Below are 230,128 nucleotides of genomic sequence, written 5' to 3' on the forward strand. Positions count from 1 at the left end.
CCAGGCCGCCGCCTTGGACGCCCCGTACGCGCCGCTGCCGGCCAGCCACGACAGCACGGAATGCATGTTGACCAGTGCACCGCCGCCGTGCGCGGCCAGGATCGGCGCGAAGGCCCGCGCGACGCGCAGTGGACCGAACACATTGATGTCGAAAGTCGCTGCGATGGAGTCGAATTCACCGGTCAGCAGTGAGGCCGGGTGCAGCACGCCCGCATTGTTGAACACCAGTTCGGCGTCAGCGGCGAGCTCCGCGAAGGCCGCGACCGACTCGTCCGAACCGACCTCGAGCTGGGCGGTGACCACCTCGGGCCGGTCGTCGGTGTAGGCCGTGCGGGCGGTGGCGTACACCTTGCGTGCGCCGCGTGCCAGCAGTTCGTCCACCAGTGCCGCGCCGAGTCCGCGCCGCCCACCGGTCACCACCGCGACCCGGCCCTGTACTGCAACCATCGGAATCCTCCATCTAAGTAACGATAACGTTAGTTAGATGGAAGCACGACCGCGCTGACTAACGCAAGCGTTAGTTACAATGCTGGAGTGGCGATGGAATTCGAGGAGCGACTGCGCGACCGGGACGCCTGGGCGATCGGTGACGGATGCTCGGCCGAACGCGTGCTGGGGTTGCTGAGCACCAAGACGGTATTCCTCGTCGTCCGCGAATGCTTCTACGGCACAACCCGATTCGAAGATTTCGTGACCCGCATCGGGACGTCCGCGCCCGCGGTGTCGCGTGCGCTCAAACAGCTGGAGTCCGCACAGATCATCGCGCGTGTCCCCTATCAAGAACCGGGCAAGCGGGTCCACGACGAGTATCGGCTGGCCGAGGCCGGTGAGGACCTGCTGCCGGTATTCATGTCGCTCATGCAGTGGGGAGACAAGCACTTGCAGGACGGCCGCCCACCGCTGTCGTTCGTGGAGTCCGAAACCGGTCGCGCACTGCGGGTCCGGGTGACAGCCGAACCCGTTCCGGAGACGTCGTCCGAGGACATCGAGATCCGCCTGAACCCCGCTCGTCGGCACGGCTGACGGGCACGCTCCAGCGGTCCACTAGCGTGTCCCGTGGCGCACAGTCCACCCCCGGAAAGGACGGAAACTCGACGTGTCCGATGCAGAACGGGTCAACTGGGACCACCTCAAATCCAGGCAGCCCACCGACACCGACCGTGACGCCCTGCGCACGGAGCTCGTCGATCGCGCCCTGGCGGTGCGGCAGAACGGCTGGGACGCCTACCGGTCCGAGTGGCTCGCCGGTGACCTGGCCGCCGTCGCCTACCTGCTCGATGACGCCGAGATGCTGGCCGAACTCGAGGAACCCGAAGGCTCGGTCCTGACCCGCTACGCGGGAAACCTCTACGGATTCAATGGCGCGCGCAAGGACATCGCAGCCGGATTGGTCGGCACGCAGGACTGGTTCGCCAAGGCCCGGGCCGACCTCGCGAAGCGCACCACATCGTAAGAGGCGCTCAGCATTTCGACTTGTAGAAGTACTGTTCGTTGGTGGCCAGGCTGTCCTGGGTGATGGCGATCATGTCGGTGCGGATCGTGCGGGTCAGCGGTTTGCCCTCGAGCGCCGCCACGGCTTGATCGACGCCCTGTTTGCCGATGTCGCCGGGATTTTGCGCGATGAGCGCCTGAATCGTGCCGTCCTTCAGATCCTGCACCTGCTTCGGGCTGGCATCGAATCCGACCAGCTTCACCTGGCCGAGCTTGCCCGCATTGCGCAGGCCGGTGGCCGCGCCCTCGGCGGAACTGAGATTGGTGGCGAAGATGCCCGCCAGATCCGGGTGCGCGGCCAAGGTCGCGGTCACGATCGAGGCCGCCTGAGCCGCTTCATTGTTGTTGTACTGCACGCCGAGTGACGTCATCCCGGGGTGATTCTTCAGCTCGGCTTCGAAGCCCTGGGCGCGCTGATCGGTCGTGGAGGTGCCGGCCTTGGTATTGATCACCAGCACCGGCCCCCTGTCCCCCACCAGTTTCGCCAGCGTCTGCGCGGCCAGTTCGCCGCCCTTCGTATTGTCGGAGGAGATGGACGACAGTGCGATCGAGGTGTCCTCGAGCGCGGTGTCCACCTCGATCACCTTGATGCCCGCATCCTTGGCCTGCTTGATCGGACTCGCCATCGCCTGCGCGTGCGCGGGCGCGATCAGGATCGCCCCCGGCTTACCCGCGATCACGCCGGTCAGCACCGGAGTTTGCAGGGAGGCATCGAATTGCGTGGGAGCCTGGGTATCGAAGGAGTACCCGAGCTGCTCGGCCTGCGCCTGCGCCCCGCACTGCATCGAAATATAGAACGGCTCGTTGGCCACCCCCGGCACGAGCACCAGCTTCTTGGCGTCGGTGCCGCCCGAATCGCTCACCGACCCGCCGCAGCCGGTCACCGCGGCCGCGGCCGTCACCATCACCGCGGCCCATACGGCCACGCGTCCACCGGTCCTCATCGCACTGCCCTCACCTTCGAAATGCGTTGTCCTATTTGCGGTCTCGGGACCTCCGGCGCAGCTGGTCGAACCACACGGCGGCCACGAGCACGACGCTCACCGCGATGGGCTGCCAGAACACGGGCACGCCCACGATGACGAAACCCTTGCGCAGCACCGACGGAATGAATACGCCGATCACCGTGCCCAGCACCGTCCCGGTGCCGCCGAACAGACTGGTGCCGCCGATCACGACACCGGCGATGGCATCGAGATTGTCGGTGCCGTGCCCGGCGATGGTGGTGGTGCCGAAATACGCCAGGTTCATGAATCCGGCCAGGCCGGACAGGGTTCCGGCCATGAGGTACACGAGGGTCAGGTGCCGCGTCACGCCGATGCCGGCGCGGCGGGAAGCCTCGGCATTGGAGCCGATCGCATAGGTGTAGCGACCGAATCGGGTGGTGTGCAGCAGCCATGCACCCACCACGGTGACGGTCGCCGCCACCAGGACCAGAATGGGAACGCCCCCGAGCAGGGTGCCGAAACCCAATGTGTCACGCAGCTTCCCGGGGACGGTGCGGGTGTCGACGCCGCCGGTGATCAGCTGGGCGGCACCCAGCGCGGCACCGAGTGAGCCGAGGGTGACGATCAGCGGCGGGATCTTGGCCTTGGCCACCAGGAGTCCATTGATCAGACCCCACAGTGCCCCGCCCGCAATCGATGTCAGCAGGCCGAGCGTGATGAGACCCCAGCCCGCCTGGGTGGCGTCCCCGCCGGGGCTCAGCCGTTCCATGGTCTTGGCGGCCAGTACGCCGGAGAAGATCAGCACCATGCCCACCGACAGATCGATGCCGCCGGTGATGATCACGAACGTCATGCCGATCGACAGCACCAGCAGCACCGAGGTTTCGATCAGCAAGGTCTGCAAGGTGAATCGGGTCGGGAAGGCGTGCGGGCGCAGCAGGCTGAACACCGCGTACAGCACCACCAGGACGAGCCCGATCCACAGCGTCCCGCCGCCCGCGATGCGCTGCCAGCGCGTGGGGGCGGGCAGGTTCTCCATGCTCACGGCCGGCCGATTCACGCGGTGTCCTCGGTGGTGAGCGCACCGGTCATGGCTCCGACGAGCTGCTCCAAAGTCACGTCGGCCGCGGTGAATCGGGCTACGCGCTGCCCTAGGCGCAACACTTCGACGCGATCGGCGACGGCCAGTACCTCGGGCATATTGTGGCTGATCAACACCACCGCGATGCCCTGGTCCCGGATGCGGCGCACGACGTCGAGGACGCGTTCGCGCTGCACCACGCCGAGCGCGGCGGTCGGTTCGTCGAGGAAGACGACCCGGCTCGCCCACAGCACCGCCCGCGCCACCGCGACGGTCTGGCGCTGCCCGCCGGACAGGGCTCCGATCGGCACATCCAAGCGCGGCAGGACCACGCCGAGTTTCCGGAAGTGTTCGGCTGCTTGCACTCTCATGCGCTTGCGATCGAGCATGCCGAGTCTGCCGAGCGGTCCGCGCCGGAATACTTCGCGTCCCAGGAACAGGTTGGCGGCCGGGTCCAGATCGGGTGCGACGGCCAGATCCTGATACACCGTCTCGATGCCGCGCCGCCGCGCCGCCGTCGGCGAACCCAGTCGCGTCGCCTTGCCGTCCAGCAGGATCCGGCCGCTGTCGGGCTGTTCAGCGCCCGACAGGCATTTCACCAGGGTGGATTTCCCCGCGCCATTGTCCCCGATGAGTGCGACGACTTCTCCGGCGCTGACCTGAAAGTTGGCTCCCCGCAAGGCTTCCACGCCGCCGTACCGCTTGGTGAGCCCTTCGGCTTCCAACACCACGGCAGGCATGGTCGATCACCCCGGCACTTCGACTCGAGCGGACGTCCGGTCCGCTCACCGAGAGTACGGTCGATCCAGTCGCGAGCGGGCCGGATCCGCCAAACCCTCACTGTCGCAGAGCGATACAAGTGAGGACTCCGAGCCTGTCAGCCCCACGTCCAGGCGGCGAGGAAGATGCCGATCATTGTCGCCACGAAGACGAAGGCCAGCGCCTCGGCCGCCTTCGGTTGCCACTTCTGCAGTTGATCCACCGCCACGAACAGCGCGCCGATGGCCAGAATCGGCAGGATGGCCGGCACGATCAGCGCGCACAGCGGCCCCATGATCCACCCCGCCATACGGAACTTCCCCCACGTGCTGCCCAGCGCCAATGGAATCACCATGGCCCCGGCGAACCCACCCAGCAGTTCCTGCCACGGCCGCTCCCCGATCCACGGCACCCCGGCGATGCCCGGCACATCCAGGATGTCGAGGGTGCACCACAGACCCACCACCACGATCGCGAGCATGGTGCCCCACAGCGCGAATCGATAGTGCCACTTGCGGATCGGACCCCAATCGACCTGGCGACCGTGATGCATGGTGGCCGCGGTGACCGCCGACCAGATCATCCAGCGCCGGATCACGCCGGTGCCGGTCTTGGCCATGGCGTCGCGGAAGATGCGATCGGCGACGTCGCGGTGGATGGTGCAGCGGGCGATATAGCTGGCGTCCTCGCCCTTGTTCAGCACCAGCCCGTCGTGCAGGATCGCAGCGGGCAGATGCGCACCGGTTTTCGGAACCAGCCAGGTGAGAAACGCGGGCACCGAGGTGAGGTCGGTGGTCCACTCCAGGTCGGCGGGGACGCGAATCGGGCCGACCCCGTTCGGGGAGTCGTCGTCGTATCCGATGCGATGCAGGAGCCGGAATTCCTCCCGGCCGGTCTTGGCATTGACGCGGCGATCGAGGGCGATGGTCAGATCGGGCAGGACATCAGGGGCGGGCTGTGCTGGAGGTTCGCCGGGGACCGATTCATTGACGGCCACCGCCTCCGGTCCGACTTCGGCGCGGGCCACTTCCTGCGGCGCTGTGCCCGCGTCGTAGAACGGCGTTCCGCCCTGCTCTACGTTGAGCTTCATAGCCTCAGCCTGGCAGGCCGGGGACCGTGCGCGACCCCGTCGATCGAAACGAAACCGAGGTGAGGCGCGATTGTTCCCTACCTGGTAACCAGCGGCTTTCCCGCCCGTACCGGTCTTTTTCCATGGGTTCGGAGGGATCATGGATGCCATGAAGGTACTGGATATCCCTCGTATCAATCCTTCCTCACTGTGGCGAAATCGGGCGTTCGAGGCGGTGTGGGGCGCGCTCTACAACGCGGGCATCGAGAACCGGCAGCTGGCCCGGCCGATCGGGTGGGCGCTGTTCGGCACCGATTCGCGGCTCGTCTACCGCAATCTCGAAGTGCTGCGGGATCTTCCGGCCGGGACCGAAGTGCTGGACGTGCCCTGCGGGGGCGGTATCGCCCTCGATGCGCTGCCCACCGATCACGGTCTGCACTATGTGGCCGCCGACATCTCTCCCAGCATGCTCGAGCGCGCCGAGGAGAAGGCGGACCGGCTCGGGCTCACCGGCATCGACTTCGTGGAGGCCGACATCCTCCACCTGCCTTTCTCCGACGGTCGCTTCGATATCATCCTGTCGCTCAACGGTTTACATTGCCTGCCCGACCCCGCCGCGGCGGTGCGCGAACTCGCCCGCTGCCTCAAACCCGGCGGCCGGTTGATCGGCGACTGCATCGTGCGCGGCGCACACCCGCGCGGCACCGCGGCCGCCACCGTCATGGGTATGGCCGGCATCTTCGGCCCCGGCGGCACGCCCACCGATCTCGCGCAGTGGATCGCCGACGCCGGGCTCGAACAGCTCCAGCTCGAAACCTCGGGCGCGATAGCGCATTTCGCTGCCCGCCGCCCGATCTGAGCTCACACGAACAGATCGTCGATGGCCTCCGCCGACACCGCCTGCCGCAGCCAGGCGTCGAGCTGACCGAGCTCCCCGCAGCGGAGGATGCGTGCGCGAATATCATCGGGCACCGGTATCCCGCGCGCATCCAGCACGATCAGCACCGACCGCGCCCGCCCCTGAATCTTGCCCTTCTGAATCTCCAGCTCCCGGCGCGCCTCCACCGGTAGCGCCGCGTACACGACGTCATAGAACATCGTCGAGTGCGCCTCCCCCACCCGGCTCATTCCCGCGAACAAGGTCGACAGCACCCGCTCGGCATCCGGCCCTTCGGCGTGCGCGATGGCCGGAAGCACCGCCCGCTCCGGCACTTCCAGCACGGCGTCGGGCTCGACCGTGGGAATGGTTTGCGGGCCGAGAACCAGCGGCCGCAGAATCCAATCCGGATGCCCCATGGTGATCTCGCCCCCACACCACTGGGCCACATCCGGCTTCAACGAAACCACCAGCAGATAGGCCGGGCACTTCAACCGAGACCGCAGCGCCGCCACATACGTAGGCCACGACCACCTGCGGCTTTCATCCCGGTGCAGCTGAACCTCCACCACGATCCCCGCCACCGGCACCCCCGCCTCGTCGATCAACGCGACCGCCGCATCCCCCAAACACTCCTCGGGCTCCGCCCCGGCATCGCCCCCGTCTTCGGTCCGCGCAGAAGCAAAGGGCGGCAAGTCAATTCGAAACACATCGCCGAGGTACCCCGCCGCCAGCTCAGGCCGACTCCGGAATAGCTCGACCAAACCTTCATGCAGGTAGGAGGCCACAACAGTCGAAGATACAGCCCACCGCCCCCGCACGAAGCCCACTCCACACCGATTGGTCTCCGCCCCACCCGGTTTGCGAAGAATTCACCACACCCGCTTTGTCACAGCTCCCCCGCCTATCTCGTCCCCTTCACAACAGACCGACCAGAAAGCAGGCCCCCATGACGCCGTCCCCCCGCACCGAAGCCCCCGGCACCACCCCCGCGAATCCCACTGCCCACCCACCGAAGTGGAAGTTCTACCTCCTCACCCTCCTGGGCCTCTACCCCATGCTGACCGCCCTGGTCATGCTCACAGCCCCACTCCTGAACCCCCTCCCCACCCCACTCCGCCTCGCCTGCATCCTCCCCATCGCCGTAGCGGCAATGGTCTGGCTGATCACCCCCTTCCTCACCCGCCGCTTCGCCGGATGGCTATCACACTGAGCGCATCACCGGTTCCGGACATCGACGAACCCAGTCGACCATCGCGCGTACGTATCCTCCGGAGCAACAGTCACCACGTCCGCCCGCTGCACGAGATCGGCCGGCACCTTCCCGCCTTCGAAATGATCAGTGCACGGCACGACAACCGCCTCAGCGTCCAGGCGCACAATCTGGCGTTTGATTCGATCCATCGGTGGGCGCCCGCTTGCCGGGTCGTAGACGACCGTTCCCGCAAAGTCGTATCCGAGTCTGGTTGCAAGAGTCCGGATCTGGTGCTCATCCCAGAGCTGCCCAATACAGGACACATCGGTCCGGAGGTAGCCGAGCGCAGTGGGCCGCGGCCTCATATCTGCCCCTCTCGTAGCCTGGTGGAGCTACGACGGTACGACGGCGGCGTGGACACTTGAACTGCGCTGGGGACGTTTCTGCGGACACTTGAAATTCCCGCAAACGTCCCGAAACCGTCCGCTACCGTTGGCATATGAGCCAGCGACTGAGGTCGGCAATGTTGCGGGCACAGCTGGATTCGGAGATGCTGGCAGCGGCTGTGGGCGTGGATGTGAAGACGGTCAATCGGTGGCTGGCGGGACGAGTTCCGCATCGACGCACGCGGCTCGCGGTTGCTCAGACACTAGGTGAATCCGAGAACGTGATCTGGCCGCAGGTCCGCCCGGATCTGAGCGCTGGAGCACCTGCCACAGCGGAAGTCCTCGGTGCGTACGGACATCGCGCCGATGTCCCGAGCGAACTATGGATATCGCTGCTGCTGGGGACAACGGAACAGATCGATGTCGTCGGCTACGCCTACCCTTTTGTATTCGAATTGCTGCCGAACACGGCCGCCATCGTCGCCGAGAAATGTCGCAACGGGGCACGAGCACGGCTTGCCTTCGCCGATCCGGACTGCCCACACGTCATCGAGCGAGATGCCTTGGAGCAGATGAATGGAACGCTGCCCGGCCGTATCCGGAATGCGCTGAGCATGATCGGTCCGCTCAGCACTGCACCTGGATGCAGTGCAGGATTGCATACCGTGCACTTGTACAACTCGATATTCCGGTTCGACGATCAGATGATCGTCACCCCGTATCTCGTGCGTGCCCGCGGATATCAGCATCCGACACTGCATTTGAGGCAGCTGTCGCCACATGGCATCTTCGCGTCGTTCGCTGATCAGGTCGAGCAGATCTGGGAAACTGTTACCCCCTACCCGCCAGGAGAGCTTCATGAGCAGAAGGCGTGACTACTATCGAGATCCCCACGCCCCCAAGGCGAACAGCCTGGTGCCTGGTGGGTCCGCGCTGGTCGTCGATGAGCGGGGCGCCGTTCTGATGCAGCGGCGCAGCGATTCGGGGAATTGGTCGCTGCCCGGTGGGGTGATGGAGATCGGCGAGACGCTCGAGCAGTGCGTGGTGCGGGAGACACGCGAAGAAACTGGTCTGGAGATCGAAATCACCGGGCTGCTAGGCATTTACACCGATCCTGATCATGTCATTGCCTATGCGGACGGTGAAGTCAGACAAGAATTCAATGTCACCTTCTACGGGCGCGTGCGCGGTGGGCGCATCACGGTGAGTGATGAATCGACCGCTGTTCGGTTCGTCGGGGTCGACGAACTGACGGACCTGCCTGTGCACGACACCGTCCGGCTGAGGCTGCACCATTATCGCGAGAGGCGAGCTCAGCCGTATCTGGGGTGAGATCGCTTCCCTTCGAATGTAGGGCGACGCAGGCCGCGGGTTGCCGGGTAGTCCCAAGATAGGTTGATCGACCGATTCGGGTGGGTGGGTGGGGTGCGCATGATCGGGTGGTGACGCGAACACTATGGCGAGTACTGGGTGTGGTGGGGTGTGCGGTTGTTGTGTTGCTGCTCAATCCGATTGCTGTGTCGGCGCATCCGGTACCGGGGACCCGGGTGCTGCTCGATGTGCGGGAGACGGCGGTCGAGGCCGAATTGTCCATACCCACTGGGGAGTTGGCGGCGGCGAGCGGTATCGATGTCGACTTGCGGGCCAGTCTGTCGGGAGGGGACGCGGCAGGGTTGGGTAGGTATCTGCGCGAGCATGTGCGGGCGGCCTCGTCGGATGGCCGGGCTTGGGGTGTCGAGATCGGCGATATGCGGGTGGAGTATGCCGAGGGGACGGCGCTGGGGGCGTACAAGCAGCTTGTCGTTCGTGCGGTGCTGACTCCGCCGGCCGAGGTCGATATGCGGCGGTTCGTGCTGGGGTACGACGCTGTTATTCACAAGGTCGGCACTCATATCGCCATTGTTTCGGTCCGGCAGGACTGGCAGGGCGGACGCGTCGATGCCGGCAATGACGCCAGGCAGGTGGGTGTGGTGCGGATGGACGCGGAAACCGGGACGGTGCCGCCGCTTTCGGTGGATCTGACCGACGGCGGGGCGTGGCGGGGATTCGTCGGGATGGTGGTGCTCGGTGGCCATCACATTCTCGAAGGGACCGACCATCTGCTGTTCCTGTTCACGCTCCTGCTGCCGGCGGTGCTGATCGCCAGGGCCGGACGCTGGCAGCCGGACAATCGGGCGGGGCGCGCCATGCGGCATATCGTGGCCGTCACTGTCGCGTTCACGGTGGGGCACTCGGCGGCACTGGTGGTCAGTGCCCTGGGGCGGCTCGAGATTCCGGTGCAGCCGGTCGAAACGCTCATAGCCGCAACGATTCTCGTGGGTGGTGTGCACGCCGTCCGGCCGCTGTTCCCGGGCCGGGAGGCCGGCGTGGCGGGCGTGTTCGGGCTGGTGCACGGTATGGCGTTCTCGTTCACCCTGGCGGAGTTGAAGCTGTCCTCGAGCCAATTGGCGCTCAGTGTGCTCGGGTTCAATCTCGGCATCGAGGCTGTTCAGTTGTTTCTGGTGGCGCTCACCCTGCCGTCGCTGCTGGTTCTGGCCGCCACGCGAGCTCAGCCGTTCCTCCGTGTCGGTGGCGCGGTGCTGGCTGTCGTCGCCGCGCTCGGCTGGGTCTTCGATCGACTCGGTGTCGCCAATCCGGTCGCGCGTGCCGCGGATCAGGGTGGCGCGCTGATCCTTCCGATCGTCACGACCGCGGCTGCCGTGGCGGTTCTGGTGCTGACCGTACAGACATTCAGACGACGTATCGATCGCGGCAATCCTGCGTCGAAGCCCTTGTGGGAGAAGGTGATCCCATGATTGCCTCGAACGGCGCGGTGTCCGATCCGGGCGTGCGCGGCCGTCGAGAGGAGCCTTCGTGTCGATCCACAACGGTGCGGCTCCAACTGTAGGTTATCGCCAGGCGCTGACCTCGGTTCGGGTGATCTTCCTTCTTTCCGGTTTGCTCTTCGCGACCTGGGCAGCGCGGATACCGACGGTCAAGGACAGCATCGGACTCGACGAGGCCGGGCTGGCCATCGTCTTCGCCGGGTTGAACATCGGCGCGATCGTCGGCTTGCAGCTGGGCAAGTTCCTCACGCTGCGTTTCGGGAGCAGATCGACGCTTCGCGTGACGGTACCGGTGTTCGCGGTCTGTCTTCCCGGTCTGCTGCTGGTACCCGATCGAGCCGGATTGACCGTTGCCGCTGTCGTTTTCGCGATGTCGAACAGCGTCGTGGATGTCGCGATGAACGCGCACGGGGTCGCGGTCGAGAAGTCGAGTGGGCGTTCACTGCTCTCCGGTATCCACGCCTATTTCAGTATGGGCATGATCGGCGGTTCCCTGATCGGCGTGGCAGCCGAGCGAGCGGAGATCTCGCTGACGGCACATTTCTGGGCGGTCGCGCTGCTCACCATGGCAGCGGCGCTGATGCGCTCGAACCGCCTGCTGCCTTCGGTTGTCGATCGCGTCGGCAGCGCCGTCGGCGGGGCCGGGCGGGTCCGCCAGTGGCCCACTCGATTGATCGTTCTCGGTCTGCTCGCCTTCGCGGTCGCACTGGTCGAAGGGGCCGCGAACGACTGGTCGGCGGTCTACCTGCGCGACGAAACGCATGCCAGCGGTGCCGCCGCCGCAGTCGGATTCGCGATCTTCGCCGCCGGAATGACTCTCGGTAGATTCGCGGGTGATCACCTCGTGGCCCGCTTCGGCCCCGTCCGCCCATTTCTCGCCGGAACCCTCACCGCCGGAATCGGATTCGGTGCCGCGCTGCTCATCGGCGGCACCATCCCCGGCTTCATCGGACTGGCCCTCCTGGGGTTCGGCATCTCCTACACCCTGCCCCTGACTTTCGCCGCCGGTGGCGATGTCCCCGGCATCCCCGTCGCTCGCGCCATAGCCAATATCTCCATCCTCGGCTATTGCGGCTTCTTCACCGGCCCGGTGCTGATCGGTTTCCTGGCCCACCGCTGGGGGCTCACTCTCGGCCTGGCGGTCCCCGTCGCGATAGTGCTGGTCGCCGCACTCGGTTCCCGCGCACTCCGCCCGCCGGCACGATCTCATGCGCACTCGGAATCCGCATGCCCAGAGAACAACTCGCATTGACTGTGCCGAACCCACTCAGCCGGCGGTCCAGGGGCGCAGCTTCTCCGGGTTTCGGATCACCCAGATTCGGGTGATGCGATTGTCGGCTATGTCGAAGGCGTAGACGGAGATGACGACGCCGTCTTGTTCGGCTACCAGGCCGGGCTGGCCGTTTACTGTGCGTTCGAGGAGGGTGAATCGCGTGCCGCGGGAGGCGATTTCGATCCAGGCGCGGGCGATCTGGGTGCCGCCGGTGATGGGGTGGAGGAAGGCGGGGGCCAGGCCGCCGCTGTCGGCGGTGGCGGTGGCGGTGGGGTCCAGTAGCGCGATGAGGGCGTCGATATCGCTTGTCTCCCAAGCGTGTTTGAAGTTTCTGATCACCTCGGAGCGTTCGGTGGTGGACGGAGGTTCGGCGGTGGTGATGCGGCGGCGGGCCGACGACGCCAGTTGACGGCAGGCGGCGGGGGTGCGGCCCACTATGTCGGCTACTTCGGCGAAGGAGTAGCGGAAGACATCGTGCAGGACGAAGGAGACTCGTTCGGCGGGGGTCATGGAGTCGAGGACCACCAGGAAGGCCATGGAGATGGATTCGTCGAGGGTGATGCGGTCGGCGGGGTCGGGGGCGCCGGGGCGGTCGGTGTGGGCGGGGATGGGTTCGGGGATCCATTCGCCGACATAGTGTTCGCGGCGGGCGCGGGCGGAGCCGAGGAGGTCGAGGCAGATGCGGCCGGCGACGGTGGTGAGCCAGGCGCCGGGGACGACGATGGCGTCCCGGTCGCTGTCGGTGAGGGCGTACCAGCGGGCGTAGGTTTCCTGGACCACGTCCTCGGCTTCGGCGAGGGAGCCGAGCAGGCGGTAGGCGAGGTTGATCAGCTGGCGGCGTTCGCTGATCACCGCGGGTAGGTGCGGGTCGGTCATGATCGGCTCCTTCGGATGTGCGTCCTCACCGAATTCGACGAGACAGCGGCCCGATTTGTATGGCGGCCTGACATTTCGCACGCCTGCTTCGTCGGATGGTCGTGACACTGTCAGCAGAGCAGGAGTGGTGGACATGATCAAAATCGGGATCATTCTGGGCAGCACACGGCCCAATCGCAATGCGCCGCAGGTGGCGCGGTGGGTGCTCGAACATGCCTCGCGGCGCGGCGATGCCGAGTTCGAGATCATCGATCTGAAAGACCATCCGCTGCCGCACTTCGAGGAGGAAGTGCCGCCGATGTTCGGGCCGTCGGTGCATGCGCACACTCGCGCGTGGGCCGAGCGGCTGGCCGGCTTCGACGGTTTCATCATCGTCACACCGGAGTACAACCACGGCGCTCCCGGAGTGCTGAAGAACGCCATCGACCATGCGTTCGCGGAATGGGCCAACAAGGCGATCGGATTCGTCTCCTATGGCGTGGACGGCGGCGTGCGCGCGGTAGAGCAGCTGCGCTCGGTCTGCGGTGTGCTCGGCTTGGCCGATGTCGGTTACCAGGTGACCCTGTCGGTCAAGACCGATTTCGAGAACCACACCGTGTTCCGGCCGGCCGACCGCCACGATGTCACGCTGAACGGCCTGCTGGATCAGCTGGTCGCCTGGAGCACTGCGCTCGCGCCACTGCGGTACTCGGTCACCGACACCCCGGATTTCACCGAAGGAGCAACTCATGACGAGCAACTTTCCGTCCGATGAGGCCGCGATCCGCGCGCGGATCGACACCGTGATCGATGCGCTGCACGCGAAGGATCTCGATGCGCTGAAACAGGTGTACGCCGCCGATGTGGTGTCCTTCGACATCGATCCGCCGCTCCAGCATGTCGGCATCGCGGCGAAGCTGGAGAACTGGGTGCGGGTGTTCGAGTTCTTCGACACCGTGCGCTACGAGTTGCGCGACCTGACTTTCACGGTGGGCGGCGACGTGGCGTTCGGGCACGGATTCGGCCGTCTCAGTGGCACTTTGAGCAATGGGACGGCGACCAGCGGCATGTGGGTGCGGGTCAGCTACGGCCTGCGCAAGATCGAGGGCACCTGGATGATCGCGCATGATCAGGTCTCGGTGCCGCTGGATATCGCCAGCGGGAAAGGTGTGGTCGACCTCGAACCACACTGAAGACCAATCGGTATGTAAATCCCGACCGGCCCGCCCGCCGCGACCCCGGGTATGCGAACATATGTTCGTGTCCGGAGGTGAGGTGCTCGGTCGGGACCGCCCGCAGCGGGCGGCCATTCTGCATGCCGACCTGGACTCCTTCTACGCCTCGGTGGAACAGCGCGACAATCCGCGACTGCGCGGGCGACCGGTCATCGTCGGCGGCGGCGTGGTGCTGGCGGCCTCCTACGAGGCGAAAGCCTTCGGGGTGCGCACGCCGATGAACGCCGGCCAAGCCCTACGTCTGTGCCCGCAGGCGATCGTGGTGCCACCCCGCATGAGCGCCTATTCCGAAGCCAGCAAGGCGGTGTTCGAGATCTTCCGCGACACCACACCCGAGGTCGAGGGCATCTCGATCGACGAGGCTTTCCTCGACGTCGGCGGACTGTGGCGGATCGCCGGGGCGCCCGTGGACATCGCCCACCGCCTGCGTGAACGGGTGCGCGCGGAGGTCGGACTGCCCATCTCGGTCGGCGTCGCACGCACCAAGTTCCTCGCGAAGGTGGCCAGCGCGGTGTCCAAACCCGATGGGCTGCTGGAGGTTCCGCCCGACGGCGAACTGGCCTTCCTGCATCCGCTGCCCGTCGAGCGGCTGTGGGGCGTGGGCGCGGTGACCGCACGGGAATTGCGCGAACGCGGCATCACCACGGTCGGACAATTGGCCGAGATGGGTGAGGGCCCGCTGCGCGCCGCGCTCGGGCCCGCGGCGGGGCGGCACCTGTACGCCCTGTCCTGGGCGCGCGACCCACGGCGCGTGGACACCGGGGTGCGGCGGCGGTCCATCGGTGCGCAACGGGCGCTGGGGCGGCGCACCCGCACCGATGCGGAAATCGAGGCGTACCTGCACGGGCTCGCGGATCGACTCGGCCACCGCCTGCGCCGAGCGCGGCGCGTGTGCCGAACCGTGGTGCTGCGCATGCGATTCGATGATTTCGGGCGGGCGACACGATCACACACCCTGCCCGAGGCCACCAATAGCGGCGAGACCCTCCTGCGGGCCGCGCGCACGCTGCTGGCCGAGGCGCTGCCCATGATCCACGAGCGCGGGCTGACCTTGATCGGGCTCGCCCTGACCAATCTCGATGACGCCGACACCATGCAGCTCACCCTGCCGTTGCAGCCGCGCGCCGAATCCACGCTCGACTCGACGCTGGACGCCCTGCGTGATCGATTCGGCGCGGGAACCGTCACGCGCGCAGCACTTCTCGGCCGAGGCGAAGGGATTTCGGTGCCGATCCTGCCGGACTGAGGAGGCAGTGCGCCACGATGCGGACAGCAACCCACCTCCTTGCCGAATACCGTGAATTCGTCAGGCTTTCCGGTCGATCGAGTTCGATATCTGCGCGACCAGCTTCCACGGCCGATCCAGATCGGCCTGCGCCTTACCGCTGGTGAGCACCGCACCGGACACGCCGCGCGCCGGATCCGCCCACCCGTACTGCGTGGTCAATCCGCTACGGCCGAAATGGGTTTCGGTATGCCGCCCGAATTTCGAACGGCGGCCACCCAATTCGAAGCCCGCCACCGACACGCGACCGGCCGCACCGGGAATCCACGGCGCCGGACGCACCGCCGTCTGCAAGGTATCCGGCCGGATGATGCGCACACCGTCCAATTCGCCACCGCGCGCGAGAATCGCGTAGAAACGTGACAGTTCCGCCGCGGTCGTCACCAGATTGCCGGAGGGCAGTTCCGCGGTGAGGAACGCTCGCGTGTCCTCGGCGGACGTCGGCCCGGACAACCCGCCGCCGAGCGCCCGGCCGGCCAGATGCCGCCACACCCGGGACGGGCCGGGGCCCACCTTCACGCTGGGCACGACCTCGTCGACGTCCTCGGGCCGCACCCCGAAATTGGTCCAGCGGAAACCCAATGGGTCCAGCACCTGCTCACGCAGATGATCCCGCATCCGCTTCCCGGTGGCCCGCTGCACCAGCAGCCGCTGAATCAACCCGCTGGTCAAGGCGTGATAGACCCGGAACCGCCCGGGTTTCCAACTCGGCTTCAGCGCGGCCAGCCCCTGCACCGCCAGTTCCTCGTTCAGGACCAGCTCGGTCCCCCGGTAGGGCGGGGTGATGAACGGCACGCCGGCCGAATGCGACAGCACATCCCCGATGGTGATGCGTTCCTTGCCGTTCGCCGCGAACTCCGGAATGTATTCGCACACCGGATCTTTCAGCGCGAACGCGCCCTGCTCGATGAGCATGGCCAGCACGGTCGCGGACACGCCCTTGGCGGTGGAGAAGCCACAGAACGGCATGTCCGGTGTCACGAGCCGCTTGTCCGCGTCGGGCCCGTCCTTGGGACCGTTGCCCCACCCGTGGCCGATGGCCCGATTGAGCAGGATGCGCCCGTCGCGCCGCAGGCAGATCTGGATAGCGGGTGTGGTCCCCAGGCGATACCAGTCCTGTACAGCACCCCAGATCGCGTCCACCGCGCGCGGGTCCACGCCTGCCGCATCCGGACCGTCTTCGTGACCGATCGTGGTCACGGCGTCCAGGTCCGCGCCGATCCGCACCAGTGACATCGCATCAGCGTTCATCCGACCAGCATAGAGAAAACCGATCGGTAGGCTTCCCGCGTGCCGAGCCCCGACACGAGCCGATTCCCGGCGTGTGGCGCGTGTCCGGGTTTATCCCGCGCGGGAGTGGATATCGCATCCGATGCCCGTAGCGCCTCCCCCGGGACGCGCTCGCGGTTGCACGGCACACTGCGGAAGGAGTCGGCGCGATGGCGATTGCGATTGCGGTCGGTCTCGGTGTGAGCACGCTCGCATCGGTTCCGGTCATGGTTTTCGGTGGGCTTCCGAACCCGAACTACCCGCAGCCGGGGATCGGGATACCCAGCTATCCGCAACCGGGCGTGCCCAGCGGCTGCCTCATGTTCTGCGACCCGCTGCAGTCCCTGCCGAACCCGGGTTATGTTCCGCCGCTGCCGGATTGCGCGACACCGCCCTACGACGGCGGCACCGGGTGGATCATGCCGCTGGATCACGCCTCGGCCGATTCGCCCTTCGGTGTGATGGGCGACTGAGCCGCCCGCGTGGTCGGGCCGGGAACGGGCCCGGGTGTCGTAGGGTCGAGGTCATGTCCGAGACAACGGAATCCGGTGGCACGGTGATCGCGGTGCCGGAGACGGTCCGCACCGAGCTGCGCCGCGGTGTGCGCAGTGTGCTGGTGGATTCCGCTGCGCTGCAACTGGTCCGGGAGCGTTTCGACGGCGAGCAGGCGCTGTCGCTGCGCCGCTACCTCGAAGCCTCCCAGTCGGCGAACACGTTGCGCGCCTATCGCACCGACTGGATCGCCTGGGCGGCCTGGTGCCTCGCCGAGTCCCGGCAGGCTCTGCCCGCCGATGCCCTGGACGTGGCGGTCTATCTCGCCGCTGCCGCCGATGCTCGCCGCGACAATGGCGAATGGGCTTTCAGCGCAGCCACTCTCGAACGCAAGGCCGCCGCCCTGGCCGCCGTGCACGCCGCCAACGGCCTGCCCTCACCCACCCGCGCCGACGTCGTGCGCCTGACCCTGCGCGGTATCCGCCGCACCCGCCGCACACAGCCCAACCGCAAGCGCCCCGTACTGCTGCACACCCTCGACCAGCTGCTGGCCGAACTGCCCGCCCCCGGCTGGCCCACCGAACCCGCCCGCCGCCGCGACACCCTGCTGCTGCTCGTCGGATTCGCGGGAGCCTTGCGCCGCAGCGAGATCGCCGCCCTGCGCATCACCGATGTCCGCGTCCACACCGACCACCGGACCGGTGAACCCGTGTTGCTCATCCACCTGCCCACCACCAAGACCGACCCCACCGGCGCGGCCGAACAGCGGGTGGCTCTCCCGCGCGGCCAGCGACCGCACACCTGCCCCGTCTGCGCCTACGCCGACTGGATCGGACTGCGCGAGGCGCACGCGAGCGGCCTCCGCCTCTCCGCCTGGCTGGACGCCAATCCCCCTGCCTCGCAACAGCTTCACCGCTGCCACGGTTTCACGCACACCGCCCTCGCGGACAACCCCGACCTCCCCCTGTTCCCCGCCATCTCCCGCCACGGCGGCATTGCCGCCACCGCCATGTCCGGCCGCGCGGTCGCCGAACTCGTCAAGCGCTACGCCGCGCGCGCCGGCCTGGACCCCGCGCTCTTCTCCGGCCACTCGCTGCGCGCCGGCTTCGCCACCCAGGCCGCCCTCGGCGGCGCCAGCGCCCGCGAGATCATGCGCCAGGGCCGCTGGTCCAACCCGCGCACCGTGCACGGCTACATTCGCACCGCAAATCCCTTGGAGGACAACGCCGTCACCAAACTCGGCCTGTAACGGCCCGCTGGGGCGGATTCACGCTTCACAGTGGGCGCAGGTGTTCGATGGTGACGGCGTGCCGCACGGCCAGCCGCTCGGCGATCAGCGAACGGTGGCAGGCCTCAGGGTCACGCTCCACGCACAGCAGCGCCGCGGTTGCGCCGATCGGCAGCGCCGACACGATCGGGGTGAGATCGGCCCGGGCGAGGATCTCGGCGGTATAGCGGCGGGTGTACTCGGCGGCGAGTTCCCGACGCGAACGCTTGCCGACCCCCTGGCGCGCATCCTCGGCGTACTGGAGTTGACGCAGCTCGGTGGTGGGAGCGAGTTCGCGGTGATGCTCGTAGGCGATCCCGGCGCGAGCGAGGGTCGCCTGTAACCGCCGTGAGTTCGCCCACGCGTACTGCGGTCCACGCACACCACGCCGCTGTCGAACATCGAGCAGCAGACCGACGTCTGCGTCTCGCAGGCGTTGCACGAAGGATTCGCCGTCGAAGCCGTAGACGCCGATCGTCGCCATTCTGCGCACCAGGAAACACCCACCATCGCTAGTCACCGCTACGCCACCTGCCGCGGCGTAGCGACAACGCTTCCAGCCAATCACGACGCCCTGTGTCAGGTAATCCGGGCGGAGATGCCGAAACTCCCTGCCGGGCGCAGCGTGCGGCATGCTGGGTCTCGGCGGTGCGGGCGTGCCGTCGAGAGGAGAGCGCCGAAGGTGAACCGGCACATCGAGTTCCAGCGTCTGCACAACTTTCGCGACCTGGGCGGCTACCGATCCGCGGACGGCAGAACAGTGCGCTGGGGCCGGCTGTACCGGTCGGACTCCCTGGGCAAACTGCGGGACGCGGATTGGGAACTGTTCCAGGGCTTGGGCATTCGCACCGTGGTCGACCTGCGCTACCCGTGGGAGATCACCCGCGACGGCGCGGTGCCCGAACAGCACCTCTTCACCTACGGCAACTTCAGCATCGAGCATCGCCCCTACGATCAGGCCGGCGCCGACCCCGAAATCGACCCGTGGCGATTCCTCGCCGACAAGTACGCCGAGGTCGCCGCCGACGGATTCGAAGAGATCCGGCAGGTCGTGGAGCTCATCGCCGACAGCGACGGACCAACCGTATTCCACTGCACCTCCGGCAAGGACCGCACCGGCCTCATCGCGGCCCTGCTGCTGAGCGCCCTCGACGTCGACGAGGACCAGATCCTGGCGGACTTCGCACTCACCGAACTGGCCACCGCCCGCCTCGTCGCCGACTGGCATGCGGCCTATGCCCCGCGCACACTGCGCTGGCCCGGCTACGGTCGCGCACCGGCCCAAGTGATGCGCCTGGTCCTGGCCGACCTCACCAGTACCTACGGATCACCCCACGAGTACCTCACGACCCATTCCGGGGTGAAAGACAGCGTCCTCACCCGGCTGCGCGATCGGTTTCTCGAGGCCCCGCACGCATGATCCCCAGGACACCGGTCCCGCCTGCGGGTATGCCCACCGCCCGTTGCGAATCGACTCCTGCGGGCCGACCGTATCCGTCACCGTATCCGTCATTCGCTCGATTCGTGGACGGACGGCCAGCACCATGGTGGTGTAGGGCAACCCTGTAATCAGGAAATCGCATCCTACCTGCAGCGAATGGGCCGTTCGACCGTGAACAGCCATTCACAACCGCCATCTGGACGGCCCGTTCCGCTGCGGAACCGACCCTCACAACGCCAAACGGAACCCGCGCTCGAAATCGACCCTGGCCAGTTCCTCACGACGCGCCAATCCGAGTTTCGGGAAGACATTGGAAAGGTGGTGCGCGACGGTGCGCGGACTGATCAGCAGGCGCGCGGCGATGTCGCGATTCGTCAAACCCGTGGCCGCCAGTTTGGCAACCTGCAATTCCTGTGGCGTCAATACCGCGGTGCGGGCGGCCTCGGCGAGATCACCTGCCTGACGGTCGCCCGCCATCGCCAATTCCCGTTGGGCGCGCGCGGTCCAGGGCGCCGCGCCGAAGTCACCGAAAGTCTGGTGCGCCGAGCGCAATTGCTCCTGGGCGTCGCTGCGGCGACGATTGCGGCGCAACCACTCGCCGTACAGCAGTCGCAGCCGCGCGCAGGCGAAGGGCCGGTGCGCGGGTGCGTGCTCGAACGCCTCGGCGAAGTGCGCGGCGGCGTCCGAGCCGGGCTCCAGCAGCGCCCGGCTGCACGCCACGGCGGCGACCGCCCAGTCCGCTCCGGTGGTCTCCGCGTGGGCGGCAAGCACATTCAGGTGCCGGGCGGCGCGGTCGGAGCGGCCGGACCGGACCGCGGCCTCGATCGTGTCGGCGGCCGCCAGCAGCTCGATCGTGGGGTGATGCGCCGGATCGCCGGGCCTCGAGATCGGCTCGAGCAGGGCGTAGGCTTCGTCCGGTCGCTCCGCGCTCAGAGCCGCGAGCCCGCGACTCCACTGCGCCGAGGCGGTCACCGGGAGATAGCGCAGCGGCTGCGAGAACGCCAGCGTGCGGCCACTGAATTCGATGACCGCGGCCTCCTCGCCGCGCAATCCCGCAATGAATGCCAGTGTGCAGTAGCTGTCGGCGACGGTCTTGCGGCCGGTGAAATCCGGTGCGAGACGCAGGGCTTCGGCCGCATCGGTCAGCGCGTCGTCCCACCGCCCGATGAGGAAGTGTAGCGCCGACCGCTGACTGAGCGTGTAGCCCAGCCAGCTGATCGGCCCGTCGGTGCGCATGCGCTCCACGGCGGCGTCGACCATGTCCAGCGCATGCCGCTCGGTGCCGTGCGCGACAGCGACATCGGCAATCGGCAACCGCCACGGCGGCACGTCCGCACCCGAGTCGAAGTCGCGAGTCACCAGCGCGTCGAACTGCGCGGCGTCGAGCGATTCACCGGCCGCCCACGCCGCACGCAAGGCCGCGTACTCGATCTCGGCCCGGAAGCGCTCCTCGGCGCTCTCGGCGTCCCGCACCAGCATCCGCCGCGCCCGCGCCGGATCTCCCTGCCCGAGCTCGAACATTCCCTGCAATCCCCCACCCGCGGCTGAGACCACCGCGGGGTCCGCACGTTCACCGGCGGTGGCGAGCAACTCGCGGGCAGTTTCCACATCACCCCCGTCCCATGCCGCACGCGCAGCCTTGGAAAGTCGTACGGCGGCGGCGTTCGCGTCCGGTGACAGCGCAGCGGCCCGCCGCAGAATCCGTGCGGCCGAAGTCTGCCCACCTCGCGCCCAGGCCCGTTCGGCCACGGCATCCAGCGTCGCGGCGATGCCCTCGTCCGGATGCTCTGCCGCCGCGGCGAGATGCCACGCCGCACGATCCGGATCGGAGCTCATGAGTGATTCCGTCAGTCCGGGCGACACCGTGCGGTCGGCGAAGACCGCGGCCAGTGCCGTGTGGACTGCCCGGCGCTCGGCCGGGCCGGCAGCGTCGTAGACGGCGGCGCGAATCAGAGGGTGGCGCATGACCATTCGGCCGTCACTCAGGCGCATCAGGCCCGACTCCACGGCGGCATTCCATTCGGCGGCGGGGACGCCCAGCCGCGTGGCCGCCCGCTCGGCCACGATCGCGTCGGCGCCATCCTCGGCGGCGGTGACGAGCAGTGCTGTGCGCTGGTCCGGGGTGAGGCGGCCGAGGTCGGCGTCGAAGGCGGCGCGCAGGCGGGGGCCGAGTTCCAGTTGCGGCTCGGCCGCAGGGCCGAGGTTCGTTGTGGCGGTGCGGCTCAGCTCTCGCAGGGCGAGCGGGTTTCCGGCGGTGAGCCGCAGCAGGGCGCGGGCGCGCAGCGGGCTCAGTGCCGGATTGAGCTGGGCGACAAGCTGTTCCGCGCTCTCGGTATCGAGGCCCGCGATGGTCAGGGTGGGCAGCATGTCGGCGATGGCGGCAGTTCCCGGATGGGTCGCGGCAAGAAACGCGATCGCGTCCTCCCCGGTGCGGCGGGCCAGGAAGGTGAGGCAGTGCCGGCTGGCGGTGTCCACCAGGTGGAGATCGTCCACGATGACCAGCACCGGTTGTTCCTCGGCCAGGTCCGCGAGCAGGGTCAGCACCGCGACGCCGATGAGCAGCTGATTGCCGTGCGGCTCACCCAGTCCGAGCGCACCGCGCAGCGCGAGCGCCTGCGTCGGCGGCAGACCGTCGAGCCGATCGAGCAGCGGCCACAGCAGTTCGTGCAGGGCGGCGAAGGCCAGATCGGATTCGCTGGGCACACCCCGGCAGCGCAGCACCCGCATGCCGCCGGCTCGCTCTATCGCGTAGTCCAACAGCGCGGTCTTACCGATCCCGGGCTCCCCGACCAGCACCAGCGCTGCGCCCGCCCCCGCCTTCGCTCGGTCCAGCAGCCGATCGAGTGCGTGCTGCTCGGCCACTCTGCCGACCAGCGGCTGAGGGAGGACACGGTCACGCGGCATTGCTGGATTCGCTCCCTTCGACCTCGGACGGACCCGCCTGCGTGGCCGGAGCGCTCGTCCGGCCCGCATCGTGATCATGATGCACCCACCCGCGCCGCGGACCCACCCAACCGAGCCGATCTCGGGCGTCACGATCGCGCACCGAGCGGCCGGCGCCCCGTCATCGTGGCGTCCGATCACGTCGACGGACTCGGTGCGAGCCTCACAGCAGGCCGACCACTCGGGCTCGCGCGACCGCTTCGGCGCGGCTGTTGGCCCGCAGTTTCGTGTACAGGCCGCGCAGGTGCGTCTTGACGGTATTGATCGAGACGCCGAGGTCCGCGGCGATCTGGCCGCCGGTGCGCCCGGACGGAAGATGTTTGAGCACAATCATTTCCGATTCGGTCAGGGCGGGCGCGGCGTCGGCCCGCTGGGCCGCCGGGTGGTGGCGCAGCAGGTCCGCGAATTCGTCGCCTGGACCGAAGCGGCCGGCGTAGGTGTCGAGGAGTTCGATCGCGACCGGGAGGTTCAGCCAAGGACGCAGCACGCGTTCGGGCTGGGAGAGGCGCAGGGCGGTGTCGAGCGCCTCGACCGCTTTGGACGGCATGCCCAGGCGATGCAGGGCGTCGGCGTAGAGCAGCCAGCCGGTGACGGCGTTGATCGGGTGTATGGGTGCGTCGCCGTGCAGCACCGGTTCCAGGAGAGCACGGGTCGACCGGGGTTTCTGGGCGGCATCGGTGGCGAGGGCCCGCGCGATCACGAAGCCGGGAATCTCCCCGATCACCGGTTCGGCGAGGGTCAGCAGTTCCTCGGCCGCCCGGAACTCGTGCAGCCGCACCAGGATTCCGGTCGTGGCGGTGAGCAGCAGGCCGACGCCGACGGCGGGCATCGGGTGCCGGTGCAGCAGATTCCTCAGGCTGAAGCGCAGGCGGCGGACCGCGGCGTGCTTGTCGGTGGCCGCGACGGTGGCCAGCAGCTGCCAGTCGACCCCGGTGGGCAGGCCGTCGACCGGCATGCCCGGTGGCACGCTATCGATATCGGAGGGGTCGCCGACAATGTCGGTCGCCCAGTCGTCGCCCTGGATATAGCGGGCGATGCAGGCGGCGACCCGGGCCCGCTGGGTGTCCGGGGACTCCACAAGGTCGTGCTGGCGGGCGAATTCGATGGCTTGGTCGGAGCGCGTGCGCATTTCGGTGATCGCGCCCGCGTATCCGCAGGCGATGGCGAGCCGGGTCATCGCCTGCAGGGTCAGGCGGGGCCGGGCGAAATGCTCGGAGAGCGTGAGGCCGGTGGTCAATTGCGCTGCGGCACGGTCGAATCGGCCTTGCAGGAGCATCGCGGCGCCCGATTGCACGCACACATAGCAGTCGACATCGGGATTCCCGGTGGGCGAGAGCGTATCCGGCGGATCGATGACCGCGATGCCGGTGCCGCCCGCGATGGCGGTGTCGGCGGTGATCGCGACATCCAGCACCTCCAGCCACTCGGGCGGAACCAGGGCCGAGCACGCGCCCGGCTGCTCGGCAGCGAAGTTCGCATAGGTGCGGGCGTGACCGTCCTCGCCCCGGGTGAGCGCGTGCACAGCACGCAGCCGCCACACGAACGCATCGTCGATCAAAGGCGTTCCGGCCTCGGCCAATTCGGCGAACAGCAGCGCGCCGTGGCCGTCGAGCACCAGCCCGAGACCATGCTCGCGCAGGAAGCCCCGCAGGTAGGTGTCGTCGTCGAGCCGCAGCAGATAGGACAGCGCCGCCACGGACCTGCCTGCGGCACTGAGCCATCGGGCGGTGATCAGCCGTAACCGCGCCACCTCGGCCTCGTCGCGGCGTTCGATTTCGGCCAGCAGGTAGGACCGCAGCAGCGGATGGTAGGTGAACCACAGCGTGCCCTCGTGCGCGGTCCGGGTCAGCGGAACACCGTGGGAGGCCAGTTCGTCGAGGATCTCGTGTGCGCGCGAGCCGTGCAGGACATCGGCCAGATCCTCGGTGAAATGGTCGGGAACGCTGGTGCGCATGAGGAATTCGAAACTGCGCCAGGGCAGGTCGGTGAGCACGTCGCCGATCAGGAAGTCCACGACGGGCTGGGCCGGTCGAGCCAGCTCCGCCAGCGCCGCGGCGTGATCGCACTCGGCGGCCTCCATGCGGATGGCCGCGATGCGCACCAGTGCGGCCCAGCCGTGCGTCAGCGCCATGACGGCATCCAGATCACCGTCGGGTATCTCGCAGCCGTGCTGCCGGAACAGTTGCGCCGCTTGGGTTCCGGTGAGGGTGAGGTCCTCGGCGCCGATGCGGGTGACGCGGCGCTGCGCATTGAGACTGTGCCAGCGCAACGCGATCTCGTATCGCCCGGCGAGCACGATGGTCACGGTGGGCGGCGCATAGCGAATCAGGTACTCGACGGCCACCAGCAACAGCGGGTTCGTGAGCAGGTGCGCGTCGTCGAGGATCAGCACGGTCGGGGTCGTGCGGGTGAGCAGGGCGTCGGTCAGCAGCGCCATGTAGTGCACCGGTTTGACCGTGCCGGGCGGCGGCGTCGGCAGGCCGAGCACCTCGGTGAGGGATTCGGCGACCGGATGCCAGGTGCTGGGATCGCGGTCGTAGACCTCGGTCATGGTCAACCAGGCGACGGCCGTATCGGGGCGGGCAGCCAGCCGCCGTTGCAGCCAATCGTGGAGCAGGACCGTCTTTCCGCTACCGGCGGGCGTCCAGATCTGGACGATGTGCGCGCCCGTCGCCGAGGGGATCGGAGCGAAGCGCGAGTCGAGCTCCGGTCGTGCGATGGGTTCGCAGTGCGGTGCCGGAATACGTCCCGGTGCAGTGCGTTCGAGAGCCGAGCGAGGACAGTTCGTCGTTCGTTGTGAGGTGGTCACCGAGCCTCCGGACCGAGTGCCGTGCCATTCACAACCGCCGAAGGCCACGCTACCGCAAATCCGCAGTTCACGGACTTGCCGATGACACGGTTCACACTTTGGGGCCGAAAAGTCCCGCGGCATTGGCCGCCAGAATGGCCTTCGCGTCTTCGGGCGCGATGCTCGGATCGCTGATGTAGGAGATGGCGCGGGCGAAGATGTCGCCGGCCTCGTAGGGGAAGTCGGTGCCCAGGATCAGGCGGTCCGCGCCGAAGGAGTCGATCGCGGCGCGCAGGGCGGGCAGATGACCGTGACCGACCGTGTCGTACCACATCATTCGAGCCAGTGTGCTCGGCAATTCCGGGGTGCCGGGCGCCTCCCAGAGGTACTGATTGTCCGCCCGCTGCAACAGCATCGGCAGGGCGCCGCCCAGATGCGAGTTGATGATTCGAATATTGGGGTAGCGCAGGGGAAATCCGTGCGTGATCAACTGCATGACGCTGATGGTGTCCTCGATCGGCGCGCCCGCCATCCAGGTCAGGTGATAGTCGGCGATGAGCGGTGAACAGGCGCTGTTTCCGGCAGGATGCAGGTACAGCACCGCCGCCCGTCGGTCGAGTTCGGCGAATATGGGCGCGAATTCGGGGTCCACGAGTGCGCGTCCGAGCACGGTGGTGTTCATCGCGACGCCGACCATGCCCAATTCGTCCAGGGCTCGGCCTATTTCGGCCAGGGATGCGTCGATATGCGGCATCGGGGTCGATGCGAAGGCGCGGAACCGGTGCGGATTTCGGGAGACCACGTCGGTGTATTGGTCGTTCACGAATTGCGCCGCGGCGATCGCTTTCTCGCGATCCTCGCCGTAGGGCAGCTGCGGCGGTGCGGACAGCACCTGCATATCGACGCCCGCGCTGTCCATGAGCCGCAATCGGGCCTCGAGTTCGGCGCCGAGCCCCGCGCCCATCCCGCGCTGCGTGTCGGTGTCGGTGTGGCCGAGCTCGACCAGCAGGTCCAGATAGTCATCGGTCCACAGGTGTGCATGTATATCGATTCTCATGGGATCACCGTATTTGCGCCGGAAACAACGGAGAACCGCCCGAAAAGGGTGAAGTCGTGGACCGCGAATCTTCCCATCATTCGATAGCGAAAGGTGTTGTCAAGAAGTTCAGGGAGATCATCGTGACCGCTTCACCGCCACAGATCCATACCGCGTCGGCCGAATGGTTCTCGGGTTCTTTCGAACCCACCCCGCAGGCTGCCCGATTGAGCGGTTCCCCGGTATTCGAGGCCGGAGTTCGCCCGGCGACGGCGCGATTCGCCGCCTACCGGGATCTCACGCGGCCCGGCGCGGCGGATCTGATCGTGCGCATGCAATATCCGGGATCGGCCGCCTTGGCCGTCCTGTCGAACGCGCTCACGCCGTTGCACGCCAGCCGCGACACCGTCGACTCAATCACTGCCGCAGGGGAATTCGAGGACGGCGAGCACATCTACGGTCGATTGGCCAAGCGGTTCCGCACCGCGCGGGAATACCGTCTCGAGGACCGGTACGGCCGGGTGCGCTGGGCTTGGCTGGAGTGGCATCCCTACCATCACCGCACTCCGGCCCTGCCGGTCCGGTTCCTGCTGTGCGCGTGGTTCACCCATCCCGAAGGGCGGTTGGCGGAGCCGGCCACCGATGCGGGGACGCGCGTCGCACTCGGCACGCTGACCTTGGATCGCGTCCGCACACCTCCGACGCGTAAACCCAACCTTGACAAGCCCGCGCGTGTAAACGCATCCTTTACATATGAGTGATGCCCAGCACAGAGACCCCGCCGACGAGCGTGCGGTCCTGGCAAAACTGTTGTCCACCAATGCCGAATTCGTCGCGGAGGTACTCGCCCCGGCGGAAGGCAAGCCCGCCCCATCGGTGATGGCGGCGCTGCGTGCGGCCCGCAGTCTCGACAATGTGGTCGACGACGTGCTGCGATCCCTGGTCCGGCAGGCGCGCGACGAAGGGCGCACCTGGGCCGAGATCGGGGATTTGTTCGGCACCTCCCGGCAGGCCGCGTTCCAGCGCTTCGGCGGCGCGGGGGCGAGCGGGATGCCGATTCCGCCCGTGCCGCCCATGCCGGACCTGCCGCCCATGCCGAAGATGCCTCCCATGCCGGACTTTCCGGGCTGGCCGTTCCCGAACGCCCGGCCCCCGCACGACGCCTGAGCACCCGCGAGCGAGAGTCCGAACCATGACGAGCACCCTGACCCGCGAACCGGCACACCGAGAGCGGGCGTGCCGGCGACTGCTCACCGCCGCCCGGTGCCGGTTCGCCGAGGATCGGCTCGCCGATGCGATCACGGCGGGCATCGACCAGGTCGTACTGGTCGGCGACGCGCTCGACACGTTCTGCGCGCAGAATCCATATCGGGGGCTGCGGGTCGCACGGATCGGATGCTTCGATGAAGAGTCCGTGGCCGCAATAGAATTCGCCATCTCCCGGCCCGCGTTCGTCATTCACATCGGCGGCGACCGCACTCTCGCGAATCTGGCCGCGCTGGTGCGCTGCGTGAGCACGCTGCGGCCGGGCACCCAGCTGGTCTTCGACTACCTGCCCGTCGCGACGCCGCGGGCCACGGTCGCGAGATTGCTGTGCGACACGGGATTCGAGGTGCTGGAGGATCTCGGCGCGCGGACGCTAGCCTCCCGCTATCTCGTACTTCCCGACAGCGCGAACCATTCGGCCGAACCCCGTGTCGTGCGGGCTCGAATCCGCAATAATGCTGGTCGGCCGCCCAGTTCGCTTTAGGAGTGCCATGCGACCACTCGCTCGCCGCAATCTGCTCGCCACCGTCGCCGCCATCAGCGCACTACTCGCCACGAGCACTCCGGCGCACGCGAGTCAGGTGCCCGCCTTCGGTGACGACTTCTACTGGGGAGTGGCCGCCTCCGGCTTCCAATCCGAAGGCCATGCGCCCGACAGCAATTGGACCCGCTACATCGCCACCCACCCCGACTACGACCGCTACGGCGACAGCGTCGACTTCTACTCGCGCTACGCCTCCGATATCGCGCTCGCCGAGCAGTTGGGGGTGAACGTCTATCGCATCGGCATCGAATGGGCCCGGGTGCAGCCCCGACCCGGAGTCTGGGATCCGAACGGATTCGCCTTCTACGACAAGGTGATCGCCGCCATCCGCGGGGCGGGCATGCGGCCGATGCTGACGTTGGACCACTGGGTCTACCCGGGCTGGGCGGCCGATCGCGGCGGGTGGCGCAATGCGGGCATGGTCGAGGACTGGCTGACCAATATGCGCGCGGTGGTCGATCGGTACGCGGCGGCCGATCCGCTGTGGGTGACCATCAACGAGCCGGCCGCGTACATGATGAACGAAGTGCGCAATGGCGGGTTGCCGATCGGGGAGATACCGGTCATGCAGCAGCGACTCGCCGACGCGCACAACAGCATCTACGACTACATCCACGCGGTGCAGCCGGGTGCCATGGTCACCAGCAATGTGGCCTATATTCCGGCGGCCGATCAGGCGGTCAACGGCGCCATGCTGAGCCTGATCGCGAATCGGCTGGACTACATCGGCATCGACTACTACTACGGCATGTCGCCCGCGACGGTCGCCCAGTACACCTCCTTCGCACAGAACGCGCTGTGGAAGCTGCCGCTCGAGGCGGACGGAATCTATTACACGCTGCGGCATTTCGCGCGGCAATTCCCCGGGAAGCCGCTCTACATCGTCGAGAACGGCATGCCCACCGAGAACGGTGCGCCGCGCGCGGACGGCTACACCCGAGCCGACGATCTGCGCGACACCATCTACTGGATCCAGCGTGCACGCGCCGACGGCATGAACGTGATGGGCTACAACTACTGGAGCCTCACCGACAACTACGAATGGGGTTCCTACACACCGCGTTTCGGACTGTATACGGTGGATGTGCGGAGCGATCCCGCGCTCACCCGCCGGCCCACCGACGCGGTCGATGCCTACCGCCTGATCACCCGTGACGGCGGCGTTCCCGCGCACTACCTGCCGACGCGGGTTCCGGCCACCTGCTCGCTGGTCGATGCCCCGTCCAGTTGCACCGATCCGGTGACGCTGCCCCGCTGATCGGGCGGCTCTTCTCGGCGGAATGCGAGCGAGCCGGACGCGAATACGGGTAGTGGAGTACTCGCGTCCGCTTTGTCCCGTCGCCCGACACTGAATGAGACGGAGAGGAGACCTCCGATCCCTCGGATGGTCGCCGACCTGTCGGCCCCGCCCTCACGGGCCGGGCGTTCAGTTCGAGAATCGAGGACATCATGTCTGCCGACAACGATCAGAGGAGAGGCGGCCCACCGGCCGGACCACCCGGCGCGGACGCCGGCATGGACGAGCAGGCCCTGTCGGCCCGGCTCGCCGGGGACGAGACACAGGAGCGGCTGGTGGATTCCTGGCTGCTCGCCCGGTGGGCCCCGGCCGCCGGGCGCGACACGCACCGTACTGCACGGGAATTCAGCTAATCGCCAGCTACGCTCCGATTCGGGACATTCACGACACCGCTGTCCCGGAGGAGGAGTCCGATGCGCGCTCGGCTGCACCGTCTCGTCGTGGCCGGAGTCGCCGTGGCCTCGACGCTGCTGCCTGTTGCCGTGAGTTCCGCGACCACCGGCCCCGTGCAGCCCATCGCCGCGGGCAGCGGGCTCGGCTCGGACTTCCTGTGGGGTGTGGCCGCCTCCGGCTTCCAGTCCGAAGGCCATGCGCCCGACAGCAACTGGACGCGCTACATCGACAACAACCCCGCCTGGGATCGTTTCGAGAATTCCGTCGACTTCCGCTCCAGGTACCCGCACGACATCGCCCTCGCCGCCGGCCTCGGCGCGAAGGTCTTCCGCATCGGCATCGAATGGGCGCGCCTGCAACCCACCGCCGACACCTGGGACGAGTCCGGTTTCGCCTTCTACGAATCGGTCGTGGACGCCATCATCTCCGCCGGCATGCACCCCATGCTCACCCTCGACCACTGGACCTACCCCGCCTGGGCGCTGGATCAGGGCGGCTGGCGCAATCCCGGCATGGTCGACCAGTGGCTGGCGAATGCGCGTCTCGTGGTGGACCGCTTCGCCTCCCGGAATCCGGTGTGGGTCACGGTGAACGAGCCCGTCGCCTACATCATGCACGAGGTCCGCCAGAACGACACCGACCCGAACCAGATGCTCGACCGAATCGCCCAGGCGCACAACAGCATCTACGACTACATCCACCGCATCCAGCCCGACGCCCTGGTCACCAGCAATGTCGGCTACGTCGCCGGCGCCGAAGCCGAAGTCAACGGCCCCCTCATGGACCGCATCGGCGACAAACTCGATTTCATCGGTGTCGATTACTACTTCGGCTACGAACCCCCCACCACCCAGGCCGCCTCCCATCCCGACGGCTCCCTCCCGCCGGCCGCCGGCATGTGGGAACTCCCGGTCCGCCCCGAGGGCATCTACTTTGCCCTGCAACACTATTCACACAAGTTCCCCGGCAAGCCCCTCTGGATCATCGAGAACGGCATGCCCACCGAGGACGGCAAACCCCGCGCCGACGGCTACACCCGCTCCCAGCACCTGCGCGACACCGTCTACTGGCTCCAGCGCGCCAAGGCCGACGGCATGAACATCGTCGGATACAACTACTGGTCCATCACCGACAACTACGAATGGGGTTCCTACACACCCCGATTCGGCCTCTACACCGTGGACGTCACGACCGATCCCACCCTCACCCGCCGCCCCACCGACGCGGTGGACACCTACCGCCAGGTCATCTCCGCCAGCGGCGTCCCCACCGGCTACTCCCCCATCCGAGCCCCCTCCGACTGCCGCCTGGTGGATCCACCCGCCAGCTGCGCCACCCCCGTCACCATCCCCTGACCACGCGACTTCCCCAACGCTGCCGGTCGAAATATTCGGTGTCGTTTCCTGCGGGCACCCGGGATACTCGGTGCGTTCGAGCGGGTGGGGAAGGAAGTGCGATGAGCGACAAGAGTGATCTGCTGCTGGAAGGTGTGGTGGGGTCGCATGCTTATGGGCTGAATACGGCTCAGAGCGATGTGGATTATCTCGGGGTGTATGTGGAGCCGACGCGGACTTTTCTCGGGCTGCATCCGCCCACGCGGGATCGCGGGACCCGGCAGGGGCGGGATGGGGCCGATGCCACTTATCACGAGGTGGGGAAGGCGATGGGGTTGATCCTGTCGTGCAATCCGACCGTGAATGAGATTTTGTGGCTCGAGAATTACACCGTCGCAAGTGATTTCGGGCGGGAACTGGTCGGGCTGCGTGAGCATTTCTTGTCGGCGCCGAAGGTGCGGCATTCGTATTTCGGGTATGCGATGGCGCAGTTTCGGAAGATGTTGAATCGGCGGGAGACTCAGGGGCTGCAGGATCCGCGGTTGGCCAAGCATGCCCGGCATACGATGCGGTTGCTGTGGCAGGGGTATGAGCTGTACACGACCGGGGTGCTGCCGGTTCGATTGCCGGATCCGGAGCCGTATTTCGCGTTCGGGCGGCAGATGATGGAGGAATCGGGCGAGGCCGCGGCCAAGGCGCTGATTGCCGAGTACGAGGAGAAGTTCGATTCGGCGCGGACGCCGTTGCCGCGGCGGCCGAATGAGGAGCCGCTGGAAGAATTTCTGCAGCGGGTGCGGCGGGCGCATCTGGATGCCCACGGGTGAGCATCCAGACGCGCGGTCCGTCTACCGGGTGAGCATGTAGGGGTGGCTGGGGCGCAGTTCGGCCACGGCGACCAGGTCGCCGTAGGGAACTGCGCCGTTGGCCAGGCGATGGGCCATGCGGGCGAAGGACATTCGGGCGCCGTACTTGATGCGCATCCCTTCGCGGATCTTGTCGGCGAAGGGGCCGCCGGTGATGATGTGGACCGTCCCGTATTGCTGGCGGGAGCCCAGGGCCGGACGGCCGCGCCAGTCGCCGGGCTGGATCACGACGCGGCCGTCGCCGGCCAGCTGCTGGGCTTCCTCGGTGTAGGAGGAGAGCAGGAAGGCCAGGCGGCCACCCTCCTCGGGGATGACCAGGTGGGGGGCGACGGCGATGCGGTCGGGGGGTATGGGGCGGGTGACGAGGACGGTTTTGCTGTCCCACCACAGCGATCCCGCGGTCCAGGGGTTGGCGGGGACGGGACTGACGGAGTGGGTGGGGGCCTGCGGATGGACGGATGCGCCGGGGGCGGGTGCGAGGGGTGCCATAGTCAGGTGAACTCCGAAAACTGTGCCGGTCAGTGCCTTTCGAATACTGTCGGGAGGAGTCGACGGGAATTCGATCGGCGCTGATCGGCGTACCCTGTCCTTACCCGAGATAAGTACTCTTCCTACGAGAGTGCCAGAAGTACGCCGCATGCGCACATAACGATCGTGTGTGCGTGGGGTGTGTCTCGTATGGGGATGTCAGGCAATAACTTTCAGGATGAAATCCACGGTCGCTGAAAATTAGCGTTCGCTGCCGTATTCCTTTACGGCGCGCTCGATTTCGTCGGCGAGGGTGGCGCCGCCGACTTCCCAGGCAGCCGCGCGGAAGCGATCGCGGAAGCGCATGAGATCGTCGCCGATCCCCTCGCCGCCGTAGGAGGTGGTGGCGGCGTCGCCGAAGGTTTGCACGATCTCGTCGGCCAGTTCGGCCAGCCGGGCGCGAATCAGTTTGCGCAGCGCACCGGCGAGGGTGACCTCGGTGCCCACGTCGTAGAGAATGAGCGCGCCCTTGAGCATGGGCTCGTCGGGAATGCGCCAGCCCTCGGCGCAGCGTTCGACATATTGGGCGGCGACCAGTTCGTCGAGGATTTCGGGCCGGCGGTCGCCGAGCAGCTCGGAGAGTTCTTCATCGGAGAGCACCGTCGCGGGCTGATCCCCCGCTGCCACGGGCCGACCCGGACCGAAGACCGTGCGCCATTCACTGCTGGGGGTGTCCGCGGCCAGGACCTCGCGGATGGCATCGAGCCGCAGCCCGCGCGCCTGCATGGCCGCGATATCGCGCAGCCGATCCAGATGTTCGGCGCTGTAGACCGCTTCCTTCCCGGCCCGTCCGGGCTTCGGGAGCACGCCCAGCGAGTGGTAGTAGCGGATGGTGCGGGCGGGTACGCCGCTCATTTCGGCGAGTTGCGTGCGGCTGTATCTGTCCACGAAGAGCAGCATAGACAGTACGGATACCCTTCGTTGACAGTTCCAACTGTCCGCGTTAGCGTAACGGCCGCCACACTTGTCGACGACGACCAGGGAGTTTGCGATGACCCGACGCGAAACCGATTTCGACGTGCTCATTGTCGGATCCGGATTCGGTGGCAGTGTCACCGCACTGCGCCTGGTCGAGAAGGGCTACCGCGTCGGCGTGCTCGAGGCCGGTCAGCGCTACGCCGACGACGAGCTGCCCACCACCAGCTGGGACCTGCGCAAATTCCTGTGGGCGCCCAAGCTGGGCTGCTACGGCATCCAGCGCATCCACCCCCTGCGCGATGTGCTCATCCTGGCCGGCGCGGGCGTCGGCGGCGGCTCGCTGAACTACGCGAACACCCTCTACGTCCCGCCGCAGCCGTTCTTCCAGGACGCCCAGTGGCGCGACATCACCGACTGGCACGACGAGCTCATGCCCTACTACGAGCAGGCGCAGAAGATGCTCGGCGTGGTCCGCAATCCGCATCTGACCCCCGCCGACGAGGTTTTCAAGCAGGTCGCCGACGATATGGGGTGCGGCGACACCTTCGTGCAGACCCCGGTCGGCGTGTTCTTCGGCGAAGCGGGTCAGACCGTCGACGACCCGTACTTCGGCGGCGCGGGACCGCGGCGCACCGGCTGCATCGAATGCGGCGAGTGCATGACCGGCTGCCGGCACAATGCCAAGAACACCCTGGTCAAGAACTACCTGTATCTGGCGGAAAAGGCCGGGGCGCAGGTCATTCCGATGACGACGGTCACTGCGGTCAAACCCCTGCCGGACGGCACCTGGGATGTGCACACCGAACGCACCGGCGCCTGGGTGCGCAAGCAGCCCAAGACCTACACCGCCGGGCACGTGGTGCTCGCCGCCGGCACGCGCGGCACCCAGCAGCTGCTGTTCGCCATGCGGGACAAGGGAATTCTGCCGGGCCTGTCCGATCGCCTGGGCGTGCTGACGCGCACCAATTCCGAATCCATCGTCGGCGCGGCCACCCGCAAGGTGGATCCGAACCGCGATTTCACCCGCGGTGTCGCCATCACCTCCTCGATCCACCCCACGCCTGACACCCATATCGAGCCGGTCCGCTACGGCAAGGGCTCCAATGCGATGGGCCTGCTGCAGACCCTCATGGTCGACGGCGGCGGCCGGATGCCGCGCTGGCTGCGGTTCCTGTGGACGGTGCTGTTGCATCCGCTGACGCTGCTGCAGTTCATGTCGGTGAAGAACTGGAGTGAGCGGACCATCATCTCGCTGGTCATGCAGCATCTGGACAATTCGATCACCACGTACACCAAGCGCGGACTGTTCGGTCGCAAGCTCACCTCGAAACAGGGCCACGGCGAACCGAATCCGACCTGGATCCCCGTCGGCAACGAGGTCACCCGCGCGGTGGCCGACAAGATCGGCGGCGTCGCGGGCGGCAGCTGGGGCGAGGTGTTCAATATCCCGCTGACCGCGCACTTCCTGGGCGGCGCGGCCATCGGCGCGGACGCGAGCACCGGGGTGATCGACGCCTACCACCGCGTCTACGGCTACCCGACGCTGAGCGTGGTCGACGGTGCGGCGGTCTCGGCGAACCTGGGCGTGAACCCGTCACTGACCATCACCGCGCAGGCCGAGCGCGCGGCGGCCATGTGGCCCAACAAGGGTGAGCAGGACACCCGGCCCGAACCGGGCAGCGGATACCAGCGCATCGCGCCGATCGCGCCCAAGCAGCCGGTCGTTCCGGCGAGCGCACCCGCGGCGCTGGTATTGCCGATCGTCGAGATCCGGCGTAGCGCAAGCGAATCCGCATGAGCGCAGATCGCGCGTAATCGGAATCGGCGTCGTCGGTGGGAGATCCGGCGACGCCGGCGCAGCGGAACCGCCCGGTTCAGCGGGCGTTGACGTGCACGAACCCCATCGGCGAGGTGGGCGGCGGCATCGCACCCACCGGTGCTCGGAATTCCTGCAGCGCGGCAAGCACATCCACGTGCCGGGCCGCGTAGCAGCGCACCTGCGGCAGGGCGTGCGCGACCTCGCTGCGTTCGAGGGGCTCGGCGTCGATGTAGCCGACCTGGTCCATGCTCACGCCGAGTGTCTGCGCGATGCGGGTGATGGCGGCCGACTTTCGCCCCCAGCCGACTTCGACCACCGCGAAGCGATTCAGCAGTCCGTGCACGCGCAGCTGCTCCACCGTCCAGGCCCATTCGCCGCGACTGGCGACCGCGTGCATGACGCCGCGTTCGGCCAACAGTCGCAAGGAGCGCGCCGCATCGGCGCGCAGGGCCCCGCTGGTCGAGTCGGATACCACGCCGTCCCACAGCGTGTTATCCACTTCCCAGACAAGACATTTCACAGTCGGTGACATCATCCTGCCTCTATCGTCGTCCCGTCGGCCCCCTTCCCGGGACCGCCCCGCGTGCCATCGTAGGGTCTGTCTGGGCCAACTTGCCACCGGTAGCAAATGCGAGACATTCGAGTTTCAGTGCTCGTGATGCAATCATGATCCCGGGGTTGCGGCTGGTGGCGGTGGCCTGAGAGCAACGGAAAGGGGCGAGGCCCATGCGGCGTCGGTGGAAACTAGCGGGTGGCCCGGCCGCGCTCGCGCTGGCACTGGTACTGACCAGTTGTGGTGCCGCCGAGGAGTCGTCGCCGGTCGTGGTGGGGTCGCTGGATCCCACGCCCGCCTCGGCGCCCGATCTGCCCACCCCGTATTCGGCGCCACCCCAGGCCGGGACGGTGTCCATCGCGGCGGCGCCGACCACGCCGGCCGTCGATCCCTATGCCGATCAGCCGCTCATCGATCACGTCGAGTGGACCGAGGCTGTCGACGGGGCTCGCCTCCTGGTCTATCCGACCACCGCCGGACGGCAGGACACCTTCCCCACCGCCGGTGATCGCGCCTGGCAGGAAGTGCTCGCCCTGTCCCCCGACGCCGACACCGCGGGCATGCAGGATCAGTTCCGCTGCCATTGGGAATGGGCGCGCGTGGTGGCCCCCAACAAGACCAGCTGGAATCTGGAGCCGTGGCGGCCCGCCGTCGGCTACCAGGAGACGGTGAACGCCCTGTGCAATCCGGGCGGACCCGAGCGGTGAACCGGTAACGGGACCATACCGACGAAAAGGCTTGCCACCGAGAACCTTCGAGCGTGGCGGTAAATGTGCGTATCGTTGGTGGCGTCCAGCGCGTACTCCTCGGAGGGAGCGACCGGTGCAGTCTTGTGCGCCTGCGTCCACCGCCGGGCCGACACCCGCCCGGGTGCCCGCGCTGCCGCCGCGCGAGCTGTTCCCCGCGCTCGCCGAAACCTCGGACGTCTATCTGGATTCGGCCTCGACCACACAGAAACCGCTGCCGGTGATCGAGGCGGTGCGGCGGTACCACAGTTCCCGCACGGCCAATGCGGGGCGCGGGACGTATCCGTGGGCGGGCGGGCTCACCCGCGAGATCGAATCGGTGCGCGAACGCATGGCGGCCTTCATCCACGCCGACGCCGACGAGGTGGTCTTCACCGGTGGAGCCACAGCCGGGCTCAACGCGGTGGCGCTGTCGTGGGGGCTGGCCAATCTGGCCGACGGGGACGAGATTCTCTACAGTCCGCGCGATCATGCATCGAATGTCTATCCGTGGCATCACCTGCGACGGCTGCTGCGCGGGTTCGGGCGCGAGATCGTCTTGACGCCGTATCGGGTGAATGCCATGGGCGAGGCCGATATCGATGATCTCGAGCGCCGGATCGGGCCGCGCACGCGGATGATCACCGTCGGGCATCTGCATCACGTGTTCGGGGCGCTGAGCACACTCGAGGAATTGCGCGGGCGGATCGATCCGGCCATCGCGCTGTGCTTCGACTGTTCGCAGAGCGGCGGGCATCTGCCGGTGGATGTGCGGGAACTGGAAGCGGACTTCGCGGTGTTCTCCGCGCACAAGATGTTCGGAGCGCCGGGCACGGGCGTGCTGTACTGCCGTCGCCGCCGTCATGGCGAGCTGATGCCGTTCCTGCCGGGCGGGAACTCGGGTGTGTCACTGGGCGACTCGGGACTGGTCGCGGGCGCCATGCCGCAACTGCTCGAGGGCGGCACCCACAATCTGCCCGGAATTCTTGCACTCGGTGCAGCATTGGAGGTGTTCGAGCGGGTCGGGCTCGAAGCCATCGGCACGCACAATCGCGCGCTGACCCAGCGGCTCATCACCGGATTGCGTCCGGTGCCCGGACTCGAATTCCTGCCCGGCCCGGCGTACGCCCCGTGCGAAACCGGCTACGGCATCGTGTCGTTCACCCTCGACGGCATCAGCACCGGCGACCTCGGATTCGTACTCAGCGAACTCGGTTTCCTGGTGCGCACCGGCACGCACTGCGTGCCCGCCGACGATGCACCCCGCGACGAGGACTCGGTGCGGGTGAGCACGCACATCTACAACACCTTCGACGAGATCGACCGCTTCACCGAGTGTGTCGCCACGATTGCCGAGGAGGTCTCTTGACGAGCAATGGCCACGAGCCCCGCTACGACCGCCGCGCCGCCTCCCGGGTGCTGGCCGTGTTGGCCCGGCCCGGGCTCGGCGCTTCCGCCACCGTGCCCGCCGCGCCACGCCGCATCGAATACACGTGCGCGCGACTACAACCCGAACCCGGCTCGCATCTGACGCTGTCGCAGCGGCTGTATCTGGAGCGGTTCATGCGGCCGTGCCGGGCCGAACAGGTCACCAGCGCCACCCATCGCATCGCATGGACCGACAGCGACGGAATCCCCAATACCGGGCACTTCCACTCCGGTGGGCTCGGGCCGATCATGCCCATCGCCATGCGCGAGACGGTGCTGACGCTGTGGCATGCGCTGGCCGCCGATACCGGGCTGGCGCAGCGCATTTCCGCGCTGACCGAGCGGGATCTCGCGGTCCTCGAGGGGACGACCACCGATCACGAACCCCTCGACATCTTCCGGGTGGGCATCGAGGCGTGCGGGCGCGCGTTGGCACAGCATGCACTGCTGGCACGGTGGACGCCGTATCGCACGCCGAGCGAATTCGCGCTCGGAATGCGGGATTCGGGGATCTACAGCGCGGTCGCGACCCGCTGGTATTGGGAATTACAGGCGTCGAGCTATCGGCGCGGAATGATCGCGGCCACCCTCACCACGCAACCCGATGGGACGGTGCGGTATTCGGCGGAAACCGTGGCAATGTTGCGCTCGATGAAAGACTCCACCATCGAGGACGCGCATCGAATCATGCGGCGCGCCACCACCGCCGAAGGCTTGAGCGTGGCGGAGGCCATCGCCAAATACCACGATGAACTGGACCTGATTTCGCGGCAGTACGCCTTGCTGCCGCCCGGGACGCGGCCCGCGTGCCTGGCCGCCATGCCGCATCAACTGGGCGGGGCGCACTACAGCATTCTGCCGTTGATCGTGGATCGGTTCACCGAACTGTTCACCGGGATCGCCGAACGGCTCGGCATTACCGAGGTGCCCGGGGAAACCGGTTCGGAGACCGGGGAACTGAGTGCCGACGATCTGGTCTTCTACGTGCCGGACATGAACTGCCAGCACTGTGTGCGCACCATTACCGGGACGCTGGAATCGATGAGCATCCGGGTGCACGAGATCGATCTGATCAGCAAACGGGTCGCGGCCGAATTCCGCAGTCCGCGCAATCGGCAGCGCGCGTTCGAAGCGTTGCGCGACAGCGGCTACAACCCGACCACCGCGCTGCCCGTCGCGGCGACCACGGACAAGGCCGTATGACGGCTGCCGCGCCGCCGGGGCTGCCGGCGAAAATCCATCCGCTGGTGCGCGCGTTCCTGGATGCTCCCGGCGCGGTCGAAGCCGCGCTGCGGGGGTTCGGGTCACCGGCGCACCTGGTGTTTCCGCAGGTGTTCGCCGACAATCTGGGGCGGCTGCGCGGCGTGCTGGAGGAGCGGGCGCCGCGGTATCGGATCTGCTACGCGCACAAGGTCAATCAGTCGCGGGCGTTCGTGCGGACGGCCGAGTCCGCGGGGATCGGGGTGGATGTGGCCTCGGTGCGCGAGCTGGCCAGCGCGGTCGGAGCGGGGTTCGGTCCGCAGCGCATCGAGGTGACCGGGCCCAAAGGGGAGGAGTTTCTGCGCGAACTGCACGGCAGCGGGACCACGATCAATATCGACAATCTGTGGGAGTTGCGGCGGCTCGGCGCGCTGGCCGGGGACGGGCCGACCGTGCCGGTGCTGGTGCGGTTGTGCGGGTTTCCGGGGGCGCCGATCAGCCGGTTCGGGGTGCCGTTGCGGCAGCTCGGGGACGTGCTGGACGAGCTGGTGGCGCAGCGGGACCGGATCGCGTTCCGCGGGTTCGCCTTCCATATCGATTCCGGGGAGCTGGCCGAACGGGTGCGGGCAGTGGACGCGTGCCTGGAGGCGACCGAGCGAGCGTATGCGCGGGGGCTCGCGCCCACCGTGCTGAATATCGGCGGCGGGTTCCGGCAGGTGTTCACCGCTGACGCCGACGCTTTCGACGACTACGTGATCACGCTGCGGGAATCGCTGCTCGGGCGCGGTGAGCCGATGACGTGGGGCGGCAATACTTTCGGATTCCATATCGATGGCGGCGCGGTGCACGGGATTCCGGTGTTCCACAAGTATGCGAATACGGTGGCGGCGGACCGGATGCTGGCCGAGCTGTTGGATACCGGGCTCGAGGCGCACGGCGGGCGGACAATCGCGCAGGTGTGCGCGGAGAACCTGCTCGAATTGTGGCTCGAGCCCGGGAAGGCGCTGGTCGACCATGCCGGAATCACCGTGGCGCGGGTCGAATTCGTCAAGGATGCCGCGGACGGCAGTCTGCTGGTGCACCTGGATGTCAGCCGCGATACCGTGACGCCCGCCGATCAAGAGGTGATGGTGGATCCCCTGCTGGTGTCGAGTACCGAGCACGGACCGTCCGATTCCGGTGCGGCGGGCGTCTTTCTCGCGGGGCGACTGTGTCTGGAACGCGACCTGGTGACCAATCACAAGGTGTGGCTGCCGCACCGGCCGCGCTCCGGCGACATGATCGTATTCCCGAATACCGGCGCCTACCATATGGATTTGTCGGCAGCGACTGCATCGATGCATCCACTGCCACCGAAATTGGCCGTATTCCGTTGTTCCGACGGCGAGTTCCAGGTGTGCCGCGACCTCGAGTACGAGCCCGGTGAATTCGTCGCAGCGTCACCGTCATTCCTCGAACGGCACGAGGTGCAATGATGCGCTACGACCACATCACCGAACTCATCGGCAATACTCCCCTGCTGCGGCTGGATCCCGCCGTGCACGGACTGCCACATGTCGAGTTGTACGCGAAACTGGAGTCCTACAACCCGTTCGGATCGGTCAAGGACCGGGTGGCGTGGGGCATGATCCGTGACGATCTCGACGATCTGATCGAACGCAAACAGACCCTCATCGAGGCGTCGAGCGGCAATACCGCCAAGGCGCTCCGCATTCTGGGGGCCATGCACGGAATCGGGCTGCGGGCGGTCACCAATCGCATCAAGGTGAGCGAAGTGCGGGATCTCCTGCAACTATTCGGCACCGACATCGAGGAACTCCCCGGGCTGTCCGAGTGCCCGGACCCGACCGCGCCCAATGACGTGTACTCGGTCATCGAATCGACCATGTCGAAAACGCCCGGCGCCTGGTATCACCCGTCGCAGTACACCAGCGAGAAGAATATCGAAGCGCATTACGCGGGCACCGGTCGTGAGATTCACGAGGATCTGGCGCGCGACGGCATCACCCGCGTCGACTACCTCATCGGCGGACTGGGCACCACCGGTTCCACGCGCGGCGCGGCGACATTTCTGCGCAAACACAATCCGGAATTGCGCACCGTCGCCGTGGTCTCCGAACGCGGCGACTTCATCCCCGGCATCCGCTCGGAAACCGAGATGTGGGATGTGGGCCTGTTCCAGCCCGACTTCTACGACCGCATCATCCCCGTGGAAGCGGGCCGGGCCGTCGACGCGACCCTCGCTCTGGCCACCGGCTACGGCATCCTGGCAGGGCCCACCAGCGGCGCCGGCTACGCCGCCGCCCTGGAACACCTGGCCGCCCTGGACATTTCGCCACGTGACGATCACCCTCTGGTGGCGGTTTTCATCGTCTGCGACCGCCTCGAACCGTACCTCTCCTACATCCGCAAGCGCCGCCCCGAGTTGTTCGGCCGCACCAAACGCACCGCCCCGCCCTCCCCCGGCGAACTGGCCGCCACCCCCACCCTCTCCCCCGACGAACTCGAAACCCTGGACCGCACCGCCCGCCCCACCCTCGTGGACACCCGCGGCGCCATGGCCTACCGCATCGCCCACGTCCCCGGCGCGGTCAACATCCGCGACGACCAACTCGACGACATGTTCACCCACGGCATCCCCTTCTCCCGTTCCCGCCCACTGGTTTTCATCTGCCCCGTAGGCGACCTCTCCCTCCGCTTCGCCGCGCTGGCCCGCCGCGCCGGCTACGACGCCCACAGCCTCGCCGGCGGCATCACCGCCTGGCGCGACACCGGCAAACCCATGGAATCGTCGGCTCCACGCGGGTAACGAGGTTTCGGTCCACGGTTTCAGCGACTGGACAGTTCGGTTCCGGCCCGCGAAGATGCCCCGGGTATCGGTTACTCGACCTCGGGGGTTGAACTACATGTCACTGTCACGAAAGCTGGCACACACCTTGGTGATTCCGGTCGCCGGCGCACTGGCCCTGGTCGCGCCGGGCACCGCCCACGCGGCCAGGGATCTGTACGGCGCGATGGCGGTCTCCTACACCCCAGGCTCCTATGCCGTCGGCATCGCGGTCGACTACACGACCCAGGACGAAGCGGATCAGGCAGCGAAGGACGCCTGCGCGGGATACCTCGGATGCACGGTCCTCCTCCAGATCCACAACGAGTGCGGCGCGGTCCTCGAACGTGACTACCGACTCCCCTGGGGCGCAATCAAACCCACCTACTACATGGGCACCGGCCCCACCGCGGCCGCGGCCGAAGAGGACGCGCGCGCTCACGCGGGCCCCGACGGCGATCTGCTGGCGCCGTACATGTACATGGTGAAGCCGCTCTTCCTCCTCGACACCGCCTGCACCTCGAACGCGGGATGACAGCAGGCGGGCGAACCGGCCCCGCACGTCGGCCGGGGAGATCCCGTCTCCGGTGACGCGAAGGCCGCTACAGTCCATGGATGAACGAAGACAAGGCGCTGAGCGGGCGCATCGCACTGGTCACCGGAGGTGGGCGCGGGATCGGGCGTGCGATCTCGCAGGGTTTGGCCGCGCGGGGCGCTGCGGTGGCGGTGAACTGGTCGCGCGATGAGCAATCCGCGAAAGATGTTGTGACGCAGATCGAGTCCGAGGGCGGGCGGGCCCTCGCCGTGCATGCTCCCGTGCAGGATTTCGACGCGGTCGCCGCCATGGTCGAACGCGTCGACGCCGAGCTCGGGCCGATCGACATTCTGGTGCACAATGCCGGAATCGCCAGCCGGGGCAATACCGTCGCCGAGACACCGGTCGCGGAGGTCGAGAAGCTGCTCGCCGTGCATGCGATCGCGCCGCACAATCTGACGCGGCTGGTGCTTCCGGCGATGCGGCAGTGTTCGCGCGGCGACATCGTGATGATCAGCAGCGTCGCCGCGCACCAACTGGGAGCCAATGGCGCGCCCTACAATATGGCCAAGGCCGCATTGGAGGCGCTGGCGCATACCCTCGCGAAAGAGGAAGCGGCGCATGGTATTCACGTCAATATCGTGGCGCCGGGGCTGGTTGCCACCGACATGGGCGACCGCCTGACCGCCGCCCTCACCGGGGGCGTCACCCGTCAGGCCAGCGGCCTCGACGACCACTCTCCCTTCGGCCATGTGTGCCGGCCGAGCGAAATCGCCGATGTGGTGGCGTTCCTGGTGTCACCGGCGGCCGGGTATGTCACCGGGCAGCGGATCGTCGTCGACGGCGGGGCGCATCCGCACCGGCCGTGAACGGGACGCCGTCTGCGGTTACTGCGCGGGCCGGGCCAGGAGCAGATGGAACGGGACCGGGCCGCCGGTGAGCGGGCGATCTTCGACGGTGAGACCGGCGCGGGTCAGCGCCTCGATGACGTCGGCGACGGGGCGCAGACGGAAACCGTAAGGGGTGAAGGGCATTTTCGCCATGGCGTCGGGATCGCCGATGCCGATGACGAGGCGGCCCTTCGGACGCAGCACACGGGCCAGCTCGGTGCAGGCCGCGTCGAGGTCGTCCACGAAGTAGATGGTGTTCGTAGAGATGATGGCGTCGAGACTGTCGGCGTCGAGCGGGAGTTCGGTCAGGGAACCCGTGCGCAGCTGGAGCCGGCGCGCGCCGATGGCGTCCGCGAATCGGCCGCGAGCCCGGTCGAGCATGTCGTCGGCGATCTCGATGCCGTACACGACGCCGGTGCTGCCGGTGCGGTCCAGCAGCAGTGGCAGTCCCACGCCGCCACCGAATCCGATATCGGCGGCGGTTTCGCCCGGGGTGACCGCGACGGTCTCGACGGCCGCCGTCACCGCCGCTTTGTTGCCGCGGTTCAGGGCCACCGCGACGAGTTTTCCGAGCGGCCCGCTCGGGTGACCGAGCTGTCGGGCCACGAGCGACATCAGGCGTCCGGCAACGGCATTCATACTCTCGGAGGGTAGCGGGTGCGGGCTTCGCGCGTGTCGTTCACCACGACCGCCCGCTCTCGGCCGCCATCATGAACAGCGACCCGCACATGTCCCGAGCCCAGGAGCGCTCATGGCCGAGCACGAAGTGAAGATGATCATCCTGTCCACCGACAACCTGGACGAATCCATCCACTTCTACAGCGAAACCCTGGGCATGCCACTGAAGTTCCGCGACGGCACCCATTTCGCCGCCCTCGACGGCGGCCCCGTCACCCTCGCCCTGGCGACCTCGGTGGACCACCCCATCCACGGCCAGGTGGTCGTCGGCATCAAGACCGCCGATGTCGACGCCGCCGCCAAAGCGGTGGAAGCCAGCGGCGGCGGCATCGTCCAGGGCCCCTACGACGACGCCCACGAACGCCGCGCCGTCGTCTACGACAACAAGGGCAACGGCCTCGTCTTCTACAGCCCCCTGCCCCGCTAACCCACCCCCAGCACTCGAATATGAGCCGCACAAGTAGCTTTCGCCCCCTCGCGGCCGTCGGTCAGCCCTGCGTGGTGGCCAGTTTCACGCCGAAACCGATGACGATCGTTCCTGTCAGAGTGTCCAAGGCACGGCGGACAGCAGCGCGGCTCAGCCAGGTTTTCGCCACCGTTGCGGCGGTGATGATCACGGAAAACCACAGCATGCCTTCGATATTGTGCACGAGCGCGAGGACGCTGCCCATCAGCAGCGGCGGCACGCCCTGTGGGAGGAACTGGGGCAGCATGGCCAGGTAGAAGACGCCGACCTTCGGGTTGAGCAGGTTGGTGCCCAGACCGCGCGCCCACGCTGCGAGCACGCTGTCCCGCGAATCGGCCCCTGCCTCGGGCGGATTCGATACCGGCCTGCGGGCCTCGCGAATCATGGCGATTCCCATCCACACCAGGTAGACCGCACCGGCGACGCGAAGCACGGTGTAGGCAAGTTCGGACGCGGTCAGCAGGGCCGAGACCCCCGCCGCCGCGGCCACACCCCACACGAGGGTGCCGGATCCGATGCCGAAGGCGGTGGCGAAGGCGTAGCGGCGGCCCCGGCTCACCGCTGCTCGCAACACCAGGGCGGTATCGACTCCGGGGACGATGGTGAGCAATCCGGCGACGAGGGCGAACGACAGCAGGGCCTCCAGCATGCACTCAGCGTAAGGGGCGCAGATCTGTCACTGCGGGACAGTGTGTTTCAGGCCGGGGTGAGGCGTGCCAGGGCGGTGGCGAGGGCGTTGTCGGAGTCGATGTCGACGGGCTCGAGCATGCGGTGACCGTGGGCGTAGAGCAGGTAGGTGAGGCCCTCCATGTCGAGGGTGCATACGCTCGCGGCGGTGCGCACGGTCATGTGGACGAACCAGTCGCGGATCGATGGGGAGTTCCAGAACAGCACGCTCATGCAGGTGGTGGCCGCGGTGAAGGAGAAGCGCACGTGGCCGGGTAGCAGGCAGTGGCGGTCGTCGTGGACGGACAGGTAGATGTAGCCGAGGCGGTAGCGGCCGGTGGCGTCGGGCTCCTGCAGGGCGGTCTCGGAACTGCGTGCACGACTGGCGAAATAGTCGCGGAGCTCGTCGTCGGCGAAGAATCGCAGCAGCAGGTCGAGGTGCACGACCGCGTCCCGGTCGGTCCAGTCGGCGGCCCAGCGCAGCTGCTGGGTCACGCCGCGCTGTCCGTCTCGCCAGCCGACATAGGGCAGCACCACCCGGCGCTCGTCGATGCGGACCGCCGCCCACCCGTCCGCCTCGGCGCGGCCCACGTTCTCGCCCACCGCGGCCAGCAGGCGCCAGGCGCGCTCACGGGGGATGTAGATCTCGTAGCTGTAGTCCAACCCCATGCCGATTCCTTCCGCCCGAATCACTGTGCGACAGGGGCGGCTGGAGGGCAACCGAATTCGGCCAGGGATGGCGCGCGGGAGTCGGTGTGCGGTGTGAGCGCGGCGACCTGGCACGATGATCTTGTGGATTGGGCGATGGGACTCGTCGTACTCGTGGCGGGAGCGGTCGCATTGGCGGCGCTGGCTCGCCGGTTCGGGATAGGTGAACCGTTCGTGCTCACCGTGGCGGGGGTGATCGCGTCCTATCTGCCGTTCGTGCCGGAGGTCGACATCGAACCCGAGCTGGTGTTGCTCGGGCTGCTGCCGCCGCTGCTGTACACGACCGCGATCCGGACCTCGCTGGTGGACTTCCGGCCCAAGAAGGTGTCGATCACGTTCATGGCGGTCGGGCTGGTGCTGTTCACCGCGTTCGCGGTCGGCGGGGTGGTGTATTGGCTGCTGCCCGTGCCGTTTTCGGCGGCGGTGGCGATCGGGGCGGTGGTGGCGCCACCGGATGCGGTGGCGGCCACGGCGGTGGCGCGGCGAGTGGGTATGCCGCGGCGCATCGTGACCCTGCTCGAAGGCGAGTCGCTGTTCAACGACGCGACCGCGCTGACCACCCTGCGCACCGCGATCGCGGCCATGGCGGGCTCGATCACCCTGTGGGAGGCGGGCGCGGATTTCCTCGCCGCGGCCGGCGGCGGCGCGCTCATCGGGATCGCGGCAGCGGTGCTGCTGGGGTTCGTGCGCCGGCGCATCACCGATCCCATGCTGGATACGAGTGTGTCGTTCCTGGCGCCGTGGATCGCGTACCTGCCCGCCGAGGCCGTGCACTCCTCCGGTGTCATCGCGGTGGTCACCTGCGGGCTCATCCTCGGCCATCAGGCCCCGCACTGGCAGAGCGCGGCCTCGCGCATCGCCGAGCACACCAACTGGCGCACCATCCAATTCATCATGGAGAGCGCGGTTTTCCTGCTCATCGGGTTGCAGGTGCGCCACATCGTGGAGGAGGCCTGGCACAGCGATCTGCCGCACGGCACGCTGCTGCTCGCCTGCGCGGCGGTGCTGGTGACGGTGATCGTGGCGCGCCCGCTGTGGGTGTTCCCGACCACGTATGTGGCCTGGCACTGGGAGGGCCGCCGCCAGGGCAAACCCAAACCGCTGGCGGCGAATATGGCGGTGGTGTCGTGGGCGGGCATGCGCGGGGTGGTGACCCTGGCCGCGGCGCTGCTGCTGCCGGCCGACACGCCCGAACGAGCGACACTGACCCTGCTCGCGGTGGTGGTGGTCGCGGGAACATTGCTGCTGCAAGGCGGTTCACTGCCGTGGCTGGTGCGCACCCTGCGTCTCCGCGGGCCCAGTCACGGTGAGGATCTGCTGCAGGAGGCGAATCTGCTGCAGCAGGCCACCTCCGCGGGCCTGACCGCGCTCGAGGACAGCATCGGCGAAGAGACCCCGCCGGATGTGGTGGAGGCCCTGCGCAATCGGGTCACCTACCGGTCGCGCTCGGCGTGGGAACTACTGGGGCGCTCGGAATCCCAGCGCATCACCCCCAGCGGCGAATACCGGCGGCTGCGGCTGGCCATGCTGGCCGCCGAACGCGAAACCGTGCTGCGCGTACGCGATTCGGGAACCGTCGACCAGGAAGTATTGCAGCAGGTGATGGCGGCTTTGGACCTCGAGGAATCCACCATCGACCGGGTCCAGGAAGCCTCCGACGCCGGAGAGCCGTTGGCCGCGCCCAAGACCGGCGGCTGCGAACATCTGCGCGCCGCCCCGCATGTCGCGGTGCCCGATACCCCGGACGCGTGCGGGGAATGCCTCGAGGAGGGGCTGGTGTGGGTGCACCTGCGCATGTGCCTGGAGTGCGGGCACGTGGCCTGCTGCGATTCCTCGCAGGGCAATCACGCCACCCGCCATTTCCATCACACCGGGCATGCGGTGATGCGCAGTGTGGAGCCGGGTGAGAGCTGGCGCTGGTGCTACCTGGACGAACTGCTCGGTTAGCGGCCCGATTACTCCCGATCACGGACCTCGTTGCCCGCCAACACATTCCGTAACGAGTAGTCCGATCCGCGCGTGTCGGCACCCCTGAACGCCGACACTCGGTGGTACGCGCTCGCTTTCGGCGCATTCCATCAACCGGCAATCCTCGAGGGGATGATCATCGTGATCCGGTCCCGGAAATCGGCATTCGCCACCATCACCACCGCCTTGGCCGCACTCGCCGCGGCCCTGGTGCTCGCCGCACCCAATGCCTCGGCCTTCGTGTGGCGGGTCGACGTCTCCCCCGGCCTCTCGGTCGGACTCGGCACCTCGCAATACGGGTCGGGCTGCTCCTACACCGTCACGGTGCAGGGCTGGTCCGGCGACTACGCCTGGCTCTACGACATCGGCGGCTTCGGCACCTTCAATCCGCAGCAGGTGCAGATCGGCTCCGACGGCCGCGCCACCTCCACCTGGACTCCGCACAACAGCGGCGTGCATCGCATCTGGGCCGACTCCTACTACGGCGGCGGCGCCGGATCCGGCTCGATCACCGTCGGCACCGGCATCAACCTCGGCAGCGCCTGCGTAGTGCTCTGAAACCGGCCCCTGTCTCGTTTCCGGTGCCGGTGTGCGCACGCCGCCGGCGCCGGGCACTACCCTTGTCCCGGTGCAGACAGGCCAGCCCCCCTCCGACGCCGAGCCCCGCATCTGGGGCGGCACCACCCTCACCGAACGCCGTGAGGCGCGCCGCGCCGCGCTGCTCGAGGCCGCGCTGGACCTGATCGGCGAATCCGGGGCGGGCGCGGTCACCATGCGCGCGGTGTGCCGCAAGGCCAACCTCACCGACCGCTACTTCTACGAATCCTTCGCCAGCCGAGACGAACTCCTGGATGTGCTCTACCGGCAGATCGCCGACGAATTCCTCGAACCCATGACCGCCTTCGGCGTCGGCGACGACCGCTCCCGCGACCGCGCGCTCTCGGAGGTCCTGGTCGACAAGGTGCTCGAAGACCCGCGCAAGTCGCGGCTGTTCCTGGTCGAACCCTATTCCTCCACCGGGCTGGGCCAGACCACCATCGCGGTGATGCCCGCCTTCACCCGGCTGATCCAGGACCATCTGTTCTCCCACATCGAGGATCCGGTGCGCCGCCGCGTCGCCGCGGTCACCATGGCCTCGGGCAATGCGGGCATGTTCTCGGCCTGGCTCAACGGCACCCTGCGCGCCACCCGCGATCAGATCGTCGATCATCTGGTCGAGACCATCACGGCCTATCGGGGCATGTACCGCTGATCTTTGACGCAGGTGAACTGCATGACATCGAAGTGGCCGATGCGGAAGTGGTCGGCGCAGCCGGTGAGGTAGCGCAGGTAGGTGTCGTAGGTGGAGTGCCCGGCCAGGGCGATGGCCTCGGCGCGGTTCTCGCGCAGCGCACTCGCCCAGGCGTCCAGGGTTTTCGCATAGTGCAGTTGCAGCGGCTGGATGCGGGTGACGGTGAAGCCGCCCGCTTCGGCGTATTCACGCACGCCACGCGGGTTGCGGCCGACGGGCAACGGTAGCTGCCCGCCCGGGAAGATGGTGTCGCGCAGGAAACGGAAGAACGCGAAATCCTCGCGGGTGAGCGCGATGTCGTTGGCGCGCAGATAGTTCAGGCCGTAGGCGACGATGGTGTGCAGCAGCATGATGCCGTCGGCGGGCAAGGTGGTGTAGGCGAAGTCGAAGAAATCCTCGTAGCGCTCCTGGCGGAAGTGTTCGAAGGCGCCGATACTGACGATACGGTCGGCGTGGCCGTCGAACTCCTCCCAGCCCTGCAAGCGGACTTCGACTCGGCGGCCGGGGAATTCGCCCTGCTCGATCCGGTGGTGGACGTAGTCGTACTGGTTGCGGCTCAGGGTCAGGCCGATCACGTCCACGTCGTAGTGGGCGGCGGCGCGCAGCAGCGTCGAGCCCCAGCCGCAACCGATGTCCAGCAATGTCATTCCGGGTTCGAGGTTGCATTTACCCAGGGCCAGATCGATTTTCGCTTGCTGCGCCTGTTCCAGGGTGAATTCGGGGCGCTGCCAGTAGGCGCAGCTGTAGGTGCGGGTGGGGTCGAGGAACAGGGCGAAGAAGTCGTCGGACAGGTCGTAGTGGGATTGGACCTCGGCGTAGAAGGGGGCGTGGCGGGGCATCGAAAACCTCCGGCGGGCATCGGGACTTGGGTGTGTGGTCCTGAGTTGGTCGGCCCGGGGTGCGCGGCGGACTGGTCACCACGGCTGTGACGTATGTCACGTGCGGCCGGAGGGGGTGGGAGACCAAACCTTCCCGGCGAGCGAGACGACTAGTTGGTATCCCCGACTCGTTCTCACAGAGGAGACTGCCTGGTGACCGCCGCCGCAACCATGTGCTCGATGGTCGGACGCACGTATCGACTGCGCGACTCGTACGAGGTCGGACGGGAGAAGGTGCGCGAATTCGCACGCGCCGTGCAGAACGAGCATCCGGCCCACACCGACGAGCGGGCGGCCGCCGACTACGGGTGCACCGGATTGATCGCGCCGCCGACCTTCGCGGCCCTGCTGGGCGGGACGGCACAAACCGCCTTGGCGGACAAACTGACCGGGTGCGATCTGACCACGGCCGTCCACACCAATCAGGTCCTCGACTATTACCGGCCGATCGTGGTGGGCGATCGGCTCACCAGCAACATCTCGCTGCATTCGCATCGCGAGGCGTTCGGCGGAGATCTCATGGTGGTCAGCAATCGGGTCACCGATCAGCGTGGGGAGATCGTGCTGGCCGGGCACACGACCCTCGTCGCCCGCACCGGGGAAACCGAACTCGGCCGCCGCCTCACGGAACTGAACGCGACCATTCTGCGCCATGATGTGCTGACCGCGCCGCCGCCGGAGGTCGACGAGATCGCGACGGTCGGCGCGAATTCGATCGCGGCGCACTCGATTCGGGTGCGCGGTGTTGCGCGCGACCGAGTGTCGGTGGGTGATGTGCTGCCCGCCCGGCGCTACCGGCTCACCCACGGCGATCTGGTGCAGTACGCGGGGGTGTCGGGTGATCCGAATCCGATCCACTGGCATCGGCCGGTCGCCGAACTCGTCGGCCTCGGCCCCGGGGTGGTGGCGCACGGCATGCTGACCATGAGCCTGGGTGCGGGATACCTCACCTCGTGGGTGCGGGATCCCCGCGCGCTGCGGCAGTACTCCGTTCGCATGACCAGCCCGGTGTTCGTCACCGCCGACTCGCCGGCCACCGTCGAGTTCGGCGGCAAAATCATTGCGCTGCACCGCAACAGCGGCGTGGCCACCGTCTCGCTCACCGCGACGCAGGGCGGGCGGCGGATCTTCGGGCGGGCCACCGCCACGGTCGCGCTGAGCTGAAACACCGTGCCGCGCAACTCATTGCAGCGGCACGGCCACGATCGGGTCGGTGGTCGGTTGCGCCGAACCGCCGACCGGCTCGATCGACAGGGCCAGCGCGCGTGCGCCGTCGATCGGCACCAGCAGCGGCGAATTCCGGCCGGGCAAGGCGGCCAGCACGCCCGCCGAACGCGGTGCGCCGGCGCCGGGCACCAGCCACAGCTGATACTCGCGGGCTGCCGGGGGCTGCGGGACCGCGTCGAAGGTGACGACCGCGTTCGCCGAATCCCTTGCGACGGTGACGGTGACGGTGCCGCCACCGGTGACGGCGGTCGTCGTCGCGCGCGCGCCGGGCTCGGCGAGGATCTGCTGCGCGGTAACGGCATCCGCGCCTGGGTGATCGGCGGGTGTGCGAATCACCATGGCGCCCAGCACTATCACCGCGATGAGCGCGGCGGCCGCGGTGAGCAGATACATCGGCCGCATCCATGCCCGCGGCGGCGCGGGGGTGGTCTTCCGGTCCAGTGCCTTCAGAATCGACGCTTCGAGTTCGGGTGGCGCGTCGACCGCGTCGACGACCGTCATGTCCGCCAGGGTTTCGCGGACCTCGCGCACGGTGGCCCGGAACGCGGCCGCCGCGGTGTCGTCGGCGGTGTCGAGCCACGCCTCCACCGCGTAGCGCTGCGTCTCGGGCAGCGCGTCGAGGGCGTAGGGGTAGGCCAGATCGCGCAGGTCGACCTGCTCCGGCATGTCAGGCATCAGTCACCGATCCTGTCAAACAGTTCCGAAGCCGTTGCAGCCCATCACGTATCCGGGTTTTGACCGTGGACAGCGGCACGCCCAACTGGTCGGCGACCTCGCTGTAGGTGCGCCCGCCATAGTAGGTGAGCGCGACGGTTTCACGTTGCAGCGCGGTCAACGTGCCGAGACAGTCGGTGACCGCGCGCTCCTCGGCGTGCTGGCCGGCGATCTCGGCGACAATATCGTGATCGCGGCCCAGATTCCGTTGACCGTAGGCCAGATCCCGTGCGGTCGAGGAGGATTCGGCGCGCACCCGGTCCACGGCGCGACGGTGGGTGAGCATCATCAGCCACCCCATCGGGCTGGCCATGCGCCGGTCGTAACGGCCGGCCATATGCCACACCTGCAGATACACCTCCTGCGTGACATCCTCGGCCGCGGCGCTCTGACGCACCACGCGCAGGGCGAGTCCGAAGGTGCGGCGCTGGGTTTCCCGGTAGAAGCGCGTGAACGCCTCCCGGTCACCGGCCGCGATACCGGCCAGCTGATCCTCGAGCCGCCGGACCGCGGCGGCGTCCGGGGCGGGACGGGCAGCCGGACAGGCCGCGGGCTCGTCGACGACGCACTCGACGGGCTCGCCTGCGCCGACCACCTGGAAACGGTGCTCGTCAACCAAGATGCGACTCCGTAAATGGGATTGGCTCGACGGGTGACTGACTCGGTGAGGCTGCACGGCAGAGTAGCCGCCCGCACCCGAATCCGGACGCAAGTTCGGCAATGTCGGCAACTGCCGAGCTTCCCGGAAAAACTTTCCCGATCGACCAAACCGAGGCCGGGGGCTGCGCGAAATCCTGTGACAGGCAATCCCGTCCAGCACAGCCGCGCGGCCCGCAATCGGGCCGCGAACCATGCGAAGGAGATCCCGCAGCAATGAAGTCCCCGCAGCGTTCGCTCACGATCGTGCTCGCCCTGACCGCCACGGTCGTGGCGATGAGCGCCTGTTCGAACAGCCAGACCGCCTCCGACTCGACCACGTCGGGCAGCGCGAGCACCACCGGCGGCAGCGCCGCCGCGGCGGATCTGGTCGGGCCCGGATGCGCGGACTACGCGCGGCAGGTGCCCACCGGGGCCGGGTCGGTCAGCGGCATGGCGCAGGACCCGGTGGCAGTGGCCGCCTCGCACAATCCGATGCTGACCACCCTGGTGGCGGCGGTGTCAGGGCAGTTGAACCCGCAGGTCAACCTGGTGGACACGCTCAATGGCGGACAGTTCACGGTGTTCGCGCCCGTGGACTCGGCGTTCGCGAAGATCCCGGCCGCGACCGTCGAGGGACTCAAGACCGACAGCGACGCCCTGACCAAGATCCTCACCTACCACGTGGTCACCGGGCAGATCGCACCCGGCAAGATCGCGGGCACGCACAAGACCGTCGAAGGCGCGGACGTGACCGTGACCCGCGACGGCGACACCATCAAGGTCGGTGACGCCTCGGTCGTCTGCGGTGGTGTCAAGACCGCCAACGCGACGGTCTACATGATCGACACCGTGCTCATGCCGCCCGCCTGACCACGGTGAGGGCCTCCGCCGCGGCCGCGGGCGTACTCGCGGCCGCCACGGTGCTCGCCGTCGGGCACCTCATCGCGGCATTCATCGACCCGGCGGCATCGCCGTTCTACGTCCTCGGCGCGACCATGGTCGACCACACGCCCCACGCGTTGAAAGACGCCGCCATTCGCCGCTTCGGCAGCAATGACAAAGCGGCGCTGTTCGTTTCGATGGCAGTCGTCATGCTGCTCGGCGGTGCGGCCACTGGCCTGCTCGAACGCCGCCGCCACCTGGGCAGCGCACTGCTGATCGCGCTCGGGGCGGTGACCACCCTCGCCGCACTGCAACGCCCCACCGCCACAGCACTTTTCGCTGTTCCCATCAGTGCGGGCATCGTCGCCGGGCTCCTCACCCTGCGGCTGCTGATCCCCGCGCCGCGCACGAACGACCCAGCATCGCAACTGTCGCGGCGACGATTCCTGATCGTGGCCGGGAGTGTCACTGTCTTCGCCGCCGCCGCTGCGGCCGGGACCGGGCAGTGGCTGGGCGCGCGCCTGCGCGATGTGGCCGCCGATCGGGCGCGGTTCGTCCTGCCACGACCGCAGAGCCCGGCCGCCCCGATCCCGCCACAGGCACAACCCGCGGTCGAAAGCCTCACCCCCTTTCTGACTTCCGAGGACGATTTCTACCGTGTCGACACCGCCTTGCAGCTCCCGGCCCTGACGCGCGCCGACTGGCGGCTCCGCATCCACGGAATGGTCGATCGCACAGTGGAATTCGACTTCGACCGCCTCGACTCCTACCCCACCGTGGAACGGATCCTCACCCTGGCCTGCGTCTCCAACGAGGTCGGCGGCCCGCTGGCCGGAACCGCCCGCTGGCTCGGCTATCGGCTACCGGACCTGCTCGCGCAAGCCGGCCCGCACCCCGACGCCGACATGCTGCTGTCCCGCAGCATCGACGGATTCACCGCCGGCACACCACTATCCGCCGTCCTCGACGGCCGCGACGCCCTGCTGGCCATCGGCATGAACGGCACACCGTTGCCGATCGCCCACGGCTACCCCGCCCGCCTCCTCGTCCCCGGCCTCTACGGCTACGTCTCGGCCACCAAATGGGTTGTCGACCTGGAAATCACCCGCTTCGACCGCACCCGCGCCTACTGGACCGACCGCGGCTGGTCCGCTCACGCCCCCGTCAAAACAGCCTCCCGCATAGACACCCCCGCCCCCTTCGCCACCCTGCCCGCCGGCCCGGTCACCATCGCCGGAGTGGCCTGGGCCCCACATCGCGGCATCGACACCGTAGAAATCCAGATCGACGACACCCCGTGGCAGCAAGCCACTCTCGCCACCGAATACTCCCCCGACACCTGGCGCCTGTGGACCTACCGCTGGCCGGCCACCCCGGGCACCCACACCCTGCGCGTCCGCGCCACCGACCGCACCGGCCACCGCCAAACCGACCACCGCACCCCACCATTCCCCGACGGCGCCACCGGCCGGCACCAGCGCGTGGTCACCGTCGAATGACACGCAGTCGGCGGTGCCGGCGCTTTCCGACCTCCCAGACACCTCGACGTGTGTGCGAAACGAACTATTTGCCGAATTCCGGGCATCTCGCGGCGCTGCGTGGCTGTGGATTACCTGCGGTAATGTGCCGCGCGGAACAGTGGCAGGGTGATGTTCGGGCGGTCGGTCCTGGGTGCGTAGCGGGTTGTGTGGGGAGCTTGAGGAGGCCGAGTGAAGCAGTTGATGGCCGAGCGGCGGGCGGGCGTCTACTTCGGGGCTCAATTGCTGACCCTGTTCGGTGATTCGATGCTGTTCTTGGGGGCCGGTATCTGGGTCAAAACGCTGACCGACAGCAACTCTGCGGCGGGCTTGACGTTTTTGTTTTTGGCACTGCCTGCGATCGCCGCACCCGCGGCGGGGCTGCTGATCGACCGGGTCCCGCGACGGTCGCTGCTGATCGCGGTCAATCTGATCCTGGCGGTGGCCGTCTTACCACTGTTATCGGTCGACGATCGCGCTCACGTGTGGCTGATCTACGCGGTGATGTTCGGTCTCGGCTGCGGAGCCATCGTCCTCGGTGCGGCGCAGATGGCGATCCTGCCGGCATTGTTCGGCACACAGTTGCTGGCGCAGGCCAACAGCGTGATGTCGATCGTCCAGAACGGAGTCCGCATTCTCGCACCGCTGCTGGGAGCCGCCTTGTTCACTGTGACCGGTCCACGAATCGTGGTGCTGGTCGACTCCGCCAGCTTCGTCCTCGCGGCGATCGCGCTGATGATGATCACTGTTCACGAGGCTCCGGCCGGATACGAGCCCGGCGGCCTGCGGTCCGCCCTCACCGCGGGCGTCTCCTATATTCGGGTGACTGTCCCACTGCGGCAACAGATCTTCGCCATGACCGTCGCGGTCTCGGTGGGGGGCATGCTCGAATCTGTCATCTACGCTGTTGTCGCCGCCATCGGTCAGCCGCCTGCTTTCCTCGGAGTGCTCGTCAGCCTGCAAGCAGCCGCCGCGGTCCTGGCGGCCTTGCCGGCCCCTCGCCTGATCGAACGCCTCGGCGAGGGCCGTCTGCTCGCCGTCGGGCTCCTCGCGTTCGCCACGGCCAACGCGAGCCTGATCGTTCCTCACGAAATCGTCACGCTCACCGCGATGGTGTTCGCCGGCGCGGGGATCGTCTGGACCACCATCGCCTCCAGCACCTACATCCAACGCGTCACCCCGAACCCGCTGCTGGGCCGCGTCGACACCGCGGTCCAAGTCAGCCGGTCCGTGCCGCAAGCACTGTTTCTCGGACTCGGAGCGGCCCTGGTCGCGGTCATCGACTATCCAGTTCTCCTCGCGGCCATGGCCGCGACCACCGCGATCGTCGGCACCTGGCTTCTCACCCGCACCGCACAGGTCCCACCCGCCGTGCCACACCAACGCGCCCGCCACCGACCAGACTCGCACTGACCGGGCGGGTGTCGTGCGTGGGGTGGGAGCACGGGCGGCCTCGGCCCCGCCCGACGCCGAATCGACCTGGTGCCGGCCGAGGTTCAGCGGCCTCCGGAGCCGCTGGGCGGTGGGGGCGGGTTGTTGTCGACCACGGCGGACTCATATGTCACCGAGCTGGCGATTCCCGGTTTCGAGGGGCCTTGTTCCCATTGTCCGGGCACCCATTCGGATTGGCCGTTGTGGTTGGTTCCCAAGTGGCCGTTGCCCATATGGCCGGGATCGTTCTCGTACGGGCACGATGCCACGATGGCGGCTGACCCGTGGGCCGGTACCCAGGTCGCGACCGGGACCGTCGCGTATGGCAGGTAGGTGAACACCGACGTGCACGTCACCGTCGACTGCACCCGGTACATGTCGTCGGTGGAGTTGTTGCAGTTGAAATTCTCGCAGCTCACTCCCGGAGCCAGCTCGTGTGCGTAGGCCGGCGCCGCCCACCCCACGGCAAGGGCCACGGCGGCGGCCGGGACCACTCCGTAGGACCATCGAAGCGACATCACAGACTCCCTTCCCGAAACACGGAGGCGTGGAGCAGGGACAGCGATCAGACAAGATCATATTCTGGGGTCACCGCGCGGCCCCGCGGGTATTCGGGCTGCCGCCCGTGATGCAGCGACGACCCCATGACCTGCCCACCGGAACCTTGCCCAAGCGACGTTGCCGAGTAGTCAGAGCCGTTGTCCGACAAGGCATTACAACGCGTAGGCGGGCGGGCATGCCAGTATGGGACGTATGACCAGAGTTCCGGAAGATACCGCGCTTCCGACCGGCCCCGTCCAGCCGTACAGCTATGACAGCATCGCCGAGGCCTACACCGCGGAGAACGAGACCAGTCTGCTCAACGCCTACTACGAGCGCCCCGCGATGCTGGAGCTCGCCGGGGACGTGAGCGGTCGGCGGATTCTCGACGCCGGGTGCGGCTCCGGTGCGCTGTTCGCCGAATTGCGTGACCGGGGCGCCACGGTGACCGGCATCGACGCGAGTGCCGGGATGCTGGAGCTGGCTCGACGCCGACTGGGCTCCGACGCGGACCTGCGAATCGCCGACCTCGCGAACCCGCTGGCGTTTCCCGACAACGCTTTCGACGATGTCATCGCCTCCCTGGTACTGCACTATCTGCGGGACTGGGGGCCGGCACTGACCGAGCTGCGACGCGTCCTCGCGCCCGGCGGGCGGCTGATCGTCTCGGTCGAGCATCCCTTCGCCATCTGGATCAGCGAACGCTCAGCTGGGCACAAAACCGACTACTTCCGCACCCGGGAGCGGACCGAGGAGTGGATCATGGGCGGGCAATCCGCCCGGCTGACCTTCTGGGACCGGCCGCTGCACGCGATGACCGACGCTTTCACCACGGCGGGATTCCGCATCAATGTCATCAGTGAGCCGCCACCTGTGCCCGCGGCGCGCGATCGGTTTCCGGAGGTCTTCGGTGAGGTCATCGGCGAAAGCTTCTTGGGTTTCCTGTTTTTCGTCCTCCAGGCAGACCGAACCATGCCGAGATGATCGACGGTGCGGTGACCGAGACGCTCACCGACTGCATTCGAACAGCTCCGGCCGTCGCGGCCCGTGCGCGCGGCGTCGCGTGGGTCACATTGGTTTGCCAGGGGGTGGCGGGCGGGTGTTAACTCGCTGACGCGAGGTGCCGTCGTTAGCTGAGGCTCCTTCACGGATACAGGCCGGCGATCGTAAACGTCGAGAGACGCCACTGATCAGGACAGATCTTCCCGAGTTAAGGGGACATCCCGACCGGCTCCCACCGCGTGCGCGGAGGGTTCACGCCGTGGAGTGCTGAAGGTCTTACGAAAGATGGGAGGTGGTTGTCATGCCTGATGGGCCGGACGGACATCCGTTAGCCAATCGTTCACCAGGTGACACTCCCGTTATTCGCTGTCTCGAGCCGAGCTGCCGGTAGCGTGCGGTTGCAGTGCGCCGACCTCTACTGAGAGGGCGTCATGACGACCTTGGAAATGCTGCTGCGACTCGGTGCCGGTGTGGGGCTGGGCGCGGTGATCGGATTCGAGCGCCAGTACCGGGCCCGCATGGCCGGACTGCGCACGAACGCGCTCGTCGCCGCGGGAGCCACGCTGTTCGTGCTGCTGTCGGCGCACGGATTCAGCGGCACCGACGCGGATCCGACGCGGGTGGCCGCGCAGATCGTGTCCGGTATCGGGTTTCTGGGTGCGGGTGTGATCCTGCGCGACGGGTTCAATATTCGCGGGCTGAATACGGCCGCGACCCTGTGGTGTTCGGCTGCTGTGGGTTCGCTGTCCGGTGCTGGGATGTTCACTACGGCGGCGGCGGGGACCGTGGTCGTGGTGGTGGTCAATACGGCGCTGCGGACGGCGGCGCGGGCGGTGGATCGCCCGGAGATCGCCGGCGGTGAGCAGGAGGCACTGTATGCGTTCACCGCGACCACCGACGACGCGCACGAGGCGCATGTGCGGGCGCTGCTGGTACAAGCCTTGAGCCGCACCGACTTTCGACTCGTCTCGGTGGCCAGTCACGACACCAACGACAACAAGGTGCAGGTGCGCGCCGAGCTGACCGGGGATCGCCGCGATGATCGGCAGATGGAGTCGGCGGTGAGCCGGTTGAGCCTGGAACCGTCGGTGACCAGCGTCGGCTGGCGCACCATCTCCCCCACCGAGGCCGACACATGATCGCGCTGCGCGGGTATCCGTCGCGGGGCGCGCTGGATCGGCCGCGCTCGCGCTGGGCCGATGTGGCGGTGTTCCTCGGTGCGGCGGTGCTGATCTGGATCGTGGTGCGGGTGTCGGCGGGCATGAATGTGCCCTTCGATCAGTCGGCGGCCCCGTCGAGCATCTCCACCGATCCGGCCGAACTGCCCTATTACGCGGCGCGGTCGCTGCTGCGGATGTTCCTGGCGCTCGGGCTGTCGATTCTGTTCACGTTCGTGTTCGCGACCGCGGCGGCGCGGCTGCCGCGCGCGGAGAAGATCATGCTGCCGGCGTTGGACATTCTGCAGTCGGTGCCGGTCCTGGGTTTCCTGTCGGTGACCGTCGCCGGGTTCATCGCCTTGTTTCCGGGTTCGTCGCTGGGCCTGGAGTGCGCGTCGATCTTCGCGATCTTCACCTCGCAAGCCTGGAACATGGCCTTCGCCTTCCACCACAGCCTGGTCTCACAGCCGCGCGAGCTGGACGAGGCGGCCCGGAATCTGAGATTGTCGCGCTGGCAACGGTTCTGGCGGGTGGATGTGCCGTCGGGGATGTTCCCGCTGGTGTGGAACGCGATGATGAGTTTCGGCGGCGGCTGGTTCTTCCTGACCGCCTCGGAGGCCATCAGCGTGGCCGATCACGAGTACGCGCTGCCCGGCATCGGCTCGTATGTGGCCAGCGCCGCCGACGAATCCGACACCGGCAAGGTGCTGTTGGCGATCGCGACCATGGTGATCGTGGTGGTCGGGTTGAATGTGCTGTTCTGGCGGCCGCTCACGGTGTGGGCGGAGCGTTTCCGCGTCGAGGATTCCGAATCGGCCGAGGCGCCCAGATCGCTGGTGCTGAATCTGCTGCGCCGCTCCCACATTCCGGGGATCCTCGCGCGGGTACTCGGGCCGCTGGTGTATCCGATGGATCGGGCGATGCGGGTGTTCGGGCTGGCCGAGCATCGGCTGTACGTGCCCGAATATCGCAGGCGCGCAGGCGATGTCGTGTTCACGACGGTGGTGACGGCGGTCCTGCTGGTGGGCGTGGCGGCCATGCTGCGCTATGTCGCCGACACCGTCGGGCTCGCGGAGTTCGCGCACGCGGCGTTCCTGGGCGTGATCACGCTCATGCGCGTGATCGTGCTGCTGATCTTCGCGACGCTGATCTGGGTGCCGATCGGGGTGTGGATCGGCTTGAACCCCACGGTATCCCGGATCGCGCAGCCGATCGTGCAGGTGCTGGCCAGCTTCCCCGCCAACTTCCTGTTCCCGCTGGTGACCGCCGTGCTGGTGGCCACGGGCGCGAGCCTGCAGTGGGCCAGCGTGCTGCTGATGGCGCTGGGCGCGCAGTGGTACATCCTGTTCAATGTGATCGCCGGCGCCTCGGCGGTGCCCAATGATCTGCGCGAAGCCTCGGCGAGCCTGCGGCTGCCGCGAAACCTGTGGTGGCGCAAGCTGATTCTGCCCGCCATCTTCCCCAGCTATGTAACCGGTGCGCTGACCGCGGCGGGCGGGGCGTGGAATGCCTCGATCGTGGCCGAGATCGTGCAGTTCGGCGACACCACCCTGACCGCGTCAGGCTTGGGCGCCTACATCACCGAGGCCACCGCCGACGGTGATTCCCCGCGCATTCTGGTTGGCGTGCTCGTGATGAGCGCCTACGTCGTCGGCTTCAACCGCCTGTTCTGGCGTCGCCTCTACACGCTGGCCCAGCGCCGCTACTCGCTCTAGGAGGAGACATGACCACCGCGACCACCGGCGAGGTTCTCATCGACATCGAGGATGTCGGCATGTCGTTCACCGGCGCGGGCGGCGAACCGCTGCAGGTGCTCGATCACGTGAACCTGCAATTGTGCGACGGCGAGATCGTGGCGCTGCTGGGCCGTTCGGGTTCGGGCAAGTCCACGCTGCTGCGCACCATCGCCGGGCTGCTGGCTCCCACGTCGGGCCGCATCCGCTATCGCGGGCAGCCGTTGACCGGCGCCAATCCCGGTGCGGCCCTGGTGTTCCAGTCCTTCGCGCTGATGCCGTGGCTGACCGTGCAGGACAATGTGGAGCTCGGTTTGGCCGCGCGCGGGGTCGCTCCCGAACCGCGGCGGCGGCGCGCGCTGGAGGCGATCGACCGCATCGGCCTGGACGGTTTCGAGACCGCCTATCCCAAGGAGCTGTCCGGCGGTATGCGTCAGCGGGTGGGTTTCGCGCGCGCCCTGGTGCTGGAACCGGATCTGCTGCTGATGGATGAACCGTTCTCGGCGCTGGATGTGCTGACCGCGGAGAACCTGCGCACTGAACTGGTGAACCTGTGGGCGACAGCGGATTTCCCGACCCGCTGTGTGTGCATCGTGACCCACAATATCGAGGAGGCGGTGCAGCTGGCCGATCGAGTGGTGGTGCTGGGCGCGAACCCGGGCCATATCATCGCCGAGGTGCCGGTGCAGTTGCCGCGTCCGCGCAATCGCCGCGCGCCCGCCTTCACCGCGCTGGTCGATCAGATCTACGGCCTGCTCACCGGGCGCGATTCCGAAGCCGTTGCGGTGGAACCGGATTCGGGCACTCCGTTCACGACTCCGCTGCCCGACGCCTCGGTCGGCGGCATCGCGGGTCTGCTCGAGCTGGTCTATGACAACAGTGGCCGCGCCGATCTGCCGGAAGTGGCCGACGACCTGAACTTCGAACTCGACGATCTGATGCCGCTGGTGGACGCCGCGGCGCTGCTGGGGTTCCTGCTGGCCGATTCCGGTGATGTGATCATGACCAATGTGGGCTCCCGTTTCACCACCGCCGACATCCAGACCAGCAAGAATGTCTTCGCCACCCAGGCGCGCCGCCGCGCGCCGCTGGTGCGCACCATCTGCAGTGCGCTCATCGGCTCCTCCGACGGCAGTGTGCGCGCCGATTTCGTGCTGGATCTGCTGCGGCGCGGCTTCTCCGCCGAGGATGCGCGCCGCCAGCTCGAGCTGGCCATCGACTGGGGTCGCTACGGCGAATTGTTCGACTACGACACCGATTCCGGGCGCATCACCGCCGACCCGTCACTGCTCGAATACTGACCCGGAAACCACCGTGTCCGGGTCGCCTCGGTGAGAAGGCATCCCGGACACGGGGTTTCGATGCCGCTAGTGTGCGACGATGGCAGCGGCCTCGGCCTTCTCCGGATCGGCCGGGCGGGTGCGCGGCAGGAAGAACGCCGGGATGAGCGTGGCGATCAGCAGGGCCAGCGCCACCCAGAAGGTGTGCGCGAACGCCTGGGCGGCCTGATCCAGGCCGGTTTGCACCGAGCCGGGCATCTCGGCTTCCATCTGCTGCCCGATGGCCGGGTTGTAGTGCGAGGCGATGGCAGGGTTGGCCAGTGGCCGGTTGTTGAGCAGGTTGGTCAGGACCACCGAAATCGTTGCGGTGCCGATGGATCCGGCGGTCTGGTTGACGATGTTCATCAGCGTGGAGCCGCGCGCGACCTGTGCGTGGGTGAGGGTCTGGATGGCGGCGGTCATGGTGGGCATCATGGTGCAGCCCATGCCCAGACCGGTGATGAACAGCGCCCCGCACAGCAGCCAGTAGGAGGTGGAGGCGTCGACCTGGGTCAAGAACGCCATACCGACCGACATGACGGCGATGCCGGTGAGCACGATCTTGCCGGGCCCGATCTTGTCGACCAGCCGGCCGGCCACCGGCATGGTGAGCATGGCGCCCAAACCCTGTGGGGCGATGAGCAATCCGGCCATGAGCGTGGATTCCCCGCGCACCTGCTGCAGATACGACGGCAGCAGCAGACCGGAGCCGAAGAATGCCATGGCGAACAGGGTCATGGTCAGCACGGCGTAGCGCAGCGACGGGTTCTTGAACAGGCGCAGATCGATGAGCGGATGTTCGGTGCGCAGTGCCCGGAACACGAAGGCCACCAGCAGGATCAGGCCGATGATCGCGGGGATGAGCACCCGTTTGGCCACGACGGTGCCGGCCTCGGGGATCGAGGACACGCCGTAGAGGAAGGCGGCCAGACCCGGTGAGGCCAGCAGCATGCCGATGAAGTCGAAGGACTGCGAGGGCTCGGGTTTGTCGGCGGGGAACACGATCCACGCCAGCGCGAGCGCGATGATGCCGATGGGCAGGTTGATCAGGAAGATCCAGTGCCAGGAGTAGGAGTCGATGAGCCAGCCGCCCAGAATGGGTCCGCCGATGGGGCCCAGCAGCATCGGCACACCGAGCACCGCCATGACGCGCCCGATGCGGTGCGGGCCCGCGGCGTGGGTCATGATCGTCATGCCCAGCGGCATGAGCATGCCGCCGCCCAGGCCCTGGATGACGCGGTAGGCGATGAGCTGTTCGATGCTGCTCGCCGTGGAGCACAGCACCGAGCCGAGTACGAAGGCCACCAGGGCGGCCATATAGAGGCGTTTGGTGCCGAATCGGTCCGCGGCCCAGCCGGTGAGCGGGATGACGGTGGCCAGCGCCAGGGTGTAGCCGGTCATGGACCAGGCGGCGATGGCGTAGGTGGTGTCGAATTCTTCCTGGAACTTCGGGATCGCGACGGTCACCACGGTCACGTCGAGGATCGACATGATGGCGCCGAGCACCACGACTCCGGCGATCTTGAGAACGCCGGCGTCCAGCTTGTCGTCGTCGGCTCCGGCCGACGTCGTATCCGGAGGAGTTGTCACCGTTTAAGCCTGCCAGCTCGAGTGGCGCAGGAGAAGTGTTTACCCATGACGAGTCCTTCCAGCACTGGCGAATTCAGCGGGACCGAACATCGATCACTTCAGACTAGCGGCACCGGGCAATCACTCGGCAACCGACCGGTGCGGCAAGCCCTGCCATCACACGAGTTCCCCACGTACGCTGGGCTTTCACTCCACACCGAAGGACTGCCGCGATGACCGACCCGGTACTGGGTTCGACCGGTACGCTCACCTCACCGATCCGCGGCAAGGGAACGCTGGGAGAGGTGCGAGTCGCCATCCGAGGGGGAACCGAGCACTACATCGCGCGATCCGACGACGCGCTTCCCGCCGGGGCGACCGTGCTGGTGGTGGGCGTGCATCCGGGCCGGCTCGTCGATGTTGTTGCGTGGATACCACTTCCGGGCGATTCCTAGACGGGTGCGCCCACGGTAGAGCGCATCCCACCGTCGAGGGGAGAGTCAGCAGTGTTGGGTTATCACGTGCCGGATCCGGACGAGGCGATGCTGGTCAGCGGCGCCAAGGTCAAGGACGACGCACCGTTTCGGGTGGTCATCGGGCGCGGGGCCTGGGTGATGCCGTTCTTCCGCAAGGTGCGGTACCTGTCGCTGGCCATGTTCGAGGCCGAGATCGGGGAACGCTGCGTCACCAAACAGGCCATTCAGCTCGATGTGCGCGCGGTCATCGCGTTCAAGGTCGCCAACGACACCGTGTCGATCGTCAATGCGGCGCAACGGTTCCTGTCCGAGCAGGAGCGCGAGATGTCGGTGCTGACCGGGCGCATCTTCTCCGGGCATCTGCGGTCGATCGTGGGTTCGATGACGGTGGAGGAGATCATCCGCGAACGCCAGAAGCTCGCCGACGAGGTGCTGGTGGCCTCCAAGGTGGAGATGAGCAATATCGGGCTGTGGGTGGATTCCTTCCAGATCCAGTCCATCGACGACGGCAATCTGGGCTACATCACCGCGCTGGCCGCCCCGCACAATGCCGCCGTGCAGCGCGACGCCAAGATCGCCCAGGCCGCCGCCGCGCAACTGGCCGCCGAAGCCGAACAGGAATCGGTGCGCAAACAGGCCGAATACACCCGTCAGACCGCGATCCTGCGCGCGCAGTACCAGCGCGATATCGATTCGGCCAATGCCCAAGCCGCGCAGGCCGGTCCGCTCGCCCAGGCCGTCGCGATGCAGGAGGTGCTCACCGCCCAGGCCGAGCAGGCGCGCAAGCAGGCCGAGCTGCGCGAGCAGCAGTTGCAGGCCGAAGTGGTGAAACCCGCTGTGGCAGAAGCGGAACGGGTGCGCATTCTGGCCGAGGCCGAAGCCGACCGCACCCGCATCCAGGCCGAGGCCGCGGCGTCCAACAACCGGATCGCGCTGGATCAGCTTCTGATCGAACAACTTCCGGAGATCGTGCGCCAGGCCGCGACGGGGCTGTCCAATGCCAATCTGACCGTGCTCAATGGCCCCGACGGGGTCAGCGAGCTGGTGAACGGGATGGTCGGTCAGGGGCTGACCGTCTTCAATTCGTTGCAAAAGGCACTTTCCGCCAACAATGATCAACAGGCGGACTAGAGTTACCGCAGAGGGACGCGACGAGGAGCGGGTGTTTAGGTGTCCATCGGGAAATTGGTGTCTTTCGACAGCTCACGGGGTTTCGGTTTCATCCGTCCGGAAGACGGGGGTCCTGATGTGTTCGTTCACGTCAACGACATCGGACTGGACGAGGACGAGCTGCGGCAGGGGCGAGTGTTCGAATTCGATGTGACCGAAGGCGATCGGGGGCCCAAGGCGATCAACCTGGCGTTGGTCGGCGGCGCGGTCACCCCACCGCCGGTCCGGCACAAGGCCAAGGAACGCTCGGGTGCGGCGTTGCTGAGCGAGGCCGAGCACAAGCGGCTCATTACCGAACTGCTGCTCGATGCCTCGCCGGCGCTGACCGCCGGGGAGATTCTCACCATTCGGGATCGCCTCACCGCGTTCGCGGATCAGCACGGCTGGATCGAAAACTGACCGGTTCGGATTACGATCGTCTCGGGTGAGCCTACGAGCCTGAGGAGGTCGCATGGACCTGCCCGTCATGCCGCCGGTCAAACCGATGCTGGCGAAATCGGTGTCCACGCTGCCCCGCGAACCGGGGCTGCTCTACGAACCGAAATGGGACGGCTTCCGCTGCATCGTGTTCCGCGACGGCGACGAGATCGAGCTCGGCTCCCGCAACGATCGGCCCCTGACCCGGTACTTTCCGGAGCTGGTCGAACTGTTGCGGGAAGCCCTGCCCGAGAAGTGCGTGCTCGACGGGGAGATCGTGGTGGTCACCGAGAACGGCCTGGATTTCGACACCCTGCAGCAGCGGCTGCATCCGGCGGCGTCGCGGGTCAACAAGCTGGCGGTGCAGACTCCGGCCTCGTTCGTCGGATTCGATCTGCTCGCGCTCGGGGACAAGGATCTGACCGGTGAACCGTTCGGGCAACGGCGGGAAATTTTGCAGACGGTGCTGGATGGCAGTCTGTCGCGCACGCATCTGACGCCGTTGACCGATGATCCGGATGTGGCGCAGGACTGGTTCACCCGGTTCGAGGGCGCCGGATTCGACGGAGTGATGGCCAAGGCCACGGATCTGCCCTACCTGCAGGACAAGCGGGTCATGTTGAAGATCAAACATGAACGCACCGCCGACTGTGTGGTGGCCGGATTCCGCTGGCACAAGGACGGGGAGGGGGTGGGCTCGCTGCTGCTGGGCCTGTTCGACTCCGACGGCCGGCTCAATCACGTCGGCGTGGCCAGCAGTTTCACCGCCAAACGGCGCAAGGAGCTGGTGGAGGAGCTCGCGCCGTTACGGGTGAACGCGCTCGAGAATCATCCGTGGCGCGAATGGGCCGACGCCGCAGCGCAGGCCAAGGCCGAGGGCAAGATGCCGGGCGGGGTGAGCCGCTGGACCGGCGGCAAGGACCTGTCGTGGGAGCCTGTGCGGCCCGAACTTGTCGCCGAGGTGCGGTATGAACATGTCATGGCCGGACGATTGCGCCACGGCGGGCGCCTGGTGCGTTTCCGCAGCGACCGCACCCCCGAATCCTGTACCTACGCACAGCTCGACGAGGTCGCACCCGCGGAGCTGGCCGCCATCTTCGACGAGGCGCGCCGATGAGCGAGAAGCTCGAGCTCGAGGTCGACGGGCACACGGTCACCATCTCCAACCCGGACAAGATCTACTTCACCAAACGTGGTGAGACCAAACGGGATCTGGTCGACTACTACCTGGCCGTGTCGGATCAGATCATGAACACGATCCGGGATCGGCCGGTGCTGCTCGAGCGGTATCCGGACGGGGCGAGCGGGAAATCCTGGTTCCAGAAACGGGTTCCGAAGTCGGTGCCGGACTGGTTGCAGACCACCGAGGTGTCCACCCCCAACGGCACCACCAGCGACGCCCTCGTCGCCGCCGATATGGCGCACATTCTGTGGGCGGTCAACCTGGGCTGCTTGGGTTTTCACGTGTGGCCCACCCACGCCGACGCCCCGCAACCGGCCGACGCGCCGCTGGTGTACGACGCGGCCGGAGAGTTGTTGCCGCCCACCGGGATCACCGACGAGTTGCGCATCGATCTGGATCCCTCCCCCGGCATCACCTTCGCCGATCTGCGCGCCGCGGCCGTTCTCACTCATGATCTGTGCCGGGAACTGGGCATCGACGCGCGGGTGAAGACCTCGGGTTCGCGTGGGCTGCACGTGTATGTCCAGCTCGAACCGCGATGGGACGGCTACCAGGTGCGCGATGCGGCGGTGGCGCTGGCGCGCGAGCTCGAACGCCGTCACCCCGAGCAGATCACCGCGGCCTGGTGGAAGGAAGAACGCGGTTCCCGGGTTTTCGTCGACTTCAACCAGAATGCCCCGCACAAAACGGTTTTCGGCGCCTGGTGTGTGCGTCCCAAGGTCGGCGCGCAGGTCTCGACGCCGATCGCCTGGGATGCGCTGGCCGACATCGTCCCCGACGACCTGACCATCGCCACCGTGCCCGCGCGGGTGGCCCAGTTCGGTGATCCGTGGGCCGAACGCGCCCCGCAGGACATCACCGCGCTGCTGGAGATGTCGGCCAAGGACATGGCCGCGGGCCTGCAGGACGCCCCGTGGCCCCCGGTCTACCCCAAGATGCCCAACGAACCTCCCCGCGTGCAGCCGAGCAAGGCGCGAAAAGACAACGGCGACTAGGTCTTCGGGGCAGTGACGTCTTGTGCGCCCGACGCGATGTCGCGTCCGGCGCGGCTGCGTTCCTACGGTGCCGTCTCCACGGCGCTGGCCCTGCACAGTGATCACGCGTTGAGTGCGCTGGTGGATGCGGGCACGCCGATCGGGGCCGGTATCGGCGGAACATCGGCGCTGGTGGAGGTTGCCGGAACCGCGGTGTTCGTGAAGCGAGTGCCCCTCAGCGATCTGGAACGCCAGCCGCGGCATGTGCGATCCACGGCAAATTTGTTCGGCCTGCCGCTGTTCTATCACTACGGTGTCGGCCTCGTGGGCGGGGCGGGCTTCGGTGCTTGGCGTGAGCTCGCCGTGCACACCATGACGACGAACTGGGTGCTCGCCGGTGAATCCGGGAGCTTTCCGCTCATGTATCACTGGCGGGTGCTGCCGGATACGGGTTTGCTGCCCGAGGAGCTCGCCGATATCGATCGCGTCGTGGACTATTGGGGCGGCCGGCATCGGATCCGCCGCCGGATCGAGGCGCTGCGCGACGCGTCGGCGAGCATCGCACTGTTCCTGGAGTACCTCCCGCCTGTTCCTGGAGTACCTCCCGCAGAATTTGCACGAATGGCTGACCACCCGGGTCGCCGCGGGCGAGGAGGCCACCGAGCGGGCGTGCGCCATGGTGGAGCGGGAACTGGCCGCCGGCGTCGCGTTCATGAACAGTCGTGGGCTGCTGCATCTCGACGCGCATTTCCACAACATCCTGACCGACGGCCGGCATCTCTATTTCGGTGACTACGGGCTCGCGCTGTCCCGCGGGTTCGACCTCGCACCGCAGGAGGTCGCCTTCTTCGACCGGAACCGCAGCTACGACCGCGCTTTCAGCGCCACCTACCTGGTGAACTGGCTGGCCACCGCCCTCTACGGATTGCGGCCGGAGGACCGGGAGACCCGCGCCACGATGGTGCGCGGCTTCGCCGAAGGCACACCGCCGCAAGATATCCCGGCGGCGGCCGCCTCGATCCTCACCCGGCACGCACCCGTCGCCTCGGCGATGTCGGTGTTCACGCGCGCGTTCCAGCAGACCAGCCGCGCCACCCGGTATCCGGACGAGGAGATCGGCCGCCTGCTCGGCGGCGCGAACCCCGACGGGCTCAGTGCTTCTTGTTGAAGGGCAGCACCTGCACGATCAGCACCACGAGGGTGCCGACCACGAATCCGATGACGGCCGACGCGGCGGTATTGGTCAGCCACGCCAGCACTCCGCCGATGCCCGCAATGGCCTCGCGCACCGCCTCCTCGGCGTGATGCACCAGCTCGTACGGCCAGTGCCAGCCGAGTTCGTCGGTGCCGGTGAGCAGGATGTGCCCGCCGACCCACAGCATCGCGACCGTGCCGATGATCGACAACGCCGACAGCAGTTTCGGCATGCCCGTGACCAGTCCGCGTCCGACGGTCTGCGCGAAGCGCGAGGAGCGTTCGGCCAGCGCCAGGCCGGCATCGTCCATTTTCACGATGACGCCGACCACGCCGTACACCGCGGCGGTGATGACGACGGCGACGATGGCGAGAATGATCAGCCGGGGGAAGAACGACTGGTGGGCAACCTCATTGAGGGCGATCACCATGATTTCGGCCGAGAGGATGAAATCGGTGCGGATGGCCCCGGCCGTCAACGACTTCTCATCGGCCGCGCCGCTGGATTCGGCCTCATGGCTGTCGTGGTGCAGGAAGCGGCCCAGCACCTTCTCGGCGCCTTCGAAGCACAGATACGTGGCGCCGATCATCAGGATCGGGGTGAGCAGCCACGGCGCGAACTGGCTCAGGATCAGCGCCGCCGGAAGAATGAACAGCAGCTTGTTGCGCAGCGACCCGATGGCGATCCGCTTGATCATCGGCAGTTCACGGTCGGCGGTGATGCCGTGCACGTACTGCGGTGTCACCGCGGTGTCGTCGATCACCACACCGGCGGCCTTGGCGGTCGCCCGCCCGGTGGCCGCGCCGATGTCATCGATGGAAGCAGCCGCGAGCCGGGCCAGCGCGGCCACGTCATCGAGGAGTCCGAACAGGCCTGCGCTCATGCCAGGCAGGTTACCGGCCCGGCACCGGTCCGCACGAATGCACTGGTGCTCGTTGCGGTCCTCAGGAACCGAGGCGGTCACGGAGGGCGGTCAGCGCTGCGGCTTCGACCTGCCGGGGTGTGCCCGCGACGTCGATGGTGAGGACATCGGGTTCGGATCGCGGGTCTTCGAGGGTGGCCAGCTGGGAGTCGAGCAGGGCCGGGGGCATGAAGTGGCCGGTGCGGGTGGTGGTGCGGAGGGCGAGCAGGGGGCGGGTGCCGTGCAGGTAGAGGAAGAGGAGTTCGGTGGTGGGGTGGGCGGTGACGGAGTGGCGCAGGATGTCTCGGTAGGTCTTCTTGAGGGCCGAGCAGGTGATGACGGCGCTGGCGCCGGTGGCGGCGTGGTCGGCGATCCAGTGGGCGATGGATTCCAGCCAGGGCCGGCGGTCGGCGTCGGTGAGGGGGTGGCCGGCCGACATTTTGGCGATATTGGCCGCGGGGTGGAGATCGTCGCCTTCGAGCAGGTCCCAGCCCAGGGTGGTGGACAGGGCGCGGGCGACGGTGGATTTGCCGGTGCCGGAGACGCCCATGACGACGACGATGGTTGCGGGCATCAAGATCACCTCCTGGGTTCAGGATAGGCGCAGAATACGGCGCCGGAACGTGCCCTGATCGCGACAAGATCAAGTATTCTGGCGGCGCCGGTGAAAGAGGCTGTACGGCAACATTTTTGAAATTCCGGTACGCCAGGGGGTGCGCGGGAGTAGACAGCCCGTAGAGAACTTCATCGAAGACGTTGTGGCGCAGGGGCGAATCGTCTACACGGTGTGGAGTGTCGGGGTCCGTGCGGGTGCAGCGTCGTGGCGATGGATCACGCACATCAATGGCGACGTGGTGGTCATCCATCGTGATTCCGCAGTACCGAATGCCGCACGTAGTTAAGGAATCTCGAGTGTTACCGCACATTCCCGATCGACCTGCCGAGCTTTCCTCCACGCCCACCGATCTGAATCTGCTCTTGCGTCCGGCGCCGCCCGGAGCGCCGACCGATCTCGTGCCACTCCACGGCGGGGACGGGCACCATCTGTTGCGCGCCGACATTCCGCCGGTGCTGGTGATGGGATCCTCGGGCGGGTCGGGCACGACCTCGACCGCACTGGGCATCGCGGCCGCGGCCGCGTTCGAATACGGGGAACGGTCCCCGATCGCGGTGGACGCCAGTGCCAGCGGCGGGGATCTGGCCACGCGCGGCTGCGACGCCATCGACGCGGCCGGCACCGTGCAGACGTGGCTGACCCTGTGCCCGCGCGGGCTGGCGCCCTCGGTGCTCGACAGCTGCGGGGAGAACCGGGCCGGGTTCGGGGTGATGCCGCGCGGGCCCGAAGCCCTGCCGCGGCGCGAGAGCTACGCCTCGGTACAGCGGGACCTGTGGGAGGCGGGGTGCCTGCCGATCTATGACGGCGGGTCGCCGGTGTCGAATCGGATGATCGCGCCGCTGCTCAGTGATCCGCGCATCGGGCTGGTGATCACCCTGGCCGCCCGCCCGGACGCGATCAACCGGCTCAAGCCGGCGCTGATCTGGCTCGACGACAACTACAGCCAGTTCCATCTGGCTGAGGCCGTCATCGTGGTGACACGCCAGCATCGCAGCGACGGGCCGCTGGTGGCCGACCACGCCCGCACCTATCTGGGCAAGTTCGTGCGGGCGGTCACCGAGATCCCCTACGACACACATCTGGCGACGGGCGGCCCGATCACCTGGACCAAGCTCGCCTATCAGACCCGCGCGGCCTACCGTCAGCTGGTCAAACTGCTGCGGTGACCGATCGCGCGTCCCACGCCACGGTATTTCCGAACGGTAGGGTCGGGCGGGTGCGTACCCGAATCAGAGTCCTCGCCCTGTTCGCTGTCCCCGTCGTCGCACTCACCGGCTGCGGCGGTGACCAGACCACCGACCGGATGCGCAGTGCCGCAAACACTTTCGCCGACGCACTGACCAACGACGATCCGGCGGCCGCGGCGGCGGTGACCACCGATCCTGCCCAGGCCACCGCCGCCCTGACCGCCCTCTACCAGGGTCTGGGCAAGGACGCGCACTTCACGGTGGAGTCGGTGGACAAGGACGCGGGCACCTTCACCCTGGCCGCCACCTGGAAACTGGGCGCCGACGGCAAGAACGACTGGACCTACACCACCACCGGCAAGCTCAGCGAGACCGGCGGCGACTGGAAGGTGGGCTGGGATCCGGCAACCGTCGCGCCCGGGATGAACGCCGGCTCGCTGGTGTACAGCGCGGTGTATCCGGATCCGGCGCGGATTCTGGACAGCACGGGCGGTGAACTCATGACCCAGCAGATCGTGACGCTGGTGAACGTGGCACCGGGCGCCGACACCGCGGCGGTCGCGAACCTGCTCGCACCCCTCGCACCGGGCATCACCGCACAGTCGCTGGCCTCGGATCTGGCCGGGGCGCAAGGCAAATCGATTACGGCGATCACCCTGCGGCAGAGCGATCTGGCGCCGATCCAGGCCGCGCTCGAGGCACTGCCGAATGTGACCCTCTCGCCGCAGACCCGACTGCTCACCACCGACAAGGCGCTGGCCTCGCCCACCCTGTCGGGCCTGTCGGAGCTATGGCAGCAGCAGGCCGACGCGGCGGCGGGCTGGGCGGTGCGCGCGCAGACCCCGCAGGGCACCGAACGCATCGCGGGCCAGGATGCCAAGCCCACCACCGACATTCGCAGCACCCTCGACGTGGCATTGCAGCGTTCGGCCGAGGCGGCGCTCGCGCCGATCCCGCAGGCGGCGGCCATCGTCGCCATCCAGCCCTCCACCGGCAACGTGGTGGCCATGGCGCAGAACGCGGCCGCCGACGGGCAGGGGCCGATCGCGTTGACCGGCCTGTACCCGCCGGGCTCCACGTTCAAGACGGTGACGGTGTCGGCGGCCTTGCAGGCGGGCACGGTGACACCGGATTCGATCGTGGCCTGCCCGGGAGTGGCCGATATCGAAGGCCGCCGCATCCCCAACGACAACAACTTCGACCTCGGAAACGTCCCGCTGCACACGGCTTTCGCGCGCTCGTGCAACACCACCATGGGCAAGCTCGCGGTCGGCCTGCCCGCCGACGCGCTCCCGAACGCGGCCGCGCAACTCGGGCTGGGCATCGACTACGTGACCCCGGGCCTGACGACAGTCACCGGCAGCGTCCCCACCGCCGACACCCCGGCGCTGCGCGTCGAGGAAGCCATCGGCCAGGGCAAGGTGACCGCGTCCCCGTTCGGCATGGCCCTGGTCGCCGCGACCCTCGCGCACGGTTCGGTGCCCGCGCCCGCGATCGTGTCCGGCCGGCCGGGCAAACCGGACCGGACTCCCCCGGCGCTACCGGCCGGGATCGCCGATCAGGTGAAAACGATGATGCGCGAGACGATCACCGACGGCACCGCCACCGCCCTGCGCGATATCCCGGGCCTGCTCGGCAAGACCGGCACCGCCGAATTCATCGACGACACCCACGCCCACGGCTGGTTCGTCGGCATCGACGGCGATCTGGCGTTCGCGGTGTTCGTCTACGACGCCAACTCCTCGGGTCCGGCGGTCGAGGCGGCCGGGCGCATGCTGCGCGCCCGCGACTGAATCGGAAGTCGCGGTGTCGCCCTCGTCATTCCGGCGCGCTTTGGCCGGAATCCATCGAATCCGTTGCGCCGCTGCGTGTGTGGATCCCCGCCAAAAGCGCGCCGGGATGACAGGGTTGCGCCGCCGTCAATGATCGATCGACGGGCGGCACCCGGACAGCGTGTGCGGCAGGCTATTTCGTGCGCTCGGCCAGGGCGGGCGCGAGGGCACGCAGTGCGGGTAGCGGGTCGCCGCCCAGAACCTGCACCGCGACATGGTCGGCGCCGGCGCGCAGGTGGTCGGTCAACCGGTCGGCGATCTGCTCGGCGGTGCCGTGCGCGGCGACCGCGTCGATGAACCGGTCACTGCCCGGTGCGGTCAGATCGTCGTCACCGAAGCCGTAACTGCGCAGGTTGGCGGTGTAGTTGGACAACCCCAGGTAGTAGCCGAGGGTCTCGCGGGCGGTGGCGCGGGCACGGTCGGGATCGGTGTCGAAGACGACCTTGTGCTCGGGCGCGATCAGCGTGTGCGGGCCGAGCTGTTCGCGCAGGGCGGCGGTGTGCTCGGGAACGGTGAGGTAGGGCAGCGCGCCGGCGGTGCGGTCGCGGGCCAGCTTGGCTACGCGCGGGCCCAGTGCGGCCAGGGCGCGCTGCGACTGGGGGACCCCGGCGGCGTCGAGGTCGTCGAGGTAGGCGGCCAGGGCGTCATAGGGTTTGGTGTAGTCGGCGGTGTGCTCGCGATGTCCGGCACCGATACCGAGCACGAACCGGCCCGGGTATTTGTCGTCGAGGCGATGGAAGGTCTCGGCGGCTTCGGCCGACGGCGAGGCCCACACGTTCACGATGCTGGAGCCGATGGTGAGCGAATCGGTGGCGGCCAGCAGCGCGTCGTAGCCGTCCCAGCTCGCATCCGGGGACGCGCCCAGCCACACCGTGCCGTAGCCGAGCTGCTCGAGTTCGCGCACCGATTCGGGGGTGAACACCGAATACGCCTGCCACACACCGATCTTTCCGAGTTCCTGTGTCGTCACCATGATCGCCAGCAACACGGTCTCCGCGTCGCGCATTCCCCGTCACTGTGCTTGCCCGGCGTGAGCAGCGTCGCAGCGCAATCGAGGCGACGGGCACGCCGCCGCCTTGTTATGGTGGCAGGGTGATCGATCTCCGACAGGCGTGGCGGCTGCAACAGCAGCCCGGTTAGTCATGTCCGCGGGCTGTACGCAGCCCGCATCGAATCACCTTGTGCACGTGCGGTTTTCGTACAGCCCTCCCCCAATTCGCAGGAGCTGTACCGTGAATTCCTTCACCGCCACCATCGCACGCAGCGACCGGCTCGCCGCCGACGTCACCGCCCACCCCGAACTGTTCCGCATCCTCACCGGCGAAAGACCGACCGGCGCACTGCATCTGGGCCACTACTTCGGCACCGTCGCCGAACGCGTGCGCCTGCACCAGCACGGTGTGGACACCTTCGTCATCCTGGCCGACTATCAGGTCATCACCGACCGCGACAGCATCGGCCAGGTGCGTGAGCACGTGCACAGTGCCGTGCTGGACTATGTGGCCGCCGGCCTCGACCCCGACCACGCCACGATCTTCACCCATTCGGCGATACCGGCGCTCAATCAGCTCATGCTGCCGCTGCTGAGCCTGGTGACCGAGGCCGAACTGCACCGCAATCCAACCGTGAAAGCCGAGCACGCGGCGTCCGAACGAGCGTTGAGCGGACTACTGCTCACCTATCCGGTGCATCAGGCCGCCGACATCCTGTCGTGCGCGGCGAACCTGGTGCCGGTGGGCAAGGACAATCTGCCGCACGTCGAACTCACGCGGCTGCTCGCGCGCCGATTCAACGACCGCTACGGCCCGGTCTTCCCCGAACCGCAGGCCCTGCTCACCGCCTCGCCCGAGGTGCCCGGACTCGACGGCCGCAAAATGTCGAAGAGCTACGGCAATGCCATCGCCCTGTCCATGACCGCCGACGAGACCGCGGCCCTGATCCGGCGCGCCCCCACCGATTCCGAACGGCGCATCAGCTTCGACCCGGACCAGCGGCCGGGAGTGTCGGCACTGCTGACCACCGCCGCACTGTGCACGGGCCGCGACGAACACGACATCGCCGACGAGATCGGCGACGCCGGGGCGAGCGCACTCAAGCGATTCACCACCGACGCGGTCAACGAACGCTTCGCCGAGCATCGGCGCAGGCGTGGCGAACTGGCACGCGATGCCGGGTTCGCCAGTCGCGTCCTGCGCGAAGGCAATCGGCGCGCCAACGAGATCGCCGAACACACCCTCGACCAGGTGCGGCACGCGATGGGAACGGTGTACTGACATGACCTCCGACCACCACCTGCAGGCCGCCGCCGATCTCGACGACATGCTGGTGACCTCCCGCTCGGCGGCCGAGTATCGCGCCATGTTCGCCCTCACCGACACCGATCTGGCCGGTTCGGTGCTCGACTGTTGTGCGGGCGGCGCGAGTTTCGCCGCCGAGACCGGCGACCGGGTGATCGCCGTCGACCCGATGTACGCACTCGAGGATCACGTGCTCGCGGCCCGGGTGCGTGCGGCCATCCGCGACGGCGACGCCATCATCGCCGCGCACGCGGACCGCTTCGAATGGACCTGGTACGGCGGCATCGAGCAGCGTCGCGTCCTGCGGCACGCAGCCGGGGAACGGTTCATCGCGGATCTGACCGCGCACCCCGACCGGTACGTGCCCGGTGCGCTGCCCGAATTGCCGTTCGTGACCGGCAGTTTCGACCTCGTGCTGTGCTCGCATCTGCTGTTCACCTGGTCCGACCGCTTCGACGAGGACTTCCACCGCCGCGCCCTGGCCGAACTGGTGCGCGTGGCCCGCCGCGAGGTCCGCATCTATCCACTGGTCGTGCAGGCCACCGGCGAACCGGTCGAGTATCTGGACCGGCTGTGCGAGGAACTGCGCGCCGACGGCCACGACGTCCGGTTGCAGCAGATCGCCTACCGATTCCAGCGTGGAGCCCAGGAAATGCTGCGCATCAGGCCGGCCACCGCCGACTGAGCCACACGGAAGCGATCACCGCACCCGATGCATCCAGGCATCGCAGGCAATGCGAAGGCCCGGAAACCGCAAGGTCTCCGGGCTTTCGCGTGCGGGTTCAGTTCTCGGCGTCGACCTTCGGGAAGGTCTGGGTGACCAGTGTGGTCAGCGAATCGCCGAGCAGCACGTGCACCTGTTCCCGAGTGAGGTTGCCGCGCACGATCCATTCGCGCCCGGCCGCCTTCACCAATCCGCCGTAGCAGCGCACCAGCGCGCGCAATTGCTCACTGTGCAGCGAATGCGACAACCCCATCATCTGCACCACCCGGTCGGCTGCGGCGCTGTCGGCCTCGTCGAGAATCCGCTGTACTTCCGGATCGTCGCCGATGCCTTCCAGACCGGTGACCTTCACCCAGGTGGTGCCGTGCTCGGAAATGGTGTCGAGCAGCCACTCCACGCTGGCGTCGACCCGTTCCTTGGTGCTGCCGGTCGGCACCAGCATGTGCTCGAGCCGCGGCAGCGTCACCATGCGGCGCACCACCGCCAGATACAGGTCGCGCTTGTTGCCGAAGTAGTGGTTGATCAGACCTCGCGCCACCCCGGCCCGCTGCGCGAGCTCGGCGGTGGACACGGCCGCATACGGGCGCTCGCCGAACATGTCGATGGCACACGACAGGATCTGCGCGCGCCGCTCGTCGGGTTCGAGGCGACGGCGACGCGACGGAGCGTCACCGGTGTCGGCAGCGGCGCTGCCCGACTCGGCCGCAGTGCCGCCGGCCGCCGGCTCGAGGGTGTCGCCGCCGGGCGTGGGCGGCATCTGGGTGTCAGAGTGAGCGGGCAATGAGGTCCTTCATCACCTCGTTGGCGCCCGCGAGGATCCGCAGGATCCGGGCGCCGGTGTACAGCTGGGCAATCGGGTATTCGGTCATGTATCCGTACCCGCCGAACAACTGCAGGCAACGATCCACCACATTACCGAGCTGATCGGTCAACCAGTACTTCGACATGGCCGCGGTCGGAATGTCCAGCTCACCGCGCAGGTGCTTGCTGATGCAGTCGTCGAGGAAGACACGTCCGACCTTGGCGATGGTCGCACACTCGGCGAGCTCGAACTTGGTGTTCTGCATGGCGAACAGCGGTTTGCCGAACGCTTCGCGGCCCTTGGTGTAGTCGACGGTCAGCTTGACCGCCGTCTCGGTCATGGCGACCGCGAGGATCGCGGTGACCAGTCGCTCCTGGGCCAGCATCTGCATCATCTGATAGAAGCCCTGGCCCTCGGCGGTGCCGAGCAGGTTCGAGGCCGGCACGCGCAGGCCGTCGAAGAACAGTTCGGCGGTGTCCTGACCCTTGCCGCCGATCTTGGACAGGATGCGGCCGCGCTTGAAACCGGGCGTCTCGTCGGAGACCTCGGCGAAGATCAGCGAGACACCGGCCGCGCCCTGGGTGGGGTCGGTCTTGACGGCGAGAATGATGCCGTCGCACAGCCAGCCGTTGGAGATGAAGATCTTCTGGCCGGTGATGACGTACTCGTCGCCCTCACGCACCGCGCGGGTCTTGATGTTCTGCAGGTCCGAGCCGGTGCCGGGTTCGGTCATGCCGATGGACAGCAGCATTTCCCCGCTGGCCGCCTTGGGCAGCACCCGGCGCTTGAGTTCCTCGGTGCCGAACTCGTGGATGTAGGGGGCGATGATCGAGGAGTGCACCGACATGCCCAGCGACCCGTCGCCGGCGTGGGTCTGGGCTTCGATGATGGCGGCCTCGTGGGCGAAAGTGCCGCCGCCGCCACCGTATTCGGCAGGGATGGCCGCGCACAGCAGGCCCAGTTCACCGGCCTTGCGGTAGAGGGCGCGGTCGGGATGGCCCTGGGCGATGAACTTCTCCTCGTGCGGGATCACCTCCTTCTCGAAGAAGGTGGTCGCCAGATCCCGTACCGCCTCGACCTCGTCGTCGCTCCATGCGGGGCGTGCCATCGCTCGTGTCCTTCGCTTGCCGTCGACTCACCGGCGCGGTGGCGCCGATGCTCACGGGACAAGGGTGCACCGCTATTGGCGTACTGTCAACAGAGCGTCACTGTCCGGCGGCACGGGACTGATTGACCTCGGCGAGCGTGCTGAAGATCGGCGTATCCGGATTCGCGTCGATGCCCTGGCGACGCAGGAAACCATCGATCATGCCCCACACCAGTTCCGTCGCCCGATCGATGAACTCCCCGGTCTGCTCCGTACTCGGCGTATCCGAATCCGACAACCACAGATCGGTCATGGCGATCACCGCACCGATCAGCGCCCGCGACAAATAGTCGATGCCATCGGTATCCAGCTCCACCGCCTCCGACACCGTCAACGCCATCTTGGTCAACCGGCGCGCGGCACTGCGACCCAAATCCAGTTGCAGCACACCCGAATCCGACTGCTGCAACACCGGCGCCTGACCCAGGAAACGAAAAACGTTGGGATGCTCCAGGATTCCGTGCGCGTACTGGGTGAACACCTTGTGCAGCGCGGTGCGCGGCGGCTGCAACATCAACGTCATATCGCTGCCGGCCGAGGCGAACGCCAGCTTCGACATGCGCGCGGCGATCTCGGTGAAAAGATCGCCCTTGTCGGCGAATTGGCGATACAGCCGCGGCTTGGTGATCCCGGCCTCGCGAGCGATGCGATCCATGCTCGGATGCGGACCATCGCGATCGATCACCCGGATCGCCGCATCCACGATGTCGTCGCGGGTCACCGTCCGCGGGGCCGTTTCGGCACTCATGCGAGCCACCCGCCGAGCGTAGCGTACCGGCAGTACGACGTCACCCCCGAGCGTTTCCACTGCTTACCACCGGGTAGTCGAGTGACAGAGGCCACAACCACGGTCCAGCACACAGCATTGCTTTCGCGCCGAGCGTACTGCGAGTATCGGTATCCGTACCGCCGGTACGCACCGGTGCGAGTGGGGTCGCACCGGCACGCACCGCGGTCCACATCGTGAACCGACCCCGGAAAGACACCGATGTCAGACGCAGCACGCCAGCTCGCCAGCACCCTGCAGGCCCCGCTCCCCGACGCCTTCCACCGGCTCCCGGACCCGGACCTCACCGAACTCGACCGACTTCTCAAAACCGCCCAGCGGCAACGCGGCGACAACCTCGACGCCGCCATCGAAACCTCCCTCGACTTCGTGCCGCGCCTCATGCGCCCGGCCGTCAAGAAAGCACTGGGACTATGAGCGAACACCTCGTCGCCGTCGCCGAAATCACCAAACTCGCCCGCCTGCTCGGCCTCACCGACCCCACCGAACTCGACTTCCTCGCCGACCTACCCCCAGCCGCCATCCGCGAATTCCGCGAACGCGCCACCGACCTGCTCTTCGACGCCGACACCAAACGACTCAAAGGCGTCGCCGCCGCCAGCAAACTCGTCCCCGTCGCCATCAGCTCCAAAATGGCCGAACGCGCCTTCGGACCCGTCCTGTGCGCCGCCGTCGCCAGCGCCGTCGAACCCGGCCGCGCCATCGACATCGCCAAAACCCTGTCACCGCGCTTCCTCGCCGAATGCTCCGTGCAACTCGACCCGCGCCGCACCGCCGCCATCATCGCCGCCGTACCCCCCAAAATGGTCGCCGACACCGCACGCGAACTACTCGCCCGCGGCGACCACATCACCATGGGCCGCTTCGTCCACGTCGTCCCAGAACCCGCCCTGCGCGCCGCCGCACCCATCATGAGCGACGTCGACCTACTGCGCATCGCCTTCCTGCTCGAAGACAAAACCGCCATCGACAATGTGCTGCACATAGTTTCCGACCGCGTGCCCGGCGTCATCCGCGCCGCCGCCGACCACGAAATGTGGGCCGAAGGCATCGACCTGCTCGACTCCATCGCACCCCACAACCGCGCCTGGATCGGCGACACCGCCGCCGGCCTCGGCGGCGACGTCCTCGACAAACTCATCCACGCCGTCCGCGACCTCGACGCCTGGGCCACCCTGCTGCCCATCACCAGCGCCATGAGCCACGACAGCCTGCGCCTGTTCGCCGAACGCCCCGCCGTCCACCACGAACACGTCCTCACCGCCATCATGGACACCGCACTCGACGACGGCCACTGGGCCAACCTGCTCCCCCTCGCACCACACCTGCCCACACCGCAACTCGCCTTCATCGCCGCCCGCGTCGCCGACAAATCCGACGAACGCCTCGGCGAACTCATCCGCGAAGCCGACACCGCCGGCCTGTGGGACGCCATGATCCCCGTCGCCCTCGCCATGACCGACGACAACCGCCGCCGCCTCGCCGGCCTGCCCGTCATGTCCGAAACCGACGTCCTGCGCGCCGTCATCACCAGCACCGCCGAACACGACCTCTGGTCACAGGCCCTGCCACTCGTCGACGCCCTGCCCGACGCCACCAAACCCACCCTCGCCGGCTGCATCGGCGACCTCACCCGCGAACAACTGCTCGCCGCCCTGCTCACCGCCTCCCGCGGCGACAATATTCACACCCTCGTCGACGTCGCCCTCGCACAAGACCAGCACGGCCGCGCCCGCGTCCTCGACATCATCGACGGCATGGACGACCTCGAAGAATTCCTCTCCGCCCTGCACCCCGGCACCCCGGACGTGGTCTGGCACGCCCTCGTCGAAGTCCGCGCCGAAATCCCCGCCAAACTCCTCGGCCTGCTCGCCGAACGCGCCGGCGAACTCGGCCACGACCACGTCGCCGCACAACTCGAACCCGCCACCGCCACAGCCTGATTCAGCCCACAGCCGTCGAGGCCCGGTCACCACGGTGACCGGGCCTCACGTGTTCGGATCACCTACGCGCGCGACCGCGCCACGACCGCGCATTCCACGAACGCCCCGCACCCACACCCGCCAGATGCAACGCCACCAGCAGCAACCCGAGAACCACCAGCGTCGCCTCGGTGATCTCCCCCAGCGACGCATCGAACAGATTGAACAGCAACGCCACACCGAACGACACGGCAGCAGCCATAGCCAACATGAGAACCTCCTGTATCGCTGCCCGAATACCCGCCACCGCGCCCGGCAACCACGATGCGACAATGGACGACGGCAAATCACCCCCGACGAAGGACAGCAGCACCCACCGATGGTCGAGAACAACACCCCGGCGCACCCGTCCGACTCCTCGGCCATCGACCCCGACGAGCTGGCCACCTGCCTGCGCGTCCTCGAACAAGCCGGGAAACTCGACAAAACCCACCCGGACTCCATCGCCGTGCAGCGCGCCGTCGGGCACATGTTCAAGAAACTCAAGCAGCGCAGGCGCATCGAAGCCCGCGACGCCGTCTCCGCCGCCGACAAGGCCGTCGTCGCCGCCACCGCCACCGGCTCACCCAACCGCATCGACGACGAAACCGCCGGAATCCCCATCAGTTCCAGCACCACCGGCACCGCCACCGCAGGCACCCTCATCCGGCCCCGGCCCTGCTACATCTGCAAACAGCGCTACACCCACGTCGACGCCTTCTACCACCAGCTCTGCCCCAGCTGCGCCGAAAAGAGCCACGCCAAACGCGACGCCCGCACCGACCTCACCGGCAAACGCGCCCTGCTCACCGGCGGCCGCGCCAAGATCGGCATGTACATCGCGCTGCGACTCCTGCGCGACGGCGCGCACACCACCATCACCACCCGCTTCCCCAACGACGCCATCCGCCGCTTCGCCGTCCAGCCCGACAGCGCCGACTGGCTGCACCGGCTGCGCATCGTCGGCATCGACCTGCGCGACCCCGCACAGGTCGTCGCCCTCGCCGACGACATCGCCGCCCAGGGCCCCCTCGACATCATCATCAACAATGCCGCGCAGACCGTACGCCGCTCGGCCGGGGCCTACAGCGCCCTCGTCGAAGCCGAGAACGGACCGCTGCCCGCGGGCGAACTGCCCGACGTCGTCACCTTCGGCAAGACCATGCAGGCGCACCCCACCGCGCTCACCGCATCGCTCACCCCCACGCTCACCGCCGACGACATCGCCGAACTCGCCCTCGTCGCGGGATCGGCCACGCCCGAACGCATTTCGGCCGGAGTCGCCATCGACGCCGGCGGGCTCGTGCCGGATCTCGCGCACACCAACAGCTGGGTGCAGACCGTCGGCGAGGTCGACGCCACCGAACTGCTCGAAGTGCAGCTGTGCAACTCGACCGCGCCGTTCATCCTCATCTCGCGACTGCGTGCGGCCATGGCGGCCTCGCCGGCGCGACGCAAGTACGTCGTGAACGTCTCCGCCATGGAAGGCGTCTTCGAGCGCGGCTACAAGGGACCGGGCCACCCGCACACCAATATGGCCAAGGCCGCGCTGAACATGCTCACCCGCACCAGCGCCCGCGAAATGTTCGACGCCGACCGGATTCTCATGACCGCGGTCGACACCGGCTGGATCACCGACGAGCGACCGCACTACACCAAGATCCGGCTCGCCGAGGAAGGCTTCCACGCCCCGCTCGACCTGGTCGACGGCGCCGCGCGGGTGTACGACCCCATCGTGCGCGGCGAGAGCGGCGAAGACCTGTTCGGCTGTTTCTTGAAAGACTACGAACCCTCCAACTGGTAACCGGCACAACCGGACCCGCCCCTCGCCTCTTTGCTGTTTTTAAGGGTGAGGCGGCGGGTTCGGCTGTATGTGATGAAGGTTGGATTATATAGTTAGATGCGCATATCTGCGTATAGATATGGCTTAGATTGTCATGGGAAGAGGCCTTCGGATTCTTGGATCCTGAGGCGGTGGATTGTGATGTCGACTCGGCCTCAACGACTTTCGGGGGCTGCGGCCGGTTTCGACACCCCTCCCCTTCCATGCGAACGAATGCATATCTGCATGTAGGTATGTAGCCGACTGCCTCTCCCCTCCCCCTCCTATCCTGGGAGCATGCTCTACCGGGTACTGGCCGATGTGACCGCGGGCGCGCATTTCGCGTTCGTGGCCTATGTGGTGGTCGGCGGGTTCGTCGCGTGGCGGTGGCCGCGGACCATCTGGCTGCATCTACTCGCGGTGGCGTGGGGGTTCAGCACCGTCCTGATCGGATTCGACTGTCCGCTCACCGATTTGGAGGATTGGGCGCGACACCGCGCCGGGCAGGCCGGATTGCCGCCCAGCGGGTTCATCGACCACTACATCACCGGGGTGATCTATCCGCGGGAGGCGCTCGAAGAGGTGCGATTCGCCGTAGCGGTGTGCGTCGTCGTGTCCTGGGTGGGGTGGTTCTGGTTGTCGAGGCGGCGGGCGACCAAATCCGCGACGGCGGGGATGTTCTCGGGCAGATCGAGGTAGAAGTGGCCGCCGTCGAAGGTGGCCCGCTGGAAATCGGCGGTGGTGTACGCGCTCCACTCCCCCGCCTGTTCGACGGACACCGTCGGGTCGGCGGTGCTGATCAGCGCGGTGATCGGGCAGCTCAGGGGGTCGCCGGCGCGGTAGCGGTAGGTTTCGACGGCCTGGTAGTCGGCGCGCAGCGCGGGCAGTACCAGTTCGGCCAGGCTCGGTTCGGAGCGCAGGAGCGCGACCGGTCCGGGATCGTTGGCGAGGCGTTCCACTTCGGCGATGAGGCCCTCGTCCGGCCCCTCGTGCAGACGGCCCGTGGCCGCCGAAGCCGGTGCGGTGCGGCCGGATACGAACAGGTGGAGCGGCGGCCGGCCAGCGGCCTGGAGGCGGCGGGCGGTCTCGTAGGCGACGGTGGCGCCCATGCTGTGCCCGAACAGCGCCACGCGGGTGGTGTCCGGCCAGCCGAGCAGATCCTGTGCCGTGCGTTCGGCCAGCTCGGCGAGGTCGGTGACCAGCGGCTCGCCGAGCCGGTCCTGGCGGCCCGGGTACTGGACGGCGAAAACCGCGGTGCCCGAGCCGAATCGCTGCGCCAGCAACCGGTAGGCGGTGGCCGATCCGCCACCGGGCGGGAAGCACACCAGGACCGTGCGCACGTCCGGATCGGGTCGCAGGGCGCGCAACCAGTCGGTGCCGGTGAGATTTGCCACCACGGGGAAGCCTCCTTCGGGGATTACTGTCGATCTGGTGGATACGAACGCAGCGCTCGTCCGCGACTACGAAGCCGGCGCCGGGGTCACCCCCTCGAGTATGACGCTGCCCGATCCGGGCGCGAATCTGGCTGCGACACTTCCCGTGTGGTCCCTGGCCGCGGGTTCGGTGGCGGCCTTCGCGGCGGCGGCCGAACGACGGCGGCTCGCGTGCGGGCTGCAGCCGCTGGCGACCGGGCTCGAGCCGGGCCGGATCGCGGCGGCGTTCTCGAGCGACAAGCTCTTCCGGATCGACGGTGCGGCCATCGACCAGTTCGCCGAACTGTCCGGATTCTTCCGCGCCGAAGACGCCTGGGTGCGAACGCATGCCAACTACTCGCATCATCGCGCGCGGCTGCTCACGGTGCTCGGGCTGCCCGCGGAGGCCGATCGTGAGACGGTGATCGCGCGCATCGCACAACTGCCCGCCGTCGAGATCGAGGAGCGAGCGGCCGAACTCGGGGCGATTGCGGTGCGGGTGCGCACCGAGCAGGAGTGGGCCGACAGCCCCATGGGCAAGGCGGCCGCGGACGGGCCGCTGGTGGCCATCGAACGGCGGGCCGACACCGGCGTCCACGAAACCGATTCCGGCGCAACGCAGATGCTGCCGCTGCGGGGTGTGCGGGTGCTGGATTTGACCCGGGTGATCGCCGGGCCCGTCGCCACCCGCGCGCTCGGGCTGCTGGGCGCGGAAGTCATCCGGGTGGATCCGCCGCAGCTGCCGGAGATCGAGTGGCAGTACCTCGACAGCTGCCAGGGGAAGCGATCGATTCGACTGGATCTGCGCCGAGATCTGCCGATCTTCAGCGAATTGCTCAGTGCGGCAGATATTCTCGTCACCGGATACCGCCCCGGTGCGCTGGAGCGGCTGGGAGTGCATGCGGCCGAAATCCGGCCGGGCATCATTCACGGCAGCGTCAGCGCGTGGGGTGCGCAGGGCCCGTGGAGCGGGCGGCGCGGGTTCGACAGCATTGTGCAGGCCGCCTCGGGAATCTCGCTTCTCGAAGGCGCACAACAGAATTCACGATCCGGCGAACCACTGGGAGCCCTCCCGGCGCAAGCACTCGACCACGGCAGCGGGTACCTCCTCGCCGCCGGGATTCTCGACGCCCTGACCGCGCGCGAGCACGACGGTCACGGCCGGGATGTGCGAGTCGCGTTGGCGCGCACCGGATCCTGGTTGCTCGCCGCCCCCAGCCGGACGCCGTCGCACCCGTCCGCGCAGGTGCCCGACGTTCGCTACACGGTAACTCACGGCGCGGTAACGACCGCCGGACCGGCCATTTCGGAGTATCCGGACTACGCCTGGCCGGCCCCGCCGTACGGCTCCGACCTCCCCGAATGGGCACCCCGACCGGACGGTTTGCTGGCGTAACACAAAACGTCATGACCATCTGTGCACACACTCGCAAGCGCATCGGCGAATATGTGAATTCCCTTCGTACAGCCGGTTTTTGTGTCGTTAATAGATGAGATCCTGGAACCGACATGGTGATTACCGACAGTTTTGCCGGTACGCGGATGGAGGACGTCATCGTGGACACAACCACTCCCCTTTTTGCCGCCCAGGAGGCCGGCGCAACCAGAGTGGGACGTAGGGAGTGGGCCGGGTTGGCGGTGCTCGCTCTGGCGTGCCTGGTGTATTCCATGGACCTCACGGTCCTGCACCTGGCCGTCCCGCAGATCAGCGCCGAGCTCCGCCCGACCAGCTCCCAATTGCTCTGGATCATCGACGTTTACGGCTTTCTGGTGGCAGGGCTGCTGCTCACCATGGGAACCATCGGAGACCGCATAGGCAGACGACGACTATTGATGATCGGCGCCGCGGCCTTCGCCGTGGTGTCGATCATCGCCGCGTTCGCCCCGTCCGCGCCCGTGCTCATCGCCTGCCGCGCCCTGCTCGGGGTCGCCGGGGCCACACTGGCGCCCTCCACCCTGTCTTTGATCTTCACCATGTTTCCCAATCCGGCGCAGCGCTCGATCGCGGTCGGGGTGTGGGTCGGCTCGTATTCGGTGGGCGGTTCGATCGGCCCGCTGGCCGGCGGCCTGATGCTCGAGAACTTCTGGTGGGGTGCGGTGTTCCTGCTGGCAGTGCCGGTCATGGTGCTGCTCATCGTGCTCGCGCCGCGCGTGCTGCCGGAGTTCCGCGATCCCGATGCGGGGCGGCTGGATCTGGTCAGCGCGGCCATGTGCACGGGCGCGGTGCTGCTGCTGGTGTTCGGGATGAAGCAGGCCGCGCAGGACGGGTTCCGGACGCCCGCGCTCACCGCGCTGCTGACCGGAATCGTCATCGGCACCATGTTCGTGCGGCGGCAGTTGACGGTGCCCGAACCCATGCTGGATCTGCGATTGTTCCGGCTGGGCAGTTTCCGCACCGCGCTGACCATCAATATGGTCGCCATTTTCGTGGCGTTCGGATACTTCCTGTTCGTGGGGCAGTACTTCCAGCTGGTTTTGGGAATGTCACCGTTGCGTGCCGGAATCTGCACCATACCAGCGGGTTTGGGATTTATGATCGGATCACAGCTCGGACCGCGCATCGTGAAACATGTGCGGCCCGCGTATATGATCGGCGTCGGCATGGCCATGGCCGCCGGCGGGTTGCTGCTGCTGACGCGCATCGCGGTGGACGGCGGGGTGGGCATCACCATCGCCGCGTCCCTGCTCGTATCCTTCGGGCTCGCACCGGTTTTCGGCATCACCACCGAGCTGATCGTGGGTACCGCGCCGCCGGAGCAGGCCGGGGCGGCCTCCGGCCTGTCCGAGACGGGAGCCGAATTCGGTGGTGCACTGGGGATCTCGATTCTCGGCAGCATCAGCATCGCCATCTATCGCGCCGAGCTGGCCACCACGCTGCCCTACGGCCTGCGCGATGCGGACGCCTCCAGCGTCCGCGACACCCTCGGCGCGGCCATGGAGGTCGCGCATGCGGTGCCCGGCAATCTCGGTGCGGCAGTAGCCGATTCGGCCAGGCAGGCGTTCCTCACCGGGATGCACCTGACCTCCGCCATCGCCGCCGGCGCGGCCCTGGTATTGGCCTTCATCGCCGTGACGAGGTTGCGGCACATTCCACCTGGGTGAGCCGACGGTGTCGTGGGGCGTGTCAGCACCCGCGCAGCGCCCGCACCGCGGTCACCAGATCCTCACCGGACAGCTGCTCGGCGGTCGGCGCGATGAGCGATTGCATGGCCAGCCCCTGGAACAGAATGAACAGCAGCCGGCCCACGGCCTGGGACTGTTCCGCCGACAGCTCCGGATACACCTCCCGCAGCGTGACCGCCATGTCGCCGAGGGCTTTGGCGGTCGCCTCGGCCATGTAGATCTGCGCTTCGGGATCCCGGGAGATCTGCACGCCGTTCTCAGCGCTGAGTATGAGCGATTCCCGATTGTTGTAGGCCACGTCGACGAAGCCGTTCCAGGTGTTCGCGAGCGCGTCCCACGGAGTCTGCCCCTCCCCCGCATCCCGGATCGCGGCTTCGATGCCGTCTCCGATATCGGAGCCGACGCCCTCGGTGAGCGTCTCCATGACGAGGCGGTCCTTGGAGCCGAAGTGATAGCCGATGGCGGCGAGGCTGACACCGGCGGCATTGGCGATATCGCGGGCGGTGACCTTGGCGAGGCCGCGCTCCAGGATGGCCTGGCGGGCGCCCGCCAGGAGATCTTCTCGGTTTCCCATAACCGCACCCTACCAGCGTCTTAGACATTTGTTCTAGACAGCTGTGCGAGAGTCTGTTAGACATATGTCTTAGACAGACGTTCTTCTCCGAGGGAGTACCGAAATGAGCACCACCACCAACCTCCGCATCCTGGTCGCCGGCGGCGGCATCGCAGGCAACGCCGTTGCACTGCAACTGGTTCGGGCCGGCGTCGCGGTCACCGTCGTAGAGCGCGCCGAGACCCCGCGGCCCGGCGGCCAGGCCGTCGACCTGCGCGGTCCCAGCCGCATGGTGGCCGAGCGCATGGGCCTGATGGAGGGCATCCGCAAGTACCAGCTGCAGGAGGAGGCCATGCTGCTGGTCGACCGCAAGGGCGCGGAGATCTACCGCATGGGCGCCGACATGTTCGACGGCAAGGGCCCGGTCGCCGATATCGAGATCTCCCGCGGAGATCTCAACAATGTCCTGCTCACCGAACTCGCCGCCGCCGCAGGCGAACTCGACTACCGCTACGGCGAGTGGGTCGAGGGCCTGACGCAGGACGAGACCGGAGTCGCGGTCACCTTCGCCTCCGGCGCGGTCGAGCGTTTCGACCTGGTGATCGGCGCGGACGGCGTGCACTCGGCCACGCGCCGAATGGCTTTCGGCCCCGAGGAGCAGTTCGCCACCTACCTGGGCGGCTACATGTCCTTCTACACCATCGACACCCCGGCCGGGGTGAACCCGGAGTGGATGACCATCCACCCGGTGCCCAGCGCCTCGGTGGGCGTGCGCGCCGACGCCGATCCGGCCACTTCCAAGGCCATCATCACGCTGCGCACCGAACAGAATCCGGCGCTGCGCCGCGATGTGGCCGCGCAACAGCAGCTGATTCGCGACATGCTCGCCGGGGCGGGCTGGAAAGCGCCGGAGATCCTGGCCGCCATGGATTCCACGCCCGACTTCTACTTCGACGAACTCGTGCGCATCGACATGCCGACGCTCTCGGCCGGCCGGGTCACCCTGCTGGGTGATTCCGCGTTCTGCGGCTCCCCCATGACCGGCATGGGCACCGCCATGGCCATTGTGGGCGCTTACGTGCTCGCCGGTGAAATCGCGTCCACCCCGGGCGATCTCGCGGCCGCACTCGCCCGCTACGAGGAGATCGTCACCCCGTTCCTGGCCAAGGCCAAGGAGATTCCGGGCGGCGGCATCAAGATGATGCTGCCCACCTCCGAATTCGGGCTGAAGGCGGCGCAGTTGATGGGCAAGCTCATGACCACCAAGATCATGCGCCCGGTCATGATGAAGATGCTGGACCAGACCGAGGACTACGTGCTGCCGGAGTACTGATCGGTACCCACTAGTCTCGAATCGTGAAGCGGAAGATCATCATGGACGTCGACACCGGCATCGACGATTCGCTGGCTCTGCTCTACCTGCTGGCCTCCCCCGAGGCCGAGATCATCGGAATCGCCGCCACCGCGGGCAATGTGGCCGCCGATCGGGTGGCGGCCAACAACCTCGCCTGGCTGGACGTGTGTGGAGCCCCGGAGATCGAAGTGGCCCTGGGCGCCGCGGAACCTCTCGCGATTGCGCTGCGGACCACCGAGGACACCCACGGGCCCCAGGGTGTGGGGTATGCGGAACTCCCCGAGTCGCGGCGGACGGTGTCGGAGCGGTCGGCAGCGCAGATGTGGGTGGATCTGGTGCGCGCGCATCCCGGCGAGATCGTCGGGCTGTGCACCGGGCCGCTCACCAATCTGGCGCTGGCCCTGCGGCTCGAGCCCGAACTGCCCCGGCTGCTGCACCGGCTGGTGATCATGGGCGGGGCGTTCAACCATCCCGGGAACACCACCCCCACCAACGAGTGGAACGTGCACGTGGATCCCGAAGCCGCCAAGCAGGTGTTCGACGCCTTCTCCGCGGCGCCGGCGGATCGACGGCCGATCGTGTGCGCGCTCGACATCACCGAGACCATCGAGATGCATCCCAAACATCTGGTGGCGCTGGCGGATCGGGCCGGGAGCACGCCCGCCGAGACCGTGGGGCCGCAGGACGGGCCGCAGTGGCGTTCGGCGGCAAGCAATCCCGTCATCCGGTATTTCACCGATGCGGTGCGGTTCTACTTCGACTTCCACCTCCTGTACGACCAGGGGTACCTGGCGCACATGCACGATCCGTTCGCCGCAGCCGTGGCACTGGACCCGCAGTTGGCGGTGACCCGGCCCGCGACCGTGGATGTGGAGCTCGCGGGGACCATCACCCGGGCGACCACGGTGGCCGACTGGGCGGGCATGTGGGAGCGGGAACCCAACGCCGACATCGTGATCGGCACCGACCCCGAACTGTTCTTCGATCGCATGATCGCGCGCGTCGGCGATTTCGCCCGCACGCTCTACCCGCCGCAGGAGGCCCGGTGACCCGCGAAAACGACGGTGACTACAGCGCCGGATTCCGTGCGCGGCTCGGCCTGCCGGGGATCATCGATATTCATACCCATTTCATGCCCGAGCAGGTGCTGCGCAAGGTGTGGGAGTACTTCGATTCCGCGGGGCCGCTCACCGCGCGGCCGTGGCCCATCACCTATCGCGACGACGAACAGGTGCGGCTGAAGACCCTGCGGGGCTTCGGGGTTCGCGCGTTCACCTCGCTGGTGTACCCGCACAAGCCGGATATGGCGGCGTGGCTGAACGAGTGGACCGCCGATTTCGCCGCGCGCACGCCCGACTGTCTGCACACCGCCACCTTCTACCCCGAACAGCACGCGGCCTCGTATGTGGAGGCGGCGCTCGAGGCCGGGGCGCGGATCTTCAAGGTGCACGTGCAGGTCGGCCACTTCCATCCCGGCGACCCGTTGCTCACCGAGGTATGGGGCATGCTGCAGGAGGCCGGGGTGCCGGTACTGATTCACTGCGGATCGGGTCCCGCCGCAGGGGAATTCACCGGTCCGGAGCCGATTGCCGCACTGCTGCGGCGTTTTCCGCGGCTGCGGTTGATCATCGCCCATATGGGCGCTCCCGAGTACAGCGAGTTCCTCGATCTCGCACAGGATTACGATGGAGTGCTGTTCGACACCACCATGAACTTCACGGACTTCTTCGAAGCCCAGGACCCGTTCCCGGCCGCGGAACGCGGCCGGCTGCGCTACTTCTCCGACCGCATCCTGTTCGGCAGCGACTTCCCGAATATCCCGTACTCCTACAGCCACGCCCTCTACGCGCTGGAACGTCTCGACCTCGGCGACGGGTGGCTGCGGCAGGTGTGCCACGACAACGCGGCGCGCATCTTCGACATCGACACGGCTGCTCAGATCGCGGACACCAGGCCCAGCTCACCGTCGTAGCGGCGATACAGCAGGCGGCCCCGGCCCGCGGCGGCATCGGTGTAGAACACGAACGGCAGCCCGTACGCGCACAGGCGCGCGGCGGCCTCGTGTTCGGTGAGCCGGCGGGTCGGGTGCGGATTCATGGTCAGCGGCAGCTGCGCGAGCTCGCGGGGTGGATGGACACGGCGCTGGCGCGCCATACGTACGCCACGCGGGCCCGCCCAGTAGACGAGCGCGTCCTCGCCGGTCGCGGCATCGGTGAAAAGGTGTGCGTCGTAATCCATCCGGTCCATGACCGTCACCGCGACGCTGGGTGCGCACACCTGCAGTTCACACCGCTTGCGGTGCAGAACGAGTCCTTCGCCGGTGACCTGTGCCAGCGGTGCGCGCCCGGGATCGGGAGTCCAGCGTGACGGTGCGCCGTGCCGTAGGCGATGCAGCTGCCGGTCCAGCCGTTCCGCGGCGAAGGTGAGCGCGAAGCCGCCCGGCCCGTCGATCTGGGTGCGCACCGGCTCACCATCGAGGACCAGGTTCACCTGGGCCACGGTCCGTCCACCCGGGTGGGCGCCGCCGGTGAGCCGCACCCGCGCTCCCCCGTCGATGTGATGACGACGCAGGGTGCGGCCGATGACTCCCTGCGCCCGTATCAATTCCAGTGGCGGCAGCTCACCGCTCACGCTCACCTCGATCTCCGGCTCCGCCACCATCACCTCGCCTGTGCCCACGGAACGCCCACCTCCGTTCGTCTCGCCTCCGAGCCGGATTCCGGCCGCACCCATGGCACCACCGAGGTGCGATCACGAACAGGGTCGAAAGTCCTCGCGGGCCACCGATTCACGTTCGTCCTGGTCAGCGGGGTGCGATGTGGGTGCGCAGGGTGGCGAGCCGGTCCGCGTACTCCTGCGCGTCGATCTCGCCACGCGCGAAGCGCTGCGCCAGTACGTCTTCCGCGCGCGGCGGTTCCGACCGGGGCGTGCGATCACGGTCGGCGACGGCGAAGCGGATCAGCACGATCAGCCCCGCGATCAGCAGACCCCAGAACAGCAGCATCCCCAGCCCCATGCCGGCGTAACCCCAGCCGTTCATATCGTGGTCGTACCACATCACGACACTTCCTCTCTCGTCGTGGTACCGGGACCGCCGCGCCGATCGCGGCGGTTCACCAGTCACTGTGCGCCGGGTGTCGGCCTCGGCAGCAGGGGCGATCGACCTCGCCGCCGAGTACCAACGGCCTCGTGCCGCCGGCTCTCACCGCGACTTGCGCGGCTCGCGTTGCTGATCCTCGACGTACGCCTGGATCAGCGACCAGGGCGCGCCGGAACGAGACCCGTGGTCCGCTGCCGCGCCGCTCTGATTCGGTTGTGCCACATGCGCTTTCAGGTCGGCGGCGACGCGGTCCGCCCAGGTCTTGATGTCCTCCCAGTTGCGCAGGTCCGTCGCCGGGAGCACGCGCAGGGGCGAGGCGGGCAGCTTGCGTAGCATGCGCATGGGCCAGGACAGGCCCGCCGGATCCCAGCGGCCGCCGAACATTCCGAGAAGGAAGGGACGCAGCCAGTCGTAGTGGGCCAGCATGGCGTCGAGCTGCTCGCGGATCTCCTCGACCGGCTGCTGCGGATCCACCTGGCCGGTGGCGAACACCGCCACGTCGCGATGCGCCAGCACATGACCGAACCGGCTCAGGAAGCGGCGTGCCGGGCGCGGCCAGCGCCCGTAATAGAACGGGGCGCCCAGCACGAATGCACGATACTCGTCGACCGTGCGAATGTCGTTCATGGGCCGGCAGTCCGTGTCGAGGCCCGCCGCACGCAACACCGCCGCCACCTGTTCGGCGATCTCCCGGGTGGAACCGTAGCGACTGGCGTAGGCGACCAGCGTTCGATTTCTCATTGGATTTCCTTTGCCGCGGAATCTCTTACGCACCCATGGTCGGACGGCGGGACCGCCCGGCGGCAGGGCCGGTGGCTAGCGCCGGACGTGACGATGGTCCTCATACCCGCCGTCCGACGTCCGGCCCCGAACCGGTGACGTCCGGCCCTGCCGTCCGCCGCCTCGGAATCCCAGGATCGTTCACGAACCCTGCGGAACAAGGCCCTTCGGCGAAGGGCCCGGCGAGAGAGGGATGTTCATGAACAAGGCCACGGCGGGGATCGTCGGCGTCGCGTCGGCGCTGGCGGGATTGGCGGCCGATATCGGATGCTGGCTCGCACCAGGTGCCTGACCTGGGGTGCGACGGCGGAGGAGGCCGCGCGCGCCATGCCCGGGGACGGGTTGCTCAGCGCACCGGATGTGCTGGCCACCCGGGCGGTCACGATCGCGGCCGACCCCGCGGCCGTGTGGCCGTGGCTGGTGCAGATCGGGCCGGGACGCGGCGGGGCGTACACCTATGACTGGATCGAGAATCTGCTCGGTCTGGATATGCACAGCGCGGAATCGATTCTGCCGCAGTATCAGAACCTGTCGGTCGGGCAGACGCTGCCGCTGGGGTCGTCGGGGCCGGCGCTGCGGGTGGCCATCGCGGACGCACCGCACGCGCTGGTGTTCGCGTCGCTGGATCACCGGTGGGTGTGGGCGTTCGGCCTGTATCCGGTCGCGGGCGGGACGCGATTGGTGAGCCGTAATCGGATCGCGCTGCCGCACCTGTCCGGGCCGAGCAGATTCGTCTACACGTCGATCATGGAGCCCGGCAGTCTCGTCATGGAGCGCAAGATGCTGCTGGGAATCAAGGAACGCGCCGAGCGCAAGCGCGAACTCGCGGTGACCAATGGCCCCGGGGCGCGGTCGGAAAGCCCGTATTCGCCCGGCGGCGCAGCGCGAACACTCGAGGTATGACCGCTATGAACGTCACTCCCGTTTCCGTTCCCGATCACCGGACGATGCTGGCGGCGATGCGGCTGGCCTCCCGCGCGCCGTCGGTGCACAACACCCAGCCCTGGCACTGGGTGTTCGACGGCGAGAAACTGCACCTCTACACCGATACCGACCGGTTGCTCACCGCGGCGGATCCGCTGGGCCGGCAGCTGGTGATCAGTTGCGGGGCAATGTTGCACCACGTGCGCACCGCGTTCGGTGCGCACGGCTGGCATACCGATACCGTGCGGGTGCCCAATCTGCTCGAACCCGGTCATCTGGCCGAGATCAGCTTCCGTCCGTGGCCGAATCCGCCCGCGGGGCTGGTCGCGCGGGCCGCCGTCATCGACGAGCGGCGCACCGACCGGCTGCCGCTGAACCCGCCACAGAACTGGGAGGCGGTGCTGCCGCGGCTGCGCATGCTGGTGTCGCCGCACTACCTCGAGCTCGACGCGCTCGACGACAGCGTCCGACCGCGCCTGGCCGCCGCCTCCGAGCAGGCCGGCGCGCTGCGCCGCCACGACATGATGTATCAGGCCGAGATCGGCTGGTGGACGGGCCATTCCGGAATGCCGGAGGGGGTGCCGGCCGACGCGTTGATCTCCGACGCCGAAGCCGTCCGGGTCGATGTCGCCCGCACCTTCCCGAAGGCGCCGCACGCCATGCGCCGGGAAGGAACCGAGGATCGCGCAGCCCTGGTGGTGCTCAGCTCCCCGGCCAACTCCCCCACCGAATGGCTGCGCACCGGCGAGGCGCTGTCGGCGGTATTGCTCGAATGCGCCAGCGTGGGCCTGGCGACCTGCGCACTCACGCACATCACCGAATTGCCGACCGGCCGTTCGCTGTTGGCGGGGCTGCTCCCCCGGCCGGGCATTCCGCAGATCGTCATCCGCATCGGCACCGCCCCCGACGACGCGGAGCTGCATGCCCCGACACCGCGCCGCCCGTTGACCGACATCTTCGAGGAGGCCCGCCACTGAATCTCCGCCACGAGCAACGCGACCCGCGCCGCAGGACCGGAAGGTCTCTGCGGCGCTGTCGTTTCCGGGCAACCGGCGGGGATGACCGAAACCGGCACGCAATGCACTACGGCACGCGCCGCATATTCGCGTTGCCCGCACACAAGTCGCGGCCGATCCGGCTGCCGGATCGGCCGCGTGTGTTGTCGCCCGCGCCGCGCGTGGTGCTTCAGCGGTCCGGATGCACCACCATGACCGGGCAGTGCGCGTGCTGCACCAGCGAGTGCGTGGTGGAGCCGAGCAGCATGCCCATCAGGCCGCCGCGGCCGCGATTGCCGACCACGACCAACTGCGCCAGCGCCGACCAGGTGCGCAGGTGGGTGGCGGGATCGGAGAAGTAGATCCGCCGGGTCACCTCGACCTCCGGGTACTTCTCCCGCCAGCCGGCCAAGCGTTCGGCGAGGATCGCCTCCTCGACATTGTCGAGATCGCCGAGCGCCGGCAGGGGTTTCGCACCGGCGAACTTGCCGAAGACCCAGTCACTCCAGACGTGAACCGCCACCAGGGTGGTGCGCCGTTCGGCGGCCTCCACGAACGCCGCGCCGATCGCGGCCTCGCTGACCGGACTGCCGTCCACGCCCACCACCACCGGTCCCGTCTCGCGAACGGTGTTGTCCGCGTCCGGATCCGGGCGCACCACGAGGACGGGACAGCGGGCGTGCGCGGTGACGGCGAGCAGGGTGGAGCCCAGATGGCTGACGGTACCGTTCTCGCCGGTCGCGCCGAGCACGACGGCGTACGCGGTGGCGCTCCGCTCGATCAGCAGCCGGGTGGCGTCGTCGGCGGACAGGTGCACGGTGACGCGCAGGCCCGGTTCCAGTTCGCGGACGAGGCGCTCGGCGTGCAGCACCACCGCCTTGCCGTGTGCGCGGGCGCTCTCCACCAGCCGCGGCACCACGACCTCGTAGACGCCCAGCACCCGATTGATTCCGACCAGGTCCATGCCGTGCACGATGTGCAGTCCGCGGCCGCGCCCGGCGGCGTACGCGGCGGCCCAGCGCAGGGCCGTCTCCGATCCGGGGGATCCGTCGACCCCGACGACCACGGCCGCCGAGGCCAGTAGATGCGGATCGCCGTAGGCGTGGGCTGTCATGACCGCCTCCGTCTGTGCTGGGGGTTCACGGTGCCCGGACCCGGGCATCCAACCCCTACGGTAGAGAGGAAGCCGGCGCGCGGACTGCGGTCGATCGTCCTCAGCCGCAGGGCCGAAAGGCCGCCCTGCGCACCGGCTTCGACCTGGCGTTTCCACGGCCGGGACGGGTCCGGTTTCGACCGATCACGGCCCTTGGTCCCGGTCCGATCGGGAACATCGCCTCTGATCGCCGAGCGATCGCCGGAAGAAGCTGGCTGCCATGCGAACCCGTCTGCGTACCGATCCGCTTCCGACACTCGCCGTGCTCGCCGGGACGGCCATGGTGATCGCGGTGCCCCTCACCCTGGCCTGGCTGCCGATGTGGGCGGACCGGTACGGCGCGGTGCTCGTCTATCTGGCCTTCCTCGAATACGGCGGGGTGGCCGCCGGTTTGGTGCGCTGGGGTGTCGGGGAGTTCCGGCGGTCGGCGCCGACCTGGGTCGCTCGAATCGAGGACCAACGACTCCTGCTCGGCCGGTCCCGCGACACCTAGCGTTGCCCTATGAGCGCTGTACCTTCCTCCGACACCATCGAACGGTGTGTGCGACTTGCCGGTCGCGCGCCGTCACTGCACAACAGCCAGCCTTGGCACTGGGTGTTCGACGGCTCCGTGCTGCGCCTGTATTCGGTTGCCGGGCGGCTGCTTCCGGTCACCGACGACTCCGGGCGGCAATTGCTGCTCAGCTGCGGGGTCGCGCTGGGTCATCTGCGCGCGGCGCTGGCCGCGTCCGGCTGGCACGCCCTGGTGGCCTATTTCCCCGATCCGGCGCACCGCCGTCATGTCGCCACGATCGACTTCGTGCCCTCGCCCATCGTGACCGACGCCGATCTGGATCAGGTGAGCGCCATCGAGCGGCGTCACACCGATCGACTGCCCTTCGCGCCGCCCGAGGGCTGGACGGATTTCGCGATCGTGCTGCGCGCCTTGATCGATCCGGCCGACGCCATCGTGACCGTGTTGCCCGCCCAGGCGCGCCCCGAGCTGGCGCGCGCGTCGCGGATGACCGCGGCCCTGCGCCGGCACGATTCCTCCTACCAGGCCGAATTGCGTTGGTGGGCAGGGCATGAACTGGACTCGGAGGGGATTCCGCCCGGGGCGCTGGTGTCCGCCGAGGAGCGTGGGCGGGTGGCGTTGGGCCGCGATCTGCCCGTGATCGCCGGGCCGCCGCGCCGGGCCGAACTCGGAAACGACCGGGCCGCGCTGCTGGTCCTGTCGACCGCCGCCGACTCGCCCGCGGATCTGGTGCGCTGCGGGGAGGCGCTGTCGACCGTGCTGCTGGAGTGCACGGTCGCCGGTTACGCGACCTGCCCGCTGACCCACATGACCGAACTGCCGCGCAGTCGCTTCGTTCTCCGTGAGCTCATCGGAGGTTCCGGGCATCCGCAGGTGCTGATCCGGGTGGGACAGGCCCCCACCGGCGCGGAGCGCACGCCCACGCCCCGGCGGCCGCTCACGGAGATCTTCGAGGTGACCACGCCGGGGCGCACGCACTAGAAAGCGTTCGGGCGCACGGGCATCGGCGCTACAGCCGTGCTCGCTCCCGGGCCAGGGCGCGGTCCCGCTGTTCCTCGAAGCGCGGCACCCGCACGTGCTCCAGATCGCCGAGGAAGGCGGCCAGCCGTTCGCGCGCCTGTTCCCCGGCCGGGCCGAAGTCGTTGCGCCCGAAAATGTTCCACTGCCGCATCACCGGCAGCAGCACCTCCTCGAGATGCTGGCGCAGATCGTAGACCCCGTGTTTGGCCATGAGCACGCCATTGCGGCGGAAGTCCGGCATTCCCGCGCCGGGCATGCGGAAGTTCTCGACAATCGCGTCGATGGCCACCATCGCCTGATCGGGCACCAGGTCCAGGGCCGCGCCGCACAGGGTGCGGTAGAAGATCATGTGCAGGTTCTCGTCCAGGGCCAGTCGCTGCATGATGTCCTCGGCAATGGGGTCCTCGCAGAACTGGGCGGTATTGCGGTGGCTGATGCGGGTGGCCAGTTCCTGGAAGCTGACATAGGCCACCGAGTACAGGAATCCGGCCTGCCCGGCCGCGGTCACCGCGTCCAGCGGCGGCGCGAATCCATTGGTCATGTGGGTCATGCGGGCGTTCTCCAGGGCCACCGGATCGACGCCGCGGGTGACCACCAGATAGTCGCGCAGCACCACGCTGTGCCGGTTCTCCTCGGCGGTCCAGCGCCCCACCCAGGTGCCCCAGGCGCCGTCCAGTGAGAAGTTCTCGGCGATCTCGCGGTGGTAGGACGGCAGATTGTCCTCGGTGAGCAGATTGGTGACGAGTGCGGCCTTGGCCACCTCACCCAGCCGGGATTGCTCGGGATCCCAGTCGACCCCGCCGAGTTGGGCGAAGTTGCGGCCTTCGTCCCAGGGGACGTAGTCGTGCGGATGCCACTCCTTCACCATGGCCAGATGCCGGTCGAGCGCGGCACCGGCCACCGGTTCCAGCTCGGTGAGGATTTCGCGTTGAGTCAGCGCACGTGCCAAGGGAATTGACCGCCTTCCTGTCGAACCGTGAGGACCTCGTGTCGCATGGATGCGGCACGAGGTCCCATGTCAACAGCGCGGCAGGTCGGCTTCCAGGGCCGAAGGTCCCTGAAGCGCATCGGCGAACGTCCCGGATCGTTGTCGTCCTCAGCCCAGATCGCGGCGACGGAATCCGGTGAGTGCGCCGCCCGCGAGCAGAGCGGCGACGAGGAGCAGGGCAATGATCGGCGCGGCGGTGACCGGCTCCCACGGCGCGCGCGGGGTGTGGGCGAACGGTGAGGCGTCGTCGAACCAGCCGGGCAGGTCGAAGGAGTTCGCGAACATGACGCCGACCACGCAGTAGGCGAAGACGGTCCAGGCCGCCGGCAGGCTCGCCCGCGGGAACCAGCCGAACGCGAGCGCGGTGCCCGCGATGACGACCCACACCGCGGGCAGATATACGACGGCGGATCCGGTGGTCCGTGCGATCTGTCCCGGATCGGCGACGGTCAGCGCGTAGCTCAGGCCGATGCCGACACCGCCGGCGGCCAGCACCACGGCGCTGCCGGCCAGGGCGACGACGAGCTGACCTGCCAGCCAACGACTTCGGCTCACCGGTGCGGACAGGATCAGCTCGGCGCGGCCGGCGGTCTCCTCACCGCGCGCTCGCAGGGTGCTGACGATGCCGTAGGCGGCGGCCAGCAGCGCCATCATCGACAAGGTCAGCGCCAGATAGGAATTCACCGCCGATTCCGCGCCGCCCGGGAAGTACGCGGACAGCTCCGGATAGTCGCGCAGATAGTCCTCGATGCTGTCGGCGAACGCGCCGTAGGCCCCGCCCAGCGTGAAAACGCCTGCCGTCCAAGCGAACAGTGAGCCGCGCTGCAACCGCAGCGCGAGCCCCAGCGGTGCGCGCAGCGCCCAGGAGGCCCGCGCCCGGCCGGTCCCGTACCCGAACAGGCCCGCCCCGAAATCGCGTCGATCCAGCACCACACAGGCGACGCCGACCAGCACGGCCGAGGCCAGCGCGAACAGCAGCAGCGGCCACCACCGATCGGACACATAGGGGTAGGTGCGCTGCCCCCATCCGAAGGGCGAAGCCCATGCCACGGCGTCGGGCCCGACATCCCCGATGGCGCGCACCACGTACGCGGCGGCCAGCGTCAGGGTGACCGACCCGTAGACACTGCGCGGATTCTCGAACAGTTGCGCCGCGACCGCGGTCACGGCCGCGAAGGTGAATCCCGCGCCCGCCACCGCGACCCCGGTCAGGACCGATCCGGCGGCCGGCAGGCCGGTCGCGACGGCGGCGGCGAACAGCGTCAGCGCGAGGGCGACATCGGCGACGGCGGCCACGCCCAGTGCCGCGACCGTCGGCGCGCGCCGGCCGACGCGGGCGGAGCGAATCAGTTCGGCGCGGCCGGTCTCCTCGTCGGATCGGGTGTGCCGTCCGACCAGGAACATATTCATCAGCCCGGCCACGATCACCAGGTAGGCGAAGATCTCGAAGAGCACCTCGCCGCCGATGGTGTCGAGCAGTTTGGTGGGCCCGCCCATGGCGACGGTGGCGGCGCTGGCGGACATCGTCTGGCGCAGCTGCGCGAGCTTCTGCGGGGTGTCGTAGAAGTTCTGGCTGCCCACGGACTGGAAGGCCAGCAGGGCCGCCGCACCGAGCAGCCAGAACGGCAGGGTGAAGCGTTCGCGCCGCAGCGCGAACCGGAACAGTGTGCCCGCGCCGGTGACGGTCTCCCCCTCGGCGGCGCGGTCCGCGACGATAGGACGGACAGCGGTGGTGCTCATGCCCGGCCTCCCGCGGCGACGTCGGCGGCCCGGTAGTGGCGCAGGAAGATGTCCTCGAGGGTGGGCGGCGCACTGACCAGACTGCGCACCCCGAAGTCGGCGAGCAGTCGCACGACGGTGTCCAAATGGGCGGTGTCCACTTCGAATTGGACCCGGCCGTCGGTGCGCACCAGATTGTGCACGCCGGCGACTTCGGCGAGACCCGTTGCCGGGCGGACGGTTTCGACGGTGATGGCGGTGCGGGTGAGATGCCGCAGTTCCGCCAGGGAGCCGGTCTCCACGGTCCGTCCGGCGCGGATGATGCTCACCCGATCGCAGACCGCCTCCACCTCGGCCAGAATGTGGCTGGACAGCAGCACGGTCTTCCCGGCCGCGCGCAACTCGCCCACGCAGGCCCGGAATTCGGCTTCCTTCAACGGATCCAGGCCGACGGTGGGTTCGTCCAGCAGTAGCAGGTCGGCGTTCGAGGCCAGCGCGGCGATGAGCGCCACTTTCTGCCGGTTGCCCTTGGAGTAGGCGCGGGCCTTCTGCCGCGGATCCAGATCGAAGCGTTCCAGCAGCTCGTCGCGGCGGCGGCGATCCACGTCGCCGCGCAGCCGGGCCATCAGGTCGATCACCTCGCCGCCGGTGATGGTGGGCCACAGCGTCACCTCACCGGGAACATAGGCCAGGCGCGCGTGCAGGCCCACGGCCTCCGACCACGGGTCGCGGCCGAGGACGCGGGCGGTCCCGGTGTCGGCGCGCAGCAGACCCAGCAGGACGCGGATGGTGGTGGTCTTGCCCGAGCCGTTCGGGCCCAGGAAACCGTGCACCTCCCCGGCCCGCACGGTCAGATCCAGGCCGTCGAGGGCGCGCACCGGCCCGAACGTCTTCGTCAATCCGGATAGCGCGATCGCTGGTTCGCTCATGCTCGAAGTCCTCCCGGACCAGCGGTGTCGGGTGACACCGTCCATTCTGCGCCCGACCTTCGCGCGCTGGGATCAGAATGCGGCGCAGGCGGATTCGTGCGGGAGAACAGATGGTCCCCAGCCGGGGAGGCCAAGGACCCCGGGTCGATCGGCGATCAGCCCGCACTGCGGGCCGCTCCGGCGACACTCGCTGGAAAATAGGGACTTTGGACCATGCCACCCGTACTGATCAGCGCGCTATGTTGGACCTCACAGCACCCCTGAAAGATCGGACGCGCCATGATCAAGGTATTCCTTGTCGACGACCACGAGATCGTGCGTCGTGGACTGGTCGACCTGCTCGAGGGCGATCCCGGGCTCACCGTGGTCGGCGAGGCCGCCGACGTCGCCCAGGCGCTCGCGCGCATTCCCGCCCTGCGCCCCGATGTCGCGGTGCTCGATGTGCGGCTGCCCGACGGCAACGGCATCGAACTGTGCCGGGAACTGCTGTCGCGCCTGGACAACCTGCGCTGCCTCATCCTCACCTCCTTCACCGACGAGCAGGCCATGCTCGACGCCATCCTGGCCGGCGCCAGCGGCTATGTCGTCAAGGACATCAAGGGGATGGAGCTGGCCAAGGCCATCAAGGAGGTCGGTTCGGGCCGGTCGCTGCTGGACAATCGCGCCGCCGCCGCGCTCATGGAACGCCTGCGCGCGAGCACCCAGCCCGACGGTCCGCTGGCCGGGCTCACCGATCAGGAACGCAAACTCCTGGACCTGCTCGGCGACGGCCTGACCAACCGCCAGATCGCCGAGCGCATGTTCCTGGCCGAGAAGACCGTCAAGAACTACGTCTCCCGCCTGCTGGCCAAGCTCGGCATGGAACGCCGCACCCAGGCCGCGGTCCTGGCCTCGAAGCTGCGCTCCGGCGGGGCGAGCTGACCCGACCGGCACGGTCGAGCGAGCACCGGATCCACTACCCGCTCCGCAGCGAATATCGCTGCGGCACAAGCATGTCCGGGTGCTCCCACCGGCCCGCTCAGGCGCGGCGCAGGGCGACGGCGGTGACCTTGTATTCCGGGCAGTCGGTGATCTCGTCGGTGTGGCGGGAGGTGAGTTCGTTGGTGGGGGCCTCGGGGAAGTGGAAGGCCGTGAAGAGCTGGCCGGGGGCCACCTCCGCGGTGGGGCGGGCGGGGAGCACCAGGTGGCCGCGGCGGCTGCGGATTTCGACCGGATCACCCTCGCTCAGGCCCAGGGCGGCGGCGTCGCCGGGGGCCAGGTCCAGGGTTTCCGCGGGCAGCAGTTCGGCGTTGGGGGTGCGCCGGGTCATCGAACCGGTGTTGTAGTGGGCCAGGCGGCGACCGGTCACCAGCACGAAAGGATATTCCGCGTCCGGGGTTTCGCCCGGCGGCAGGTAGGGGCGGGCGGCCAGGGCGGCGCGCCGGTCGACGGTGGCGAAGCCCTCCAGGTAGAGGGTCGGGGTGCCGGGGTGACCGCGATCCGGGCAGGGCCATTGCAGCGAGCCCTCGGCATCGAGGCGGCCATGCGAGATGCCGCCGAAAACCGGTGTGAGCCGGGCGCATTCGGACATGGCGCCGGCCGGGTCCGGGAAACCCGGATCGCCACCCATGGCGGTGATCAGGGCGTGCAGGATGTCGAAGTCGCTGCGGACGCCGGGCGGCGGCGCGACGGCGGCACGGACCCGCTGGAAACGCCGCTCGAAATTGACGAAGGTGCCGTCCTTCTCGAGGAAGGCCGCGGCGGGGAACACTACGTCGGCGGCTTCGGCGGTGCGGGAGAGGAATATGTCCTGGCTGATGACGAACTCGCAGGCGGCGAGGGCGGCCCGGACGTGACCTGCGTCCGGGTCGGAGGTGAGCAGATCCTCACCGATCACGTACAGCGCGCGCAGGTCTCCGGTGAGCGCCGCGCCGAACATGGCGGGGATGCGCAGGCCCGGTCGCTCCGGCACCGGGACGCCCCACGCGTGCGAGAACCGTTCCCGCACGGCGGCCTCGGCCACCTTCTGGTAGCCGGGCAGGACGTCCGGCAGCGCGCCCATGTCCGAGGCGCCCTGCACATTGTTCTGCCCGCGCAGCGGCAGCACGCCACAGCCGTCCGGGGTGCCGACCGTGCCGCGCAGCAGCGCCAGATTGGCCAGGGTGCGCACGCCGTCGGTGCCGTGCAGGTGCTCGGTGACGCCGAGTCCGTACACGATGACCGGGTGGGCGGCGCGCCCGAACAGGCGGGCCGCGGCGCGCACGGAATCGGCGGGGATGCCGGCGATCTCGCCGACCCGCTCCGGATTGTGGTCGTGCAGTACGGCTTCCAGCTCGGCCAGGCCGGTGGTGCGGGCCTCGAGGTAGGCTCGGTCGGCGTAACCCTCCTCCAGCAGTACGCGGGCCAGACCGTTGAAGACGGCCACATTCGAGCCCGGACGGCCGCGCAGATGCACGTCGGCCACCTCGGCCAGGGCGGTGCGGCGCGGATCCACCACGAGCAGGCGCGCGCCCGCGGTCACGCGGGCCATGATGCGGGAACCGACCACCGGATGCGCCTCGGTGGGGTTCGCGCCCACCAGCAGAATGCAGTCGGCGCGGTCGAGGTCGTCGAACGAGTTTGTGCCGCCGGCGAATCCGAAGCTGGCGCCCAGCCCGGCTGCGGTCGGCGCGTGGCACAGCCGCGAACAGTTGTCGATATTGTTGGTGCGCAACATCGTTCGCGCGAACTTCTGCGCGAGGTAGTTCTCCTCGTTGGTGGCGCGGGCCGAGCAGATCATGCCTATGGCCTGCCCGCCGTGCGCGTCCCGGATCCGCGTCAGTTCCGCCGCGACCAGGGTCAGCGCTTCCTCCCAGGTGGCGGGGCGCAGGGGTGAGCCGCGGCCGGCCGACCGGATCAGCGGCTGGGTGAGGCGGTCGCCCGACCGCAGGAACCCGTGCGCGAAACGTCCCTTCACACAGGCGTGTCCGCGATTCACCGGAGCGCCGTGGGTGGGCGTCACCGAGACGACTCCCGCGTTGTCGGTGTGCACGTCCAGCGCACAGCCGACACCGCAGTAGCCGCAGGTCGTGGTGGTCGTCGCGGTCTCGGCTCGACCGGCCGCACGAGTGTCGGACAGTGCCCCGGTGGGGCAGGTGTCCACGCAGCTGCCGCACGAGACGCACGCCGATTGCGCCCACGGCCCGCCGTCTCCGGGAGCCACCACGGTGTCGAATCCGCGGCCCGACAGCTCCAGCACGAACGAGCCCTGCACTTCGGCGCACATCGCGACGCACCGGCCGCAGGCGATGCACAGGTCGCGATCCAGCGTGATGTAGGGGTGGGAGTCGTCGACGCCGCGGCCCGCGTGCTCGGTCCCGTGGAAGTCGGTGTCGCGCACGCCCATCTGCGCGCAGGCCCGGACCAGCTCACTGTGGGGTGCGGGCCGGTCGAGCGCGCGGGCGGGCAGTTCGGAGACGATCAATTCGAGCGCGCCGCGGGCGGTCTCACGCGCCGCGGCGTCCCGCGGATCGATGGTCATCCCCTCCCGCAGCGGCGTCGTGCACGCGGCGGTGACGCGCCCGTCGGCCCGCACCAGGCAGATGCGGCAGGATCCGCGCGGTGTCAGCCGCTCGTCGTGGCACAGCGTCGGCAGATCCAGGCCCGCGGCCCGGATCGCGTCCAGAACGGTTGCGGTCTCGGTGGTTTCGACCGGAATCCCGGCCACGTGGACCCGTGTCACGACTTCCTCTCCGGCGCTGATGCGCCATAGACACGCAGCAGGCTGCGGACGGCCGCGGCGACGCCGCTGCCGTAAGCGCACAGGCTCCCGGTTGCCATGATGTCGAGCAGTCGCCCATAGGCGGGCTGTGTCAGCGCGTCCGGTGCGGATCGCTGTGCGAGTTCGAATCCGCGCTGGGTGCCGACGCGGCAGGGCGCGCACGCACCGCAGCTCTCCCGGCGCGCGAAGGTCCACAGATTGCGCAGCAGCGCGGCCGCGGGGACGTGTTCGGGTATCGCGATCAGGCTGCCGTGGCCCAGTGCGACTCCGTACGCCGCGAGATCCTTGGTGGCCAGGCCGATATCGAGCTCGTCCGCGCCGAGGTATCCGCCCAGCGGCCCGCCGATCTGCACCGCGCGCAGCGCGTGCCCGTCGCGCAGGCCGCCGCCGAGCTCCTCGACGATATGGCGCAGGGAGGTGCCGAATTCCACCTCGTACACGCCGGGACGCGCGAATTCCGCGTTCAGGCACACCAGTTTGGTGCCGGTTTCGAGTGGAAGCCCCAGCCGGGCGTAGGACTCACCGCTGTGCCGCACGATCCACGGGATGGCGGCCAGGGTTTCCACGTTCTGCACCACGGTGGGACGGCCCGCGAAGCCGCAGTCCGTCGGGTAGGGCGGGCGGGCCTGCACCGCGCCGCGCAGCCCCTGCAGCGAGCGCAGCAGCGCGGTCTCCTCCCCCGCCACGTAGGAACCCGCGCCCTCCTGCACGACCACCTCGAAGTCCAGCCCGGAACCGTGCACGTTCGTGCCGAGATGCCCTGCGGCCCCGGCTTCTTCGACTGCCGCACGCATGGCGGCCAGCGCCGCCGGATACTCCGAGCGCACCAGCACCCGCCCGTGCCGAGCGCCGACGGCGGCGCCGCACAGCGCCATTCCCTCGAGCACCCGATGCGGGTCGTATTCCATCAGCAGCCGGTCGCAGTAGGAGCCCGGATCACCTTCGTCGCCATTGGCCACCACCCAGCGCGGCCCCGGATTGAGCAGCGCGGCACGCCATTTCGCGCCCGCCGGAAACTCCGCGCCGCCACGTCCGCGCAGTCCGGAGCGCACCACCTCACCGATGACACCGGACCACGCGCCCGCCGCCAGCACCGCCGACCAGGTGTCCCAGGGTTCGTCGACGCCGGACAGTCCCGCGAGGACGACCGGTTCCGGCGCGGCGCAGGCGAACGGTATCGGACCCGGCGGGCCCTGTTCGGTGACCGGCACGCCGTCGATCATGGCCGCCGGCCCGGTGTAGCACAGTCCGAGGCAGTAGACGTGTCCGTGGTCGCCGGTCGTGGCCGCCGCACCACCGCGCGCGACGAAACAGCCGGTGCCTTCACACACCCGAATCCGTTGTGGGTCTGCGAGATCCGCGTAGAATGAAGCAGAACCGGCCACCGCGGCCGTGGGTAGAGAAGCGGACTTCGCAACCTCGGCGATATCCGATCGCCGGATTTCGTGGTGGTCGTCGATCGCCTCCCGCAACCCTTCGGTCGCGTTCGCGGCGGAGGCAGCGAATCGATTGGCACGCAGCGCCATCCAGTCCCGAGGTTGCCCGATCATGGTCCTCTCACTCCCGCCCCGGCTCAGCGGTGGCCGGCGCATTCCACTCTGACCCACCCCGGGTCCTCCGCGGCAGGGCCGGGTTGCCCGTGCTTTCAAGGGCTTTGGTCCCCCGATCCGACATTCCGGCGGCCCTTCGCCGCCGCGTCGGTCCGGAGCACGCTGACATCATGGATGCGAGTACAAGGACCGGCGAACGATCCGGCGCGGATGCCCGCAAGCCGGTGGTGGTCGGCGTCGACGGTTCTCCGGCGGCGCTGCGTGCCGTCCGGTGGGCCGTCACGGAAGTCATCGCCCGCCCGGCGCCGCTGCGACTGGTGCTGGTGCTGCCCGATATCGACAAGCCGGCCTTCCGGCCCGGCGGCGGCAAGCATCGCGCCGCCCTCGGCACGCTGGCGGCGGCGCGGCGCGCGGCGCTGTCGCACTGGTCGCAGGCCGGTGTCACCGAACCCCTCGACCTGACCGACGAGGTGGTGTGGGGCCAGGCCGACCGGGTGCTGACGACGCTGTCGCGCGACGCGGCGTGGGTCGCGCTGGGCTGCGCCGATATCGGCTTCTTCTCCCATATGGTGCTCGGCTCGACCGCCTTGGCGGTGAGCCGCGACGCCTACTGTCCGGTCGCGCTCGTCCGCCGCGCGGAGATCGAGTCGGGACCGGTGCTCGTGGTGGTCAATGCCTGGTATACGGCGAAACCCGCGCTGCTGGCCGGGTTCCGGGCCGCCCGGGCGCGCGGCGACGCCGTGGTGGTGGCGCGCATCTGGCAGGGCCGCACCTGGACCGGCGCGTTCCACTACGGGGGCAGGGTGCCGGTGGTGCCGGATGCGCAGATCGCGCACACCCTGCGCGATTTCCCCACCGTCACGGTGCGCCCGGTGACCGTCGTCGGTGACGCCGTCGAGACGATCGCCTATATGAGCGCGGGCGCGAGCCTGATCGTGATCGGCCACGACGTCAACCGTGATCACCCGGAGCGAATGGCTCCGGTCACCCGCGAATTGATCCGCCACGCACCGTGTCCGGTGCTGCTGATGCCGGACTCCCCCGACGCCGCCGACCGCTCCGCGCGCTCGGCCCGCTCGTCTTCGCTGCCGCTGACCCGCTGATCACGCTCGTTCGAAAGACCGCACCGCCATGACACAGCTCTCCTCTCACCGCGAATCCCCTGCGACACCGCGGGATTCGAGCCCGCGCACGGCCATGCTGGCGCTGGCCACGGCCGGCTTCGCCGTCAACTTCTGGGCGTGGGCGCTGCTCAGCCCCCTCGGCCCGCTCTTCCAGGAATCCTTGCGGCTCAGCGCCTTCCAGCAGGCGCTGTTGGTCGCGGTGCCGGTGCTGGTGGGCGCGCTGGGCCGGATTCCGGTCGGAGCGCTCACCGATCGATACGGCGGCCGGGCCATGTTCACCGTGGTTTCGCTGCTCACCGCGGTCCCGGTGCTGTTCCTGGGCACGATCGGGCACGGCAGCCTGCTGTCGCTGATACTCGGCGGCTTCTTCCTGGGATTGGGCGGCACCGCCTTCGCCATCGGCGTGCCGTTCGTGAACGCGTGGTTCCCGCCCGAGCGGCGCGGGCTGGCGGTGGGCGTCTTCGGCGCGGGCATGGGCGGCACCGCGATCAGCGCCCTGACCACCGTGCGGCTGGTCGACGCCGGTTCGGTGGCGACGCCGTTCCTGGTGACCGCCGCCGCGCTCGTCGCCTACGCGGTCGTGGCCGCGCTGTTCCTGCGGGACGCTCCCGGGCGCACGGTCCCGGCCGAATCCCTGGCCGGGCGGCTCGGGAAAGCCGTGCGACTGTCCGTGACCTGGCAGGCCGCCGCACTGTACGCGGTGGCTTTCGGTGGCTACGTGGCGTTTTCGGTGTACCTGCCCACCTACCTGAAGACCGCGTACGGACTCACCCAGGCCGACGCGGCCGCGCGGATGGCCGGCTTCGTGGTGCTCGCGGTGGTGCTGCGGCCGGTCGGCGGGTGGCTCTCGGATCTCTTCGGCCCGGTGCGGGTGCTGGCGTCGGCCTTCGTCGCGGTGGCGGTCGCGGCCGGGGTCCAGTCGAGCGGGCCCGCGCTGATTCCCCTGGGCACCATCGCATTTCTGACCATGGCCGCGGCGCTGGGTGCGGGCAGCGGGGCCGTGTTCGCGTTGGTCGCCGCACGCGCGCCGGAGAATCGGGTGGGCGCGGTGACCGGTGTGGTCGGCGCGGCCGGCGGACTGGGCGGGTTCGTCCCGCCGCTGGTCATGGGCGTGGTGTACACCGTATTCGATTCGTACGCACTGGGTTTCATGGCACTCACGGTGGTGGCCGCCGCTGCCGCCCTGGCCACCCTGACCGTGGTGCGCGGTGCCGAGCACGAGCGCATCGAGTAGCGCGCCGCACACGGCTGCTGCCGTACGACTGCGCCGCCGGGATCCCTCGGATCTCGGCGGCGCAGTCGTGGGTTCGTCATTCGGGGCGGTTCAAGGTGTCCGGGCGGGTTTGCCCGAGCGGGCGGCGGCCAGCAGTTCCGCTGTCGCGCTGTGGATTCCGTCGGCGATCAGTTCGATATCGGGTGCGCCGTCATAGTCGCCGGTGATTCCGAAGGTGAGCTGGTCGACGTAACTGAGGATGGCGACGGCGGTCCGCAGCCGCATGGCGATGGGCACGACGGGCCACAGCTCGAGGATCCGGCGACCGTGTACCGACAGTTCGCGGCGCGGGCCCGGGATATTGGTGGCGATGGCGGTGACGCCGCGCTGCGGCAGATGCGAGAGCAGGCGCAGGCTCCAGGCCAGCGGCGCGAACGGCAGCCACGACGACATGCCCAGCACCGCCTTCTCGGCCTGCGCCTCGCCGCGTGACTTGTGCGCGGTCAGGTTGTCGTGAATGGCGCGCAGGCGTTCGACGGGGTCGGCGATGTCGATCGGCAGATGCGGGAGCATGGCCGAAACCCGGTTGTCCATCACGTATTTCGCGTCCGAGGAGCGCATGGACACCGGCACCAGGATGCGCAGTTTGTCGCGGGTCGGGTCCTCGCCGCGCGCCAGCAGCAGGCTGCGGTAGCCGGAGGCGATCACGGTGAGCACGACATCGTTGACGGTCGCGCCGAAGGCCGCGCCGATCTCCCGGAATTCGAGCAGGGAGGTCCGGGCGGCGATGTAGCGGCGCTGGCGTCCGATCGGGCCGTTCAGGGAGGTCCCGGCGGTCGGGGTCACCGCGGCGCGAACCACGGGAATGAGGCTGCGCGCCATGCCGATCGCCTGCCGCGGCAGTTCCACGGGTAGCAGCAGGCTGCGCGCGATCCAGTCCAGACCGCCTGCGCTGCGCGGCTTCTCCTGCGAGTCCCCGGATTCGTCGGGGCCGGGGGCGGTCGGAAGGTCGTCGCAGAACTGCGCCAGCAGCGTGATTCCCGAAACCCCGTCCACCAGGCTGTGGTGCGCCTTGACCAGCAGGGCCCACCGATCCCCGGACAGTCCTTCCACCACGACGCACTGCCACAGTGGATGATCGCGGTCCAGCCGTTCGGTGAGCTCGGTCGCCAGCAGTTCGGACAGGGCCGCCTCGTCACCGGGCGCGGGCAGGGCCGTCCATCGAATGTGGTGCGCCGGATCGAAAGCGGGGTCGTCCTCCCATACCGGCGCCGAGAGGTCCAGGGTGGCCCGGCGCAGTCGCTGGCGCAGCCGCGGATTGTCTCCCGCTCTGACCCGCATCACCTCGAGGAACTGGTGGCGGGGCGGCGGCGGTCCGTCGAGGATCGCCGCGGCGCCGATTCCGAGACTGATGTGCTGATCGGAATCCTCGAGTTCGAGGAATCCGGCGTCCAGCGGTCGCAATTCGGTCATAGCCGATATCCCATGGAGTCGAAATGTGTTCTGACACATCGATCATGGCTTGGCCGGAGGTCTCGTCGTGAGAAGCGAAGGTAACCGCGGTCGGTGACCGCGGTCACCTCCTATCCAGGGGCGCACGCCTGGAATCCCACTGCCGCACTAGGTTTCGATCGGTCGGCTGAGCTCGCGCCATTCGGCCTCCCAGCGGATGCCGCGCCGGCGCGTCAGCAGGTAGTCGATCGACCGATCGATCGCCACCGCGCTCACCCAGACGGCCATGAGGATCGCTGCGGCCGTGCCGATCCCGTCCCAGGCCGCGCTGGAGGGCAGCCGGGGCATGCTCGTCGGCCGTCCTGCCTCGTCGATCCACAGCGGGACCTCGGACCCGGCGGTGGCGGTGTGGTCGACGACGAGGGTGGCGGTCTCGGTGCGACCGTCGCGTTCCCAGCGGACCGGCGCCTCGTAGCGGGGCGGGGCGTAGCGGGCGAAGGGCCCCTTCGGCTCCGGTTCGGCCGTGAGGGTCGCCGTGACAGCGGTCTTCCCCGCATTGTCGACCTTGATCCGCTCCACCGAACCCGCGTAGGCCGCGGTGCCGCCCGCGCCCGCGAGGGGTACCGCGAGCAGGGCCAGCGCGATCACCAGCAGCCGGATCACCGTCTGGCACCGATCGGAGCCGCGCATCAGCGGATTCGAGTTCCACGGTCCCAGCCGCCACAGGCGCAGCGGCAGGTGCGGATTACGTGTCATGGCGCGAGTCCTTCCGCACCACGAGCACGGGGCACGGCGCGTAGTGCAGCAGTGCGGTGCTCACCGAGCCGAGCACGCCGGCGGCGAAGCCGCCGCGCCCGTGGCTGCCGACCACCAGCAGCTGGGCCTGCTCGGCGTGCCGCAGCAGCGCCCGGACGGGGGTGTCGCACACGATGATTCGCTGCACCTGCACCTGCGGGTACCGGTCGACGAAATCGCTGAGTATCGCCACGAGCCGCTCGTCCTCGCCGCGGCGCACCGATTCCCACCCGCGCACCTCGAGGTCGAATCCGCTGGTGTCGTGTCCGGCGTGCACCGCCAGCACCGGCACCTTGCGCCGGGCTGCCGCGTCGAAGGCCGCTTCGACGGCCGGCAGGCAGTTGGCGCTGCCGTCCACGCCGACCACCACCGGTGCGGTGGCCGAGACGGGTTCGTCCGGCGTGACACCGTGCACGACCGCGACCGGGCAGTGGGCGTGCCGGCTCAGCGCCGTGCTCACCGAACCCAGCACCGCCCGCCGGACGGCTCCGCGGCCACGATTGCCGACCACGATCATGCGCGCGTGCCGCGAGCGGTCGATGAGCGTCGGGGTGATCGGGTCGAGAACGAACTCGGTGGTAATGGCGAGATCGGCGCCGGGCGTCGCGTTTTCAGCGATTCGGCGCGCCTCGGCGAGTACCCGGGCGGAGCTTGCGCGCAACTCGGCCAGTTCCGCCGCGCGCACCGCCGTCACCGGATCCCCGAACCCGGGGATGACGCAGGCGGTGACGATATGCAGTGGGCTGCCGACCGATTGGGCTTCGACCGCCGCCCAGGCCACCGCCTGAGAGGAGATCTCCGAACCGTCGGTGGCGGCCACGATCGGCGGCATCCGGGGCGCGGGATCGGCATTGTCGGCCATGATTCCTCCTGTACGCGGTCGGACCGGCGCTACTTCTTGGGCCCGAACTTGACGCCGAAATACGTGGTCACGATGGCGGTGATCATGATGAGCAGGGCGATGAGCACCGCTGCCATGGGCCAGTTCATGAGTGTCTCCCTCTCACAGGATGTTTCGGTCACGAACACCGGCGGTATCGCCCCGTATTCGTGTTCCTTCACAGTGCGGCAGCGGCGGTGCGCGCGGCAGAGCCCGATGTCACCCTTCCCGGCACCTTCGGCAGTGACTATCGCCGCATGTCGCGACCGTCTCTCCGGCCCATGAACCAGGGACCTTCGGCACCTGTTCGGGCCGGATGATCATGACGGCGGGCAATCGATGACAGAATCTCCAAGCGTGGACCCGTTGCGCCGTCTCAGCCGTGTAGCACTGGCGTTCCTGCTGGTGGCACTGGTGGGGACCGCCGGTTACATGGTCCTCGGATTCGGTTTCCTGGACGCGATGTACCAGACGGTGACGACCATAACGACCGTCGGGTTCCGTGAGGTGCAGCCACTGACCCCGGCGGGCCAGGTGTTCACCATGGGCATCATCCTGGTCGGTGCGGGGACGGTGTTCTACCTGTTCGGGGTGATGCTGGAAGCCCTCATCGAAGGACATCTGCGCAACCATGTGGAACGGAGACGGATGGACCGCCGGATAGCCCGGATGCGCGGGCATGTGATCGTGTGCGGCTGGGGCCGGGTGGGCTGCTCGACAGCGCAATACCTGTCCAGCCTCGGCAAGACCATCGTCGTCATCGACCGCGACCCGGAACGGTTGCGCGACATCGAGTTTCCGCACATCCTCGGCGATGTCACCGATGACAGCGTGCTCGAAGCGGCCGGCATCGAGCACGCGCAGGCCCTGATCGCGGCGCTGGACAGCGATGCCGACAATGTCTATGTGACCCTGTCGAGCCGGGCGCTGCGCTCGGATCTGGTGATCATCGCGCGCGCCCGCACCGAATCCTCCAAGTCGAAACTGCTTCGCGCCGGAGCGAATCGGGCCGTCAATCCGCAGCTGATCGGCGGTCGCCGCATGGCGGCGTTCGCCCTGCAACCCAATGTCGCGGAATTCCTCGACGTGGTCATGCACGAGGACAGCCTCGAGTATCGCATCGAGGAAATCACGATCGCCCCCGATTCCCGGCTGGCCGGCCGCTCCCTCACCGACACCGCACTGCGCCGCACCACCGGCGCGCTGCTGCTGGCCCTGCGGACCTCGGAGGGCAGGTTCATCGCCAACCCCGCCGACGAGACGCCCGTGCACGCCGGCACGATTCTCATCGTGCTGGGCACCCCGGCCCAGCTCGACGCGGTGCGCGCGCAGGCGGTCGGCTAGACCCGCCCGCTCGTGACCTTGTTCCCTGTGCGGGGGCGGATTCGCCTGCTGGACTGCAAGTATGGAGTTCTACCTGGCCGTCGTCGGCGTGGTGCTGCTGGTGAACCTGATGCCGGCCTTCGGTCCGCCGACCGCGCTGGTGCTGGTGCTGTTCAAGTTGAACTGGCATCTGGATCCCGTGGCGCTGGTCCTGCTGGGCGCGCTCACGTCGGGCGCGGGCCGCTACCTGCTCGGCACCGCGACCGGCCGGGTCCGGGATCGGCTGAGCGCACACCGCAAAACGGCGCTGTCCGCCGCCAGCAGCTATCTCACCGGCCACCGCGGCCGCTCGATCGCCGGGTACGCACTGTTCCTGCTGTCGCCACTGCCCTCGGCGCAGCTGTTCGAGGCGGCCGGGCTGATGGGGATGCGCCTGCTGCCGCTCACCGTCGCGCATGTGCTGGGCAGGCTCGTCAGTTATTCCCTCTATGTCGGCGCGACCAGCGTCGCCGAACGCAATCTCGGTGCCGCCCTGCTGGATTCGATCACCTCGCCGTATGGCGTCGCGATTCAGGTCGCGATGCTGGCCGCCCTCGTCCTGCTCGCGCGCATCGATTGGACCCGATATCTCCCGCGCCCGGCCGAGCCGAACCGCTGACACAGACGACTGGGCCCGGGCGGGAAGCCACCCGCCCGGGCCCGAATAGTCGCACCGCCCGGATTATGCGGGCCAGCGCCAGCCGGCGATGTCCGGCGGATCCTCCCCGTAGCGGCGGATGTGGTTGCGGGCGGCTTCCGCACGCCAGGTGAGTTCCTCGGTGAGATACGCCAGCTGTTCCGACAGGCGCGGCACCTCGGCCAGCGCCGCCGCAGCCAGGCTGAAGCGGTCGATGCCGTTCATCGCGCACATGGCGAAAGGTGTTGTGGTGGTGCCATTGTCGGTGAATCCGTGCACGTGCAGGAGGTCGTGGCCGGGGCGGCGGTAGGCGATGCGGTGGATGAGCCAGGGGTAGCCGTGGAAGGCGAAGACGACCGGTGCGTCGGTGAAGATGGCGCGGTATTCGTCGTCGGGGATGCCGTGCGGGTGCCGGTCCGGCGGGAACAGGCGGGCCAGGTCGACCACATTGACGACGCGAACGGCCAAGTCGGGCACCAGCTCCCGGAGCAGCGCCGCGGCGGCGAGGGTTTCCTGGGTGGGGACGTCCCCGGCGCAGGCCAGCACGACCTCGGCGGGACGGTCGAGGTCGGTGCTCGCCCACTGCCACACGCCCAGGCCGCGTTCGCAGTGCACGCGGGCGGCGTCGTCGTCGAGGTATTGCAGGGCGGGCTGCTTGCCCGCCACCACGACGTTCACCCGGCCGCGGCTGCGCAGGCAGTGGTCGAACACGTGCAGCAGGCAGTTGGCGTCCGGCGGCAGGTACACCCGGCTCACCTCGGGCCGCTTGCTGAGCACGTGGTCGATGAAACCGGGATCCTGATGGGAGGCGCCATTGTGGTCCTGCCGCCACACATGTGAGGTGATCAGGTAGTTGAGGCTGGGAATGGTTTCGCGCCACGGGAATTCGGCGGCCATGCGCAACCATTTGGCGTGCTGCACGACCATCGAGTCGACAATGTGGGCGAAGGCCTCGTAGGTGGTGAAGACGCCGTGTCGGCCGGTGAGCAGATAGCCTTCCAGCCAGCCCTGGCACAGGTGTTCCGACAGGACTTCGAAGACCCGGCCGTTCGGGGACAGGCGATCGTCCTGCGGCAGGCGGGCGGCGCGCCAGCGCCGGTTCGTCACCTCCAGGATCGCGTCCAGGCGGTTGGAGACGAGCTCGTCGGGGGCGAAGAACAGCAGGTTGTGCGGGTTGGCGGTGAGCGCGTCGCGCAGATAGCCGCCCAGCACGCGGGTGGCCTCGGCCGATTCCGTTCCCGGCGCGGTGAATCCGATCGCGTAGTCGGCGGGGCTGGGCAGCCGCAGATCGACGCTGTCGTGGCCGTGCGCGGCCCGGCTCGCGCTCATCCGCAGGTGGTCCGGATGCAGGCGCGCGATGCGGTCCACCGGGCGGCCCTCGGCGTCGAACAGCGACTGCGGCCGGTAGGAGCGCAGCCATTTCTCCAGCAGCGCAAGGTGTTCCGGATTCTCGCGCACTCCGGTGAGCGGCACCTGGTGGGCGCGGAACGTGCCTTCGATCTGCGCGCCGTCGACCGTCGCCGGTCCGGTCCAGCCCTTCGGCGTGCGCAGCACGATCATCGGACGGTACGGGTCACGCGGGCCCACACCCTGTTCGGCGTCCTCGCGAATGCCGCGGATGCGGGCCATGGCCTCGTCGAGCACGGTGGCGTAGCGTTCGTGCACCTCGGCCGGATCGCTGCCCTCGACGTACATGGGCTCCCAGCCCTGCGAGGTCAGCAGATCGTCGAGTTCGCCGCGCGACATGCGCGACAGCAGAGTCGGATTGGCGATCTTGTAGCCATTGAGGTGCAGGATCGGCAGGACGGTGCCGTCGGTGACACGATCCAGGAACAGTGAGCCGTGCCAGCTGGTGGCCAGCGCCCCGGTTTCGGCCTCCCCGTCACCGATCATGCACGCCACCACCAGATTCGGATTGTCCAGCGCCGCACCGGTGGCATGGGCCAGTGAGTAGCCGAGCTCCCCGCCCTCGTGAATGGATCCGGGCAGATGCGGTCCGGCGTGGCTGGGTACGCCGCCGGGAAAGGAGAACTGCCGGAACAGTTCTCGCATGCCGTCCAGGTGCTGGCCGACCTCCGGATGCCGCAGCGAATAGGTGCCCTCGAGCCAGGACGCGGCATTGAGCGCCGCGGCGCCGTGCCCGGGGCCCAGCACGAACAGCATCTCCTGGCCGGTCCGCATGATCGCGCGATTGAGGTGCGCGTAGGTCAGGGTCACGCCGGGCACGGTCCCCCAGTGCCCGATCAGCCGCGGTTTGATGTGCTCGGGCCGCAGCGGCTCGGTGAGCAGCGGATTCTCCATCAGATAGATCTGGCCTGCGGCAAGGTAATTCGCGGCTCGCCACCAGGCGTCCAGATCGATGAGGTCCGGGCGCAGGCCGGCCCGGGTGCCGGACAGGGTCTGAGTCATCGCCGGGTGTCCTCTCCGCGATCGGGGTGCACGACCATGACCGGGCAGTAGGCGTGCTGGACCAGGGTGTGAGCGGTGGAACCCAGCAGCAGGCCGCGGAATCCGCCGCGACCTCGATTGCCGACCACCAGCAGTTGCGCGACCTTCGACCAGTCGAGCAGGGCCTCGCCCGGACCGGCCGGGTACAGCCGCCGGGTGACCACGACGTCCGGGTACTTCTCCTGCCAACCGGCCAGCCGTTCGGCGAGGACGGCCTCCTCCACGGTCTCGAGGTCGGCCGCCGCGATCGGCGGCAGCTGTCCGGCGAATGTGCCTGCGGCCCAGTCACTCCAGGCGTGCACGGCGACCAGGCCGGTCCGGCGTTCGGCCGCCTCGGCGAAGGCCGCCGCGATGGCGGCCTCGCTGACCGGGCTGCCGTCGACGCCGACGACGACGGGGCCGGTCAGGCGGATCGCGTCGTCGTCCTCGGCCTCCGGCCGCACGACGATCACCGTGCCCTGCGCGTGACTGGTCACCGCGAGCAGCGTGGAGCCCAGATGTCCGATCGTTCCGATGGTCCCGGTGGCGCCGAGGACCACCGCGTAGGCGTCCGCGCTGCGCGAGATCAGCAGCGCCGCCCCGGTATCGGAGGTCATGAGCGTCGAGATGCGCAGCCCCGCACGGTGCTCGCGCACCCGCGCCTCGGCACGGGTGAGCACCGCGCGGCCCCGCGCGTGCATGCTGTCGAGGACATCGGGCATGACCACCTCGTACGGGCCGACCACGCTGCTCGCGGACACCAGCGCCAGGCCGTGCACGATCAACAGGTCCCGATCGCGGTCGGCCGCGTAGTCCGCGGCCCAGCGCAGGGCGCGCTCGGATCCGGGGGATCCGTCCACGCCGACCACCACGGCCGCCGTGGCCACTCGGTGCGGTTCGTCATGGTCCTGTCGCGTCATGATGGCCTCCGATGCGCTCGAATTGTCCGGGCCCGGATGGGCCGTCACTTCACGGTAGAAAGGCGGGACCGGCGGCGACTGCGGTCGATCGTCACTGGCCAGGGGACGAAAGACCCCCGGCGGAAAGTGCGATTCGCACGCTGTCGCCCGCCGCCAGCGACTCGGTGCGGCCCTGACAGTGGATCTCCACCGGTCCCGCGTCGCCGGGGTCGGCGGCCACCTCCAGTTCGTCGGCGTCGACGCGGATGGCGAGCCGATGCCCCCGGTAGAACAGGCTGAAGCGCAGCGTGCCCAGCTCGCCGGGCCACCGCGGATGGAAGATCAGGCGGTCGGCCCGGATCTCCATGCCGGTGAAGCAGCGCTGCACCAGGTCGATGCTTCCGGCCATGGCGCCCAGGTGGATTCCCTCCTCGGTGGTGCCGCCCTGAATGTCGGCCACATCGGATTCGAGGACCCGGGCGAAGAAGTCCATGGCCTGCGCGCGGTGCGCGCGGGCCAGCACCCAGGCGTGCACGAGCGCGCTGAGGGTGGAGCCGTGCGAGGTGCGCGCCAGGTAGTAGTCGATGGTGCGCGGGATCATCTCGCCGGGCAGCTCGTAGCCCAGCCGGCCCAGCACCTCGCGCAGTTCGTCGGCCGAGAGCAGATAGAACAGCATCAGCACGTCGGCCTGTTTGGCGGCCTTGTACCGGTTGACGTCATCGCCCTCGGCCTCGAGGATGCGGTCCAGCCGCTGGATGTCGCCGTAGCGACGGCGGTAACCGTCCCAATCCAGTTCCGCCAGTTGCTCGTAACCGTCGAACTGACTGAGGACACCGTCGTGGAAGGGGATGTACATGCGGCGACTCACATGCTCCCAGCGCGCCGGCTCCCCCGGCGCGACCGCCAGGGTCTCCAGCAGTTCGGCCCGTGCCCGCGGGGTCACCCGCTCCAGCGCCTCGAGGGCCCGCATGATCGTCCAGACCGCCATCACATTGGTGTAGGCGTTGTCGTCTATCCCGGATCCGGGCGCTTGCGGTGTGCCGGTGTGGAATTCGTCGGGTCCGATGACACCGCGCAGGTGATAGCGGTCGTGCGCGGGATCGTAGTCGGCCAGGCCGGCCCAGAATCGGGCGATCTCCACCAGCAGCTCCGCACCCCAGCCGGTGAGGAATTCGATATCACCGGTGGCCTGGTAGTACTGCCAGACGTTGTAGGCGACCGCGCTGCCGATGTGGCGGGCCCGGCTGCTCGGATCCGGATTCCAGTGTCCCGATAGCGGATTCAGGTGCATCACCTGGCTCTCCTCGCGGCCGTCGCTGCCGGACTGCCAGGGGAACATGGCCCCCGGCAGCCCGGCGGCGGCCGCCGCGCGCCGCGCCTCGGGCAACCGGCGGTACCGGTAGCGCAGCAGGCCGCGCGCCAGTTCGGGGAAGCGCGGGTTCAGCAGCGGGAAGACGAACAGCTCGTCCCAGAAGACGTGCCCGCGATAGGCTTCGCCGTGCAGGCCGCGGGCCGGGACGCCGACATCCAGGTCGGCGGTGTGCGGGGACAGTGTCTGGATCAGATGCACCAGGTGCAGCCGGATCACTCGCACCGCGCCGTCGCCGCGGCCGTCCAGGTCGATGCGCAGCCGATCCCACAGGTGCTCCCACGCCGCGGTATGGCGGTCCAGCAGGTCGGCGAAGCATCCGGCGGTGTCCAGCCCGCGCACGGCCTGCTCGTCCGCGGCCGAGACGGCATTGTCGCGGCCGGTCACGATGGCGGCGATCTTCTCCAGCACGACCGTGTCGCCGGAATCCATGGTGACGGTGTGGTCATGGCCGATCCTGCCCTCGCTGTCGACGAGTTCGGTTGCGGGACACAGCTTCACGCAGTCCCGGTGCAGGGTGCCGCGCGCGGCGACGGCGACCGGGATACCGGACCGGCCGGTGCGCGCGTACAGCAGCACCGACTCGGCCGACAGCTCGCGGGCCGACACCGGCTCCAGGTGCAGATGCGACAGCTCGCGATAGCGCGCCACCAGGCTGTTGCTCACCGCGCCGTCCACCGCGGACCGGAAAACCACTGTGGCCGACCAGTTCTCGGCGGTGACTGCGGTCTCCAGCGCGCACAGATGGGGTGCGTGCATGGACGCGAAGCGGCGCTGCCGCACCCGCGTGATGCGCCCGCTGGTGTCGCGGAAGCGGAAGCGGCGTTCCAGCACGGCCCGGCGCAGATCGAATTCCTGCCGGTAGGAGAGCAATTCGACACTGTCGATGTCGAACCAGTCGCCGTCGCCGATGCGAAAGGTGACCGGCAGCCAGTTGGGCAGGTTCACCAGGCTCTCGTTGTCGACGGTGCGCCCGGCGATCCGGTCGTAGAGCCGGTTGCCGACACCGGCCACGTACGTGCCCGGATAGTGGCGCTCCCCCGCTGCGGATTCCGGTGCGGCGCCACGGATTCCGAGATATCCGTTGCCGACCGTGCACAGCGCCTCACGCAGTCGCTCGTGGGTGGGATCGTAGCCGTCGAAGGCCAGCACCCAGGTGTCGGAGACGGCCGATTCCGCGCCGGCCAGCAGCAGGTCCGCCATCCGGTCCAGCAGGATCCGCGTTCCGGCCGGGCCGGGCACCGCGAAGTGGGCGGCGGTGTGCCGATCCCCGTTCTCGTTGTGGCGCACCACGATCGACTGACCATCCGCTTCGACGGCGTCGAAAGCGTCCTCGTCGGTGAGGTCGTCGCCGATATAGATCGGCAGCACCGATACGGTCAGGTGGCCGAGGATCCAGCGCAGCGCGGATCCTTTGTTCCAGTCGATATCCGGGCGCAACTCGACCACCTTGCGGCCTCCGGTCACCCGCAGGCCCTGGCCACGGGCCAGCTCGTGCACCGCGGAGACCACCGCCGCCACCCGCTCGGGAGCGACGCGTCGATAGTGCACCGCGACGGCGAAACGCTTGTGCTCCACCAGAATTCCCGGGATGTCACCGAGTCGGCGGCGCAGTTCGCCGGCGACCTCCGCCAATGCCCGCTCGGCGCCCGGCGCGGCGTCGTGGGTGTGGGTGGAGCCGTCCGGGGCGAGCAGTTCGAATCCATGGCAGCCCGCGTACCACAGCCCCTCGACACCCACGCGGGCCCGAAGGTCATCCAGGTCGCGGCCGCTGACGATCGCGACCGGGCAGTGCTCGGCCAATTTCTTCAGGGCCTCGGCCGCGCCGTCCACCAGGGTGGCTGCGGCCGGATCGGGAACGATGTCGGAGAGCGTGCCGTCGAAATCCAGGAGTACCGCGATCTTCTCGGTGTCGAGCAGGTCTCCGATGCGCGCCCAGGACGCCAGGGCATCGGGCACCTCGGACATCCGGCGGAAGCCGCTGCGCAGTCGCACGTCGGAGAGATCATCGACCACGACGTCGGCGCCGCGCTCGAGCAGTCGCGCCGCGTGATCGCCGCGGTTCACCCCGATCACCAGTCCGAAACCGCCCGCGCGGCCCGCGGCGACACCGGCCTCGGCATCCTCCACGACCACCGTCCGGCCCGGATCGGCGTCCAGGCGGCGCGCGGCCTCGAGCAGCATGGCCGGATCGGGTTTGCCCGCCAGGCCGAGTTCCTCGGCCACCAGGCCGTCGACGCGCACCGGAAACAGGTCGCCGATGCCCGCGGCCTTCAGCACCTCGGCGCAATTGCGGCTGGCGGAGAAGACGGCCACGCCGATGCCGGCGGTCTGCAGCCGGCGCACCAGCGCGACCGTGGACGCGAAGGCCGGGACCCCGTCGCGCTCCAGCAGTTCCCGGAACAACCGGTCCTTGCGATTGCCCAGCGCGCAGACCGTGCCGGCGTCCTCACCGTCGGAGGCGTCCCCCGGGGGCAGCGAAATACCCCGGGCGGCAAGGAAATCGGCGACACCGTCGTATCGCGGTTTGCCGTCCACCGAGCGCAGGTAGTCGTCGGGGGTGAACGGCGTGTGATCCTCTCCGGCCGTCTCCGGGCGCGCGGCCAGGAATTCGTCGAACATCCGCGTCCACGCCGCCGCGTGCACCGCGGCGCTGTCGGTGACCACGCCGTCCATGTCGAGGATCACGGCATCGTGGTGGCGCGAATCTATCACCGGCACAGCCTTTCTGCTTTCGTTCACAAATCCCAGCGTGCGCATCCGCGGCGGGACGCTCTAGAGGCGGAGGTCCCGGCGTGCGCGACGTTCGTGCGGAACACTGCCGGTCCGATGCTCGCGGTGGGAGTCCGCGTCACGCCGTTGTGACGGTCCACCCCTTCCGGCGACTCCGTTGTCGCCTCGAGCTGTTCGGGGCCATGGAGGAATTCTGCGCCGGGCGCGGACCCGACCGGCAGAATCCTTGGGCATCACCAAGACCAGCTTCGGCCCCCGCACGGACGCTGCCTTGGTCCGCCGATCCAGGGCATTTGGTCCCATCCGGGCGTTTCGGTGCCCTCTTGCCCGGACACGGAAGGACATTGGCCTCTGGGCCGGACCGCGCGTGAACGGCATGCTCGTGCCCACATCCGCCCGGGACCGCCGTGCGGGCGCACCCGTGTCGGCGCCGACGTGGCACCGAATCCTGAAGGAGGACATGTGATGTCGCGGACCCATCCGGACCCCGATACCCTGCGCTCCGCGCTGGCGCTGGCCACCCGAGCGCCCTCGGTGCACAACACCCAGCCGTGGCAGTGGCGTCTCGGGGACACGACCGTGCACCTCTATTCCGACGACAGCCGCCGGCTGCCGCAGACCGACCCCGATGGCCGGGAACTGGTGCTGAGCTGCGGTGCGGCACTGCATCATCTGGAGGTGGCGATGCGCGCGCTGGGCTGGGCGGCGGTGGTGCACCGCCTGCCGAACCCGGCCGAACCGCGTCACCTGGCCGCGCTGGAATTCCGGCACTCGACCCCGGACGCGGAGGCGGAACGGCAGGCCCGCGCGATCACCCGCCGGCGCAGCGACCGCCGCCGGTTCACCTCCTGGGAGATGCAGGCTCCGCAGAGCGCCGCGGTGGCGGCGGCCGGCGACCTGCCCGGAGTCGCGGTGCGCGTGATCGATTCAGCGCTCGATCGCGCCCGGCTGCTGCGCACCTTCCGGCAGGCCGCCGATCTGCACGCACACGATCCCTCCTATACCGCGGAACTGCGCGCCTGGAGCGGACGGCACGCGGCGCCACAGGGGGTGCCCGCCCGCAACGCGGTCGCCACCCCACATCCCACCGTCCGGCCCTTCGCCGATCCGCGGTTGCCCGAGGCGGTCGTCCGCGACACCGATGAGGCGGCACAGCTGCTGCTGCTGTCCACCGCGTCCGACGATCGGCTGTCGTGGCTGCGCGCCGGGGAGTCGGCGAGCGCGATCCTGCTGGCGGCCACCACGCACGGGCTGGCCACCTGCCCGCTCAGCGAGCCGTTCGAGGTTCCCGCCCTGCGCGAACGCGTCCGCACCGAGGTGCTCAACGGCTTCGGACATCCCCAGCTGATCATCCGAATGGGCTGGGCGGCAACCAGTGCCGCCGCCGTGCCCGCCACGCCGCGGCTGCCGCTCGGGGAGGTCGTGCGTCCGCTCGCGACGGCCGATCGGCCCGGCGCGGCACCGTGAAAGCCTGGTAATCCCGACAGGTTCGAGGACCTTCGGCCCTGCCCCGAGCGGACGCCGCGTGCTGGCATGGACAGTGCCGGTAGCGAATGATCCGGTCGGAAGGACTGGTGTGTCATGGATGTCGTGGAGCTTTCGCGCGGCGAGGCGATGCGACTGCTGGCGAGCGCGCCGTTCGGGCGCGTCGTTTTCACCCGCAACGCGATGCCGGCCGTCCGGCCGGTGAACCATATCGTCGACACCGATGACTTCGTCGTGATCCGCACCCGGCTCGCCTCCCGCCTGACCTCCGCGGTCCGCGCCGATGCCGAGATGGTGGTGGCCTACGAGGCCGACGATATCGATCCCATCGGCCATCTGGGCTGGTCGGTGGTGGTCACCGGCATCGCGCGCCAGGTCACCGACCCCGAGCGCATCGCCCGCTACGAGCGCCTGCTCCAGCCGTGGGTGGAGGGGGTCAGGGACAGCGTGATCGCCATCGAGCCCACCCTCGTGACCGGCCTGCGGCTGGCGCACAGCGCCGAACGCAGCGCCTGAGGCCACCGATCACGGTCCAACGCAGCCTGTTTCGAGGACTTTCGACCGTCACGGAGACCGGGCCGGCCGGGGAATGCTCGAGGCGTCAGCAATTCACACCGGCATTCGAAGGGCCGCATCATGACCGACTCACAGCACAGGAGCGCGATCGTCACGGGCGGCGCGCGCGGTATCGGGGCCGCCGTCGCGGCCGCACTGGTGAAGGAGGGCTTCGGCGTCACCATCGCCGATCTGCTGGTCCACGACGGTTCCGCCCTGGCCCAATCCCTCGGCCCGCGAGCGCGTTTCCATCGTCTGGATGTGACCGACGAGGACGATTGGCAGCGCGTGCTCGACGAGACCGAGAACGAATTCGGCCCGCTCGCCGTGCTGATCAACAATGCGGGCGTGCTGGATTTCGGCACGGTGGAATCCGAGCGTCCCGCGCTGTTCCGGCATGTGGTGGACGTCAACCTCTACGGGCCGTGGCTCGGCATGCACCTCGCCGCGCCGCGGATGCGCGCGAACGGGCACGGTGTCATCGTCAATGTCTCCTCCACCGCGGGCATGATCGGGTACGCCGGGATCAGCGGCTATGTCGCGAGCAAATGGGGACTGCGCGGCGTGACCAAGGCCGCGGCCCTGGAACTGGGTGCGGCGAATATCCGGGTGTGCTCGGTGCACCCGGGACCGATCCACACCCCGATGACCGCCGCCATGGACGACTCGGTCGCCGCGGCCCAGCCGCTGCCCCGTTTCGGGGAGCCGGACGAGGTGGCCGCCATGGTGCGGTTCCTGGTCACCGAGGCGACCTACTCCACCGGATCGGAGTTCGTGCTCGACGGCGGAGCCACCGCCGGGCAGACGCCGGTCCTGGCCGCGCCCGAGCACTGATTCCGCGGCGATCAGTGGGCGGGTGCCGCGGCGGTCAGCTCGCGGAAGAGTTCCTCGATCCGGGCCGGATGACCGGGCCGGGTGCCGGAGGTGCCCAATGCGGCTGTGGCGGAGGCGATTCCGAGCCGCACCGCATCGGCGAGAGACAGGCCCCGGGTCAAGCCCACGGTCATGCCGCCCACCATGGCGTCGCCCGCGCCGATGCCGCTGCGCACGGTGACCTCGATCGGGTCGAAATACTGTGTGCCCTCGGCATGTACGGCCACCGCACCCTGTGCGCCCAGTGACACCACCACGATCTCGCTCACTCCGGCGTCGAGCAGCCGGCGGGCGGCGGTGACGCGATCGGCCGGGGCGGGCAGCGGGTGCCCGACGTAGTCGGCCAGTTCGCGCACACTGGGTTTCAGCAGGTAGACACCCCCGCGTACGGCGCGCAGCGCCGCACCGGAGGTGTCGAGGACCAGGCGCGGCCCCAGCTCGGCGGCCATATCGGCGAGGGTTTGATAGAAGTCCACGGGGACGCCCGGCGGCAGGCTGCCGCTGGCGACGATGTACTCGCAACCGGCGGCGGTCCGTTCCACCTCGGCCAGGCATCGATGCTGTTCGGGAACGGTGAGCCGGGCTCCCGGGAAGACGAAACGGTATTGGCCGCCACCGTTGTGCTCGGTAACGGCCAGGTTCTGGCGGGTCTGGCTCGCGACCGGCACCGGCCGGGTCGGCACGCCGGTGCAGCGCAGCAGATCCTCGAGCAGCACCCCGGCCGGCCCGCCCGCGGGAAACACCGCGGTCACCTCCGCGCCGAGCGCCGCCACCGTGCGGGCGACATTGATGCCGCCGCCTCCGGGATCGAATCGTGGTGGCGCACAGCGCATCTTGTCGGTCGGCCACACCTGGTCGACCTCGGTGGCGAGATCGATCGCGGGATTCATCGTCAGGGTCACGATCGCCATCGCGCACCTCCTCGGCGCAGCGCTGCCGCCGTGCCCGTCATTGCCGGAAAGCTGGACCGGTCGCGGTGGACCGGCACATTCCACTGTCGGACATGGGATCCCGGGCCGGGAGAGCCGCCGTGCCCGCGACCGGGAGCCTTTGGTCCCTGGCCGAGACCGGGCCGGCGATCGATCCGGCGATCACGGTTACCGGTCTCGCGGACCCTGTTCCAGCCGGAACGGCGGGTACTCGTCACGCATCAGAGTGGCGTAGGCGAGGACGCGGTAGAACCAGCGGTTGACGCCCATGACGAAAACGAACAGTCCACGCGGATAGCGGGCGGTGAACAAGAGGGGCCACCGCGGCGATGAGCACCAGCACCCCGATCAGCGGAACGGTGGTGGCGCCGGAGCCGTCGTCGTTGTCGCTGCCGCCGAGCACGAGCCCGCCGCTGTACATCGCGCCGAGCACCAGGTAGTGCGGGATCGCCAGCAGCCACCATTTCACCAGCACCAGTCCGCGGGAAAGGCGTTCGGGGTATGCGACTTCCAGATCGGCCGGGTAGTCGGTGGAGCGCAGCGTGAACGGCGGATAGCGGTCGGTGCCCAGGGCGGCGTAGGTGTAGAACTGCACCCGCCACGACCAGCGCATGACCCCGACAGTGAAGTCGAACAGACCGCGCGGATAGCGGCCGGTGAACAGGATGGCGAAGCCCGCCACCACGGTCACCACCCAGAACGCCGCCCAGAGGAACAGCAGGACGATGTAATGCGGCAGGGCCAGCAGCCATTTCACCAGCCACAGCCATCTCGACAACGGTTCGTCGAGATCGCCGCGCAGGTGGACGGGATAGCCGCCGGAGCTCACCGGCGAACCGGCGGGCGGCGCGGCGGTCGTGTCGGGTTGCATGATCGATCCTCCTGACCGGGTGGCGCGGATCGCGGCGTCGCGCGAAAACGACCGCGCCCACTCGGAATTCAGCATCGATCGCGCTCGCGGGCCGGTGCAGAGTCGAAAACCCGCGCTCCCCCGGGACCTCTGCCGCGCCCGGTCCGGGACCTTGTGCTCCGGGCGGAAAGTCTCCGCATTCCGGTGACCTTCGACGGTGCCGCGCCGGGTCGGCGCGGGCAATCCTGGGAAGGTCGATCCCCCACCCGAGACGGGAGCCGATGACGCATGGCACCGAACCACCAGCCCTTCGCTCAGGTCCGCGAGACGCACACCGGAGTCGTATTCCTGTGCGGGGAAAGGGCATACAAGGTCAAGAAACCGGTCGTCACCGACTTCCTGGACTTCGGGACGGCCGCGGCGCGGGAGCGGGCCTGCGCCCGCGAACTGGAGCTGAACCGACGATTCGCGCCGGATGTGTACCTGGGACTGGCGCAGCTGAGCGATCCGACCGGCGGACCCGACGAACCGGTGATCGTCATGCGCCGGATGCCGGACTCCGCCCGGCTCGCGGACCGGCTCGACGCCGACGAGGAAGCACCGGAACTGTCGGCTCTCGCCGAACTGCTGGCCCGGCTGCACGACGCGGCGCGGCGCGGGCCCGAGATCTCGGCCGCGGGCACGCCCGCCGCGGTGCGCGCACGCTGGCAGGCACTGCTGCACAGCCTGCGCGAACAGCCCTTGGGCGCACTCGATCCCGACGATGTGGAGTATGCCGAGCTGCTGGCGGGACGCTTCCTGGACGGTCGCGGCGACCTACTCGCGCAGCGCATCGCCCAGGGCCGCATCGTCGACGGGCACGGGGATCTCCTGGCCGAGGACATCTTCGTGCTGCCCGACGGCTTCCGCATCCTGGACTGCCTCGATTTCGACGACGCGTTGCGCTATGTCGACCGGCTCGACGATGCTGCTTTCCTCGCCATGGATCTGGAATTCCGCGGGCACTCCCGGCTCGCCGAGGATTTCCTGCGCGAGTACCTGCGCCGCTCCGGCGATGCGCCGCCCGCGTCGCTGCGCCACCACTATCTCGCCTATCGCGCGCTGGTGCGCGCCAAGACCGACCGCCTGCGCGCGGCCCAGGGTGATCCGGAGGCCGGCGGCCAGGCCCGCCGCCACCTGCGCCTGACCCTGCGGCACCTGGCCGCGGGCGCGGTGCGCCTGGTCCTGGTCGGGGGTCTGCCCGGGACCGGAAAATCCACCGTGGCAGCCCAATTGGGCAGGCTCACCGGCGCGGAGGTGATCTCCAGCGATACCGTGCGCGCCGAATTGCGTGCCCGCGGCGCCATCACCGGGCGGGCGGGCGTGTTCGGCGCGGGTGCCTACCGCCCGCAGGCCAAACACGCTGTGTACACACAGATGCTGGAACGGGCCCGGGAAAGGCTCGCACACGGTGTGCCGGTGATCCTGGACGCCGCGTGGACCGACGTCGCCGAACGCCGGCGCGCGGTGCGGCTGGCCACCGATACCTGCTCGGATCTGGTGCAGCTGTGCTGCACCTGCCCCGGCACGATGGCCGCCGCGCGTATGCGCACCCGCGCGCACGGCGATTCGGAGGCCACCCCGGCCATTGCCGAGGCCATGGCGGTTGCGGGCGAATACTGGTGCGGCGCAACTCTTCTGGATACCACCGACACCCTCGAGCACACCGTGGCCGCCGCCCTGCGCGAGTGGGACGCCGCTCCCTTGCGCGCGCCGCGCCGCCCCGAGTCCAGCTCGCTGCCGTCGCGGTGACGCCGCGGCAGACGATCCGTTCCCGGATGCCGCACCGCGGGCAGGTCAGGTCGTCACGGTGGGCACCAGCATGACCGGCACGGACGCCTCCGCCAGCGCGGTGCGCACGGTGCGGGCGCGCCCCGGCAGCAGGGTGCGGGACCAGCCGAGAATGATCAGATCGGCCGACTTGTCGGCGACCTCGACGACATTCTCGCCCGGCCCGCCGCTGCACAGCGTCACCTCCGGGGGCACGGTGTCGAAATACGGTGCGCAGTAACGCGATACGAATTCCTCCTGCCACTCCGCACGCGCGTGCGCCGCCTGATCCCAGTACGACGGCGTGGTGGCGCTGTCGAAGACATGCAGCACGATGATCTCCACCCCGGCGGCGCGGAACAGCCGCACCGTCTCCGCGACCGCGTTCGCCGTCTCCGTCGTCCCGTCGAGTGGCACCAGCACCTGATCGATCACACTGTGCAGGCGAGTGTCGGCGCGCACGAACACCACGGGCTTCGACGCCTGCTCGACAATGCGCCAGCCGCCGTCCAGCTCCGCGACGCCGAGCAGCACACCCGGATCGTTCAGCGCGAGCAGGAATTCCGCGTCCGAGACCGTCGCGGCCAGCACACGCGACTCCGCCGCCAGCACCGCGCCCAGGGCGCCCGCGATGGCCGACGCGGGCGGTGACGGGCGCACCAGAATCTCACTCATCCGGCCTTCTCTTCCGTTGCGGGCCACCAGGATTCGCCCTCGACCACCGCGGGCCGCCGACCGCCGACCGCCACCGTGAGCGGGCCGTCGGTGTGCAGGCGCACCCCGGCCGCGGTCAGGTCGAGCCGCACACGGCGGCCGAGGCAGCGGAACGCGATGCCCAGCCGCGGCCAGGCTCGCGGCAGTTCCGGGCGAACGACGACCATGCCCGATCGCACCCGCACCCCGGCGAATCCGGTGAGCATGGCCTGCCACACCCCGCCGAGGGTTGCCATGTGCAGGCCCGACGCGGTGGTGCCGGTGCCGTCCTCCAGATCCATGCGCAGCGCCGGCCGCAACATCTCCAGCGCCGCGTCCGGCCGGCCGTCGCGCGCGAGCAGCGTGGCCATGATCGCGGGCGACAGCGACGATCCGTGGGTCGTGTAGCGCAGGTAGTAATCCAGGTTCGCGCTCAGCGATCCGGGCTGCACCTCGGCCGGGATCATGTGGTGCAGCATCAGCACATCCGGCTGTTTGATCAACTGCGACCGGGCCACCCGCTGCTGACCCAGCAGCACGTCCGCCGCCACATGCCGGCCCGCGACCTCGGCGGCGGTCAGCGGCTCCAGGTCGAAATAGCCGGTGAACTGTTCGTAGCGACCGTCCGGGCGAAGCTGATCGACAATGCGATCGGCGAGGCGGCGCCACGTCTCCTGCTCACCGGCCTCCCGGGTGTCGCGGGGGCGCAGCCGGGCCGCCCGGCGCAGATTCCACCGCGCCATCACATTGGTGAAGGCGTTGTCGGTGACGCATTCGTGGTATTCGTCGGGGCCTATGACGCCGCGCAGATGCGCGCGGCCCCCGGCGTCGAGCTCGAATCGCGACGCCCAATAGCGGGCGGTGTCGAGCAGCAGGTCCCGCGCGGTGGTCTCGAGGTAGCCGCGCCGGCCGGTCCACTGCGCGAAATAGTCTGCGGCCCAGGCCACGTCGGCGGTGATGTGCTCCTCGCGGGTGCCGGTCAGAATGGGCACCGGAGTACCCCCGAGGAATCCGCTGCGCGGGGTCACATCGGTGCCGTCGGCGGCGGATTCCCAGGGGAATCGAGCGCCCCGGCAGCCGTCCGCGCGAGCGCGCTCCCGTGCCGCGGGCAATCGCCGCAGCCGGTACTCCACCATGGCCGCCGCGGCGTCCGGATCCATGGAGACCATCGCGGGCAGCACGAAAACGTCGGTGTCCCAGAAGATGTGGCCGCGATATCCCCGGCCGGACAGCCCGCGGGCGCCCACGGCGGCCTCACCGTGGGCGCCCGCGTTGGACCACAGCTGGAACAGCGCGAATCGCACCGCCAGTTCGGTTTCCGGATCGCCGGGCAAGTCGAGGCCGACCTCCGACCAGCGCCGGGCCCACGCGGCACGGTGCACCCGCAGCATCTCGTCGACCCCCTGTTTCCACGCGCGGCGCAGTTCCCGCTGGGCCCGCCCGGCCCCGCTGCCGGTCCGGGTGTCAGCGGTGACCGCCACCACCCGGTCCAGCGTGTGACCGGCCGCGGTGGCGGCCGACCGCTGCGCGGCTGCCGCGGTGATCGCCCCGTCGCCGTCGGATTCGATACGCAGACACCGGGTTTCGATCCCCACGCCGGGCGCCGCGACCGGGACCTCGACCGTGGCGTGCGCCTGGTCTCCCGGTGGCGGGAGCAGCGGCGGGCCCGGAGCGAAGTCCGGCGCGCTGGTGGTCACCCGCATGGCCAGCACGGCACACAGATCCGCGCACGCGAAACGCATGCTGTGATATCGCTGCGCCTCGGCCTGCGCAATCCGATGCAGCACACCGGAATACAGATCGAGATAGCGTGCGGACTCCGGCCTGGTTCCGCCGGCGATGCCGGTCCAGCGCGGACCCTCCAGCAGGCACTGTTCCGGTCCCGAGCCCGCATACACTCCGCCCACGAGAATTCCCGGGCCCGAATCGGCGTCGTCCTCCGCCACGCCCGGTGCGGCGACGTCACCGCATCCGACCGTGAACACCGGCACATCGGATACCGCGGACCGGCGCGGGTGCTGCCGCACCGTCCACCGCGGATCGAGGTCGACGCCGGGTGCGTCGCGGGTGTGCGCACTCGCGCCCGCGGCGGGAGCGCGATGGTCGTCCATTTCGGACGATGCGGTGTCGTATGACGTGGCCGGGACGCGATGATCATTCATCCGCGCTGCTCGCTTCCACTGCGAGATTCACTGTCCACCATCCACGATCCCCCTGCGCGCACCTCGGCGATACCGCGCTGAGGTCACGGTCGCGACACCATCTGCATGACGACGCGACCGGCGTCAATCGCGCAGGGTGCGGCTGGGCAGCACGCCGTAGACCTCCCGATACCATGCGGCGAAACGCGCCTGATGAGTGAAACCCCAACGCGCGGCGATGGTTTCGACGGTCGCCCCGGAGCCGGGGTCGGCGGCCAGCAGTTCCTGATGGGCGCGGGAGAGCCGGACCCGGCGCAGATAGTGCAGCGGTGTGGTGTCGAGGTGCCGGCGGAAACCGGACTGCAGGGCGCGCGGGCCGATGCGGGCCGCGGCGGCGATCCCGGTCAGCGTCAACGGTTCCGCGGCGTGGTCCTCGATGAACTGGGCCGCACGCCGGATGGTCGCCGGCGCCGTCCGGCCCGGGCCGGGAATGTAGTCCGCGGTCATGGTGGAATTGGGGAAGACTGTCAGCAATGCCGTGGTCGTGAGGCGCTCGAGCCCGTGCAGCACCAGCGGCTCCAGGGTCTGCGCGCCGGACTCCACCAGCTGGCGGAACAGGAACGTGGCGGTGTCGGTCCACAACCGCTGCTTACCCGCGAGCGGGGCCAGCCCGTGGAACCGCAATCGCCGCCCGGACAGCTCACACGCCTCGGCGGCGTGTTCGGCGATCATGGCCGGCGAGATTCCCACCACGGCGTACACCGGATTCCGCAGACCGGTCACCCAGTTCGAATCGCTCGGCATCAGGAACATCTCGCCCGCCGACAGCGCCAATTCCTGTTTGCCCGTGGTGAAGTGACCGGCGCCCGACAGCAGCACCCCCGCGAGCAACGCGTCGGCGGGCTCCCCCTCCCCGTGATAGGCGAACCCGGGGAAACGCAGGATCGACGCGCTGAGCCCGCCAACGGCCGCCGACCGCACTTCGACGCGCATGGCCTGCGCCCCGGACAGCGTGATCCGTGCCCGGTGGTCGATCAGCAGCGCTTTGATCACCTCGACACCTTCGTCGGGTTCGCAAGCGCGAATCTCGGTGCGTTGCACCGCAACCGCCGCCGCCCCGACCGCGATGCCTCTGCTCGTCGGCACCTCGACCGCCTGCCTTCCGCCATGCTGCGGGCTCCCGCCGCCGACAATAGCCGGAACGCGAACCGCATATCCAGGGAACGAATCTTCCTGACCGGACCGGCCATTCACCACCGCACGGCGCAGTAATACTGATGACACGCTCTGCACCAACGGATTCGCTGCACCGATGCAGCCCGGAACTGCATTGCCCAGGCCCCGCAGGCGACGACCACCCCCCGCCCCGCCTGCGGGGCCACCCCTCTGCCCGCGTCGCCACGGCGCGACGGAGCGGACCCGATCGGCAGTGCGTCTCCGCCCAAGCGCACCGCTACGCCGCAACCCCGCGCTGCACGAAAATCGCTGCGTCCAGCGCGGGGTGCGGCATCCCTGCGGGTTTCACGCCAGGGAGAGGAACAGCTTCTCCATCTTCTTCGTGTCCACGCTGTCGGGGCCGCCGGTGGTCAAGCAGTGCTGCAACCCCGTGGCGACGAGCGCGTATCCGCTGCGGCTGAGGGCCTTGTTGACCGCCGCGAGCTGGGTGAGCACGTCCTCGCATTCCGCGCCCCCCTCCATCATGCGGATGACGGAGGCGAGATGGCCGTGCGCCCGCTTCATCCGCGTGATGATGGCCTTCGTGTCCTCGGGCTCCAGTCGCATGGTCGGTCTCCGTTCGTCGGGGCGACCGTCGCGGCCGCACCGGTTCATTGTATATCCCCCCAGGGGGATGCTAGGCTCGGGCCATATCCCCCTGGGGGGATCTAGATCGAGTGCCAATTCGCACCGAGTCCCCCTCGGCACAGCACAGAACGAAAGGACCCCCGCCGATGTCATCGGTCACCGAGCACACCCACGCCTCCCCGCACGGCACCGCGGTACTGCGCGAGCTCTCGCCGCAGCACCGCGAACTGCGCCGCGCCATCCCCGACGTCTACAAGGGCTTCGGCGAGTTGAGCAAGGCGGCGTTCACGCCGGGTGCGCTCGACCGGAAGACCAAGGAGCTCATGGCTTTCGCCATCGGCGTGGTCGAGGGCTGCGACGGTTGCATCGCCTCGCACGGGCAGGCTGCCGCCCGCGCCGGAGCCACCCGGCAGGAGGCCGCCGAGGCCATCGGCGTCACCTTCCTCATGCACGGCGGCCCCGCCACCATCCACGGGGCCCGCGCCTATGAAGCCTTCTGCGAGTTCGCCGACGCCGTCGAGGACGGCCAGGCCCCGGCGTGAACACCCACGGAAAGGGAATCCACCATGTGTAGCCCCGTGCGCTGCAAGTCCTGCGGCAAGACCACGTGGTCCGGCTGCGGTCAGCACATCGCGCAGGTCCGCGCGAACGTCCCCGCCGACCGCTGGTGCCCGGGCCACCCCGAGACCGAAGGCAAGGGCCTGCTGCGCCGACTGTTCGAACGATGAGAATCGAGAGCTGAGATGAAACTGGACACGACGCTGTCGGCCACGGTGCGCTCCTCCTTCGCCGAGGCGGTGGAACGGACTCGAACCGCCTTGGCGCAGCAGGGTTTCGGGATACTGACCGAAATAGACGTGCAGGCCACGATGCACGCCAAGCTCGGCGCGGACTGAGCGGACACCTGCCCAGGTGACCAAAGTCCACCACTCCACCGCCAATGGACATAGCGGCACGGCACGTCCGGTGGGTTAGCTGAATCGCTGCGAAGACGCAGGATTCCGAAGTGGAAGGACGAGCCGCCATGGCCGAGACCCGCACAACCCAGCGCACCCCGATGCCCGGTACGGCCGGCGCCTCCGCGCCGGACGGCGATCACCCTGCCCCGGCACCCCAGGACACGTCCGCCACTCCCCCGGCGGCGCAGGGCATCTCAATGGTGCTCGCGGCGGCCCACCGCGTGGTGCCCGATCGCGAATCGGCGCTGTTCTACCTGGGTCTGGGGGCGTTGACCACCACCGGGCTGCTGTCCTGGCCGGTGACCGCCGTCATCGGTGTCGGGATCTGGCTGGCAGGTCGGTCCCGGGCCATCCGGCACGCGAAACAGACTGCTGCATAAGACATCTTGTGCGAGAGCCGGTATGCCCGGGCAAGACTACCGCCGGACCGCCCCGGGTACCAACGGCCCTCGATCACGGGACCCCGGCCCCTACGTCCACGGCGGCCCGATTGCTCGAATGGAACAACGAACTCGGCACACCGCTGTGCCCGGTCCGTCACCGGTCGCGGTGTGAACGCCGGCACCGGGCCAATCGTTTCGTTCCGATCCGAGGAGTGCAGGTCATGTGCGGCAGGGCAATTCGAGAAGCAGGCCGGTCATGATCCCGGATACGCGCACCCGGGCGCTGCTGCTCGCCATGGTGACGGCGGCGGTCGTGGGACTGATCGACGCGGCCACGGCGCACACCTGGGATCTGATCGCCGTTTTCGCGATGATCACGGTGCTGGGCCTGGCCGCCCTGGTCCGGCGCCGCGGGCGCGCCACCCTCACGCTGCGGCGGGATCTGGCGGGCTGGATCGCACTGCGCGCGGCGGACGGCGGCGAACCGGTCGGGCGCGTCGCCGATCGAGCCGTCGCCGCCTACCGGTCGGGGCTCATCGGCGCTCCCGAGGAGCCGCAGCGCCGATGACGACCACGAATTCTCCGCTCCACCCCGGAGTCGCGGTCACCACCGATTCGCCGACGTCGTGCCCGATCCGCGTGCTGGACGGCAGCGGCGCGGGTGGTGAGCTCGTCGGCGGGAAGGCCGCCGCACTGGATCGCTTGATCGGGTGGGGCTTCCCGGTGCCGGCGGCGGTGGTGGTGACCGCCGACGCGTATCGAGCCGTCGCCACGCAGCCCGCCGTCGCGGCGGTGCTGGATCGCTTGTTCGCCGGAGCGGACGTTCCGGCCGATGAGATCGATGCCGCGTTCCAGCGCGCCGGTTTGCCGCCGGAGATCGCCACCCGGGTACGGGCCGCCGCCCGGCAGGTGGGGGCGGGACTGCCGGTGGCGGTGCGCTCCACGGCGACGGTCGAGGATATGGACGCCTCGTCCTTCGCGGGACAGTACGATTCCGTGCTCGATGTGGACGCCACCGCTCCGGATGCGGTGGAAAGCGCTGTGCTGGCGGTGTTCTCGTCACTGCATCATGCCGCACCGCGGGCGTATCGGCGCGCGCTGGGCATCGCCGAGCGGGATGCCGCCATGGCGGCGCTCATCATGCCGATGGTGCCTGCCGTGCGCAGCGGCGTGCTCTTCACCCAGGATCCGACCGGGCCCGCGAACACGGTCCGCATCGAGACGGTGACCGGGCTCGCGGATGTGCTGGTGTCGGGCAAGCGAACTCCGCACGTGCTGCGCGTGCGCGACGGCATCGTGCCCGCGGACGCGGGACCCGAGATCATGCCGCTGCTGACGGCGGCGCGGGAGCTCGAACGCCGGGCGGGCTGTCCGCAGGACGTGGAATGGGCGTGGGACGGCGAGCGACTGTGGCTCGTGCAGGCGCGGCCGATCACCGTCGAGGCCAACGCCGCCGACCCGTTCGACACCCCCGAGGCCGAACTCGCCGATCGGACGCTCACCACCGCCGGGATCGCCGAGATGCTGCCCGGCGTGCTGCCGCCACTGCGGTGGGAGGTGTGCGCCTTCATGGTCGAGGAAGCCTTGCGCACCATGCTCGACGGGCTCGGGTCACTGCACGGCGAGGGTATGACCACACCGCACCGGCTGCTGTGCCGGGTCCACGGCCGCGCCGCACTCGACGCGGACGCGACCGGCGTGGCATCGGTCCCCGGCACGGCCCAGAAGTCCGGCGGCGCGGGGAAATTCCATGCCGGGCCGTCTCGGCTCGCGATATTCCGGCACCGGCTCCGGGCCCGCACGACACGCCGACAGGCTCGATTCGACGCCGAGGTCGTGATTCACGCGACCGCCGAAATCGACGCCACCGCACCGTCTCTCGACACCCTACCGCCGGAAGAACTGCTGCGCTATCACGCGGCGCTGCTGGATCTGGCCACCCGCGCCATGGCCGCGGAGATCACCGTCGCCGCGGACGCGGGCGCCATTCACGCGGGGCTGCGCACGGTGCTCGCCCGCTATACCGGCGACGGGGAAGCGCACCGGCTCGCCGATCTGCTCGCGGTTCCCGCAACGACTTTCACACCGTCACCCCGCGCCAGCATGGCGGTTCCGGCCGGTCCCACCTGGCAGGAGGCACGGCTGCACGGGCCGGCGGACGCGACTGGGGCCGTGCCAGGCGATGCGCCGGCTCCAGCTGCCCCCGCTGCCACCGAGGACACCGCGGTGAACCCGGACGCCCTCGTCGACCAGGTGTTGCGGCAACTCGAAACCAGTGCGCGCTGGCCGAAATCGGGGCTCACCCGATGGATACGGGTGCGGCAGGTGGAGCGGCTGGGCGCCGAGACCGCCGAACAGCTGCGCCGCCGGGAGCAGACCAAGCAGGCGATCCTGTTGCTCGGCGGAGAGATCCGGCGCGTTCACCTCGAGGTCGGCGGACGGCTCGCCGCGGCCGGAATGCTCACCGCGGCAACCGATGTCGAGCTGCTGACGGTGGCCGAGATGCGCACAGCGCTGCGCGACCGGCAGGCCCCGCCGCCCGCGGTGCTGGACCGCCGTCGCCGCAGGCTGCGGCGCCACGAGGACCGCGATCCCCTCCCCCAGATCTTCCATGGCCGCCCCGACACCTCCGCTCCGGTCGCGGTGCTGGGGCGGCAGCTCACCGGGTGGGCGGCCGGCAGCGGCCGATTCCGTGGTGTCGCACGCTATCTCACCCACGCGGACCAGCGGATCGGACCCGATGAAGTGCTGGTGGCGGTGACCACCGATCCGTCGTGGGCGCCGCTGCTCATGCGCTGCGGGGCCATGGTCATCGAACAGGGCGGACCGCTCTCGCACGCCGCGATTCTGGCGCGCGAGTTCGGCGTGCCCGCGGTGTTCAACCTGCCCGGCGCGGCCCGCGCACTGGATGGCCGGCACATCGAGGTCGACGGCGACACCGGCATCGTGACCGTACTCGAGGAAGGACCGGGCGATGCACTCGCGCGCGCATGACCGCCGCCGGCTGGAACTGCTCGGCGCCGACCGGCTGCACATTTTCGTCCCGGCCATCATGAGTGTCGGACTGCTGTTCTGGCTCGCCAGTGAACTGCGGGAACTCGTGCGCACCAGCGGCGAGTCCTCCCGTGCCAAGCGCGCTGGGATCGACGGGCATACGGTGGCCCGATTCACCACCGGCACAACACGTCCCGACTCGCCCGCCCGGCAGGGCTTGCGCCCGCGCCCGGTGTATCTGCTCACCGCCCTCACGCTGGGCGGTGGCGCCGTGTACGTCGCGATCGGGTCGATCGCGAACTTCTTCCAGGAACCGGGCTGGGTGGCCGATATCGCGTGGCTGCTCGTGGTGTCGCTCGGCGTGACCGCGGCGGCCTCCTATTACGGGGTCATCGCCGCGACCGTGTTCGCCCGCTACCCCACGCCTCCGCCGGAAATCCGCCGGCCGCTGACCGACTCGCTGCTCACCACCCGTCCGGTGAGCGACGGGGACTGGCAGGGCCGGCCGTCCTGGAAACTGGGCGCCGGGTTCATGGCGGCGACGGCCTTCGCGGCGCTGCTCTCCCTCGTGGTCGCCGCGTCACCGTATGTGGTCGACGGATTCGACCGCTGGGTCGCCGAGTGGTTCCACAACCTGTCGATACCGGCGTGGACGCGATTCACGAATTTCGCCTTCTCCACCGAATCCGTACTGGCGCTGGTCGTCCTGGTCGGGCTGGCCACCCTGCGCTGCCGGGCGCTGGCGGTGGCCTACGCCGCGGCCACCGGGTTCGGATTGCTCGCCAGCGTGGCGCTGCGCGCCGGGATCGATCGGCCGCGCCCACCCGCGGGGCCGATGGCCGGAGCCCTGGATTCCTATCCCAGCGGCCATGTCATCCAGGCCGTCATCATCGCCGGGCTGGTGCCCCTGGCCGTGGCCACCCTGCTGCATCGGCGCGGTCTCATCACACCGCTGACCCTGGTGTTCGGGGCGGTCGCGGCGGGTGCCGCCTTCGACCGCATCGCCCACGGAACACATTGGCCCACCGATGTTCTCGGCGGCGCCGCGATCGGGCTGGCGCTGGTGCTGGGCGGCCGCTGGATCATCGACTCGCCGCGCGCGCACGTGGCCTGCCGCGGCTGCCTGTGGTCGCCGGTCGCACACACCCACCCCCATCCGCCGCGCGGGATCGTGCCACTGACGACGTCGGCGGCCTCGACGGTGCGCATGCTCGCCCATGTGTCGGCCGCGGCCGTAGCGCTGACGCTGGCGGTGCTGACCCTCACCGTCGGGGTGCCTTCCAGCGGTGAAGGTTTTGTGTTCGGGTCTGCGATCGAGCGACCCGTGCAGCTGGCGCTGGCCGGGATGGTTTCCCTCGGCGCGCTGATCGGCTGGCGGTGGGAAGCGATCGGCGCGGTGCTGATCGCTTTCGCGGCAACCGCTCTGGGGATCTTCGCGGCCATCGAGTACGAACCGAAATTCGCGATGATTCTGGTGGCGGGCGCCATGGTGCCGTCGGTGCTGCTGTGGCTGAGCTGGCAGCATCGCCGCACCGCCTGGGAGCTGCTGATCCTCGCGGTGGTCACCCTGCTGCTGCTCGGCGGCGCGTGGGTGGGGGCGAATCGGGTGTACGCCATCTATTTCGGGCCGACGCATCCGGACAGCTCCGCGCCCACGCTCGCGGTGGATCGCGTGGAATGGGTGTGGGCGGGAGCACTGCGCACCGACGCCCTCACCGTGACCACCCGGCTGGCCCACGGGTACGAACAGGCGTCGTTGCGGGTCAGCGCCGCGGACGGCTCCACGACGGCGGACTCGATCCCGGTGGCGGCGGGTGAGCACCGCATCGCCCGCCTGAGCATCGCGGGACTGCGTCCGGCCACCGCCTACACCTATACCGTCATGGTCGACGGCGAACCCGATTCCTCCCGGGGCACAGGGCATTTCACGACACCGGCGGACGGGCCCTATTCGTTCCGGGTCACCGCCGGCGCCTGCGCCCGGGTGGGTTCCAACGGCGCGGTGTTCGACGCTCTCGCCGCCGAGCAGCCCCTGTTCCATCTCGCCCTCGGCGACCTGCACTACGCCAATATCGAAGCCACCGACGCCGAACCGTTCTTCAACGCCTACGACCGCGTGCTGACCCAGCCCGGCCAGGCCGCGTTCTATCGCAGCGCACCCACCGCCTACATCTGGGACGACCACGACTACGGCCCCAATGACGCCGGAGCCGACGCCCCCGGCCGGACCGCGTCGCGAACCGCCTACGGCACCACGGTCCCGCACTACCCCTTCGCTTCCACCGGCGGCACCATCAACCAGGCGTTCACCATCGGCCGAGTGCGCTTCGTGCTCACCGACACCCGCTCCGCCGAAACCGGAACCACCATGCTCGGCGCCGAGCAACTGGAGTGGCTCATCACCGAACTCACGCAGGCGAGCCGCACGCACGCACTCGTCGTATGGGCCAGCTCCGTCCCGTGGATAGGCGGCGCCGAACCGGGCGCCGACAGCTGGGCCGGCCATCCGGACGAGCGCGCCCGCATCGCCGACGCCATCGCCGCCGCGGGCATCCGCAATCTCGTCATGGTGGCCGGCGACGCACACATGGTAGCCATCGACGACGGCGCCAACAGCGACTATTCCGCCGTCGGCGGCTACGGCTTCCCGGTCCTGCACGCCGCGGCGCTGGACCGCCCCGGCAATGTCAAGGGCGGCCCCTACAGTGCGGGCGCCTTCCCCGGCGGCGGCCAGTACGGCCTGCTCGACATCACCGACACCGGCGCCCAGCTGACCGTGACCCTCACTGGAAAGCGCTGGGACGGAACAGTTCTCACCACCTACCGCTACACCGTGCCAGGTCCCGCACCCACCCCGTGAAGCACCGGACCGATCCTGGATGCTTTGGTCATCGACCTCGGGGGCAGCTGGCCCGAGCGGGCGCGGACCGTCTGGTCGTGGTCACCCACGGACCCCTGCTGCCCTCGGCAACCGCCCGCCTGCACGACGGCAAGCCACTGCGGCGCCTCACCCCGCATCGCTGACCGCACCGGCCGGGCCGGCGCACGGGAGGAGGGCGAGGTGAGTATTCGAAACGAAAGGACACGATGATGGGTAGTCCGGTAGTGCACCGGGAGATCGGCGGCACGACGGTGCTGGGGCCCGCGCCGATCGGTGACGATATGGCCTTCGCCCTGTTCACCGACCCCGGCGGCGCGGTCGTCGGCCTGCTGCGTGACGACTCGCACGCAGCCGAATAGCCTTTCCGCACGAATCACTGCCAGCGCAGAAAGCGCACGGCCAGTACCGCGGACACGACCAGAGAACCCAGCACCGCCAGCAACGCCGGGATGTTCACGGCGAAGCCGACCCAGGCGTTCTGCAGCAGTGTCACGACGTGGGTGAGCGGCAGCGCGTCGCCGATGCGGCGCAGGGTGTGGCCGAAAAGGGCTCGGGGGCCGTCGGTTCCGGCGAGGAACATCATGACGAAGAAGGCGATGACCCCGATGCCCTGGGCGGCGCGGGCGGTGGGCAGGACGGCGGCGAGCAGGACGCCGATCGCGGCGAAACTCAAGGCCGACAACAGGAATGCCACCAACGCGAGCAGCGGGGACTTCGGCGCGTGCACGTCGTAGAGGAGGACGCCGACCGTGATGAGCACGACGCTGCCGGCCGCGGCCAGCACCAGGGTGACCACCACCTGGGCGGCCAGTAGTGTCCAGGCGGGCAGGCCCGACGCGCGGAATCGGCGCAGCACTCCCCGTTCCCGATAGCCCGCCAGGTGCACGGGGATTCCGATCAGGCCCACCGAGGCGATGGCCAGGCCGACGTAGCCGGGGACGTAGTAGTCCATCGGGCCGATGCCGCCGAACGCCCCGTCGTTCGGATCGGCGACATTGCCGAACGCGGCCCCCAGGATCCACACCACCAGGGCCGGAAAGCCCAGGGTGAAAACAAGATTCAAGGGCTCGCGCACGAAGAGCTCGAGTTCGACCCAGGTGAGTTTGGCGAACAGGCGCATGAGCTACTCCCGCGCTCGTGTCCCGGTGATGGCCAGGAACGCGTCTTCCAGATCCGACTGCCGCACCCGCAGATCCCGGGCCGGGCAGTCGCGGCGCACCAGTTCGGCGCACACCGTCAGCAGTGCGTCACCAGCACCACCGTGGTGCCTCGGTCGGCGACCGCGCGCACCATGTCTCAGGCGACCCGGCGGGCCGCCGGATCCAATCCGGTGGTCATCTCGTCGAGGAACACCACCTCGGGCGCGCTGCGCAGCGCCAGCGCCACGAACAGCCGTTGCCGCTGACCACCGGAAAGCTGCGCGAACGCCCGATTCGACCGTGTCACAACGCCTCCGAGCGCGGTTGCGGCAGGCCGGACCACAGCTCCGCCTCGCTCCGCACCGTGGCGTCGGGCCCGGGGAAGAACAGCGCCCGGTGGCCGGTGTCGGACCAGTGCACGAGATACGGTGGGGCGCCGTCTTTCCCGTGCACCTCCTCGATGTATCCGTGCCGGACCGGGCCGCCGACGGCACGGTTCTGGACGACCAGCCAGTCGCCCGGTTTCGCTTTCATGGTCGTCGCTTTCCGCCGGCGGTGCGCAGCGCCGGCCTCCGGTCAGGTGGCGGGGATGATGAGCCCGTAGTGGCCGTCGTAGCGGTGGTAGAGGACGCAGCCGCGGTTCAGGTCGTGGTCGTGGAAGAAGACGAAGGGCCACTGGGTCAGCTCGAGGCGCTCGATCGCACCGGCCAGGTCCGTCGCCGGCGGCGGGGTCAGGCTGACGGTGACCGGCACCGCTCCCGACTCCACGTGGGTGGGGCGCGGATTCAGCTGGGCCAGACGGTAACCCGTACGCCCGCCCCGGTAGAGGACGCTGTCCTGCCCGGTACCCACCTCGGTGAACAGATGGAAGTCGTAGTCCATGAGTTCCATGTCGAAGGCGGCCTCATCACAGTTGGCGGCTGCCAGGGTGAAGGTCTTGCGACGGATCACCTCGCGCTGCTCCACGGGGCGGGGAAAGTACGACAGCGCACGGCGCGGCATATCGCCGTGCCGCCATTCGTGCGGACCGGGCTGGGTGCGCCTGCCGCGTGCGGCTTCCCAATGGCGTGCCAGGCGCTGCAGCCGCGTCTTGAGCCGGTCCGCGAGACCGTCGATCGCCTCCCGAGTGGTGCTCGCGGCCACCTGCACTCGCACGGTTCGCCCGGCGGTGTGCACATTCGCCTGCGCGACAATCGGATTCGCCATGGCCGGATCGGGGTGACCGGTGAGCCGCACCCGGGCGGACTCCACCGGTTCGGGGGCGAACTCCAGGGCGCGGCCGATCTTTTCCCGGGTGTAGTCCGCTCCAGCGGCGGATACGTGTTGGTCGGCCGAGACCCGAAGGATCGAACCCAGTTCCGACGAACGCTGCGACAGCATACGAAAACCTCCTTTCGCTCGACTGTGTCAGCTATCGGGTTCCCGGAGAGAGAGCCGAAAGTCCTTGGCCGCCCGACCCTTCGGCCTCCACCGCACTTGCCGCACCCGCTCGGCCCGGCGTGCGGTCCGGCCGCTGTCCCGGCCCGCGCGCAGCGGCGCCGGCGTCGAGGGAGCGCCCCAGCGCCATGATCCGGTCGACCGTGTCGCCGTGGCGGGCCAGGAATTCTTCGCGTGCCCTGCCGCGGCGGAAGGTGATGAATGCCTTGCCCGTGTGCAGCTGCCAGGTGTGCCAGAACACCATCGGCACCATGAGCACGAAATTCACTGCGCCCCAGATGATCCAGACCCGTTCGTCGAACCATCCGTCGGAGGGCATGACGGTCGGGAAGATGTTGTAGACGCCGATCACCAGCATGAGCACCGGCAGCGTGTAGATGCGCGCCATGATGTAGAGCTCGGGCCGGCGCATGACCAGCGGATAGATCTCGGCGACGGCGAGAATGCAGATGCTGGCGGCGAAGTGCTCCTCCTGCGGCGGGTAGCCGCCGTAGGTGAAGCACAGGTTCCACGAGGTGTAGACGAAGTTCCAGGCCACCGTCGTGTAGGCGATGAGTTCGGCATGGCGGTCGGCGGTGAGCTGCCAGAAGCGCGGGCTGTACGGGATGGTCAAGCACAGGCCCAGGCCGACGGCGGCATTCCAGTAGTTGCCGATCTCGACGTCGCGCAGGGTGGCCTCGGTGATGTTGAGGAACAGAATTCCGTACGGGAACCAGAGGAATCGCGGATTTCGCAGCAACTCCCATACCCGGCCCGGCCGCTGTTCGGCCATCGACACCCGCATGGCGCCGACGACGGTCAGCGGAATGAGCACGGACAGGATCTTCGCCCAGGAGAACCAGTTGATCAGCCCGATATCGCGGCCGGGTCCCCAGATCCACAGGGGGAAGGTCAGAATCGATAGTCCCCACACCCACATCGAGGCACGGGGATGCTGCTGCATGTAGCGCACGATCGCCCACAGGATCGCGCAGAACACCAGCATCGACACGGCGGTGAGCCAGGTGAACGGCGCCGGATCGCCGGTCACCGCTTCGGAGGCGGCTGTGATCATGGTCGGCCCTTCGGTTGTCGCGTTGATCGCTTCAGCAAACAACGAGCACACCGGGTGGGCACAGGGACCAAATGCCCCGGCAAGAAATCGGAAGTCCCGATCGCACCCCGTCGTCGACGTCGCGACGGCGAGCTACGACGGGACGAGCACGGCTGCCCCGGCGAACCGCCCGTGCGACAGATCCCGCAGCGCCCGATCCGCGTGCGCGAGTTCGTAGGGGTGCACGGTCACCTCGAGACGGTGCGTGCCCGCGAAGTCCAGGAAGTCGCGCGCGTCGCGGCGCGTGTTGGCGGTGACGGAGCGAATCTCGCGTTCCTGGAACAGATGTCGCTGATAGTTCAGCACCGGGACATCGCTGAGATGGATGCCCGCGATGGACAGCACACCCCCGCGGTCGAGTGCGGCCATGGCCGGTGGCACCAGGTCGCCGACGGGCGCGAACAGGATCGCCGAGTCCAACGGGACCGGAGGCGGATCCGCGGCCCCCTGCGCGGAGGCCGCACCGAGGGCCAGCGCCAGCCGCTGCGACGGCTCGTCCCGGGTCATCACATGCACCTCCGCGCCCCGCGCCAGCGCCACCTGCGCCGCCAGGTGCGCACTGCCGCCGAATCCGTAGATGCCCAGACGCCCGCCGGCGGGCAGCGCTGCCCGCTGCAGCGCCCGGTAGCCGATGATGCCCGCGCACAGCAGCGGCGCGAGCTCGGCATCGTCATAGCCGTGCGGCAGCGGGAGCGCGAAAGCCGCTGGCACCACCGCTAATTCGGCGTAACCGCCATCGGCGTCCCAGCCGGTGTACCGCGATTCGGGGCACAGATTCTCGTCGCCGCGCAGGCAGAACCGGCACCGCCCGCAGGTGTGCCGCAGCCAGGCGATACCGACCCGGTCACCGACCGCGAACTCCTCCCCCGAGTCGGCCCCGAGCGCGACCACCTCGCCGACCACCTCGTGTCCGGGCACCACATCGGGCCGATGCACCGCCAGATCCCCTTCGGCCACATGCAGATCCGTCCGGCACACCCCACACGCCAGCACCCGCACCAGCAGCTCACCGGCGCCCGGCTGCGGCGCGGTCATCCGCTCGAACGACAGGGGTCCACCGTCGATCGGACCGGGTTTGCTCACCCGCCACGCGTTCATCGACGTCATATCGGCATCCTCCTCCGTACGACTCACAGTCCCGACCGCCCAGCCGGCACGACCGGCCACGCACGTCGCGATGCCACACCGTCCGCGGTAGGGAAGGGCTCGGCCCCTACTCACTGTCGCACGGGCATCCGCGCCGCAGGTGCCCGGCCTGTTCGCAGCGCATCTCGCATCGCGGTCCGCGTCACGTCCGCGACGCGGACCGCGGTGTGCAACTCATCGAATCCTCCCAGTGGTGAAAATGAGTACAGCACGGTCGATTCCACCGGCATTCTCGATCAGTCGACAGAGCCGTTCGGCAGTGCGACGCCGCGACGATCGACCCATCCCCGAGGACCGAAGTCCCCGACCGTCACCGCATTTCCCGCACGCCGGCCGTCCGACCGGCACTGCTGACCGAGGACCCTCGACACCGCCGCCCATATCCCCTATGTCGGCGGCCCGCGATCGGCGACCGTGTAGGCCATGGACACCGCGCACCTGCACCGAGTCGGCTACCGCGCCCGGCTGACCCGCGCCTCCCAGATCACCCGGGTGCTGTGGAACAGCGAAACCGACTGGCTCACCGACGCATTGAGTGTGCGCGAATGCGGCTCGGTGCGCTGCCGGCTGCGGTGCGCGGCGGGCGTCCACCAGTGCCCGCACCACCAGGCGCTGGAACGGCCACTGCCCGAACGCATTCGGGAGGTCCTCGAACAGCTCGGGCCCACCTTCGTCAAACTCGGGCAGATGCTCGCGCTGCGGCCGGACTATCTGCCGCTGCCTTACGCCCAGGCCCTGCAACGCCTGCACACGCACGCGGAACCCTTCGGCGCCGACGCCGCCTGCCGGACCATCGAAACCGAACTCGGGCGACCCATCGAGCGGTTGTTCCGCGACTTCGATCCGCAACCCTTCGCCGCCGCCTCGCTTTCGCAGGTGCACCGCGCCGAACTGCCCGACGGGCGGCCGGTCGCGGTGAAGGTGCAGCGCCCCGATATCGCCGATCTGGTCGCCCGGGACCTGGCGCTGCTGCGCTGGCTGGCGGGCACGGTCGAGCGGCGGCAGCCCGGCGCCCTCGGTTTCCGGCCCACCGAAGCCGTGGACGAATTGGCCGCCTACACCACCCGGGAACTCGACTTCCGGCGTGAGGCAGCGGTTTCCGAGCAGATGCGGCACAATGCCGCGGTGGACAAGCGGCTGGTCGTGCCCGCCGTGCACCGCACCTGGAGCACCGCCCGGGTCCTGACCACCGAGTTCATCGACGGAATACCGCCCGCCCCGGCGGCAGAGCTCACCGCGGCCGGCTTCAAGCCGGACAAAGTGCTCAATGCGGGGGCCAGCTGGATGGTGCGGCAGCTGTTCACCGACGGCCTGTTCCACGCCGACCCACACCCCGGCAATATTCTGCTGCTGCCCGGAAACCGGGTGTGCCTCTTGGACTTCGGCATGTTCGGACGCCTCGACCGCACCCAGCGCCGCCGCATGGGACTCATGCTGCTGGCCTTGATCAGCGGCGATTACAACGCGGTCGGCACTCAACTGCTGCGCATGTCGACCCTGCGGCCGGGCGCGGACCCGCGCGGTTTCCGCGACGCCGTCGCCGAAGTGGTGGAGGACTGGTACGAGGCCGAATCCGGGATGACCGCGGCCCAATTGCTGCTGCGCGACCTGGGATTGGGCGGCGCGTTCGGCATCGTGTTCCCGCGCGAGCTCATGCTGCTGTGCCGGTCATTGGTCACCCTGGAATCCACCGCCCGGGTGGTCCGCCCCGATCTCGACCTGTCGGCGTTGTTCCGGCCGCTGCTGCCGCAGCTGTTGCTGGCCTTGGCCCCGACCCCGGGAAACCTGTGGGCGACAGTGCGCGAGCAGCGCATCGACTATCTGGCGTTGGTTCTGGATCTGCCCGATCTGGTCGTCGAGGTCGCGGACGCGCTGCGGCATCGCGGTGTCCTCGACCAGCTGAGCACGGTGGCCGCAGCGCCCCCGCCGCGGGACTGGCTGCCCGCCCTGGCGGCACTGGCGACCGGCGGCTGGCTCGTCAGACGAGTCGCAGGCCGGTGACGATCGACGGCTCGATGGCGATGACGCTGTCCAGGTGGCCGGCCACCCAGGGATCGAGTAGTCGCTCGTAGTGGGCGATGCGGTCCGGATCGGTGACAGGGCGGGCGAATCCGGTGGCCACGACCGACCATCCGGTGTGACTCACCGGGTCGATGTCATCGGCTTCGAAGGCCACGACCACATTCGTGCGATCGTCGGTCACGGTGGTGAAGCGGGCGGTCAGGCGATTGCGGACGACGATGATCTGTCCCTCGTCGATCAGGTGGTACACCGGCCGGATGGCGGGCAGCGCGTCCTGGGTGAAAACGACACGTCCGAAGGGCACGGCGGCCAGCAGTCGCATCGACTCGTCCCAGTCGAGTTCGACGACCCGGCGGCCGGCCCGATGGCCGACGCCGATCGGGGTCGGGTGGGCGGCGAACGACGACGCCGGATTCGCCGCGGACGACAGTGACTCGGACGAACCCACGCGGCAGCGACCTCCTTGGTCGACTAGTTTCTCGGTACTCGATATTCCATGAGACCAGCGTGGCGCCGTTCCTGGCAGGGCCGAAGGTCCCCGGTCACCTACGCCAGGTGTACCCCCGGGCGCTTCGGGCCGCGGCTCAGCCATGGTCGATCAGATGGTCGCGCCCGACGATTCGGAGCAGGAACACACCGGTCACGGCCGCCATCACGGCCGCCATCAGCAGACCGCCCAGGAGCCCGATGAGACCGACCAGCACAGCCGGCTGACCGGGTTGCCACAGTGGGGTCGTCACCAGGGTGAAGGCAAGCAATCCGGTGATCCAGCCCACCACATTCGCCCAGATCCACAGTGCCGCGCGGTGGCTACGGCTCCGCAGTATCAGCCACTGCGCCGTGCCGATCGAAAACACCAGCACGGTGGCGCCGACCGCGATCACCGGCGCCTGCACCAGTGGCGGCCACTCGCTGATTCGATCGCCGAACAGCACGGGGACAACCCCGATCGCCCAGGCGAACACCGCGGCCGCAGCCGTCACGAGGGTCCAGTTCCGCACCGGGAATCCGGGCAGCACCGACCGCAGCACGCCGGCCTGGAACCAGCCCAGCACGGTGCCCTCGATCGCGCCCGCGGCCAGCAGCGCGACCGCCAGCACCCACGGCGCGGCGTCCGCGGCCAGCGCTCCCGCCAGCGCGGGGGCGGCGAAACCCAGCAGCTCACCGAGCGTTACCCGGCGAAACCACCTCCGCCACAAGTCTTCTCGCGTGTCGGCGGGCTGCTGCGCCGGAACGGGGTGCGGGGTGCGCACGTCGATCACCACATACGGGTCGACCGAATCGAGCTGCGCGTTGCGATGTGCGCTCTGATAGATCGCCCCGACCTCCTCGTGTTCCAGCGTTCCCGGCATCGCGAGCCGCCCGGTCCCGGACAGCCACTGCCCGTCGAGCCGGATCGACACCGGGTGCGGGGAACGGAAATTGCGCCACCACCGCTTCGCCTCCGCATTGCCGACGCGGACGGCCACGCTGTCACCCGTCCGCACATACGACACCGGCAAGGCGATGTGGCGGCCCGAACGCCGGCCCTGATATCGCAGTTCGCCCACGCTGTGGCCGAGCCCCACGGGCAGACGCAACGCCATCAGCACCGTCGATGCGCCGATACCCGGTGTTTCGAATTTGGTGGTCACCATTGCCTCCGGCATGCCTCGATCCCGATCGCTCCGTCGTTGCCGATCATGCGCCGGTCGGGCGGGCCGCCCCAGGATCGAAAGTCCCTCCCACCGTTGCCTTTCGGACCCGATCAGCACCGTCCACCCGGCGGCCCGGGTCATTGGTCCCGCAGCGCGCGGGTCGTGCGCCTCTGCCGCCCGATCACCGGTGCGGCCACGCTGAATTCATGGCAACGCACAGCATCCATGCCGTGGTCCTGTACGCGTCAGCGCAGGGGTCGACACGGGAGATCGCCCATTTCATCGGGTTACAGTTGCGCTCGCGCGGTGCGCTGGTCGAGGTCGCCGATATCGAGGAGGCGCCGGCACTGTCCGGCTTCAACGCCGTCATCATCGGCAGCGCCATCCACAATATGGCGTGGCTGCCCGCGGCGGCCGACTATGTGCGCACCCACCGCGACGATCTGAACAGCCGCGATGTCTGGCTGTTCAGCGTGGGCCTGGGCCCCGCGCTGCGCGGCCCGATCGGACGGTGGTTCGGCAGACAGGTGCCGAGTCGTATTGCCGCCCTGCGTGATTCGGTGGCACCAAGGGGCTATCGGAGCTTCGCGGGCCGTATCGAGCGTTCCGGACCGTGGTGGGTGCACTGGGTCTATGTCGCCATGGGCGGTGGCCGCTACGGGGACCTGCGGGACTGGGAGTCCATCCTCGCCTGGTCCGAGACGATCGCCGGCGAGCTCCGGCTGTCCGACGCTGCTTCGACACATCAGTGAGGTGACCTCATGCACGCACGCGACGTGCTCAGCCGTCCGGTGGTGACGGCCCATCCGGAAACCCCGGTCCGCGAAGCGATCTCGCTTCTCACCGGACACCACTTCGCCGCCCTTCCCGTGGTGGACGACCAGGGCCGCGTGGTGGGCGTCTTCTCCGAGTCCGACGCCCTCTCCGTCATCGGCCACCTGGATACGGCCACCGTCGCGGCGGTCATGACCGTCCCGGTCGAGGTCGTCACTCCCGGCACCGACACTTCCGCCATCGCCTCGCGCATGCTCACCGGACAACTGCGGTCCATGCCGGTGGTGGAGGCTGCCTGCTCGTCGGCATCGTGGCGCGCAGCGACCTGCTGCGCGCTCTGATCCGCGACGACACCACCGTCGAGGCCCGGATCCGCGCCCTGCTCGACGACTACGCGGGCAGCCGCCGCCAGTGGAGCATCGAGGCCGTCGACGGCCGCGTCACCATCCGCGGCCTGTTCGCCGACGACACCGAGGAGCAGGTGGTGGCGGCGCTCGCGCACACGGTGGTGGGCGCGGGGCATGTCGAACTCGTCGACGACGCCACCGCCCTGCCCGAACGCTGACCCGCCGCCGAGTCAGCGTCGGCGGGCCGCCCGGCTCCGCAGCGCCATGCCCAGCGCCGGCACAGCCGCGCCGAACACGACGCTGACCGGCTGCAACCAGCTGAACACGTGAATAATCAACAACTGCGCGATGATCCAGCCGATCAGCAGCGTTCCGGCGGCCATCGCCAACTCGGGTGCGCGCCGCTCGCCGCGGGCGACGGCCACCGCTGCGGCGGTCATGGGCACCGCGACGACCAGCAGCAGCGCGACGCCCGCGAACACCGGACTGTCGAACGGCAGACGCTGTGTCGCAGCGCTTCCCAGGTCGATCCCGCCACCCGCCAGTCCGAGCGCACCGGCGTAGGCCCATGCCGCGACGAACCCGGATGTCAGCACCAGGACCGACGCCACCGCATCATTGTTTCGCACATATCGGGTGATAGTCATGGCGGTACGGTTCCTCTCCAGCGTCTACGGTCGTGACAGGTCGAGTCTGGCCTCCCGACCACGTTGTGCGGCAGTGCAATCCGATCCGTCTCCGATGGCCTTTGGTCCCCCGTTTCGGTGTCACTCGCATCCTGTGGCCGCGCCGGACGTGCGTCATCGTCGAAGGACACAGAGGTCTCGCCTGGATTCGCTACGCGGGGAACGAGGTTCGATGGACGCGCATCGCGATCAGGGCGCTGTCGTCGTCGGAGTGGACGGGTCCGGAACGTCCCTCAATGCCGTGCGATGGGCTGCCTACGCCGCCGAACGGCTTCACACTCCGCTCGTCATCGCCTGTGCGCCACCGTTCTTCACCCACCGGACCATGGATGCGCGCACGCCCGAGAGCAATCCGCCATCACGTTGGCACCGGATCGCCGAGAGCACCGCCGACCATGCGGCCGCGCTGGTCCGCACCTACGCGCCCGAACTGCCGGTCGCCACCGAAACCACCCCGGAGGCACCGGATCTCGCCCTCATCTCACGCAGCGCACAAGCCCGCCTGCTGGTGGTCGGCGCGCAGACCGCGTGGGACAACCGGGTGGTCGGCCCGACCACCATGGCGGTCGCCCGGCACGCACACTGTCCGGTCGTGGTCTGGCGCGGCGTCGCGGGCCGGCCCATACCGCGCCGCAGTCCGGTCGCGGTGGGCGTGGACGGCACGCCGCTCAGCACCGGAGCCCTCGAGCTGGGATTCGAACTGGCCGACGCGTTCGGGGTGTCGCTGCTGGCCGTGCACGCCCGCCCGCACCGGATCGCACCTGTCGGCCGGCAGTACGACCACGCCGAAACCGAACAGAACGTTCCGACGGACGCACTCGCCCCGTACCGAACGAAGTATCCACACGTCGAGGCCACCGAGGTGACCGTAACCGGGGTGCCCGCAACCATGCTGGCCGCAATGGGACGAGACGCCCAGCTGCTGGTGGTCGGCACCCGCGCCCGCAATGCCGCGACCGCCGCACTGTTCGGATCGACGAGCCGGGATCTCCTCCACCACGCGCCCTGCCCCGTACTGCTGTACCGCTGAGCTCCGCCGCCGTATGGCGTCGACCGGACGGATGACCGTCTCGGGCCGCACTGGTTCCGGCGGCGCGTCGACGAGGTGATCGGCGAAATCGGCGCACGGTGTGCGAGATCCGCATACGGTCGCCGGGCTCGGCTCAACGGGGTGCAACCGTCGTCCCCCGCGCGCACGACGGTTCGTCCCGCGACACCAGGACCTTCTCCCCTGTACCCGCCGCACTCGTCGCGCGCAGGCTCGACAAGGACGACCGAGGGAGGTTCCGATGCAGAACCAGGTGAATCGATATCGGGTCACACGGCCCGACCGCGGGCGGCACACTGGCTCCCATCGGGTGGCCGGATCGTGATGAACCCCGCAACAGTGCTGGCAGACAACGAAGTCGGGCTCAGCGCAGCCGAAGCGGCCTTGCGGTTGCGCCGGGATGGGCCCAATACGCTGCCGGTCCCGCCGCGCCCCCGGCCGATTCTGCTCATGGCCGGGCAGTTGACGCACTTCTTCGCGCTGATGCTCTGGGCCGCAGCGGGATTGGCGCTGATTGCCGGGATGCCCGCGCTGGCGGTGGCCATCGCCGTGGTGGTGGTGCTCAATGGCGCGTTCGCCTTCGCCCAGGAGTATCGGGCCGACCGCGCCGCCGAACGGTTGCGGGATCTGCTGCCGCTGCGCGCCCGGGCGCGGCGGGACGGCCGGGTCACCAGTGTCGATGCCGCCGAACTGGTTTCGGGTGATCTGATCACGCTGGAGGCGGGTGATCGGGTGTGCGCCGACGCCGAGGTGACGGCGGCGGGGCGATTGCAGATCGACGAATCCATGCTGACCGGGGAGAGCCGACCGATCGACATCGCGGCGGGAAGCGTCATCCACGCGGGCACCTATGTCGTTGCCGGGCAATGTGAAGCGGTGGTGACCGCCACCGGGCGGGGCACCCGGCTGGCCGGGTTGGCGGCCATCACGCAGCGGGCGTCGCGCCCGCGCAGCCCGCTCACCAAGCAGCTGCACCGGGTGGTGCGGGTGGTCGCGGTGCTCGCGCTGCTGGTCGGCGTGCTGTCGTTCGCCGCGTTCGCGGCGCTGGGCCGCGATACCACCGAGAGTCTGCTGTTCGCCATCGGCGTCACGGTCGCGCTCGTGCCCGAGGGGCTGCTGCCCACGGTGACGCTGTCGCTGGCGCGGGCCGCCCAGCGCATGGCGAAGGCGAATGCCCTGGTGCGGCGGCTCGAGGCGGTGGAGACGCTGGGCGCGACCACCTTCATCTGCACCGACAAGACCGGCACCCTCACCCGCAATGAGATGCAGGTCGTGCGGGTGTGGACGCCGCTCGGCGAGGTGACCGTGCACGGGGCCGGATATGACCCGGACGGCGGGCTCGAGGGCCCGCCCGCGGCGGTGAATGCCGCTGCCGCCCTGGCGGATTCGGCGGCACGCTGCTCGCCGGACGCGCACGTGATGCAGCGGGCCGGACGCTGGACGCCGGTGGGCGATCCCATGGAGGTCGCCCTGCATGTCCTGGCCGCCCGGGCCGGTTGCCCACCCGCGCCGCCCATCCGCGCTCGCGACCCCTTCGACCCGCATCTGCGCCGCGCCCAGGTGACCGACGCCGACGGCATCCACATCACCGGTGCACCGGAAGCTGTACTGCCACTGTGTGATTCGGAACGGGACACCGGATGCTCCGCAGGCTCTGACACCGGCCGTGAAACCGGCCCCGGCACCGACCGTGCGCCGAACCCCACCACCGGTTGCGCTTCGGCCCCGGACACCGGCGATGCTCGCGCGACCGCAGAGGCACGGGTCGCCGAACTGTCCGCGCGGGGCCTGCGGGTGATCGCGGTGGCCAGGCGCACGGACCAGGGCGGTACCCGTCTGCTCGGACTGGTCGGCCTCGAGGATCCGCCCCGGCCCGATGTTGCGGAGGCCATCGCGGCCTGCCGCCGCGCCGGGGTCCGGGTGGCGATGGTGACCGGCGACCATCCGGGCACCGCCGCAGCCGTCGCCGCCGAGGTCGGACTGTTCGGCGACCGGCGAATCGTGGTGGAGGGCAAGGATCTTCCCGGCGACGACCACGAGCTGGGAGCGCTGCTGAATTCCGACGGCGTGGTGGTCGCCCGGGTCGCGCCGGAGGAGAAACTGCGGATCGCGCGGGTGCTGCAGCAGTGCGGGCACATCGTCGCCATGACCGGAGACGGTGTCAATGACGGCCCGGCCCTGCGGACCGCCGACATTGGCATCGCGATGGGCGCATCCGGCACCGACGTGGCTCGCGAGGCCGCGGATCTGGTGCTGCTCGACGACCATTTCGGCACCATCGTCTCGGCCATCCGGCTCGGGCGTGCCACCTTCGCCAATATCCGCCGCTTCCTGACCTATCACCTCACCGACAATGTCGCCGAGCTGACGCCGTTCGCGGTCTGGGCCGCCTCCGGCGGCGCGGTTCCCTTGGGGTTCACCGTGCTTCAGGTGCTGGCGCTGGATATCGGCACCGATATGCTGCCCGCGCTGGCGCTGGGCGCCGAGCCGCCCAATCCACGCACCATGGACGGCCCGGCCCGGGTCCGCAGCCTCGTCGACGGCCGCCTGCTGCGCCGGGTCTTCCTGACGCTGGGGCCGGCCGAAGCCGGCGCGGGCATGCTGGCTTTCCTGGCCGTGCTGTACGCGGGCGGCTGGCGCTGGGGCGCGCCCGCGGATCCGGCGCTGGTGGCGCTCGCCTCCGGGTCCCTGTTCACCGCAGTGGTTTTCGGTCAGCTCACCAATGCGTTCGCCTGCCGCAGCGAGTCGCGTCCGGCCCGGTTCGGCGGCTGGCGGGACAATCCGCTGCTGCCTGCCGCCATTGCCGTGGAACTGGTGCTGTTGGGTGTATTCCTGTGGCTGCCACCGCTTCCCGAACTCCTGGGCGGGTCGGTGCCGAACGCGCTCGGCTGGCTCACCGCGGCCCTGGCAGTACCCGCGGTGCTGGTGCTGGACCTGATCTACAAGGGCATCAATGCCCGGTTCGGTGCAGGGTCATCGGCAGCAGATCGGTACGCATCGCCGCGGCGACTCCGCCGCCCTCGGGCGTGAAAACGATTCTGGCGGACCCGATCCCGTAGGCCGACAGGTCGATGCGGAAGGCGTACGGATCGGCGGGGTCGTCGGGGCGCAACGGCAGGCCGCGCAACAGGGCGGGCACCGGTGTCAGTATCCGCAGCACGGGCACACCCGCGCGGATGCGGATGTCGGCGCCCGCGCCGACCGCCAGCCGGGACCGCACATCAGCGAGGGCGCCCGCGACCCGATAGCGCCCGCAGATGCGATGCCAGATCTCCGGGTGATGCGGAATATCCGCGCGCACTTCAGGTTCCGGAACACCGAGGGCGGCGGCCAGGAGACCGGCGGTGGCGGCGGGCAGCCACATCGTGGCGCGGGCCGCTCCGGTGAGGAAGACCATCACTCCGATGCCCGCGTCGGGTGCCAGCCAGATCTGGGAGTTGAATCCGGGCAGGATGCCCTGGTGTTCGACCGCCTGATGCCCACCGATGTCCTGCCGGAAGAAGCCCAGGCCCATGCCCGGCAGCCGGGGATCGGGCTGATAGTGCGGCGCGTACATGGCGGCGAGGGTCTCCGGGCGCAGCACCGAGCCGTGTTTGTTCGCGCCGCCGCCGAGCAGGGCGACCAGATATCGCGTCATATCCGTCGTGGTGGAATTCGCATTGGACGCACCCACGGTGACCAGCTCCCGGCGCGCGACCGCGCGCGGCCCACGCGCAGCGAGGGTGTATCCGGTGGCCACGCGCTCGTGCGGCAGACCGGCAGCCTCCACATTGGTATCGGTCATGCCGAGCGGTTCGAAGACGTTGGCGCGCAGGTAATCCGGCAGGGACGTGCCGGTGACGTCCTCGATGACCTGGCCTGCCGTCGCGAAACCGTGGTCGGTGTAGGTCCAGCGGGTGCCGGGATCCGCCTGCACCCGCAGTGCGCCCCGGTAGTACTCGGCGAGGGAGGTCAGCGGGCGGCCCGGCGCCACGCTCTCCCCGAAATCGGGAGCCAGCACCTGGGCCGGGTGCACCGTTTCCCCGATCCCCGAGGTGTGAGTCAGCAGGTGCCGCAAGGTCACCGGACCGAAATCGGCCCGCGCGGGCCGCAGCCGGTACGCGCGCAGGTAATGGCTCACCGGCGCGTCGAGATCGACCATTCCCCGTTCCCACAGCTGCATCACCCCGATCGCGGTGAAGGTCTTGGTGATCGAGGCCACCCGGAAGATCGTGTCCGGCGCGACCGGCCGATTCGACTCCAGGTCCGAAACGCCGTGCCCCGCGAAGAAATCCAGTTCACCGTCGCGCACCACGGCCGCGGCGAGCCCCACCGCTGGATGCCGGTTGAGCAGACCGCTGACCCGTTCGGCCATCTCGGCCTCATTCGTTGTTCGCATCATCGCTCCCGTCGCATGGTCCGGCACCCGGCCGGATTCGCCTGTCTCCACCCTGAAACCAGCCGGAGCGCGAAGGCAGAGCAGAGCGGATGAACTCGAAGGGACCTTGGTCCTTCCATCGCCTTACCGGGGTCCGGACCCCAGGTGACCATGGACCCGCGAACAGGGGCGCAACGACGGTACCGATCATGTTCCGCGCCAAGCAGACTCCCCGATATGCCCGATCTCGACACTCGTGCCGCCGCGACCGTGCCCGACGACGCGACACTGCTGGAGGCCATGCGTATCGCCGCCCGCGCCCCCTCGGTGCACAATACGCAACCCTGGCGCTGGGTCTTCGACGGTTCCCGGTTGCATTTGCACGGCGACCTGGACCGGCGGTTGCTCGCCACCGATCCGCACTGCCGGCAGTGGGTGATCAGCTGTGGCGCGGCACTGCACCACGCGCGCACCGCCTTCGCCGCGCACGGCTGGCATACCGATGTCGTGCGCCTGCCCGATCGGGAGCGACCGGATCTGCTGGCCTCCGTTCGCTTCTACCGGCGACCGGAGGTGCCCGGCGCGGTGGCCGGCCGGGCCGCGGCCATCGAGCGTCGTTACACCGACCGGTTGCCACTGTCCGAGCCGACCGGCTGGGCTGATCTGCTGCCGGTTCTGCGCGCGCTGGCCGAGCCGCACGACCTGGTCCTCGACGTATACTCCGACAACGACCGCGCGCGGCTGGTCGCCGCCTCCCGGCAGGCCGTCGGCGCACGCCGCTACGATCCCCTGTACGAGGCCGAATTGGACTGGTGGACAGGACATCCCGATCCGGCGCAGGGTATCCCGCCGGATGCGCTGAGCTCCGCCGCCGAACGCGAGCGCGTGGAACTGGCCCGCCGCTTCCCGGAGCAGCGCGGCGCCGATCGCCGTGCCGCACTGCGGGATCGGGCCGCCGTGGTCGTGCTGAGCACGCACGACGACACCGAACCGCTGTGGCTGCACACCGGTGAGGCCCTGTCGGCGGTGCTGCTGGAATGCACGGCGCGCGGACTGGCCACCTGTGCGCTCACCCATGTCACCGAGCTGCCTGCCGCACGTCGGGCGGTCGCCGCGCCGCTGGGCCGTCATGTGCTGCCGCAGGTGCTGATCCGCATCGGCACCGCGCCCGCGGGCGAGCTACCCACGCGCACGCCGCGCCGGCCCCTCTCCGAGATCTTCACCAATCAACCTGCCACACCGGCGGATTCGTAATGCGGCCGCCGCTCGGCGCCTGGCGATTCATTGCCGCATTCGGCGTGATCAGCCTGTGCGCGGACATCGTGTACGAGGGCGCGCGCTCGGTGAGCGGTCCGCTGCTGGCCGGGCTCGGCGCGAGTGCGGCGCTCGTCGGCGTCATCACCGGCCTGGGTGAGGCGGCGGCGCTGGGATTGCGGCTGGTGTCGGGTCCGCTGACCGATCGCACGCGTGCGTTCTGGCGCTGGACCATCGCCGGATACGCGCTCAGCGTGCTGTCGGTGCCCCTGCTCGGATTCACCGGATTGCTCTGGGTGGCATGCGCATTGGTGCTCGCCGAACGCGTCGGCAAGGCGGTGCGCAGCCCGGCCAAGGACACGCTGCTGTCATTCGCGGCGGCCTCGGCCGGGCGCGGCCGGGGATTCGCGGTGCACGAATCGCTGGATCAGATCGGCGCGCTGCTGGGGCCGCTCACCGTCGCCGCGGCACTGGCGCTCTCGGGCGGAGATTTCCGCCTCGCGCTCGGGGTGCTCGCGGCGCCCGCGGCCGCGGTTCTCGCCTTGCTGCTGTGGCTGCGCCTGCGCGAACCGCATCCGGAACGATACGAAACCCACTCGACGACAACGGATCCCACCGACTCAGGAAACCCCGAGCCGTTTCCACCGGCCTTCCGGCAGTACGCCGTGTTCACCGCCGTCACACTCGCCGGATTCGCCACCTTCGGCGTGGTCTCCTTCCATCTGGTCACCCGTGGCGGATACAGCACGTCCGCGGTGGCAGTGCTCTACGCCGCCGCCATGGCCGTCGATGCGGTCGCCGCGCTGATCAGCGGCTGGGTGTACGACCGTAGCGGCGCACGGGTTCTCGCGGCGCTGCCGCTGCTCAGCGCCCTCGCGGCGGTGTTCGTCTTCGTCGCAGGCGACGGCTGGATGATCGCGGGCGTGCTGCTGTGGGGCGCGGCGGTCGGCGTGCAGGAATCCACCATGCGCGCCGTGGTCGCCGACCTCGTCGGACCGCAACGCCGCGCCACCGCCTACGGCGTCTACGCGGCGGCAGGCGGCGTGGCATTGGCGGCGGGAGGCGCGCTCACCGGACTCCTCTACGACGTGTCCATTCCGGTGCTGGTACTGACCCTGCTGGCGATGCAGGCCGCCGCGCTGGGATTGTTCGCCTGGTTCTACCCGCAGTTGCCGCGAACCCGCACCGGCCCGCCCGCCGCGACGCCGGCTCCGGCCGGTCCCGAGTCACCCGACTAGCGAGATTCGGAGCAGCACCGCAAGGGCTTTGGTCCTCCCAAGGCGGGCGGGGCGACCCTGCCCGGCGACCGGCCTGCCGAGGCAGGCTGATCGGCATGGCGCAAGAGATGACGGCGAGTCGAACCGCGACACTGGCGGACGCGGGCGGTCTGTCCTCCGCGGAGGTGGCTGTCCGGCGGGCACGCGATGGCGCGAACGTGCTGCCGCGGCGGCCTCCGGTGCCGCTGTGGCGGCGGGTGGCGAACCAGTTGCGGGATCCGCTGATCATTGTGCTGCTGGTGGCGGTGGGGTTCACCGCGTTCACCCGCGATTGGACGGATTTGGCGGTCATCGCGCTGGTTATCGTGGCCAATACGGCTGTCGGGGTCACGCAGGAGGTGCGCGCGGATCGCGCCATCTCGGCGCTGTCGCTGCTGACCGCGCCGACCGCGCGCGTGATCCGCGACGGGGTGCAGTGCGAGGTGCCCGCCACGGAGGTGGTGGTCGGGGATCTGCTGGCACTGGCCGAAGGGGATATCGTCGCGGCCGACGCCACAGTGCGCGAGGCTGCCGCGCTGCTGGTGGACGAGTCCGCACTGACCGGCGAATCGGTTGCGGTGAACAAGGATTCGGCGGGTGACCGCCTGTTGTCGGCGGGGACGGTGGTGGTGCGGGGCCGGGGGCGCGCGGTGGTCACCGCGGTCGGGGCCGCCGGGGCGGTCGGGCGCATCGCGCGGGAACTGCAGGGCGGGATCGGGCTGACGCCCTTACAGCGCAGGCTCGTCGACGTCGGCCGGCTGCTAGCGGTGGTCACGGTCGTGCTGTGTGTGATCGTGTTCGCACTGGGTCTGCTGCGCGGGCAGCCGTTCGAGCTGATGGCCGTGACGGCCGTCAGCCTGGCGGTGGCCGCCGTCCCGGAATCGCTGCCCGCCGTCGTGACACTCGGGCTGGCGCTGGGGGCTCGGCGCATGGCCGCACGGCATGCACTGATTCGCAGATTGCCCGCGGTGGAGACGCTGGGGTCGGTGACCGTGCTGGCCACCGACAAGACCGGCACGCTCACCGAGGGGCGCATGGTGGTGCGCGAAATATGGACGCCCACAGCCGAAGCCGTCGTCACCGGGTCGGCGCAGGCGCCGATCGGCACGGTGCGCGCGGGCGATCGGGTGCTCGCCCCGCCGGATCTGCCGCCGGTCACCGAGCTGCTGTCGGCGGCGGCGCTGTGCAATGACGCCCGCCTGCTGCCGCCCGGCGATGCGGAGGGGGAATGGACCGCCCTCGGAGACCCGACCGAGGTCGCGTTGCTCTCGGCCGCCGTTCAACTCGGCCTGGACCGCGCCGAACTCGCGGAACGGCTGCCGCGGATCGGTGAACGCCCCTTCGACAGCGATCGCAAACGCATGAGCACCATCCATCGGCTGCCCGAAGGCCGCTACCGGGTCCTGTGCAAGGGCGCTCCCGAAGCGTTGCTGCAGTCCGGCGTGCTGAACATCGACACGGAGCTGCTGCGCCGCACCCGAGAACGCGCTGATCAGTTGGCGCACACAGGGTTCCGGGTGCTGGCCGTGGCACAGGCCGATCACGACGGACTCTGGGATCCTGAGACGGACCCCGAGCACGCGATGACCCTGCTCGGGCTGGTCGCCATCCTGGATCCGCCGCGCCCGGCCGCGGCCGGAACCATCACCGCCTGCCGTGAGGCGGGCATCCGCCCCGTGCTGATCACCGGTGACCATCCCGGCACCGCCCGTGCCATCGCGACCGATACCGGCATCATCGGCGCCGACGGCGCGGTGGTCGACTGCCGGCCGCACGCTGGGGCGCGACTGCCACGCGCCGAGGTGTACGCGCGGGCGACACCGAGCCAGAAGCTCGACATCATCCAGGACCTCCGCGATCAGGGTCAGGTGGTGGCCATGAACGGCGACGGCGTCAATGACGCACCCGCACTGCGGCATGCCGATATCGGCGTGGCGATGGGCAGGCGCGGTACCGAGGTCGCGCGCCAGGCCGCCGATCTCGTGCTCGCCGACGACGATCTGGGCACGGTCGTGGCCGCCGTCGAGGAGGGGCGGCGCATCTACGCCAATATTCGGCGGTTCCTGGTCTACGGGCTCTCCGGCGGCGCCACGGAGATCACCGTCATGCTCGCGGGACCGTTCCTCGGTTTGCCGCTGCCGCTGCTGCCGGCGCAGATTCTCTGGATCAACCTGCTCACCCACGGGCTGCCCGGCGTGGCGCTGGGCGGCGAACCCGCCGACCCGGGCACGCTGCGGCGGGGACCGCGTCCGCCGACGGAAAGCATTCTCGGCGCGGGACTCTGGCAGCGGGTGCTGCGGGTGGCGGTGGTGCTGACCGCTGTCACCCTGGGCGTCGCGGTCTGGGCGCAGCACACCGACCGGCCCTGGCAGACCATGGCGTTCTTCGCGCTGGGCGCGACACAGCTGGGCGCCGCGCTCGGTTCCCGGGCCCGTCCGCGTTCGCTGGCCAATCCCATGCTGTTGGTCGCCGTGGTCGTCGCCCTCGCCCTGCAGGTGGGTGCGGTCTACCTCTCGCCGCTGCAACAACTGCTGGGCACCGAATCCCTTGCCCTCGCAGACCTTCTCATCGTGTCCGCGCTGTCGGTTCTCGGCTACGCCGCCGTGCGCCTGGACCGCGTGCTGCACCCGGCCGATTCCAGCCGTGCCGGGTGACGCCTCGACATGCCTGCGGGGCGCCGATGCTACTCGACGCCCCGCTGGTTCCTTCCGATGCGGTTGTCTGTCAGTCGATTTCGGCGAGGAAGTCGATTCCGGCGGCGATGGTGGCCAGTCGCGGGTAGTCGTCCTCGTCGATCCGCGCGCCGCGCGCCGCGGACAGGCGTTCGATGAAGGTCAGGAAGTCGATGGAGTCGAGGTCCAGGGTTTCGCGCAGCGGCGCGTCCACCGGGAGATCGAGCAGCACCGAATCCGGGGCGAATCCGCGCAGCGCGTTGCGGATGAGGGTGTCGGCGGTTTGCCGGGTGATGGTGGCGGGCATGGGATTACAGCTCCTCCGGGCGTTGTATCAGGTCGGCGAGGGCATTGAGGAAACGCGCGCCGATGGCCCCGTCACTGGCGCGATGGTCGGCCGACAGCGTGACGGTGAGCTGGGGCCGCACCCCCAGCAGCCCGTCCACGGCGCAGGGACGCTCGGTGATGGCACCGAACCCGACAATGGCGACCTGCGGGGCCGCGATGACGCCGTAGACCGAATCCACGCCCAGCTCACCGAGATTGGTGACGGTGAGGGTGGCGGGCGTGGTGTCGGCGGCATGCAGGCGGGCCTCGCGCGAGCGGGAGACCGCACCCCGCAGCGCCGCCATCATGGCGGGCACATCGAGGGTGTCGGCGTGCGCGATGGTCGGGACGATGATGCCGCCGCCACGCAGCGACACCACGAACCCCAGATGGACATCCGTGGCGGGCCGGAATTCGTCATCCACCCAGAATCCGTTGAGTTGCGGCACCTTCCGCGCCGCGAGCGCGGTGGCCCGCAGTAGCAGCGCGGGCGGGAGAATCCGTTCGGACACCGGCGCCCGCAGATTCGTCTCCCGCAACCAGCGCATCGCCGCGTCCATATCGATGGTCGCCGACAGATAGTAGTGCGGGACAGTCCGTTTCGACCGCGTCATGGCCGCAGCGATCAACGACCGCATGGCCGCCTGATCACGCCCGGGTACCGCGGTCGTACCAGTCACGGCGGGTTCGCCGGGCACCGGCACGGCCGGACCGGGCAAGGATCGGCCGGAGTCCTCGGCGCCCCCGGCACGGCTCACACCCCCGGCGCGGCTCGCGTCGCCGTCGCCGAGCATCCTCCCGCTGCCGTCCCGAGGTGCTGCCGCTGTCGTCGCTATCCGTTGCGCCGCACGAACGTCCGCGACACGGATAGCTCCGCCGGGTCCGCTTCCCGTGACCGCGGCCAGATCCATCCACAGTTCCCGCGCGAGCCTCCGTGCGTACCCACTGGCCCGCACATGCCGGTCGGCGGGTGCCGTCGACCCCCGCTCCGCCGCGATCGGCTCGGCGACGGCCGTCCGCTCACCATTGGCACCGGCCGGTCGCCCACCGCGGTGTTCTTGTGCCACAAGGCGATCCACGTCCGCCCGCACGATGCGCCCGCCGGGGGCGGAGCCGTGGACGGTGTGCAGATCGATTCCGGCCTCGGCGGCGAGCCGCCGAATCAGCGGTGTCGCAAGGACATCCGGCCGTTCGCCGTTGCCATGTGCGGCGACCGGGGAACGTCCCGATTCGGCCGGGGGCTTGTCGGCCGAGGCCGGTGCCGGGTGCGGTGCGCTGGTTTCCGCCACGGCTTCGCCCGTGGGAAGCGGCGGACCGGTGGGCTGCGGTTGGGCGGCAGGCATGGACGCCGGTTCGATGGTGGCCAGCGGGGTGCCGACCGCGACGGTGCTTCCCTCGGGGACCAGGATCTCGCCGATGACGCCGTCGTCGAAGCATTCGACTTCGATGGCGGCTTTGGTGGTATCGACTTCGGCCACCACATCGCCGGGGTGGACGGTGTCGCCGGGGTGGACCAGCCACTGCAGGACGGTGCCCTCGGTCATGTCGGCACCGAGCGACGGCATCAGGAACTGGGGCATCACCGCACCGCCTTGCGAAGGGCGTCAGCGACGGTCCCCGGCTGCGGCAGCGCGGCTTCTTCGAGGTGGCGGGCGTACGGGATGGGCACCTCGGCGGTGCAGACGCGCTGAATGGGCGCGTCCAAGTCGTAGTAGGCGAGTTCGGCCGCGCGCGCGGCGATTTCAGCGGCGATGCCGACGCTGCGCCAGCCCTCGTCGACAACCACCAGGCGGTGGGTACGCGCGAGCGAATTCAGCAGGGTGGTCTCGTCGAGCGGGCGCAGCGTGCGCAGATCCACGACCTCGGCCGAGATGCCGTCGGCGGCAACGAGTTCGGCGGCCTCCTCGGCGACGTGCACGGTCCCGCCGTAGGCGACCACGGTGACATCGGTGCCCGGGCGGCGGATCGCCGCCCGGTCGAGGTCGACCGGGCCGGCGTCCGCGGGCAGCTCGCCCTCGCTGTTGTACAGCGCGATGGGTTCGAAGATCACCACCGGATCCGGGTCCTCGAGCGCGGTCCACAGCATGCCGCGGGCGTCGGCCACCGTCGCGGGCGACACCACGCGCAGGCCGGGAATGTGCGCGTAGAAGGCTTCCAGGCTGTGCGAATGCTGGGCCGCCAGTTGCCGTCCCGCGCCGGTGGCCATGCGGATCACCACCGGCACCCCGAACTGGCCGCCGGACATGTGCCGCAGGGTCGCGGCATTGTTGAGGATCTGGTCGAGGGCCAGCAGGCTGAAGTTGCCGGTCATGATCTCCACGATCGGCCGCATTCCGCCCAGGGCCGCACCGATTCCCGCGCCCGCGAACGCGGATTCGCTCAGCGGGGTGTCGCGGATGCGGCGCGGTCCGTACTCGTCGAGCAGGCCGCGGCTCACGCCGAAGCAGCCGCCGTACGCACCGACGTCCTCGCCCATGAGGAAGACACGGTCGTCGCGAATCAGCGCGTCGCGCAAGGCTTCCCGCAGCGCGTCGCGATAGGTGATGGTGGTCATGGCCGCTCCGCGTAGACGTGCCGGGTCAGGTCGGCGACCGGTTCGAGCGGTCCGGCCTCGGCCGCGCTGATCGCCTCGTCGAGTTCGGTGGTGACGGTCGCCTCGATCGCCGCGAGACCGTCCGCGTCGAGCACGCCCGCGGACAGCAGCGCCGCGGACAGGCGCGGGATGGGGTCCCGCGTCTTCCAGTCCTCGATCTCGGTCTTGTCCCGGTATTTGTCGGCGTCGTAGAGCGAATGCGCCCGGAAGCGGTAGCTGCGCAACTCCAGGAAGCACGGCCCGCCGCCGGCGCGGATGGCGGTGACGGCGCGCCGGGTCGCCTCGGCCACGGCCTCGGCGTCCATGCCGTCGACCGCCCACGACACCACGCCGTAGGAGGCTGCGCGCAAGGCCAGATCGGTGACCGCGTGTTCGCGCGCCAGCGACGTGCCCATGGCGTACCGGTTGTTTTCGCAGGCGAACAGGACCGGCAACCGCCACAGCGCGGCCAGGTTCAGGCATTCGTGGAACTCGCCTTCGGCCATGGCGCCGTCGCCGAACAGGCACACCGTCACCACCGATCGGTCCCGCATGGCGTCCGCGAGGGCCAGCCCGACCGCGATCGGAAGTCCGCCCGCCACAATGGCATTGCCGCCATAGAACCGTCGAGTCGCGTCGAACAGGTGCATGGAGCCGCCGCGCCCGCCGCTGCATCCGGTTGCGCGCCCGAACATTTCGGCCATGAGAGCGGCCATGGGAACCCCGCGCGCCAGCGCGTGACCGTGCTCGCGGTAGGTGGACACGACCGCGTCCTGCGGCCCGATCTCGCCGAGGAGTCCGGCCGCGATGGCCTCCTCGCCGATGTAGAGGTGCAGGAAACCGCGAATCCGCTCGGCGCTGTAGAGCCGCACACAGCGTTCCTCGAAGCGCCGGATACGAATCATCTGCCGCAGCAGGGCGATTCGGCGATCCGGGGACTCGGAGTCGGTGGCCCCGGTCGGGTCGCCCAGCACCGGGTCCTCGTGGACCGGCGGCACCGGCCCCCGCTGCTTGTTCGTCTTCGCCGCGCTCACGACACGCCCTCCAGGGTCGACACGTCGCCCTCGGGCAGACCCAGTTCACGGGCCTTGAGCAGCCGCCGCATCACCTTGCCGCTGCGCGTGTGCGGCAGCGCCTCGGCGAAATCGATCAGTTTGGGAGCCACCGCGCCCAGGGCCCGGCGGCCGAACGCGCTGAGCTCGGCGCGCAGATCGTCGGTGGGTTCGTAGCCCGGTTTCAGCACCACGAACGCCTTCACCAGTTCCCCGGCCACCGGATCGGGGACGCCGATGACACCGGCTTCGGCCACCGCCGGATGCGCCAGCAGCGCGCTCTCCACCTCGAAGGGGCCGATCAGATGCCCGGCGGATTTGATCACGTCGTCGGCGCGGCCGATGAACCAGTAGTAGCCGTCCGCGTCGCGGCGGACCAGGTCGCCCGAGAGGTACCAGCCGTCCTCGAAGGCTTTGGCGGTGCGCTCGGGATCGTTCCAGTAGCCCCGGAACATGGAGGGCCAGCCGGCGCGCAGGGCCAGTTCGCCGATCTCGTCCACCGCGGCGGGTTCGACCGTGCCGTCCACGAGGGCCGCGCGCCCGTCGGGCCCGCGCCGCAGCACCGTGGCCTCGATACCGGGCAGCGGGCGGCCCATGGATCCGGGCCGCACCTGCGCCGCCGCGAGGTTGGCGATCATGATCGCGCCGGTCTCGGTCTGCCACCAGTTGTCGTGCACGGGATGGCCGAGCACCCGGTAACCCCATTCCACCACTTCGGGATTCAGCGGTTCGCCCACGCTGGCCACGAAGCGCAGCGCGGACAGATCGGTGCCGCCGGGCAGCGCGTCACCGCGCCGCATGAGCATGCGCAGCGCGGTGGGGGCGGTGTACCAGACCGTCACCTTCTCCCGGGTCAGGATGCGATACCAGCGCTGGGCGTCGAATTCGGCTTCGTCGCTGATCAGGGTGGCGCCCAGGCACAGTGGCGCGATCACGCCGTAGGACATGCCGGTCACCCAGCCCGCGTCGGCGGTGCACCAGAAGGTGTCGCCGGCGCGCAGGTCCAGCGCGTAGTGGGCGGTGACCCGGTGCGCGAGCACCGCGCCGTGCACATGGATCGCGCCCTTGGGTTTGCCGGTGGTGCCGCTGGTGAAGTGCAGCAGCGCCGGATCCTCGGGACCGGTTGGCACAAGCGGGAATTCGGGCTCGGCGAGGGCCATGGCCAACGCCAGCTCGATGGTGTCGGGCGGAATCGGATCGTCGACACCGGGATCGGTGAGCAGCACATGCCGCAGCGCGGGCAAGACATCGCGCTGGGGGCCTACCTTGCGGTCGTAGAGCGCTCTGGTGGTAACCAGCGTCGTGGCCCCGGAGAGCTCCAGGCGCTGCCGCACCGGTTCCGGGCCGAAGGCCGAGAACAACGGCACCACAACACATCCCGCCTTCCACGCACCCAGCAGTGCGACATACAGCTCCGGGGTGCGGCCCAGCAGCACGCAGACGCGCTCGCCGCGGCGCACCCCGAGTCCGCGCAGCACATTGGCGAATCTATTGCTCAGCCCGGCCAATTCGGCGTAGGTCAGGGTGACCCGGCTGCCGGTCGCACCCAGCCAGCGCAGGGCGGGCGCATGGGCCCGCGGGGTGCCCAGATGCCGGTCCACCGCCTCGTGGGCGATGTTCACCGTCGCGCCGAACGCTCCGCTCATGCCCGAACGCGCTGCCTCCCAAGTGAACTCGCGACAGGACAGGGCATAGTCGGTCAGGTTGGCGCTCGCGCGCTCGACGGCACTCTTGTCGATCGGCTCCCAGCGTGTCGGCTCGACCGACGAAACGCTGTGCTCACTGGCGATATTCATGAGTCCTCCTGCACCCAGTGAACGCCGCGCGTCCGGCCACGCGGCAGGGCGCAAAGTCCACACCGGCGGTGACCTCGGTCCGCCGTGCGCCGGTCCCTGCGCTTGTACCCCCGGCGGCATGACCTTTGCCTCTGTGGCCCTGCCGGGGGCCGGGCACACCCTGGGGTCACCGTCCCTGAAAGGAGGCAAGTCCATGGACTATCGAGTGAGTTCGTGCGAGACCGCACCGCAGACGGTCTTGCGGATTCCGCTCGAGATCCGCCCCGATCTGCTGAGCGAGGGCATCGTCGCGGGTATGGCGCGGCTGAGCGAGGCCGCCGAGTACGCGGGCCTGACCGCCAACGGCGCGCCGACCATCACCTTCCATCGCGAGCTGCCCTCCGAGGAGGCCATCGTGGTGGATTTCGGCCTGCCCGTCGAACCCGCGCCCAATCTCGGGCCCCGCTCGGGGGCGGAAATCGTGATCCAGCCGCCGCGCCTGGTGGCCCGCACCTGCCATCGCGGCAGCTACCGTCGACTCGACGCCGCCTATCGCGCGCTGCGGGAGTGGGTGCACGACACGGGCTGCCGCCCGATCGGGCCGCCCACCGAGGCGTATCTCATCGGCCCGGACGAGGTGAGCGATCCCCGCCAGCTGATCACCGAGATCCGCATACCGATCGCGCCCGCGCCGGCCGTCTCGGCGCATCTGGACACGACCTTCGCCGAGGCGGTGACCCGGACCGTGGAAGCGTTGCGGCAGCAGGGATTCGGCGTGCTGACCGAGGTCGACATGCAGGCCACGCTGCGCGAGAAGGCGGGCGAGCACATCGAGGACTACCTGATCCTCGGGGTCTGCCATCCCGCCCTGGCGGCCCGCGCGCTCGCGGCCGACCGCCAGGCCGGGCTGCTGCTGCCGTGCCATGTCGTGATCCGGGCCGACGACACCGGAGTGCTGGTGGAGGCCGCCGATCCGGAAGTGCTGGCGCACGCGCTGTATCAACCCGATCTCGATCCGGTCGCCGCCGAGACCCACCGGCTGCTGGTCGCCGCGCTCACCGACCTGCGCCATCCCACCACCGCCGCCTCGTGAGCAGATGACCATGGTCCCCGAGCGCCGGGCACGAGTCCTCTCACCGCGACACCCGCGCCCGGCCAGGCTCTATGGCATGGACACACACGAAACTCCCCGCATCGCAGTTGTTTACGCCACCGCGCAGGGCGCTACGCGTGAGATCGCCGAATACCTGGGCGCGAGTCTCGCCGGGCGCGGCGCGACCGTCGAGGTCGCCGATGTCGAACACGCCCCGGAGCTGTCCCGTTTCGACGTCGTCGTGCTGGGCAGTGCCATCCACAATATGGACTTCCTGCCAGAGGCCACCGAGTTCGTCCGGTCCCACCACGACGCGCTCACCGTGCGCAAGGTATGGCTGTTCGGCGTCGGCCTGGGCCCCGCGCTCACCGGTCCCCTGGGCCGCTACCTCGGACGCCGGGTGCCCAAGCGCATCGCGCGATTGCGCGATGCCATCGCACCCCGCGAATACCGCACGTTCGCAGGGCATTACGAGCGCGCCGGGGTCTCGCTCGAGGCCCGCGCGCTCTACCGCGTCCTGGGCGGCACCCGCTACGGCGACCTGCGCGACTGGACCGCCATCGAACTGTGGGCCGACAGCATCGCGCAGGCGCTGCATCTGCCCAAGGCCCACACCGTCCCGACCCACCCCTGAAAGGAGTCCCGATGAGTCACCACACCGACCCCTTCGCCCCGGCCGTGCACACCGCCCACGAATGGCTGGCCGTCGTCGACGACCGGCTCGGCGACGCCCCGGATCGCGCCTTCGCCCACCGCGCCCTGCGGGCGTGGCTGCACACCGTGCGCGACCGCCTGGGTGTCAGCGCGTCCGCGCATCTGGCCGCTCAGCTGCCCGAGCTGTTGCGCGGCATCTTCTACGAGGGCTGGATTCCGGCGCACGTGCCGGTCCACCATGACGTGTCGTCGTTCCTGGCCCAGTTCAGCAGGGAGGCGGGCGTTTCCGTCGCGCAGGCGGTGCCGCTCGCCGGAGCCGTCACCGATGCGCTGGCCGAACTCTTCTCCCCGGGAGCGCTCGACCATGTGCTGGCGCAGATCCCGGTCAAGCTCCGCGTCCTGCTGATCGGCGTCGACACCGCCGAAATCTTCGCGGGGGCGGGCGTTTTCACGCCTCCGGCGGGCCCGCCGATCGAACTCGAACAGCGGGTGCGCGCGCTGTCGGCCGCCGTGGCGGTGCTGGCCCGCGGCCTGGAGACCCTCCCCGGCGTCGAATCCGATGACGCCGCACGAGCTTCCGCCGCGCAGCAGGCCCATCGCATCCTGCTGGCCGAGGGCCTGACCGGTCCCGCGGCGCGCGCCCACTGATTCTCTCCCCTACCCCGTTGCGAGGTACCCGCGATGACCGTCCGCCACGCTCCCCTGTTCGTACTCGCCCTCCCCCTGGTCATGTGCGGCCTGGTGCTGGCCGGAGCACCCGCCGTGACCCTGCTGTTCGCGCTCATGTTCGCCGCGGTCCCGGTGCTCGGGCTGCTGCTCCTGCCCGCGGATCGTCCCCGGCGGCCCCGCATCATCGAGGAAACATCATGGTGAAGAATACGATTCCGCTCGGCCGCGTCGCCGGGGTCGAGATCTCGGCGCACTGGTCCGCGCTGGTCACCGTCGGACTGTTCACGTGGGTGCTCGGGGCTTATCTGTCCGGCACCGGCAGTACGGCGACGGTGTGGATCACCGCCGTCGCGGGCGCGCTCGCCCTGGTGGCATGCCTGCTGGCGCACGAGCTGGCGCATTCGATCGTGGCGCGCCGCAATGGTATTCGCGTCCAGGGCATTGTGCTGTGGCTGCTGGGCGGCGTCTCCGAACTCACCGAGGAACCGCGCGACGCCCGCGCCGATCTGCGCATCGCGCTGGCCGGACCGGCCACCAGCCTGGGCATGGCCGCGGTCGCGGGCGGCGGTGCGGCGCTGGCCGCCCTGATCTCCCCCGACGGGACGGTCACCGCCGTGCTGGTGTGGCTGGCCATGGTGAATGCCGTGCTGGCCCTGTTCAATATGCTGCCCGGCGCACCGCTGGACGGTGGCCGGGTGCTGCGCGCCATCCTGTGGCGGCGCAGCGGCGACCGGCTGCGGGCCGCGACCGCCGCTGCCCGCAGCGGTCAGATCCTCGGCCTGGTGCTGCTGTTCACCGGACTGGGCGAGGTGTTCCTGTTCGGTCAGGCGGGCGGCCTGTGGCTGATGCTGCTGGGCTGGTTCCTGCGCACCGCCGCGCACACCGAGCTCACCGCGTCCGGACTGCGGCACCGATTGGGCGACACCCGGATTCACGACATCATGACGCCCGACCCGATGGCGCTGCGCGGTTCCTGGAAGGTCACCGACCTGCTGGGTTCGGCCGCCACGCACACCAAGCACCGCGTCTTCCCCGTCATCGACGACGCCGGCCGCCCGTTCGCGGTGCTGGCCTGGTCCGATGTGGTCGCGGTACCGGAAAAGATTCGCGCCACAGCCGATCTCGCCGAGCTGGCGCGCCGGCTGCCGCCCACCGCCATCGTCGGCGCGGACGAACCGCTCGCCGAAGTGGCCACCCGGGTCCTGCTGCGCCCCAACCTCGATGCGGTGGCCGTGGTCGATCCGGTCGGCCGCCTCGCCGGGCTCGTCACCGCCACCGACCTCACCCTGGCCTGCGACCGCTCCGCGCTCGGACTGCCGATCGACCACACCACGGCCCCGGAACCGCTGCGGCCGGGCAGCAGGTGGCTCACGGACACCGCTCCGTCGACTCATCCGAGCGGACTGTAGCCCCCGCCGGGCGTGACCTTCTCCCCTGCCGCACCGGGCCGCCCGCACGAGACGCTGATACCGACGACACACGATGGATGGAGCCGTGATGGGCGATTATGTGGCCGACCTGGGTGAACTGCGATTGAGCGATGCCGACCGCGCGGGCGGCAAGGGCGCCAACCTGGGTGAGCTGGTGGCGGCGCGGATGCCGGTGCCGTCCGGCTTCGTGATTCTCGAATCCTGTTACGAGGACGTCGTTTCCGGCGGTCCGCACGGCAAGGAACTGGACTCGCTGCACGAGCGCGCGCTCGCGGCCGCCCTGTCGGCCACACCGGCCGATGAGGATCAGCTCGGCGAATTCTGCCGCCGTATGCGGGAATTCGTGCACGAGACGCCGATCCCCGCTGCCGTGCGCGACAGCATTGTGACCGCCTATCATCGGCTCGGGAACGCACCCGCGGTGGCCGTGCGGTCCTCGGCGGTCGGCGAGGACTCCGCGACGGCCTCCTTCGCGGGAATGAACCTCTCGCGCACCAATATTCACGGTGACGAGGAACTCATGGCCGCCGTCGTCGATTGCTGGGCGTCCCTGTTCACCCCGCGCGTCCTCACCTACCGAGCCCGGCGCGGCATGCACCAGCGGCCCGCCATGGCGGTCGTGGTGCAGTGCATGGTCGCCGCCCGGCGCGCGGGAGTCGCCTTCACCGCCGACCCGGCCAGCGGACGCCGCGACCGGGTGGTCGTGGACGCCGCGCGCGGCCTGGGCGAGGTGGTGGTGTCCGGAACCACCGAACCCGACACCTATCTGCTCGACGCGGCGGGGCCGACGCTGCTCTCGGCCCGGCACGGGCATCAGGAGTTCGCCATCGTCGCCGGGCCCGACGGGGACCGGCACGTCCAGCTGACCGCCACCGAAACCGAGACGCCGGTGCTCACCGACGACGAAGCGGTCGAGGTGGCGCGTTTGGCGCTGCGGGTCCAGCAGCATCACCACGGCCTGCCGCAGGACGTGGAATGGGCCTTCGACGACGAGCGGCTGTGGCTGGTGCAGGCCCGCCCGATCACCATGCTGCCCGATGCCGAAGGCGCGAAACCCCCGATGGCCGGGCCGGTTCCGGGCCGGGTCCTGCTGCGCGGGCTGGCCGCCGCGCCCGGGCAGGCCGCCGGTACGGTGCGGGTCCTGCACTCACCCGCCGAAGGTTCGGCGCTGCGCGACGGCGAAATCCTGGTGGCCCCGATGACCAATCCGGACTGGCTGCCCACCATCTCGCGGGCCGCGGCGCTGGTCACCGACAGCGGCGGCATGACCTGTCACGCCGCCATCGTGGCCCGCGAGCTGGGCGTGCCGTGCGTGGTCGGAACCCGCACCGCCACCACCGATCTCGCGCCGGGCGCCGCGGTCACCGTCGACGGTTCCGCGGGACTGGTCCGGGCCGGGCGCACCGAGGCGGTCCGGATCCCGGCCCCGGCCCGCCCCGTCGCCGCACCCGCCGAGGTCACCGCGACTCGCCTGTATGTCAACCTGGCCCTGCCCGAGGTCGCCGAGCGCGTGGCCGCCGATGAGGTCGACGGCGTCGGGCTGCTGCGCGCGGAGACCCTGCTGACCCAGGCGCTCGGGGGCCGCCATCCCCGCGATCTCATCGCACGCGGCGAGGGCGAGAAGTTCGTCGCGACCCTGTCGGATTCGCTGCTGGCCATCACCACCGCCTTCGCGCCGCGTCCGGTCATCTATCGGGCAACCGATCTGCGCAGCAACGAGTTTCGTGCCCTCGAGGGCGGCTCCCGCTACGAGCCGCTGGAGCACAATCCGATGATCGGTTTCCGCGGCTGCTACCGCTATGTGCGCGAACCGGAGATGTTCCGCCTCGAACTGGCCGCACTGGCCCGCGTCCGCGAACGAAACCCCAACCTGCACCTGATGATTCCCTTCGTACGCACCCGATGGGAGCTGGAGGCGTGCCTCGAACTCGTCGACGCCGGCCCACTGGGACGCCAGCGCGGACTGCACCGCTGGGTGATGGCGGAGGTGCCCTCGGTGATCTATCGCCTGCCCGAATACGTGGGCCTGGGCATCGACGGCGTATCCATCGGCAGCAATGACCTGACCCAGCTCATACTGGGCGTGGACCGCGACTCCGAGCAGTGCGCCGAACTCTTCGACGAATCCGACGCCGCGGTCGTGGACGCCATCGGCCGGATCGTCTCGACCGCCCGCCGGCTCGGAATCACCTCCTCCCTGTGCGGACAGGCCCCTTCCACCCGACCCGAATTCGCCGAACACCTGGTGCGCATGGGCATCACCTCGATCTCGGTGACACCGGACGCGGTCCCGCGCGCCCGCCGCGCCATCGCCGCGGCCGAACGGCGTGTCCTGCTGGAGCAGGCGGTGCGAGATCCGGCCGTCCCACGCTGACATTCCATGCCGAAGGCCCGGCCAATGGAGAGTTTCGGCCGAATCCTCATAGACTGAGAGGACAGTCGCACGTCATCCGTCGCGCGCCCGACAGCCAGGAATGCAGGATCAGCCAGATGACCGTCGATCCACGGGATGAGTCGTATTCGGTGCGAGATACGCTCTCCCAGCTGCGACTGCGAGAGCTGCTCACCGAGGTGAAGGACCGCGTCGAACAGATCATCGATGCCCGCGACCGGATGGACGGCCTGGTCGAGGCCATGCTCACCGTGACCTCCGGCCTCGACCTGGACCAGACGCTGCGCACCATCGTGCACACCGCCATCACCCTGGTCGACGCCCGCTACGGCGCGCTCGGGGTGCGCGGGCACGACGCCCAGCTCACCCAGTTCATCTACGAGGGCATCGACGAGCACACCCGCACCCTCATCGGCGACCTGCCGCAGGGCCACGGCGTGCTCGGGCTGCTGTTCAGCCAGCCCAAGCCGATCCGGCTGCTGAACCTCGCCGATCACCCGTCCTCGGTCGGGTTCCCGCCCAACCATCCCCCGATGGGCACCTTCCTGGGTGTTCCGGTCCGCATCCGCAACGAGATCTTCGGCAATCTGTATCTCACCGAGAAGGCCGGCGGGCTGCCGTTCAACGAGGACGACGAAGTCATCGTGCAGGCGCTCGCGGCGGCGGCCGGCACCGCCATCGACAATGCCCGCCTCTATGAGGCGTCGCGCACCCGGCAGGCGTGGATCGAGGCCACCCGCGATATCGCGACCGAATTCCTGGCGGGCACCGACGCCGACGCCGTACTGGCACAGGTGGTTTCACACGCTCGCAGCCTGACCGATTCCGATCGCGCGTTCCTCGCGCTCACCGACGATCGCGAGACGCCGGCCGAGGAGATTCCCGAACTCGAGATCGTGCAGTGGTCCGGGCCGGGCGACGGACCGGCCCAGCCGACGGTCCGGACCACCGCGACCGCCATCGGCCGCGCCTTCACCGAGCGGACCCCGATACGGTTCGAGACCGCCCACGAGGTCGATCTGGGCAAACCGATCGACGACCCCGGGCCCACCCTGATTCTGCCGCTGCACGCCCAGGATCTGACCTTCGGCGTGCTGGTCATGGTGCGCACCATGGATTCTCCGCCGTACACCGACGAAACCCTGGAATTGGCCGCGGCTTTCACCGACCAGGCCGCGGTGGCGATCCAGCTGGCCGAAACCCAGCGCCGCATGCGGGAACTGGATGTGCTCACCGACCGGGACCGCATCGCGCGGGATCTGCACGACCACGTCATCCAGCGGCTGTTCGCGGCCGGATTGAGCCTGCAGGGAACCGTGGCCCGCGCCCGCACACCCGAAGTGCGGCAACGACTTTCCAAGGTGATCGACGATCTGCAGGATGTGGTGCAGGAGATCCGCACCTCGATCTTCGACCTGCACGGCGGCAACAACAGCAGCACCCGGTTGCGGCAGCGCTTGGAGCAGGCCATCAAACGGCACACCGAGGACACGGAAATCCTCACCTCACTGCGCATCTCGGGTCCGCTGTCGGTGGTGAAGCCGGAGCTGGCCGACCATTCCGAGGCAGTGGTGCAGGAGGCGGTGTCCAATGCCGTGCGGCACTCCGGGGCCGGATCGCTCACGGTCGACGTCGAAGTGGCCGACGATCTGACCATCACCGTCTCCGACGACGGCTGCGGCATTCCGGACGACATCACGGCCAGCGGTCTGAACAATCTCTCGCGGCGCGCCGAGGAATCCGGCGGCACCATGGCACTGCTGCGCAATACCGACAACACCGGTACGCGGCTGCGCTGGTCGGTGCCCCTGACCTGAGCCGCGTCCGGTGCCGTCACGAAATCGCCCGCGGCGTCAGGGCTTGCGCGTCACCACGATCGGGCAGTCGACGCTGTGCAGCAGCGCCGCGCTGGTCGAGCCGAGCAGCATGCCGGTGAACCCGCCGCGCCCGTGGCTGCCGACGACCACCAGCTGAGCGTTCTCGGACTGCTCGAGCAGGGCCCGCACCGGACGGTCCATGACCAGAATCCGCTGGACCTGGACATCCGGGTAGCGTTCGCCGTACCCGGCCATGCTCTCGGCGAACTGCAGCTCCTCCTGGTCGCGCACGGCATCCCAGCCCGGCAGCACGCCGCCGTAGGGGCCGGTCATATCGCTCCAGGCGTGCAGCGCGATGAGATCCACCTTGCGCAGCGAAGCCTCCTGGAAGGCCAGTTCGATCGCGGGCACGCTGTTGGCCGTGCCGTCGACGCCGACCAGAACGGGCTTGTCGACCGCCACCGGGTCGGTGGCCGTCGCCGAATGGATCACCGCGACGGGGCATTGCGCGTGCCGGGTGACCGCGGTGCTCACCGAGCCGAGCATGCCGCGCCCGATCGCACCCAGCCCACGGCTGCCGACGACCATCATCCGTATCTGCTGCGACCGGCGCAGCAGATACGCGATGATGGGCTCCACGGTGACCTCGGTCTGGATCTCGATCGCCGCGCCGACGGCAGCCGCCCGCGCGACCCGGGCCGCCTCGCCGACGACCCGTTCGCCCTCGACCTGCAGCCACTGCTCGTCGGATTCGGTCAGGTACGGTCCCGGGCCGAAACCGCCGGCCACGGCCACGGAGTTCACGATGCGCAACCGGCAGCCGTGCAGCCCCGCGTCGATCGCGGCCCACGCGGCGGCCTGATACGAGACGGCCGACCCGTCGACGGCCACCACGATCGGCGGATTGAGTTCTCGCGCTGTGGAATCGGGGTTCTGGGTCATGGTGTGCTCCTCGAATATCGTTGTGTCGCGGTCTGTTTCCACCCGCGCCGGGGCCGGCGCGCGTCAGCCCACCGCGTGCAGGCTCTCCAGGGGACGGACGACCTCCGCCAGCGGCAGCCGCGGGCTCGCCGGAACCGGCGCGGCACTGGTTGCGGCCCAGCCCATTCGGATGATCAGCTGCGGATGACCGAAATCGCCCAGGATGCCGTGGCGGATGCGCTCACGCACCTGCGGCACCTCGAGGGGTTCGGTGAGCGGGCAACTGGCCAGCCCGAGCGTGGTGGCCGTGAGCAGCATCGCGCTCGCGGCCTCGCCCGCCCGCAGCCAGGAGCGCAGCTCATTGCCCGTGGTCGCCACCAGCAGCATGCTCGAGACCTCGTCGGTGTCGCGGACCGCCGCCTCGGGCAGCCGCGGATCCCCGAACGGCCGCACCGTCGGATCCGTCGCGGCGACCGCGTTGCGCGCGGGCACACCGTGCGGCATCGCGTGATGGCCGCTCCAGTACGCCAGTTCGGCCGCGTATCCGGGATTGCCGGCGTGCTCGTCCGCCGCCTGTTGGAAGGCCCGCAGCAGCCGGGCTCGCTCGCTCGGGGGATCGACGCGGTGGGCACGGGTCCCGACCGTGGTGCCGGCCTGCACGACGGTGGCGATCTTCGAGTCCGGAATCGGCCAGGAGGTGAAGCGGCGGCGGTCGCTGCGGCGGCGGGTGATGGCGCGCGCCATCCGCACCGCGGCCGCATCCGGTGTGGCGGGCCGGAATTCGATGGCGGCCAGGTGTCGGGGCTCGGCCCGGTTCGGCAGCCGGTGCACCAGCGTCTCCCAGCCGAACACGCGGATGGCCACCCGCAGATGATGCAGGGCCGCACCACAACTGAGCACCATTTCGCGGCTGTCGGGATCGGCGTGGGAAAGCCGGCGGCTCTCCTCGGCGTACAGGTGAACCGTATTGTCACCGACGCGCCACTGCCAGGGCTGGGTATTGTGCACCGACGGCGCGCGCACCGCCAGCGTGAGCGCGGCGCGGATCGTGCCCGGATCGGGGTGATCGGTCGACATCGCGTGTCCTTCCTCGGAATTCACGGGCTGTTGCGGTTCAGCATGGCGTTCGCGGCCATTCGCGGTGGATGGCCGAAAGTCATTGGACGAGGGGGCCTCGGACCGCAGTTCTAGCGCTCGCGGACCACCAGCACGGGGCAGACCGCGTGATGCAGCACGGCGGCGCTCACCGAACCCAGTGCGATCCCGGCGAATCCGCTGCGGCCGTGGCTGCCGACCACCAGCAGCTGAGCCGAGTCCGCCTGCTCGAGCAGCGCCCGGACCGCGGTGTCGCAGGCGACGACGCGCTCCACCGTGACCTCCGGATACCGTTCGCCGAAACCGGCCAGGCTCTCCGCCAGCAGGGTCTGCTCGGTCTCGCGGATGCTGTCCCAGCCGACCACGGGCAGGTCGTAGCCGGTGGTGTCGCTCCAGGCGTGCACGGCGATCAGCGCCACCTTGCGCCGGGCGGCCTCCTCGAACGCCATCTCTATGGCGGGCATGCTGTTGTCGGTGCCGTCGACGCCGACCACGATCGGCTTGGTCGCCGAGACCGGATCGGTCTGGGAGATCCCGTGCACGATCGTGACCGGGCAGTGCGCATGACGGCTCAGGGCGGTGCTGACCGAACCCAGCAGCGCGCGGCGCACCGCGCCCCGGCCGCGATTGCCGACCACGATCATGGCCGCCTGCTTCGACCGTGCCAGCAGGGTCGGAATGATCAGGTCGAAGGTGAACTCCGTGGTGATCTCGACCTGCCGCTGCGGCGTGGCGTGTTCGGCGATCCGGGTGGCCTCGGCGAGCACCCGGGCGCCGTCGGCGCGCAGGGCCGCGACCTCGGCGACGCCCAGCGCCGTGCGGGCGTCCTCGCGGGTCGGGATGGCGTAGGAGGTGATGATGTGCAGCGGGCTGCCCCGCAATTCGGCCTCGACCGCCGCCCAGGCGACGGCCTGATAGGAGATCTCCGAGCCGTCGACGGCGGCCACGATCGGGGGGATGCCGGTGCCCGGCGCGGGAACGGCGTTGTCGGCCATGATTCCTCCTGGTTGCGGTGTGCACTCAGCATCCCGCCGGGCGTGCGCCCATCCCAGGGAACTAGGTCATTGCGCGCGCGGGCCGTCCGGCCCGAATCCCGGCTACCGCGGTCCCCGAAGGACAACGGCGGCACCGGTCTTCGAGCCGGGGCCCGCCGCTAGGCCGGGGCGGTGCGACGACGGTCCCGCCACACCAGCGCGGGTTCCACCGCCCGCGCGGCGATCGGCCCGGCGACCGCCATGATCAACACGTAAGTCGTTGCCAGCGCGGCGAACTCGGCCGGAACGGCCCCCGCGGCCACAGCCAGACCGGCGATGACGATGGAGAACTCACCGTGCGCCACCAGCGCCGCGCCCGCCCGCGCCCGGCCGTATCGCGAGGATCCCGCCCGCTTGGCCGCCCACCATCCGGTGGCGACCTTGGTGCCGGTCGTGACCGCGGCGAGCAGCAGCGCCCAGCCCAGCACCGGCGGGATGGTGCGCGGATCGGTCGTCAGCCCGAACAGCACGAAGAACAACGCGGCGAACAGATCTCGCAGCGGCTCGAGGATTCTGGCGGCATTGTGGGCGGTGGAGCCCGAGATGGCGATGCCGAGCAGGAACGCGCCCACCGCCGCCGAAACCTGGACCGCGGAAGCGACACCGGCGACCAGCAGTGCCGAACCGAGCAGTTTCAGCAGGAAGATCTCGCGGTCGTCGCTGTCGACGATCATCGAGACGTAGCGTCCGAAACGCAGCGCCACCACCAGCACGACCGTGACGGCCGCCAAGGCGATGCCGACGGTGATCGAACCGGCCAGGAATCCCGCACCGGCCAGAACCGCGGTGAGAACCGGCAGGTAGCCGGCCATGACGAGATCTTCGAATACCAGAATCGACAGGATCGTGGGCGTTTCCCGGTTGCCGAGGCGACCGAGATCGCCGAGGACCTTCGCCACGATCCCGGAGGAGGAGATGTAGGTGACTCCGGCCATGGCGATGGCCCCGGTGGCGCCCCAGCCCAGGACCAGCGCCACCATGACGCCCGGGGTGGCGTTGAGTGCCAGGTCGAGTACGCCCGCCGCCCAGGACTTGCGCATGCCGGTGACCAGTTCGCCTGCGGTGTACTCCAATCCGAGCAGCAACAGCAGCAGGACGACGCCGATCTCGCTGGCGAGGTGGATGAACTCGTCGACGTGCTGGAGCTCCACCAGGCCGCCGGTGCCGAACACCAGCCCGCCTATCAGGTAGAGCGGAATCGGCGACATGCCGATGCGGGCGGCCGCTCTGCCGAGCAGGCCCAGACCGAAGAACACCGCGCCCAACTGGATCAGGGAGAGCGCGGTTTCGTGTGCGACCATCGACCTCAGCCGTCCGTCAGGATTACAGCGGCCGCCGTTAGGCCCTCCGCGGTGCCGACGACGATCGCCACATCGCCGGCGGTGAACAGGAATTCGGGACCGGGCGAGGGCAGCGCCTGCCCGGCGCGCACCACCGCGACAATGGATGCTTTTGTGCGCGTGCGCAATTGGGTCTCCCCCAGCATGCGCCCGGCGTACGGCGAACCGGTGCGAATCGGCAGCTGCCGGGTGGTGATTCCGTCCAGGTCGCGGTGCTCCTGCTGCAACTGCGCCACCAGTTGCGGTGCGCCCAGCAGATTGGCCAGCGTCGAGGCTTCCTGCGCCGACAGCGGAATCTGTTCGGTCGCATCGGGATTGTCGGGTTTGCTCACGATCAGGTCGAGCGTGCCGTCCTTGTGGTCGATCACTCCCACTCGGCGACGCGAGCTCGCCGAGGAGAATTCCTTGCGTACCCCGATTCCGGGCAATGGTGTCACTTCTACGTTCACAGCACCCGACCCTAGCGGGACAGGTCAACCGTCCATCAGGATCGCGGCCGCCGCCGCCACACCGTCCCCGGTGCCGACGACCACGAGCACATCACCCGCGATGAGCGTGAGATCCGGTCCGGGAGAAGCGATCACCTGCTCGGCCCGCATCACGGCCACAATGGAGGTCATGGTGCGCGTTCGCATCCGGGTATCACCCAGCACTCGCCCGTCGTACGGCGACGCGGCCGGAACCGGGACCTGACGGGTGACCACCCCACCCAGCGTCCCGTGCTCCTCGCGTAGTCGCGCGACCAGCTGCGGAGCACCGAGAAGGTTGGCCAGCACGGCGGCCTCCGCACCGGACAGCGAAATCCGGTCGGCGGCCTCGGAATCGCCGGGCCTGCCCATGATCAGTTCGATCGTGCCGTCCGCGCGCTCGATCACCCCGATCCACCGGCGCGCCCCACGCAGCCGGAACTCCTTGCGCACACCGACGCCCGGCAGCGGTGTCACCTCAACGTTCACTCCCTCACGGTAGCCATCTCGCGCGATCGGCAAACCCCGCCGCGGCGTTCCTCCCGGCTGCCGGTTCAGTCCGCCGCCGGGCCGTCCCCGAGGGCGCGGCCGGTGGCCTGCTCGAAGGCCGCGAGGGCGGTCGGCAGGGTCGGAAACAGCCGCTCCGCCCCGATCTGCGCGGTCAATCCGGCGGCGTCCAGGGCGTCGCGGAGGTCTCGCTTCACCCGAGCCATGGCGAAAACCACTCCCCGCGCGGCCAATTCGGTGCGCAGCTGGGCGACGGCGTCCAGGGCGGTCAGGTCCACTTCCACATTCGCCTCCGCATTGAGCACGAACCAGCGCACCGGCGTGCCCTCGGCCGGCTGTTCCACGGCCGCGAGCGCCCGGCGGCGGAAATCCTCCGCATTGGCGAAGCACAGCGGCGCGTCGTAGCGGTAGATCACCAGCCCGGGAACGAGTTTCGCGTTCGGGTAGTCGTCCACGTCGTGCATGCCCGCCAATCCGGGAACGAAGCCCTGGATGGCATCGTGCGCGCGGGCCACCCGCCGCAGCAGATCCAGAATCGACAGCGCCACGGCGACCAGGACGCCATTGAGCACGCCCAGCGTGAGCACCGCGACGGTGGTGCCGAGCGCGAGCACCAGTTCGCTGCGCCGGAAACGCGCGATGCGCCGGAATTCCGCCACATCGATGAGCCGCAGCGCCGCGTACACCACCAGCGCGCCCAGCGCGGCGGTCGGGAAGTTCGCCAGAACACCGCGCGCACCGAACAATACGGCCAGCACGGTCAGCAGCGTCACCACCGAGTACAGCTGGGTGCGCGCACCCGACACATCGGCGATGGTGGTGCGGCTCCCGCTGCAGCTCACCGGAAACCCGTGGGACAGTCCGGCCGCCAGATTCGTCGCGCCGAGCGCGCCGAGTTCCCGGTTGGCGTCCACCCGGGTACCGTGCCGGGCCGCGAAAGCCCGTGCGGTGAGCGCGTTGTCGGAGAATCCGACCAGTGCGATACCGAGCGCGGGCAGCAGCAGCGTGGCGAGATCCGCCGCCGCCACACCGGACAGACCAGGCACCGGCAGACCCGACGAAATCGTGCCGACGACCTTGATCCCGTGCTGCTGCAAAGAGAACACCGCCACGCTCAGCGTGGCGGCCAGCACCGCCAGCAGCGTCCCGGGAATCTTCGGCGCCCGCCAGCCCAGCAGGATCAGCGCGGCCAGCGTGGTTGTCGCGACTATCGTTGTCGGCCAGTGCAGTTCGTCGATTCCGGCGGCGAAGGAACGCAACTGGCTCGGAATCGTCTCACCGTCCACCGGCACGCCGGTGAATTTCCCGAGCTGGCTGGCGATCATGATCCCGGCGGTCCCCGCCAGGTACCCCACCAGCACGGGTTTGGACAGCAGATCGGCGAGCATACCGAGCCGGGCCACCGCTCCCAGCACGCACACCGCGCCGACCAGGACCGCCAGAATCGCCGCCAGCGCGGCGTAGCGCCCGGGATCCCCGGCGGCCAAGGGTGCGAGCGCGACCGCCGTCATCAGCGCCGTCGTGGATTCCGGGCCCACCGACAGCTGTCTGGAGGTGCCGAGGAACACGTACACCGCCAGCGGGCCGAGCGTCGCCCACAACCCGGCCACCGGAGGCAGTCCCGCAACGGTCGCGTAGGCCATCACCTGCGGAACCAGATAGGCGGCCACCGTCACTCCGGCGAGCGCGTCCGCGCGCAACCAGCGCCGCTCATACCCGCGGAACTGCTCCGTCCCCGGAAACAACCGCGCCGGAAGGAATTTCATCGGACAACGCTACCGCGACCACCGTCCGGCCCGGGCAAACGACCCGCACCGGCTCACGTCATTTGTTCACGGACGCAAGGACATCGGCGGCAACATGCCGAACTTGCTCAGGTACATCAGAACCACGGTCATGACCCGTGCTGCGGTATCCCACCCCATGGCCACTCATCTCCTCTGAATCTCAGAGATGCACAAAAGCATTGCTGCTGCGGACTGCTGAGCCGCCCGCTGGCGTGCGGACCACTCACGTCGACCGATCGCGTCGCATTCCGTCATTACGGGATGGATTACCCACGGTACGCCTGCCCAACCGACCAGGATTCCAATATGAGTCCTCGATTCGCAGCACTCAGGTCACGACTGGAGCACGGCGCGGATCGCCGCGGGCGCCCAGGTGTATTCCAGTTCCGGCAGCGAGAAACCCCGCGGCCAGCGCACCACCCGATCCGCGGTCAGCACGCCGCCCTGCCGCTCGTAGAACGCGATCGCGGGCGCATTGGCCTTCAGCACTTCGAGATACAGGGGTCGATCCGGATACTCGGCCGCCGACCACCCCAGCGCATGCCGAAACAACTGTGTTCCAGTTCCATTGCGCTTCCGGGCGGGCCGGACATGCAGGTTGTCGAGCAGCACGCGGCCGTCGGATTGCGGTGTCAGATAAGCGAATCCGAGTAGCTGCGCGTCCGACTCGGCGACGAGCAGCGCAGCGGCCGACGCCGCGCTCAGCCGGCCCCGCCACAGCTCGAGCCGGTTCGTGAACAGCGACTCCCCCAGCTCGTCGTCGGGCAGGATGCCCGCGTACGCGGTACGCCAACTGCTCGTGTGCAGCGCCGCCACCGCGTCCGCGTCCTCCCGGCGACCGGCCCGGATCTCTACCACACCCATGAATTCGAGCATGCCAGACAACCGGGAGAACCCCGAGATCGGAAGGGGCGATCTCGAGGTCTGCCGATCGGCCGGAGGCTGTCTACGCCTGGATTACTTCGATTCCCACCAGCGCGTTGAAAGAATCGCAGCTGGCCCAGGATTGATTCTGGCCGTACTGAATCGGGCCGTATTTCCAGTAGGTGAAGGGAACGGGCCAGGCTACGCAGGTGAGTTTGACCTGATGCCAGGTTCCCAGCTCGCAATTGGCCATTCCACCGGTATTGAAGATGTTGTAGACGTGACAATTGGCCTGCCATACCGGCACATCGGCCTGGGCCACGCCACCACCAGCGAACAGTGCGCCCGCAGTTGCCGTGGCAACGGCGGCAGCGCCGGCAGCAAGCCGCTTCGCAGATAGCATTCCGACCTCCTGAATTGGTGTTGTGCCCAGCTAATCGCACCCACGGGGCCTACTCGTTACTTTCGAGCAAATTGCTCTGCGACCGCCTCGAGGCGGCGGCGGAGCAGACAGAATTCATTTCCCTCCGGGTCGGCCAGGACGTGCCAGCTCGCCGTCTCACCCTGACCGATATCGACCTTCCGCGCACCGAGCGCGAGCAGCCGTTCCAATTCGGCGTCCTGATCGCGGTCGGTGGGGTTCACGTCGAAATGCATCCGGATTTTGCCGCGTTCGGTCTCACCGGTCCGGGCGAACAGCAGGGTGGGCTGCGGTCCGCCGAATCCCGTTGCGGGCGGGCCGATCTCCAGATGACTGTCGCCCTCCCAGCCGAGTTCGACGAAGCCCAGGACCGCGCACCAGAAGTCCGCCAGCCGTTGCGGATCGGCACAGTCGATGACCAATTCGGTGATCCTGCAAGACATGTGCGCGACCCTAGCGCAGCAGCTGCCGTAGCCGCGCCGCCTCGCGGGTGAGATGGTCGCGTTCGGGCAGCGTGGTGGCCGCGTGCGCCGCCTCGGCGTACAGGGCGGCGGCCTGCTCGAGGTCACCGGCGCGTTCGTGGAGGTAGGCGCGGGCCGCGGCGTGGCGGGGCAGATCCTGGTCCAGGTCGGCCAATGCCGCCAGTCCGGCGCGGGGACCGTCGGCCTCACCGACCGCCACCGCCCGGTTCAGCCGCACCACCGGGCTCGCGGTGAGCCGAACCAGCTCGTCGTACCACTGCACGATCTGCACCCAATCCGTCTCGGCGGCGCTGCGAGCGTCGGCATGCAGGGCGGCGATGGCGGCCTGGGCCTGGTATTCGCCCAGTGCATCGCGGGCCAGTGCGCCCTGCAGGATCGCCACGCCCTCGGCGATGCGGGCGGTGTCCCAGCGGGATCGGTCCTGCTGCGCGAGCGGGATCAGCTGACCGCCCGGACCGGTGCGCGACGCGCGGCGCGCGTGATGCAGCAGCATGAGGGCGAGCAGGCCCGACACCTCGGGCTCGTCGCGCACGGCGGCGAGCTGGCGGGTGAGCCGGATGGCCTCGGCCGCCAGATCGAGCTCACCGCCGTAGCCCTCGTTGAAGACGAGATAGAGCACGCGCAGCACGGTCGGCAGGTCGCCGGGCCGGTCGAGGGGCAGACCCGCGATGCGCCGTTTGGCGCGGCTGATTCGCTGCGCCATGGTCGCTTCCGGGACGAGATAGGCGGCCGCGATCTGGCGGGTCGTGAGGCCACCGGCGGCGCGCAGGGTCAGAGCCACCGCCGAACTCGGGGACAGGGATGGGTGCGCGCACAGGAAATACAGCCACAGCGTGTCGTCCGTGGCGGGCACCGGACCGGCCGCGGGCTCCGCCTCGACGGCGAGTTCCCTTCCCCGCCGGGATGTTTCGGCGCGGGCGGCATCGAGGAACCTGTGCCACGCGGCGGCGACGAGCCAGCCTTTGGGATCGCGCGGCGGATCGTCCGGCCAGCTCTCCAGCGCGCGAATCAGCGCCTCCTGCACGGCGTCCTCGGCCGACGCGAAATCCGCTCCGCGCCGGACGAGCACACCGATGACCGCGGGCACGAGCTCGCGCAGCAGCGCGTCGTTCACTCGGTCACCGTGGGCAGTTCCCCGTAGAACGGCCGTATCTCGAGCCATTCGCGAATCGGCTTGCCGCCCGCGCCGGGCGCTTCGGACAGCTCGGCCGCCAGCTCGAGGGCCCGCTGGTAGGTCTCGACGTCGATGATCGTCCAGCCGGCGATCAGATCCTTGGTTTCCGCGAACGGGCCGTCGGTGACGGGCGGGCGACCCGGGCCGTCGGAGCGGACGAAGGTGCCCTGGTCCGACAGCGCCCGATGCTCCACGAACTCACCGGTCTCCTCGAGCCGGGTGGCGAAATCGGCCATGTACTGGATGTGGGCCGTCACCTCCTCCGGCGTCCACTGGTCCATGGGCACGTCGTTCTCCGGTGTCGGCGCACCGCGATAGTGCTTGAGCAGCAGGTACTTGGGCATGATGTTCTCCTCGGTTCGGTTCCATGGTCACACCTCGGTTGGTGTCGCGAGGCCCGGTGGGCTGCTCGTACCCCTGGGACGGAACCAGCCGTCGATTCTCGACATCCCCGCGACGGAATTCTCGAGAATCTTTCCGATGTGCGATTCCTGCACTACATATGTAGTCTCACCTCCAACTACACATGTAGTGACAGGATCGAGGGAGGGGCCCATGATGATCGACTTCGCGCCCGACAGGAAGCTGTACCCATTCGAGTCGCGGTGGTTCGACTCCGCCGCCGGCCGGGTGCACTACATCGACGAGGGGTCCGGGCCGACGATCCTGTTCTGTCACGGATCACCGACCTGGAGCTTCCTGTACCGGCACCTCGTGGCGGACCTACGGGATCGATTCCGGTGCGTGGCAATCGACAATCTGGGATTCGGATTGTCCGAGCGCCCTGCGGGTTTCGACTACACCATCGCCGAGCACACCACCGTCCTCGGCGAACTGATCGACCATCTCCGGCTCGACGACTTCGTGGTCATGGGACACGATTGGGGCGGGCCCATCGGCCTGGGCGCGGCGACGACGCGAGCGGACCGGGTGCGAGGAATCGTCCTGGGCAACACCGCGTTCTGGCCGATCGACGCCTTCGCCAATCGCGCATTCAGCGTGCTCATGAACAGCCGCCCCATGCAGCGGCGAATCCTGGAGCGCAACTTCCTCGTCGAACGCGTCCTGCTCCCGGAGCTGGGCCGCTCGGTCACCGAGACCGAGGCCGCGCACTATCGCGCGGTCCAGCCCACCCCCGCCGCCCGCAGGGGACTCGCCCTGACCCCCAAGGAGATTCGCGCCGCCGGTCCCCTGCTGAAGCAGCTCGAACACGATGTCCCCGCCCTGCTCGGCAAGAAACCGGCGCTCGCGGTGTGGGGCATGCGCGACCCGGTCTTCCGGCCGAAGCCGAGCCTGCCCCGCGTCCGTGCCGCCTTCACCGACCTCGAAGTCGTCGAACTGCCGCACGCTCGGCACTACATCCAGGAGCACAACCCCAGCGCGATCGCGACCGCCATCGCGAAGCGATTCCAGGACTAGTCGCGGGCGTCGAAGGCACGCAGGATCTCCTCGGCGGCCAGCGCCGGGGTGAGCGAGCCGTCGCGGATCTGCTTCTCGACCTGTGCGCGAACGGATTTCACGTTCGGATTGTCGGTGAGACGGCGCAGCAGGTTGTCGTGCACCATGGTCCAGGTCCAGTCGACCTGCTGGCGGCGGCGCTTCTCGGCGAACTCGCCCGCCTCGGTGAGGACCCGGCGGTGGGTGAGGACGGTGTCCCAGAACTTGTCCAGGCCGATGCCATTGAGCCCGCTCATGGTGAGAACCGGTGGGTGCCACAGGGATTCGCGCGGATGGATGAGGCGCATGGCGCCGGAGAGCTCGCGGGCGGCGGCCTTGGCCTCGAGTTCGTGCTTGCCGTCGGCCTTGTTGACCGCGACCAGGTCGGCCAGTTCCAGGACGCCCTTCTTGATGCCCTGGAGCTGGTCGCCGGTGCGAGCGAGGGTCAGGAAGCAGAAGGCATCGACCATATTGGCGACGGTGACCTCGGACTGGCCGACGCCGACGGTCTCCACCAGGATGACGTCGTAGCCCGCGGCCTCCATCAGCACGATGGTTTCGCGGGTCGCCTTGGCCACGCCGCCGAGGGTGCCCGCGGTGGGTGACGGGCGGATATAGGCGTTGCGCTCCACGGACAGTCGCGCCATGCGCGTCTTGTCACCGAGGATGGAGCCGCCGGTGCGGGTCGAGGACGGGTCGACCGCGAGCACCGCGACCCGATGGCCCTCACCGATCAGGTACATGCCCAGCGCGTCGATGAACGTCGACTTGCCGACGCCCGGAACACCGGTGATACCAACGCGATTCGAGACGACCCGCTCGGAATCGGGGGTGAGTTTCAGCAGCAGCTGCTGGGCGAGCGCGCGGTGGTCGGCGCGGGTGGATTCGACCAGGGTGATGGCTCGGGCCAGCGCCGCACGCTGGCCCTCGCGCACCCGGGCCGCCAGCTCATCGACATCGATGACCCGGCGGGACGCACCCGACGAGCCCCCTCCCCCTTGGGCACCGGGCCGGGAATCGTTGCCGGGCAGGCCGACTCCCGCGGTGGTGCCGAGCCGAGGATGGATCGCGCCATCCTCGGCCGTGTGTGCGGCGTCGCTCATTCGGCCGCGCCAGTTCCGATCTCGTGCCCGAGGGAATCCCCCAGCTTCTTGATCAGATCGATGGCGGCGTCGGCGATGACGGTGCCGGGCGGGAAGATCGCGGCAGCGCCGGCTGCACGCAGTTCCTCGAAGTCACCGGGCGGGATGACACCGCCGACGATGACCATGATGTCGGGGCGTCCGACATCGGCCAGCGCCTGCCGCAGGGCGGGCACCAGCGTGAGATGGCCTGCGGCAAGCGAGGATACGCCGACGATGTGCACGTCGTTGTCCGCCGCCTGCTGCGCCACCTCTTCGGGGGTCTGGAACAGCGGGCCCACATCGACGTCCATGCCGAGGTCGGCGAAGGCGGTGGCGATCACCTTCTGGCCGCGGTCGTGGCCGTCCTGGCCCATCTTGGCGACCAGGATGCGGGGGCGGCGACCCTCGGCCTCGGCGAACTCCTCGACAAGACCGATGGCCTTGCTGATGTTGGTCACCTTGCCTGCCTCCTCGCGGTAAACGCCGGAGAGCGTACGGATTTCGGCCTGATGGCGGCCGTACACCTGCTCGAGGGCATCGGAGATCTCGCCGACGGTGGCCTTGGCCCGCGCGGCGTTGATGGCCAATGCCAGGAGGTTGTTGTCCATGCCGCCCTCGGAAGACGAAGCGGCGCGGGTCAATTCGGCCAGTGCGCGCTCGACCTCGGCCGAATCCCGTTCCGCCCGCAGCTTGACGAGCTTGGCGTTCTGCTCGGCGCGCACGCGCGAGTTCTCGACCTTGAGCACCTCGATCGGGGTGTCTTCCTCGACCTGGTATTTGTTGACGCCGATGACCGGCTGCTGCCCGGTGTCGATGCGCGCCTGGGTGCGGGCGGCGGCCTCTTCGATGCGCAGCTTCGGAATGCCTTCCGAAATCGCCTGTGCCATACCGCCGTGCGCCTCGATCTCGGCGATGTGGGCGCGGGCGCGCTGGGCCAGCTGGTGGGTCAGCCACTCGACGTAGTACGAGCCGCCCCACGGGTCGGCGGGCCGGGTGGTGTTGGACTCCTGCTGGATCAGCAGCTGGGTATTGCGGGCGATGCGGGCGGAGAAGTCCGTCGGCAGGGCCAGCGCCTCGTCGAGGGCGTTGGTGTGCAGCGACTGGGTGTGCCCCTGGGTGGCGGCCATGGCCTCGACACAGGTGCGCGCCACATTGTTGAACACGTCCTGCGCGGTCAGCGACCAGCCGGAGGTCTGCGAATGCGTGCGCAGGGCAAGCGATTTCGCGCTCTTGGGCTCGAACTTGGCGACCAGCTCGCTCCACAGCAGGCGGCCCGCACGGAGTTTGGCGACCTCCATGAAGAAGTTCATGCCGATGGCCCAGAAGAACGACAGGCGCGGCGCGAACTTGTCGACCTCCATGCCCGCGTCGATACCGGCCTTGATGTACTCCACGCCGTCGGCGAGGGTGTAGGCCAGCTCCAGATCGGCTGTGGCGCCGGCTTCTTGGATGTGGTAGCCGGAGATGGAGATGGAGTTGAACTTCGGCATCTTCGCGGAGGTGTAGGCGAAGATGTCGGAGATGATCCGCATGGAGGGCTTGGGCGGATAGATGTAGGTGTTGCGGACCATGAACTCCTTCAGAATGTCGTTCTGAATGGTTCCGGCCAGCTGTTCGGGCTTGACGCCCTGCTCCTCGGCGGCGACGACGTAGAGCGCCAGGATCGGCAGCACCGCGCCGTTCATGGTCATCGACACCGAAACCTGGTCCAGCGGAATCTGATCGAACAGTTCCCGCATGTCCAGGATGGAGTCGATGGCGACACCGGCCATGCCGACGTCACCGGTGACGCGCGGGTGGTCGGAGTCGTAGCCGCGATGCGTCGCCAGGTCGAAGGCGACCGACAGGCCCTTCTGACCGGCCTGCAGGTTGCGGCGGTAGAAGGCGTTGGAGTCGGCGGCGGTGGAGAAGCCCGCGTACTGGCGGATCGTCCACGGCTGGTTGACGTACATGGTCGGGTACGGGCCGCGCAGGAACGGCTGCACACCCGGCACGCTGTCGAGCGGATAGCCTTCGGCCACAATGGCATCCCGGTCGGCCCTGGTGAACACCGGGGCGACGTCGATACCTTCGGGGGTGGCCCAGTTCAGCTGCTCGGGCGTGTAGTTGTTGGCCTCGGCGGCGTCCTTGACGAAGGCTTCCACCGACCCGGCGGCACTCGCCTCGGCCGGTTCGCCCAGCGGGACCTCGGCGAAATTGCCGATCAGATGCTTGATGTCGCTCATCTTTACGCTCCCAGCTTTTCCAGCAGGCCGGACAGGGCCGTCACCGCGTCCATCCGCGCCGTCACGAATCCGTCCGGACGCTGCGCGCCGGTGGTGTCCGCGACCGCCTTCTCCGGACCGGCCAGCAGCACGGTGGTGATGCCCGCCGCGCGCAGCGCCTCGGTCGCCGCGCCGGCTTCCGCGCCGTAGCGGGTGTCGGAGCCGCACAGCACGGCGAGGGTGGCACCGGATTCGGTTGCCGCCGCGCCGATTCCGGCGATCTCCAGCGCACCCGGGTGCACGGTTTCGATGCCGCCGGAGGCGAGCAGGTTGGCCGTGAAGGTGACACGCACATTGTGCTCCGCCACCGGGCCCAGCGGAACGAGCAGGGCCTTGGGCCGTGCGCCGTTGGCCGCCAGATAGGCGTCCGAACGATTGCGCAGGGCCTCGAAGGCGGCGCCGTAGGCGGTGGCGGAGGTGAGTGCCCGCGCGGCCTCCGACAGCGGCTTCTCGGCCAGGTTGGGGAATTCGTTCACCCCGGTGACGGCCGTCTTGCGGTGCGCCACATCGGCATCGCGCTTGGCCTTGGTCTCGCCGATGCGCTCGGCGAGCAGGCCGGATTCGAGGGCCGCGAGGTAGCCGCCGGCCGTCTCGATCTCCTGCATGAACTCCCACGCCTTGGCGGCGAGTTCATCGGTGAGCGATTCCACGTACCAGGAGCCGGCGGACGGATCCTGCACGAAGCCCAGATGCGATTCCTCGAGCAGCAGCAGCTGGGTATTGCGTGCCATGCGCTCGGAGAACGCCTTGGAGACGTCGAGTTCCCCCGCGGGCAGGGCATGGTCGAACGGCAGCACGGTGACGATGTCCGCGCCGCCCACACCCGCGCCGAAGGCGGCGAGGGTGGTGCGCAGCATGTTCACCCACGGATCGCGCTGGGTCATCATGGCCGGCGAGGTGACCGCCTGCTGCGGGGCATTGCCGAAGTCGGGAGCACCGCACACCTGGGCCACGCGGGCCCAGAGCCGCCGGGCCGCACGGAATTTGGCGATGGTCTCGAACTGGTCGTCGGTGGCGGCGAGCCGGAATTCCAGCTGGCCCAGCGCATCCGCGATGTCGACGCCGGCCTCGGTGAGCGCGCGCAGGTACTCGAGGCCCGCGGCCACGGCCGCGCCGAGCTCCTGGGCGTCGGAAGCGCCCTGATTGTGGAAGGCCACGCCGCACACCACGATCGCGCGCACCGTCTCGGGGCGGGCGGCCGCCTGCTGGGCCAACGCGACGGCGCTGTCCAGGTCGACGGAGCTGGAGCCCGCGAACAGGCTCGTCAGCGGGGTCGCGCCGAGCTGGACGCGAATGTCCTTGCGGTTGGGGACGTCGTAGCCGTCCAGCACCGAGAAGACCTGGGCCGCAGCCTCGCTCGCGTCGGCGCCCGCGTTCAGGGTGAGGGGAGCCAATTCGAACAGCAGGCCGGACAGGGCGGCGGGCAGTTGCGCCACCGGCACGCCGCGTTCGCCGGCGCCCAGCCACAGCGCGCTCACGCCGTTCTCCAGCGCGAACAGGATGTCCTGGTTCACCTGGGCGGCATCGGAGCCGGTGAACTTCTGGCTGACGAACCAGCCGCGATGCACGTCGCGGGTGGCGTCGCCGCCGCGCACGAACGGGAAGGCGCCGGGCAGCGGCTGCTCGGGCAGCTCGTCGCGGCGCGTGTAGAGGGGGTTGACGGTCAGGCCGTCGTAGGTCGTGACCGCGAGCAGCTTCTCCGGTTCGTCCGGCAGTTCGGACACATCCACCTTGCGGGCCTTGGCCAGCACCCCGGCGACACCCTTGCGCCAGGCGGCATACTCGGGCACCGTGTCGGCGTCCGAGTCTGAAGCAATCGGCATGCTGCTGTTCCTTCTCCCACTCACTGACCGAACGGTTGGTTTGCAGTGCATTCGCACAGCTCAGCGCCCACTTCGGTTAACGAGCATTCCTTGTCTTTCCCCTGATGCTAGCGGGCACTGTCCGATCACTACCGCCAGGAGTCCGCTACCGGCGGGTAACTTGGCATCGCGCCAACAAGCGGGTAAGCCGGTGGATCCGCCTGCTCGGGCAGGCGCGACGACCGAATCGGACCGCCACGCGCACCGAGTCCTCCCGCGCGGGCCGGTAACCTGGCTCGGTGCCGAACACCCTGCGAAACCTGCTGAGCCGACTCCGCGAGCCGCGAACGCTCGCGCTGCTGGCGGGAATCGTGGTGCTGTTCGGCGCGGTGGCCTTGATTCCGCATCCGACCGTGCAGCAGATGCGCGACTGGGCCGATTCGGTCGGACCGCTGCTGCCCCTGGTGTTCTTCGTGGCGCACGTGCTGGTGTGCATCGCCCCGTTTCCGCGGACGGTGTTCACGCTCAGCGCGGGACTGCTGTTCGGGCCGGCGCTGGGGCTGACGCTCGCCATCACCGCCACGACGCTCAGTGCCGTGCTGGCACTGCTGCTGGTGCGGGCACTGGATCGGGAGCGGGTCGCGGCACGACTCACCCACCCGGCCGTGCAGGCGGTGAATGCCCGGCTGGCGCATCGGGGCTGGCTGTCCGTCGGATCGCTGCGGCTCATCGCCTTCGCGCCGTTCTCGGTGGTGAACTATTGCGCCGCGCTGTCTCCCGTGCGCATGTCCCCGTATCTGACGGCGACCTTCCTCGGCATCATCCCCGGAACGGTGGGCACCGTGCTGCTCGGTGACGCGCTCACCAACCGCACCTCCCCCGCCCAATGGGCGGTCACCGCAGTGTGTTTGGCGGTCGGCGTGATCGGGCTCGGCGTGGATGCCCGGCTCGCCGTGCCGGAACCGGACGGGCAGCCCGCGCCGGAGCCCGTCGCAGCGTCCTAGCCCAGGGCCGGGCGTCAACTCACCGCCCGCTCCTGCCGCGCCGGGACCGGCAAACGTGGAACTCGAACGGCCGGTTGATATCCCGGCTCAGGTCGCGGTGGATCGAGCGGTCTCCTCCGGCGGCAGGGGCCAGCGGTCCACTCGGTTCAGCGGGGCGACGGTGGACGGGAGCAATCCCACGGCCTGGGCTCGGTAGTCGGAGGCGAGTCCGGTATTCGCGCCCAGGTGCAGGGCTTCCGCCAGCCAGCCGGTGGCCTGGCGATGCACTTCGACCGTCGTCAGCGGTGCGACGTCGGGCAGCAGCAGGCCGCCGATCCGACCGGGCGTGACCACGGCCGCCGAGCCCAGATGCTGAAGGCACCGGGCGATTCCGGGTTCGTCGCGCAGGGTGCGGTAGCCGCGCAGCGCACCCTGCCAGTAACGGACCGCGCCTTCCGGTTCCTGCTTGGCCCACATGACGACGCCCATGGTTTCGCGGACGTGCGCGCAACCGGCGGGGTCGATGCCGTTGCGGGTCAAGGCTTCCGCGAGTTCCGGACGATCCCCGGCGGCGTCGTAGCGGCCCTGGTGGATGTGCACGACGGCGAGATTCACCAGGGCGCACACCTCCCCCGCGATGTCCGTTCGGGGCAGCAGCCACCAGGCCGACTCGAGCGTGCGCTCCGCTGCCGCGAGGCGCGGTTGCACCACGGCCGCACGCAGCCGGGTCGCCGACACTCCGGTGAACAATATCGGCGGCCGGTAGCGCTGCAGAAAATTCAGCGCCCGCCGATGTTCCCGGCGCGCTGCGAGACTCGATCGCAGCCGCCGGCTACCGCGGCGACGTGGCGGGGCGTGCAATCCACGGCTTCTGATCTGCGCCAGTTCCTGTGCTACCGGTTCATTCTCGATGCCGTCGAGGCCGAGCACGGCGTCGGGGAGCGTGGGCACGGCCGCGGAGTCGGGGCCGTTCTCCTCCAGGCCAAGCCGGGCATACCAGGCATCCAGGGCATCGGCTATGCGCGTCAGGTCTCGGACCGCGGCACTCGGTAGCGGCGTTCTCGCCGTTGGCGACGGCGCGGCACAGTCCACGATCAGGGTGCGGAGGTACGGTCCCTCCCGCGCGAACCACCCGCGCGCGGCGGCACCCAGCGCGAGAGTGTCGAGGGCGACCGCCCAACGGCTGGCCCGGCCGGCGTGATAGGCGATCAGCGCGGGCAGCGCCGCCGCCCGCATGGCGGCCACCACCGTGTCCGGAGCGCGCGGAACAGCGGTGAGCACGTTGTACATGCACTCGTACGCATCCGGGCCGTCCGGTGCCACTTCGCGTCGCGAGACCAGCTCCGCGAGTACGGCGGCGGGAGCTCCGGGCGGGAGGTTCCAATCGTCGGTTTCCTGCGCGGGCACCCGCGCGGGCGCTTCGAGCATCGCGCCCAGCATGACCATGAACCCGATCCGCCGATACCGCCAGACCGGCAGCGCGCGCAGCACCCGGATCACCGCCCCGATCGCAACCGGTGGCACCACCGCATTCACACCGGGCGCAATGGTCGCCGTCGTCGGCGAAAGGCCCTCGACTGCGGTATGTCCCGGTCCCATCAGGTCCGCGAGCAGTTCGGCGTCACGCGCGTACCGCCGTCGTTCGCGCAGTGAGCGCACCGACCGGTGCACCACGTATCCGGCCGCCGCGGCGACGACCAGCACCGGCAGCCATTGCAGCGCCTGCAGTGTCCGTCGCACCGCGGGATTGTCGTCGAAGGTGTCGGCCACCAGCGTGCGCACCAGTTGGTAGCTGAGCGCTGTGGCCACCGCCGACGCCGTGGCGAGCAGACCCCGGCCGAGCGACGACTTGGGTGTGGCGATCAGCGGCGACTGCCCGCTGGGCGGCGCGGGGCGAGTCATTGCCGCACCCCGCCGGTGATGCCGGGCACCACCCAGCGCCGCCACGTGCACAGCAGCAGGATCACGGGCAGAATCGCCGACAACAGCGCCGCCGCCGCGAGATGGCTTGCGTTCTCGTGGAATTGGCGGGCCTCACCCCACAGCAGGCGCGACCACGGGGATTCGCCGACGCCGCCGATGAGCAGGCCGATGAAGAAGTCGTTCCACACTCCGATGAACTCCAGGACGGCCGCCGCCCCGATCGCCGGGCCGGCCATCTCCAGCAGCCGCCGCCGAATCGTTGCGGGCCTCGCCAATCCGTGCAGGGCGTCGGCGGCGGGCGATTCGGGTGGGGCGAGCAGGGCGCCGCGCAGAATGAGAATCGCCATGGGCAGACCGGCGGCGGCGTGCACGAAGATCAGCGGAATGCGGCTGTGCGACAGGCCCCACAGGTCCATCAGGATGCGGATCGGGCCGCCGTAGAGCTGTGCGGGCATGACGGCCAGCATCACCACCAGCGGTACCGCGATGCGCGACATCCATTGTCGCGGTGCGAGTTCGGCCAGCCAGAAGGCGATCGGCACGGCGGCCGTCACCACCACGACGGTGGCCAGCGTGCTCACCCACGCGGTGGTCGCCAGCGAACGCCACAGGGCCGCATCGCTCCACGCCCAGCGCAGTCCTTCGACGCCGAACCCACCGGGCTGTCGCAGCGCCACGACGATCAGCCAGCCGATCGGCACGAGCAGCGGCACCACGAACACCAGCAGCCAGATCCGCGACCACCACGATGAGCGCGGACGGACCCGATCACGCTGCGGGGCAGGGGCTTGCGGCCGGGGTCTGCGGTAGCGGCGCATATCGGGTTGCAGCACCCAGGCGGTCAGGCCGATGAGGACGGCCAGCGGGAGGGCATAGGCAGCCGCGTAGCCGTCGCCGAATCCGGCGCGCCCGGCCAGATACCACCAGTGCACGGTGGCGCTCTCGGCCCCCGATTGCAGCGGGCCCGGCACCGCGATCAGGACGACGTCGAAAACCCGTGCCGCCGCGACGCCGACGATGAGCCCGAGCATCAGCAGCGTGGGGTGCAGCAGCTTGCGCACCTCGTGCAGCATGCGGAGCTGCTCGCGCAGTGCGCGCAGTTGCCCGCGTACGAAACCGGCCGGCGGCGGGGTCGGGCCGTGGCCGCGCACGATCCGCCACTGCACCGCATCGGCTTCCACGGCGCGGATTGCCGCACGCCACACGCCGGTCAGCGCGCCCAGCCAGGTCCAGGAGAAGGCCGAACCGAGCATGACCACGAACAACCATCGGTACTCGACGACCTCGTCGAGGCCCCATTCCCGCGCGAGCTGTTCGAAGATCAGCCGGAAGGCGATGCCGGAGACGAACGCGGAGATGCCGAACGGCAGGACCAGCGGCAGCCACACCCAGCGCGGTCCGCGGCTCACCCAGGCCAGCAGCAGGGCGAACAACATCAGGAAGACGCCCCACAGCACCCAGCCCAGCGTGCGGGCGTAGGCACAGGCGCCCGCCGCGCCGAATTCGGTGACCACCACCGCGCTCACGATCACCAGGCCCAGCATCGACAGCCAGCGCCTGGTCCGTTCCACCACGGTGTCGGCGATGCCGCAGAGCACCGCGAGACCGCAGCCGCCCGCCACCAGCGGTCGCGCCTGCGCGGCGAGCATGACCGTCCATCCGACGGGGGCCACCAGCAGCACGGCGATCAGGACGAAGGCCGGGATGCGCACCGCCCAGCCGAACCAGCGGCGCGGATGATGGCCCGAGACCAGCGGACCCGACAGCCGGCGGGTGGCCAGTTCCAGACGCAGATCGGGGGTTTCGAAGATCCGAGGGTCGAAATCCGGCGCGCTCAACGGATTCCGCCCGTCCGGAATTCGCCGAGGCTGTCGACCACGCGGTCCACCGCGCCGGACACACCGCCGGTTCCCTGTTCGGCGAGGTCGAGGAGGAAATCGGTGAGTATGCGGCGCAGGCCCCACCGGCCCCCGGGAGAGCCGATGCGATCGGACAGGTCGAAGCTGGTCCAGGCATCCAGCTCACGGGCCACGGGTTCCATGAGCGGCGAGTATCGGTGCGTGCTACGGAGATTCGGCGCGACGAAACCGCCGAGATCGTCGATCCACTGCGTCGCCGCGTCCGGGGCTGCCAGTTCGGCGAGCAGCGTGCGGGCGTCGTCGCTCGCCTCGCGTGTCAGCACCATGACATCGCCGCCGCCGATGAGCGGGCGCGAGCCGCCGGGCGCCAGGGCCGGGAACGGCAGCAGGCCGACGACGTCGTGTGCGCGGCCCGCGTCCGACAGGCTCTTGCGCACATACGGTTCGGCGAAATCCGGTGCGGCGACCATGAGTGCGCGCCGGTGCTCGAAGACGTCGCGGACCGATTCGGGGAACTGTCGTGTCAGGGCGACGGCGAGGCCGCGCGGGAAGGCGGCCGGATGGGCGCACAGCTCGCCCAGTCGCAGCAGCGCGGCCCGCACCTCGGGTCCATCCCAGCGCCAGTGGATGGTCGCGGTCTCCAATTCGGTGTACATCGCCGGTGATTCGGCCCGCAGGAGGTTCTCGAACAGGTCGGTGATCACCCAGCCGTCGGCCGCGCCGAGCGCCAGCAGGCGCGTTTCGGTTGATTCCAGCGCGGCCATGGCGCGCGGCCAGTCGCTGACGTTCCAGGTGGCCGGCTCGCCCAGATCGTGTGCGGCCAGCAGCTTTTCGTGGTTGTCGAAGGTCTGCCGGTCGTACCAGAGCAGGGATTTCTGCGTGCTCTTGAACGGCAGTCCGTACCGCGCCCTGTCGCGTCCCCGCGCGGCATTGCGGCGCAGCACTTCGTCCCAGTGCCGCCCGTAGCGCAGCCCCGCTCCGTCCTCCCAGAGCGCGTCGTCGATGGCGGGCGGAGAATGCCTGTCCGCCAGCAGCTCCTGAATGCGCCCCACCTGCGGCAGCATGACGATTTCCGGAGCCGAGGCGCCACGCGCCGAAAACGCGGTGTCGATATCGTCGCCGAGCAGGATCAACTGCGTCGTCCGCCGCATGCCCCGCGCCGCGGCGCGCTGCCTGGCACGGGCCAGGACCGAATCGAAGGCGCCGAGCTCGAATCCACTCCACGGCACCGCGATTCGCACCGAATCACGATCACCGAGCAGCACATTCGGCGCGCAGGCCGTGGCCAGCGGGAGCACCAGACTCGCCCGCAATAGCGCCCTGCGCGTAGTGGTCATACCCTGCGTGCCCCCGGTTCGCCGATCTCGGAATCAGCGAAAATGACTGGTACACAGTATGCCGCGCGCCGCAGCCGGCCGCAGTCGATTGGGCGGCCGCCGTCGGCACATGGTGCGAATGCCACAGCATCGGGCCAGCGCGCAGGTCGCGGTAGGGCCCGGGCCACCGCCCGGGCCGCCGGTCATCCGCGAGTTTCCATCTTGTAGTTGAAGTTCGGGTTCGCGATCTGCTGGCCGATCGCGCTGCACCACGCGTAGGCCTGGCCGGGTCGCTCGTACCACGGACCCCACGGCGACCATTGGCCGTTCTTGCAGAGTGCCTTGATGCGGAAATGCCCGCCGCCGCCCGAACACTGCACACCCAGCGCGTTGCTGTCCCACCAGCTGATGACGCAGCCGGGGTAGGCCTGGGCTTCCTGCGCTGGTGCCACCACCATCATTCCGGCCGCGATCGCGCCGGCCGCCAGTGTTCCGCCGAGAACTCGTTTCATGGTTACTTACCTCCACGTGAGCACGCGGCCCACGTTCAAGAAGATGTCGAAAGCATCGCCCGGCCGGACCAGGAGAATGCTACAGCATAGGAGCCTCGTGGCAAGCCCGAACGTTGTTCTCCCCCAGCCATATTCGTTACCGAGCGCGAAGCAAGACGCCAGTTCGAGGGGTCCAGCACAACGCACAGCAGCTGTTACCGCGGGACGCCACCGTTCCCGCAATCAGGGATCGACCGGCGTCGCGGGCGCGAGATCCGCTGCCGCCGAGCGGGCCTCGGCCATCCAGTGCGGCGCCTCGGCACGTTCGGCCACCGTCAGAGCATCGGCGAAATGCGTTGCGGCGGAGGACATATCACCGAGGTAGGCGGCGAAGCGGCCGAGGAAGAGGGCGATCGGGCCGAGGGTGGCGGTCGCGGTGGCCGCGCCCGCGAGTTCGGCGGCGCCGGGGCGGAGGTGGTGGTAGGCGCGTTCGACCCAGGCGCGGTTGTTCAGCGACATGCCGACGGCTCCGGTCAGGACCAGTTGGAGTTCGTGCATGTAGCTGGAGGTGGGTTGCGGGTCGTGGTCGGCCAGGACCGCTCGGGCGTCGTCGGGGCGGCCGTCGGCGATGATGGTGGCGGCGCGGCCGAGGATGATCCAGCCGAATCCGCCCCAGCGCCGGTGCAGTTCGGTCATCTCCGGTTCCAGGGCGGCGAGTTCGGGGCTGCGGCCGTCCGGGTGCCAGCACAGGCAGAAGCGGGCCAGCACGGGAATGAGGTCGCCGAGTCCCCAGAATCCGGTGACGCTCAGGCGGTGACCCCAATCCCGGTATGCCGCTTCGGCTTCCACCGCGCGACCGGCGACGAGCAGTGCCAGTGCCTCACAGATCTCCACCGCCACGGCCAGGGCGGGCAGTTCGTAGCGGACGCTCAGTTCGCGGGCGGCGGTAGCGTGGCGGACGGCTTCGGACAACTCACCCAGTCCGGCGTGCGAGCGCATCAGGGTGGTGTGCGCGATTATTCGCAGATGCGCCAGGTCGTTCGCCTCCGCGAGGGCCAGCAGTTCACGCCCGTCCGCACCGCGCACGGCGGCCCGGCCCGCGGCATGGTAGCTGTTGAATTCCTTGGCATTGAGGGCCAATCCGAGCAGATACGGATCGTGCAGCTCACGCGCCAGCGCCTCCGCGGCCAGTGACAACACCCGTCCGCGATCCTCACCGGTATTGGCCAGCTCCAGGGCCGCGGTGACGAGCAGCCGGCAGCGCAGCGCCCCTTCGTTTTCCGGCACCTGGTCCAGCAGGGTGTCGATGTGGGCGAGCAGATCGCGGTCGCAACCGGCGGGGTCGGTGTCGATCCACACCAGCGGAATATCGATGGCCGCGGCCACCCGTGCGCGCAGCAGTGGCGATTCGAAGCGCGCGAGCGCCGCACCGCGATGTGTACGCGCCTCCTCCATCCGGCCCGCGAGTGCCAGCGCCCGAATATGTCGCACCACCGGCACGACGGCGGCTTCCGGCGCGTTCTCCGGCGTGCGCCGCACCGCCTCGACGGCCTGCGACCACAGCCGCGCCGCATCCGCGAAGGCGAACCGCTGTTCAGCCGATTCCGCTGCCGCACAGCAGTATTCCGCCGCCTTGCGCGCGGTGCCGGGTGTCGCGGCAGCGGTGTAGTGGTGCGCGAGGGCGGTCACGTCGCCGGGCAGGCGGCGCTCCACGATCTCGGCCACCCGCGCGTGCAACCGGCTCCGCCGCAAAGCCGCCATCTCCGCATAGAGGATGTCGCGCACCAGGACGTGCACGAACCGGATGCGCCCCGCCGCGGGCTCCTCGAGCAAACCCGCCCGCAACCCCGCCTCCACCACCTCGAGCACGGTCTCACCGTCGGCGTCGCCGATGAGATCCGCCAGCACCTCGGTGTCGGCCTCCCGCCCGATGACCGCCGCCCGGCCCAGCACCTCCCCCACCGGTTCCGGCAGTACCGCGATACGGCGCAACACGATCTCGCGCACGCCCGCCGGCACCCGCACCCGCACGGCCGAATCCCCTTCGGTGCGAAGCAATTCCGCCCACTCCCGGACGAAGAACGGGTTCCCCGCGGTCTTCTCGGCGATCAGCTCGATGCTCTCGGCGCGCACGCCCTCCCCCGCAACCGCCCGCACCAGCGAATCCACCTCGGCATCGGCGAGCCCGTTCAGCTGCACCCTGAGCGGTTCGAGCCGCGCCAACCGCGCCTCAGCCGCCGCGCCCACTCCGGTCCGCTCCCCAGGCCGCGCGGTCATGACGAACAACACCGGCACCCCCGCGAACTGCTCCGCCAAATGCGTTGTCAGCAGCAGCGTTTCCTCATCGGCGCGATGCCGGTCCTCCACTACGATCAACAGTGGCCGCTGTCGCGCAAGCTGCGTCAAATACGCGTCCACGGCGCGGTGCAGCCGGAAACGGCCCGCTGCCGGATCATCCGACCGCGTCGCTTCCCGGCCGCGAGCCGGGCCGGACGCGGGTGCGGGTGCCCGCGATCCGTCGGGGTGGGTCCAGATCGGGCTGTCGACGGCGAGCAGGGGGTCGAGCGCGGGACGCACGCCCGGGTCGGGAATGTGGCCCTGCTCCACCAGGTTTCGCAATGCGGCCGCCCAGGGCCAGGCGGGTGGTGCGCCCTCGTCTTCGGGGCACGCGACCCGGATGGGGAGCCAGTTCTCTCGGGTGAGTGCGTCTTCCAGTGTGCGAGCCAGTGCGGTTTTGCCGGATCCGGCTTCGCCGGTGATCAGGACCCAGCCGCTCATTCCGGTGTCCGCGACACGCGCTGCGGCGGTGCGCAATTCCTCGAGTTCGGTGGTGCGTCCCACCAGACGTGGGCCGATTCTGGTCGGACGGGCGAAGGGCACGCTCCCGGCTGTCGCGGCCGCAGGCCCCACGGGCGGCGCCGAGTCCTCCGGACGCGCCGCCGCCGACTGTTCGGGAAGTGCTGGCGGGGTGAAGGTTTCGACAGCGCGGGCTGCGCCGGCCAACCGGGGCAGCGCACGCGGGTCCTCAGTGAGCAGGCGGCGGTGCAGGTCGGTCAGAGCGGGACCGGGCTCCATGCCCACCTCGTCGATGAGCAGACGACGCGTGGCGCGGAAGACCTCGAGGGCGGCGGCGCGGCGGCCGGAGCGGTGGAGGGCGGTCATGAGGAGTGCGCGCAGGCGCTCGTTGTGCGGGTCCGCGGTGACGAGGGCCTCGAGCTCGGCGCTCGCGGTGCGGGTGTCGCCACTGTCGAGGTGGATTTCGGCGGAGATTTCACGCAGGGTGCGGCGGGTGGCGTGCAGGCGGCGGCGTTCGGCGGCGGCCCACGGGCCGGGGATGCCGAGCAGCGCGTCGCCGCGCCAGCACGCCAGCGCGGCATCCATCGAGGTTCGAGCCCGGTCGACGCGCTGCGCGTGCCGATGCTCGAGCGCGTCGGCCAGGTGCTGTTCCATCCGGTGCGCATCGATCTCGATAGCGGCGTCGAAGCGGTAGCCGCCGGGGATCGAGGTGACCGCCGCCGCGCTGCCCACCGCCGCGAGGGTGCGTCGCAGGGTGGACACGTAATTGCGCAGCGAACTCGTCGCGGAGGCGGGCCGGTTGCCACCCCAGACGCCCTCCAGCAACTCCCCGAGCGAAACGTCACGCCCGCCCGCGTGGGCGAGGATGGCCAGGGTGGCGCCGACACTCGGTGTGGGCGGGCGCAGAATCGTGTCGCCGACGCGGATCTCCATCGTGCCCAGCAGGAACAACTGGACGGTCAACAGCGCGCACCCCCAACCAGCGGATCGAAGCGATCACCCTATCAGCGGGCCTGTCACCTGCCCGAACAGAGCATGGGCCCCGCACCGAGTCGGTGTGGGGCCCATGACGGAACGAGCGAACCTTTACAGGTAGGCGCCGCAGTGCGGCCAGGCGCCGGCGCCCTGGCCCGCGAGCACGTTCTCGGCCACGCGGATCTGCTCCTCGCGGCTGGCGTTGGCGGCATTGCCCGAGCCGCCGTAGGCGTTCCAGGTGCTCTGGGTGAACTGCAGGCCGCCGTAGAAGCCGTTGCCGGTGTTGGCGGCCCAGTTGCCGCTGGACTCGCACTCGGCGACGGCGTCCCAGTTGTGTCCCGCGGCGGAGGCCGTCGCGGTGGACAGCGCGAACGGGACGGACACGAGCGCGCCGATGGCCGCGGTGGCGGCGAGCATGCGGGTGGTGAGCTTCCGGTTGCGATGCATAAGTCTGATTCCCTGCCTGCGCCCGCCGGCCCGAGCGCGAAGCTTCGGGTCCCCGTCCCCAGGGATGTCGGTTGCGTTTCGAACCGCGGGACGGGGTTGCCGGTATTCGGCGGTTCGAGTTCGGGCCCGGCTTTCGATCCGAACCGAGAACGACGGTAACGGAACAATCACGGCGAATCACGGCGCAATCACAACGGGTTGACAAAACGATTTCGGTCTTGCTCATGCCGTTTTTCCAGCTGACACCGGAAGCGTGCTGAATTACAAATACAGAATTTGCAAACATATTTGTGACAGAGGTCACGGAGAATTTGTGATCGGGACCGCGTAATACAAAAAACGTCACAAACGATGGGGTGCTCGGATCGCGGCGTGCCTAATCATTGCCCGACCTGGGCGAAGCCGGGATAGTGCCCGGAACGTTGTTGCGGTCCCGCCCGGCGGAGCCGTGATCTCAGCCAGTAATCCGGCGACCGCCCGACTTCGCACCGAACACGAATCCGGCCCTCGACCACTGTGGTCGAGGGCCGGATTCCGTTGTACTTGCTGGTAGTCCGCTCAGTGCGACGGCGGTCGCGGCGGCTCGGGCCAGTGCTGCTGTTCAGTCGCTTCCTTCCGGAACGTGTGCTGCGCGGGCGGTTCATACGGGCGCGGCGGCACCGCCGGATCGACCGGGATGCGGGCGTCGGCCTCGGCCGCGCGGACGGCGCGTTCGGCGGCCGGGTCGGTGGCGGTGTCGAACCAGTCGGCGACCTCGTCGGAGTCGTCTTCCGGGCGTTCGGCGGATTCGCCATCGGGTGCGGGCTCGTAGCGGAAGACGCCGTCGGTGCCCTCCTTGGCGAAGTTGCGGGCGAAGCCTTCCAGGGCTTTGCCGAAATCGCTGGGCACCAGCCACACCTTGTTGGCGTCTCCGCGGGCGACCATGGGCAGGGTCTGCATGTACTGGTAGGCCAGCAGCTCCGGGGTGGGCTTGCCGTTCTTGATGGCGGCGAACACCTTCTCGATGGCCTTGGCCTGGCCCTGCGCCTGCAGATACGCGGCGGCGCGTTCGCCCTGGGCGCGCAGGATGCGGGACTGACGTTCGCCCTCCGCGCTCAGGATGGCCGACTGTTTGGCGCCTTCGGCCGCGAGGATCTGGGCCTGCTTCTGGCCCTCGGCGGTCTTGATCGACGCCTCGCGCTGGCCTTCGGCGGTGAGGATCATGGCCCGCTTCTCGCGGTCGGCCTTCATCTGCTTCTCCATCGATTCCTGAATCGACGGGGGTGGATCGATGGCCTTCAATTCGACGCGCGCCACGCGCAGACCCCAGCGGCCGGTGGCGTCGTCGAGGACGCCGCGCAGCTGGCTGTTGATGGAGTCGCGGGAGGTCAGCGTTTCCTCGAGGGTCATGCCGCCGACCACGTTGCGCAATGTCGTGATCGTCAATTGCTCTACGGCCGCAATGTAATTGCTGATCTCGTAGACCGCGTCCTTGGGGCTGGTGACCTGGAAGTAGACGACCGAGTCGATCTGCACGGTCAGGTTGTCCTGCGTGATCACCGGCTGCGGCGGGAAGGACACCACGCGCTCGCGCAGATCCACCTTCGCGCGCACCCGGTCGGCGAACGGCACCAGGAAGGTCAGCTGCCCGGACACGGTACGCGAATACCGGCCCAGCCGTTCGATGACCGCGGCATCGGCCTGCGGCACCAGTTTCACCGATTTGAATACCACCACCACGACCAGCAGGACGAGGACGATGGCGACGATGAGTACACCCATCACGGCCCTTTCCACACGACGGCGGTCGCGCCGTCGATCTTCATGATGTAGACGGTCGTGCCCTCCGGATAGCTTTCGGCCGGGTCGAACGGGCGCGCGCTCCACACCTCGCCGTCCAGTTTCACCCGCCCGCCCTGTGCGTCGACCGGCTCCAGCACCTGCGCCGACTTACCCGGCAGCGCGTCCACACCGCTCTGGTGCGGCGGCGGAGTCGCGTAGCGGCGCAACAGGAATGGGCGAACACCCAGCATCAGCGTGAGGGCGCTGAGACCGAAGACGATGGCGTCCACCCACACCGGCGGCTCGAACACCCCGCTGACACCGGCGGTGGCGAGGGCGGCGGCGCCCAGCATGAGCAGGGTGAGATCGCCCGTGAGCATCTCCGCTGCCGCGAGCAGTATCCCCGCGACCAGCCAAACAATTGCGGCCACGGGATCAACAGTAATCCCTCGGCGGGTCCGCTATCGGGTATCGGGCGTGGCCGCGGCTCGGCGTGGCTTCCGCGGGCCCGTGTGTCGGAGTGGGGCGCGCCCATCCGGGTCCGAATACCGGCCGCGTTTGTTGCGCTTTTCACGCCCCCTCGTCGCGGGACGCGCCGCGGTGCGCCAACGGATTCCGAGGCCGGGCCGGTACCGTGGCCCGCGTGAGGCGTGACATGTACGGCGGCGACATCTTCTCCGGGCACTCGAGCAAGCAGAAGCGCGAGATTCCGCGCGTGGTCGCCGAACGTGATCTCGTCGCCGAGGACGCCGCGACCGGATTCTGCGGTGCCGTAGTGGGTTTCGACCGCAGCTACGACGGCGAGTTCGTGAAACTCGAGGATCGCGCCGGGCGGGTGCGGCTGTTCGCGCTGCGCGAGGCGGCGTTCCTGATCGACGGGCAACCCGTGACTCTCGTGCGGCCCACCGCCGCCGCACCCAAGCAGCCCACGCGCTCGGCGTCCGGCTCCACCCGGGTCGAGGGCCTCAAAGCGCGCGTCGCCCGCGCCAGCCGCATCTGGGTCGAAGGCGTGCACGACGCGGCCCTGGTCGAGCGGGTGTGGGGCCATGACCTGCGGGTCGAGGGCGTCGTGGTGGAACAGCTCGAGGGCCTCGACCACCTGGCCGCCCGCCTCACCGAATTCCAGCCCGGCCCGAACCGCAAGGTCGGCGTGCTCGTCGACCACCTCGTCACCGGCTCCAAGGAAACCAACCTCACCACCGGCCTGGGCCCGCACGTCCTGGTCACCGGCCACCCCTACATCGACGTCTGGCAGGCGGTTCGCCCTGCGGCCCTTGGCATTCCGGCCTGGCCCACCGTCCCGCGCGGCGAGGACTGGAAAACCGGCATCTGCCGCCGTCTGGGCTGGGGCACCCCGCAGGACGGCTGGCGCCGCGTCTACAACGCCGTCGATTCCTTCCGCGACCTGGAAAGCCCGCTGATCGGCGCCGTCGAACAGCTGATCGACTTTGTCACCGACCCGCAGTAGCCAGCCAGTTATCCTCGTATTCATGAGTACCCCGAGCGCCACGCTGACGGTTTGGGCCGGCTCCTGGCTGGCCGGCCGCAGCGCACCCGACGACGTGCTGGACGCCCTGCGCGCCTGGGCTCCGCGCCAGTCCGTGGCGGCCGGGGACCCGGTCACCGGCGGTCACACCGGGCTACCGTGGGCGGCGGACGAGGACGCCGAGTACTCCCCCGGTGCGGGAATCATGGTGTTGCTCAAGCTCATCCGGGAAGCGGTGCGCGCACCCGGGTCGCAGGTGCGACTGGTGTTGCCGGTACCCGGAGACGTGCGCGGCCTGCCGGTGGGAACCGAATTCGCCGCCGCGGCAACCGAAGCCGGTGAAGGACTGTTGATCGGTGCGCCGGGCGGCGACGGCACCGGCCTGGTGCCGGTGTGGCCGGACGACGACACCCTGCAATGGCGGGTGTACGCCACACCAATCCCGGTCACCCTGGAACCCGAAATGCCGCTCGGTGAGGCCGAATTCACCATGCGCGAGGCGGTCCGCGATGCCGCCGACGCACTCCAGCAGCTGCACACCACCGCCCTCGATTCGAGCGGCCCGAGCCCGCGCGACCTCATCGAGGACGAGCTCGAAGCCAGCTCCAAACACACCTACCCCGATTCAATGCCGTTGCGCGCCCGCCGAATCCTGGACACCGCCGACCAGGTGGCCGCGATCCTCACCGTCGCCGAACGCACTCCGGCGTCGGCCCCAACGTCGGCCACCTCGCTGGCAGCCCGGGAAACGCTCCTGCGCCCGCTCTGGAATGCCATCCGCGCCGCACGCCTGGCCGCGGTGCACGCCGCCGCACGGCAGTGATCGCACCCACGCCGGAAGACTCGACCATCTTCGGCAGCAGCGGAATTCAGCCCTTCAAGGCTGCGGTGACGGCGGCGGCGGGGGTGTCGGTCGCGACCGCGGCCGTTATGGGCTCGCCGTCCGCGTCGGTGATCCGCCAGCCACCGAGCGTGACGATGGTGATTCCGCCGCGGCGGTTGGCGAGGGCCAGCTCCGACAGGGTGCCCCAGGAGCCGCCAATGACAATTACCGCGTCGGCCGACCAGATCAGAATCGCGTTTCGGGCCTCGCCCATATTGGTGTAGAGGACGGCCGAGAGTCCCTCGCAGGCGCGGGTTCGGTCGTCGTCGGGGCGCACACCGATCACCAAACCGCCTGCGCGCGAAGCGCCTTCGGCGACGGCGGCCATGACGCCGGTGCCACCGCCGCACAGGACGGTCGCACCGGCTTCAGCGAGCAGACGTCCGACCTCGCGGGCGTGGGTGACGTCGGTATCGCCCGCTTCGCGGGGACCGCACACGGCGATCTGAATCGGTGGCATCGGCCGTGGCTCCTTGTGCTTTCGGGCAGTACATCGCGTCATCGACAGTGACAGATCAGGTCAATGGGCAGGGGCCAGTTCGGTCAGCGTGTCTCGTAGCCATTGCTCCGCGAGGATCGCGTCGGTGGCGATGTGGGCCGCCAGTCCGGCTTCTGCGGGGTGGCGGGACGGCGGCCAGCTCGGGATTGCCAGGACGCGCATGCCCGCGGCATGGGCGGAGCGGATGCCTGCGGCCGAATCCTCCACCGCCACACATGATCCCGGGCCGACGCCGAGCAGTGCCGCGGCGTGCAGCCAGGGCGCGGGATGGGGTTTGGTCCGGGCCTGATCCTCGCGGGTGACCACGATCCGGAGGGAGTCGCGGAGGCCGAAATGGTCGAGGGTGGCGTGGACGAAACGGCGCGGCGATGCCGAGACGACGCCGGTGGGCACGCGGCCGGATGCCGTGTCCAGCAGGGTTCGCACGCCCGGCAGCATGGTGATCGCGCCGGCTTCGACCTGGGCGACCATCAGCTCGACGCAGGCGGCGACGACCTGTTCGGGTGACGCGATTCCGCACACCCGCGCAAGGTGATGGGCCCAGTCACCGTGGCCGTGGGTGCGGGCGCGGTCGTCATCGGACCAGGTGTGGCCGTGCTGGGCGGCGTAATCGGCCCAGCAGCGGTCCCAGGGTTCCATGGTCGCGGCGAGGGTCCCGTCCAGGTCGAACAGGACCGCCGCGATGGGTTCGGTCATGCCCGGACGGTTCCCGCCATGCGGGTGGTGGCCTGCCGGGCGACGAGCTGATCGATCGAAATCAGTTTCAGCCCATGGGTATCGGCGAAGGCGCGCAGCGCGGGCAGCCGCATGACCGAACCGTCGTCGTGGCACACCTCGCTGATGACGGCCACCGGCGACAGGCCGGCCAGGCGCATCAACTCCACTCCGGCTTCGGTGTGGCCCTGCCGGGCTGCCAGGCCGCGCGGGTGTGCGCGCAGTGGGAAAACGTGGCCGGGGCGCTGCAGATCCCCGGCGCCGGTGCCGGGGTCGGCCAGTGCGCGCAGGGTCGCGGCGCGGTCGGCGGCACTGATTCCCGACACCACGCCCTCGACCGCGTCCACGGTGATGGTGAAGGCGGTCTGATTGCGGTCCTGGCCGGCCGCGCACATCGGCGGCAGCCCCAGCCGATCCGCGTGATCGGCCGGCATGGGCGCGCACACGACGCCACCGGTGTAGCGGATGAAGAACCCCAGTTGTTCCGGGGTCGCCAGTTCGGCGGCCATGATCAGGTCGCCCTCGTTCTCGCGGTGCTCGTCATCGACCGCGATCACCGCACGGCCCGCCGCAATCTCGCTGATCGCGGCGTCGAGGTCGTCGAAAAGGTTCACTCGGTACTGCGTGCTCGGTGAAACAGCCATCGTCGGTGCCTCCGCCCGGTCTCGGAAATGAGAATCACGCATACAACGCAGCAAACGTTAGACGAATCAAGATCATTATCCTCGGTGCCGCGCGAGACCGCGTCCCGCCCCTGTCAGTGCAGGCGGATGTCGGTGGTGGCGAGGCCGAAGATCTTGCGGCCCGCGGATTTCGCGACCAGGACGATGGTGGCGGTTCTGGTTTCCGGGTCGAGGGATTTGATTCGACCGCTGAACTCCACGCCGCCGGCCGAAACTGCTTCCACGACGGTGTAATTCGATAGTCGGGCGCCGTAGCGGAGGACGGCGCAGGGATCGCCGAGCCAGTCGGAGACGAATCCCGCGCCGAGGCCCATGGTGAGCATGCCGTGGGCGATCACGTCGGGGAGGCCGGCCAGGGATGCGACCCGCTCGTGCCAGTGGATCGGGTTCGCGTCACCGGACACTCCCGCGTAGTTCACCAGGTCACCGCGGGTGAGCTGGAAGGTCCGGGTCGGGAGCTCGTCTCCGACAGCGAGGTCCTCGAAGCGGATCGCAGTGTGCAGCAACCGCTCTCGCGATACCTGCGAGTGCTGGGTCGCCGGCCGGTCGCTCTCCTCGTCCGCGGAGTCCGATCTGGCATCTGTGCCGGATCCCGTGTCCTCCAGCCCGCTCATGATCACGCTCTCGATGACGTCGGCAATGCCGCTGTCGACGTCATCGCTGGTGATGCCGATGACCGTGGCATGCGATACCTGCACGATCTCGCCGGACTGGTCGGTAAAGGTGTTGGTGACGGTGAGCAGGTCCTTGCCCGCGACCTGGCGCACCGCGGTCAGCTCGACCTCGGTGCGCAACCGGGCCCCGGCCACGACGGGCTTGTACATTTCGAAGACCTGATCGGTATGCACGATCACGTCATAACCCGCCAGCACAGTCTCGAACAGCCCACGATTGGCCCGCATGGCCACGATCGAACTGAACGTCGCCGGCGCGACCAGCCCACCGAACCCGAGCTCACCGGCGGCGCTCTCCTTCCAGTGCGCCGGATGAAAGTCCTGAACAGCGCGTGCGTACTCGCGAATCTTCTCCCGGCCGACCTCGTAATAATCGTCGGTGCGATACCGGTATCCGACCAGCCCAGCCACATCGACCGCTGTCACCATCGAACCTCACCTTCATCGTTGCAAGCGTCTCGGTTCCGCCGCAGCGGACGCCGAATCCATGATCGGCCCCACTCTCCCACACGCCGAACCCGGTGAATCATGATGTTGCGGTGGACCTGTGGCCGGAGCATCTGAGCGTAGCGGCGATGCTGTTCGCGGATCCGGACGGATGGCTGGTGGTCCTCGTGCCGCGGGTGTTCGGCGGGTAGCGTGAACTTCACTTCGCACCGGAACGTGTTCTAGTGTGCTGGTATGCAGGGGGCTTCGGGTAACAGGTTCGTGCTCAGCAATGTTCGCGTGTTCGATGGCCGTATCGTCGGCGAGCCGACGTCGGTCGCCATCGATGGTTCGGTGATCGGCGGTGATGTCGGTGGCGCCGAGATCATCGATGGGGCGGGCGGGGTGCTCGTGCCGGGGTTCATCGATGCGCATGTGCATCTCGATGCGGCGGAGTCGCTGGATGTGCTTGCCGCGCACGGTGTTACGACGGTGCTCGATATGGGGACGCTGCAGGCGGATGTGGTCGCCTCCGCGCGTGCGCGAGCGGGGACGGCGAGCTTGTACAGCGCGGGGGTGCCGATCATCGGGTCGGCGGGTGTGCATGCGCAGGTGCCGGGGGTGGAGACCGTCGCGGTTATTCATGGGCCGGAGGACGCCGAGGCCATGGTGGCGCGGCGGGTGGCCGATGGGTCCGACTACATCAAGCTGATTCTGGAGGCGCCGGGGGACGGCGGGCCCGACGCACGGTCGGCGAAAGCTGTTGTCGCTGCGGCTCATGCGCGAGGGTTGCAGGTGGTCGCGCATGTGACCACGCCCGGCGCGTATGCGATGGGCATCGATGCGGGGGTGGATGTGCTCACGCACGTTCCGATGGGGGCGCGGGTGCCCGATTCCGATATCGAGAGGTTGGCGGGCGGGCGGCACGCAGTGGTTCCGACCTTGACCATGATGCAGGGGTGCGCCGAAACCTTCGGATTCGGTGGCATTTTCGAGGATGCCCTGGCCAATGCGGTGGCGCTGTGGAGCGCGGGTGCCACGGTGCTCGCAGGCACCGATGCCAATGCGACGCCAGGGCTCCCGTTCCATCCCCCGCTCGGCGCGAGCCTGCATCATGAGCTGGAATTGCTTGTGCGCGCGGGCGTCTCGACCGCAGCCGCGCTCGAGGCGGCCACCGTCCTACCCGCGCGCCAGTTCGGGCTCACGGATCGGGGCCGGATCGCACCGGGTATGCGCGCCGACCTCGTCCTGCTCGACGGGGACCCCATTGCCGATATCCGAGCGACCCGCGCCATACGCAGAATCTGGTGCGGCGGCATCGAACACGCACCGGCCGCGCCCCCGCACTCCTGAGCCGACAGTCAGTCGGCGCCAACCCTTTTCGCCAGGTCGTCAGCCAGTGGATACAGCTTCTCCGGCGGCAGCAGATCCTTGGCGCGATCGACCCGCCCCTCGCGCAGCTGCTCGGCGATCTTGCGCGTCAAGGGAGTGAGATCGCGGATCTCCACGGTCCAGTCGTCGACATAGCGCTGGACTATGTTGCGGGACAGGCCGACCTGAATACTGCGGTGGTCGAGCTTCACGCCGCGGATCGAATACTCCGGATCCCACTGCACCCGCACATCCGCGCTCGCGAACTGTTCCCGCCACCGTGCGGCATCGGCGTACACCCGCCGTTCCGGGCTGGTCAGCACCGCATTGCCGAGGGCTTCCTCCCACCCGGCCCGCGTAATGCGAACGGCGAGAATGCGTTCCTGGCCGGGGCTGCGCGCCCAATTGCTGCGCTGCATGAGCCATCGATAGGACGGCTTGATCCACGTCATGCGGTGGAGGGAGAACGGCTCCACGAACCGCTGCGCGCCGACAGCGGCCGTGGCGATGGCCTCGTTGAAGGCTTGGTAGACGACAATGGTGGAGCGGTCGAAGTCGGCGCGAATTTCGTACTGATTCATAACGCGCGCAACACTAATGGCGCACATCATCGGCCACCACCGAATTTTCCGGCCGCACAGTGTCCTACGCGAGATCGGTGATCAGGCCGCGATAATGGACGACGTGCAGGAAGTCGAGGTTGTCGCCGCCCATCACGAGTGCGCCACCGTGCGCGTCGGCGACATATTTCTGAAGATCGACGCCGATCAGACACGCACCGACAGCGAAGTGGAGGCGATGCGGCTGGCGCCGATTCCGACTCCGGAAGTCTTGTGGCGCAAGCCTCCCGTGCTCGCCCTCGCCGCGCTGCCCGGGACGGCGCTCGGCCGCCTCGGCCGGCCGTCGCCCGCATCGCCACGGGCCTGGGCCGCGGCGGGCGCGGCCCTCCGGCTGCTGCACGACGCGCCGCTGCCACCCCGCGCCGGACGTGACCTCGACGACCTCGCCGCGGAACTCGACCGCGAATGCGCGTGGATCATCGCGAACAATGTCCTTCCCGCCGATGTGGTCACGCGCAACCGTCGCATCGCCGAGACCGCGATACGGCCGTGGACGCCGGTGTTCATGCACGGCGACCTGCAGGTCGCCCACGTCTTCGTGGACGGTGATCGAATCACCGGCGTCATCGACTGGACCGAAGCGGCCCGGGGCGATGCCCTGTACGACCTCGCCACCCTCACCCTCGGACACCCCGAGCACCTCGATGACGTGCTCACCGGCTACGGCCGCGACGTCGATCTCGACGTGATCCGCGCATGGTGGTCGCTGCGCAGTCTGCGCGGCATCCGCTGGCTGATCGCGCACGGCTTCGACCCGAATACCCCTGGCGGCGAGGGCGACATATTGCGAACCCAGGCGATGCGCGACCGCGAAGGTCGCTAACCGGTGGGGACTATGCGGTGGGTGTGGGCGTAGACGACGGCTTGGACGCGGTCGCGGACGCCGAGTTTGGCGAGGATGTGGGAGACGTGGGTTTTGATGGTTTGTTCGCCCACTCCGAGGATTTCGGCGATTTCGGGGTTGGTGTGGGCGTTGGCTACGAGGAGGAGGACCTCGTGTTCGCGCGGGGTGAGGGTGGATAGTTCGGGGGCGGCGGGGAAGGGGTTGGTGCCGTGTGAGAGGCGGGTGATGAGGCGACGGGTGTGGTGCGGGTCGATGAGGGCTTCGCGGTGGGCCGCAGTGCGGATTGCGGCCAGGAAGTCATGGGCGGGAAGGGTTTTGGGGAGGAAGGCGGTGGCGCCGAGGGTGAGGGCGCGGTAGAGGTTCTCGTCGGAGCGCTCGGTGGCCAGGGTGAGGATGCGGGTGGTGGGGGCGAGATCGGCGACCGTGTCGATGACGGCGGGGTCGGCGAGACCGGGCATGTCGAGGTCGAGGATGGCGATGTGCGGGCGCAGGCGGCGCAATTCCTGGATGGCGGCAGGGCCGTCGCCTACCTCGGCAAGGCAGCTCAGATCCGGTTGGGTGTCGATGACCGATCTCAACCCGGCGCGAAAGACGGTGTGGGCGTTGGCGATCAGCACGGAGATCGTCGAATTCGCGGGGGCGATTTCGGATTTGGCAGTGGGGGCCGGGCCCAGGGTGGCGGTGCGCCCGCTGGAGGGCGGGGTGGCGTGGGCGGTGCCCGCCGACAGCACGGTGGCGCTGAGGGCGAGCACGAGCGTGGACACCAGCCGCAGCAGGAGCGGGCGGTTCGCGGTAGGCGTGGGCATAGGGACCAGTCTGCTTCACCGGAGGAAGCCGGTGTAGTTCTTGTTCAGGAGTTGGCTTTCGAGCTGTTTGACGGTGTCGAGGCCGACGCTGACCACGATCAGCACGGAGGTGCCGCCGAAAATCAGGCTCTGGGCGGAGCCGCCGGAGCCCAGATGCAGGAACAAATTCGGCAGGACCGCGACCGCACCCAGGTAGAGGGAGCCGGGGAGAGTGATTCTGCTCAGCACATGACCGAGATAATTCGCGGTTGGCGTGCCGGGCCGGTATCCGGGGATGAAGCCGCCGAATTTCTTCATCTCGTCGGCGCGCTCGACCGGATTGAAGGTGATCGCGACATAAAAGTAGGTGAAGAAGACGATCAGCGCGAAGTAGATCGTCATGTACACCGGATTTCCGGGGTTGACCAGGTACTTGGCGATGAGCTGCTGCCATACGGCTTGATCGCCGGAAGTGCTCCCGGTCAACTGCCCCAGGAGATTCGGCAGGTACAACAGCGACGACGCGAAGATCACCGGGATGACCCCGGCCTGATTCACTTTCAGCGGCAGATAGGTCGCGGAGCCACCGTACATTTTGCGGCCGACCACTCTTTTGGCGTACTGCACCGGAATTCGCCGCTGTCCCTGCTCGACGAAGATGACCGCGACGATCACGAGCAGCACGGCCAGTATCACCAGGGCGAACTTCAGGCGCGAACCCGAATCCCAGATCTGCCTGCCCTCGGACGGAATTCGCGCGGCAATGCCCGCGAAGATGAGCAGCGACATGCCATTGCCCAGACCGCGTTCGGTGATCAGCTCCCCGAACCACATGACCAGCGCCGCACCCGCGGTCATGACCAGCACCATGATGATCATGCCGAACAGCGAGGTGTCGGCCAGGATATCCGCATCGCAGCCGGGCAGCAGTTGCCGGCGGGCAGCCAGCGCCACCAGTGTGGAGGCTTGCAGAACGGCCAGCGCCATGGCCAGATAGCGGGTGTACTGCGTGATCCGGGCCTGCCCGGTCTGCCCTTCGCGGCGCAGCTGCTCGAATCGCGGGATCACCACGGTCAGCAACTGCGTGATGATGCCCGCGGTGATGAAGGGCATGATGCCGATCGCGAACACCGACAGTTGCAGCATCGCACCGCCGGAGAACAGGTCGATCAGCTGATAGATCCCGGCCTGCTTGTTCTCCGACACGACGTCCAGACAACCGCGCACCGCCCGGTAGTCGACGCCTGGCGAGGGCAGCGCCGCGCCGACGCGGTACAGCGCGAGCACGCCGAGCGTGAACAGAATCTTCCGCCGTAACTCCGGGGTCCGGAAGGCCGGGATGAAGGCGGACAGCACGGATCCTCCTGCGGAATAGGGTTGCCGGACAGCATGATCGGTCCAGGTCCAGGGCCTTCGACGCTACGAAGCGCCGGGCGCGCCCGCGTCGGCCGCGAGACGGAATTCGATCTCCCCCGGTGGAGGGAAAAGCACGGCCATAATGTGACTGTGCCCCTACCTCATGCGCGGACCCGGCTGGACTGGTCGGACCTGTCGGCCCTGGTGGTGCGGTACCGGGATCCGGGAATCGAACTGCCCGTGGGTGTTTGCGGACGCGTGCACCTCGAGGACAGGCGCACCGCCGGACGCGTGCAGCGCCGGAAGTATCTGGCGCACCGCGTATGCCGGCAGCACGGATGCGCGACTCGCGGCACCGATCTGTTCCGGAAGAATCGCGGGTTCACCGTGACGCTGCCCGGGGAGCTGCCACGCGCGACACGCGAAATTCTCCGGGCGAGTGCACGATTGTCGCGCTTCGCCACGACACTCGGATCTCTGATCGAAGATTCGGCGCGGTATGTGCCCATGACCGCGAAACCCGTTCCCGCGCAGCATCACCGAACCGGGTATCACGCCGAATGTCGCTGCCTCGAGGTTGTCACACTCATGGATGTCGGGGATGCACAAACCCTGCTTTCCCTGGGCGACAGGGAGATTCGCACCGTCCTGGAGCACCGGCACGGCGGCCAGGCTGTGGGCAATAATCTACGGTTCCTGCTCTATCACGTGCTGCACGTCTATCTGCGCACGAATCTGATCGCCGAGTTCGGGCTCGAGGATCGCCCGGAGGAGTGGGGTTCGCTGCGGCCGGGCACCGTGTTCCGGCAGCAGCTGATGAGCGATTGCGACGGGCTCACCTTCCTGCCGTCCGCACGCCGCCACCTGACCGACGGCGTCTTCATGGTCGACGCGCACGCCACCGATCAGCTCGTCACCGCCTGCTTCCGGTTCCTGGCGCATTACCAGTTGCTGTGTGACGCGGTCGATTACGAGCTCGACTGGAATGCTCTCATCCGGCCCGAACTCGGCCTGGCTTAACCCTCGGGGTGCGGCGTCGACCGCGCAAGTACCGACGCCGCACCGAATCCACGGTACGAAACGCGCACCCGCGCGCACTCGCGTTCGGCGCCGGTCCTGTGCATTCGATAGCCAGATCGATACCGGATTGGGTCCGGACACAACCGTTCCTGTTCAGTGTTCAGGAGTGAGCACGGGTGCTCGTGTCCTGACCCTGCGCGCATCCCGAACGGTTGTGGATGCGCTGGTCGCCCGCTTACTCGTTCCCGTGCGGCGGCGTGCATCGTGTGCACGATCCGTCACGGGTGGGCGGGGTCCCTCACGGTCCCGGGCTCGGGTGCGGTCTGGATGCTCCGAGGCCCGGCCCCATCACTCCGGTGGGGGCGGGGCGGTGGCATCCGTCGCCGGATCCGGTGCCCGAGACCGCGTCGGCCGATCGCGACCGCAGCCGCCTCGTGCCGAGTCAACTCGCGCCCACCACCCGAGGGTGGTGTGCGCCAATACTTTCCACCCCAACGGGAGGTGTAGGCAGGATCGACCGCGATCACACTGATCCCGGCCGTTGCGGACATCGACACCAGCCGCGTCCGCAGGATCCCGGTGGGTAACCCCGAGAGCAGACGGCGGAAACCCTTGCGGCGACCGTGTTTCTCCCGCGTCTTCTCCGCATCGAAGTTGAGGTCTTCGATCACGATCGCCGACACACCCTCTCGCCGCGCCCACGACAGGATGCCGGTGAGCGCATGCCGCACCTGCGCGTCGCGGCGCGCGGTGGAACCGGTCAGCTCGAGGTCGAAGCGGCGCGGGTTCCCGATCGGGTTGCCGTGGCGGTCCAGGCGGTAGGCGGCGCAGTGATCGGCATTGACATCGACGCCGATCACGCCTTCGGCGCGCGCCGCTGCCAGTGGCACGTCGGGAGTGGCGGGGTGCTGCCAGGAGGCGGTGACATACCAGCGGTCACGGGCCGGGTCGTAGTCGATGCGGTAGGCCACGGCCTGATCGGCGCTCACCCGCGCCCGCCATTGCTCACCGCGGTGAGCGAACCCGACCCGCGCGGCGAGCACGTACCGGCCATGCGGGGCATTGGCCCAGCCCGCCAGCGGCGCAGGCAGTTTCAGGCTGATTTCACCGTCCGGTGTGATACGGAGGGTTTCGTTGCCATACTTCTTGCCCGATTCCCCGTCTGCGGTCAGGAACCAGCGCGCCGCCTCCCAGCGTGCCCTCCACTGGCTGTCGGTCAGCCCGGCCGCGTCCAGGTGATGGCGTGTGTTGGCCAGCCGCCTGCCGCCGCGCACCACGCGCACACGCCCGGCGTCGTGGTCGGCGCGCACCGCCTCCAGCCGGATGCTCAGGATCTGCAGGCGACGGGATTTGGCGAACCACTCCCTGCGCGATCGGTAACCGCCGGGCTTGCCGCCGGTTCCAGCCGCACCGATCGGCAACGCCAACCGTGCCCGCAGGATCGCGATCCCGGCCTCGAGGCTGCGGAGGTGGGCCTGCTGGCCTCGTCGTGCCAGTGCCCACAATTCGTTGCTGGCCTTGGTGATCGCTCCGGCCCAGCGCGAGGACGATTCGGCGGTCAGTGCCCGTTTGCGCTCGGCCCACCGGTCGCGATCGTGGGCGGTCCCGTCCGCGCAGCGAGCCTGCAGATCGCCGGAGGCCAACCGCCCCAGGTGATCTCCAACCAGTCACAGCACGTGTTCGTCGTGCGCGGTCAACCCTTTGAGCCGGTCGCGTATCGCCACTCCACGCGGCCCGGGAACCGTTCTGGGCGCGGCGATCACACGCAGCGCACGTCGCGACTCCACCATCACCGGCCACCGACCGGCAGGATGGGGCCCATCGCCGCCGCCTGCAGGTTCCAGCAACCCGGTTCGCTCACCCGTTCGAGGCTAGGGAGCCTGGTGCGACACCACAAACCCAAACGACCGACACGCCAACACGATCCACCAATGAATCCGCTCGACCGATACACCAGACACCACACGACACTGCCAGACACGCTCGAACACTCGAACACCAGCAGTTCCGAACCCCTGTTCGACAGGCCCCGCCCGGCTTCGCTATATTCGCCTCCGCAGCTGGTTCGCCGGAGAGGGAGTCGAAGGAGCCCCTGATCCACTCGATGGCGTCGAAGCCCGGAGCCGCGTTCGCGTGACTCCCGGGTGAGAGGGAACCCGGTGGAATTCCGGGACTGTCCCGCAGCGGTGAGCGTGAACGACAGCCGTCAACTACGCACTGGGTTCTTTACTCTGCCTGGGAAGCGACGGCCGGTAGGCACAGCCCGGGTCTTCCAGAGCCGGGCCGATCCCGATACGGATCGATGCGCGCGAGTCCGAAGACCTGCCGTCTGTGCCGGATACGCCGTATCCGGCGGTCGTCGCCTCGTGGAATGGGCGTGCGCCGAGGGGACCCGGGCACGGGATCGATGCTTCCAGGGCTCCGTCAGGCGTACGCTCCATAAGGGTGGCGGCCATCGGCTGCTGACCTTGGAGTTCATCAATGTTGAACCCTGACAACACATTCACCGCCACGGTGCTCGGGCTGCCGCGCATCGGACCCGATCGGGAGCTCAAGCGGGCGATCGAAGCGTACTGGGCGGGCCGGCTCGACGCGGCCGCACTGCACGCGGTCGCGGCGGGGCTGCGCACCGCACAGCTCACCGCGGTGCGCGAGGCCGGGCTGGATTCGGTTCCGGTGGGCACATTCTCGTACTACGACCATGTGCTCGACACCGCCGTGCTGCTGGGCGCGCTGCCCGAACGGGTGCGCCCGATCACCGGCGAGCTGGACCGGTATTTCGCGGCGGCGCGCGGGACCGCCGAGGTCGCTCCGCTGGAGATGACCAAGTGGTTCGACACCAACTACCACTATCTGGTGCCGGAGCTGTCGGCTGCCACCGAATTCTCGCTGCATCCGGAGAAACCCCTTGCCGAGCTGAAAGAGGCACTGGCGCTGGGGATTCCGGCGCGGCCGGTGGTCGTGGGACCGTTCACGTTCCTGAAGCTCGCCAAGTCCCTCGACGGCAGTGACCTGCTGGAACGACTGCCGGATCTGCTGCCGTTGTACGAGCAGTTGCTCGCGCTGCTGGCGGAGGCCGGGGCGCGGTGGGTGCAGCTCGACGAACCGGCGCTGGTGACCGATCTCAGCGCGACCGAACAGGCTGCGGTGTACACCGCGTACCGGCGGCTGGCTGCCGCCGCGAACCGGCCCGCACTGCTGGTGGCCACGTATTTCGGCCGCCTCGGTGAGGTGCTGCCGGCGCTGGCGGACACCGGTGTCGAGGGTATCGCCGTGGACCTGGTCGCGGGCGGCGACGCGGATATCGCTGCGGCACAGTCGATGACCGGCACTTTGATCGTGGCGGGCATCGCCGACGGCTACAACGTGTGGCGCGTCGACCCGGACCGCGCACTCCCCCGCCTGCGGCAGCTGCGCGACGGTGGCGCGCCGGTCGCGGTATCGAGTTCTTGCTCACTGCTGCATGTTCCGTACAGCCTGGACGCCGAGACCGACCTCGAGCCCCGGCTGCGGTCCTGGCTGGCCTTCGGCGCGGAGAAGATCGCCGAGATCCGGATGCTGGCCACCGCCCTGTACGAGGGGCAGGACGCGGTCGCCGAGCAGCTCGACATCGCACGAACGGCGGTGCTGGATCGGCGAGCCGATCGGCGACTGCGGGTGGAGGCGGTGCGGGCGCGCCTGGCCGAGCTGGACGGCGACGCCGTGCGCCGTGCTCCGGCCGACGAGCGGCGGGTATTGCAGCAGGGGTTGCTGAATCTGCCGCTGCTGCCGACCACCACCATCGGGTCGTTCCCACAGACCAGCCGCATCCGGATCGCCCGGGCCGAACTGCGGCGCGGTGCGATCGATCAGGCCGAATACGACTCGCGCATGCGCGAGGAGATCGCGGAAGTCATTGCGCTGCAAGAGGAAATCGGGCTGGACGTGCTGGTGCACGGCGAGCCTGAACGCAATGACATGGTGCAGTATTTCGCCGAGCAGCTCGGCGGGTTCGCGGCCACGGTGAATGGCTGGGTGCAGTCCTACGGCACCCGGTGCGTGCGACCGCCGATCCTGTTCGGCGATGTGACCCGGCCCGCCGCCATGACGGTCGGCTGGAGCACGTATGCGCAGTCGCTGACCGGTAAGCCGGTGAAGGGCATGCTCACCGGGCCGGTCACCATCCTGGCCTGGTCGTATATCCGTGACGATCAGCCGCTGTCGGACACCGCGCGCCAGATCGCGCTCGCCATCCGGGACGAGACCGTGGATCTGGAGGCCGCCGGGATCGGCATCATCCAGGTGGACGAACCGGCATTGCGGGAGCTGCTGCCGCTGCGGCGCGCGGACCAGGCCGCGTACCTGGCGTGGGCGGTGGACGCGTTCCGGCTGTCCACCTCCGGGGTCGCCGACACGACCCAGATCCACACCCACCTGTGCTACTCGGAATTCGGCGAGATCATCGGAGCCATCACGGGCTTGGATGCCGACGTCACCTCCATCGAGGCGGCGCGCTCGCATATGGAGGTGCTCGATGACCTCAATGCGGCCGGTTTCGATCTGGGTGTCGGGCCGGGCGTGTACGACATCCACTCGCCCCGCGTGCCCAGCACGCAGGAGATCGAGCAGTCGCTCGCGCTGGCGCTGAAAGCGGTGCCCGCCGAACGGCTCTGGGCCAACCCCGACTGCGGGCTGAAGACGCGGCGCACCGAGGAGGTCGTCACCTCTCTCCAGCATCTGGTCGCGGCCGCGCGAGCACTGCGCTGAGCACCGGCTGGGGTCTTTCACCACCCGGAATACCCCAGCCGCCAACACTTCCACCCGTCGATGCGGACCGGCCACGGTCCGCATCCTCCACGTTCACGAGGACATCATGCATTCCCCTGCCGAACGGCATCGGCCCTCCCACAGCCGGTTCTCCCCCATCGTGTCCGGCGGTCCGTCGGTCGTGCAGAGTCTGCGCACGCACGCCGGAGCCCGGGTGCCGTTCTCGGTGGAGTTCAATCCGCCGCGCGACACCGCCGGGGAGGCCCGATTGTGGCGCACCGTACGGGAATTCGAACGCATGCATCCGGCCTTCGTGTCCATGACCTACGGAGCCGGCGGCTCCACCAAGGACCGCACCGCGCGGATCACCGGCATGCTGGCCCAGCAGACCACCCTGCTGCCGGTCGCGCATCTCACCGCGGTCGGGCACAGCATTTCCGAACTGCGGGCGCTGGTCGGGTCCTACGCCGACTGCGGGATTCGCAATATCCTGGTGCTGCGCGGGGATCCGCCGGGTGATCCGCTCGGCGACTGGCAGCGGCACCCCGAAGGCGTCGAGTATGCCGAGGAACTGGTGCGGATCGTGCGCGATCTCGGCGATTTCAATGTCGGGGTGGCGTCTTTCCCGCAGGGGCACCACCGCTCCCCCGACCTGGCCACCGACACCGCGCACTTGATCGCGAAACTGCGTGCCGGAGCGGACTATTCGATCACGCAGATGTTCTTCGACGTCGAACACTATCTGCGGCTGCGGGATCGGGCGCTGGCGTGTGATCCGGTGGAGGGCGCGAAGCCGATCATTCCGGAGCTCATGCCGATCACCTCGCTGCGGACCGTCACGCGGGCGGAGGAGCTCAGCGGACGGCCGCTACCGCGGGCGGTCCTGGAGCGGCTGCGGCGGGCGGCGGGCAGTGGGCCCGAGGAGGATCGGGCGGCCGTGCGCGCGGAAGGCATCGAGATCGCGACCGAGATGGCGCAGCGGCTCATCGACGAGGGAGCGCCGTGCCTGCACTTCATCACCCTGAATTTCGCCAAGGCCACCGGTGAGGTGCTGACCAATCTCGGCTACGAGGTCACCGCCGCACCACTGAGTGCGTGAGCGGCTCGGCGCGGGGCGCGTGAGCGGGCAAGCCCACGCAATCTTCGCAAATTCACAGGTCGCCTTCCGCAAAAATCGGCTTTTGCGAGGCATTTTCGCGGTACTCCCCTTTGCGTAGCGTGCGAAAGGTACCGAGAAACCGAGGCCTGGGAGGGCATCGACTGTGAAGAATCATCTCGTCCGCACTCACCGCTCCGCCGAGCACTTCCCGCGCGAGGAGCATCTCGCGTGGCGTATTGCGGAGGTCGCCGCGGATGCCGTGGAGGTCGCGCCGGAAACGCAGGAGATGATCGTCAATCGGATCATCGACAATGCGGCCGTGGCCGCCGCCTCGCTCACCCGGCGGCCCGTGGCCAACGCTCGGGCACAGGCGCTGACCCATCCGTATCGGCCGGGTGCAACCGTTTTCGGTGTGGGCGGCAGCTATTCACCCGAGTGGGCGGCGTGGGCCAATGGGGTCGCGGTGCGCGAACTCGACTTCCACGACACGTTCCTCGCCGCCGAGTACTCGCATCCGGGGGACAATATTCCAGCGGTCCTGGCCGTGGCGCAGCACACCGGGCGCAGTGGCCGCGACCTGATCCGCGGTCTCGCAACGGGTTACGAGATCCAGGTGGACCTCGTGCGGGGAATCTGCCTGCACGAGAACAAGATCGACCATGTGGCGCATCTGGGGCCGTCGGCCGCGGCGGGCATCGGCACACTGCTCGGGCTCGACACCGAGACCATCTACCAGGCCATCGGGCAGGCCCTGCACACCACAACCGCGACCCGGCAGTCCCGCAAGGGCGAGATCTCCAGCTGGAAGGCGTACGCACCGGCGTTCGCGGGGAAGATGGCCGTCGAGGCGATCGATCGGGCGATGCGCGGCGAGGGTGCGCCGGCACCCATCTGGGAGGGCGAGGACGGTGTGATCGCCTGGCTGCTGGGCGGACCCGACCGCGAATACTCGGTGCCGCTGCCCGGACCCGGTGAGCCCAAACGCGGGATTCTGGACACCTACACCAAGGAACACTCGGCCGAGTACCAGAGCCAAGCGCCGATCGACCTGGCGCGACGGTTGCGCACGCGCATCGGGGATCTGGAGCAGATCGCGTCGATCGTGCTGCACACCAGCCATCACACGCACTATGTGATCGGCACCGGATCCAATGATCCGCAGAAGTTCGACCCGAAGGCGTCACGGGAGACCCTCGACCACTCGGTCATGTACATCTTCGCGGTGGCGTTGCAGGACGGGGTGTGGCATCACGAGCGGTCCTACGCTCCCGAACGAGCGCAACGGCCGGACACCATCGAACTGTGGCAGAAGATCTCGACCGCCGAGGATCCGGAGTGGACGCGCCGCTACCACTCCAGCGATCCGAACGAGAAAGCCTTCGGTGCGCGCGCCGAGGTCACGTTGAAGAGCGGTGAGGTGATCGTGGACGAACTCGCCGTGGCCGACGCGCATCCGCTGGGCGCGCGACCCTTCGCCCGCGAGCAGTACATCGCCAAATTCCGCAACCTCGCCGAGGGCGTCGTGGACGCGGCCGAGCAGGATCGGTTCCTCGAGATCGCCCAGCGCACACCGGAATTGACGGCCACCGAACTGTCGCAGCTGACCTTCACCGTGTCCGACGAGGTGCTGGCGCGCGCACCCCGGTCGCCGAAGGGATTGTTCTGATGACGGGACTGCTCGCGGCCACCACCTCCGCCGCCGACAAACGGGCCGCCTTCCGCGCGGGTCTGAATTCGACCCGCATCCAGCGTATTCCGGGCGCCTTCAATCCCTTGGTGGCCACGCTGATTCAAGAGATCGGCTTCGAAGGCGTGTACATCTCCGGCGCGGTGCTGTCAGCGGATCTGGGGCTGCCCGATATCGGCCTCACCACGCTGACCGAAGTCGCCGGGCGCGGGCAGCAGATCGCCCGGGTCACCGACCTGCCGGTACTGATCGACGCCGACACCGGCTTCGGCGAACCCATGAGCGCCGCCCGCACGGTCACCGTCATGGAGGACGCCGGCATCGCCGGACTCCACCTCGAGGATCAGGTGAATCCGAAACGTTGCGGACACCTCGACGGCAAGGCCGTGGTCCCCGTCGAGGACATGGTGCGACGCCTGCGCGCGGCCGTATCCGCCAGGCGCGACCCGAATTTCGTCCTCTGCGCCCGCACCGACGCCGCCGGCATCGAGGGCATCGACGCGGCCATCGACCGAGCGCGGGCCTACGCCGAAGCAGGCGCGGATCTCATCTTCACCGAAGCCCTGAGCACCGCCGCCGACTTCGAGAAGTTCCGGGCCGCCGTCCCGATTCCCCTGCTGGCCAATATGACCGAGTTCGGCAAGTCCGAACTGCTGTCGGCCCAGACCCTCGAAGCCATCGGCTACAACGCCGTCATCTACCCCGTCACCACCCTGCGCCTGGCCATGCACGCCGCCGAATCCGGCCTGCGCGAAATCCTCGCCACCGGCACCCAGGCCGCCCTGCTCGACCGCATGCAGCACCGCAGCCGCCTCTACGAACTGCTCCAGTACGAGCGCTACAACGAATTCGATTCCGAGATATACAATTTCACGCTGGGAAGGAACCAGTGATGTCGGAGGCAACCATCTCCAAGGGCCTCGCCGGTGTCGTGGTCGACACCACCGCCATCTCCAAGGTGGTGCCGGAGACCAACTCCCTCACCTACCGTGGCTACGCCGTTCAGGACCTGGCGGCCAACTGCAGTTTCGAACAGGTCGCCTACCTGCTGTGGCACGGCGAACTCCCCAATGATGCCGAGCTGGAACGCTTCTGCCAGCAGGAGCGCGCCTCCCGCCGCGCCGACCGCTCCATGCTGTCGCTGGTGGCGAAGCTGCCCGACAACTGCCACCCCATGGACGTGGTGCGCACCGCCATCAGCTACCTCGGCGCGGAAGACCCACTCGAGGACGACAACTCACCGAAAGCCAACCGCGCCAAGGCCCTTCGCATGATGGCTGTCCTGCCCACCATCGTGGCCGCCGACCAGCGCCGCCGCCGCGGACTGGATCCCATCGCACCGCACTCCCATATGGGGTTCGCCGAGAACTTCCTGCACATGTGCTTCGGCGCGGTGCCCGAGCGTGAGCTGGTCAAGGCGTTCGAAGTGTCGCTGATCCTGTACGCGGAGCACAGCTTCAATGCCTCCACCTTCGCCGCCCGGGTGGTCACCTCCACCCTGTCCGACATCTACAGCGCGGTCACCGCCGCCATCGGCGCGCTCAAGGGCCCGCTGCACGGCGGCGCGAACGAGGCCGTCATGCACGACATGCTCGAGATCGGCACCCCGGATCGCGCCGAACAGTGGCTGCGAAACAAGCTGGCCCACAGGGAAAAGGTCATGGGCTTCGGGCACCGGGTCTACAAGAACGGCGACTCCCGCGTCCCCACCATGCGAAAAGCCTTCCAGGACATCGCCGCCGCCACCGACGGGCAGCAGTGGGTCCGCATGTACGACATCCTGGAACACACCATGGTCGAGGCCACCGGCATCAAACCCAACCTCGACTTCCCGACCGGCCCCGCCTATTACCTGCTCGGCTTCGACATCGAGGTCTTCACCCCGATCTTCGTCATGAGCCGCATCACCGGCTGGACCGCACACATCATCGAGCAGGGCGAATCCAATGCCCTGATTCGTCCCCTCAGCGAATATGTCGGCGTCCCACAACGTTCCATCGTCGCCTGACGATCCCCACACCGGAAACGGCTCGGGCCTGATGCCGAAAGCATCAGGCCCGAGCCGTTATTCGTTGTCCAACCGATCAGACGTGGGCGGCCTTCGCACCGATCCGCGACTCGATGGCGTCGATGATGCGCGGACGCAGTTCGTCGGCGCGGATGATGGCGTCCACCGAACCGACCTCGACGGCACGCTGGATGCTGTGCACCTTGTCGAATTCGGCCGCGACCTCACCCAGCTTCTCGGCGCGCACCGAGGAGCGGACCTCGTCGAGTTCGGCGGTGAGAGCCGCACGACCGGCACCGGGCGCGTTCGCGGCCAGGCCCTCCAGATCCCGAACCCGGGAATCGGCCGCCGTGCGGGCGTTCACCTCGTTGGAGAAGACGACCGCGGCGGCGGGCGCGCCACCGAGCACCGAGGCGAAGGAGCCCTCGAGGGCGAGCACCGTCATGTTCGGGTTGAGCGCCTTGGAGAACACCACGAACGCGCCGCCGTGGTAGCGCGAAATCACGCAGAACACGATGGGGCCCTGGAAGTTCACGATGGCGCGGCCGATCTCGGCGCCGTACTCGAGCTGGAGCTTCTTCATCGACTCCGGGGAGCCATCGAAGCCGGACAGGTTGGCCAGCACCACCAGCGGACGGTTGCCCGAGGCCGAATTGATCGCGCGCGCGGCCTTCTTCGACGACTTCGGGAACAGGGTGCCCGCGGTGTAGGTGTCGGGGCCGTCGGTGACCGCGAAACCGCGGCGCGCCACCGACTTGGACTCGATACCCAACAGGCACACCGGGATTCCGCCCAGATGCGCGTCCTGCACCACGGCGGTCTCGGCGTCGGCCATGCCCGCCCAGCGCTCCAGCACCGGGTGGTCCTGGTCGGCGACCGCGCGCATCACCGTGCGAATGTCGAAGGGCTTCTTGCGATCCGGGTTCCCGGCCGCGGAGAAGATCTCGCCGACGGTGGTGAAGTCGCTGCCCGCCACCACATGCGGGAAGCTGGAGATGTCACGATCGACCGGGTCGGTGGTGACGGCACGACGCGGGGCCTGCTCGCCGGGGGCGATGTAGGTGTGGTCGTAGTGCGCCATCAGCACGTCGCGGGCGGCGTTCAGGTTCGGGGCCCAGTACTGGCCCTGACCGTTCGGGCCCATGACGCGGTCGTAGCCGCCGATGCCGAAGTTGTCCTCGGCCGACACGCCACCGGAGAAGTCCAGGGCCTGCTTGCCGGTGAGCACCATCGCCGAATCGGGGGTCATGACCAGGATGCCCTTGGTGTGCATGAGCATGGTGGCCTCGGCATTCCAGTACGGCTGCGCGCCGACATTGATGCCGTTGACGACGATATTGATCTCGCCGCCGTCCTGAGTGAACTCGACGATGCGCTTGAGCGCGGCCGCCACCCAGTCCATGTTCTCGGTGCCCGACTTCATGGAGATGCGCGCGCCCGAGGACAGCGCGTACCACTCCAGCGGGACCTGCATCTGCTCGGCCAGATCCATGGCCGCGATCACCCGGCGGCACTCCGGCTCCGACAGCGCGCCAAGGGATTTGGTGGGGTCGCCGAGCAGCACGACCCGGGTGACACCCTCGGGGTGGCGTTCGGTCGGCGTGGAGACCACACCGGCGACCATGGCCGCGCTGTTGTGGCCCTTCGGCCGATCCACCGGCACCAGCGCGTGCTTGGCGTCGAGATCGTATTCGCGGAAGTCGCCGAGCATGCCGGTCAGCTCGTACGGGTAGACGGTGTTGCGGCTGCTGGCGCGCAGCACCTTCTGCCGGTACTCGTCCAGCGGCTCGACCGCCTCGTCGGTGCGCTCGCCGATGGTCACCTCGGGGGTGCCGGTGGCGTCGAAACCGATACGCACGGCGATCTTCTCGAGCTCGCCGGTGGCCTCTTCCCGCTGGCGGGCGATGAGCAGGATCTCCTCCAGGCCCGCGCCCACCGTCATGGGCAGCACGTGGCCGCCGATGACCGTCTCCAGCTCGGCCCGCGTCACATCGACCGGCGGCCAGATGTACATGACGATCCGGTTGGTGTTGAACCGCTTGTTCGACGGCCGCTGCGCCTGCGCGCGGCGGATGGAGTCCAGGCAGGTGGCGATGGCGATCTCGGCGGTCGGCAGGGACAGCAGCCGGCCGTCGTGATCACGCAGCGACGCCAGGTCACGCACCTGCGCGAAGGCGATGAGCCGCTCGTCGGAGGCGTTCTCCTTGGCGACGGCCCGGAACAGGTACACCTCTTCGTCGTCCGAGGACGGCAGGCGGGTGAGATCGAACTTGCGCAGCCGCTTCATCTGCATGCGCTGCGCGATGAACGGGTGCAGGCCGCGAATCAGCCGCTCCTCCGCCATGCCGGTGGCCGACGGACGGAAGGTGAAGTGGTGGTGCATGACCGCGCCGCCACTGCCCGCGACGGTGGCGGTGATGCGGTGCACCTGATTCGGCAGCGGCTGGGCGTCGAGCACCTCCTGCAGCGCCGTCGCCATGGCGTCGAAGTCCTCGGGCTGATCCTCCCAGCCCAGGTAGATGTCGACCTCGATCGAGGCTGCGCTGCTTGCCAATTCGGCCAGACCGCGCAGGATCGAGCGCAGCTCGCTGAAGCTGCCCGCGGCCGAGACCAGGCTCAGGCCACGACGTTCGGCGACCACGAAGGTGGCGTCACCGACGGTGTGCGTGCGCACATCGGTGAGGTCCTTGTTGCCGTAGTAGCGGCGGGTCAGCACCTCCAGCATGGCGGTGTTGTCGATATTGCCGCGCACCAGACGCTGACCCAGCAGACGCACCAGCGGCTCGGTGCTGCGCACCATGTCCGCGATGCGCTCGCCGCGATCGGCGGTGTCCGGGTGCAGATCGAGGTAGCGCAGGTTCTTGCGCACATTGGTGTAGACGCGAGCGCGGTTGCGGCGCAACAGCGGCTGGCCGTACCAGGCGTACACCAGACCACGGGTGAGATCCGCGATCACCGGGAAACGCACCTGCGTCGCCGTCACCAGTCGCTCGAGCGTCAGGCCGACCGGTTCGCGCAGGGCGGCATCCGGCATGGGCTCGCGCAGCCACTCACGCAGCAGCGTGGTGATGACGGTGACCGTGTCGGCCGGACGCTGCTGCGCCAGGAAGATGCGGAACACCGCGGACTCCAGATCCGGGGTGCGGTCCAGTTCGGCGACGCCGTAGTGGCCGAGCGCCTTGCTCAGCTTGGCTTGATACGACTCCGGCAGACCGGCCCGCTCCACATCCAGGCTCTGCAGGTAGGTGTGGAAGTACTCGCGGGCGGAGTGCACGTGGCCCTGGCCGCTGTCGTCGTCCCACGACCGATTGTGGCTCAGCTCGGCCAGATCCGCGAAGACCTGCACGAGCTCGAGCTCCTCGGCCAGCGGGCGGCGATTGTCGGCGATGGCCGAGCGGCGGCGCACCAGGTAGTCGTCGATGACGCGGCGATCGTCGTGCGGGTCGACGTCGAAGCCGAGCAGCAGGCTGCGCAGATCCTGGAGGTTGCGGACCATGCGGTCGTACGGGTGCGCCGGAGCGGGCTCCGACGGCAGATCCAGCTCGACGGTTTCGGTTGTGGCGGTGTCCTTCTCGCCGGCATCCTCGTCGACGATGGGCTCCAGGCGCATGAGCGGCGCACCGGTCTCGACCTGGGTGCCGACCGAGACGTTGCACTCCTTCAAGCGCGCCCGGAACGGTGCGCGCAGCACCGTTTCCATCTTCATGGACTCCAGCACCAGCACCGGCGCACCGGCCTCGACCTCGGCGCCCACCTCCAGCGGAGTGGCGACGACCAGCGCGGGCGCGGGCGAACGGACCACGCCGCCCTCGTCGCGGCTGATGCGGTGGGTGACACCGTCGACATCGACCACATGCACGGGACCGTGTGTGCCCGTGGTCAATCGGTAGCGGGAGCCATTGACCACGATCTGGCCGGTGTGGTCGTCGAAACGCTCCAGATCGACATCGGCGGTGCGCAGCTCGCCGCCCGCCTCGATGCCGATGCGGAAGCGGTGCGCGCCGATACGCGCCACACTCACCCGGTAGCTCACGCCGCGCAGCTTCAGATCGCGCGGGCGGCCGCTCTCGTGCTGCACCTGCGGACGGCCACCCGAGGCGGTGGACAGCAGGCGCTGCCGCTCGGCCCGCTCCTCCTCCTCGTAGGCGTCGATGGCGGCCGACGCCAGCGCGATCGCCGAATGGCTGTGCGAGACAAGGCGTCCGTCACCGCGCACGCGGTCGATCCAGCCGGTGTCGGCGCTGCCGTCGATCACCTCGGGCTGATCCAGCAGATCGAGCACGAAGCTCTTGTTGGTGGCGCCGCCCTCGATGACCACGCGGGTCTGGTTCATGGCGCGGCGCAGCCGGCCCAGCGCCTGCTCGCGATTACTGCCGTAGGCAATGATTTTCGCGATCATGGAGTCGAAGTCGGCGGGGATGGTGTCGCCCTCGCTGACGCCGGTGTCGACGCGAATGCCCGGTCCGGCCGGAAGGTCCAGGCGCGCAATGCGTCCGGGGGCGGGCGCGAAATCGCGGTCCGGGTCCTCGGCGTTCAGGCGCGCCTCGATGGCGTGGCCGCGCTCGACCGGCGGCTCACCCTCGAGCTTGCCGCCCGAGGCCACGTGGATCTGCGCGCGCACCAGGTCGAAACCGGTGGTGAGCTCGGTGATCGGATGTTCCACCTGCAGACGGGTATTCACCTCGAGGAAGGCGAACAG

At 68.9% G+C, this 230,128-nt stretch carries 207 protein-coding genes, 2 pseudogenes and 2 riboswitches (2 of these 211 only partly in view); of the genes and pseudogenes, 109 read left to right on the plus strand and 100 right to left on the minus strand.

All coding sequences use genetic code 11. The features are described from left to right. On the minus strand, positions 1–447 hold the 5' portion of the coding sequence (locus H0264_RS24270; protein ID WP_181579679.1) for an SDR family oxidoreductase. The gene continues 252 nt to the left of window position 1, outside the view; 447 of the gene's 699 nt are visible here — the first part of the coding sequence; it begins with the start codon at positions 445–447; its stop codon lies off the left edge, out of view. A gap of 93 nt (positions 448–540) precedes the next feature. On the opposite strand from H0264_RS24270, the gene H0264_RS24275 reads away from it, so the two are divergent. Further along, on the plus strand, positions 541–1,023 hold the full coding sequence (locus tag H0264_RS24275) for a winged helix-turn-helix transcriptional regulator (RefSeq protein WP_220140079.1): 483 nt from the start codon (positions 541–543) through the stop codon (positions 1,021–1,023). Positions 1,024–1,096: 73 nt separating this feature from the next. Beyond that, on the plus strand, positions 1,097–1,453 hold the full coding sequence (locus H0264_RS24280; RefSeq protein WP_181579681.1) for a hypothetical protein: 357 nt from the start codon (positions 1,097–1,099) through the stop codon (positions 1,451–1,453). A 7-nt stretch (positions 1,454–1,460) separates the two neighbouring features. Here H0264_RS24280 and H0264_RS24285 read toward each other — a convergent pair whose 3' ends face one another. From H0264_RS24285 to H0264_RS24300, 4 genes are all read right to left on the minus strand, one after another. Then, positions 1,461–2,435, minus strand: a complete 975-nt coding sequence (locus tag H0264_RS24285; RefSeq protein WP_181579682.1) for an ABC transporter substrate-binding protein — start codon at positions 2,433–2,435, stop codon at positions 1,461–1,463. Positions 2,436–2,466: 31 nt separating this feature from the next. After that, positions 2,467–3,498 (minus strand): ABC transporter permease, encoded by a 1,032-nt coding sequence (locus H0264_RS24290; RefSeq protein WP_244975930.1) that lies wholly within the window; start codon positions 3,496–3,498, stop codon positions 2,467–2,469. Further along, a complete protein-coding gene (locus H0264_RS24295) occupies positions 3,495–4,259 on the minus strand; it encodes an ATP-binding cassette domain-containing protein (RefSeq protein ID WP_181579683.1) in 765 nt (254 codons plus the stop codon). Before H0264_RS24295 ends, H0264_RS24290 begins: the two co-directional genes overlap by 4 nt. 137 nt (positions 4,260–4,396) lie before the next feature. Next, positions 4,397–5,368, minus strand: a complete 972-nt coding sequence (locus H0264_RS24300; RefSeq protein WP_181579684.1) for a DUF1353 domain-containing protein — start codon at positions 5,366–5,368, stop codon at positions 4,397–4,399. 139 nt (positions 5,369–5,507) lie between these two features. On the opposite strand from H0264_RS24300, the gene H0264_RS24305 reads away from it, so the two are divergent. Beyond that, entirely contained in the window at positions 5,508–6,206 is a 699-nt protein-coding gene (locus tag H0264_RS24305; RefSeq protein ID WP_244975931.1) for a class I SAM-dependent methyltransferase, read from the plus strand. Between the two features lie 2 nt (positions 6,207–6,208). Here the strand turns inward: H0264_RS24305 and H0264_RS24310 are convergent, their stop codons facing one another. Next, positions 6,209–7,012: a hypothetical protein gene (locus H0264_RS24310; RefSeq protein WP_181579685.1), complete on the minus strand. Its 804-nt coding sequence runs from the start codon at positions 7,010–7,012 to the stop codon at positions 6,209–6,211. A 161-nt stretch (positions 7,013–7,173) separates the two neighbouring features. On the opposite strand from H0264_RS24310, the gene H0264_RS24315 reads away from it, so the two are divergent. The 5 genes from H0264_RS24315 (at position 7,174) to H0264_RS24335 (ending at position 11,882) form a co-directional block, all read left to right on the plus strand. Next, positions 7,174–7,437 (plus strand): putative antibiotic biosynthesis monooxygenase, encoded by a 264-nt coding sequence (locus tag H0264_RS24315; RefSeq protein WP_181579686.1) that lies wholly within the window; start codon positions 7,174–7,176, stop codon positions 7,435–7,437. Between the two features lie 481 nt (positions 7,438–7,918). Beyond that, positions 7,919–8,680 carry a helix-turn-helix domain-containing protein gene (locus H0264_RS24320; protein WP_181579687.1) on the plus strand — a complete coding sequence of 254 codons (762 nt, stop codon included), beginning with the start codon at positions 7,919–7,921 and terminating at the stop codon, positions 8,678–8,680. After that, positions 8,664–9,137 (plus strand): NUDIX domain-containing protein, encoded by a 474-nt coding sequence (locus H0264_RS24325; RefSeq protein ID WP_181579688.1) that lies wholly within the window; start codon positions 8,664–8,666, stop codon positions 9,135–9,137. Before H0264_RS24320 ends, H0264_RS24325 begins: the two co-directional genes overlap by 17 nt. 110 nt (positions 9,138–9,247) lie before the next feature. Beyond that, entirely contained in the window at positions 9,248–10,600 is a 1,353-nt protein-coding gene (locus H0264_RS24330; protein WP_181579689.1) for a HupE/UreJ family protein, read from the plus strand. A 58-nt stretch (positions 10,601–10,658) separates the two neighbouring features. Next, complete coding sequence (locus tag H0264_RS24335) at positions 10,659–11,882, plus strand: MFS transporter (protein ID WP_181579690.1); 1,224 nt, start codon at positions 10,659–10,661, stop codon at positions 11,880–11,882. A gap of 15 nt (positions 11,883–11,897) precedes the next feature. Here the strand turns inward: H0264_RS24335 and sigJ are convergent, their stop codons facing one another. Next, complete coding sequence (gene sigJ, locus H0264_RS24340; protein ID WP_181579691.1) at positions 11,898–12,779, minus strand: RNA polymerase sigma factor SigJ; 882 nt, start codon at positions 12,777–12,779, stop codon at positions 11,898–11,900. 133 nt (positions 12,780–12,912) lie between these two features. Here sigJ and H0264_RS24345 point away from each other — a divergent pair, with 133 nt between their 5' ends. The 3 genes from H0264_RS24345 to dinB all read left to right on the plus strand — a co-directional run bounded on the left by H0264_RS24345 (position 12,913) and on the right by dinB (position 15,239). After that, positions 12,913–13,533: an NADPH-dependent FMN reductase gene (locus H0264_RS24345; RefSeq protein WP_181579692.1), complete on the plus strand. Its 621-nt coding sequence runs from the start codon at positions 12,913–12,915 to the stop codon at positions 13,531–13,533. Then, positions 13,508–13,951 (plus strand): YybH family protein, encoded by a 444-nt coding sequence (locus H0264_RS24350; RefSeq protein ID WP_181579693.1) that lies wholly within the window; start codon positions 13,508–13,510, stop codon positions 13,949–13,951. The genes H0264_RS24345 and H0264_RS24350 overlap by 26 nt, the downstream gene beginning before the upstream one ends. A 61-nt stretch (positions 13,952–14,012) precedes the next feature. Beyond that, positions 14,013–15,239, plus strand: coding sequence for a DNA polymerase IV (gene dinB / locus H0264_RS24355; protein ID WP_181579694.1), 1,227 nt, complete (start codon positions 14,013–14,015; stop codon positions 15,237–15,239). Between the two features lie 60 nt (positions 15,240–15,299). On the opposite strand, the gene H0264_RS24360 is transcribed toward dinB, so the two are convergent. Then, positions 15,300–16,529, minus strand: coding sequence for a serine hydrolase (locus tag H0264_RS24360; protein ID WP_181579695.1), 1,230 nt, complete (start codon positions 16,527–16,529; stop codon positions 15,300–15,302). Between the two features lie 188 nt (positions 16,530–16,717). Here H0264_RS24360 and H0264_RS24365 point away from each other — a divergent pair, with 188 nt between their 5' ends. Together H0264_RS24365 and H0264_RS24370 are read left to right on the plus strand one after the other, a co-directional pair. After that, a complete protein-coding gene (locus H0264_RS24365) occupies positions 16,718–17,020 on the plus strand; it encodes a hypothetical protein (RefSeq protein ID WP_181579696.1) in 303 nt (100 codons plus the stop codon). A 53-nt stretch (positions 17,021–17,073) separates the two neighbouring features. Continuing rightward, on the plus strand, positions 17,074–18,288 hold the full coding sequence (locus tag H0264_RS24370) for a site-specific integrase (RefSeq protein WP_181579697.1): 1,215 nt from the start codon (positions 17,074–17,076) through the stop codon (positions 18,286–18,288). Positions 18,289–18,313: 25 nt separating this feature from the next. On the opposite strand, the gene H0264_RS24375 is transcribed toward H0264_RS24370, so the two are convergent. Next, complete coding sequence (locus H0264_RS24375) at positions 18,314–18,790, minus strand: DUF488 domain-containing protein (protein ID WP_244975932.1); 477 nt, start codon at positions 18,788–18,790, stop codon at positions 18,314–18,316. 198 nt (positions 18,791–18,988) lie between these two features. Here H0264_RS24375 and H0264_RS24380 point away from each other — a divergent pair, with 198 nt between their 5' ends. Next, the gene (locus tag H0264_RS24380) at positions 18,989–19,726 is read left to right on the plus strand and encodes a tyrosine-protein phosphatase (RefSeq protein WP_181579698.1); all 738 of its coding nucleotides are present in this window, start codon (positions 18,989–18,991) and stop codon (positions 19,724–19,726) included. 249 nt (positions 19,727–19,975) lie between these two features. On the opposite strand, the gene H0264_RS24385 is transcribed toward H0264_RS24380, so the two are convergent. The 3 genes from H0264_RS24385 to H0264_RS24395 all read right to left on the minus strand — a co-directional run bounded on the left by H0264_RS24385 (position 19,976) and on the right by H0264_RS24395 (position 26,535). Next, on the minus strand, positions 19,976–22,651 hold the full coding sequence (locus H0264_RS24385) for an AAA family ATPase (RefSeq protein WP_181579699.1): 2,676 nt from the start codon (positions 22,649–22,651) through the stop codon (positions 19,976–19,978). A gap of 202 nt (positions 22,652–22,853) precedes the next feature. Beyond that, complete coding sequence (locus tag H0264_RS24390) at positions 22,854–25,499, minus strand: winged helix-turn-helix domain-containing protein (protein ID WP_181579700.1); 2,646 nt, start codon at positions 25,497–25,499, stop codon at positions 22,854–22,856. Positions 25,500–25,590: 91 nt separating this feature from the next. Further along, positions 25,591–26,535, minus strand: a complete 945-nt coding sequence (locus H0264_RS24395) for an amidohydrolase family protein (RefSeq protein WP_181579701.1) — start codon at positions 26,533–26,535, stop codon at positions 25,591–25,593. A 122-nt stretch (positions 26,536–26,657) separates the two neighbouring features. Here H0264_RS24395 and H0264_RS24400 point away from each other — a divergent pair, with 122 nt between their 5' ends. From H0264_RS24400 to H0264_RS24430, 7 genes are all read left to right on the plus strand, one after another. After that, positions 26,658–27,275 (plus strand): hypothetical protein, encoded by a 618-nt coding sequence (locus H0264_RS24400; protein WP_181579702.1) that lies wholly within the window; start codon positions 26,658–26,660, stop codon positions 27,273–27,275. After that, positions 27,268–27,681 (plus strand): hypothetical protein, encoded by a 414-nt coding sequence (locus H0264_RS24405; RefSeq protein WP_181579703.1) that lies wholly within the window; start codon positions 27,268–27,270, stop codon positions 27,679–27,681. The genes H0264_RS24400 and H0264_RS24405 overlap by 8 nt, the downstream gene beginning before the upstream one ends. A gap of 25 nt (positions 27,682–27,706) precedes the next feature. Further along, entirely contained in the window at positions 27,707–28,264 is a 558-nt protein-coding gene (locus tag H0264_RS24410) for a class I SAM-dependent methyltransferase (protein ID WP_181579704.1), read from the plus strand. 7 nt (positions 28,265–28,271) lie between these two features. Next, complete coding sequence (locus H0264_RS24415) at positions 28,272–29,582, plus strand: family 1 glycosylhydrolase (RefSeq protein ID WP_181579705.1); 1,311 nt, start codon at positions 28,272–28,274, stop codon at positions 29,580–29,582. 191 nt (positions 29,583–29,773) lie between these two features. Then, positions 29,774–29,974: a hypothetical protein gene (locus tag H0264_RS24420; protein WP_181579706.1), complete on the plus strand. Its 201-nt coding sequence runs from the start codon at positions 29,774–29,776 to the stop codon at positions 29,972–29,974. A 60-nt stretch (positions 29,975–30,034) separates the two neighbouring features. Continuing rightward, positions 30,035–31,369, plus strand: a complete 1,335-nt coding sequence (locus H0264_RS24425; protein ID WP_181579707.1) for a family 1 glycosylhydrolase — start codon at positions 30,035–30,037, stop codon at positions 31,367–31,369. Positions 31,370–31,470: 101 nt separating this feature from the next. Then, positions 31,471–32,172 carry a nucleotidyltransferase domain-containing protein gene (locus H0264_RS24430; protein ID WP_181579708.1) on the plus strand — a complete coding sequence of 234 codons (702 nt, stop codon included), beginning with the start codon at positions 31,471–31,473 and terminating at the stop codon, positions 32,170–32,172. A gap of 21 nt (positions 32,173–32,193) precedes the next feature. Here the strand turns inward: H0264_RS24430 and H0264_RS24435 are convergent, their stop codons facing one another. Both H0264_RS24435 and H0264_RS24440 read right to left on the minus strand, forming a co-directional pair. After that, entirely contained in the window at positions 32,194–32,700 is a 507-nt protein-coding gene (locus tag H0264_RS24435) for a hypothetical protein (protein WP_181579709.1), read from the minus strand. Between the two features lie 240 nt (positions 32,701–32,940). Further along, a complete protein-coding gene (locus H0264_RS24440; protein ID WP_181579710.1) occupies positions 32,941–33,627 on the minus strand; it encodes a MerR family transcriptional regulator in 687 nt (228 codons plus the stop codon). A 103-nt stretch (positions 33,628–33,730) separates the two neighbouring features. On the opposite strand from H0264_RS24440, the gene H0264_RS24445 reads away from it, so the two are divergent. Beyond that, positions 33,731–35,455 carry a GMC oxidoreductase gene (locus tag H0264_RS24445; RefSeq protein WP_181579711.1) on the plus strand — a complete coding sequence of 575 codons (1,725 nt, stop codon included), beginning with the start codon at positions 33,731–33,733 and terminating at the stop codon, positions 35,453–35,455. Between the two features lie 76 nt (positions 35,456–35,531). Here H0264_RS24445 and H0264_RS24450 read toward each other — a convergent pair whose 3' ends face one another. Further along, on the minus strand, positions 35,532–35,975 hold the full coding sequence (locus H0264_RS24450; RefSeq protein ID WP_231085406.1) for an HAD family hydrolase: 444 nt from the start codon (positions 35,973–35,975) through the stop codon (positions 35,532–35,534). A gap of 227 nt (positions 35,976–36,202) precedes the next feature. Here H0264_RS24450 and H0264_RS24455 point away from each other — a divergent pair, with 227 nt between their 5' ends. The 7 genes from H0264_RS24455 to H0264_RS24485 all read left to right on the plus strand — a co-directional run bounded on the left by H0264_RS24455 (position 36,203) and on the right by H0264_RS24485 (position 43,613). Beyond that, positions 36,203–36,736: a DUF2599 domain-containing protein gene (locus H0264_RS24455; protein WP_181579712.1), complete on the plus strand. Its 534-nt coding sequence runs from the start codon at positions 36,203–36,205 to the stop codon at positions 36,734–36,736. Positions 36,737–36,851: 115 nt separating this feature from the next. Beyond that, positions 36,852–38,123: an aminotransferase class V-fold PLP-dependent enzyme gene (locus tag H0264_RS24460; protein ID WP_181579713.1), complete on the plus strand. Its 1,272-nt coding sequence runs from the start codon at positions 36,852–36,854 to the stop codon at positions 38,121–38,123. Beyond that, positions 38,120–39,385, plus strand: coding sequence for a heavy-metal-associated domain-containing protein (locus tag H0264_RS24465; RefSeq protein WP_181579714.1), 1,266 nt, complete (start codon positions 38,120–38,122; stop codon positions 39,383–39,385). The genes H0264_RS24460 and H0264_RS24465 overlap by 4 nt, the downstream gene beginning before the upstream one ends. Beyond that, positions 39,382–40,857, plus strand: coding sequence for a type III PLP-dependent enzyme domain-containing protein (locus tag H0264_RS24470; RefSeq protein WP_181579715.1), 1,476 nt, complete (start codon positions 39,382–39,384; stop codon positions 40,855–40,857). The genes H0264_RS24465 and H0264_RS24470 overlap by 4 nt, the downstream gene beginning before the upstream one ends. Further along, the gene (locus H0264_RS24475) at positions 40,854–42,191 is read left to right on the plus strand and encodes a pyridoxal-phosphate dependent enzyme (RefSeq protein ID WP_244975933.1); all 1,338 of its coding nucleotides are present in this window, start codon (positions 40,854–40,856) and stop codon (positions 42,189–42,191) included. Before H0264_RS24470 ends, H0264_RS24475 begins: the two co-directional genes overlap by 4 nt. Positions 42,192–42,288: 97 nt before the next feature. Next, positions 42,289–42,744 carry a DUF4189 domain-containing protein gene (locus H0264_RS24480; protein ID WP_181579716.1) on the plus strand — a complete coding sequence of 152 codons (456 nt, stop codon included), beginning with the start codon at positions 42,289–42,291 and terminating at the stop codon, positions 42,742–42,744. Between the two features lie 80 nt (positions 42,745–42,824). Then, positions 42,825–43,613, plus strand: a complete 789-nt coding sequence (locus tag H0264_RS24485; protein WP_181579717.1) for an SDR family NAD(P)-dependent oxidoreductase — start codon at positions 42,825–42,827, stop codon at positions 43,611–43,613. 18 nt (positions 43,614–43,631) lie between these two features. Here the strand turns inward: H0264_RS24485 and H0264_RS24490 are convergent, their stop codons facing one another. Further along, complete coding sequence (locus H0264_RS24490; protein WP_181579718.1) at positions 43,632–44,273, minus strand: class I SAM-dependent methyltransferase; 642 nt, start codon at positions 44,271–44,273, stop codon at positions 43,632–43,634. A gap of 112 nt (positions 44,274–44,385) precedes the next feature. Here H0264_RS24490 and H0264_RS24495 point away from each other — a divergent pair, with 112 nt between their 5' ends. Beyond that, positions 44,386–44,739 carry a VOC family protein gene (locus tag H0264_RS24495; RefSeq protein WP_181579719.1) on the plus strand — a complete coding sequence of 118 codons (354 nt, stop codon included), beginning with the start codon at positions 44,386–44,388 and terminating at the stop codon, positions 44,737–44,739. A gap of 61 nt (positions 44,740–44,800) precedes the next feature. On the opposite strand, the gene H0264_RS24500 is transcribed toward H0264_RS24495, so the two are convergent. Both H0264_RS24500 and H0264_RS24505 read right to left on the minus strand, forming a co-directional pair. After that, positions 44,801–45,427 carry a LysE family translocator gene (locus H0264_RS24500; protein ID WP_181579720.1) on the minus strand — a complete coding sequence of 209 codons (627 nt, stop codon included), beginning with the start codon at positions 45,425–45,427 and terminating at the stop codon, positions 44,801–44,803. Between the two features lie 47 nt (positions 45,428–45,474). Continuing rightward, on the minus strand, positions 45,475–46,113 hold the full coding sequence (locus H0264_RS24505; RefSeq protein ID WP_181579721.1) for a hypothetical protein: 639 nt from the start codon (positions 46,111–46,113) through the stop codon (positions 45,475–45,477). Between the two features lie 135 nt (positions 46,114–46,248). Here H0264_RS24505 and H0264_RS24510 point away from each other — a divergent pair, with 135 nt between their 5' ends. The 3 genes from H0264_RS24510 (at position 46,249) to H0264_RS24520 (ending at position 49,372) form a co-directional block, all read left to right on the plus strand. Further along, complete coding sequence (locus H0264_RS24510) at positions 46,249–48,099, plus strand: Na+/H+ antiporter (RefSeq protein ID WP_220139833.1); 1,851 nt, start codon at positions 46,249–46,251, stop codon at positions 48,097–48,099. A 72-nt stretch (positions 48,100–48,171) separates the two neighbouring features. Beyond that, the gene (locus tag H0264_RS24515) at positions 48,172–48,678 is read left to right on the plus strand and encodes a hypothetical protein (protein ID WP_181579722.1); all 507 of its coding nucleotides are present in this window, start codon (positions 48,172–48,174) and stop codon (positions 48,676–48,678) included. 70 nt (positions 48,679–48,748) lie between these two features. Continuing rightward, positions 48,749–49,372: a TetR/AcrR family transcriptional regulator gene (locus H0264_RS24520; RefSeq protein WP_181579723.1), complete on the plus strand. Its 624-nt coding sequence runs from the start codon at positions 48,749–48,751 to the stop codon at positions 49,370–49,372. Here the strand turns inward: H0264_RS24520 and H0264_RS24525 are convergent. After that, a complete protein-coding gene (locus tag H0264_RS24525; protein WP_181579724.1) occupies positions 49,351–50,250 on the minus strand; it encodes a cyclopropane mycolic acid synthase family methyltransferase in 900 nt (299 codons plus the stop codon). The two genes, H0264_RS24520 and H0264_RS24525, sit on opposite strands and share 22 nt — an antisense overlap. Positions 50,251–50,442: 192 nt before the next feature. Here H0264_RS24525 and H0264_RS24530 point away from each other — a divergent pair, with 192 nt between their 5' ends. After that, on the plus strand, positions 50,443–51,453 hold the full coding sequence (locus tag H0264_RS24530; protein ID WP_231085395.1) for a fused (3R)-hydroxyacyl-ACP dehydratase subunits HadA/HadB: 1,011 nt from the start codon (positions 50,443–50,445) through the stop codon (positions 51,451–51,453). A gap of 18 nt (positions 51,454–51,471) precedes the next feature. On the opposite strand, the gene H0264_RS24535 is transcribed toward H0264_RS24530, so the two are convergent. Both H0264_RS24535 and sigK read right to left on the minus strand, forming a co-directional pair. Beyond that, positions 51,472–52,191 (minus strand): anti-sigma factor, encoded by a 720-nt coding sequence (locus H0264_RS24535; RefSeq protein ID WP_181579725.1) that lies wholly within the window; start codon positions 52,189–52,191, stop codon positions 51,472–51,474. Beyond that, positions 52,184–52,849 carry an ECF RNA polymerase sigma factor SigK gene (gene sigK, locus H0264_RS24540; protein ID WP_231085394.1) on the minus strand — a complete coding sequence of 222 codons (666 nt, stop codon included), beginning with the start codon at positions 52,847–52,849 and terminating at the stop codon, positions 52,184–52,186. The genes H0264_RS24535 and sigK overlap by 8 nt, the downstream gene beginning before the upstream one ends. A gap of 254 nt (positions 52,850–53,103) precedes the next feature. Between sigK and H0264_RS24545 the strand changes: the two genes are divergently transcribed. From H0264_RS24545 to H0264_RS24555, 3 genes are all read left to right on the plus strand, one after another. Then, complete coding sequence (locus H0264_RS24545) at positions 53,104–53,739, plus strand: fasciclin domain-containing protein (protein ID WP_181579727.1); 636 nt, start codon at positions 53,104–53,106, stop codon at positions 53,737–53,739. Positions 53,740–53,744: 5 nt separating this feature from the next. Beyond that, on the plus strand, positions 53,745–55,250 hold the full coding sequence (locus H0264_RS24550) for a molybdopterin-dependent oxidoreductase (RefSeq protein ID WP_244975934.1): 1,506 nt from the start codon (positions 53,745–53,747) through the stop codon (positions 55,248–55,250). Positions 55,251–55,460: 210 nt separating this feature from the next. After that, a complete protein-coding gene (locus H0264_RS24555) occupies positions 55,461–56,681 on the plus strand; it encodes an MFS transporter (protein ID WP_181579728.1) in 1,221 nt (406 codons plus the stop codon). Between the two features lie 83 nt (positions 56,682–56,764). Here the strand turns inward: H0264_RS24555 and H0264_RS24560 are convergent, their stop codons facing one another. Beyond that, positions 56,765–57,217 (minus strand): hypothetical protein, encoded by a 453-nt coding sequence (locus H0264_RS24560; RefSeq protein ID WP_181579729.1) that lies wholly within the window; start codon positions 57,215–57,217, stop codon positions 56,765–56,767. Between the two features lie 235 nt (positions 57,218–57,452). On the opposite strand from H0264_RS24560, the gene H0264_RS24565 reads away from it, so the two are divergent. The 4 genes from H0264_RS24565 (at position 57,453) to H0264_RS24580 (ending at position 62,432) form a co-directional block, all read left to right on the plus strand. Continuing rightward, positions 57,453–58,223 carry a class I SAM-dependent methyltransferase gene (locus H0264_RS24565; RefSeq protein WP_181579730.1) on the plus strand — a complete coding sequence of 257 codons (771 nt, stop codon included), beginning with the start codon at positions 57,453–57,455 and terminating at the stop codon, positions 58,221–58,223. A gap of 134 nt (positions 58,224–58,357) precedes the next feature. Beyond that, a riboswitch (M-box (ykoK) riboswitch) is annotated at positions 58,358–58,535 on the plus strand. Between the two features lie 137 nt (positions 58,536–58,672). Continuing rightward, complete coding sequence (locus H0264_RS24570; protein ID WP_181579731.1) at positions 58,673–59,380, plus strand: MgtC/SapB family protein; 708 nt, start codon at positions 58,673–58,675, stop codon at positions 59,378–59,380. Beyond that, positions 59,377–61,113: an ABC transporter permease gene (locus H0264_RS24575; protein ID WP_181579732.1), complete on the plus strand. Its 1,737-nt coding sequence runs from the start codon at positions 59,377–59,379 to the stop codon at positions 61,111–61,113. Before H0264_RS24570 ends, H0264_RS24575 begins: the two co-directional genes overlap by 4 nt. Before the next feature lie 8 nt (positions 61,114–61,121). Beyond that, positions 61,122–62,432, plus strand: a complete 1,311-nt coding sequence (locus H0264_RS24580; RefSeq protein ID WP_181579733.1) for an ABC transporter ATP-binding protein — start codon at positions 61,122–61,124, stop codon at positions 62,430–62,432. A 66-nt stretch (positions 62,433–62,498) separates the two neighbouring features. Here H0264_RS24580 and H0264_RS24585 read toward each other — a convergent pair whose 3' ends face one another. Beyond that, a complete protein-coding gene (locus H0264_RS24585) occupies positions 62,499–64,040 on the minus strand; it encodes a DHA2 family efflux MFS transporter permease subunit (protein WP_181579734.1) in 1,542 nt (513 codons plus the stop codon). A gap of 212 nt (positions 64,041–64,252) precedes the next feature. Between H0264_RS24585 and H0264_RS24590 the strand changes: the two genes are divergently transcribed. The 6 genes from H0264_RS24590 (at position 64,253) to H0264_RS38310 (ending at position 69,407) form a co-directional block, all read left to right on the plus strand. After that, a complete protein-coding gene (locus H0264_RS24590; RefSeq protein ID WP_181579735.1) occupies positions 64,253–64,474 on the plus strand; it encodes an NfeD family protein in 222 nt (73 codons plus the stop codon). A 51-nt stretch (positions 64,475–64,525) separates the two neighbouring features. Beyond that, positions 64,526–65,626, plus strand: coding sequence for an SPFH domain-containing protein (locus H0264_RS24595; protein ID WP_181579736.1), 1,101 nt, complete (start codon positions 64,526–64,528; stop codon positions 65,624–65,626). Between the two features lie 39 nt (positions 65,627–65,665). Further along, entirely contained in the window at positions 65,666–66,064 is a 399-nt protein-coding gene (locus tag H0264_RS24600; protein ID WP_231085389.1) for a cold-shock protein, read from the plus strand. 52 nt (positions 66,065–66,116) lie between these two features. Further along, positions 66,117–67,199 (plus strand): ATP-dependent DNA ligase, encoded by a 1,083-nt coding sequence (locus tag H0264_RS24605; RefSeq protein ID WP_181579737.1) that lies wholly within the window; start codon positions 66,117–66,119, stop codon positions 67,197–67,199. Further along, positions 67,196–68,260, plus strand: coding sequence for a DNA polymerase domain-containing protein (locus tag H0264_RS24610; RefSeq protein ID WP_181579738.1), 1,065 nt, complete (start codon positions 67,196–67,198; stop codon positions 68,258–68,260). The genes H0264_RS24605 and H0264_RS24610 overlap by 4 nt, the downstream gene beginning before the upstream one ends. A gap of 592 nt (positions 68,261–68,852) precedes the next feature. After that, positions 68,853–69,407 (plus strand): protein kinase family protein, encoded by a 555-nt coding sequence (locus H0264_RS38310; RefSeq protein ID WP_220139834.1) that lies wholly within the window; start codon positions 68,853–68,855, stop codon positions 69,405–69,407. On the opposite strand, the gene H0264_RS24620 is transcribed toward H0264_RS38310, so the two are convergent. Next, the gene (locus tag H0264_RS24620) at positions 69,391–70,317 is read right to left on the minus strand and encodes a DUF808 domain-containing protein (protein WP_181579739.1); all 927 of its coding nucleotides are present in this window, start codon (positions 70,315–70,317) and stop codon (positions 69,391–69,393) included. The genes H0264_RS38310 and H0264_RS24620 overlap by 17 nt on opposite strands. A 61-nt stretch (positions 70,318–70,378) precedes the next feature. Further along, positions 70,379–70,909 carry a gluconokinase gene (locus H0264_RS24625; RefSeq protein ID WP_181579740.1) on the minus strand — a complete coding sequence of 177 codons (531 nt, stop codon included), beginning with the start codon at positions 70,907–70,909 and terminating at the stop codon, positions 70,379–70,381. A 338-nt stretch (positions 70,910–71,247) separates the two neighbouring features. Here H0264_RS24625 and H0264_RS24630 point away from each other — a divergent pair, with 338 nt between their 5' ends. Next, complete coding sequence (locus H0264_RS24630) at positions 71,248–72,117, plus strand: MinD/ParA family ATP-binding protein (protein WP_181579741.1); 870 nt, start codon at positions 71,248–71,250, stop codon at positions 72,115–72,117. A gap of 137 nt (positions 72,118–72,254) precedes the next feature. Continuing rightward, the gene (locus H0264_RS24635) at positions 72,255–73,931 is read left to right on the plus strand and encodes a penicillin-binding transpeptidase domain-containing protein (RefSeq protein WP_181585801.1); all 1,677 of its coding nucleotides are present in this window, start codon (positions 72,255–72,257) and stop codon (positions 73,929–73,931) included. Positions 73,932–74,103: 172 nt separating this feature from the next. On the opposite strand, the gene H0264_RS24640 is transcribed toward H0264_RS24635, so the two are convergent. Continuing rightward, a complete protein-coding gene (locus H0264_RS24640) occupies positions 74,104–74,976 on the minus strand; it encodes an LLM class F420-dependent oxidoreductase (RefSeq protein WP_244975935.1) in 873 nt (290 codons plus the stop codon). Positions 74,977–75,202: 226 nt separating this feature from the next. Here H0264_RS24640 and trpS point away from each other — a divergent pair, with 226 nt between their 5' ends. Together trpS and H0264_RS24650 are read left to right on the plus strand one after the other, a co-directional pair. Then, complete coding sequence (gene trpS / locus H0264_RS24645; protein WP_244975936.1) at positions 75,203–76,243, plus strand: tryptophan--tRNA ligase; 1,041 nt, start codon at positions 75,203–75,205, stop codon at positions 76,241–76,243. A 1-nt stretch (position 76,244) separates the two neighbouring features. Next, a complete protein-coding gene (locus H0264_RS24650; protein WP_220139835.1) occupies positions 76,245–76,952 on the plus strand; it encodes a methyltransferase domain-containing protein in 708 nt (235 codons plus the stop codon). A gap of 97 nt (positions 76,953–77,049) precedes the next feature. On the opposite strand, the gene H0264_RS24655 is transcribed toward H0264_RS24650, so the two are convergent. From H0264_RS24655 to H0264_RS24665, 3 genes are all read right to left on the minus strand, one after another. After that, entirely contained in the window at positions 77,050–77,772 is a 723-nt protein-coding gene (locus tag H0264_RS24655) for a TetR/AcrR family transcriptional regulator (protein WP_231085380.1), read from the minus strand. Next, positions 77,756–78,901 carry an acyl-CoA dehydrogenase family protein gene (locus H0264_RS24660; protein ID WP_181579743.1) on the minus strand — a complete coding sequence of 382 codons (1,146 nt, stop codon included), beginning with the start codon at positions 78,899–78,901 and terminating at the stop codon, positions 77,756–77,758. The genes H0264_RS24655 and H0264_RS24660 overlap by 17 nt, the downstream gene beginning before the upstream one ends. A 97-nt stretch (positions 78,902–78,998) precedes the next feature. Then, positions 78,999–79,688, minus strand: a complete 690-nt coding sequence (locus tag H0264_RS24665; protein ID WP_181579744.1) for a TetR/AcrR family transcriptional regulator — start codon at positions 79,686–79,688, stop codon at positions 78,999–79,001. 240 nt (positions 79,689–79,928) lie between these two features. Between H0264_RS24665 and H0264_RS24670 the strand changes: the two genes are divergently transcribed. Both H0264_RS24670 and H0264_RS24675 read left to right on the plus strand, forming a co-directional pair. After that, positions 79,929–80,144, plus strand: a complete 216-nt coding sequence (locus tag H0264_RS24670) for a hypothetical protein (protein ID WP_181579745.1) — start codon at positions 79,929–79,931, stop codon at positions 80,142–80,144. After that, positions 80,141–81,670, plus strand: a complete 1,530-nt coding sequence (locus H0264_RS24675) for a hypothetical protein (protein ID WP_181579746.1) — start codon at positions 80,141–80,143, stop codon at positions 81,668–81,670. Before H0264_RS24670 ends, H0264_RS24675 begins: the two co-directional genes overlap by 4 nt. Before the next feature lie 58 nt (positions 81,671–81,728). On the opposite strand, the gene H0264_RS24680 is transcribed toward H0264_RS24675, so the two are convergent. Then, positions 81,729–82,022 (minus strand): hypothetical protein, encoded by a 294-nt coding sequence (locus tag H0264_RS24680; protein ID WP_231085378.1) that lies wholly within the window; start codon positions 82,020–82,022, stop codon positions 81,729–81,731. A 6-nt stretch (positions 82,023–82,028) separates the two neighbouring features. On the opposite strand from H0264_RS24680, the gene H0264_RS24685 reads away from it, so the two are divergent. Continuing rightward, positions 82,029–83,492, plus strand: a complete 1,464-nt coding sequence (locus H0264_RS24685; protein ID WP_181579747.1) for an SDR family NAD(P)-dependent oxidoreductase — start codon at positions 82,029–82,031, stop codon at positions 83,490–83,492. A 315-nt stretch (positions 83,493–83,807) separates the two neighbouring features. After that, entirely contained in the window at positions 83,808–84,209 is a 402-nt protein-coding gene (locus H0264_RS24690) for a DUF2784 domain-containing protein (RefSeq protein WP_231085376.1), read from the plus strand. Here the strand turns inward: H0264_RS24690 and H0264_RS24695 are convergent. Then, positions 84,206–84,907, minus strand: a pseudogene (locus H0264_RS24695) (thioesterase II family protein); the annotation flags it as partial. The gene H0264_RS24690 and the pseudogene H0264_RS24695 sit on opposite strands and share 4 nt — an antisense overlap. A gap of 34 nt (positions 84,908–84,941) precedes the next feature. Between H0264_RS24695 and H0264_RS24700 the strand changes: the two are divergent. Both H0264_RS24700 and H0264_RS24705 read left to right on the plus strand, forming a co-directional pair. Next, positions 84,942–86,318 (plus strand): CoA transferase, encoded by a 1,377-nt coding sequence (locus H0264_RS24700; RefSeq protein ID WP_244975937.1) that lies wholly within the window; start codon positions 84,942–84,944, stop codon positions 86,316–86,318. 161 nt (positions 86,319–86,479) lie between these two features. Further along, positions 86,480–88,024 (plus strand): MFS transporter, encoded by a 1,545-nt coding sequence (locus H0264_RS24705; RefSeq protein ID WP_244975938.1) that lies wholly within the window; start codon positions 86,480–86,482, stop codon positions 88,022–88,024. Positions 88,025–88,046: 22 nt separating this feature from the next. Here H0264_RS24705 and H0264_RS24710 read toward each other — a convergent pair whose 3' ends face one another. After that, positions 88,047–88,619 (minus strand): TetR/AcrR family transcriptional regulator, encoded by a 573-nt coding sequence (locus tag H0264_RS24710; protein ID WP_181579749.1) that lies wholly within the window; start codon positions 88,617–88,619, stop codon positions 88,047–88,049. Positions 88,620–88,722: 103 nt separating this feature from the next. Between H0264_RS24710 and H0264_RS24715 the strand changes: the two genes are divergently transcribed. The 3 genes from H0264_RS24715 to H0264_RS24725 are packed head-to-tail and all read left to right on the plus strand — an operon-like array spanning position 88,723 to position 91,924. Next, a complete protein-coding gene (locus tag H0264_RS24715; protein WP_181579750.1) occupies positions 88,723–89,931 on the plus strand; it encodes an FAD-dependent monooxygenase in 1,209 nt (402 codons plus the stop codon). A gap of 41 nt (positions 89,932–89,972) precedes the next feature. After that, positions 89,973–91,001, plus strand: a complete 1,029-nt coding sequence (locus H0264_RS24720; protein WP_181585808.1) for a nucleoside hydrolase — start codon at positions 89,973–89,975, stop codon at positions 90,999–91,001. Further along, positions 90,998–91,924: an amidohydrolase family protein gene (locus H0264_RS24725; protein WP_244975939.1), complete on the plus strand. Its 927-nt coding sequence runs from the start codon at positions 90,998–91,000 to the stop codon at positions 91,922–91,924. The genes H0264_RS24720 and H0264_RS24725 overlap by 4 nt, the downstream gene beginning before the upstream one ends. Here H0264_RS24725 and H0264_RS24730 read toward each other — a convergent pair. The 3 genes from H0264_RS24730 to H0264_RS24740 all read right to left on the minus strand — a co-directional run bounded on the left by H0264_RS24730 (position 91,888) and on the right by H0264_RS24740 (position 93,793). Beyond that, on the minus strand, positions 91,888–92,631 hold the full coding sequence (locus H0264_RS24730; protein ID WP_244975940.1) for a sigma 54 modulation/S30EA ribosomal C-terminal domain-containing protein: 744 nt from the start codon (positions 92,629–92,631) through the stop codon (positions 91,888–91,890). The genes H0264_RS24725 and H0264_RS24730 overlap by 37 nt on opposite strands. A gap of 124 nt (positions 92,632–92,755) precedes the next feature. After that, positions 92,756–93,010 carry an SHOCT domain-containing protein gene (locus tag H0264_RS24735; RefSeq protein ID WP_181585811.1) on the minus strand — a complete coding sequence of 85 codons (255 nt, stop codon included), beginning with the start codon at positions 93,008–93,010 and terminating at the stop codon, positions 92,756–92,758. A gap of 144 nt (positions 93,011–93,154) precedes the next feature. Then, positions 93,155–93,793 carry a flavodoxin domain-containing protein gene (locus tag H0264_RS24740; protein ID WP_181579751.1) on the minus strand — a complete coding sequence of 213 codons (639 nt, stop codon included), beginning with the start codon at positions 93,791–93,793 and terminating at the stop codon, positions 93,155–93,157. A gap of 306 nt (positions 93,794–94,099) precedes the next feature. Here H0264_RS24740 and H0264_RS24745 point away from each other — a divergent pair, with 306 nt between their 5' ends. Both H0264_RS24745 and H0264_RS24750 read left to right on the plus strand, forming a co-directional pair. Then, on the plus strand, positions 94,100–94,735 hold the full coding sequence (locus H0264_RS24745) for an SRPBCC family protein (protein WP_181579752.1): 636 nt from the start codon (positions 94,100–94,102) through the stop codon (positions 94,733–94,735). Further along, positions 94,732–95,733, plus strand: a complete 1,002-nt coding sequence (locus H0264_RS24750) for an Acg family FMN-binding oxidoreductase (RefSeq protein WP_181579753.1) — start codon at positions 94,732–94,734, stop codon at positions 95,731–95,733. The genes H0264_RS24745 and H0264_RS24750 overlap by 4 nt, the downstream gene beginning before the upstream one ends. Positions 95,734–95,941: 208 nt before the next feature. Here the strand turns inward: H0264_RS24750 and H0264_RS24755 are convergent, their stop codons facing one another. Then, positions 95,942–96,865 (minus strand): universal stress protein, encoded by a 924-nt coding sequence (locus H0264_RS24755; RefSeq protein ID WP_181579754.1) that lies wholly within the window; start codon positions 96,863–96,865, stop codon positions 95,942–95,944. A gap of 259 nt (positions 96,866–97,124) precedes the next feature. Here H0264_RS24755 and H0264_RS24760 point away from each other — a divergent pair, with 259 nt between their 5' ends. Together H0264_RS24760 and H0264_RS24765 are read left to right on the plus strand one after the other, a co-directional pair. Then, positions 97,125–97,397, plus strand: a complete 273-nt coding sequence (locus H0264_RS24760; protein ID WP_181579755.1) for a hypothetical protein — start codon at positions 97,125–97,127, stop codon at positions 97,395–97,397. A 9-nt stretch (positions 97,398–97,406) separates the two neighbouring features. Continuing rightward, complete coding sequence (locus tag H0264_RS24765; RefSeq protein WP_181579756.1) at positions 97,407–98,399, plus strand: Acg family FMN-binding oxidoreductase; 993 nt, start codon at positions 97,407–97,409, stop codon at positions 98,397–98,399. 28 nt (positions 98,400–98,427) lie between these two features. On the opposite strand, the gene H0264_RS24770 is transcribed toward H0264_RS24765, so the two are convergent. The 3 genes from H0264_RS24770 to H0264_RS24780 all read right to left on the minus strand — a co-directional run bounded on the left by H0264_RS24770 (position 98,428) and on the right by H0264_RS24780 (position 102,074). Further along, entirely contained in the window at positions 98,428–99,387 is a 960-nt protein-coding gene (locus tag H0264_RS24770; protein ID WP_181579757.1) for an acyl-ACP desaturase, read from the minus strand. 147 nt (positions 99,388–99,534) lie between these two features. Next, positions 99,535–101,166, minus strand: coding sequence for an ABC transporter permease (locus H0264_RS24775; RefSeq protein ID WP_181579758.1), 1,632 nt, complete (start codon positions 101,164–101,166; stop codon positions 99,535–99,537). Then, positions 101,163–102,074 (minus strand): ABC transporter ATP-binding protein, encoded by a 912-nt coding sequence (locus tag H0264_RS24780; protein ID WP_181579759.1) that lies wholly within the window; start codon positions 102,072–102,074, stop codon positions 101,163–101,165. Before H0264_RS24780 ends, H0264_RS24775 begins: the two co-directional genes overlap by 4 nt. 279 nt (positions 102,075–102,353) lie before the next feature. On the opposite strand from H0264_RS24780, the gene H0264_RS24785 reads away from it, so the two are divergent. Next, the gene (locus tag H0264_RS24785) at positions 102,354–102,995 is read left to right on the plus strand and encodes a response regulator transcription factor (protein WP_181579760.1); all 642 of its coding nucleotides are present in this window, start codon (positions 102,354–102,356) and stop codon (positions 102,993–102,995) included. Positions 102,996–103,092: 97 nt separating this feature from the next. Here H0264_RS24785 and fdhF read toward each other — a convergent pair whose 3' ends face one another. Beyond that, positions 103,093–105,774, minus strand: coding sequence for a formate dehydrogenase subunit alpha (gene fdhF / locus H0264_RS24790; protein ID WP_181579761.1), 2,682 nt, complete (start codon positions 105,772–105,774; stop codon positions 103,093–103,095). Further along, complete coding sequence (locus tag H0264_RS24795) at positions 105,771–107,363, minus strand: NADH-ubiquinone oxidoreductase-F iron-sulfur binding region domain-containing protein (RefSeq protein WP_244975941.1); 1,593 nt, start codon at positions 107,361–107,363, stop codon at positions 105,771–105,773. Before H0264_RS24795 ends, fdhF begins: the two co-directional genes overlap by 4 nt. A 170-nt stretch (positions 107,364–107,533) precedes the next feature. Here H0264_RS24795 and H0264_RS24800 point away from each other — a divergent pair, with 170 nt between their 5' ends. After that, entirely contained in the window at positions 107,534–108,466 is a 933-nt protein-coding gene (locus H0264_RS24800; RefSeq protein WP_181579762.1) for a universal stress protein, read from the plus strand. Between the two features lie 28 nt (positions 108,467–108,494). Then, positions 108,495–109,721 (plus strand): MFS transporter, encoded by a 1,227-nt coding sequence (locus H0264_RS24805; protein ID WP_220139836.1) that lies wholly within the window; start codon positions 108,495–108,497, stop codon positions 109,719–109,721. A 90-nt stretch (positions 109,722–109,811) separates the two neighbouring features. Here the strand turns inward: H0264_RS24805 and H0264_RS24810 are convergent, their stop codons facing one another. From H0264_RS24810 to H0264_RS24820, 3 genes are all read right to left on the minus strand, one after another. Next, positions 109,812–111,173, minus strand: coding sequence for a wax ester/triacylglycerol synthase family O-acyltransferase (locus H0264_RS24810; protein WP_181579763.1), 1,362 nt, complete (start codon positions 111,171–111,173; stop codon positions 109,812–109,814). 147 nt (positions 111,174–111,320) lie between these two features. Then, the gene (locus tag H0264_RS24815; RefSeq protein WP_181579764.1) at positions 111,321–111,908 is read right to left on the minus strand and encodes an Rv1733c family protein; all 588 of its coding nucleotides are present in this window, start codon (positions 111,906–111,908) and stop codon (positions 111,321–111,323) included. Next, positions 111,898–112,809, minus strand: coding sequence for a universal stress protein (locus tag H0264_RS24820; protein ID WP_181579765.1), 912 nt, complete (start codon positions 112,807–112,809; stop codon positions 111,898–111,900). The genes H0264_RS24815 and H0264_RS24820 overlap by 11 nt, the downstream gene beginning before the upstream one ends. Before the next feature lie 357 nt (positions 112,810–113,166). Between H0264_RS24820 and H0264_RS24825 the strand changes: the two genes are divergently transcribed. Both H0264_RS24825 and H0264_RS24830 read left to right on the plus strand, forming a co-directional pair. Then, positions 113,167–114,171, plus strand: a complete 1,005-nt coding sequence (locus H0264_RS24825; protein ID WP_181579766.1) for a potassium channel family protein — start codon at positions 113,167–113,169, stop codon at positions 114,169–114,171. A gap of 61 nt (positions 114,172–114,232) precedes the next feature. Continuing rightward, positions 114,233–114,808, plus strand: coding sequence for a hypothetical protein (locus H0264_RS24830; RefSeq protein ID WP_181579767.1), 576 nt, complete (start codon positions 114,233–114,235; stop codon positions 114,806–114,808). Positions 114,809–114,871: 63 nt separating this feature from the next. Here H0264_RS24830 and H0264_RS24835 read toward each other — a convergent pair whose 3' ends face one another. The 3 genes from H0264_RS24835 to otsB form a co-directional block, all read right to left on the minus strand. Beyond that, the gene (locus H0264_RS24835) at positions 114,872–117,235 is read right to left on the minus strand and encodes a phosphoketolase family protein (protein WP_181579768.1); all 2,364 of its coding nucleotides are present in this window, start codon (positions 117,233–117,235) and stop codon (positions 114,872–114,874) included. Next, positions 117,232–118,173: a universal stress protein gene (locus H0264_RS24840; protein WP_181579769.1), complete on the minus strand. Its 942-nt coding sequence runs from the start codon at positions 118,171–118,173 to the stop codon at positions 117,232–117,234. Before H0264_RS24840 ends, H0264_RS24835 begins: the two co-directional genes overlap by 4 nt. Positions 118,174–118,264: 91 nt before the next feature. Beyond that, positions 118,265–122,263, minus strand: a complete 3,999-nt coding sequence (gene otsB, locus H0264_RS24845; RefSeq protein WP_276514512.1) for a trehalose-phosphatase — start codon at positions 122,261–122,263, stop codon at positions 118,265–118,267. Positions 122,264–122,719: 456 nt separating this feature from the next. Between otsB and H0264_RS24850 the strand changes: the two genes are divergently transcribed. The 3 genes from H0264_RS24850 (at position 122,720) to H0264_RS24860 (ending at position 125,128) form a co-directional block, all read left to right on the plus strand. Then, the gene (locus H0264_RS24850) at positions 122,720–123,721 is read left to right on the plus strand and encodes an Acg family FMN-binding oxidoreductase (protein WP_181585814.1); all 1,002 of its coding nucleotides are present in this window, start codon (positions 122,720–122,722) and stop codon (positions 123,719–123,721) included. A gap of 114 nt (positions 123,722–123,835) precedes the next feature. Then, positions 123,836–124,255, plus strand: a complete 420-nt coding sequence (locus H0264_RS24855) for a pyridoxamine 5'-phosphate oxidase family protein (protein WP_181579771.1) — start codon at positions 123,836–123,838, stop codon at positions 124,253–124,255. Positions 124,256–124,375: 120 nt separating this feature from the next. Further along, complete coding sequence (locus H0264_RS24860) at positions 124,376–125,128, plus strand: SDR family NAD(P)-dependent oxidoreductase (protein WP_181579772.1); 753 nt, start codon at positions 124,376–124,378, stop codon at positions 125,126–125,128. A gap of 11 nt (positions 125,129–125,139) precedes the next feature. On the opposite strand, the gene H0264_RS24865 is transcribed toward H0264_RS24860, so the two are convergent. Both H0264_RS24865 and H0264_RS24870 read right to left on the minus strand, forming a co-directional pair. After that, positions 125,140–126,078 (minus strand): 1-phosphofructokinase family hexose kinase, encoded by a 939-nt coding sequence (locus tag H0264_RS24865; protein ID WP_181579773.1) that lies wholly within the window; start codon positions 126,076–126,078, stop codon positions 125,140–125,142. A 186-nt stretch (positions 126,079–126,264) separates the two neighbouring features. After that, positions 126,265–126,910: pseudogene (locus H0264_RS24870) on the minus strand (DUF4389 domain-containing protein); the annotation flags it as partial. 324 nt (positions 126,911–127,234) lie between these two features. Between H0264_RS24870 and H0264_RS24875 the strand changes: the two are divergent. Then, positions 127,235–128,737 carry a bifunctional aminoglycoside phosphotransferase/ATP-binding protein gene (locus H0264_RS24875; RefSeq protein WP_181579774.1) on the plus strand — a complete coding sequence of 501 codons (1,503 nt, stop codon included), beginning with the start codon at positions 127,235–127,237 and terminating at the stop codon, positions 128,735–128,737. A 45-nt stretch (positions 128,738–128,782) separates the two neighbouring features. On the opposite strand, the gene H0264_RS24880 is transcribed toward H0264_RS24875, so the two are convergent. From H0264_RS24880 to H0264_RS24895, 4 genes are all read right to left on the minus strand, one after another. Continuing rightward, complete coding sequence (locus H0264_RS24880; RefSeq protein WP_181579775.1) at positions 128,783–129,430, minus strand: universal stress protein; 648 nt, start codon at positions 129,428–129,430, stop codon at positions 128,783–128,785. Further along, complete coding sequence (locus tag H0264_RS24885) at positions 129,427–131,610, minus strand: glycoside hydrolase family 65 protein (protein ID WP_181579776.1); 2,184 nt, start codon at positions 131,608–131,610, stop codon at positions 129,427–129,429. The genes H0264_RS24880 and H0264_RS24885 overlap by 4 nt, the downstream gene beginning before the upstream one ends. Before the next feature lie 123 nt (positions 131,611–131,733). Then, the gene (locus H0264_RS24890) at positions 131,734–132,735 is read right to left on the minus strand and encodes a helix-turn-helix transcriptional regulator (RefSeq protein ID WP_181579777.1); all 1,002 of its coding nucleotides are present in this window, start codon (positions 132,733–132,735) and stop codon (positions 131,734–131,736) included. A gap of 375 nt (positions 132,736–133,110) precedes the next feature. Then, positions 133,111–133,371 carry a metal-sensitive transcriptional regulator gene (locus tag H0264_RS24895; RefSeq protein WP_181579778.1) on the minus strand — a complete coding sequence of 87 codons (261 nt, stop codon included), beginning with the start codon at positions 133,369–133,371 and terminating at the stop codon, positions 133,111–133,113. A 167-nt stretch (positions 133,372–133,538) separates the two neighbouring features. Between H0264_RS24895 and H0264_RS24900 the strand changes: the two genes are divergently transcribed. From H0264_RS24900 to H0264_RS24935, 8 genes are all read left to right on the plus strand, one after another. Beyond that, positions 133,539–133,934 carry a carboxymuconolactone decarboxylase family protein gene (locus H0264_RS24900; RefSeq protein WP_181579779.1) on the plus strand — a complete coding sequence of 132 codons (396 nt, stop codon included), beginning with the start codon at positions 133,539–133,541 and terminating at the stop codon, positions 133,932–133,934. Positions 133,935–133,958: 24 nt separating this feature from the next. Further along, the gene (locus H0264_RS24905) at positions 133,959–134,120 is read left to right on the plus strand and encodes a hypothetical protein (RefSeq protein WP_181579780.1); all 162 of its coding nucleotides are present in this window, start codon (positions 133,959–133,961) and stop codon (positions 134,118–134,120) included. A gap of 15 nt (positions 134,121–134,135) precedes the next feature. Further along, a complete protein-coding gene (locus H0264_RS24910; protein WP_181579781.1) occupies positions 134,136–134,288 on the plus strand; it encodes a DUF302 domain-containing protein in 153 nt (50 codons plus the stop codon). A 110-nt stretch (positions 134,289–134,398) separates the two neighbouring features. Then, entirely contained in the window at positions 134,399–134,731 is a 333-nt protein-coding gene (locus H0264_RS24915) for a hypothetical protein (protein WP_181579782.1), read from the plus strand. Positions 134,732–134,990: 259 nt separating this feature from the next. After that, entirely contained in the window at positions 134,991–135,302 is a 312-nt protein-coding gene (locus H0264_RS24920; RefSeq protein WP_181579783.1) for a hypothetical protein, read from the plus strand. Further along, positions 135,299–137,728, plus strand: a complete 2,430-nt coding sequence (locus tag H0264_RS24925; RefSeq protein ID WP_181579784.1) for a PEP/pyruvate-binding domain-containing protein — start codon at positions 135,299–135,301, stop codon at positions 137,726–137,728. Before H0264_RS24920 ends, H0264_RS24925 begins: the two co-directional genes overlap by 4 nt. Continuing rightward, a complete protein-coding gene (locus H0264_RS24930; RefSeq protein WP_181579785.1) occupies positions 137,709–140,588 on the plus strand; it encodes an alkaline phosphatase D family protein in 2,880 nt (959 codons plus the stop codon). The genes H0264_RS24925 and H0264_RS24930 overlap by 20 nt, the downstream gene beginning before the upstream one ends. Before the next feature lie 230 nt (positions 140,589–140,818). Further along, positions 140,819–140,968, plus strand: coding sequence for a VOC family protein (locus H0264_RS24935; RefSeq protein ID WP_181579786.1), 150 nt, complete (start codon positions 140,819–140,821; stop codon positions 140,966–140,968). A gap of 14 nt (positions 140,969–140,982) precedes the next feature. Here H0264_RS24935 and H0264_RS24940 read toward each other — a convergent pair whose 3' ends face one another. The 6 genes from H0264_RS24940 to H0264_RS24965 all read right to left on the minus strand — a co-directional run bounded on the left by H0264_RS24940 (position 140,983) and on the right by H0264_RS24965 (position 145,376). Continuing rightward, positions 140,983–141,729 (minus strand): ABC transporter permease, encoded by a 747-nt coding sequence (locus tag H0264_RS24940; RefSeq protein WP_181579787.1) that lies wholly within the window; start codon positions 141,727–141,729, stop codon positions 140,983–140,985. A gap of 176 nt (positions 141,730–141,905) precedes the next feature. Then, on the minus strand, positions 141,906–142,055 hold the full coding sequence (locus H0264_RS38745; protein ID WP_276313981.1) for an ATP-binding cassette domain-containing protein: 150 nt from the start codon (positions 142,053–142,055) through the stop codon (positions 141,906–141,908). Further along, positions 142,052–142,282, minus strand: coding sequence for a DUF1918 domain-containing protein (locus H0264_RS24950; protein ID WP_181579788.1), 231 nt, complete (start codon positions 142,280–142,282; stop codon positions 142,052–142,054). The genes H0264_RS38745 and H0264_RS24950 overlap by 4 nt, the downstream gene beginning before the upstream one ends. Before the next feature lie 42 nt (positions 142,283–142,324). Continuing rightward, positions 142,325–143,128: a ribosome hibernation promotion factor gene (locus tag H0264_RS24955; RefSeq protein ID WP_181579789.1), complete on the minus strand. Its 804-nt coding sequence runs from the start codon at positions 143,126–143,128 to the stop codon at positions 142,325–142,327. A gap of 31 nt (positions 143,129–143,159) precedes the next feature. Then, positions 143,160–144,239: a hypothetical protein gene (locus H0264_RS24960; RefSeq protein ID WP_181579790.1), complete on the minus strand. Its 1,080-nt coding sequence runs from the start codon at positions 144,237–144,239 to the stop codon at positions 143,160–143,162. 132 nt (positions 144,240–144,371) lie between these two features. After that, entirely contained in the window at positions 144,372–145,376 is a 1,005-nt protein-coding gene (locus tag H0264_RS24965; protein ID WP_181585816.1) for a zinc-binding alcohol dehydrogenase family protein, read from the minus strand. Positions 145,377–145,847: 471 nt separating this feature from the next. On the opposite strand from H0264_RS24965, the gene H0264_RS24970 reads away from it, so the two are divergent. Beyond that, positions 145,848–147,425, plus strand: coding sequence for an ABC1 kinase family protein (locus tag H0264_RS24970; RefSeq protein WP_181579791.1), 1,578 nt, complete (start codon positions 145,848–145,850; stop codon positions 147,423–147,425). On the opposite strand, the gene H0264_RS24975 is transcribed toward H0264_RS24970, so the two are convergent. Continuing rightward, entirely contained in the window at positions 147,403–147,825 is a 423-nt protein-coding gene (locus H0264_RS24975) for a pyridoxamine 5'-phosphate oxidase family protein (RefSeq protein ID WP_276514559.1), read from the minus strand. The two genes, H0264_RS24970 and H0264_RS24975, sit on opposite strands and share 23 nt — an antisense overlap. Positions 147,826–148,030: 205 nt before the next feature. Then, a complete protein-coding gene (locus H0264_RS38750) occupies positions 148,031–149,095 on the minus strand; it encodes a hypothetical protein (protein ID WP_244975943.1) in 1,065 nt (354 codons plus the stop codon). A gap of 194 nt (positions 149,096–149,289) precedes the next feature. Between H0264_RS38750 and H0264_RS24985 the strand changes: the two genes are divergently transcribed. From H0264_RS24985 to H0264_RS38320, 3 genes are read left to right on the plus strand one after another with little or no spacing between them, the layout of a single operon-like run. Then, positions 149,290–149,835 carry a flavodoxin domain-containing protein gene (locus H0264_RS24985; protein ID WP_181579792.1) on the plus strand — a complete coding sequence of 182 codons (546 nt, stop codon included), beginning with the start codon at positions 149,290–149,292 and terminating at the stop codon, positions 149,833–149,835. 9 nt (positions 149,836–149,844) lie between these two features. Beyond that, a complete protein-coding gene (locus H0264_RS38315) occupies positions 149,845–150,198 on the plus strand; it encodes a CBS domain-containing protein (RefSeq protein WP_220139837.1) in 354 nt (117 codons plus the stop codon). Beyond that, positions 150,168–150,422 (plus strand): hypothetical protein, encoded by a 255-nt coding sequence (locus H0264_RS38320; RefSeq protein WP_220139838.1) that lies wholly within the window; start codon positions 150,168–150,170, stop codon positions 150,420–150,422. The genes H0264_RS38315 and H0264_RS38320 overlap by 31 nt, the downstream gene beginning before the upstream one ends. Positions 150,423–150,434: 12 nt before the next feature. Here the strand turns inward: H0264_RS38320 and H0264_RS24995 are convergent, their stop codons facing one another. Continuing rightward, positions 150,435–150,851 (minus strand): hypothetical protein, encoded by a 417-nt coding sequence (locus H0264_RS24995; protein ID WP_181579793.1) that lies wholly within the window; start codon positions 150,849–150,851, stop codon positions 150,435–150,437. Positions 150,852–151,062: 211 nt separating this feature from the next. Between H0264_RS24995 and H0264_RS25000 the strand changes: the two genes are divergently transcribed. Together H0264_RS25000 and H0264_RS25005 are read left to right on the plus strand one after the other, a co-directional pair. After that, the gene (locus H0264_RS25000) at positions 151,063–151,920 is read left to right on the plus strand and encodes a universal stress protein (protein ID WP_181579794.1); all 858 of its coding nucleotides are present in this window, start codon (positions 151,063–151,065) and stop codon (positions 151,918–151,920) included. A gap of 342 nt (positions 151,921–152,262) precedes the next feature. Next, a complete protein-coding gene (locus H0264_RS25005; protein ID WP_181579795.1) occupies positions 152,263–154,968 on the plus strand; it encodes a cation-translocating P-type ATPase in 2,706 nt (901 codons plus the stop codon). Here the strand turns inward: H0264_RS25005 and H0264_RS25010 are convergent. Further along, positions 154,889–156,316, minus strand: coding sequence for a serine hydrolase domain-containing protein (locus H0264_RS25010; protein WP_181579796.1), 1,428 nt, complete (start codon positions 156,314–156,316; stop codon positions 154,889–154,891). The two genes, H0264_RS25005 and H0264_RS25010, sit on opposite strands and share 80 nt — an antisense overlap. Positions 156,317–156,532: 216 nt before the next feature. Between H0264_RS25010 and H0264_RS25015 the strand changes: the two genes are divergently transcribed. The 3 genes from H0264_RS25015 (at position 156,533) to H0264_RS25025 (ending at position 161,459) form a co-directional block, all read left to right on the plus strand. Further along, the gene (locus H0264_RS25015) at positions 156,533–157,549 is read left to right on the plus strand and encodes an Acg family FMN-binding oxidoreductase (RefSeq protein WP_181579797.1); all 1,017 of its coding nucleotides are present in this window, start codon (positions 156,533–156,535) and stop codon (positions 157,547–157,549) included. After that, a complete protein-coding gene (locus H0264_RS25020) occupies positions 157,549–158,787 on the plus strand; it encodes an MFS transporter (protein ID WP_181579798.1) in 1,239 nt (412 codons plus the stop codon). Before H0264_RS25015 ends, H0264_RS25020 begins: the two co-directional genes overlap by 1 nt. Before the next feature lie 107 nt (positions 158,788–158,894). Then, entirely contained in the window at positions 158,895–161,459 is a 2,565-nt protein-coding gene (locus H0264_RS25025; protein ID WP_181579799.1) for a cation-translocating P-type ATPase, read from the plus strand. 70 nt (positions 161,460–161,529) lie between these two features. Here the strand turns inward: H0264_RS25025 and H0264_RS25030 are convergent, their stop codons facing one another. From H0264_RS25030 to acsA, 5 genes are read right to left on the minus strand one after another with little or no spacing between them, the layout of a single operon-like run. Next, the gene (locus H0264_RS25030; RefSeq protein WP_181579800.1) at positions 161,530–161,784 is read right to left on the minus strand and encodes an acyl carrier protein; all 255 of its coding nucleotides are present in this window, start codon (positions 161,782–161,784) and stop codon (positions 161,530–161,532) included. A 4-nt stretch (positions 161,785–161,788) separates the two neighbouring features. Further along, positions 161,789–163,384, minus strand: coding sequence for a 2-oxo acid dehydrogenase subunit E2 (locus H0264_RS25035; RefSeq protein ID WP_181579801.1), 1,596 nt, complete (start codon positions 163,382–163,384; stop codon positions 161,789–161,791). Beyond that, entirely contained in the window at positions 163,384–164,358 is a 975-nt protein-coding gene (locus H0264_RS25040; RefSeq protein ID WP_181579802.1) for an alpha-ketoacid dehydrogenase subunit beta, read from the minus strand. Before H0264_RS25040 ends, H0264_RS25035 begins: the two co-directional genes overlap by 1 nt. Further along, positions 164,355–165,350, minus strand: coding sequence for a pyruvate dehydrogenase (acetyl-transferring) E1 component subunit alpha (pdhA, locus tag H0264_RS25045; protein ID WP_420832109.1), 996 nt, complete (start codon positions 165,348–165,350; stop codon positions 164,355–164,357). Before pdhA ends, H0264_RS25040 begins: the two co-directional genes overlap by 4 nt. A 56-nt stretch (positions 165,351–165,406) precedes the next feature. Next, positions 165,407–167,224 (minus strand): acetate--CoA ligase, encoded by a 1,818-nt coding sequence (acsA, locus tag H0264_RS25050; RefSeq protein WP_181579803.1) that lies wholly within the window; start codon positions 167,222–167,224, stop codon positions 165,407–165,409. Positions 167,225–167,342: 118 nt separating this feature from the next. Here acsA and H0264_RS39365 point away from each other — a divergent pair, with 118 nt between their 5' ends. The 7 genes from H0264_RS39365 (at position 167,343) to H0264_RS25085 (ending at position 175,258) form a co-directional block, all read left to right on the plus strand. Next, positions 167,343–168,296, plus strand: a complete 954-nt coding sequence (locus H0264_RS39365; protein ID WP_420831985.1) for a DUF302 domain-containing protein — start codon at positions 167,343–167,345, stop codon at positions 168,294–168,296. A 76-nt stretch (positions 168,297–168,372) separates the two neighbouring features. Continuing rightward, entirely contained in the window at positions 168,373–168,930 is a 558-nt protein-coding gene (locus H0264_RS25060; protein WP_181579804.1) for a flavodoxin domain-containing protein, read from the plus strand. 11 nt (positions 168,931–168,941) lie between these two features. After that, positions 168,942–169,598 carry a DUF2267 domain-containing protein gene (locus tag H0264_RS25065; RefSeq protein ID WP_181579805.1) on the plus strand — a complete coding sequence of 219 codons (657 nt, stop codon included), beginning with the start codon at positions 168,942–168,944 and terminating at the stop codon, positions 169,596–169,598. Positions 169,599–169,631: 33 nt separating this feature from the next. After that, positions 169,632–169,823 (plus strand): hypothetical protein, encoded by a 192-nt coding sequence (locus H0264_RS25070; RefSeq protein WP_181579806.1) that lies wholly within the window; start codon positions 169,632–169,634, stop codon positions 169,821–169,823. Then, positions 169,817–171,028 (plus strand): site-2 protease family protein, encoded by a 1,212-nt coding sequence (locus H0264_RS25075; protein WP_181579807.1) that lies wholly within the window; start codon positions 169,817–169,819, stop codon positions 171,026–171,028. The genes H0264_RS25070 and H0264_RS25075 overlap by 7 nt, the downstream gene beginning before the upstream one ends. Positions 171,029–171,116: 88 nt before the next feature. Continuing rightward, positions 171,117–173,423 carry a phosphoenolpyruvate synthase gene (ppsA, locus tag H0264_RS25080; RefSeq protein ID WP_181579808.1) on the plus strand — a complete coding sequence of 769 codons (2,307 nt, stop codon included), beginning with the start codon at positions 171,117–171,119 and terminating at the stop codon, positions 173,421–173,423. Positions 173,424–173,539: 116 nt separating this feature from the next. After that, positions 173,540–175,258, plus strand: a complete 1,719-nt coding sequence (locus tag H0264_RS25085) for a GAF domain-containing sensor histidine kinase (RefSeq protein ID WP_181579809.1) — start codon at positions 173,540–173,542, stop codon at positions 175,256–175,258. A gap of 36 nt (positions 175,259–175,294) precedes the next feature. On the opposite strand, the gene H0264_RS25090 is transcribed toward H0264_RS25085, so the two are convergent. The 12 genes from H0264_RS25090 to H0264_RS25145 form a co-directional block, all read right to left on the minus strand. Then, the gene (locus H0264_RS25090) at positions 175,295–176,200 is read right to left on the minus strand and encodes a universal stress protein (RefSeq protein WP_181579810.1); all 906 of its coding nucleotides are present in this window, start codon (positions 176,198–176,200) and stop codon (positions 175,295–175,297) included. A gap of 63 nt (positions 176,201–176,263) precedes the next feature. Then, complete coding sequence (locus H0264_RS25095; RefSeq protein ID WP_181579811.1) at positions 176,264–177,256, minus strand: Acg family FMN-binding oxidoreductase; 993 nt, start codon at positions 177,254–177,256, stop codon at positions 176,264–176,266. A 110-nt stretch (positions 177,257–177,366) separates the two neighbouring features. After that, positions 177,367–178,269, minus strand: coding sequence for a universal stress protein (locus H0264_RS25100; protein WP_181579812.1), 903 nt, complete (start codon positions 178,267–178,269; stop codon positions 177,367–177,369). 158 nt (positions 178,270–178,427) lie between these two features. After that, positions 178,428–179,609, minus strand: coding sequence for a cation:proton antiporter (locus H0264_RS25105; protein WP_181579813.1), 1,182 nt, complete (start codon positions 179,607–179,609; stop codon positions 178,428–178,430). 5 nt (positions 179,610–179,614) lie between these two features. Beyond that, on the minus strand, positions 179,615–180,097 hold the full coding sequence (locus tag H0264_RS25110; protein WP_181579814.1) for a cation:proton antiporter regulatory subunit: 483 nt from the start codon (positions 180,095–180,097) through the stop codon (positions 179,615–179,617). Positions 180,098–180,121: 24 nt separating this feature from the next. After that, positions 180,122–180,604, minus strand: coding sequence for a cation:proton antiporter regulatory subunit (locus H0264_RS25115; RefSeq protein WP_181579815.1), 483 nt, complete (start codon positions 180,602–180,604; stop codon positions 180,122–180,124). A 65-nt stretch (positions 180,605–180,669) separates the two neighbouring features. Then, positions 180,670–182,388, minus strand: coding sequence for a SulP family inorganic anion transporter (locus H0264_RS25120; protein WP_181579816.1), 1,719 nt, complete (start codon positions 182,386–182,388; stop codon positions 180,670–180,672). A gap of 354 nt (positions 182,389–182,742) precedes the next feature. Continuing rightward, a complete protein-coding gene (locus H0264_RS25125; RefSeq protein WP_181579817.1) occupies positions 182,743–183,273 on the minus strand; it encodes a GNAT family N-acetyltransferase in 531 nt (176 codons plus the stop codon). A gap of 82 nt (positions 183,274–183,355) precedes the next feature. Continuing rightward, entirely contained in the window at positions 183,356–183,676 is a 321-nt protein-coding gene (locus H0264_RS25130; RefSeq protein ID WP_181579818.1) for a hypothetical protein, read from the minus strand. Positions 183,677–183,732: 56 nt separating this feature from the next. Next, positions 183,733–184,137 (minus strand): VOC family protein, encoded by a 405-nt coding sequence (locus tag H0264_RS25135; protein WP_181579819.1) that lies wholly within the window; start codon positions 184,135–184,137, stop codon positions 183,733–183,735. Between the two features lie 10 nt (positions 184,138–184,147). Further along, on the minus strand, positions 184,148–185,290 hold the full coding sequence (locus tag H0264_RS25140; RefSeq protein ID WP_181579820.1) for an RNA polymerase sigma factor: 1,143 nt from the start codon (positions 185,288–185,290) through the stop codon (positions 184,148–184,150). Next, on the minus strand, positions 185,287–185,694 hold the full coding sequence (locus tag H0264_RS25145) for a YciI family protein (protein ID WP_181579821.1): 408 nt from the start codon (positions 185,692–185,694) through the stop codon (positions 185,287–185,289). The genes H0264_RS25140 and H0264_RS25145 overlap by 4 nt, the downstream gene beginning before the upstream one ends. A 211-nt stretch (positions 185,695–185,905) precedes the next feature. On the opposite strand from H0264_RS25145, the gene H0264_RS25150 reads away from it, so the two are divergent. Beyond that, entirely contained in the window at positions 185,906–186,769 is an 864-nt protein-coding gene (locus H0264_RS25150; RefSeq protein WP_181579822.1) for a haloalkane dehalogenase, read from the plus strand. On the opposite strand, the gene meaB is transcribed toward H0264_RS25150, so the two are convergent. Genes meaB through H0264_RS25165 form a run of 3 tightly spaced genes read right to left on the minus strand, consistent with a single transcriptional unit; the run spans position 186,766 to position 191,998 of the window. Continuing rightward, positions 186,766–187,890 carry a methylmalonyl Co-A mutase-associated GTPase MeaB gene (gene meaB / locus H0264_RS25155; protein WP_181579823.1) on the minus strand — a complete coding sequence of 375 codons (1,125 nt, stop codon included), beginning with the start codon at positions 187,888–187,890 and terminating at the stop codon, positions 186,766–186,768. The two genes, H0264_RS25150 and meaB, sit on opposite strands and share 4 nt — an antisense overlap. Then, positions 187,887–190,136: a methylmalonyl-CoA mutase gene (gene scpA, locus H0264_RS25160; RefSeq protein ID WP_181579824.1), complete on the minus strand. Its 2,250-nt coding sequence runs from the start codon at positions 190,134–190,136 to the stop codon at positions 187,887–187,889. The genes meaB and scpA overlap by 4 nt, the downstream gene beginning before the upstream one ends. 2 nt (positions 190,137–190,138) lie before the next feature. Continuing rightward, positions 190,139–191,998, minus strand: a complete 1,860-nt coding sequence (locus H0264_RS25165; RefSeq protein ID WP_181579825.1) for a methylmalonyl-CoA mutase family protein — start codon at positions 191,996–191,998, stop codon at positions 190,139–190,141. 278 nt (positions 191,999–192,276) lie between these two features. Here H0264_RS25165 and H0264_RS25170 point away from each other — a divergent pair, with 278 nt between their 5' ends. After that, positions 192,277–192,981 carry a TVP38/TMEM64 family protein gene (locus H0264_RS25170; RefSeq protein ID WP_420831986.1) on the plus strand — a complete coding sequence of 235 codons (705 nt, stop codon included), beginning with the start codon at positions 192,277–192,279 and terminating at the stop codon, positions 192,979–192,981. An 87-nt stretch (positions 192,982–193,068) separates the two neighbouring features. On the opposite strand, the gene H0264_RS25175 is transcribed toward H0264_RS25170, so the two are convergent. The 8 genes from H0264_RS25175 to H0264_RS25210 all read right to left on the minus strand — a co-directional run bounded on the left by H0264_RS25175 (position 193,069) and on the right by H0264_RS25210 (position 204,959). Then, on the minus strand, positions 193,069–194,862 hold the full coding sequence (locus tag H0264_RS25175) for a tetratricopeptide repeat protein (protein WP_181579826.1): 1,794 nt from the start codon (positions 194,860–194,862) through the stop codon (positions 193,069–193,071). Further along, positions 194,859–196,721 (minus strand): ABC transporter permease family protein, encoded by a 1,863-nt coding sequence (locus H0264_RS25180; protein ID WP_181579827.1) that lies wholly within the window; start codon positions 196,719–196,721, stop codon positions 194,859–194,861. Before H0264_RS25180 ends, H0264_RS25175 begins: the two co-directional genes overlap by 4 nt. Further along, on the minus strand, positions 196,718–198,079 hold the full coding sequence (locus H0264_RS25185; RefSeq protein WP_181579828.1) for an ABC transporter substrate-binding protein: 1,362 nt from the start codon (positions 198,077–198,079) through the stop codon (positions 196,718–196,720). The genes H0264_RS25180 and H0264_RS25185 overlap by 4 nt, the downstream gene beginning before the upstream one ends. A 182-nt stretch (positions 198,080–198,261) precedes the next feature. Further along, positions 198,262–198,570, minus strand: a complete 309-nt coding sequence (locus tag H0264_RS25190; RefSeq protein ID WP_181579829.1) for a hypothetical protein — start codon at positions 198,568–198,570, stop codon at positions 198,262–198,264. A gap of 222 nt (positions 198,571–198,792) precedes the next feature. Beyond that, positions 198,793–202,308, minus strand: a complete 3,516-nt coding sequence (locus tag H0264_RS25195) for an ATP-binding protein (RefSeq protein WP_181579830.1) — start codon at positions 202,306–202,308, stop codon at positions 198,793–198,795. 123 nt (positions 202,309–202,431) lie between these two features. Next, on the minus strand, positions 202,432–202,767 hold the full coding sequence (locus tag H0264_RS25200) for a transglycosylase family protein (RefSeq protein WP_181579831.1): 336 nt from the start codon (positions 202,765–202,767) through the stop codon (positions 202,432–202,434). Between the two features lie 558 nt (positions 202,768–203,325). Beyond that, positions 203,326–204,528 carry an SPFH domain-containing protein gene (locus H0264_RS25205; RefSeq protein WP_181585822.1) on the minus strand — a complete coding sequence of 401 codons (1,203 nt, stop codon included), beginning with the start codon at positions 204,526–204,528 and terminating at the stop codon, positions 203,326–203,328. Then, positions 204,528–204,959, minus strand: coding sequence for an NfeD family protein (locus H0264_RS25210; RefSeq protein ID WP_181579832.1), 432 nt, complete (start codon positions 204,957–204,959; stop codon positions 204,528–204,530). The genes H0264_RS25205 and H0264_RS25210 overlap by 1 nt, the downstream gene beginning before the upstream one ends. A 224-nt stretch (positions 204,960–205,183) precedes the next feature. Here H0264_RS25210 and H0264_RS25215 point away from each other — a divergent pair, with 224 nt between their 5' ends. Together H0264_RS25215 and H0264_RS25220 are read left to right on the plus strand one after the other, a co-directional pair. Continuing rightward, a complete protein-coding gene (locus H0264_RS25215; RefSeq protein WP_181585823.1) occupies positions 205,184–205,996 on the plus strand; it encodes a DUF3097 domain-containing protein in 813 nt (270 codons plus the stop codon). A gap of 22 nt (positions 205,997–206,018) precedes the next feature. Further along, positions 206,019–206,837: a hypothetical protein gene (locus H0264_RS25220; protein ID WP_181579833.1), complete on the plus strand. Its 819-nt coding sequence runs from the start codon at positions 206,019–206,021 to the stop codon at positions 206,835–206,837. A gap of 46 nt (positions 206,838–206,883) precedes the next feature. Here H0264_RS25220 and H0264_RS25225 read toward each other — a convergent pair whose 3' ends face one another. From H0264_RS25225 to H0264_RS25240, 4 genes are all read right to left on the minus strand, one after another. Beyond that, positions 206,884–207,357 carry an SLOG cluster 4 domain-containing protein gene (locus H0264_RS25225; protein ID WP_181579834.1) on the minus strand — a complete coding sequence of 158 codons (474 nt, stop codon included), beginning with the start codon at positions 207,355–207,357 and terminating at the stop codon, positions 206,884–206,886. 60 nt (positions 207,358–207,417) lie between these two features. Further along, on the minus strand, positions 207,418–208,092 hold the full coding sequence (locus H0264_RS25230; protein WP_181579835.1) for an HAD family hydrolase: 675 nt from the start codon (positions 208,090–208,092) through the stop codon (positions 207,418–207,420). Further along, positions 208,089–208,754, minus strand: coding sequence for a 3,4-dihydroxy-2-butanone-4-phosphate synthase (gene ribB, locus H0264_RS25235; RefSeq protein ID WP_181579836.1), 666 nt, complete (start codon positions 208,752–208,754; stop codon positions 208,089–208,091). The genes H0264_RS25230 and ribB overlap by 4 nt, the downstream gene beginning before the upstream one ends. Positions 208,755–208,867: 113 nt before the next feature. Continuing rightward, positions 208,868–209,896, minus strand: a complete 1,029-nt coding sequence (locus H0264_RS25240) for a fused (3R)-hydroxyacyl-ACP dehydratase subunits HadA/HadB (protein ID WP_181579837.1) — start codon at positions 209,894–209,896, stop codon at positions 208,868–208,870. Between the two features lie 252 nt (positions 209,897–210,148). On the opposite strand from H0264_RS25240, the gene H0264_RS25245 reads away from it, so the two are divergent. Continuing rightward, positions 210,149–211,246 carry an amidohydrolase family protein gene (locus tag H0264_RS25245; RefSeq protein ID WP_181579838.1) on the plus strand — a complete coding sequence of 366 codons (1,098 nt, stop codon included), beginning with the start codon at positions 210,149–210,151 and terminating at the stop codon, positions 211,244–211,246. 8 nt (positions 211,247–211,254) lie between these two features. On the opposite strand, the gene H0264_RS25250 is transcribed toward H0264_RS25245, so the two are convergent. Next, a complete protein-coding gene (locus H0264_RS25250; RefSeq protein WP_181579839.1) occupies positions 211,255–211,845 on the minus strand; it encodes a DUF4291 domain-containing protein in 591 nt (196 codons plus the stop codon). A 94-nt stretch (positions 211,846–211,939) separates the two neighbouring features. Here H0264_RS25250 and H0264_RS25255 point away from each other — a divergent pair, with 94 nt between their 5' ends. Then, the gene (locus H0264_RS25255) at positions 211,940–212,707 is read left to right on the plus strand and encodes a phosphotransferase family protein (protein WP_231085325.1); all 768 of its coding nucleotides are present in this window, start codon (positions 211,940–211,942) and stop codon (positions 212,705–212,707) included. On the opposite strand, the gene H0264_RS25260 is transcribed toward H0264_RS25255, so the two are convergent. Then, positions 212,704–213,534: a LuxR C-terminal-related transcriptional regulator gene (locus H0264_RS25260; protein WP_181579841.1), complete on the minus strand. Its 831-nt coding sequence runs from the start codon at positions 213,532–213,534 to the stop codon at positions 212,704–212,706. The genes H0264_RS25255 and H0264_RS25260 overlap by 4 nt on opposite strands. A 15-nt stretch (positions 213,535–213,549) precedes the next feature. Further along, positions 213,550–214,869: a preprotein translocase subunit SecY gene (gene secY, locus H0264_RS25265; protein ID WP_181579842.1), complete on the minus strand. Its 1,320-nt coding sequence runs from the start codon at positions 214,867–214,869 to the stop codon at positions 213,550–213,552. A gap of 150 nt (positions 214,870–215,019) precedes the next feature. Between secY and H0264_RS25270 the strand changes: the two genes are divergently transcribed. After that, positions 215,020–215,889: a hypothetical protein gene (locus H0264_RS25270; RefSeq protein ID WP_181579843.1), complete on the plus strand. Its 870-nt coding sequence runs from the start codon at positions 215,020–215,022 to the stop codon at positions 215,887–215,889. A 278-nt stretch (positions 215,890–216,167) separates the two neighbouring features. On the opposite strand, the gene H0264_RS25275 is transcribed toward H0264_RS25270, so the two are convergent. Then, positions 216,168–217,532 (minus strand): hypothetical protein, encoded by a 1,365-nt coding sequence (locus H0264_RS25275; protein WP_220139840.1) that lies wholly within the window; start codon positions 217,530–217,532, stop codon positions 216,168–216,170. Between the two features lie 454 nt (positions 217,533–217,986). Next, positions 217,987–218,233, plus strand: a riboswitch (cobalamin riboswitch). A 137-nt stretch (positions 218,234–218,370) separates the two neighbouring features. Here H0264_RS25275 and metE point away from each other — a divergent pair. From metE to H0264_RS25300, 5 genes are all read left to right on the plus strand, one after another. Further along, entirely contained in the window at positions 218,371–220,635 is a 2,265-nt protein-coding gene (metE, locus tag H0264_RS25280; protein ID WP_181579844.1) for a 5-methyltetrahydropteroyltriglutamate--homocysteine S-methyltransferase, read from the plus strand. 106 nt (positions 220,636–220,741) lie between these two features. After that, a complete protein-coding gene (locus H0264_RS25285; RefSeq protein WP_181579845.1) occupies positions 220,742–221,734 on the plus strand; it encodes a methylenetetrahydrofolate reductase in 993 nt (330 codons plus the stop codon). A gap of 163 nt (positions 221,735–221,897) precedes the next feature. Continuing rightward, entirely contained in the window at positions 221,898–223,400 is a 1,503-nt protein-coding gene (prpD, locus tag H0264_RS25290; RefSeq protein WP_181579846.1) for a 2-methylcitrate dehydratase PrpD, read from the plus strand. Beyond that, a complete protein-coding gene (gene prpB / locus H0264_RS25295; RefSeq protein ID WP_181579847.1) occupies positions 223,400–224,314 on the plus strand; it encodes a methylisocitrate lyase in 915 nt (304 codons plus the stop codon). The genes prpD and prpB overlap by 1 nt, the downstream gene beginning before the upstream one ends. Next, entirely contained in the window at positions 224,314–225,429 is a 1,116-nt protein-coding gene (locus tag H0264_RS25300) for a bifunctional 2-methylcitrate synthase/citrate synthase (protein ID WP_181579848.1), read from the plus strand. Before prpB ends, H0264_RS25300 begins: the two co-directional genes overlap by 1 nt. 76 nt (positions 225,430–225,505) lie before the next feature. On the opposite strand, the gene H0264_RS25305 is transcribed toward H0264_RS25300, so the two are convergent. Further along, positions 225,506–230,128, minus strand: partial view of an ATP-binding protein gene (locus tag H0264_RS25305; RefSeq protein WP_181579849.1) — the 3' portion only. Its footprint extends 864 nt past the window's final position; the window shows 4,623 of its 5,487 coding nt (coding positions 865–5,487); its start codon lies off the right edge, out of view; it ends in the stop codon at positions 225,506–225,508.

It is taken from the genome of Nocardia huaxiensis (genome assembly GCF_013744875.1).
GTDB classification, from domain to species: Bacteria; Actinomycetota; Actinomycetes; order Mycobacteriales; family Mycobacteriaceae; genus Nocardia; species Nocardia huaxiensis.

What these genes read in the sequence shown, in the direction of transcription:
- H0264_RS25255 (WP_231085325.1), top strand. Translation starts at nt 211,940, where the DNA reads ATGGACGACGTGCAGGAAGTCGAGGTTGTCGCCGCCCATCACGAGTGC.
- H0264_RS24395 (WP_181579701.1), bottom strand. Translation starts at nt 26,535, where the DNA reads ATGAGAATCGATATACATGCACACCTGTGGACCGATGACTATCTGGAC.
- H0264_RS24285 (WP_181579682.1), bottom strand. Translation starts at nt 2,435, where the DNA reads ATGAGGACCGGTGGACGCGTGGCCGTATGGGCCGCGGTGATGGTGACG.
- H0264_RS25215 (WP_181585823.1), top strand. Translation starts at nt 205,184, where the DNA reads ATGTACGGCGGCGACATCTTCTCCGGGCACTCGAGCAAGCAGAAGCGC.
- H0264_RS24445 (WP_181579711.1), top strand. Translation starts at nt 33,731, where the DNA reads ATGACCCGACGCGAAACCGATTTCGACGTGCTCATTGTCGGATCCGGA.
- dinB (WP_181579694.1), top strand. Translation starts at nt 14,013, where the DNA reads ATGTTCGTGTCCGGAGGTGAGGTGCTCGGTCGGGACCGCCCGCAGCGG.
- H0264_RS24960 (WP_181579790.1), bottom strand. Translation starts at nt 144,239, where the DNA reads ATGATCACAGCCGCCTCCGAAGCGGTGACCGGCGATCCGGCGCCGTTC.
- H0264_RS25030 (WP_181579800.1), bottom strand. Translation starts at nt 161,784, where the DNA reads ATGCCCGCCACCATCACCCGGCAAACCGCCGACACCCTCATCCGCAAC.
- H0264_RS24715 (WP_181579750.1), top strand. Translation starts at nt 88,723, where the DNA reads ATGAGCACCACCACCAACCTCCGCATCCTGGTCGCCGGCGGCGGCATC.
- H0264_RS25120 (WP_181579816.1), bottom strand. Translation starts at nt 182,388, where the DNA reads ATGAAATTCCTTCCGGCGCGGTTGTTTCCGGGGACGGAGCAGTTCCGC.
- H0264_RS24780 (WP_181579759.1), bottom strand. Translation starts at nt 102,074, where the DNA reads ATGAGCGAACCAGCGATCGCGCTATCCGGATTGACGAAGACGTTCGGG.
- H0264_RS24740 (WP_181579751.1), bottom strand. Translation starts at nt 93,793, where the DNA reads ATGAGAAATCGAACGCTGGTCGCCTACGCCAGTCGCTACGGTTCCACC.
- H0264_RS25010 (WP_181579796.1), bottom strand. Translation starts at nt 156,316, where the DNA reads ATGCGAACAACGAATGAGGCCGAGATGGCCGAACGGGTCAGCGGTCTG.
- H0264_RS24750 (WP_181579753.1), top strand. Translation starts at nt 94,732, where the DNA reads ATGACCGCTATGAACGTCACTCCCGTTTCCGTTCCCGATCACCGGACG.
- H0264_RS24425 (WP_181579707.1), top strand. Translation starts at nt 30,035, where the DNA reads ATGCGCGCTCGGCTGCACCGTCTCGTCGTGGCCGGAGTCGCCGTGGCC.
- H0264_RS25075 (WP_181579807.1), top strand. Translation starts at nt 169,817, where the DNA reads ATGGTGAAGAATACGATTCCGCTCGGCCGCGTCGCCGGGGTCGAGATC.
- H0264_RS24275 (WP_220140079.1), top strand. Translation starts at nt 541, where the DNA reads ATGGAATTCGAGGAGCGACTGCGCGACCGGGACGCCTGGGCGATCGGT.
- H0264_RS24375 (WP_244975932.1), bottom strand. Translation starts at nt 18,790, where the DNA reads ATGGCGACGATCGGCGTCTACGGCTTCGACGGCGAATCCTTCGTGCAA.
- metE (WP_181579844.1), top strand. Translation starts at nt 218,371, where the DNA reads ATGTTGAACCCTGACAACACATTCACCGCCACGGTGCTCGGGCTGCCG.
- H0264_RS24590 (WP_181579735.1), top strand. Translation starts at nt 64,253, where the DNA reads ATGACCGACCCGGTACTGGGTTCGACCGGTACGCTCACCTCACCGATC.
- H0264_RS24435 (WP_181579709.1), bottom strand. Translation starts at nt 32,700, where the DNA reads ATGGCACCCCTCGCACCCGCCCCCGGCGCATCCGTCCATCCGCAGGCC.
- H0264_RS24415 (WP_181579705.1), top strand. Translation starts at nt 28,272, where the DNA reads ATGCGACCACTCGCTCGCCGCAATCTGCTCGCCACCGTCGCCGCCATC.
- H0264_RS24905 (WP_181579780.1), top strand. Translation starts at nt 133,959, where the DNA reads ATGTGTAGCCCCGTGCGCTGCAAGTCCTGCGGCAAGACCACGTGGTCC.
- H0264_RS25060 (WP_181579804.1), top strand. Translation starts at nt 168,373, where the DNA reads ATGGACACACACGAAACTCCCCGCATCGCAGTTGTTTACGCCACCGCG.
- H0264_RS25105 (WP_181579813.1), bottom strand. Translation starts at nt 179,609, where the DNA reads ATGGTCGCACACGAAACCGCGCTCTCCCTGATCCAGTTGGGCGCGGTG.
- H0264_RS24955 (WP_181579789.1), bottom strand. Translation starts at nt 143,128, where the DNA reads ATGCTGTCGCAGCGTTCGTCGGAACTGGGTTCGATCCTTCGGGTCTCG.
- H0264_RS24825 (WP_181579766.1), top strand. Translation starts at nt 113,167, where the DNA reads ATGACAGAATCTCCAAGCGTGGACCCGTTGCGCCGTCTCAGCCGTGTA.
- H0264_RS25250 (WP_181579839.1), bottom strand. Translation starts at nt 211,845, where the DNA reads ATGAATCAGTACGAAATTCGCGCCGACTTCGACCGCTCCACCATTGTC.
- H0264_RS25205 (WP_181585822.1), bottom strand. Translation starts at nt 204,528, where the DNA reads ATGGGTGTACTCATCGTCGCCATCGTCCTCGTCCTGCTGGTCGTGGTG.
- H0264_RS24925 (WP_181579784.1), top strand. Translation starts at nt 135,299, where the DNA reads ATGACGACCACGAATTCTCCGCTCCACCCCGGAGTCGCGGTCACCACC.
- H0264_RS24720 (WP_181585808.1), top strand. Translation starts at nt 89,973, where the DNA reads ATGGACGTCGACACCGGCATCGACGATTCGCTGGCTCTGCTCTACCTG.
- H0264_RS25245 (WP_181579838.1), top strand. Translation starts at nt 210,149, where the DNA reads ATGCAGGGGGCTTCGGGTAACAGGTTCGTGCTCAGCAATGTTCGCGTG.
- H0264_RS24365 (WP_181579696.1), top strand. Translation starts at nt 16,718, where the DNA reads ATGGCGATTGCGATTGCGGTCGGTCTCGGTGTGAGCACGCTCGCATCG.
- H0264_RS24350 (WP_181579693.1), top strand. Translation starts at nt 13,508, where the DNA reads ATGACGAGCAACTTTCCGTCCGATGAGGCCGCGATCCGCGCGCGGATC.
- H0264_RS25135 (WP_181579819.1), bottom strand. Translation starts at nt 184,137, where the DNA reads ATGTCTTGCAGGATCACCGAATTGGTCATCGACTGTGCCGATCCGCAA.
- H0264_RS39365 (WP_420831985.1), top strand. Translation starts at nt 167,343, where the DNA reads ATGACCTTTGCCTCTGTGGCCCTGCCGGGGGCCGGGCACACCCTGGGG.
- H0264_RS24875 (WP_181579774.1), top strand. Translation starts at nt 127,235, where the DNA reads ATGGCACCGAACCACCAGCCCTTCGCTCAGGTCCGCGAGACGCACACC.
- H0264_RS24410 (WP_181579704.1), top strand. Translation starts at nt 27,707, where the DNA reads ATGACGAGCACCCTGACCCGCGAACCGGCACACCGAGAGCGGGCGTGC.
- H0264_RS24605 (WP_181579737.1), top strand. Translation starts at nt 66,117, where the DNA reads ATGGACCTGCCCGTCATGCCGCCGGTCAAACCGATGCTGGCGAAATCG.
- H0264_RS24650 (WP_220139835.1), top strand. Translation starts at nt 76,245, where the DNA reads ATGACCTCCGACCACCACCTGCAGGCCGCCGCCGATCTCGACGACATG.
- H0264_RS24510 (WP_220139833.1), top strand. Translation starts at nt 46,249, where the DNA reads ATGGGACTCGTCGTACTCGTGGCGGGAGCGGTCGCATTGGCGGCGCTG.
- H0264_RS24855 (WP_181579771.1), top strand. Translation starts at nt 123,836, where the DNA reads ATGGATGTCGTGGAGCTTTCGCGCGGCGAGGCGATGCGACTGCTGGCG.
- H0264_RS24665 (WP_181579744.1), bottom strand. Translation starts at nt 79,688, where the DNA reads ATGAGTGCCGAAACGGCCCCGCGGACGGTGACCCGCGACGACATCGTG.
- H0264_RS25240 (WP_181579837.1), bottom strand. Translation starts at nt 209,896, where the DNA reads ATGGTGACAGCGGTCGATGTGGCTGGGCTGGTCGGATACCGGTATCGC.
- H0264_RS24795 (WP_244975941.1), bottom strand. Translation starts at nt 107,363, where the DNA reads ATGATCGGGCAACCTCGGGACTGGATGGCGCTGCGTGCCAATCGATTC.
- H0264_RS25040 (WP_181579802.1), bottom strand. Translation starts at nt 164,358, where the DNA reads ATGACCACCATCACCTATCGCGACGCGCTGCGGGAAGCCTTGCGCGAC.
- H0264_RS24820 (WP_181579765.1), bottom strand. Translation starts at nt 112,809, where the DNA reads ATGGCCGACAATGCCGATCCCGCGCCCCGGATGCCGCCGATCGTGGCC.
- H0264_RS24640 (WP_244975935.1), bottom strand. Translation starts at nt 74,976, where the DNA reads ATGCGCGACGCGGAGACCGTGTTGCTGGCGATCATGGTGACGACACAG.
- H0264_RS24965 (WP_181585816.1), bottom strand. Translation starts at nt 145,376, where the DNA reads ATGAACGCGTGGCGGGTGAGCAAACCCGGTCCGATCGACGGTGGACCC.
- H0264_RS24580 (WP_181579733.1), top strand. Translation starts at nt 61,122, where the DNA reads ATGACCACCGCGACCACCGGCGAGGTTCTCATCGACATCGAGGATGTC.
- H0264_RS25130 (WP_181579818.1), bottom strand. Translation starts at nt 183,676, where the DNA reads ATGCTATCTGCGAAGCGGCTTGCTGCCGGCGCTGCCGCCGTTGCCACG.
- H0264_RS25165 (WP_181579825.1), bottom strand. Translation starts at nt 191,998, where the DNA reads ATGCCGATTGCTTCAGACTCGGACGCCGACACGGTGCCCGAGTATGCC.
- H0264_RS25125 (WP_181579817.1), bottom strand. Translation starts at nt 183,273, where the DNA reads ATGGGTGTGGTAGAGATCCGGGCCGGTCGCCGGGAGGACGCGGACGCG.
- H0264_RS24685 (WP_181579747.1), top strand. Translation starts at nt 82,029, where the DNA reads ATGGTCGAGAACAACACCCCGGCGCACCCGTCCGACTCCTCGGCCATC.
- H0264_RS24430 (WP_181579708.1), top strand. Translation starts at nt 31,471, where the DNA reads ATGAGCGACAAGAGTGATCTGCTGCTGGAAGGTGTGGTGGGGTCGCAT.
- H0264_RS25200 (WP_181579831.1), bottom strand. Translation starts at nt 202,767, where the DNA reads ATGCATCGCAACCGGAAGCTCACCACCCGCATGCTCGCCGCCACCGCG.
- H0264_RS24325 (WP_181579688.1), top strand. Translation starts at nt 8,664, where the DNA reads ATGAGCAGAAGGCGTGACTACTATCGAGATCCCCACGCCCCCAAGGCG.
- H0264_RS25035 (WP_181579801.1), bottom strand. Translation starts at nt 163,384, where the DNA reads ATGCCCCAGTTCCTGATGCCGTCGCTCGGTGCCGACATGACCGAGGGC.
- H0264_RS25070 (WP_181579806.1), top strand. Translation starts at nt 169,632, where the DNA reads ATGACCGTCCGCCACGCTCCCCTGTTCGTACTCGCCCTCCCCCTGGTC.
- H0264_RS24760 (WP_181579755.1), top strand. Translation starts at nt 97,125, where the DNA reads ATGCGAACCCGTCTGCGTACCGATCCGCTTCCGACACTCGCCGTGCTC.
- H0264_RS24495 (WP_181579719.1), top strand. Translation starts at nt 44,386, where the DNA reads ATGGCCGAGCACGAAGTGAAGATGATCATCCTGTCCACCGACAACCTG.
- H0264_RS24710 (WP_181579749.1), bottom strand. Translation starts at nt 88,619, where the DNA reads ATGGGAAACCGAGAAGATCTCCTGGCGGGCGCCCGCCAGGCCATCCTG.
- H0264_RS24690 (WP_231085376.1), top strand. Translation starts at nt 83,808, where the DNA reads ATGCTCTACCGGGTACTGGCCGATGTGACCGCGGGCGCGCATTTCGCG.
- H0264_RS24995 (WP_181579793.1), bottom strand. Translation starts at nt 150,851, where the DNA reads ATGACTATCACCCGATATGTGCGAAACAATGATGCGGTGGCGTCGGTC.
- H0264_RS24300 (WP_181579684.1), bottom strand. Translation starts at nt 5,368, where the DNA reads ATGAAGCTCAACGTAGAGCAGGGCGGAACGCCGTTCTACGACGCGGGC.
- H0264_RS24935 (WP_181579786.1), top strand. Translation starts at nt 140,819, where the DNA reads ATGGGTAGTCCGGTAGTGCACCGGGAGATCGGCGGCACGACGGTGCTG.
- H0264_RS24950 (WP_181579788.1), bottom strand. Translation starts at nt 142,282, where the DNA reads ATGAAAGCGAAACCGGGCGACTGGCTGGTCGTCCAGAACCGTGCCGTC.
- H0264_RS24635 (WP_181585801.1), top strand. Translation starts at nt 72,255, where the DNA reads ATGCGCAGTGCCGCAAACACTTTCGCCGACGCACTGACCAACGACGAT.
- H0264_RS24535 (WP_181579725.1), bottom strand. Translation starts at nt 52,191, where the DNA reads ATGCCTGACATGCCGGAGCAGGTCGACCTGCGCGATCTGGCCTACCCC.
- H0264_RS24970 (WP_181579791.1), top strand. Translation starts at nt 145,848, where the DNA reads ATGGACACCGCGCACCTGCACCGAGTCGGCTACCGCGCCCGGCTGACC.
- H0264_RS24930 (WP_181579785.1), top strand. Translation starts at nt 137,709, where the DNA reads ATGCACTCGCGCGCGCATGACCGCCGCCGGCTGGAACTGCTCGGCGCC.
- H0264_RS25220 (WP_181579833.1), top strand. Translation starts at nt 206,019, where the DNA reads ATGAGTACCCCGAGCGCCACGCTGACGGTTTGGGCCGGCTCCTGGCTG.
- H0264_RS24360 (WP_181579695.1), bottom strand. Translation starts at nt 16,529, where the DNA reads ATGAACGCTGATGCGATGTCACTGGTGCGGATCGGCGCGGACCTGGAC.
- H0264_RS24500 (WP_181579720.1), bottom strand. Translation starts at nt 45,427, where the DNA reads ATGCTGGAGGCCCTGCTGTCGTTCGCCCTCGTCGCCGGATTGCTCACC.
- H0264_RS24920 (WP_181579783.1), top strand. Translation starts at nt 134,991, where the DNA reads ATGATCCCGGATACGCGCACCCGGGCGCTGCTGCTCGCCATGGTGACG.
- acsA (WP_181579803.1), bottom strand. Translation starts at nt 167,224, where the DNA reads ATGAATATCGCCAGTGAGCACAGCGTTTCGTCGGTCGAGCCGACACGC.
- H0264_RS24475 (WP_244975933.1), top strand. Translation starts at nt 40,854, where the DNA reads ATGATGCGCTACGACCACATCACCGAACTCATCGGCAATACTCCCCTG.
- H0264_RS24785 (WP_181579760.1), top strand. Translation starts at nt 102,354, where the DNA reads ATGATCAAGGTATTCCTTGTCGACGACCACGAGATCGTGCGTCGTGGA.
- H0264_RS24505 (WP_181579721.1), bottom strand. Translation starts at nt 46,113, where the DNA reads ATGGGGTTGGACTACAGCTACGAGATCTACATCCCCCGTGAGCGCGCC.
- H0264_RS24900 (WP_181579779.1), top strand. Translation starts at nt 133,539, where the DNA reads ATGTCATCGGTCACCGAGCACACCCACGCCTCCCCGCACGGCACCGCG.
- H0264_RS25260 (WP_181579841.1), bottom strand. Translation starts at nt 213,534, where the DNA reads ATGCCCACGCCTACCGCGAACCGCCCGCTCCTGCTGCGGCTGGTGTCC.
- H0264_RS24570 (WP_181579731.1), top strand. Translation starts at nt 58,673, where the DNA reads ATGACGACCTTGGAAATGCTGCTGCGACTCGGTGCCGGTGTGGGGCTG.
- H0264_RS38750 (WP_244975943.1), bottom strand. Translation starts at nt 149,095, where the DNA reads ATGCCGGAGGCAATGGTGACCACCAAATTCGAAACACCGGGTATCGGC.
- H0264_RS24675 (WP_181579746.1), top strand. Translation starts at nt 80,141, where the DNA reads ATGAGCGAACACCTCGTCGCCGTCGCCGAAATCACCAAACTCGCCCGC.
- H0264_RS25090 (WP_181579810.1), bottom strand. Translation starts at nt 176,200, where the DNA reads ATGACCCAGAACCCCGATTCCACAGCGCGAGAACTCAATCCGCCGATC.
- H0264_RS25225 (WP_181579834.1), bottom strand. Translation starts at nt 207,357, where the DNA reads ATGCCACCGATTCAGATCGCCGTGTGCGGTCCCCGCGAAGCGGGCGAT.
- H0264_RS24295 (WP_181579683.1), bottom strand. Translation starts at nt 4,259, where the DNA reads ATGCCTGCCGTGGTGTTGGAAGCCGAAGGGCTCACCAAGCGGTACGGC.
- H0264_RS24910 (WP_181579781.1), top strand. Translation starts at nt 134,136, where the DNA reads ATGAAACTGGACACGACGCTGTCGGCCACGGTGCGCTCCTCCTTCGCC.
- H0264_RS24830 (WP_181579767.1), top strand. Translation starts at nt 114,233, where the DNA reads ATGGAGTTCTACCTGGCCGTCGTCGGCGTGGTGCTGCTGGTGAACCTG.
- H0264_RS24735 (WP_181585811.1), bottom strand. Translation starts at nt 93,010, where the DNA reads ATGTGGTACGACCACGATATGAACGGCTGGGGTTACGCCGGCATGGGG.
- H0264_RS24885 (WP_181579776.1), bottom strand. Translation starts at nt 131,610, where the DNA reads ATGAATGATCATCGCGTCCCGGCCACGTCATACGACACCGCATCGTCC.
- H0264_RS24525 (WP_181579724.1), bottom strand. Translation starts at nt 50,250, where the DNA reads ATGCCCCGCCACGCCCCCTTCTACGCCGAGGTCCAATCCCACTACGAC.
- H0264_RS24865 (WP_181579773.1), bottom strand. Translation starts at nt 126,078, where the DNA reads ATGGCGATCGTGACCCTGACGATGAATCCCGCGATCGATCTCGCCACC.
- H0264_RS24370 (WP_181579697.1), top strand. Translation starts at nt 17,074, where the DNA reads ATGTCCGAGACAACGGAATCCGGTGGCACGGTGATCGCGGTGCCGGAG.
- H0264_RS24485 (WP_181579717.1), top strand. Translation starts at nt 42,825, where the DNA reads ATGAACGAAGACAAGGCGCTGAGCGGGCGCATCGCACTGGTCACCGGA.
- H0264_RS25190 (WP_181579829.1), bottom strand. Translation starts at nt 198,570, where the DNA reads ATGAAACGAGTTCTCGGCGGAACACTGGCGGCCGGCGCGATCGCGGCC.
- H0264_RS25025 (WP_181579799.1), top strand. Translation starts at nt 158,895, where the DNA reads ATGACGGCGAGTCGAACCGCGACACTGGCGGACGCGGGCGGTCTGTCC.
- H0264_RS24840 (WP_181579769.1), bottom strand. Translation starts at nt 118,173, where the DNA reads ATGACGCGACAGGACCATGACGAACCGCACCGAGTGGCCACGGCGGCC.
- H0264_RS24775 (WP_181579758.1), bottom strand. Translation starts at nt 101,166, where the DNA reads ATGAGCACCACCGCTGTCCGTCCTATCGTCGCGGACCGCGCCGCCGAG.
- H0264_RS24315 (WP_181579686.1), top strand. Translation starts at nt 7,174, where the DNA reads ATGACGCCGTCCCCCCGCACCGAAGCCCCCGGCACCACCCCCGCGAAT.
- H0264_RS25300 (WP_181579848.1), top strand. Translation starts at nt 224,314, where the DNA reads ATGTCGGAGGCAACCATCTCCAAGGGCCTCGCCGGTGTCGTGGTCGAC.
- scpA (WP_181579824.1), bottom strand. Translation starts at nt 190,136, where the DNA reads ATGAGCGACATCAAGCATCTGATCGGCAATTTCGCCGAGGTCCCGCTG.
- H0264_RS24455 (WP_181579712.1), top strand. Translation starts at nt 36,203, where the DNA reads ATGCGGCGTCGGTGGAAACTAGCGGGTGGCCCGGCCGCGCTCGCGCTG.
- H0264_RS25005 (WP_181579795.1), top strand. Translation starts at nt 152,263, where the DNA reads ATGAACCCCGCAACAGTGCTGGCAGACAACGAAGTCGGGCTCAGCGCA.
- H0264_RS24385 (WP_181579699.1), bottom strand. Translation starts at nt 22,651, where the DNA reads ATGCCGCGTGACCGTGTCCTCCCTCAGCCGCTGGTCGGCAGAGTGGCC.
- ribB (WP_181579836.1), bottom strand. Translation starts at nt 208,754, where the DNA reads ATGGCTGTTTCACCGAGCACGCAGTACCGAGTGAACCTTTTCGACGAC.
- H0264_RS24420 (WP_181579706.1), top strand. Translation starts at nt 29,774, where the DNA reads ATGTCTGCCGACAACGATCAGAGGAGAGGCGGCCCACCGGCCGGACCA.
- H0264_RS24835 (WP_181579768.1), bottom strand. Translation starts at nt 117,235, where the DNA reads ATGACTCAGACCCTGTCCGGCACCCGGGCCGGCCTGCGCCCGGACCTC.
- H0264_RS25085 (WP_181579809.1), top strand. Translation starts at nt 173,540, where the DNA reads ATGACCGTCGATCCACGGGATGAGTCGTATTCGGTGCGAGATACGCTC.
- H0264_RS24345 (WP_181579692.1), top strand. Translation starts at nt 12,913, where the DNA reads ATGATCAAAATCGGGATCATTCTGGGCAGCACACGGCCCAATCGCAAT.
- H0264_RS24800 (WP_181579762.1), top strand. Translation starts at nt 107,534, where the DNA reads ATGGATGCGAGTACAAGGACCGGCGAACGATCCGGCGCGGATGCCCGC.
- H0264_RS24880 (WP_181579775.1), bottom strand. Translation starts at nt 129,430, where the DNA reads ATGAGTGAGATTCTGGTGCGCCCGTCACCGCCCGCGTCGGCCATCGCG.
- H0264_RS25285 (WP_181579845.1), top strand. Translation starts at nt 220,742, where the DNA reads ATGCATTCCCCTGCCGAACGGCATCGGCCCTCCCACAGCCGGTTCTCC.
- H0264_RS25230 (WP_181579835.1), bottom strand. Translation starts at nt 208,092, where the DNA reads ATGACCGAACCCATCGCGGCGGTCCTGTTCGACCTGGACGGGACCCTC.
- H0264_RS24745 (WP_181579752.1), top strand. Translation starts at nt 94,100, where the DNA reads ATGCTGGCTCGCACCAGGTGCCTGACCTGGGGTGCGACGGCGGAGGAG.
- H0264_RS24560 (WP_181579729.1), bottom strand. Translation starts at nt 57,217, where the DNA reads ATGTCGCTTCGATGGTCCTACGGAGTGGTCCCGGCCGCCGCCGTGGCC.
- H0264_RS24850 (WP_181585814.1), top strand. Translation starts at nt 122,720, where the DNA reads ATGTCGCGGACCCATCCGGACCCCGATACCCTGCGCTCCGCGCTGGCG.
- H0264_RS24565 (WP_181579730.1), top strand. Translation starts at nt 57,453, where the DNA reads ATGACCAGAGTTCCGGAAGATACCGCGCTTCCGACCGGCCCCGTCCAG.
- H0264_RS24755 (WP_181579754.1), bottom strand. Translation starts at nt 96,865, where the DNA reads ATGACAGCCCACGCCTACGGCGATCCGCATCTACTGGCCTCGGCGGCC.
- H0264_RS24660 (WP_181579743.1), bottom strand. Translation starts at nt 78,901, where the DNA reads ATGGCACGCCCCGCATGGAGCGACGACGAGGTCGAGGCGGTACGGGAT.
- H0264_RS24480 (WP_181579716.1), top strand. Translation starts at nt 42,289, where the DNA reads ATGTCACTGTCACGAAAGCTGGCACACACCTTGGTGATTCCGGTCGCC.
- H0264_RS24895 (WP_181579778.1), bottom strand. Translation starts at nt 133,371, where the DNA reads ATGCGACTGGAGCCCGAGGACACGAAGGCCATCATCACGCGGATGAAG.
- H0264_RS24985 (WP_181579792.1), top strand. Translation starts at nt 149,290, where the DNA reads ATGGCAACGCACAGCATCCATGCCGTGGTCCTGTACGCGTCAGCGCAG.
- H0264_RS24620 (WP_181579739.1), bottom strand. Translation starts at nt 70,317, where the DNA reads ATGAGCGCAGGCCTGTTCGGACTCCTCGATGACGTGGCCGCGCTGGCC.
- H0264_RS25095 (WP_181579811.1), bottom strand. Translation starts at nt 177,256, where the DNA reads ATGTCGACCGATCACCCCGATCCGGGCACGATCCGCGCCGCGCTCACG.
- H0264_RS25145 (WP_181579821.1), bottom strand. Translation starts at nt 185,694, where the DNA reads ATGCCCAAGTACCTGCTGCTCAAGCACTATCGCGGTGCGCCGACACCG.
- H0264_RS24545 (WP_181579727.1), top strand. Translation starts at nt 53,104, where the DNA reads ATGAAGTCCCCGCAGCGTTCGCTCACGATCGTGCTCGCCCTGACCGCC.
- H0264_RS24610 (WP_181579738.1), top strand. Translation starts at nt 67,196, where the DNA reads ATGAGCGAGAAGCTCGAGCTCGAGGTCGACGGGCACACGGTCACCATC.
- H0264_RS24470 (WP_181579715.1), top strand. Translation starts at nt 39,382, where the DNA reads ATGACGGCTGCCGCGCCGCCGGGGCTGCCGGCGAAAATCCATCCGCTG.
- H0264_RS24405 (WP_181579703.1), top strand. Translation starts at nt 27,268, where the DNA reads ATGAGTGATGCCCAGCACAGAGACCCCGCCGACGAGCGTGCGGTCCTG.
- H0264_RS24805 (WP_220139836.1), top strand. Translation starts at nt 108,495, where the DNA reads ATGACACAGCTCTCCTCTCACCGCGAATCCCCTGCGACACCGCGGGAT.
- H0264_RS25000 (WP_181579794.1), top strand. Translation starts at nt 151,063, where the DNA reads ATGGACGCGCATCGCGATCAGGGCGCTGTCGTCGTCGGAGTGGACGGG.
- ppsA (WP_181579808.1), top strand. Translation starts at nt 171,117, where the DNA reads ATGGGCGATTATGTGGCCGACCTGGGTGAACTGCGATTGAGCGATGCC.
- H0264_RS38315 (WP_220139837.1), top strand. Translation starts at nt 149,845, where the DNA reads ATGCACGCACGCGACGTGCTCAGCCGTCCGGTGGTGACGGCCCATCCG.
- H0264_RS25015 (WP_181579797.1), top strand. Translation starts at nt 156,533, where the DNA reads ATGCCCGATCTCGACACTCGTGCCGCCGCGACCGTGCCCGACGACGCG.
- H0264_RS24860 (WP_181579772.1), top strand. Translation starts at nt 124,376, where the DNA reads ATGACCGACTCACAGCACAGGAGCGCGATCGTCACGGGCGGCGCGCGC.
- H0264_RS25065 (WP_181579805.1), top strand. Translation starts at nt 168,942, where the DNA reads ATGAGTCACCACACCGACCCCTTCGCCCCGGCCGTGCACACCGCCCAC.
- H0264_RS24305 (WP_244975931.1), top strand. Translation starts at nt 5,508, where the DNA reads ATGGATGCCATGAAGGTACTGGATATCCCTCGTATCAATCCTTCCTCA.
- H0264_RS25150 (WP_181579822.1), top strand. Translation starts at nt 185,906, where the DNA reads ATGATGATCGACTTCGCGCCCGACAGGAAGCTGTACCCATTCGAGTCG.
- H0264_RS24320 (WP_181579687.1), top strand. Translation starts at nt 7,919, where the DNA reads ATGAGCCAGCGACTGAGGTCGGCAATGTTGCGGGCACAGCTGGATTCG.
- meaB (WP_181579823.1), bottom strand. Translation starts at nt 187,890, where the DNA reads ATGAGCGACGCCGCACACACGGCCGAGGATGGCGCGATCCATCCTCGG.
- H0264_RS24765 (WP_181579756.1), top strand. Translation starts at nt 97,407, where the DNA reads ATGAGCGCTGTACCTTCCTCCGACACCATCGAACGGTGTGTGCGACTT.
- H0264_RS25175 (WP_181579826.1), bottom strand. Translation starts at nt 194,862, where the DNA reads ATGACTCGCCCCGCGCCGCCCAGCGGGCAGTCGCCGCTGATCGCCACA.
- H0264_RS24625 (WP_181579740.1), bottom strand. Translation starts at nt 70,909, where the DNA reads ATGCCCGCAACCATCGTCGTCGTCATGGGCGTCTCCGGCACCGGCAAA.
- prpB (WP_181579847.1), top strand. Translation starts at nt 223,400, where the DNA reads ATGACGGGACTGCTCGCGGCCACCACCTCCGCCGCCGACAAACGGGCC.
- H0264_RS25020 (WP_181579798.1), top strand. Translation starts at nt 157,549, where the DNA reads ATGCGGCCGCCGCTCGGCGCCTGGCGATTCATTGCCGCATTCGGCGTG.
- H0264_RS24670 (WP_181579745.1), top strand. Translation starts at nt 79,929, where the DNA reads ATGTCAGACGCAGCACGCCAGCTCGCCAGCACCCTGCAGGCCCCGCTC.
- H0264_RS24940 (WP_181579787.1), bottom strand. Translation starts at nt 141,729, where the DNA reads ATGCGCCTGTTCGCCAAACTCACCTGGGTCGAACTCGAGCTCTTCGTG.
- H0264_RS24575 (WP_181579732.1), top strand. Translation starts at nt 59,377, where the DNA reads ATGATCGCGCTGCGCGGGTATCCGTCGCGGGGCGCGCTGGATCGGCCG.
- H0264_RS25185 (WP_181579828.1), bottom strand. Translation starts at nt 198,079, where the DNA reads ATGACCACTACGCGCAGGGCGCTATTGCGGGCGAGTCTGGTGCTCCCG.
- H0264_RS25100 (WP_181579812.1), bottom strand. Translation starts at nt 178,269, where the DNA reads ATGGCCGACAACGCCGTTCCCGCGCCGGGCACCGGCATCCCCCCGATC.
- H0264_RS24815 (WP_181579764.1), bottom strand. Translation starts at nt 111,908, where the DNA reads ATGACACGTAATCCGCACCTGCCGCTGCGCCTGTGGCGGCTGGGACCG.
- sigJ (WP_181579691.1), bottom strand. Translation starts at nt 12,779, where the DNA reads ATGACCGACCCGCACCTACCCGCGGTGATCAGCGAACGCCGCCAGCTG.
- H0264_RS24810 (WP_181579763.1), bottom strand. Translation starts at nt 111,173, where the DNA reads ATGACCGAATTGCGACCGCTGGACGCCGGATTCCTCGAACTCGAGGAT.
- H0264_RS24490 (WP_181579718.1), bottom strand. Translation starts at nt 44,273, where the DNA reads ATGAATGCCGTTGCCGGACGCCTGATGTCGCTCGTGGCCCGACAGCTC.